Annotated in this window: 210 protein-coding genes, 2 tRNA genes, 1 other RNA gene, 3 pseudogenes and 1 riboswitch (1 of these 217 cut by a window edge); of the genes and pseudogenes, 97 read left to right on the top strand and 119 right to left on the bottom strand. The window is 45.2% G+C overall.

Features of this window, described 5'->3' with window-relative positions; translation table 11 throughout:
- Positions 1-468 carry the final stretch of an Acg family FMN-binding oxidoreductase gene (locus P7M01_RS01075; RefSeq protein ID WP_317481048.1) on the top strand. It extends 498 nt beyond the left edge of the window, so the window shows 468 of its 966 coding nt (coding positions 499-966); its start codon lies off the left edge, out of view; it ends in the stop codon at positions 466-468.
- Between the two features lie 261 nt (positions 469-729).
- On the opposite strand, the gene P7M01_RS01070 is transcribed toward P7M01_RS01075, so the two are convergent.
- Positions 730-1140, bottom strand: a complete 411-nt coding sequence (locus P7M01_RS01070) for a hypothetical protein (RefSeq protein ID WP_317481049.1) — start codon at positions 1138-1140, stop codon at positions 730-732.
- 99 nt (positions 1141-1239) lie between these two features.
- Between P7M01_RS01070 and P7M01_RS01065 the strand changes: the two genes are divergently transcribed.
- Positions 1240-2157 carry a LysR family transcriptional regulator gene (locus tag P7M01_RS01065; RefSeq protein WP_317481050.1) on the top strand — a complete coding sequence of 306 codons (918 nt, stop codon included), beginning with the start codon at positions 1240-1242 and terminating at the stop codon, positions 2155-2157.
- 138 nt (positions 2158-2295) lie between these two features.
- Positions 2296-3162, top strand: coding sequence for a glyoxalase III HchA (gene hchA, locus P7M01_RS01060; RefSeq protein ID WP_317486317.1), 867 nt, complete (start codon positions 2296-2298; stop codon positions 3160-3162).
- Positions 3163-3290: 128 nt separating this feature from the next.
- Here the strand turns inward: hchA and P7M01_RS01055 are convergent, their stop codons facing one another.
- Positions 3291-3905, bottom strand: coding sequence for a DsbA family protein (locus P7M01_RS01055; RefSeq protein ID WP_317481052.1), 615 nt, complete (start codon positions 3903-3905; stop codon positions 3291-3293).
- Complete coding sequence (locus P7M01_RS01050) at positions 3905-4348, bottom strand: nuclear transport factor 2 family protein (protein WP_317475393.1); 444 nt, start codon at positions 4346-4348, stop codon at positions 3905-3907. The genes P7M01_RS01055 and P7M01_RS01050 overlap by 1 nt, the downstream gene beginning before the upstream one ends.
- Positions 4349-4481: 133 nt before the next feature.
- Here P7M01_RS01050 and P7M01_RS01045 point away from each other — a divergent pair, with 133 nt between their 5' ends.
- Positions 4482-5372, top strand: a complete 891-nt coding sequence (locus P7M01_RS01045; protein WP_317475394.1) for a LysR family transcriptional regulator — start codon at positions 4482-4484, stop codon at positions 5370-5372.
- Positions 5373-5442: 70 nt separating this feature from the next.
- Here the strand turns inward: P7M01_RS01045 and P7M01_RS01040 are convergent, their stop codons facing one another.
- Complete coding sequence (locus tag P7M01_RS01040; RefSeq protein ID WP_317482782.1) at positions 5443-8514, bottom strand: efflux RND transporter permease subunit; 3072 nt, start codon at positions 8512-8514, stop codon at positions 5443-5445.
- 153 nt (positions 8515-8667) lie between these two features.
- Positions 8668-9192, bottom strand: a complete 525-nt coding sequence (locus P7M01_RS01035; protein ID WP_317481054.1) for an SRPBCC domain-containing protein — start codon at positions 9190-9192, stop codon at positions 8668-8670.
- A 168-nt stretch (positions 9193-9360) separates the two neighbouring features.
- Between P7M01_RS01035 and P7M01_RS01030 the strand changes: the two genes are divergently transcribed.
- Positions 9361-10275, top strand: a complete 915-nt coding sequence (locus P7M01_RS01030) for a LysR family transcriptional regulator (RefSeq protein WP_317482781.1) — start codon at positions 9361-9363, stop codon at positions 10273-10275.
- Between the two features lie 118 nt (positions 10276-10393).
- Here P7M01_RS01030 and P7M01_RS01025 read toward each other — a convergent pair whose 3' ends face one another.
- On the bottom strand, positions 10394-11497 hold the full coding sequence (locus P7M01_RS01025; protein WP_317482780.1) for an efflux RND transporter periplasmic adaptor subunit: 1104 nt from the start codon (positions 11495-11497) through the stop codon (positions 10394-10396).
- 146 nt (positions 11498-11643) lie between these two features.
- On the opposite strand from P7M01_RS01025, the gene P7M01_RS01020 reads away from it, so the two are divergent.
- Positions 11644-12090, top strand: a complete 447-nt coding sequence (locus P7M01_RS01020) for a MarR family winged helix-turn-helix transcriptional regulator (protein WP_317482779.1) — start codon at positions 11644-11646, stop codon at positions 12088-12090.
- A complete protein-coding gene (locus tag P7M01_RS01015; protein ID WP_317481058.1) occupies positions 12087-12953 on the top strand; it encodes an ABC transporter six-transmembrane domain-containing protein in 867 nt (288 codons plus the stop codon). The genes P7M01_RS01020 and P7M01_RS01015 overlap by 4 nt, the downstream gene beginning before the upstream one ends.
- A 61-nt stretch (positions 12954-13014) precedes the next feature.
- Here P7M01_RS01015 and P7M01_RS01010 read toward each other — a convergent pair whose 3' ends face one another.
- The gene (locus tag P7M01_RS01010) at positions 13015-13674 is read right to left on the bottom strand and encodes an NAD(P)-dependent oxidoreductase (protein ID WP_317480395.1); all 660 of its coding nucleotides are present in this window, start codon (positions 13672-13674) and stop codon (positions 13015-13017) included.
- A 296-nt stretch (positions 13675-13970) separates the two neighbouring features.
- Between P7M01_RS01010 and P7M01_RS01005 the strand changes: the two genes are divergently transcribed.
- Positions 13971-14339 carry a DMT family transporter gene (locus P7M01_RS01005; RefSeq protein ID WP_317482778.1) on the top strand — a complete coding sequence of 123 codons (369 nt, stop codon included), beginning with the start codon at positions 13971-13973 and terminating at the stop codon, positions 14337-14339.
- A 77-nt stretch (positions 14340-14416) separates the two neighbouring features.
- Here P7M01_RS01005 and P7M01_RS01000 read toward each other — a convergent pair whose 3' ends face one another.
- From P7M01_RS01000 to P7M01_RS00970, 7 genes are all read right to left on the bottom strand, one after another.
- Positions 14417-14590, bottom strand: a complete 174-nt coding sequence (locus tag P7M01_RS01000) for a hypothetical protein (protein ID WP_317480397.1) — start codon at positions 14588-14590, stop codon at positions 14417-14419.
- Between the two features lie 39 nt (positions 14591-14629).
- The gene (locus P7M01_RS00995) at positions 14630-17188 is read right to left on the bottom strand and encodes an ankyrin repeat domain-containing protein (RefSeq protein ID WP_317482776.1); all 2559 of its coding nucleotides are present in this window, start codon (positions 17186-17188) and stop codon (positions 14630-14632) included.
- 12 nt (positions 17189-17200) lie between these two features.
- Complete coding sequence (locus P7M01_RS00990) at positions 17201-17788, bottom strand: PIN domain-containing protein (RefSeq protein ID WP_317482775.1); 588 nt, start codon at positions 17786-17788, stop codon at positions 17201-17203.
- Positions 17789-17993: 205 nt separating this feature from the next.
- The gene (locus tag P7M01_RS00985) at positions 17994-18740 is read right to left on the bottom strand and encodes a protein-ADP-ribose hydrolase (RefSeq protein WP_317482774.1); all 747 of its coding nucleotides are present in this window, start codon (positions 18738-18740) and stop codon (positions 17994-17996) included.
- A 2-nt stretch (positions 18741-18742) separates the two neighbouring features.
- On the bottom strand, positions 18743-19570 hold the full coding sequence (locus tag P7M01_RS00980) for a Sir2 family NAD-dependent protein deacetylase (protein ID WP_317482773.1): 828 nt from the start codon (positions 19568-19570) through the stop codon (positions 18743-18745).
- A gap of 1 nt (position 19571) precedes the next feature.
- Positions 19572-19961, bottom strand: coding sequence for a hypothetical protein (locus P7M01_RS00975; RefSeq protein WP_317482772.1), 390 nt, complete (start codon positions 19959-19961; stop codon positions 19572-19574).
- A 199-nt stretch (positions 19962-20160) separates the two neighbouring features.
- Complete coding sequence (locus P7M01_RS00970) at positions 20161-21057, bottom strand: LysR family transcriptional regulator (RefSeq protein ID WP_317482771.1); 897 nt, start codon at positions 21055-21057, stop codon at positions 20161-20163.
- Positions 21058-21160: 103 nt separating this feature from the next.
- Here P7M01_RS00970 and P7M01_RS00965 point away from each other — a divergent pair, with 103 nt between their 5' ends.
- The 5 genes from P7M01_RS00965 to P7M01_RS00945 all read left to right on the top strand — a co-directional run bounded on the left by P7M01_RS00965 (position 21161) and on the right by P7M01_RS00945 (position 23729).
- Positions 21161-21724: an NAD(P)H-dependent oxidoreductase gene (locus P7M01_RS00965; protein ID WP_317482770.1), complete on the top strand. Its 564-nt coding sequence runs from the start codon at positions 21161-21163 to the stop codon at positions 21722-21724.
- Complete coding sequence (locus P7M01_RS00960) at positions 21724-22023, top strand: YciI family protein (protein WP_276984267.1); 300 nt, start codon at positions 21724-21726, stop codon at positions 22021-22023. The genes P7M01_RS00965 and P7M01_RS00960 overlap by 1 nt, the downstream gene beginning before the upstream one ends.
- Positions 22024-22025: 2 nt before the next feature.
- Positions 22026-22775, top strand: a complete 750-nt coding sequence (locus P7M01_RS00955; protein WP_317482769.1) for an SDR family oxidoreductase — start codon at positions 22026-22028, stop codon at positions 22773-22775.
- Between the two features lie 156 nt (positions 22776-22931).
- A complete protein-coding gene (locus P7M01_RS00950) occupies positions 22932-23270 on the top strand; it encodes a putative quinol monooxygenase (RefSeq protein ID WP_276984249.1) in 339 nt (112 codons plus the stop codon).
- A gap of 120 nt (positions 23271-23390) precedes the next feature.
- Entirely contained in the window at positions 23391-23729 is a 339-nt protein-coding gene (locus P7M01_RS00945) for a cyclophilin-like fold protein (protein WP_317481064.1), read from the top strand.
- A 110-nt stretch (positions 23730-23839) separates the two neighbouring features.
- Here P7M01_RS00945 and P7M01_RS00940 read toward each other — a convergent pair whose 3' ends face one another.
- Positions 23840-24499, bottom strand: a complete 660-nt coding sequence (locus tag P7M01_RS00940) for an NAD(P)-dependent oxidoreductase (RefSeq protein ID WP_317482768.1) — start codon at positions 24497-24499, stop codon at positions 23840-23842.
- A gap of 154 nt (positions 24500-24653) precedes the next feature.
- Between P7M01_RS00940 and P7M01_RS00935 the strand changes: the two genes are divergently transcribed.
- Together P7M01_RS00935 and P7M01_RS00930 are read left to right on the top strand one after the other, a co-directional pair.
- A complete protein-coding gene (locus P7M01_RS00935) occupies positions 24654-25346 on the top strand; it encodes a GNAT family N-acetyltransferase (protein ID WP_317477252.1) in 693 nt (230 codons plus the stop codon).
- 18 nt (positions 25347-25364) lie between these two features.
- Complete coding sequence (locus P7M01_RS00930; RefSeq protein WP_317481066.1) at positions 25365-25730, top strand: winged helix-turn-helix transcriptional regulator; 366 nt, start codon at positions 25365-25367, stop codon at positions 25728-25730.
- A 53-nt stretch (positions 25731-25783) separates the two neighbouring features.
- On the opposite strand, the gene P7M01_RS00925 is transcribed toward P7M01_RS00930, so the two are convergent.
- From P7M01_RS00925 to P7M01_RS00895, 7 genes are all read right to left on the bottom strand, one after another.
- Positions 25784-26995, bottom strand: a complete 1212-nt coding sequence (locus P7M01_RS00925; RefSeq protein ID WP_317482767.1) for an NADH:flavin oxidoreductase/NADH oxidase family protein — start codon at positions 26993-26995, stop codon at positions 25784-25786.
- A 57-nt stretch (positions 26996-27052) separates the two neighbouring features.
- Positions 27053-27364 carry an ArsR/SmtB family transcription factor gene (locus P7M01_RS00920; protein ID WP_018650773.1) on the bottom strand — a complete coding sequence of 104 codons (312 nt, stop codon included), beginning with the start codon at positions 27362-27364 and terminating at the stop codon, positions 27053-27055.
- Between the two features lie 129 nt (positions 27365-27493).
- On the bottom strand, positions 27494-28102 hold the full coding sequence (locus P7M01_RS00915) for a DUF1349 domain-containing protein (protein WP_317482766.1): 609 nt from the start codon (positions 28100-28102) through the stop codon (positions 27494-27496).
- A gap of 124 nt (positions 28103-28226) precedes the next feature.
- On the bottom strand, positions 28227-28583 hold the full coding sequence (locus P7M01_RS00910; protein WP_317481069.1) for an MmcQ/YjbR family DNA-binding protein: 357 nt from the start codon (positions 28581-28583) through the stop codon (positions 28227-28229).
- Positions 28584-28603: 20 nt separating this feature from the next.
- Positions 28604-29551, bottom strand: coding sequence for a DUF1848 domain-containing protein (locus tag P7M01_RS00905; RefSeq protein ID WP_317482764.1), 948 nt, complete (start codon positions 29549-29551; stop codon positions 28604-28606).
- 79 nt (positions 29552-29630) lie between these two features.
- Positions 29631-30332 (bottom strand): glutathione S-transferase family protein, encoded by a 702-nt coding sequence (locus tag P7M01_RS00900; protein WP_317482763.1) that lies wholly within the window; start codon positions 30330-30332, stop codon positions 29631-29633.
- Positions 30333-30334: 2 nt separating this feature from the next.
- Entirely contained in the window at positions 30335-31672 is a 1338-nt protein-coding gene (locus tag P7M01_RS00895) for an alkyl/aryl-sulfatase (protein WP_317481072.1), read from the bottom strand.
- A gap of 197 nt (positions 31673-31869) precedes the next feature.
- Here P7M01_RS00895 and P7M01_RS00890 point away from each other — a divergent pair, with 197 nt between their 5' ends.
- On the top strand, positions 31870-32796 hold the full coding sequence (locus P7M01_RS00890) for a LysR family transcriptional regulator (protein ID WP_317481073.1): 927 nt from the start codon (positions 31870-31872) through the stop codon (positions 32794-32796).
- 105 nt (positions 32797-32901) lie between these two features.
- Here the strand turns inward: P7M01_RS00890 and rhuM are convergent.
- Together rhuM and P7M01_RS00880 are read right to left on the bottom strand one after the other, a co-directional pair.
- Positions 32902-33540: pseudogene (gene rhuM / locus P7M01_RS00885) on the bottom strand (RhuM family protein).
- Between the two features lie 118 nt (positions 33541-33658).
- Positions 33659-34504, bottom strand: a complete 846-nt coding sequence (locus P7M01_RS00880; protein WP_317481074.1) for an MBL fold metallo-hydrolase — start codon at positions 34502-34504, stop codon at positions 33659-33661.
- A 144-nt stretch (positions 34505-34648) separates the two neighbouring features.
- Here P7M01_RS00880 and P7M01_RS00875 point away from each other — a divergent pair, with 144 nt between their 5' ends.
- On the top strand, positions 34649-35596 hold the full coding sequence (locus P7M01_RS00875; RefSeq protein WP_317482762.1) for a GlxA family transcriptional regulator: 948 nt from the start codon (positions 34649-34651) through the stop codon (positions 35594-35596).
- Positions 35597-35680: 84 nt separating this feature from the next.
- Here P7M01_RS00875 and ygiD read toward each other — a convergent pair whose 3' ends face one another.
- Positions 35681-36475 (bottom strand): 4,5-DOPA-extradiol-dioxygenase, encoded by a 795-nt coding sequence (gene ygiD / locus P7M01_RS00870; protein WP_317482761.1) that lies wholly within the window; start codon positions 36473-36475, stop codon positions 35681-35683.
- A 295-nt stretch (positions 36476-36770) separates the two neighbouring features.
- Between ygiD and P7M01_RS00865 the strand changes: the two genes are divergently transcribed.
- The gene (locus tag P7M01_RS00865) at positions 36771-37856 is read left to right on the top strand and encodes an alpha/beta hydrolase (RefSeq protein ID WP_317482760.1); all 1086 of its coding nucleotides are present in this window, start codon (positions 36771-36773) and stop codon (positions 37854-37856) included.
- 322 nt (positions 37857-38178) lie between these two features.
- Entirely contained in the window at positions 38179-38541 is a 363-nt protein-coding gene (locus P7M01_RS00860; RefSeq protein WP_317475410.1) for a winged helix-turn-helix transcriptional regulator, read from the top strand.
- Between the two features lie 86 nt (positions 38542-38627).
- Here the strand turns inward: P7M01_RS00860 and P7M01_RS00855 are convergent, their stop codons facing one another.
- A complete protein-coding gene (locus P7M01_RS00855) occupies positions 38628-39272 on the bottom strand; it encodes an NAD(P)H-binding protein (protein ID WP_317482759.1) in 645 nt (214 codons plus the stop codon).
- A gap of 148 nt (positions 39273-39420) precedes the next feature.
- On the opposite strand from P7M01_RS00855, the gene P7M01_RS10375 reads away from it, so the two are divergent.
- Together P7M01_RS10375 and P7M01_RS00850 are read left to right on the top strand one after the other, a co-directional pair.
- The gene (locus tag P7M01_RS10375) at positions 39421-39588 is read left to right on the top strand and encodes a DUF1848 family protein (protein ID WP_394853274.1); all 168 of its coding nucleotides are present in this window, start codon (positions 39421-39423) and stop codon (positions 39586-39588) included.
- Between the two features lie 235 nt (positions 39589-39823).
- Entirely contained in the window at positions 39824-40489 is a 666-nt protein-coding gene (locus P7M01_RS00850) for an NAD(P)H-dependent oxidoreductase (RefSeq protein ID WP_317476712.1), read from the top strand.
- 113 nt (positions 40490-40602) lie between these two features.
- On the opposite strand, the gene yciH is transcribed toward P7M01_RS00850, so the two are convergent.
- The 8 genes from yciH to P7M01_RS00810 form a co-directional block, all read right to left on the bottom strand.
- Positions 40603-40917, bottom strand: coding sequence for a stress response translation initiation inhibitor YciH (yciH, locus tag P7M01_RS00845; protein ID WP_317482758.1), 315 nt, complete (start codon positions 40915-40917; stop codon positions 40603-40605).
- An 11-nt stretch (positions 40918-40928) separates the two neighbouring features.
- Positions 40929-41627 (bottom strand): orotidine-5'-phosphate decarboxylase, encoded by a 699-nt coding sequence (gene pyrF, locus P7M01_RS00840; RefSeq protein ID WP_317476713.1) that lies wholly within the window; start codon positions 41625-41627, stop codon positions 40929-40931.
- Positions 41628-41660: 33 nt separating this feature from the next.
- The gene (gene lapB / locus P7M01_RS00835) at positions 41661-42839 is read right to left on the bottom strand and encodes a lipopolysaccharide assembly protein LapB (protein ID WP_317481079.1); all 1179 of its coding nucleotides are present in this window, start codon (positions 42837-42839) and stop codon (positions 41661-41663) included.
- Positions 42839-43135 (bottom strand): LapA family protein, encoded by a 297-nt coding sequence (locus P7M01_RS00830; RefSeq protein ID WP_202937371.1) that lies wholly within the window; start codon positions 43133-43135, stop codon positions 42839-42841. The genes lapB and P7M01_RS00830 overlap by 1 nt, the downstream gene beginning before the upstream one ends.
- 106 nt (positions 43136-43241) lie before the next feature.
- Positions 43242-43526 (bottom strand): integration host factor subunit beta, encoded by a 285-nt coding sequence (locus P7M01_RS00825; protein WP_202937370.1) that lies wholly within the window; start codon positions 43524-43526, stop codon positions 43242-43244.
- Positions 43527-43679: 153 nt separating this feature from the next.
- Positions 43680-45332: a 30S ribosomal protein S1 gene (gene rpsA, locus P7M01_RS00820; protein ID WP_202937369.1), complete on the bottom strand. Its 1653-nt coding sequence runs from the start codon at positions 45330-45332 to the stop codon at positions 43680-43682.
- Between the two features lie 103 nt (positions 45333-45435).
- Positions 45436-46131, bottom strand: a complete 696-nt coding sequence (gene cmk / locus P7M01_RS00815) for a (d)CMP kinase (protein WP_317481080.1) — start codon at positions 46129-46131, stop codon at positions 45436-45438.
- Between the two features lie 6 nt (positions 46132-46137).
- Positions 46138-46977, bottom strand: coding sequence for a VirK/YbjX family protein (locus P7M01_RS00810; protein ID WP_317482757.1), 840 nt, complete (start codon positions 46975-46977; stop codon positions 46138-46140).
- Between the two features lie 122 nt (positions 46978-47099).
- Here P7M01_RS00810 and P7M01_RS00805 point away from each other — a divergent pair, with 122 nt between their 5' ends.
- The 5 genes from P7M01_RS00805 to rarD all read left to right on the top strand — a co-directional run bounded on the left by P7M01_RS00805 (position 47100) and on the right by rarD (position 53307).
- Positions 47100-49121, top strand: a complete 2022-nt coding sequence (locus P7M01_RS00805; RefSeq protein ID WP_317482756.1) for a transglycosylase SLT domain-containing protein — start codon at positions 47100-47102, stop codon at positions 49119-49121.
- Positions 49122-49155: 34 nt separating this feature from the next.
- On the top strand, positions 49156-49461 hold the full coding sequence (gene trpR, locus P7M01_RS00800; RefSeq protein ID WP_202937366.1) for a trp operon repressor: 306 nt from the start codon (positions 49156-49158) through the stop codon (positions 49459-49461).
- On the top strand, positions 49442-50194 hold the full coding sequence (gene mtgA / locus P7M01_RS00795; protein ID WP_317475420.1) for a monofunctional biosynthetic peptidoglycan transglycosylase: 753 nt from the start codon (positions 49442-49444) through the stop codon (positions 50192-50194). Before trpR ends, mtgA begins: the two co-directional genes overlap by 20 nt.
- A 66-nt stretch (positions 50195-50260) precedes the next feature.
- On the top strand, positions 50261-52219 hold the full coding sequence (locus P7M01_RS00790; protein WP_317482755.1) for an LTA synthase family protein: 1959 nt from the start codon (positions 50261-50263) through the stop codon (positions 52217-52219).
- A 197-nt stretch (positions 52220-52416) separates the two neighbouring features.
- Complete coding sequence (gene rarD, locus P7M01_RS00785; protein ID WP_317482754.1) at positions 52417-53307, top strand: EamA family transporter RarD; 891 nt, start codon at positions 52417-52419, stop codon at positions 53305-53307.
- A 94-nt stretch (positions 53308-53401) separates the two neighbouring features.
- Here the strand turns inward: rarD and modA are convergent, their stop codons facing one another.
- Positions 53402-54169: a molybdate ABC transporter substrate-binding protein gene (gene modA / locus P7M01_RS00780; protein WP_317482753.1), complete on the bottom strand. Its 768-nt coding sequence runs from the start codon at positions 54167-54169 to the stop codon at positions 53402-53404.
- A gap of 134 nt (positions 54170-54303) precedes the next feature.
- On the opposite strand from modA, the gene P7M01_RS00775 reads away from it, so the two are divergent.
- The 3 genes from P7M01_RS00775 to hemH are packed head-to-tail and all read left to right on the top strand — an operon-like array spanning position 54304 to position 56493.
- Positions 54304-55074, top strand: a complete 771-nt coding sequence (locus P7M01_RS00775) for a TOBE domain-containing protein (protein WP_317482752.1) — start codon at positions 54304-54306, stop codon at positions 55072-55074.
- Positions 55075-55085: 11 nt separating this feature from the next.
- Complete coding sequence (locus P7M01_RS00770) at positions 55086-55508, top strand: hotdog fold thioesterase (RefSeq protein ID WP_317482751.1); 423 nt, start codon at positions 55086-55088, stop codon at positions 55506-55508.
- Positions 55501-56493: a ferrochelatase gene (hemH, locus tag P7M01_RS00765; RefSeq protein WP_317482750.1), complete on the top strand. Its 993-nt coding sequence runs from the start codon at positions 55501-55503 to the stop codon at positions 56491-56493. The genes P7M01_RS00770 and hemH overlap by 8 nt, the downstream gene beginning before the upstream one ends.
- A 53-nt stretch (positions 56494-56546) precedes the next feature.
- Here the strand turns inward: hemH and P7M01_RS00760 are convergent, their stop codons facing one another.
- The 5 genes from P7M01_RS00760 to sucA form a co-directional block, all read right to left on the bottom strand.
- Positions 56547-57086 carry a DUF5358 domain-containing protein gene (locus tag P7M01_RS00760; protein WP_202937358.1) on the bottom strand — a complete coding sequence of 180 codons (540 nt, stop codon included), beginning with the start codon at positions 57084-57086 and terminating at the stop codon, positions 56547-56549.
- Between the two features lie 109 nt (positions 57087-57195).
- Entirely contained in the window at positions 57196-58065 is an 870-nt protein-coding gene (gene sucD, locus P7M01_RS00755; protein ID WP_317482749.1) for a succinate--CoA ligase subunit alpha, read from the bottom strand.
- A 9-nt stretch (positions 58066-58074) separates the two neighbouring features.
- Entirely contained in the window at positions 58075-59235 is a 1161-nt protein-coding gene (gene sucC, locus P7M01_RS00750; RefSeq protein WP_317482748.1) for an ADP-forming succinate--CoA ligase subunit beta, read from the bottom strand.
- A 187-nt stretch (positions 59236-59422) separates the two neighbouring features.
- Complete coding sequence (gene odhB / locus P7M01_RS00745) at positions 59423-60607, bottom strand: 2-oxoglutarate dehydrogenase complex dihydrolipoyllysine-residue succinyltransferase (RefSeq protein WP_317482747.1); 1185 nt, start codon at positions 60605-60607, stop codon at positions 59423-59425.
- 23 nt (positions 60608-60630) lie between these two features.
- Positions 60631-63456, bottom strand: a complete 2826-nt coding sequence (sucA, locus tag P7M01_RS00740; RefSeq protein ID WP_317482746.1) for a 2-oxoglutarate dehydrogenase E1 component — start codon at positions 63454-63456, stop codon at positions 60631-60633.
- A 221-nt stretch (positions 63457-63677) separates the two neighbouring features.
- On the opposite strand from sucA, the gene P7M01_RS00735 reads away from it, so the two are divergent.
- Positions 63678-65069, top strand: a complete 1392-nt coding sequence (locus P7M01_RS00735) for a DASS family sodium-coupled anion symporter (protein ID WP_317482745.1) — start codon at positions 63678-63680, stop codon at positions 65067-65069.
- Positions 65070-65175: 106 nt separating this feature from the next.
- Here P7M01_RS00735 and P7M01_RS00730 read toward each other — a convergent pair whose 3' ends face one another.
- Positions 65176-66528: an MFS transporter gene (locus P7M01_RS00730; protein ID WP_317482744.1), complete on the bottom strand. Its 1353-nt coding sequence runs from the start codon at positions 66526-66528 to the stop codon at positions 65176-65178.
- A 286-nt stretch (positions 66529-66814) separates the two neighbouring features.
- Here P7M01_RS00730 and P7M01_RS00725 point away from each other — a divergent pair, with 286 nt between their 5' ends.
- Genes P7M01_RS00725 through P7M01_RS00715 form a run of 3 tightly spaced genes read left to right on the top strand, consistent with a single transcriptional unit; the run spans position 66815 to position 71221 of the window.
- Positions 66815-68041, top strand: coding sequence for an ABC transporter substrate-binding protein (locus P7M01_RS00725; RefSeq protein WP_317481844.1), 1227 nt, complete (start codon positions 66815-66817; stop codon positions 68039-68041).
- A 2-nt stretch (positions 68042-68043) separates the two neighbouring features.
- Entirely contained in the window at positions 68044-69975 is a 1932-nt protein-coding gene (locus P7M01_RS00720) for an ATP-binding protein (RefSeq protein ID WP_317486316.1), read from the top strand.
- Complete coding sequence (locus P7M01_RS00715) at positions 69965-71221, top strand: sigma-54-dependent transcriptional regulator (protein WP_317482742.1); 1257 nt, start codon at positions 69965-69967, stop codon at positions 71219-71221. Before P7M01_RS00720 ends, P7M01_RS00715 begins: the two co-directional genes overlap by 11 nt.
- 58 nt (positions 71222-71279) lie before the next feature.
- Here P7M01_RS00715 and P7M01_RS00710 read toward each other — a convergent pair whose 3' ends face one another.
- Together P7M01_RS00710 and P7M01_RS00705 are read right to left on the bottom strand one after the other, a co-directional pair.
- Positions 71280-72479 (bottom strand): cupin domain-containing protein, encoded by a 1200-nt coding sequence (locus P7M01_RS00710; protein ID WP_317482741.1) that lies wholly within the window; start codon positions 72477-72479, stop codon positions 71280-71282.
- Positions 72480-72488: 9 nt separating this feature from the next.
- Complete coding sequence (locus P7M01_RS00705; protein ID WP_202937347.1) at positions 72489-72791, bottom strand: RnfH family protein; 303 nt, start codon at positions 72789-72791, stop codon at positions 72489-72491.
- A gap of 66 nt (positions 72792-72857) precedes the next feature.
- Here P7M01_RS00705 and P7M01_RS00700 point away from each other — a divergent pair, with 66 nt between their 5' ends.
- From P7M01_RS00700 to ftnA (P7M01_RS00690), 3 genes are all read left to right on the top strand, one after another.
- Entirely contained in the window at positions 72858-73274 is a 417-nt protein-coding gene (locus P7M01_RS00700; protein ID WP_317482740.1) for an EamA family transporter, read from the top strand.
- A gap of 283 nt (positions 73275-73557) precedes the next feature.
- Entirely contained in the window at positions 73558-74043 is a 486-nt protein-coding gene (gene ftnA, locus P7M01_RS00695; protein ID WP_202937345.1) for a non-heme ferritin, read from the top strand.
- A 14-nt stretch (positions 74044-74057) separates the two neighbouring features.
- The gene (gene ftnA / locus P7M01_RS00690) at positions 74058-74555 is read left to right on the top strand and encodes a non-heme ferritin (protein WP_202937344.1); all 498 of its coding nucleotides are present in this window, start codon (positions 74058-74060) and stop codon (positions 74553-74555) included.
- 39 nt (positions 74556-74594) lie between these two features.
- On the opposite strand, the gene P7M01_RS00685 is transcribed toward ftnA (P7M01_RS00690), so the two are convergent.
- Positions 74595-74786, bottom strand: a complete 192-nt coding sequence (locus P7M01_RS00685) for a hypothetical protein (protein WP_317475553.1) — start codon at positions 74784-74786, stop codon at positions 74595-74597.
- Positions 74787-74903: 117 nt separating this feature from the next.
- On the opposite strand from P7M01_RS00685, the gene P7M01_RS00680 reads away from it, so the two are divergent.
- Positions 74904-75677, top strand: a complete 774-nt coding sequence (locus tag P7M01_RS00680) for an FNR family transcription factor (protein ID WP_202937343.1) — start codon at positions 74904-74906, stop codon at positions 75675-75677.
- Positions 75678-75816: 139 nt separating this feature from the next.
- Positions 75817-76752, top strand: coding sequence for a universal stress protein UspE (gene uspE, locus P7M01_RS00675; protein ID WP_317475441.1), 936 nt, complete (start codon positions 75817-75819; stop codon positions 76750-76752).
- A 157-nt stretch (positions 76753-76909) separates the two neighbouring features.
- On the opposite strand, the gene mdh is transcribed toward uspE, so the two are convergent.
- Positions 76910-77848, bottom strand: coding sequence for a malate dehydrogenase (gene mdh, locus P7M01_RS00670; RefSeq protein WP_317482739.1), 939 nt, complete (start codon positions 77846-77848; stop codon positions 76910-76912).
- A 230-nt stretch (positions 77849-78078) separates the two neighbouring features.
- On the opposite strand from mdh, the gene argR reads away from it, so the two are divergent.
- Together argR and P7M01_RS00660 are read left to right on the top strand one after the other, a co-directional pair.
- Entirely contained in the window at positions 78079-78546 is a 468-nt protein-coding gene (gene argR, locus P7M01_RS00665) for a transcriptional regulator ArgR (RefSeq protein ID WP_317482926.1), read from the top strand.
- A complete protein-coding gene (locus P7M01_RS00660) occupies positions 78546-79463 on the top strand; it encodes a TIGR01777 family oxidoreductase (protein WP_317482738.1) in 918 nt (305 codons plus the stop codon). Before argR ends, P7M01_RS00660 begins: the two co-directional genes overlap by 1 nt.
- Before the next feature lie 11 nt (positions 79464-79474).
- Here P7M01_RS00660 and P7M01_RS00655 read toward each other — a convergent pair whose 3' ends face one another.
- The 3 genes from P7M01_RS00655 to P7M01_RS00645 are packed head-to-tail and all read right to left on the bottom strand — an operon-like array spanning position 79475 to position 81938.
- Entirely contained in the window at positions 79475-80830 is a 1356-nt protein-coding gene (locus P7M01_RS00655) for an anti-phage deoxyguanosine triphosphatase (RefSeq protein ID WP_317482737.1), read from the bottom strand.
- Entirely contained in the window at positions 80827-81510 is a 684-nt protein-coding gene (locus tag P7M01_RS00650) for a CidB/LrgB family autolysis modulator (RefSeq protein WP_202937338.1), read from the bottom strand. The genes P7M01_RS00655 and P7M01_RS00650 overlap by 4 nt, the downstream gene beginning before the upstream one ends.
- Positions 81507-81938 (bottom strand): CidA/LrgA family protein, encoded by a 432-nt coding sequence (locus tag P7M01_RS00645; protein WP_202937337.1) that lies wholly within the window; start codon positions 81936-81938, stop codon positions 81507-81509. Before P7M01_RS00645 ends, P7M01_RS00650 begins: the two co-directional genes overlap by 4 nt.
- 101 nt (positions 81939-82039) lie before the next feature.
- Here P7M01_RS00645 and P7M01_RS00640 point away from each other — a divergent pair, with 101 nt between their 5' ends.
- The 5 genes from P7M01_RS00640 (at position 82040) to P7M01_RS00620 (ending at position 86431) form a co-directional block, all read left to right on the top strand.
- Positions 82040-82531 (top strand): thermonuclease family protein, encoded by a 492-nt coding sequence (locus P7M01_RS00640; RefSeq protein WP_202937336.1) that lies wholly within the window; start codon positions 82040-82042, stop codon positions 82529-82531.
- A complete protein-coding gene (locus tag P7M01_RS00635; protein WP_317482925.1) occupies positions 82528-83727 on the top strand; it encodes a cysteine desulfurase in 1200 nt (399 codons plus the stop codon). The genes P7M01_RS00640 and P7M01_RS00635 overlap by 4 nt, the downstream gene beginning before the upstream one ends.
- 24 nt (positions 83728-83751) lie before the next feature.
- Entirely contained in the window at positions 83752-84123 is a 372-nt protein-coding gene (locus P7M01_RS00630) for a SufE family protein (protein WP_394853336.1), read from the top strand.
- Entirely contained in the window at positions 84120-85394 is a 1275-nt protein-coding gene (locus P7M01_RS00625; protein WP_317482736.1) for a prolyl oligopeptidase family serine peptidase, read from the top strand. Before P7M01_RS00630 ends, P7M01_RS00625 begins: the two co-directional genes overlap by 4 nt.
- A 113-nt stretch (positions 85395-85507) precedes the next feature.
- A complete protein-coding gene (locus P7M01_RS00620) occupies positions 85508-86431 on the top strand; it encodes a gluconeogenesis factor YvcK family protein (RefSeq protein WP_317482735.1) in 924 nt (307 codons plus the stop codon).
- Between the two features lie 55 nt (positions 86432-86486).
- On the opposite strand, the gene P7M01_RS00615 is transcribed toward P7M01_RS00620, so the two are convergent.
- The 11 genes from P7M01_RS00615 to P7M01_RS00565 form a co-directional block, all read right to left on the bottom strand.
- Complete coding sequence (locus P7M01_RS00615) at positions 86487-87752, bottom strand: O-acetylhomoserine aminocarboxypropyltransferase/cysteine synthase family protein (RefSeq protein ID WP_317482734.1); 1266 nt, start codon at positions 87750-87752, stop codon at positions 86487-86489.
- Positions 87753-87930: 178 nt separating this feature from the next.
- Positions 87931-88677 carry an SDR family NAD(P)-dependent oxidoreductase gene (locus P7M01_RS00610; protein WP_317482733.1) on the bottom strand — a complete coding sequence of 249 codons (747 nt, stop codon included), beginning with the start codon at positions 88675-88677 and terminating at the stop codon, positions 87931-87933.
- A gap of 94 nt (positions 88678-88771) precedes the next feature.
- On the bottom strand, positions 88772-89548 hold the full coding sequence (locus tag P7M01_RS00605; RefSeq protein WP_202937330.1) for an NADH-quinone oxidoreductase subunit B family protein: 777 nt from the start codon (positions 89546-89548) through the stop codon (positions 88772-88774).
- A gap of 14 nt (positions 89549-89562) precedes the next feature.
- A complete protein-coding gene (locus P7M01_RS00600) occupies positions 89563-90234 on the bottom strand; it encodes a formate hydrogenlyase complex iron-sulfur subunit (RefSeq protein WP_317482732.1) in 672 nt (223 codons plus the stop codon).
- A gap of 12 nt (positions 90235-90246) precedes the next feature.
- Positions 90247-91977 carry a hydrogenase large subunit gene (locus P7M01_RS00595; protein WP_317482731.1) on the bottom strand — a complete coding sequence of 577 codons (1731 nt, stop codon included), beginning with the start codon at positions 91975-91977 and terminating at the stop codon, positions 90247-90249.
- A gap of 43 nt (positions 91978-92020) precedes the next feature.
- A complete protein-coding gene (locus tag P7M01_RS00590) occupies positions 92021-93550 on the bottom strand; it encodes a hydrogenase 4 subunit F (protein ID WP_317482730.1) in 1530 nt (509 codons plus the stop codon).
- Between the two features lie 3 nt (positions 93551-93553).
- Positions 93554-94192, bottom strand: coding sequence for a hydrogenase 4 membrane subunit (hyfE, locus tag P7M01_RS00585; protein ID WP_317476748.1), 639 nt, complete (start codon positions 94190-94192; stop codon positions 93554-93556).
- A 10-nt stretch (positions 94193-94202) separates the two neighbouring features.
- A complete protein-coding gene (locus tag P7M01_RS00580; RefSeq protein WP_317476749.1) occupies positions 94203-95666 on the bottom strand; it encodes a hydrogenase 4 subunit D in 1464 nt (487 codons plus the stop codon).
- Positions 95667-95675: 9 nt separating this feature from the next.
- Complete coding sequence (locus P7M01_RS00575; RefSeq protein ID WP_317482729.1) at positions 95676-96638, bottom strand: respiratory chain complex I subunit 1 family protein; 963 nt, start codon at positions 96636-96638, stop codon at positions 95676-95678.
- An 11-nt stretch (positions 96639-96649) separates the two neighbouring features.
- Positions 96650-98668 carry a hydrogenase 4 subunit B gene (gene hyfB / locus P7M01_RS00570; protein WP_317482728.1) on the bottom strand — a complete coding sequence of 673 codons (2019 nt, stop codon included), beginning with the start codon at positions 98666-98668 and terminating at the stop codon, positions 96650-96652.
- 28 nt (positions 98669-98696) lie between these two features.
- Entirely contained in the window at positions 98697-99296 is a 600-nt protein-coding gene (locus tag P7M01_RS00565) for a 4Fe-4S dicluster domain-containing protein (protein ID WP_317476751.1), read from the bottom strand.
- A 266-nt stretch (positions 99297-99562) separates the two neighbouring features.
- Between P7M01_RS00565 and hypF the strand changes: the two genes are divergently transcribed.
- On the top strand, positions 99563-101863 hold the full coding sequence (gene hypF, locus P7M01_RS00560) for a carbamoyltransferase HypF (RefSeq protein WP_317482727.1): 2301 nt from the start codon (positions 99563-99565) through the stop codon (positions 101861-101863).
- A 52-nt stretch (positions 101864-101915) separates the two neighbouring features.
- Here the strand turns inward: hypF and P7M01_RS00555 are convergent.
- Both P7M01_RS00555 and P7M01_RS00550 read right to left on the bottom strand, forming a co-directional pair.
- Positions 101916-102541, bottom strand: a pseudogene (locus P7M01_RS00555) (glutathione S-transferase family protein).
- Positions 102542-102615: 74 nt separating this feature from the next.
- Positions 102616-103047: an organic hydroperoxide resistance protein gene (locus P7M01_RS00550; RefSeq protein WP_317481117.1), complete on the bottom strand. Its 432-nt coding sequence runs from the start codon at positions 103045-103047 to the stop codon at positions 102616-102618.
- Positions 103048-103152: 105 nt separating this feature from the next.
- Between P7M01_RS00550 and P7M01_RS00545 the strand changes: the two genes are divergently transcribed.
- The 11 genes from P7M01_RS00545 (at position 103153) to P7M01_RS00495 (ending at position 116027) form a co-directional block, all read left to right on the top strand.
- Positions 103153-104010 (top strand): AraC family transcriptional regulator, encoded by an 858-nt coding sequence (locus P7M01_RS00545; protein WP_317482726.1) that lies wholly within the window; start codon positions 103153-103155, stop codon positions 104008-104010.
- 326 nt (positions 104011-104336) lie between these two features.
- Positions 104337-105551 carry an acetate kinase gene (locus tag P7M01_RS00540; RefSeq protein WP_202937315.1) on the top strand — a complete coding sequence of 405 codons (1215 nt, stop codon included), beginning with the start codon at positions 104337-104339 and terminating at the stop codon, positions 105549-105551.
- Between the two features lie 58 nt (positions 105552-105609).
- Complete coding sequence (gene pta / locus P7M01_RS00535) at positions 105610-107751, top strand: phosphate acetyltransferase (protein WP_317481821.1); 2142 nt, start codon at positions 105610-105612, stop codon at positions 107749-107751.
- A gap of 374 nt (positions 107752-108125) precedes the next feature.
- Positions 108126-110039, top strand: a complete 1914-nt coding sequence (locus tag P7M01_RS00530; protein ID WP_317482725.1) for an FTR1 family iron permease — start codon at positions 108126-108128, stop codon at positions 110037-110039.
- A gap of 94 nt (positions 110040-110133) precedes the next feature.
- A complete protein-coding gene (locus tag P7M01_RS00525; protein ID WP_202937312.1) occupies positions 110134-110658 on the top strand; it encodes an iron transporter in 525 nt (174 codons plus the stop codon).
- 73 nt (positions 110659-110731) lie between these two features.
- The gene (locus P7M01_RS00520) at positions 110732-112129 is read left to right on the top strand and encodes a Fe-S-containing protein (RefSeq protein WP_317482724.1); all 1398 of its coding nucleotides are present in this window, start codon (positions 110732-110734) and stop codon (positions 112127-112129) included.
- Entirely contained in the window at positions 112129-113439 is a 1311-nt protein-coding gene (locus P7M01_RS00515; protein WP_317482723.1) for an ABC transporter permease, read from the top strand. The genes P7M01_RS00520 and P7M01_RS00515 overlap by 1 nt, the downstream gene beginning before the upstream one ends.
- The gene (locus P7M01_RS00510; RefSeq protein ID WP_317482722.1) at positions 113429-114565 is read left to right on the top strand and encodes an ABC transporter permease; all 1137 of its coding nucleotides are present in this window, start codon (positions 113429-113431) and stop codon (positions 114563-114565) included. Before P7M01_RS00515 ends, P7M01_RS00510 begins: the two co-directional genes overlap by 11 nt.
- Positions 114566-114567: 2 nt before the next feature.
- Positions 114568-115239: an ABC transporter ATP-binding protein gene (locus tag P7M01_RS00505; protein ID WP_202937308.1), complete on the top strand. Its 672-nt coding sequence runs from the start codon at positions 114568-114570 to the stop codon at positions 115237-115239.
- Positions 115229-115714 (top strand): TlpA family protein disulfide reductase, encoded by a 486-nt coding sequence (locus tag P7M01_RS00500; RefSeq protein WP_202937307.1) that lies wholly within the window; start codon positions 115229-115231, stop codon positions 115712-115714. The genes P7M01_RS00505 and P7M01_RS00500 overlap by 11 nt, the downstream gene beginning before the upstream one ends.
- 1 nt (position 115715) lies before the next feature.
- Positions 115716-116027: a c-type cytochrome gene (locus P7M01_RS00495; protein ID WP_202937306.1), complete on the top strand. Its 312-nt coding sequence runs from the start codon at positions 115716-115718 to the stop codon at positions 116025-116027.
- A gap of 68 nt (positions 116028-116095) precedes the next feature.
- Here P7M01_RS00495 and rnpB read toward each other — a convergent pair.
- An RNA gene (gene rnpB / locus P7M01_RS00490) (RNase P RNA component class A) lies at positions 116096-116490 on the bottom strand.
- A gap of 174 nt (positions 116491-116664) precedes the next feature.
- Here rnpB and P7M01_RS00485 point away from each other — a divergent pair.
- Genes P7M01_RS00485 through P7M01_RS00475 form a run of 3 tightly spaced genes read left to right on the top strand, consistent with a single transcriptional unit; the run spans position 116665 to position 118585 of the window.
- A complete protein-coding gene (locus tag P7M01_RS00485; protein ID WP_317475468.1) occupies positions 116665-117600 on the top strand; it encodes a KpsF/GutQ family sugar isomerase in 936 nt (311 codons plus the stop codon).
- A 55-nt stretch (positions 117601-117655) separates the two neighbouring features.
- The gene (locus tag P7M01_RS00480; protein ID WP_202937304.1) at positions 117656-118198 is read left to right on the top strand and encodes a KdsC family phosphatase; all 543 of its coding nucleotides are present in this window, start codon (positions 117656-117658) and stop codon (positions 118196-118198) included.
- Between the two features lie 45 nt (positions 118199-118243).
- Complete coding sequence (locus P7M01_RS00475; protein ID WP_317482721.1) at positions 118244-118585, top strand: SirB2 family protein; 342 nt, start codon at positions 118244-118246, stop codon at positions 118583-118585.
- A 52-nt stretch (positions 118586-118637) separates the two neighbouring features.
- On the opposite strand, the gene moaE is transcribed toward P7M01_RS00475, so the two are convergent.
- The 7 genes from moaE to P7M01_RS00440 form a co-directional block, all read right to left on the bottom strand.
- The gene (gene moaE / locus P7M01_RS00470; RefSeq protein ID WP_317482720.1) at positions 118638-119090 is read right to left on the bottom strand and encodes a molybdopterin synthase catalytic subunit MoaE; all 453 of its coding nucleotides are present in this window, start codon (positions 119088-119090) and stop codon (positions 118638-118640) included.
- Between the two features lies 1 nt (position 119091).
- Complete coding sequence (moaD, locus tag P7M01_RS00465; protein ID WP_317475471.1) at positions 119092-119337, bottom strand: molybdopterin synthase sulfur carrier subunit; 246 nt, start codon at positions 119335-119337, stop codon at positions 119092-119094.
- A 9-nt stretch (positions 119338-119346) separates the two neighbouring features.
- The gene (gene moaC, locus P7M01_RS00460) at positions 119347-119823 is read right to left on the bottom strand and encodes a cyclic pyranopterin monophosphate synthase MoaC (protein ID WP_202937300.1); all 477 of its coding nucleotides are present in this window, start codon (positions 119821-119823) and stop codon (positions 119347-119349) included.
- An 8-nt stretch (positions 119824-119831) separates the two neighbouring features.
- Positions 119832-120842, bottom strand: coding sequence for a GTP 3',8-cyclase MoaA (gene moaA, locus P7M01_RS00455; protein WP_317475472.1), 1011 nt, complete (start codon positions 120840-120842; stop codon positions 119832-119834).
- A riboswitch (molybdenum cofactor riboswitch) is annotated at positions 120831-120984 on the bottom strand. Its footprint overlaps the gene before it by 12 nt.
- A gap of 144 nt (positions 120985-121128) precedes the next feature.
- Positions 121129-121464 carry a branched-chain amino acid transporter permease gene (locus P7M01_RS00450; protein WP_317476768.1) on the bottom strand — a complete coding sequence of 112 codons (336 nt, stop codon included), beginning with the start codon at positions 121462-121464 and terminating at the stop codon, positions 121129-121131.
- Positions 121465-122190, bottom strand: coding sequence for an AzlC family ABC transporter permease (locus tag P7M01_RS00445; RefSeq protein WP_202937297.1), 726 nt, complete (start codon positions 122188-122190; stop codon positions 121465-121467). It abuts the gene before it with no gap.
- Entirely contained in the window at positions 122190-123119 is a 930-nt protein-coding gene (locus P7M01_RS00440) for a LysR family transcriptional regulator (protein ID WP_317482719.1), read from the bottom strand. Before P7M01_RS00440 ends, P7M01_RS00445 begins: the two co-directional genes overlap by 1 nt.
- Positions 123120-123280: 161 nt before the next feature.
- Between P7M01_RS00440 and P7M01_RS00435 the strand changes: the two genes are divergently transcribed.
- The 4 genes from P7M01_RS00435 to fbpC all read left to right on the top strand — a co-directional run bounded on the left by P7M01_RS00435 (position 123281) and on the right by fbpC (position 128765).
- Positions 123281-124321 carry an ABC transporter substrate-binding protein gene (locus P7M01_RS00435; protein WP_317476771.1) on the top strand — a complete coding sequence of 347 codons (1041 nt, stop codon included), beginning with the start codon at positions 123281-123283 and terminating at the stop codon, positions 124319-124321.
- Between the two features lie 79 nt (positions 124322-124400).
- Positions 124401-125438: an ABC transporter substrate-binding protein gene (locus P7M01_RS00430; RefSeq protein WP_317482718.1), complete on the top strand. Its 1038-nt coding sequence runs from the start codon at positions 124401-124403 to the stop codon at positions 125436-125438.
- Positions 125439-125524: 86 nt separating this feature from the next.
- Complete coding sequence (locus P7M01_RS00425; protein ID WP_317482717.1) at positions 125525-127582, top strand: ABC transporter permease; 2058 nt, start codon at positions 125525-125527, stop codon at positions 127580-127582.
- A 127-nt stretch (positions 127583-127709) separates the two neighbouring features.
- Positions 127710-128765, top strand: coding sequence for a ferric ABC transporter ATP-binding protein (gene fbpC, locus P7M01_RS00420; protein WP_317475476.1), 1056 nt, complete (start codon positions 127710-127712; stop codon positions 128763-128765).
- A gap of 125 nt (positions 128766-128890) precedes the next feature.
- On the opposite strand, the gene metF is transcribed toward fbpC, so the two are convergent.
- Positions 128891-129775 (bottom strand): methylenetetrahydrofolate reductase, encoded by an 885-nt coding sequence (metF, locus tag P7M01_RS00415; protein ID WP_317476775.1) that lies wholly within the window; start codon positions 129773-129775, stop codon positions 128891-128893.
- Positions 129776-129962: 187 nt separating this feature from the next.
- On the opposite strand from metF, the gene metH reads away from it, so the two are divergent.
- Positions 129963-133649 (top strand): methionine synthase, encoded by a 3687-nt coding sequence (gene metH / locus P7M01_RS00410; protein ID WP_317482716.1) that lies wholly within the window; start codon positions 129963-129965, stop codon positions 133647-133649.
- 69 nt (positions 133650-133718) lie between these two features.
- On the opposite strand, the gene P7M01_RS00405 is transcribed toward metH, so the two are convergent.
- Positions 133719-136592, bottom strand: coding sequence for an HD domain-containing protein (locus P7M01_RS00405; RefSeq protein WP_317482715.1), 2874 nt, complete (start codon positions 136590-136592; stop codon positions 133719-133721).
- A 266-nt stretch (positions 136593-136858) separates the two neighbouring features.
- On the opposite strand from P7M01_RS00405, the gene P7M01_RS00400 reads away from it, so the two are divergent.
- From P7M01_RS00400 to P7M01_RS00390, 3 genes are all read left to right on the top strand, one after another.
- Positions 136859-137962, top strand: coding sequence for a Fic family protein (locus P7M01_RS00400; RefSeq protein ID WP_317482714.1), 1104 nt, complete (start codon positions 136859-136861; stop codon positions 137960-137962).
- A gap of 23 nt (positions 137963-137985) precedes the next feature.
- A complete protein-coding gene (locus tag P7M01_RS00395; protein WP_317482713.1) occupies positions 137986-138825 on the top strand; it encodes a DUF72 domain-containing protein in 840 nt (279 codons plus the stop codon).
- Positions 138826-139078: 253 nt separating this feature from the next.
- On the top strand, positions 139079-139540 hold the full coding sequence (locus P7M01_RS00390; RefSeq protein WP_317476780.1) for a hypothetical protein: 462 nt from the start codon (positions 139079-139081) through the stop codon (positions 139538-139540).
- A gap of 61 nt (positions 139541-139601) precedes the next feature.
- Here the strand turns inward: P7M01_RS00390 and P7M01_RS00385 are convergent, their stop codons facing one another.
- The 11 genes from P7M01_RS00385 to P7M01_RS00335 all read right to left on the bottom strand — a co-directional run bounded on the left by P7M01_RS00385 (position 139602) and on the right by P7M01_RS00335 (position 154007).
- Entirely contained in the window at positions 139602-140330 is a 729-nt protein-coding gene (locus P7M01_RS00385; protein ID WP_317482712.1) for an ABC transporter ATP-binding protein, read from the bottom strand.
- Positions 140323-141303, bottom strand: coding sequence for a FecCD family ABC transporter permease (locus P7M01_RS00380; protein WP_317482711.1), 981 nt, complete (start codon positions 141301-141303; stop codon positions 140323-140325). The genes P7M01_RS00385 and P7M01_RS00380 overlap by 8 nt, the downstream gene beginning before the upstream one ends.
- Complete coding sequence (locus P7M01_RS00375; protein WP_238398861.1) at positions 141296-142171, bottom strand: helical backbone metal receptor; 876 nt, start codon at positions 142169-142171, stop codon at positions 141296-141298. The genes P7M01_RS00380 and P7M01_RS00375 overlap by 8 nt, the downstream gene beginning before the upstream one ends.
- A gap of 48 nt (positions 142172-142219) precedes the next feature.
- Positions 142220-144142: a TonB-dependent receptor plug domain-containing protein gene (locus P7M01_RS00370; protein WP_317482710.1), complete on the bottom strand. Its 1923-nt coding sequence runs from the start codon at positions 144140-144142 to the stop codon at positions 142220-142222.
- A gap of 253 nt (positions 144143-144395) precedes the next feature.
- On the bottom strand, positions 144396-146162 hold the full coding sequence (cysI, locus tag P7M01_RS00365; protein ID WP_317482709.1) for an assimilatory sulfite reductase (NADPH) hemoprotein subunit: 1767 nt from the start codon (positions 146160-146162) through the stop codon (positions 144396-144398).
- A gap of 99 nt (positions 146163-146261) precedes the next feature.
- Positions 146262-148055 (bottom strand): assimilatory sulfite reductase (NADPH) flavoprotein subunit, encoded by a 1794-nt coding sequence (locus P7M01_RS00360; RefSeq protein WP_317482708.1) that lies wholly within the window; start codon positions 148053-148055, stop codon positions 146262-146264.
- 111 nt (positions 148056-148166) lie between these two features.
- Positions 148167-149456 carry a sulfate adenylyltransferase subunit 1 gene (locus tag P7M01_RS00355; RefSeq protein ID WP_317482707.1) on the bottom strand — a complete coding sequence of 430 codons (1290 nt, stop codon included), beginning with the start codon at positions 149454-149456 and terminating at the stop codon, positions 148167-148169.
- Positions 149457-149560: 104 nt separating this feature from the next.
- On the bottom strand, positions 149561-150487 hold the full coding sequence (gene cysD / locus P7M01_RS00350) for a sulfate adenylyltransferase subunit CysD (RefSeq protein ID WP_317475488.1): 927 nt from the start codon (positions 150485-150487) through the stop codon (positions 149561-149563).
- A 233-nt stretch (positions 150488-150720) separates the two neighbouring features.
- Positions 150721-151452, bottom strand: a complete 732-nt coding sequence (locus tag P7M01_RS00345; RefSeq protein ID WP_317482706.1) for a phosphoadenylyl-sulfate reductase — start codon at positions 151450-151452, stop codon at positions 150721-150723.
- A gap of 101 nt (positions 151453-151553) precedes the next feature.
- On the bottom strand, positions 151554-152984 hold the full coding sequence (cysG, locus tag P7M01_RS00340; protein WP_317482705.1) for a siroheme synthase CysG: 1431 nt from the start codon (positions 152982-152984) through the stop codon (positions 151554-151556).
- Positions 152985-154007 (bottom strand): sulfate ABC transporter substrate-binding protein, encoded by a 1023-nt coding sequence (locus tag P7M01_RS00335; protein WP_317482704.1) that lies wholly within the window; start codon positions 154005-154007, stop codon positions 152985-152987.
- A 247-nt stretch (positions 154008-154254) separates the two neighbouring features.
- Between P7M01_RS00335 and cysT the strand changes: the two genes are divergently transcribed.
- Genes cysT through P7M01_RS00320 form a run of 3 tightly spaced genes read left to right on the top strand, consistent with a single transcriptional unit; the run spans position 154255 to position 157055 of the window.
- Positions 154255-155076 carry a sulfate ABC transporter permease subunit CysT gene (gene cysT, locus P7M01_RS00330; RefSeq protein WP_317475492.1) on the top strand — a complete coding sequence of 274 codons (822 nt, stop codon included), beginning with the start codon at positions 154255-154257 and terminating at the stop codon, positions 155074-155076.
- Positions 155076-155942, top strand: coding sequence for a sulfate ABC transporter permease subunit CysW (gene cysW, locus P7M01_RS00325; RefSeq protein ID WP_317482703.1), 867 nt, complete (start codon positions 155076-155078; stop codon positions 155940-155942). The genes cysT and cysW overlap by 1 nt, the downstream gene beginning before the upstream one ends.
- 36 nt (positions 155943-155978) lie before the next feature.
- A complete protein-coding gene (locus P7M01_RS00320) occupies positions 155979-157055 on the top strand; it encodes a sulfate/molybdate ABC transporter ATP-binding protein (protein WP_317482702.1) in 1077 nt (358 codons plus the stop codon).
- 58 nt (positions 157056-157113) lie between these two features.
- Here the strand turns inward: P7M01_RS00320 and rlmM are convergent, their stop codons facing one another.
- Complete coding sequence (rlmM, locus tag P7M01_RS00315; protein WP_317482701.1) at positions 157114-158205, bottom strand: 23S rRNA (cytidine(2498)-2'-O)-methyltransferase RlmM; 1092 nt, start codon at positions 158203-158205, stop codon at positions 157114-157116.
- Positions 158198-159085: a transcriptional regulator GcvA gene (locus tag P7M01_RS00310; protein ID WP_317475495.1), complete on the bottom strand. Its 888-nt coding sequence runs from the start codon at positions 159083-159085 to the stop codon at positions 158198-158200. The genes rlmM and P7M01_RS00310 overlap by 8 nt, the downstream gene beginning before the upstream one ends.
- Before the next feature lie 454 nt (positions 159086-159539).
- Here P7M01_RS00310 and P7M01_RS00305 point away from each other — a divergent pair, with 454 nt between their 5' ends.
- Both P7M01_RS00305 and pgsA read left to right on the top strand, forming a co-directional pair.
- On the top strand, positions 159540-160571 hold the full coding sequence (locus tag P7M01_RS00305; protein ID WP_202937270.1) for a branched-chain amino acid aminotransferase: 1032 nt from the start codon (positions 159540-159542) through the stop codon (positions 160569-160571).
- Positions 160572-160695: 124 nt separating this feature from the next.
- A complete protein-coding gene (gene pgsA, locus P7M01_RS00300; protein WP_202937269.1) occupies positions 160696-161256 on the top strand; it encodes a CDP-diacylglycerol--glycerol-3-phosphate 3-phosphatidyltransferase in 561 nt (186 codons plus the stop codon).
- Between the two features lie 73 nt (positions 161257-161329).
- Here the strand turns inward: pgsA and cysB are convergent, their stop codons facing one another.
- The 3 genes from cysB to P7M01_RS00285 form a co-directional block, all read right to left on the bottom strand.
- Entirely contained in the window at positions 161330-162301 is a 972-nt protein-coding gene (cysB, locus tag P7M01_RS00295; protein ID WP_202937268.1) for an HTH-type transcriptional regulator CysB, read from the bottom strand.
- Positions 162302-162379: 78 nt separating this feature from the next.
- The gene (rluB, locus tag P7M01_RS00290; RefSeq protein WP_394853207.1) at positions 162380-163345 is read right to left on the bottom strand and encodes a 23S rRNA pseudouridine(2605) synthase RluB; all 966 of its coding nucleotides are present in this window, start codon (positions 163343-163345) and stop codon (positions 162380-162382) included.
- Between the two features lie 227 nt (positions 163346-163572).
- Positions 163573-164196, bottom strand: a complete 624-nt coding sequence (locus tag P7M01_RS00285) for an L-threonylcarbamoyladenylate synthase (RefSeq protein ID WP_202937266.1) — start codon at positions 164194-164196, stop codon at positions 163573-163575.
- Positions 164197-164391: 195 nt separating this feature from the next.
- Here P7M01_RS00285 and gntR point away from each other — a divergent pair, with 195 nt between their 5' ends.
- Positions 164392-165390, top strand: a complete 999-nt coding sequence (gene gntR, locus P7M01_RS00280; protein ID WP_317476798.1) for a gluconate operon transcriptional repressor GntR — start codon at positions 164392-164394, stop codon at positions 165388-165390.
- Between the two features lie 57 nt (positions 165391-165447).
- Here gntR and P7M01_RS00275 read toward each other — a convergent pair whose 3' ends face one another.
- Entirely contained in the window at positions 165448-165963 is a 516-nt protein-coding gene (locus P7M01_RS00275; RefSeq protein ID WP_202937260.1) for a gluconokinase, read from the bottom strand.
- Between the two features lie 224 nt (positions 165964-166187).
- Between P7M01_RS00275 and idnD the strand changes: the two genes are divergently transcribed.
- The 5 genes from idnD (at position 166188) to P7M01_RS00250 (ending at position 170140) form a co-directional block, all read left to right on the top strand.
- The gene (idnD, locus tag P7M01_RS00270; RefSeq protein WP_317482699.1) at positions 166188-167231 is read left to right on the top strand and encodes an L-idonate 5-dehydrogenase; all 1044 of its coding nucleotides are present in this window, start codon (positions 166188-166190) and stop codon (positions 167229-167231) included.
- Positions 167232-167241: 10 nt separating this feature from the next.
- Positions 167242-168006: a gluconate 5-dehydrogenase gene (idnO, locus tag P7M01_RS00265; RefSeq protein WP_317482698.1), complete on the top strand. Its 765-nt coding sequence runs from the start codon at positions 167242-167244 to the stop codon at positions 168004-168006.
- An 11-nt stretch (positions 168007-168017) separates the two neighbouring features.
- Positions 168018-169367, top strand: coding sequence for a GntP family permease (locus P7M01_RS00260; RefSeq protein ID WP_317479631.1), 1350 nt, complete (start codon positions 168018-168020; stop codon positions 169365-169367).
- A 159-nt stretch (positions 169368-169526) separates the two neighbouring features.
- Entirely contained in the window at positions 169527-169874 is a 348-nt protein-coding gene (locus tag P7M01_RS00255) for a type II toxin-antitoxin system RelE/ParE family toxin (protein WP_317481150.1), read from the top strand.
- Positions 169871-170140 (top strand): helix-turn-helix domain-containing protein, encoded by a 270-nt coding sequence (locus P7M01_RS00250; RefSeq protein ID WP_317476804.1) that lies wholly within the window; start codon positions 169871-169873, stop codon positions 170138-170140. Before P7M01_RS00255 ends, P7M01_RS00250 begins: the two co-directional genes overlap by 4 nt.
- Before the next feature lie 638 nt (positions 170141-170778).
- Here P7M01_RS00250 and P7M01_RS00245 read toward each other — a convergent pair.
- From P7M01_RS00245 to P7M01_RS00230, 4 genes are read right to left on the bottom strand one after another with little or no spacing between them, the layout of a single operon-like run.
- Complete coding sequence (locus P7M01_RS00245; protein WP_317482697.1) at positions 170779-171441, bottom strand: hypothetical protein; 663 nt, start codon at positions 171439-171441, stop codon at positions 170779-170781.
- Positions 171442-171443: 2 nt separating this feature from the next.
- Positions 171444-172694 carry a DUF3644 domain-containing protein gene (locus tag P7M01_RS00240; protein ID WP_317482696.1) on the bottom strand — a complete coding sequence of 417 codons (1251 nt, stop codon included), beginning with the start codon at positions 172692-172694 and terminating at the stop codon, positions 171444-171446.
- 10 nt (positions 172695-172704) lie between these two features.
- A complete protein-coding gene (gene hrpA / locus P7M01_RS00235; RefSeq protein WP_317482695.1) occupies positions 172705-176619 on the bottom strand; it encodes an ATP-dependent RNA helicase HrpA in 3915 nt (1304 codons plus the stop codon).
- Positions 176620-176671: 52 nt separating this feature from the next.
- Entirely contained in the window at positions 176672-177124 is a 453-nt protein-coding gene (locus P7M01_RS00230; RefSeq protein ID WP_202937252.1) for a DUF441 domain-containing protein, read from the bottom strand.
- A gap of 138 nt (positions 177125-177262) precedes the next feature.
- Here P7M01_RS00230 and P7M01_RS00225 point away from each other — a divergent pair, with 138 nt between their 5' ends.
- Together P7M01_RS00225 and P7M01_RS00220 are read left to right on the top strand one after the other, a co-directional pair.
- Complete coding sequence (locus P7M01_RS00225; protein WP_317482694.1) at positions 177263-178195, top strand: AEC family transporter; 933 nt, start codon at positions 177263-177265, stop codon at positions 178193-178195.
- Between the two features lie 132 nt (positions 178196-178327).
- Positions 178328-179200 carry a LysR family transcriptional regulator gene (locus tag P7M01_RS00220; RefSeq protein ID WP_317482693.1) on the top strand — a complete coding sequence of 291 codons (873 nt, stop codon included), beginning with the start codon at positions 178328-178330 and terminating at the stop codon, positions 179198-179200.
- A 50-nt stretch (positions 179201-179250) separates the two neighbouring features.
- Here the strand turns inward: P7M01_RS00220 and purD are convergent, their stop codons facing one another.
- From purD to P7M01_RS00195, 5 genes are all read right to left on the bottom strand, one after another.
- Complete coding sequence (gene purD, locus P7M01_RS00215) at positions 179251-180540, bottom strand: phosphoribosylamine--glycine ligase (RefSeq protein ID WP_317482692.1); 1290 nt, start codon at positions 180538-180540, stop codon at positions 179251-179253.
- Between the two features lie 412 nt (positions 180541-180952).
- Positions 180953-182551 (bottom strand): bifunctional phosphoribosylaminoimidazolecarboxamide formyltransferase/IMP cyclohydrolase, encoded by a 1599-nt coding sequence (gene purH, locus P7M01_RS00210; RefSeq protein WP_317482691.1) that lies wholly within the window; start codon positions 182549-182551, stop codon positions 180953-180955.
- 139 nt (positions 182552-182690) lie between these two features.
- Positions 182691-183581 carry a Dyp-type peroxidase gene (locus P7M01_RS00205; RefSeq protein ID WP_317482690.1) on the bottom strand — a complete coding sequence of 297 codons (891 nt, stop codon included), beginning with the start codon at positions 183579-183581 and terminating at the stop codon, positions 182691-182693.
- A 13-nt stretch (positions 183582-183594) separates the two neighbouring features.
- Positions 183595-185298 (bottom strand): protein-disulfide reductase DsbD, encoded by a 1704-nt coding sequence (locus P7M01_RS00200; protein ID WP_317482689.1) that lies wholly within the window; start codon positions 185296-185298, stop codon positions 183595-183597.
- 40 nt (positions 185299-185338) lie between these two features.
- Positions 185339-185908, bottom strand: a complete 570-nt coding sequence (locus tag P7M01_RS00195; protein WP_238398859.1) for a TetR/AcrR family transcriptional regulator — start codon at positions 185906-185908, stop codon at positions 185339-185341.
- A 156-nt stretch (positions 185909-186064) separates the two neighbouring features.
- On the opposite strand from P7M01_RS00195, the gene P7M01_RS00190 reads away from it, so the two are divergent.
- From P7M01_RS00190 to P7M01_RS00170, 5 genes are all read left to right on the top strand, one after another.
- Positions 186065-187048, top strand: a complete 984-nt coding sequence (locus P7M01_RS00190; RefSeq protein ID WP_317482688.1) for an HlyD family secretion protein — start codon at positions 186065-186067, stop codon at positions 187046-187048.
- Positions 187048-189789, top strand: coding sequence for a ribosome-associated ATPase/putative transporter RbbA (gene rbbA / locus P7M01_RS00185; RefSeq protein ID WP_317482687.1), 2742 nt, complete (start codon positions 187048-187050; stop codon positions 189787-189789). The genes P7M01_RS00190 and rbbA overlap by 1 nt, the downstream gene beginning before the upstream one ends.
- Before the next feature lies 1 nt (position 189790).
- The gene (locus tag P7M01_RS00180) at positions 189791-190915 is read left to right on the top strand and encodes an ABC transporter permease (RefSeq protein ID WP_317482686.1); all 1125 of its coding nucleotides are present in this window, start codon (positions 189791-189793) and stop codon (positions 190913-190915) included.
- A 108-nt stretch (positions 190916-191023) separates the two neighbouring features.
- Positions 191024-192421 (top strand): efflux transporter outer membrane subunit, encoded by a 1398-nt coding sequence (locus P7M01_RS00175; protein ID WP_317482685.1) that lies wholly within the window; start codon positions 191024-191026, stop codon positions 192419-192421.
- A 152-nt stretch (positions 192422-192573) separates the two neighbouring features.
- Positions 192574-193296 carry an alpha/beta fold hydrolase gene (locus P7M01_RS00170; RefSeq protein WP_317481160.1) on the top strand — a complete coding sequence of 241 codons (723 nt, stop codon included), beginning with the start codon at positions 192574-192576 and terminating at the stop codon, positions 193294-193296.
- Between the two features lie 115 nt (positions 193297-193411).
- Here the strand turns inward: P7M01_RS00170 and P7M01_RS00165 are convergent, their stop codons facing one another.
- The 4 genes from P7M01_RS00165 to potA form a co-directional block, all read right to left on the bottom strand.
- Positions 193412-194503, bottom strand: a complete 1092-nt coding sequence (locus tag P7M01_RS00165) for an extracellular solute-binding protein (RefSeq protein WP_202937194.1) — start codon at positions 194501-194503, stop codon at positions 193412-193414.
- Positions 194504-194649: 146 nt separating this feature from the next.
- On the bottom strand, positions 194650-195420 hold the full coding sequence (gene potC, locus P7M01_RS00160) for a spermidine/putrescine ABC transporter permease PotC (protein ID WP_202937193.1): 771 nt from the start codon (positions 195418-195420) through the stop codon (positions 194650-194652).
- On the bottom strand, positions 195420-196280 hold the full coding sequence (gene potB, locus P7M01_RS00155) for a spermidine/putrescine ABC transporter permease PotB (RefSeq protein ID WP_202937807.1): 861 nt from the start codon (positions 196278-196280) through the stop codon (positions 195420-195422). The genes potC and potB overlap by 1 nt, the downstream gene beginning before the upstream one ends.
- On the bottom strand, positions 196261-197382 hold the full coding sequence (potA, locus tag P7M01_RS00150; RefSeq protein WP_317481161.1) for a spermidine/putrescine ABC transporter ATP-binding protein PotA: 1122 nt from the start codon (positions 197380-197382) through the stop codon (positions 196261-196263). The genes potB and potA overlap by 20 nt, the downstream gene beginning before the upstream one ends.
- A gap of 272 nt (positions 197383-197654) precedes the next feature.
- Between potA and pepT the strand changes: the two genes are divergently transcribed.
- Positions 197655-198881, top strand: coding sequence for a peptidase T (gene pepT / locus P7M01_RS00145; RefSeq protein ID WP_317481162.1), 1227 nt, complete (start codon positions 197655-197657; stop codon positions 198879-198881).
- Between the two features lie 45 nt (positions 198882-198926).
- On the opposite strand, the gene thiI is transcribed toward pepT, so the two are convergent.
- Entirely contained in the window at positions 198927-200381 is a 1455-nt protein-coding gene (gene thiI, locus P7M01_RS00140; RefSeq protein WP_317481163.1) for a tRNA uracil 4-sulfurtransferase ThiI, read from the bottom strand.
- A 104-nt stretch (positions 200382-200485) separates the two neighbouring features.
- The gene (selD, locus tag P7M01_RS00135; protein ID WP_317482924.1) at positions 200486-201526 is read right to left on the bottom strand and encodes a selenide, water dikinase SelD; all 1041 of its coding nucleotides are present in this window, start codon (positions 201524-201526) and stop codon (positions 200486-200488) included.
- Between the two features lie 235 nt (positions 201527-201761).
- Here selD and P7M01_RS00130 point away from each other — a divergent pair.
- Both P7M01_RS00130 and P7M01_RS00125 read left to right on the top strand, forming a co-directional pair.
- Positions 201762-201837, top strand: a tRNA-Gly gene (locus P7M01_RS00130).
- Positions 201838-201865: 28 nt separating this feature from the next.
- Positions 201866-201952: transfer RNA gene (locus tag P7M01_RS00125), tRNA-Leu, on the top strand.
- A 195-nt stretch (positions 201953-202147) separates the two neighbouring features.
- Here P7M01_RS00125 and phoR read toward each other — a convergent pair.
- From phoR to pstS, 6 genes are all read right to left on the bottom strand, one after another.
- The gene (gene phoR, locus P7M01_RS00120; RefSeq protein WP_317481164.1) at positions 202148-203422 is read right to left on the bottom strand and encodes a phosphate regulon sensor histidine kinase PhoR; all 1275 of its coding nucleotides are present in this window, start codon (positions 203420-203422) and stop codon (positions 202148-202150) included.
- Between the two features lie 2 nt (positions 203423-203424).
- A complete protein-coding gene (gene phoB / locus P7M01_RS00115; protein ID WP_317479647.1) occupies positions 203425-204114 on the bottom strand; it encodes a phosphate regulon transcriptional regulator PhoB in 690 nt (229 codons plus the stop codon).
- A 93-nt stretch (positions 204115-204207) separates the two neighbouring features.
- Positions 204208-204975, bottom strand: a complete 768-nt coding sequence (pstB, locus tag P7M01_RS00110) for a phosphate ABC transporter ATP-binding protein PstB (protein ID WP_317475521.1) — start codon at positions 204973-204975, stop codon at positions 204208-204210.
- Between the two features lie 9 nt (positions 204976-204984).
- Positions 204985-205836, bottom strand: a complete 852-nt coding sequence (gene pstA / locus P7M01_RS00105; RefSeq protein WP_317475522.1) for a phosphate ABC transporter permease PstA — start codon at positions 205834-205836, stop codon at positions 204985-204987.
- Positions 205833-206786 (bottom strand): phosphate ABC transporter permease subunit PstC, encoded by a 954-nt coding sequence (gene pstC, locus P7M01_RS00100; protein ID WP_317482684.1) that lies wholly within the window; start codon positions 206784-206786, stop codon positions 205833-205835. The genes pstA and pstC overlap by 4 nt, the downstream gene beginning before the upstream one ends.
- An 80-nt stretch (positions 206787-206866) precedes the next feature.
- Positions 206867-207883 carry a phosphate ABC transporter substrate-binding protein PstS gene (pstS, locus tag P7M01_RS00095; RefSeq protein WP_317481166.1) on the bottom strand — a complete coding sequence of 339 codons (1017 nt, stop codon included), beginning with the start codon at positions 207881-207883 and terminating at the stop codon, positions 206867-206869.
- A gap of 512 nt (positions 207884-208395) precedes the next feature.
- On the opposite strand from pstS, the gene lolB reads away from it, so the two are divergent.
- The 4 genes from lolB (at position 208396) to gyrA (ending at position 213822) form a co-directional block, all read left to right on the top strand.
- A complete protein-coding gene (lolB, locus tag P7M01_RS00090) occupies positions 208396-209028 on the top strand; it encodes a lipoprotein insertase outer membrane protein LolB (RefSeq protein ID WP_317479649.1) in 633 nt (210 codons plus the stop codon).
- On the top strand, positions 209025-209927 hold the full coding sequence (ispE, locus tag P7M01_RS00085) for a 4-(cytidine 5'-diphospho)-2-C-methyl-D-erythritol kinase (RefSeq protein WP_317482683.1): 903 nt from the start codon (positions 209025-209027) through the stop codon (positions 209925-209927). The genes lolB and ispE overlap by 4 nt, the downstream gene beginning before the upstream one ends.
- Positions 209928-209977: 50 nt before the next feature.
- Positions 209978-210925, top strand: a complete 948-nt coding sequence (locus P7M01_RS00080) for a ribose-phosphate pyrophosphokinase (RefSeq protein WP_202937182.1) — start codon at positions 209978-209980, stop codon at positions 210923-210925.
- A 221-nt stretch (positions 210926-211146) separates the two neighbouring features.
- Complete coding sequence (gyrA, locus tag P7M01_RS00075) at positions 211147-213822, top strand: DNA topoisomerase (ATP-hydrolyzing) subunit A (RefSeq protein WP_317482682.1); 2676 nt, start codon at positions 211147-211149, stop codon at positions 213820-213822.
- A gap of 84 nt (positions 213823-213906) precedes the next feature.
- Here gyrA and P7M01_RS00070 read toward each other — a convergent pair whose 3' ends face one another.
- The 5 genes from P7M01_RS00070 to P7M01_RS00050 are packed head-to-tail and all read right to left on the bottom strand — an operon-like array spanning position 213907 to position 219331.
- Positions 213907-214719 carry a peptide ABC transporter ATP-binding protein gene (locus P7M01_RS00070; RefSeq protein ID WP_317481768.1) on the bottom strand — a complete coding sequence of 271 codons (813 nt, stop codon included), beginning with the start codon at positions 214717-214719 and terminating at the stop codon, positions 213907-213909.
- A 2-nt stretch (positions 214720-214721) separates the two neighbouring features.
- Positions 214722-215774 (bottom strand): peptide ABC transporter ATP-binding protein, encoded by a 1053-nt coding sequence (locus P7M01_RS00065; RefSeq protein ID WP_202937179.1) that lies wholly within the window; start codon positions 215772-215774, stop codon positions 214722-214724.
- A 17-nt stretch (positions 215775-215791) separates the two neighbouring features.
- Positions 215792-216679 (bottom strand): ABC transporter permease subunit, encoded by an 888-nt coding sequence (locus P7M01_RS00060; RefSeq protein ID WP_202937178.1) that lies wholly within the window; start codon positions 216677-216679, stop codon positions 215792-215794.
- A complete protein-coding gene (locus P7M01_RS00055; RefSeq protein ID WP_202937177.1) occupies positions 216669-217640 on the bottom strand; it encodes an ABC transporter permease in 972 nt (323 codons plus the stop codon). The genes P7M01_RS00060 and P7M01_RS00055 overlap by 11 nt, the downstream gene beginning before the upstream one ends.
- Positions 217640-219331 carry an ABC transporter substrate-binding protein gene (locus tag P7M01_RS00050; protein WP_317475530.1) on the bottom strand — a complete coding sequence of 564 codons (1692 nt, stop codon included), beginning with the start codon at positions 219329-219331 and terminating at the stop codon, positions 217640-217642. Before P7M01_RS00050 ends, P7M01_RS00055 begins: the two co-directional genes overlap by 1 nt.
- Before the next feature lie 65 nt (positions 219332-219396).
- Between P7M01_RS00050 and P7M01_RS00045 the strand changes: the two genes are divergently transcribed.
- Complete coding sequence (locus tag P7M01_RS00045) at positions 219397-220803, top strand: YcjX family GTP-binding protein (RefSeq protein ID WP_317482681.1); 1407 nt, start codon at positions 219397-219399, stop codon at positions 220801-220803.
- A 61-nt stretch (positions 220804-220864) separates the two neighbouring features.
- On the opposite strand, the gene wecA is transcribed toward P7M01_RS00045, so the two are convergent.
- Entirely contained in the window at positions 220865-221938 is a 1074-nt protein-coding gene (wecA, locus tag P7M01_RS00040; protein ID WP_394853206.1) for a UDP-N-acetylglucosamine--undecaprenyl-phosphate N-acetylglucosaminephosphotransferase, read from the bottom strand.
- Between the two features lie 136 nt (positions 221939-222074).
- On the opposite strand from wecA, the gene hemL reads away from it, so the two are divergent.
- Positions 222075-223358: a glutamate-1-semialdehyde 2,1-aminomutase gene (gene hemL, locus P7M01_RS00035; RefSeq protein WP_317482680.1), complete on the top strand. Its 1284-nt coding sequence runs from the start codon at positions 222075-222077 to the stop codon at positions 223356-223358.
- An 85-nt stretch (positions 223359-223443) separates the two neighbouring features.
- On the opposite strand, the gene P7M01_RS00030 is transcribed toward hemL, so the two are convergent.
- The 4 genes from P7M01_RS00030 to P7M01_RS00015 form a co-directional block, all read right to left on the bottom strand.
- On the bottom strand, positions 223444-224994 hold the full coding sequence (locus P7M01_RS00030; RefSeq protein WP_317475533.1) for a phosphoethanolamine transferase: 1551 nt from the start codon (positions 224992-224994) through the stop codon (positions 223444-223446).
- Positions 224995-225053: 59 nt separating this feature from the next.
- A complete protein-coding gene (gene ilvN, locus P7M01_RS00025) occupies positions 225054-225545 on the bottom strand; it encodes an acetolactate synthase small subunit (protein ID WP_202937172.1) in 492 nt (163 codons plus the stop codon).
- A 10-nt stretch (positions 225546-225555) separates the two neighbouring features.
- Complete coding sequence (locus tag P7M01_RS00020; RefSeq protein WP_317475534.1) at positions 225556-227274, bottom strand: acetolactate synthase 3 large subunit; 1719 nt, start codon at positions 227272-227274, stop codon at positions 225556-225558.
- Between the two features lie 242 nt (positions 227275-227516).
- Positions 227517-229046, bottom strand: a complete 1530-nt coding sequence (locus P7M01_RS00015; protein ID WP_317482679.1) for a Na+/H+ antiporter NhaC family protein — start codon at positions 229044-229046, stop codon at positions 227517-227519.
- A gap of 185 nt (positions 229047-229231) precedes the next feature.
- On the opposite strand from P7M01_RS00015, the gene P7M01_RS00010 reads away from it, so the two are divergent.
- Positions 229232-229627: an H-NS family histone-like protein gene (locus P7M01_RS00010; protein WP_202937169.1), complete on the top strand. Its 396-nt coding sequence runs from the start codon at positions 229232-229234 to the stop codon at positions 229625-229627.
- A gap of 72 nt (positions 229628-229699) precedes the next feature.
- A pseudogene (gene purU / locus P7M01_RS00005) lies at positions 229700-230540 on the top strand (formyltetrahydrofolate deformylase).
- Positions 230541-230686 lie beyond the last annotated feature (146 nt).

Raw genomic sequence — 230686 nt, 5'->3', positions numbered from 1 at the left:
CCGGCATTTAAGCAAGAACTCAAAACATGGTTGCGCTACAACAAAAAACATCAAGACAGCACGCGCGATGGATTAAGTTATGCCACTTTTGGTGCGCCGAATGTACCGCGTTGGCTTGCCGAAATCGCCATGTCGTTTGCCATGCGCGAAGCACCGCAGCACAAATCCTGCCAACAACAAATCAACCATGCATCCCATTTTGCCCTGTTTACCCTAGAACAAAACGGCATTCCCCATTGGATAAATTTGGGGCGTACTTTGCAACGTTTTTTGCTCGCCGCCACCGCACAAAATATCGCCCATTCCTATCTCAACCAGCCCTGCGAGGAACGCCAAATAGCAGAAAATATGGCACAGGCTCTGTCGCTTAACACATTGCCCGTGATTTTGCTCCGATTGGGCTATGCCGCACCGCGCCCCTATTCACTACGCCGCAAACTTGCCGATGTGATAGATGGTGAAATTTAGCACCCTTTTTAGGTTACCTGAAAGCAAAAGTTACAAGCGGTCGGATTTACCCCAAAATTTGCAAATTTTTAGGAAAATTCAACCGCTTGCAGGCAGTCTGGAAATATTTGGGGCAGTCCTAGTGGATAGGTCGGATACTTGTATCCGATAGGGCTGCAACTTTGGCTGTAATGTCGGATTCAATAAACCGAGTTACTAGACTGGCATTTTATTCGGCTGCTTTTTGCGTCAATCGTAAGTAATCCATCAAATGCTTATTTTCTACGTCTTCTTAATAAACACATAACCGAAAAAGAGGGCAAATAAAAAATCGCCTGCGCCATAAATAGCGAAGAAAATACCTAAAAATAGGTTTTCACTCCAGAGATTTGCCAAAGTATCGCCGTTATTCATCAGCCAATATGCCCATGCCGCCACATACACCCATTTTTCGATAAAAAACACCAAAATCAGTTTGGGTACTTGATGATAACGAGTAGAAACGGACAAATACGCCAGCCCCCATAAAATAATATCCACTTGCCCTAACCAAGAGAATACTACGGGGTCAATAGCGGCAATAGTTTGATCCGTAAAGCATTTTGTCGGAACTAAAATACCCGTTAAATTATAAAGTCCGGCGAGTAAGAAACCGAATGTTATTTTTTTTGAAACAGAATTTTGATTTTGCATTAGATTGTTCTCTTTGAGAAATGCACAACATTGTAGCCCGATTATTATCTTGATAAAATTACTAATAAAGACATTCTCTATCTCAAAAAATGGAATAATATGAATAAACTGGATGCGTTACGTTACTTTTGTGTGGCAAGTGAAACGCTAAATTTTCGTGAAACAGCAGTGCGTTTGTCCGTCTCGCCACAAGTGATTAGCCGAACCATAGCAGAGTTGGAAAATACCTTGGGTGAACCACTATTCAAACGCAATACCCGTAACGTTCAGCTTACCGAGTTTGGTCAGCAATTTTTAGTAGAGGCACGACAATTTTTAAATGAAGAAGCGCGTTTATTCAGCTTCGCCAAAACTAACCAACAAGCTATTCAAGGCTCGGTGCGGATTACTGTGCCTCCACTGCCTCATCACACACAAATTTTAGCGGACTTATTGCAAGCCATTGCGCCCTATCCTAACTTAGCCATTGATTGGCGTGTGGATTTAACCTCATTAAAAGCGGTGGATAATCAAATTGATATGGGTATTCGCATTTGTCAAAAGCCCGAACCGGATTGGATTGCGCATCATCTAGCCACCGTAGAAGAAAAGATTGTTGCCTCGCCAACCTTAATCGAAAAATTGGGAATGCCTGCGGATCTCACCGATTTGGCTAAACGTTATCCACTGGCAGCGATGTTTAATGCATTGCAAGGGCGCATTTGGCAATGGCAAATCAATGCCGAGCATACCATCACACCACTTGCCCCCAAATTTATCAGTAACGACATGACAAGCGAACTGCAAGCCACCCTATCAGGGCAAGTTTGTGCACAATTATTAGATATATTTTGCCAGCCTTATTTGGACAGCGGAGAACTCGTGGAGCTTTTCCCCGATATACCAAAACAACCGTGGCAAATCTACCTTTACCGCCCATATCAAACGGTTACCCCTTTACGAATTGTGAAAGTGTTTGAACTGTTAAGAGAGATTTTGAGTAAGCGGTTGGATTTTGGTGCTAATTTACAAAAGTAGCCTAACACGACCTATTCACCCATATTATTCCATTTTTAAAGACAATCAATTCCTAAATTATGAATTTTATTTGGATAATACTCTGATTAAAATGCTCTGGCATTCGCATTTTACGTATGCTTATTTTAGGAGAATTTTATGACAGAATTAAACAAACAACCCGTTCCAGACCGTGCAGAACACAATGCGTTTTTTCCATCGGATTATTCGTTAAGCCTTTACACCACCAAAGTATCGGACTTTGACGGTTTTAAATTTGAAAAAGCCTATCAAGGCAAAAAACATAAAGTTTTGATGATTGCCTCTGATGAACGTTATTTAGAAATGAAAAATGGCAAACTGTTCTCAACAGGTAACCACCCAATAGAAACCTTGTTGCCAATGTTGCATATTCATCACGCTGGTTTTGAAATTGATGTAGCAACCTTATCGGGTAATTCGGTGAAATTAGAAATGTGGGCTATGCCAACGGAAGATAAAGCGGTAATGGATTTGTATCACACTTACCTACCGAAATTACAAAACCCAAGCAAACTGGCGGATATTTTGGCCGATGTTACAGCTGAAAACTCGCCGTATTTAGCGGTATTTATTCCGGGCGGACACGCAGCTTTACACGCTATTCCATTCAGCCGTGAAGTGAAATCGGTATTAAACTGGGCATTAGCACAAGATAAACATATCATCACACTTTGCCACGGGCCAGCAGCATTATTAGCGGCTGCAGCGGACGAAAATGTGGAAAATTATCCGTTCAAAGATTATGAAATTTGCGTTTTCCCTGATGCATTGGACGAAGGAGCGAATATTGAAATTGGCTATATGCCGGGTAAATTGCAATGGCTCTTAGCGGAAAAACTGATACAGTTAGGTGTAAAAGTAATGAACGAAGGCATTGGCGGTCAAGTTCATCAAGACCGAAAACTCTTAACTGGCGACAGTCCTTTAGCCTCAAATGCGTTAGGTATTTTAGCGGCAAATGAATTATTGAAAGTCGCTGAATAAGGTTTGTGCTTTTATAAGGTATATGTAGGGGCGGGGTTTATCCCCGCCCATAAACAATTATTAATATTCGGGCGGGGATAANNCCCGCCCCTACGAAAACATAAATGTTTATGCTACATAATACCGCTTTATAAGCCCTGCAAGTAATCCTTCAATTCTTGAACTTCCCCATACAACAACTGACTCGGCACGATATGTAGCCGTTCATCTTTTTCCACAATCAACTGCGGTACGCCTTGCACACCACAATGGTTAGCGAGCTGTTGCCCGAATTGAAGACGCTGTGCTAACACTACTCTTGTCGATTGTTCGGTAAGCAATGGCACAGCTTGGCTAAGATTGAGTTTATGCAACACCTGTTCAATCACCGTGAAATCCGCATTATCCAAACCATCCACATAACGTGCCGTCTGCAAGGCTGCCAATGTGGCAAACTCTTTTTCAGGGGCAATTTGTTGCACCGCCGTTAAAGCCAGTAAGCTGTTTGCCGAATCAAAATCACCCTGCCCTTGCAACACGTTTTCCAAATACGCCTGACTAAACGGCTGCCCCGTTAATTTTTCAATCCGTTGGTCGTTACCCCACGCATAACGGGCAAAATCCGCATCCATTTTACGACCGCTTTGGTAAAACAAACCTGTTGGCGTGAGCGTAAGCGGGTAGATTTCATTGAGTTTTGGCAATGTCGCTGATGCCCCATAACACCAGCCGCAAAGCGGGTCGAACAGGTAGTAGATTGTCACTAGAACATCCCACGTCCGCTTTCTGTTTTTTCAGGTACGGCTTGGATCACGTCCCAATGCTCTACGATTTTGCCGTTTTCATCGAAACGGAAAATATCTACCACCGCCTCGCCACGATCTTCATCGTTTAATTTGCTGTGGACGTGCAACATCACTAAATCGCCGTCCGCCATCACACGTTTAATTTCTGCGCGTGATTTTGGGTTCGCTTTTAAAAACGGCACAAACGCATCCACGAAAGCCTTGCCACCGTCCGCCACCGTTGGGTTGTGCTGTAAATACTCTTTGCCGATATATTTATCGGTTGCCTCTTGCACTTTGTGCTGATTGAATGCCATTTCATAAAACGCCAATGCGTTCGCTTTGTTTTGCTCCGGCGTAGTTTGTGCCATTGCAACGGTTGAAGAGAAAAGTGCGGTTAAAAGTAAAAGAGATTTTTTCATTTTGTTTTCCTTTTGTTGGGTTATACATTCAGCTTGATGGCTGTTGATGGTGTGCATTTTAATGAAATAAAAAGAGAGAAAAATAGCGATTTTAGAATATAATTGTTTCTAATTAAGAAACAAAAGGATAAATATGGACAAACTCACCGCAATCAAGGTTTTTCTGACCGTTGCCGAAACAGCCAGTTTTACCGCCACCGCAGAGCAGTTAGAGATTTCCAAACCGATGATCAGCCGTTATGTCACCTTGATGGAAGAATGGCTGAACGCACGGTTGTTTCAGCGTTCCACTCGCAAAGTTGCTTTGACGGAAGCGGGCGAACAAGCGGTGCTTTTCTGCCAAAAAATTGCAAATTTGACCGCAGAAATGGAACAAGAAATGATGGCACAACAGGGCGAATTACGCGGCGTGTTGCGTGTAACCAGCAGCCAAACGTTCGGGGCTTATCATTTGGTGAAAACGGTCAATCGCTTTTTGCAGTTGCACCCGAAATTGAATATCCAGCTTTTTCTGAGTGATCAGCAAATGGATTTAATCAGCGAGCGAATCGATCTTGCCATTCGGATTACCAACACCCCCGACCCGAATTTTATCGCCCGAAAACTTGCCGATTGCCATTCTTTGCTGGTGGCAACGCCCGATTATTTGGCACAATTCGGTACACCGAAACAGCCTGACGATCTCTATCAACATCATTACCTTTCCCACCAAAATATCAACCGTAAAGCGTGGAAATGTACTAAAGGAAAACGGGAAGTGTTGCTCGACCTAAACAGCCGTTTCACCACCAACGACACCCAAGCCTTGCTCAACTCCGTACTGGACGGCAACGGCATTGCGATGTTGCCGAAATATATGCTGGAAACCGAACTGCAACAGGGTAAACTGCAAGCTGTCCTAACTGACTGGCAACTGTCGACATTCAGCATTTACGCGATGTATCCGTCAAGGGACAAACTCCCGCTCGCCGTGAGAAAATTGATTGATTTTTTGGTGGAGAGTTTTGAAGGGAAAGCGTGGTAAGCGGTAGGATTTGAAAAGAAATTTGCAAACTGAAAAAACTTCTCAAAATCCTACCGCACTTTTCATGCTATCACTCCGCTTTCGCCCTTTCTTCCGCCGTGACTGATGTCAATTTGGCTAGTTTAGGGGCTAACCAGTTGCGGAAATCATCCATCAGCAAATAAACCACGGGCACAAACACCAAACTCAACAGCGTGGAGGCAGTTAAGCCGAAAATCACGGCAACGGCCATTGGGGCGCGGAATGCTGCAGCTGCGCCGCTGGCGAACACGGCGGGAACCATACCTGCGACCATTGCAATGGTGGTCATTAAAATCGGGCGGACACGTTCCGAGCCCGATTGAATTAAGGCTTGATGGCGAGCCATTCCTTGTTGGCGTTTTTCAATCACGAAGTCCACCAGCAAAATAGAGTTTTTGGTTACGATGCCCATTAACATCAAAATGCCGATGACAGAGGACATATCCAATGCCGCACCGTAGGCGAGCAAGCCGACTGCCGCACCGCCGATGGACAGCGGAAGTGCGGTCAAAATGGTAAGCGGTTGCAAGAAGTCCTTGAACAACAGCACCAACACCAACAATACCATCACCACGCCAGCCGCCATTGCAAAGCCGAATTGGCCGAACATTTCGTCCATCATTTCCGCATCGCCCGATGACGGCACACGCACACCGTCAGGCAAGTTTTGCATTATCGGCAGTTCGTTGATTTGCGATAATGCGGTGCCGATGGTTTGCCCTAAGGCTAAATCCGCTTCCACCGCAATACGGCGTTCACGGTCGAAACGCTCTAAACTTGCCGAACCTGCCCCAAATTGAATATCGGCAACGGTACTCAATGGCACCGTGCCACCATTACTGCTAGCCACTCGCAGTTGGCGAATGACTTCGGGCTGATTGCGTTCGTGTTCCGCCAGCGTAACCCGAATAGGAATTTGGCGGTCGGGCAAATTAAAGCGTGCGGCATTGCCGTCTGTGCTGCCCAGCGTGGCAATTTGTAGCAAATTTCCTACCGCTTGTGGGCTAACGCCTGCTTTTGCTGCTTCGTCCGCACGCAATTTGACTTGCACTTCGGGCTTCATCAGCGGTGCGTTAATCTGCACATTTTCAACGCTGGATAAACCTTGCATTTGCTGTTTCAGCTCGTTTGCCGTCTGCTGAAGTTTGATAGGGTCATTGCCGGTCAGCAAAATCGACACATTTCGTGCCGCCATTTCGTTGCGAAAAGTAATCCGCACGTCTGCAAATTGTTTCAAGGTTTCTCGCAATTTGTCTTCAAATTCCTTTTGCGAAATCGACCGCACTTGGTGGGGTTTCAGGCGAATAAGCACTTCGCCCTTGTTGATTTCGCCGGAACCTGCGGTGGTAAACACCAACGCCACTTCGTCATATTGGCGAATAGTGCGGTCAATTTTTTGCAAGATTTCATCGGTTTGTGCCAGCGTGCTGCTTGGCGGTAACGTAACGTCTAACTGGCTCATTCCCGTGTCGCCTTTCGGCACAAAGCCTGTGGGCAACTGTGGCAAAATCATTGCCGATGCCACTAAAAACACACCGCCGAGCAATAATGTGGTTTTGCGAAAATGCAAGGCTTTTGCTAACAGCGTCAAGTAGCCTTGTTTTAGCTTGCTTGAAGAAGTTATTGCAGACGTTTTAGCCGCTGTCGGTTGCAACAAATAAGCAGCCAACAAAGGCGTTGCCAAGCGAGCCACCAGCAAGGAACTCAACACTGCCGCCGCAACGGTAATCCCAAACTGCCCGAAATACTGCCCTGTCATACCGTCAATAAAACTCACAGGCAAAAACACCGCCACAATACTTGCCGTAATCGCCACCACCGCCAAACCTATGGCATCAGACGCATCTAAGGCTGCCTGAAACGGTCGTTTGCCTTGATGAATGTGGGTTTCAATATTTTCAATCTCAACAATGGCATCGTCCACCAAAATCCCAATCACCAAAGTAATGGCTAACAGCGAAATGCTATTGAGCGTATAGCCAAGCAGTTTCATTATCCAAAAGGCAGGCAAAATCGAAAGCGGCAAGGCAATCGCCGCCACCAAAGTTGCACGCCAATTTCGCAAAAACAGCCACACCACCAACACCGTCAATGCCGCCCCTTCCAACAGCGTAGAAATCGCCACATCGTAGTTCTCTTTGGTGGTATTCACCGAATTATGCACTTCTGTAATCTGAATATCGGGATAATTGGCTGCCAACCTTTGCAACGCTTGCTGAACACCTTTTTCCACCGCCGTATCGCTTGACCCTTTGGAACGAAATACCTGAAACCCCAACACTTCACGCCCATTCAAACGCGTACGGCTGCGAACATCGGCGTGGCTGTCGCTAATTGTCGCCAACTCCGCCAATTTGACTTTACGATAATCGCTTAACGCAATGGGCAAATTTGCCAAATCCGCCAAACTTGGCTGACTGCCCACCACACGAATGGATTGCTCTTGGTCAAACCATTGCACACGCCCGGCAGGCACATTGGCATTGGTTTGTGCCAACTGCTGGCTCACCTGTTCAGCAGTAATGCCCAATGCATTGAGCTTTGCCGATTGCAACGCCACACGCACTTCACGTTTTTTACCGCCAAGCCGTTTCACTTGCTGCACGCCATTGACCGCCAACAACTCACGGCTCACCGCATCATCAATAAACCAAGACAGCTCCGTTTGGTTCATATTCGGCGACTGCACCGCATAATAGCCCAACGCACCGCCTTCCGTATCCATTCGCTCCACCACGGGGTTATCAATGTTTTGCGGCAAATTGCCACGAATTTGCGTAATGGCATTTCGCACATCATTCACCGCCCGATCCGTATCCGTTTCCAACCGAAATTCCACCGCTGTAACCGATGAACCTTCGGTAATAGTCGAAGTAATATGCCGCACCCCAGCCATTCCCGCCACCGCATCTTCCACACGGCGGGTAACGGTATTTTCCAATTCATCCGCCGACGCCCCCGTTTGCGTCACCGTAATATTCACCATCGGAAACCGCATATCCGGATCCGCATTAATCGGCAAGGCTTGAAAAGCTCGAATACCAAGCGCGGTTAAAAGCAAAAACAACACAATAATCGGGATAGGATGACGAATAGCCCAAGATGAGATTTTGAAGTTCATAAAAGTCCTTAAAATTACTAATTTATGAGAATTTTAGTAAATTTTAAGACTTATTTCAAGTGGGAGGTTTGTGAGGTGGAAAAGAAAGCGGTGGGATTTTCTGAATTTTTTGCAATTGAAAAATCTCCCCAAATCCCACCGCACTTTTACTCACTAATAGGCTGTTTTGTTTTTCGCACTTTTTGTCAAACCGTCCAACCATGCTTGGTGTCCGTTTACCATCGGATTTGGCACGGTTTCCGCCAAGCCTTTTGCCAGTTTACCGATTTGGCTTTCTTCGGTTAGCACTCGTACACGGTTGTTCGGCAAATCTTCCAACAGCCAAGCGTGATACACATCACTGAAATCATCGCCTTCGCCGAAGGTTCCCGACCACGCCAAACGAGCAGGATTGCCGTTTTTTGCCGGTTCAAATTCTTCCACTTTAGACGTAACGTGAAAACCGAAGGTATCAAACACAAAAGCCGCCCCTGCAGAAAGTTGTGTGGTTGAACCGTCGCCTACCACAATATTTTCCGCATTATTGTAATAAGTCGGCCATGCTTTGGTGTCAATCAGATATTGCCACACTTCCGCTACGCTCAAGCCTTTAATAATCACTTCATTAGAAACGTAGTTATCGGTTTCGCCCGGGGTATATTTTTCCGGCCAAATAATTGCTGGTTGTGAATATGTCACTTTGAATTCCTCTTATTGATTTAATTAAACATTCGTTAAATCGCTTAACGTGAGATGATTTTAGGAAAGTTCTGTTATATTGTCTAAATGCAAAAAATGATATTTAATATAAGTAAAAATGATATTTGCAAAAAAGAAAGAAAATTTTACCGCTTGTACGGAGCAAAAATGAAAGACCTACGCACTTTAGATTTAAATTTATTGAAAGCCTTTGACGTGTTAATGGATGAAAAAAACGTGAGCAAAGCGGCAGAACGGCTGGCGATTACCCAACCAGCAATGAGCGGTATTTTGGTTCGCTTGCGAGAAAGTTTTGACGACCCATTATTTGTGCGAGTACAACGTGGCATGGCGCCGACCAATCGGGCGTTGGCATTGGCTCAACCGATTAAACAACTACTTTCAGATGTGGAACAGTTACTCAAACCACATACGTTTGATCCGCAAACGGTGGAAATGACCATTCGTATTGCCTGCACCGATTATGCGATGCGTGCGGTGATTGTGCCGTTTTTACATGTGCTAAAACGGCGTGCGCCAAAGATCAAAGTAGCGGTACTGGCAATTAACGAAAGTACGCTGCAACATCAATTAGAACAACGGTTGCTTGATTTTGCGCTGGTAACGCCCGATTTCCACGCCCCTGATATTCACGCTAAATCCTTATATGACGAGCAATATGTGTGCGCCGTCCACCACGATCACCCGATTGCTAAACAAAATAGTTTATCACTAGAACAATTTTGCCAACTGGAACAAGCGTTGGTGTCCTATCACGGCGGCAGTTTCAGCGGCGTAACCGATGAGGCTCTAGCTAAATTGGGGTTAAGCCGCAACGTGAGTTTATCGGTACAAAATTTTATTGTACTGCCCGACCTATTGGCGCAAAGCGATTTGCTCGCCGTTGTGCCAAAACGATTGGTCAGCAACCTACCGCAACTCAAACTGTTTGAACCGCCTCTTGCTATTCAAGGCTTTACCAAAACACTGATTTGGCACGAACGCACTCATCGTGATCCAGCATATCGTTGGTTACGAGAATTAATGATAGAAGCTTGCAGTATTCATATTCAGGCAGCCTGAAAAAATAAATAGTGAGATTTTGGAAGGAAGTTAACAAAATTTACCCAAAATCTCACCGTTTTTTTTAAAAACGATCTCAAAAAGATGTTTATGGCTATAACCAACATGTTTCATAATGTTACTCTTTCACAACCACCTCAACCCGATCCCCTTCGTTCATCAATGCACCAGCCTTTTGCAACACTTGCTCGCCCACTTTCAAGCCTGATAGGATTTCCGCCGTGCCTTGATTGACTTCGCCTAAGCTAATCGGGCGGCGTTCTATTTGTTTATTGCGATTGACCATCATTACAAAGGCGGTTCCGTCAGCGTTAAAATTGACCGCACTTAAAGGCAAGGTTGTGTTTGCCCGCATTTCAGGCAGCCTGATTAAGGCTAAGGCTGGTGTGCCGAGCGTGATTTGAGCTGGGTTTTGCAGCTGAATACGCACTTTGCCTGTACGACTTGTCTGGTCGATTTGGGAAGAAAGCAAGCGAATTTGACCGCTTGTCGTTTGGTCAAGCACTTGAACTTCCGTCTGCAAGCCCGTTTTGAGCAAAGACAACTCTTCCGCACTGGCTTCAACGGTGGCCTCCAACTCGCCATTTCGTGCAAGATGAAACAAGGCGTTGTTGTCCGTCAAATTACCCACTTCGGCATTGCGTTGCGTGATAATGCCGTCTGCCGGGGCAAGTACCTCGGCTTTTTTACGTTGATGACGGCTGTCGTCAAGCTGTGCCTGAACCTGAGCGATTTCCGCATTTGCCGCCTGAACCGCGGCGCGTGCCGCACGGGCTTTCGCCTGTTGCTGTTCCAACTCCTGACGGCTTATGGCATTGCTTTTCATCAAGGTTTGATAACGTTTTAGCGTGGCTTCCGCTTCGGTTAAAGCGGATTGCTGCGAAGCCAAATTCGCCTTAGCTCGCTGCAAATTTGCATCATTTTGACGCAACTGCGACTGCACATTGCTCGCTTCCAAGGTAGCTAAAATTTGCCCTTTTTTAACCGTATCACCCACTTCTGCATTGACTGTTTGAATTTGTAAACCAAGCAATGCCGTTCCGACAGCAATGTCTTCTTTCGCCGTAATCGAACCCGAAAGACGCAACGTCTGCATTAATGCGGCAGGTTGCACCTGAACCACATTTACTTTCATCAAACTGCTTTCCGTTGATTCGGCGTTTTGGTCTTGGCAAGCGATGAGCAAAAAGCTTAATAGACCGACGAATAAAACTTTTTTCATTTTAAGTCCCATAAATGACTAATTTTTGTCGCATTATAGTTATATTTAAGACCAAATCAAGTAATTTTTAAGACTAATTTACTTGCCTTTTAATTTTCTTTCGCTAAAATAACCGCACTTACATAGTCATTTTTAGGACAAAAAACATGAGCAACTTCGATAAATTAGGTCAGCAAATCAGCGAAATGGACGCCACAATGGACGCATGGATTAATAAGCTCGGTCTGGGTTATAACCATTATGCGGTGTTGTATTCGCTGGCTTCTGCAGAAAACGGGCAATGTACGCAAAAGTTTATTTGTGACGAATGGCATTTGCCGAAACAGACGGTGTTCAACATTTGTAAGGAATACAAAGAAAAAGGCTGGATTGAGTTTAGCGAAAGTGCGGTGGATAAACGGGAAAAAATCATGCGTTTAACCGAAACCGGCAAGGCGCAGGCAGAACCGGTGTGGACGGCAACCAACCAACTCAGCGAAAAAACCTTTGCCCTTTTCGGCAAGAAAAAAACCGAACAACTGTTCTCACTGATGGCGGAATTTTGCGCAACCTGTCGCCAACAAATTGACTTAACAGAAATAGAAAAAGAATGAATATAAACACACAACCGACAATGGCAAAAACCTTAAAGTACATTGCCAAACAACATAAAAAACGCTTACTGGCGACTTTCGGTTTGGTGGCGGCAGAGAATATTTTGTTGCTAACCTATCCGCTGGTAGGCAGTTTTGCGGTGAATGCGGTGTTAAACGGGCAACTGGTTTCCGCACTGGCTTATGCTTTAACGGTCTTGATTATTTGGAGCGTAGGCTCGGCGCGCCGTGCGGTGGACACACGTGCGTTCACTCGCATTTACACGGAACTTGCCGTACCGGTGATTCTCAATCAACGGATTAAAGGCATTGACACCTCGACCACCAGTGCTCGCGTGGCATTGTCCCGTGAATTTGTGAATTTCTTTGAACATCATTTGCCGACACTGATCACCTCGATTTTTTCCATTTTAGGCGCAGTGGCAATGTTGCTGTTAATCGAATTTTGGTCGGGCGTGGTGGCATTAGCGATTGTCGTCTGTTTCGGCTTGATTTTGCCGCGTTATGTTAAAGTGAACGACCTGCTCTACTTCAAACTCAACAACCGCCTTGAAAAAGAAGTGGATTGCGTCAAACGTGCCCAAAATCGCGAACTGATGAAACATTACGGCTTGGTGGAAAAATTGCGTGTCCTGATTTCCAACCGTGAAGCGTTAAGCTTTCTCGCCATCGGCATCGCCATGGCGGTGCTATTCGGCATCACGCTCACGCTACTCACCCTCAAACAAGGCGTGACCGCCGGGCATATTTATGCGGTGATTACTTATCTCTGGACTTTCGCCATCAGCCTAGATGACGCACCAAGATTAGTGGAAGAATTGTCGAAATTGAAAGATATTGGGAAAAGGGTGGAAGTGGCGTGATACAGGCGGTCGCCTTTGCAAAAACTGTTGCAAATTCGACCGCACTTTACGTTATTTCAAACTACTTTTTCGCCACCGTAAAACGCTTAAACAAGTGTGCCTGTTTTTCCGCGTCATCAGCAATGGCAATGGCTAAATCCGCCACGCTGATCCCCGCCGGCGCATCGCCGTCCATCAGCAAATCGTCGCCGCCTAAACGGTATTCGCCCGTGCGATCTTCGCTAAATCCCGCGTCGGCACCTAATAATGCCGGCGGAGAAATAAACGCCCAATTGACATCACGACGATCACGCAAGTCATTAAGCAAATTACGCGCCGCATTGGCACCGGCAAAAATTTCCTTCGGAAAGGCGTCCGTGTCAATCAGTTGTACATTCGGCGCAACATACAAACTGCCCGCACCGCCGACCACCAATAAATAAGGCACTTGCGCCGCTTTTGCCGCTGCGATAATCGAATTGGCGCCGCGGGTGAAATCTTCGGCGATATTCGGGTTTGTCCAACCCGGATTAAACGCGCTGACCACCGCGTCAAACCCTTTTAACTGCTCGGCAAAATTTGCCGCATTCACATCAAAACTGACCGCTTTTACGTTGTCCGCTTTTGCCACTTTGTCGATATTGCGCGCAAACGCCGTTACCTGATGACCACGATTGGCTAATTCCGCCACTACTGCGCCGCCTACATAACCTGTTGCGCCGATTACTGCGATTTTTTTCATGTTGTTTTCCTTTTGTTAAGTTGATTAAGATTGCCGATTGGCTGATGTGTCGCAGTATATATTCAAAACTTACTTTTTAAAAGTACTTACAAAAATGTAAGCTTGAAAATATTTTTTAACTCATTGATTTATAAATGATTAATTTTTGGATTTTTTCAAAACCGTCAAAAAACGGTGGTATTTCCTCCCAATGCTGCAAATGAAAAAACGTGCCGAAATCTTCTCGCACTTTTTCGATATTTTCATGTTCCGATTTCCGCTGATAGAATCTCACCGTTGCATTCTAAGGGACAAATATGACAGGCATCCCATCTTCATTTAGCGGATTATTGGCGGTATTCATTGCCGCAACATTTGACTTGGGCGCCGTATTTCTTTTACCCGTCTTATTGTGGACCGGTACGCCGTTATTGGCATCCTGGAATAATTTTGCCGTCGGTTTGTATATGGCAACCGTTCCAATGTTTTTAGGTTACCTTTGCTTTCGCTACGGTTTGGCTCGCATTAACGCCAGCACCGCCATTACGATTACGCTGTTTGAACCCGTTGTGGCGGCATTACTTGCCGTATTGGTGGTCAATGAACGCTTAACTTCACAAGGTTGGTCTGGTATTGCTCTAATCTTGCTTTGCTTAGTTTTTATCACATCACCAGCATCACATTGATTAAACGGCAAAAAGTGCGGTAGATTTTGAGCGAGTTTTCACTTGCAAAAAAACTTTTAAAAATTTGACCGCACTTTTTAACCCAACAACGCCCGATAAATCTCCCAATCCACGTCTTTAAATACATTAAATACCACCTTCATTTGCGGGTTGTCGGCTAAAAAGGCTTTGACGGTTCGTACGGCAATTTCGGCGGCGGGTTGGTTGGGAAAGACCGATGCAAACAGGCTTTTTAACTTCAACTCTGTCAAGATGTTTATTCTGCCAATGCTCGATCAGAGTGAAATAACTCAAGATAACTTATCTATAATCAGTTGCCAATGATGTTGTGATAATGGCTTTTGTATGCTACTGGTTACACTCCACCAATAATCCGAATTAGCCAAAACCCGTTTTGCTTGCTCCAATGCCGTATGATCATGACAATCACGCACATTTTGCAACTCAGGTTGTCGCTTTAACAATATTTCTACTGCATACGAATTACCAACTTTGGCTGCGGTATGAAGTAGCGTTTGCCCATCTGTTGTTTTGACTGTTAAATCAGGATTGACTGCTAACATTAAATCCAAGCATGCTTGTGAATGGGTTTTGATAATGGCATGTAACGGCGTCATACCTTGATAATCCAACGTATCAGGGCGTGAACCTTGTTGCAACATTAATTCAATCAACTCATAATCCGCCCACTCAGATGGAAAAATAAGCGGATTTTGCTGTTTAAAATCCCGATTATTTAAACTTTCAGGTGCATATTTAACCAACAATAAAGCCGCGCGCCGCATCGCGAAAATCATTTTGCCGATTTCTTGCTGATTGGCTATATCATGATGTTTTTGTAATTGGCTAATCAGTTTAAGCAACATCATTAACGGATTACCACCTTCTACACTTGGTAATGATTTGGCTAAAATCTTTTTATGTTGCAAAATCCAATCAACTGCTTTTTGTTCAATAAACGGTTCATCAGAAATCAGTTTGAAAAAAGTCTGGATAATCGTTGCATTATCTTTATCCATTTTAATACGTTGATTTTCAAAACCATAATAGGGTTGATAAAGTGTTTCCCAATGATTATCTTGCAACAATAATTCTTCCACCGTATCTTCTAATGAATCAGGTAAATCCACTTTTATAAAACAGTTAAATACACCGCCAGCAAGCATATCACGATAATAAGTTTCGTGATTATTAGGCACTAATTTACGGTCAAACGTTTCCAATGCCAATAAATCCAACCCGACACGCCCGCGCCAATCACCATAACAACCTGTTTTAGAAGCATCTAATGCCTGACGATAAAATTGTTTGGCAGCGGCAAAATCATTGCGTGATAACGCATCTCGTGCTTGATAATTCAATAATTGTGCTTGTGAAAATTGCGCGCACGGATGCCTTAATGCTTGTTCCAATAATTGTTTCACACTTGCAGCGGCATGTTTGTCATTACGTCGTTGATCAGTATATAAATAGCGGTGTAGTCGTGCTTTTATCACAAATGATACATCATCGGGGGCTTGGCTCAATTTTTCGGCTCGTTCAATTAACAAACGGCTGATTTTCTTGTTATGTAAAAATAAACCGCTATCTAACAATCCTTTAATTACAGTTAAACTATCGCAATCGGCAATTACTTTTTCCGGTTGCGGGGAAATACCGAATGCTTTGGCTGTTATAGGATTAAGAGCCAAACAAGCCGTCAAATATGCTTTTCCATCACGTTTATATTGTTGGTAAACCGATATTCTTTGTTGCTGTATTAACTGATTGGTTTGCGGATCAATATGAAAAAAATCAAGTAATGGTTCATCCCCATTTAACGTCATTAAATAACGGGTTAACGATTGGACATTATCCGTCTTATTAGAAAAATTCTCCGGTAAATTAGGAAATTGAGATTTTACCCTTGCCATGATTTCATCATTACTATTACTTGTTAAAACACTGGCAAAAACAGCCTTACCATAATCGCCTAATTGCTCCTCAAACCATTGTTCCGCACAATGTTCATCTGCAAATTTTTGGCATGAAAATACCGTTAAATCAAAAATATATTTTCCAATATAAACCAATTGCCACGCTTTATTTTCATGTAAATCCGATGAAGTAATATCTGAATTAGGCGAAAAATATGCATGTGCTTTTTGAAAGGCTGCCTGAATCAATCTAGCTAGCAAAAATCGTTGCCGAATTTGACGCATGGTTGGCGGATTATCACTTTGAAACCTCAATTGCCATTCATCAGGAAAATATTCTCGAATAGTTGTGGCATCAGGTAATTTACCCGCCTTCCAGTGGTGTAAAGTGCGCAATACACTCTCTTTTTCTTTAAAATGTTGATAGGGGAATTGCTCACAGCGGTCGCTTGCCAATGCGTCAATGCTGTCGCCATAATGTGCTAGCAACCAATTCATTGCCGATGTCACAGGCAACATTAAGCATTGTTTTTGCGTATCGTATTTAGGCAACAATTCAACCCAGTCCATTGATAATTCTTCATCATTCATCAACAAAGCACACCACCTGCCTAATTGTGGCAAATGAAAGCGCGCCAATACTTCCCAATTTACCTGTTGCTCATTGGCACGGTAGCTGTGAATTTTTTGGTTAAACCCATCTAATTGATGTGCAAATTGCAGAAAATAAAACTGAAAAATTGCAGCTTGTTCAGTTTCCCACTCAAATTGCTCGGCAAAACCGTCCAATAATTTTTTAAAAAAATCTTGGTATTTAACCAGCTGCATATCATGAGAAATAAAACGTTGCTTAATAACACTTGCTTGCGATAAACCGCCTGCCCATTGATAAAAATGCAGTAATACGGTTTCAGGATTGGGCAAAAAACTCATGATGATTTCCTTTTAAATTAAATAAGTTGCTAACTGTTGGCATACGTTTTGTTTGTGTATTTCATCAAAATTCCGTAATTCGGAACACAAGATATTTTGAATAAAATTATGTAACGATTGTTCGTTTTTGGGAACGTATCTTTCAGGCAGTTTCTGATAATATTTTTGCACTTTCGGAAAAAATACGTAATCCATTATTTGGTGAATCGGAATACGCTTTTTCTCACAAAGTGAATCTGCTTGAATATGTTTAACATGTGAGACACGCCGAATGCTTCTGACAAAGTGTTGCTTACTATAATAGTCAATCAATACATCAAATCCCTTATCTTTAGAGATGATGACGATTTCAGATTGAGGATAATCTTTCGTAATTCGTCCTATTTCGGTTGCTAAAACAAAATCTAATGCATTTCGACCGCTTTTCGGAATCTGAACAATATGAAATGCATTTCCAAAATACGCTTGCGTTTGCATAAAGCCTATAGGCAAAGTCGTTTGAGCTTTACCGACAAACAACCAAATATGACAGTTACCCGGATTGAGCCGATTAAAATTGTCAGGCTGGATATTTTCATAATCAATAAGATAGTGCTTCATTGTTTTTTCCTGTAAATAGTCGTTTTTCAATATGTATATCGTAGAAAATCCGGTTAACAGGAAAATGAAATGAGATGTACACCCTCCACCAACATCACCTAACACATTATTTCAGATAGTATTTTTATCATAACGAATATAGAAACTCATGCTTTATTTCTACTTACAAAAAATCATCAAAATCCCACCGCACTTTTCCACCAACCTACCCCAACAATCCCCGATAAATCTCCCAATCCACGTCCTTAAATACATTAAACACCACTTTCATTTGCGGGTTGTCGGCTAAAAAGGTTTTGACGGTTTGCACGGCGATTTCGGCGGCGGGTTGGTTGGGGAAACTAAATTCGCCGGTGCTGATACAACAAAAGGCGACACTCTCAATGCCGTGCTGTCGGGCGAGTTCAAGGCAGGAACGATAGCAGCCAGCGAGCAATTCGCAATCTTTTGCCGATAACGCACCGCTGATAATCGGCCCCACAGTGTGCAAAACGTAATCGGACGGCAAGTTAAACGCCGGGGTGATTTTTGCTTGCCCTGTGGGTTCTAAATGTCCTTGTTTTGCCATCAATTCGGCACAGGCAAGGCGAAGTTGCACGCCTGCTTGCGAGTGAATAGCGTTGTCGATACAGGCGTGCAAAGGGTGAAAGCAGCCGAGCAGCTGGCTATTTGCTGCATTCACAATTGCCCCCACTTTGAGCCTTGCAATGTCGCCTTGCCATAGGTAAATCTGCGGTTGAATAGGCGTTAAATCCGCCAGCGACACCACGCCTTTTTCCGCCACTTCTTGCTGTAAAAACTGATCTTGCACTGCCAAAAATTCCGCCGTTTCTACTTGCGGCGGACGAATGTTCATCAAGGCCCGCAACAGTTGACGTTTTTCCGTTGTTGATGTGGGAATATCAATCGTCGGATCAAGATAGTGAATAAGGTAATCCAATTTATTGTTCATTTTTACTCCTGCAACCAATGGCTTAAAATCTCGTTCGGATCTTGGGTCAAGGCGATTGTCTGTTTCGCCGTTTCCGTAAAACCTTCGGGGTGATCTCGATTTAAGCGGATCAGCATTGCCTGCGAATTGCGGTAGGTCATCTGTTCAAAAGGATAACGAATAATGCTCGGCGTGTTAAAGCCGACCCCGAGCTCCAGATACACGCTGTTGCCCTGCATGGCTTGCCCGGCAAATTCCGCATAACGCTGTTGAGCGGCGTGCCATTGTTCCGGTTCGACAAAATGATGATCGCTTCGTAAATGCATTGCCATTTTTCCGCCGCATACCGGACATTTCGGCACAAGTGCGGTAGGAATTTGACAATTTTTTTGTTGCGAACGCCATTTTTGCACCAGCGTTTCATTGTCGTAAACCTGAGAATGGCACGGCTTGGCGCATTGCAACTCGCCGTAATTGCCTTGCACTTCAAAAATTTTGTCCGGGTCAAAGCCTGCTTTGGCAAACTGGCTGTCCACGTTGGTGGTAATCACAAAATAGTTTTTGTCTTTCACCAAAGTAAGAAGCTGTTGATACAAGGGCAATGCAGACGGCTCAAAACGATTCGCCCAAATATGCTCCGCCCAATACGCCCATTTTTCTTCTTCCGTTTCAAAGGGATAGAACGCCGCGGAATACATATCCTGCATACCGTAACGCTGGATAAACGGCTGAAAACGTTGGGTAAACCGCTCGCCGCTGTACGTTAAACCTGCCGCCGCAGAAAAGCCTGCGCCTGCACCAATCACAATAAAATCCGCCTGTTCAATACGTTGTTTGGCTTGTTGTAACATGTTAAACCTCCCGATAAGCAATCTCGGCAATCTGTTGTTCAAATTCGGCAATGGACATCGGCTGCTCGCTTTTGATTAAACGCACATTATCCAACCGCCGCACCAGTTTCATCGTGCAGCCGTCAAACCGCAACACCACCGAATAAAAATCAAAAAAATCGTACGCCGTTTCTTGCACCTCGCCATAATTTTGCAAGACAGGGGCAAGCTGAAAATAACCGTGAATGGCTTGCTGCCGATTGTCAAACGCCACTTCTTCCAGATAAAAACGTTGTTGATTGTGGGTAATCGTTTTAGCAAAACGAAACGTACCGAAATGCAGTAAGCGTGGTTTCTGCCGAACCGCAAAAATAAAGATAACACTCAAAATGAGTAATAAGATAAACAGCATTTTTCACTTCCTAAAAGTAAGTTTTAGGAAGTAGTATAGAAATTCAGCTTACTTTTGAGAAGTACTTACAAAAAGGTAAGATTTGGAATTATTTTATAATTTATTGATTTTTAAGACATTTAAAGTGCCTTTTTATTCGAAAAGGCAGAGAATAAGCGATCAAATCGGCAAAAAAACTTTTAAAAATTTGACCGCACTTTTATGTATAACGCTTTTTCAAAATCTCCGTTAAACGGTCAAACACAAACAGCACACGAGGTGAGGTAATGGTTTGATACGGGCGGTATAAATACAATTGCCATTTATCAATTGGCAATTCAGGAAATAACTTCACTAACTCGCTGCGGTCAAAATACGGTTTGCAAAACAGCTCGCTGATAAAACCAACCACATTGCCGCGCAATACTGCTTTTAGCTCACATTCAGGGTCAGTGCTATAAAAATTAACTTCTCTCGGTAGCAGTTTTTGCTCGTCATTCATCGCTAAATCCCACGCTCGCCCTGTTTCTACGTTGATCGGCAAGGAAAAGGGGAAATTGCGCTGCAAGTCATCTAAATCTTTCGGCGTTCCCAATCGTTCCAGTAATTTCGGCGAAGCGACAATCCAATCTTGTAAATCGGCAATTTTACGGATAATAAAATTCGGGTTCGGCTCAGGTCCAATACGCAAGCCAATATCAATGCGATGTTCCACCGCATCAAATTTGGTCATATCTTCACGCCAATCAATCACCAACTGCGGATACGGCGCAAGTGCGGTCAGAAGTTCGTCCAGAATTTTGTCATTTTCACGCCAACGGGGAAAGGTAATCCGCACCACGCCTGCCATTTCGTCCGTTTGTTGCTTGCCGAGTTTGAACAGATTATCGGTGTCCGCCAGCAGTTGTTTTGCCTTAATCAAAAACTGCTCGCCAAAATTGGTCAGGCGAATTTGGCGCGTATTTCGCTTAAACAACTGCTCGCCCAATTCCTGTTCCAATTCCGCAATCACACGAGTTACCACTGATGGCGAAACCGCCAGCTGCATTGCTGTTTCCCGAAAATTCAAGGTTTCGCTGGCAAGGCAAAAATATTTAATCGCATCGAGTTTGTTCATCTCATTATTCTCTTTTTAGCAATAGACAATTCTATTTTTATTGATTGTAGTGCAATCAATCTCCCATTACAATACACCCATCAAAACCCAACAGGAGAACAAAATGAAAAAGGTTTTAGTGATTTCAGGACACCCGAATTTATCGCAATCTATCGCCAACAAAACCATTATCGACAGCCTAGCAAGCGGTCTAAATTCGGTGGAAATTCGCCGATTAGATACGCTCTACCCAACCGAACAAATTGATGTTACCGCCGAACAGCAAGCTTTGCTCAATGCCGATGTGATTGTGTGGCAATTTCCGTTTTACTGGTATTCAATGCCTGCTCTGATGAAAAAATGGTTAGACGAAGTGTTTTTACACGGTTTTGCTCACGGTTCAACGGCGAAATTAGGCGGTAAAAAATTAGTGATTTCCATCACAACCGGCGCACCCGAAGTGGCTTATCAAGAAGATGCTGTGATGAAACACACAATGGCGCAATTGGTTGCCCCTTTTGAAAGTATTGCGGCGTTATGCCAATTAGATTTACAGAATATCAGCTATTTGAACGGTGTGAGTTATGTGGGGCGTAACGAAGAAAAAATTGCAGAGCAAAAACAAACAGCGCATGAATATGCCGAGCAACTTATTCAAACCATCAATGAATTAATTGGAGAAAAATAATGTATTTAATTGATATTTCATTAAAAAATGAAAGCTTATCCGAAGAAGAACAAGCTAAACAACTTGACGCACATCGTGCGTGGTTTGCCAAATATTTCCAACAAGGCAACTTTTTATTACTCGGTCCTTATTTAGATAAAGAACGTGCCGGTGTGATTATTGCCCAAACCGAGAACCGTGCACAACTAGAACAAATTCTAGCCGAAGATGTGTATTACCCCGATTTAGCCGATTACCAGATCCGTGAGTTCAAAGCAGCAATGGTGGCGGAAAATATCCAACAATTTCAAGGAGCATAAAAATGAACAACATTGAAAACAAAGTCGTGATTATTACCGGTGCAAGCAGCGGTATTGGTGAAGCCACCGCTTATAAACTGGCGCAAGCAGGGGCGAAATTAGTGCTGGGCGCACGCCGTGAAGATAAATTACAAGCCATCGTAAACAACATTAAAGCCAACGGTGGCGAAGCGGTGTATCGTGTTACCGATGTCGTCAAAGCGGAAGACAATCAAGCCTTAGTCGCACTAGCCAAATCCACTTTCGGCAAAGTAGATGCGATTTTCTTAAATGCCGGATTGATGCCGAGTTCGCCGCTTTCAGCCTTGGAAACCGACAACTGGAATGCCATGATTGATGTCAATATCAAAGGCGTATTAAACGGTATTGCCGCCGTGTTACCGACTTTTGAAGCACAAAAATCAGGACATATTTTAGCGACTTCTTCCGTTGCAGGCTTAAAAGTATACCCCGGCGGCACGGTGTATTGCGGCACCAAATGGGCGGTTAAAGCGATTATGGAAGGCTTACGAATGGAAAGCGCACAAGCCGGCACAAACATTCGCACCGCAACGATTTATCCTGCGGCGGTACAGTCCGAGTTGGTGGCGGGAATTACTAATCCTGAAATGGCTGAAGCAATGCGTGGTTTATATGACACTTACGAAATCCCCGCCGAACGTGTAGCAAACGTGGTGGCATTTGCGTTAAACCAACCCGAAGATACCAATATCTCTGAATTCACACTGGGCCCGACTACTCAACCTTGGTAAATTCCTATATTGTAGGGGCAAAATATCTTTTGTCCCTACGAATGATTTTGTGCAAAAACGATATAATATCGAAAACTTTTAAAAAACTTACCGCACTTTTACAGAATTTATAGGTAAAACACAATGAAAAAATGGGCTTTTTTATTAGGACTAACAATGAGTTTATCAACCCAAGCCGAACCCATTATCCGCATTTTTGAAATGCAAATCCGCCCCGAAAGCGTGGAACAATTCACCGAATTAGGCAAACACAATATTCGCCAATCGGTCAATACCGAGCAAGGTGTGTTGGGAATGTATGTAATGACCGACAAAACCGACCCGAACAAATTTTATGTCGTGGAAGCCTATGCCGATGAAACCGCCTATCAAGCCCACCGTGCCTCACCCCATTTTCAAGCGTGGCTTAATGGTGCAAAAGAGATGATTGTGTCACGCAAAATGATTGAAACCCATCCTGTGGTGTTTGGTTCAAAAGCGGTGGTTGTGCCGTAAGTATGTAACGTCTTAAGGTAACGAACAATGCGAAAAACAGGACTACTCGGCTTATTGCTTTCAATCTTTATGATCCCAAACGCCGCAGCAGAAAATACCGTTAAATATCGAGGAAATACAATGAATATTACCATTGGGCAATCTACGTTCAGCACAGAATTAGCCGACACACAAGCAGCAAAAGAATTGACCGCACTTTTGCCCTTAACCTTCACAATGCAAGATCATCAACGCAATGAAAAATTTGCCGAATTGCCAAAAGCCTTAAGCCGCAACGACCAAGCGGTCGGTCGCATTGAAGCGGGCGATATTATGCTTTGGGGCGGCAATACCTTAGTGGTGTTTTACGAAAGTTTCCAGTCATCCTATCGTTATACCAAATTAGGCAAAATCAAAAATACCGCACAGCTCAAAAATGCAGTCGGTGCAGGAAAAGTCACGATGACTTTCTCCCCTTAGCTGAGGAGCTAGAAGGAACAAGCGATCTGAAACAACAAGCGATCGGATTTGAAATAAAATTTACGATGTGCAAAGCATTCTTAAAATCCCACCGCTCTTTTCATACCAAACTACTTGCTCGCCACGGTAAAACGTTTAAACAAATGTGCTTGTTGTTCCGCATCGTCTGCGATGGCAATTGCCAAATCTGCTACACTGATGCCTGCTGGCGCTTCGCCGTTCATCAACAATTCTTCGTTGCCTAAACGGTATTCGCCTGTGCGGTCTTCGCTGAAACCTGCGTCTGCACCCAATAAGGCTGGTGGAGAAATAAACGCCCAGTTTACATCACGGCGGTCACGCAAGTCGTTGAGCAGATTACGCGCCGCATTGGCACCGGCAAAAATCTCTTTCGGGAAAGCGTCTGTGTCAATTAGTTGCACATTGGGTGCAACGTACAAGCTGCCTGCTCCGCCCACAATCAATAAATAGGGGACTTGTGCGGCTTTTGCTGCTTCGGTAATCGCATTCGCCCCACGAGTGAAATCTTCGGCGATATTTGGATTTGTCCAGCCTGGGTTAAAAGCACTCACTACCGCATCAAAGCCTTTTAGCTGCTCAGCAAAATCCGCAGAATTGACATCAAAACTTACCGCTTGAATGTTGTCTGCTTTTGCTACTTTGTCGGTGTTACGCGCAAATGCGGTTACTTGATGCCCACGACTGGCTAATTCCGCCACTATCGCACTGCCTACATAACCTGTTGCACCAATAACTGCGATTTTTTTCATTTTGTTTTCCTTCTATTAAGTTGATTAAATTGTTGATGTGGCGTAGTATATGACAAAAACTTACTTTGTGTAAGTACTTACAAAAATGTAAGTACACAAATATTTTATAACTCATTGAATTTATTAAAACTTTATTTCAAAAAAGGATGCTATTATGCCGCTCAACCACCTCAATCAACCCATCGGGGAAACATTAACGGATTATTCAGTAGGACAGCAACCCCATATTCAACAGCTAATCGGGCGTTATACCATTGTTGAACCAATCAATCTTAAGCATTTTGAGGATGCCTACCGTTTTTATGGTGCGGAAAGCCCCGAAGCACAATGGACTTATTTGCCTATTGAAGCCTTTAAAAATCAAGCGGATTTTCGGGGGTATTTTGAAAAAATGGCACAATCTCACGATCCCTATTATTTGGCGATTGTAGATAAAATCTCAGGCAAAACCATTGGAACATTTTCCTTAATGCGTATTGATACGGCCAATCGTGTCATCGAAATGGGCTGGGTGCTTTATGGCGATGAATTAAAGCAATCACATTTAGCAACTGAAGCCCAGTTTTTAGTCATGCAATATGTGTTTGAAGTCTTACAATATCGCCGTTATGAATGGAAATGCGACAGCTTAAATGCGCCCTCTAACCGTGCAGCAAAACGCTTAGGTTTTCATTTTGAAGGCACCTTTCGCCGAGCACAAGTGTATAAAAATCGCACGCGAGATACCAATTGGTATTCAATGATTGAAGAAGAATATCAAGCGATGAAACCCAAATTTGAACGCTGGTTACAACCTGAAAATTTTGATGAAAACGGGCAACAACGTACAGCATTAAATGATGAATAAAAGCTCAATGAAATAAAAATGAAAAATTTTTCAAATTCGGCAGAACGGGGCTGTGTTTTGGCCTCACAATGTCCCTCTAGACAGATTTTGCAACATCTGACTAACCGCTGGGGTGTGTTGGTGATGATTGTATTGATGAAAGGCACAAAACGATTTAGCGAAATTCGCAAAGAGATTGAAGGCGTGAGCGAGCGAATGCTGACCCAAACGCTGCAACAGTTGGAACAAGACGGTATGCTCAATCGCAAATCCTACAATACTGTGCCACCACACGTTGAATACTCGCTAACGGATTACGGCAAAGAGGCAGGCAGTCGCCTTGTGAATTTAGTGGACTGGTTGGAAGAGAATTTAGAAGGGATTTTGCGAAGTCAGGAAAAGTAGTGGTTTACAAGCGGTCGGATTGACAAAACTTTTTGCAAACCGACCGCACTTTCCTAAGATCTCCCCGTACTCAACCCTGCTTTGCCGTTTTCCCAAAGAGTTTTGAATAACACTTTCCACGGTGAAAGTTTCGGATTTGGCTGTTTGCCATTGCCGATTAACGCCATTTGTGCCATATACCAATCCATTTCCAGCACCGCACCGAGTTTGTTATCCACAGGGGCGAAACCTGTTTTGATGCGGTTGGTCACGAGGGTTTGATAGTTGCCTTGCTGAATTTGGTTCGGTAAATCGGGTTGTAAGGCAAAAGGTCGGGCGATACGGATAAAGTCCAGATGTCCGCTTTGCAGTGCTTCATTCATTGCGTTTTCACTACGAAAACCGCCTGTGATAATCAGTGGTGCGTTGCAGACGGCACGGGCTTTTTCGGCGTAATCCAAGAAAAAAGCCTCGCGTTTTTGGCTGCTGGCTTTGGTGGATAACATTTCTGGGTTTTCATAGTTACCGCCTGAAATTTCAATAAAATCAATGCCCAATTCCGCCATTTTTTGTACCACTTGAATGCTGTCCGCTTCATCAAAACCGCCTTTTTGGAAATCCGCTGAATTGAGTTTCAAGCCGACTAAAAATTCAGGCTGCACCGCCGCTCGAATGGTGTGGTAAATTTCCACTAAAAACCGCATACGATTTTCAAGGCTGCCACCCCATTTGTCTTCACGGCGGTTGTGGTGTGGCGATAAAAACTGACTGATTAAATAGCCGTGTGCGGCGTGAATTTGCACCCCTGAAAAGCCTGCTTTTTCGGCAATTTTTGCAGTGGTAGCAAATTGCTCAATTAAAGTGTCGATTTCCGCTTCGGTTAAGGCTCTTGGCGGATTGATAAAGCCGTCCATTCCCTGCAATGCCACCGCACTCGGCGCCACAGGCGTGGGCGACAGCACTTTTGGCGACTGTTTGCCTGCGTGGTTAATCTGCATAATCAGCAAAGTATCGTTTTGTGTGCCTGCTTTTGCCCATTGTTGCAACGTTGACAAGCTGCGTTCGTCTGTGAGTACCACATCGTTGATCGAACCTTTGCCGTTTTCGGCGACCATCACATTGCCCGTCACCAACACGCCCGCCCCACCCTTTGCCCAAGTGTCATAAAGTTGCACCAAGGGCATTGTCGGTTGGTTTTGTTTGGCAAGTTGTTCTTCCATTGCGGATTTAAAAAAACGGTTTTTGGCGGTTTTGCCGTTCGCAAAGGTAAAGGGTTGAAATAACATAAAAATGCTCCATTAAGATTATAAGTTTAAAAACATAAACCTATTTGAGTAAAAAAATTACGGCTGAATACAGCCGTCTGCAATAAACGATGCCATCAAACGCTGAAAACGCTCGCCTGCTTGTTGTAGGCTCACGGTGTAATAACGCTCTTTGCCTTGCTGCTCAACACGCACCAAACCTGCATCTAACATAATTTTCAGATGATGCGACACCGCAGGGCGTGATAAATGCAAGCGTTCGGTCAAATCATTGACATTCAAACTGCCGTTTTCAAACAAAATATGCAAAATCATCAAGCGGTTTTCATCGCTTAACACGGTAAAAGTCGGAATGCACTCACGCAAAATATCAACAGTTTTTTGGCTCATTTTTGTTTATAGGTTTAAAAATTTAAACGGATTTTAAGTATTGTAGTGGAGATTGTCAAGCGGTGGGATTTCTACCGAATTTTGCAAATGGCAAAAAACTTCACAAAATCTCACCGCACTTTATATGGTTTAATCAGTCTGTTGTCCATTATGGGCTTGCCATTGACATTCGGTTAATGCCATATCCGTAAAGACCGCCGCGAACGAAGAATTTTCGGGCGAGCAAGCATAGACACCAAAGCGAATACGCTCGTTACCTTTATGTAAATGACAAATCCGCATTTGCTGAAAATGCAAGCCATCATACGAGCATTCCACACAATAATCGCTTTCTCGGCGACTTAAACGAAACCACATTGATTTAATATCTGTAGCAATTTCCACCGTAGCCCAATCAGAATAGCCGTGATTGGTTACCACGCTACCAAGATGTTGGAATTGCTCATTTTCATACTCGACCGAAGCTTTCAACCAATTTTCGCTATCTAGATATAACACGATACCGCACTGGTCAAAGCGTTGATGACTGCCTGAAAAATCCGTTTTCACTACAAAACTAAAATAGCGTTCATCGGTTTGCATTTGCAATACAGGCGCATTGTCATTTTGGAAGTGATAATAGGTACGTTGCCACAAATCCGTATGTGGCATTGTGGTGATCGTGATTTTATTTTCTGATATTTCATAGGCTTGCGGCTCTCTGGTCCAAACAAGCGACTGCGGATTAAAAACTTGCATTGTGGCTCCTTGAGAATAAGAACGAACATTATAGCAAGGTAAACAGGCGACCTAAAAATAAAAGCGGTAGGATTTTCCAACATTTTTGCCAATGGCAAAATCTTGTGAAAATCTGACCGCTTGTTTACTTCTTAAAAGTTAAACTAAAACTCTCATCAATTAATTCATTCAGTAAACGCTCATCAATTTCTGCTAAATTTAAGCTCAACCAATGCTCTTTATTCATATGATAAGCAGGATAAACGCCTTTGATCATTCGTAGAGAACCGATTTCTTCGGGCTTGGCTTTGACGTTCAATACCCAGATTTTTTCTATTGCATTTAAGCCGATTTTATTTGCCTCAATATTCATCAACACTGCAAACCATTTGCGATGATGACAATGGCGAAACACCGCATAATCAGGAAATTTTGCCCAAGGATATTCAGGCTCAACGCCATAGCGTTGTTGAATGTGAGATGAGAGAATAATAGGGGGCATTGTTTTATGCTCCATAAAAACTACAAGGAAAACAACTCAATCATATCCATTTGCGTAGGCAATAAAAAGCTTTTTTGCTGACCTTGAACAATGGTGTCTTGCTCAGTGAGATGCCCGAGCAATAACGGCGAATTGGGGTCGTGCAATTTACGCATTTCACGTGCTTTGGCTGGGCTTTTATTGACATAACAATATTTGCAACCGGTTGGGCAACTGTCATAAGCCCCAATATCGCGCGTTTCAATGCAGCCACAATGTTGGCGTGAACCATTATGTTTCAGCATTTTAAACTGCACATTATTGGCTTTCCCGAGCATATCAAGGGTCATACAACCTGATGCGTGAATACCATAAGCAGAAAAATCCCCCTCTGTCGCACAAGTTTGCAAATATAAGCCATAACGTTGTGCAATTTCGCCTAATCCTTTTGCCAAAATCTGTTTATTTTCAGGCGTCAATGGGATTATTTCAGGCATATTTAGCGAGAGTTTTTTATACATTTCCACAAAGCTGAAAATGCCCCTATCCACATAAGGCGTTATTGCTTTTGCCATTTTCTCAAATGTTGCTAAATGATAATCCGCAGTATATTTCTCGGTCAGTAATACGGGATCATACCGCCACGCTACACGTTGTTTGCCAACCTGCTGGGAAAGCTGTTTTAAGGTTTCAATACTTTTTTCAATGGGAAGAGATAAAGGTTCAACATCCCTTTCATAAGCCGTAATGGTATAGTGGAAATAGGTGTTAAAACGGCTCGTAATTTGATGGAGTTCTTTTAAAATCGGACGATAATTTTTTGAACAGAACACCACACAATCTACTTTATCAGGCGTGAGTTCATACCGAGAAACCTTATTCGGAAATAAGGGATTTCGTGATAAAACATATCCTTCTTCAAATCGTTTGAGTAGCCATTTTGAATAATAATGCACCGTATCGGTGCGCCCGCCTGTGTTAATAATCATCTTTTTTCCTAAAAATTAGCGGTCAGATTTTCTCTTTATATTGGCAAAAAATAAGAAAAAACGACCGCTCTTTTGTTGATTATTCGCCAAATACCGCTTTATCAAAACGTTCCACATACGCCACTAAATTCGCTTTTGAACGCGCGTAACGTGCAATTTTTGTCTCAATCGGTGTTTGGATTAAGCTGGCAATAATCGGAACGATTGCCACATCTGCCGATGTTATTTCATCGCCAAATAAGTAATTTTTATCGCCTAAATAATCACTTATCGCGTCCACATCCATAAAGGCAAAATGGTAAACTTCATCTAAACTGTGGCGACCAATACCGTGTCCTTGCATTTGGTTCATCACATTGGTTTGCAACATGGCAAAGATTGGTTCAGCCTGCTCTGCCGGTATACTGTCAAACATCGCTTTCATCATAAATGGCTTACCCATCGGGTCAATAAAGCGATTATAAACACTCGCCCAATATAAATGTTCTTCCGCCATTCTGCTCAATGCGTGGGAAATGGCTTTTTGTTCCACATTTAAAGTGCGGTCTAAATTTAATCCATATTTGGCTTGCAAATATTCGGCAATAAAATGACTGTCGGCAATCAACTGATGGTCATCTTGCAATACAGGCACTTTGCCTTTCGGCATTTGGCTAAAATCCGCCACATATTCTTTCTCAAAATTCAAACCTGCCAAACGTAGTAGGGCTTCTGCTTTCCAAGCAAAAGGCGAAGAACTGCGAATCGTGCCAACGCCTGCTAAAGTCAATAATTTCAACATAATTAGTCCTTATTTTTAAGTTCAATAGCTGATTGGATTAAATAGGTTTTGCCTGATACTGGCAAAATATTTTCGCTGATTTTTTCCAACGCTTCTGCTTTAATTAAACGAGTAACTTTGTCATCACTCAATGCTAAACGATAGTCAGCCAGTTTAGTTGCCCAACGATAATCTTTGGCTTGTAATGCCTGTTGTGCTTTTGCTGTCAATTTATCCGCACCACCGACCAATGTTGCCATGCGTTCTGCTTCTTCTTTATCAGTTAACGGTACTAAATTAGTCGGATTACCATCAAACCAGCCCAAACGTGAAACAAAAATTTCTTTAACCGCCCAAGGAATTGCACCGTAGAAATCACCTAAGGTCGGTACTTTACGCAGATGTTCGGGCAGACGGATTTCCGCCGCAAGTTGGTTCGGCGTTTTGCCTTCATTCATACCCTTAATGGTTTCGTTATAGACATATTCCATCGCTTCAGCGTGTTGTGCCAAGCGTTTTTGGATATTTTCTTTGCCTAAAATCGGGTCGTTATGTCCTGGCATTACGGCATTAGCATCAAAGGTCATCAACTGGCGTACTCCTTTCGCCCAGCGTTCAATATCGCGATAAATACCGCCACGAATCGGGTACATATTCGGCATTAAGCCGTAAACATGGTCGCCTGAAAACAGCACTTTTTTCTCTGGCAAATAAATCACAACGTGGTCTGGACTTTCGCCTGCTATGGTATGCAATTCAAATTTCACACCGTCAATGGTGAGTTCGGTTTTGCCGTCTTGCACTGCGTGATTGGGCTGCACCAGCACCTTGCCTGTTTCGCCGTTTTTAAAGCGTGGAATCACAAAATTTTCAGGATAAAGTTCGTCTGGAATGCCTTCACCAAATTGTTTGCTGGTACGGTTTTTTACAACTTTTTCCAGCCCCTTGAGCGGTGCTTGCTCCTGACCTAAGGCGTGATGGGCGTAAATCGGTAAATCTTTATCCGCATCTGCTAAGAAAACCGCCGCGCCTCTGCGATGGTCGGGGTGGCTATGGGTTAATAACACCGCTTGCAATTTACCAGGGGCTAGTTGCTTGATTTCCGCTAACGCTTGGCGTAAACGGGGCAAATCATCGCCCGTGTCCACCAAAATATAGCCGTGTTTGCTTTTGATTACTCCGAAATTAGACGAACTATAACCGCTAAACGCATACACATCAGGGGCAAGTTCCACTCGTTGCTGTTTTAAAGCGTGGTGTTGATGTTCAGGTTCAATTAAAAAGCCAGGATATTGTTGTTCGTGGGCGAATGCCATTGTTGTACCTAAGGTTAAAAATAGAGTAAGAATATTTTTACGCATTATTTTCATCTCGTTATAAAGTATTAAATATATTGACGGCTCTTAGTCCGTTAGACATTCCGCCAATTCTTGTGCAAATTTTTTTATTTTTTGTTTAACGTGCTTCGTTACCAAATAGATGCCATTCTATACTTTCATATTCTAAATTTGTAGATTAGAATAAGTTAAATAATCCTTAACTTAAAGTTATAAATAAGATGAATAGTATTGAATATGGACAGCTTTTGGTTTTCCAAACTATTGCCCGAGAAGGCTCTATTTCGGCTTGTGCCAGAACGCTGGGTATTTCTGTGCCAGCCGTAAGTAAATCATTGCAACAATTAGAAAAAAAGTTGGGCGTGCCTTTATTTCAACGCAGTACGCGCAAAATTCAACTCACCGAAACAGGTATTCAACTATTGGCACAAACCCTAGATGCCGTAGATACGCTGGCAATGGCTTTTGAAAAAGCCAAAACACTCGCTCACACACCAACGGGAACAGTAAGAATAACCGTATCGCAAGTGGCTTTTTCTCTGATTTTGCAACCTATTTATGCTGAATTTTGCCAACGTTATCCGCATATTCTGTTGGATATTTCTATCAATAATGCCAGTGTCAATTTGATTGAAGAAAGATTTGATTTAGGTATTCGCTTTGGCAATCTGCTAGAAGAAGGAATGATTGCTCGCCAATTAACCGAAAATATTCGTGAAGGGCTTTTTATTTCGCCTGACTATGCTAAACGCTACGGTATCCCCAAAACAGTAGAAGAACTTTCTCAACACCGTCTAATTGGCTATCGTTTTATTACGGCAAACCGATTTCATCCACTCACATTAGTGGTTGATGGACATCCGCAAGTTATTGATATGCCTGTATCACTCATTATCAATGATAGTGAAATGGTCATTGACGCTATTCAACAAGGGTTAGGCATCGGTCGTATATTTGAACCACAATATGAGCGATTGATAAACCGTGAAAACTTACTTCCTATCTTGGAACCCTATTGGCAAACCTTTCAACCACTCTATTTGTATTACCAACCCAAAAGCCAAAATGCCAAACGAATACAAGTATTCATTGATTTTTTAATGGAAAAGGGAAAAGATCTTCAATTTGTTGAAACACAAGGAAATTAAACTTTTGGAGATAAAAAGGGTGCGTTAGCAAACGCACTCTACAAGCGGTAAAAATTTCTAAATTTCTTGCCAATCCCAAAATCTTGTGGAAATCCCACCGCTCTTTTACTCTTCCCCTTTCAATAATCTGTCAAAATCGCTTTCAAAGTGTTGATCTTGAATGACACGATATTTTTCAAACTCGCTCAAGGCGTGGGCTTTGGCGATTTCGGCGGTAACTTTGCCAGCGTCTTGTAACACGGCTCTGTCGGTGGCGTCTAAAAAGCGGTTGAGCCTGGTTTCCCAATCTTGCATTGTCATCGGGATTTGGCGTAATGCCATATCTTCCGCCATATCCAAATAAGCGGACACCAAGCGTTGGAGTTGAGCCAACTCATTATCAGATAAATAATTTTTCGCCACTACTACATCAAAAGGATAAATTTTGCCCTGCGGTGCGTCTTTCCAAGTGGCTAAGCCCATATTCGGCTTGCTGGCCTGGCGTTTGCTCTAATAACTTTTACCATCATCGGCAGTTATTCGAAAATTTCTAATAACTGAATTTTCGTCTAACTCATTATCATCAAATACTTTTTTTAGATGATAATTAATCGTAGGCACTTCAACATCATAAAGCTGCCCCATCATTTTTTGGCTCAACCAGACATTTTCGTCCGCATAAATGGCATTGACTTGGCTCTCGCCTGTGGCGGTCATAAAGGTGAGATATTCCGCCACCGAAGAAACCATTTCCGATTTGGTCATACAAACTCCTTAACTGAAATTCCGTTTAGTCTAATGCCATTTGCAATGCTGGCAAAGGGGAAAAGGACATTTTTTCGATGCCAATCGCAAAATCTTGTGAAAATCCCACCGCACTTTCTTAATATTTCAACACTTCCCCTTCTTTCGGCACGGCAACCTTGCTTAATTTATTTTCTTTCACAAATTTTCGCATTTCATCAGAAGTAACGGCAGCGTGATTGACGGCGTCCATATGTACGGTAATGATGTCAGCTTTCGGGGCGGCTTGGCGAGCTTTGGCAACATCGGCTTTCCCCATAATAATGCTGTCTGAAAAACCTTGTAGTTGAGCGTAGCCTGTATTCATTACAATGACTTCAGGTTTATAGCGGTTGAGTGCAAAATCCACATCTTCATTCCAAATGGTGTCGCCTACGATATACAGTGTTTTTTCGCCGTCTGCTTGCATCACCACGCCCATTGCCTCGCCTGCTAATTCAGCTAGCTGCGGAATAGCATACATTTGATCCGTGCCGTGTTGTCCGCCTGTTTTGCTTAATTTCACCTGGTTAAATTCGGTATTTTTGCCAACTACACGCACATCTTTAAAACCTTGTGAACGGATAATTCGAGCATCGCCTGCATTTTGTACGAAAATCGGTAAGGTTTTCGGTAACACTTTTTGTGCGTATTCATCCCAGTGGTCGGCGTGGGTGTGGGTAACAATCACGGCATCTACGCCTTCAAGCACTTTTTCTACGGGTTCTTTCATATCAATCAACGGATTACGTTTTTGGCTGTTGATAGTGCCTTCAAAGCCAGCGTAACTGCCTTTCGGAGCAAGATAAGGATCGACCAAAAACGTGCTGCCTGCCATTTCAATTTTAGCGGTGGCGTTACGGATATGTTGATAGCTAATTTCAGCATTAGCCGTGGTTGCAACGGTGGTTGCCATTAAAGCAAAAATAAGAGATTTCAGTTTCATTCTGTTTCCTTTTGTAAAAAATAAGATAAATTAAACCGCTTGTTTGCGATGGAGGTATTATGAAACCAATGAGAAATGAAAAACATTGACTTATTATTCAAAAATCGTAAAAATCGGGTCAAATTCATTTAGCAAGTAAAAAAGATGTCTATTCCAACCGTTGCCTTAGTGCTTTATCCCCAATTTAGCCCTTTTCATTTTTCCGTGCCTTATATGGTGTTTTCCGCCGAAATTGACGGCAAGCCGCTATTTAACGTGAAAGTGGTCGCAGAAAATCCAACAGTTACCCAATCCAAGCCAGCGATTATTCAGGCAGACGGCAATTTGAGTTTGTTGGAACAAGCGGATTTGGTTGTAATGATCGGTTGGGATAAGTTGGAACAAATGCCGTCTGCCGCCTTAACGCAGGCATTGCAACAAGCGGCACGGCGTGGCGCGACCGTTGTAGGATTGTGTTACGGCGCTTATCCCCTTGCCTATGCAGGTTTGTTGAACGGCAAAAAAGCCACCACGCACTGGCTGGGCGAAACGGATTTCAGACAGCGTTTTCCGCAAGTGAAATTAGATTGCAGTGCCATTTATATTGAAGATGAAAACATCATCACCTCCGCAGGCACCGCGGCAGGGTTGGATTGTTGCCTCGCGATTGTTCGCCGCCAATATGGGATAAAAATTGCCAATCAACTGGCACGTTTGTTGGTCATCTCGCCCCATCGGGAAGGCGGGCAGGCACAATTTATTGAACAGCCCGTTACTCGCAAAACCGCCAACGAAAACATCAACGAATGGCTAGACATGATGCGAGCTAACCTAAACGCCGATTATTCCATTGACACACTCGCCGAAAAGCTCATGATGAGCCGCAGCACCTTTACCCGCCATTTCCGCAAAGCGACGGGAATGGCATTAACGGAGTGGCTGATTGAAGTGCGGTTACAAAAAGGACGAGAATTGTTAGAAAGCACCAAGCTCAACATTGACGAAATCGCCCACCAAATCGGCTTTCATTCCGCCACCGCCTTTCGTCAGCATTTTAAAGCGAAACATCACATCAGCCCGAAACAGTGGCAAAAGCGGTTTCAGACTGATTGAAAGCTAAAAGTGCGGTCAGATTTTAAGAAGTTTTTGCCAATAAAAAAACTCGCCGAAATTCGACCGCACTTTATCGGCTCGCCACTAACTTTTCGCCCGAACCAACACCGATGTCATACTAAGCGATCCTGCGATCAGTTCATCATTAAACAAAGTGATGTCATCGTTTTCATCACGCTGCGCCATCACATAAAGCAACGGCAAATAATGGTCTGGCGTTGGCACGGAAAGCGCAGCGCTTTCGCCAAACTGCTCAAAATGGATTAACGCCTCATCGTTATGTTCATGCATGGCTTGATTGATTTCATCTCTGAACTGATACGCCCAATCGTAACCGGCGCCCACTTGATCGATATGCTCCCAGCTAATCGCTCTTAAATTATGCACAATATCGCCGCTGCCCAAAATCAACACGCCTTGTTCGCGTAACGGACGTAATTTTTTCGCCAATTCATAATGCCATTGCGGCGATTTAGTGCGATCCAAACTAAGCTGAACCACGGGAATATCCGCCTCCGGATAAAGATATTTCAACACCGCCCAAGCGCCGTGATCAAAACCACGGGTCGGATTAATTTCCACCTGTTCGGGCGCAAGCAACGTTTGAATGTGTCGAGCAAATGCCGGATCGCCTTTCGCCGGATACACAATCTCGCTTAATTCCGGCGGAAAGCCGTGAAAATCGTAAATCATCGGCGGATTTCCCGCGCCCATCACTTGCAATTTTGCGCTATACCAATGGGCGGAAATACATAAAATCAACTTCGGTTTCTCAAAGGTTGAGGTAATCTGTTGAAAACCTTGGTTAAAGATGTTCTGCGGATCCAACGCATTCATCGGATTGCCGTGTCCGACAAAAAGTGCGGGCGATTTTTTCATTGTTTTTTCTTTTCCTATTAAATGTGCGAAAGTTAGGCATAATTCACCCCTTGGGGTTGCCAATTAGAGGGGCAAAGCCACTCAACTATGTGTAATCTAGCACGCAAATACGTACTAGGTGTAGAAATAAAAATCCCCTGATTAATATTTTCCTATCAATGCAAAACCTCCCAAAAATCCAACCAGTTTTTTCTCCATTATTCTCATTCCCACAACAGACAATTCTATTTTTATTGATTATCACACCATAATTTCCGATCTAAAATGCAGTCATTCAGCACATTCAGGAGCAAAAATGAAACTCAAAACCCTAACCACCGCATTATTCCTCGGTTCAACCCTTTTTTCAGGAGCAATTATGGCAGAAATGACTTCAGCGACAGCGATAGACGTCCCTGCGCAACACATTCAATTAACCCAAGAATGGGACAAAATTTTCCCGAAAAGCGATAAAGTGGAACACCGTAAAGTCACCTTTAAAAACCGCTACGGCATTACTTTAGCGGCAGATTTGTATATGCCGAAAAATGCGCAAGGTAAATTGCCGGCCATTACGGTGGGCGGTCCGTTCGGTGCCGTGAAAGAACAAACTTCGGGCTTATACGCGCAAACTTTGGCGGAACGCGGTTTTGTTACCTTGGCGTTTGACGGTTCCTTTACCGGCGAAAGTTCGGGCTTGCCACGCAATTCGGCTTCGCCTGAAATCAATACCGAAGATTTTAGTGCCGCAGTAGATTTCTTGGGTTCGCTTGAAAAGGTCGATCGTGAAAAAATTGGCGTGTTAGGCGTGTGCGGTTGGGGCGGTTTCGCTTTAAATGCCGCAACAGCCGATACCCGCATTAAAGCCGTTGCCACCAGTACCATGTACGATATGACGCGCGTAATGGCAAAAGGTTACAACGATAGCGTGGACGCCGATGCCCGTTATAAAATGAAACAAGATTTGAACAACGCCCGTTGGGAAGCACAGGAAAAAGACTACGCCAACACCAGTGATACGCCTGTATTGCCCGAAGTCAGCGCGCTTAATGCGGATACACCAAAATTCGTGGCGGATTATGTCGATTTCTACAAAACCAAACGCGGCTACCACCCGCGTAGTGTCGGTTCAACCGGTGCGTGGACAACCACAACACCGATTGCATTCATCAATATGCCGATTTTGCAACGGGCGGATGAATTACGCGCCCCCGCTTTATTGGTTCACGGCGAAAAAGCCCATTCGCGTTATTTCTCGGAAGATGCGTTTAAAGCCTTAGGCAGCAAAGATAAAGAGCTGTATATCGTACCAAACGCCACTCACGTGGATTTATACGACAATCAAGCCAACAAAATTCCGTTTGATAAATTTGAACAATTCTTTAAAGCGAAATTGAAATAATCACACCGGATAAAAAGCCGTCTGCAAATGTATCAGACGGCTTTTTTTATCAATATGCTATGACAACGAAACCATGTAATCGGTGAAATTCTGAAAAAATCCGCAAATAAAAAAACCTATCAAAATTTGACCGCACTTTACCTTATTTCAAACGACTTTCCTGCCACCGTAAAACGTTTAAACGTCTCTCTGTTCAGCTGATTAAGATTGCCAATCTCGCTGATGTGGCGTAGTATATTCACATAGCTTACTTTTAAAAAGTACTTACAAAAATGTAAGTTTGAAAATATTTTTTAACCGATTGAAACTAAAGGAAATAAAAATGGAAAAATTTTCTGATTTAGCCGGACGAGGCTATGTGTTAGCGGCAAATTGCCCTTCCAGACAGATCTTGCAGCACCTGACCAATCGCTGGGGCGTGTTGGTGATGATCGTATTGATGAAAGGCACCAGACGTTTCAGCGAAATCCGTAAAGAAATTGAAGGCGTGAGCGAGCGGATGCTGACCCAAACGCTGCAACAGTTGGAACAAGACGGCATGCTGATTCGCAAATCCTATAACACCGTCCCGCCGCATGTGGAATATTCGCTGACCGATTACGGCAAAGAAGCGGGAACAAAACTGGCGGATTTAGTCGACTGGTTGGAGGAGAATTTAGCGGGGATTTTGCGGAGTAAGGCGTAAGACAAGCGGTCGGATTCGGACTAAGTTTTGCCATTTGCAAATTTCCGCTCGGATCCGACCGCTTATTTTTTCACGGGATGTGATGCTTATTTCGCCAACGCCCAAATCTCCGCACTTTCCAAAATAAAAGTGCCGAGCGGTTTTTGTTTGACCGCTTGAATTAACGCGCTGGCCAGTACGGTGGTCGGCATCGGTTTCATACTTTGCAACAAGCCGATTTTATTCAGCCCGTTTAACACTCTAATCACCCAGCGTTCGCCGGCACGGTCGGTATTCGGGCGAATCAGCGACGGTGGTCGGAAGATCAGCAATTGCGGAAAACCCAGTTGCGTGATGTCTTGCTCGAGTTGCCCTTTCATTCGCGTATAGAAGAAACGAGAGCGACTGTTCGCATAACCCGATGACACCAGTACACAACGCGGCACGCCGTTTTGACGTGCAATGTTGGCAACATCATATTGGTACTGATAATCGATTTTCCATTGCGCCGCCTTGCTGCCCGCGGCTTTGAGCGTGGTGCCCAAACAAGAAAACAGCACATCGCCACGCACCTTGTGTTGCCAAGTTTGCGGCCGGTCAAAATCAATCACTTCTACCGTCAGTTTAGGATGTTGCAACGGCACCGCTCTGCGCACAAAAACGGTCACTTGCGAATAATCCGGATTGTCCAATAACTGTTGAACGAGCTCCTGTCCCGTTGCGCCCGTGGCGCCGATGATCACCGCCTGCATATTGCCTCCTTATCGGCTTTTTCCATCGCTTTACGCGATGCTTTGAGTAACATTTTACGCGGCATAAACGGTAAGATCCAATCCGCAGCAAATTTCAGTTTTCCCTCGTTAAACGCCACTAATTCGTCTTGTTACATGACGGCTCGACATTCTCAGGCGTGTCAACGGAGTGAATTTCAAAACGTTAAAACACCAAGGATCACGTCAACATTGCGGCTGCATCGAAACCCGCGACATTGGCGCATACGACAGCTGCCCCAGCGGTTGCAAATACTGTTACGCCAACCAAAGTCCGGCAAAAGCCCGCGAAATGTAAAAATATCACGATCCGGATTCGGCATTGTTGCTCGGGCATTTGGGCGAAACCGACGTGGTGCGGCAAAGTTCGCAAAAAAGCTTTCTTGCACCGGCGCAGATGGATTTGATTGAGCTGTGGAAATAATAAAAAACATCGTATTTTTTGACCGCACTTTTCCGATTATTGACTATAATTAGTAAGCCAAACCTTTTATAATGATCAAAGGTTTCATCAGAAAAGTAAGGATTTTTTTATGACTATTTTAACCACAGAACAAGTTTTATCCGCATTTAAAAACCGCAAATCCTGCCGTTATTACGACGCAAACCGTAAAATCAGCGATCAGGATTTCAATTTTATTCTAGAACTCGGACGTTTATCGCCAAGCTCCGTAGGCAGCGAACCCTGGAAATTCATTGTGCTGCAAGATCCGAAATTACGTGAAGCGATTAAACCGTTCTCCTGGGGAATGGCAACAACGTTGGACAGCGCAAGCCACATTGTCGTGATTCTCGCCAAGAAAAATGCCCGCTACGACACCGAGTTTATGTTGGAAGGCATCAAACGCCGCGGCGTCACCGAACCGGCTGCCATCGAAGCCACATTAAAAAAATACAAAGATTTCCAAGCCAACGATATGAAAACGCTGGATAACGAACGCGCCTTATTCGATTGGTGCAGTAAACAAACTTACATTGCGCTGGGCAATATGATGACCGGCGCGGCCATGGTCGGCATTGATTCCTGTCCGATTGAAGGATTCAATTATGCGGAAATGAACCGCGTATTATCCGAAGCCGGTTTGTTCGATCCGAAAGAATGGGGTGTATCCGTTGCGGTTACCTTCGGTTATCGTACGCAAGAGATCGCACAGAAAGCCCGCCGTCCGCAGGAAGATGTGGTCATTTGGGCAAAATAATATTAAGCCTTAAAAAGAAAACCGTCTGAGCATTAACTCAGACGGCTTTTTTGTGTTTGAAATCTCTATTCACGCCGTAAAAAAACTCGACGAAAATCGCCCGCACTTTTGTTCTAACCGCCGGCTAATTTCACGGTGAAGCCCTTTTGTTCCAGCAGCTGTTTCAGCAATTTACGTTTTTCGCCCTGAATTTCAATGTTGCCGTCTTTGACGGAACCGCCGCATCCGCAACGTTTTTTCAGTTCGGCTGCCAGCTTTTTTAATTCATCGTCGGTCAGATCCAATCCGGCGATCAAACTCACGCCCGCCCCTTTTCGACCGCTGGTTTGCCGATGAATTCGCACAATACCGTCCCCTTTCGGGCGCACGGTTTGTGGTTTCTCCGGCTTAATGCGGCCGCTTTCCGTGGAATAAACCAATGTATTCATCAGTTCTGAAATCAGATATTGGTTAAAGAAGCGTTAATGGAACGCAGCACTTCCGCCGGATTTTCTGCCTGAGTAATCGGGCGTCCAATCACCAAATAATCGGATCCCGAACGCACGGCGGCCGACGGCGTCATGACACGGCGTTGATCGCCGAATTCGGCTCCCACAGGGCGAATCCCCGGTGTCACCAGTTTGAAATCCGGTCCAAGATTTCTGCGTAAAATTTCCACTTCCTGCGGCGAACAAACCACGCCGTCCAAACCGGCACGCTGAGTTAAATGCGCTAAGCGAATAACTTGTTCCATTGGCGAGGCGTTAATTCCAATCTGCAACAAATCCAGATCTTCCATGCTGGTTAACACGGTAACACCGATCAGGAGCGGCGCATCTTTGCCGTACGGTTCAAGAATATTTTTTGCTTCTTCCATCATGCGTAAACCGCCGCTGGCATGCAAATCCACCATCCACACGCCTAAATCCGCCGCAGAACGTACCGCGCGCGCAACCGTATTAGGAATATCATGGAATTTTAAATCCAAAAATACGTCAAATTTTCGTTCCTGTAATTGTTTCACAAAATTCGTTCCCAAGGTGGTAAACATTTCTTTACCCACTTTTAACCGGCAAAGGCTTGGATCGATTTGCTCAACCAGATTCAATGCTTCCGCTTCCGTTTCGTAATCTAACGCAACAATAATTTTGCTGTCCATTTTTGGTTTCCTTGTAGTAAAAATACGTTAAACTTAAATACCTTTATTAGGTTTGATTTTTTCCCATTGACGGCAGGAAGGGCAACACCACATCAGTTTATGACTTTGATATCCGCAGTTGATACAACGGTAACTGAACCCCTGTCTGATCCGCTCCCCTACCATTTTATGCAATAACACCAGGCTGTCTTTCGCCCGTCCGGCCTCCGCATCGTCAATCTGATACTGAATAAAACGATGATATAGCACCATGCCGGGATGTTGTTTAAGCTGGTTATAAACTTTGTTCTGCGCCGCGATTCGACTGTCTTTTTTCTCAATTAAATCCGCTAACGCCAAATCCACATCGGCATTGCCCGTTTGGCTTGCTCGAATGAGAAATAATTCAAAATTATCCAATTGTCCCAAACGGGTATAGCATTCTTTCAATACCGATAAAATTTCACCGACGAAATCAGCATTCTGGTTCAGAACATTTTCAAAAATTTTGACCGCACTTTGATAATCTTCGCGAGTCATGAATTCTTTGCCTAACAAAATCGATGCACGCACACAACTTGGCGAAACCTGCAAAGCCTGCCGCAATAAGGCTTGTTTATCTTCCTTACCGTTCGCCGATAAAGTGCAGGCGTATTCGCAATAGAATTGAGCCAATTCGATATTGTCATCCTGAGGCGAAATTTTAGCCAGTTTTTCCGCCACATTAACGGCTTTTTTCCATTCTTTGGTCTTTTGATAAATCACGGAAAGCTGCTGCAATGCGCCTTCGGCAAACTCCGGCTCATCAATCAGCACGATACAGAGCGCTTCCGCACGATCGAAAAAACCGACGGACATAAAATCCCGAATCAGTTGCTGCTTTGCCAATAATTTTTGCTCAAAAGAATAATCGGGGCTCTGGTCAAGGGCTTGGTGGATACGTAAGGCGCGATCCACCTCACCGCGGGAGCGAAACAAATTTCCTAATGTCAGTTCGGCTTCAAATTGAGAGCTTTTTTCAATTTCATTTTCCGCTTCCTGTTTTTGCAGCATATCCAAAAACAAATCCACGGCTTTTTCCGTTTGATTGGATAAAAGAAAATTTACCCCCGTCACATAATCGCGCGAAAGTTTATTACTGATGTCTTCCTGATCTTTTTTAGCACTGCGATGCCCCATGTACCAACCGTAAGCGGCAGCAATCGGTAATAACAGGAAGAGTAATTCAATCATTATTCGGCAGCCTTATTGAGACTGGTTGTTAATTCGTTAATTTGCTGCGTTAAACGTTTAGTTTGACGGGTTAAAGCCATATTTTTAAATTTTAGCCGGAGATAAAAAATACCGGTAATAAGCCAGCCCAAAATCAACCCCAAACCAAAAAGAATGGCGACAAGCGTTGAAAGTTTAAAATCACTTTGCGCAAAAACATAATTGAATGTAATAACCTGATCGTTATTCGCTCCGACAGTAATCGCCACCAACACAATTGCCAATACAATAATAAAACCGAAAATATATTTAATCATACTGCCCTCTCCTACAGATAAAGCGATTACATTATGCCAAAAATAAATATAAAAAACGACACCCGAGGTGTCGTTTCATGATGAATTTCACAAATTGAGCGCCGTATTAAACTTTAAAATCAACCCGTTCTTTCAACTCTTTACCGGCTTTAAAATGCGGAACGCATTTTGCGTCCAACTTCACACTTTCGCCGGTTTTAGGATTACGCCCTAAACGCGGTTGACGAAAATGTAATGAAAAACTGCCAAAGCCGCGAATTTCAATGCGATCGCTATTTTCTAAAGAACCTGACATTTGCTCCAGAATTTCTTTCACTGAACTTTCGACAATCTTCATTGAAATTGAGGGATTTTTTCTCGCTAATACTTCGATTAATTCAGACTTAGTCATCGCCTCTTATCCTTTGTTTAATAAAACAACGTCATTTTTGACCGCACTTTTCTAAAGTTAACCATAAAAAATCACGTTGTTTCACTGGTAAATATGGAATAACCGGTGGGCCGAAACCCACCGGTTTCAAGTTAATTAAGGGAAGGAATAAACTTATTCACCCTTTGCAGCTTGGAAAGCGGCTGCCATTGCGTTAGGAATAGCAACTTCTTCTTGTTTGCTGTTCACGCTTGCAAGTGCGGCGGCTTCTTCCGCTTGATCTTTCGCTTTCACTGATAAGTGAACAATACGTGCTTTACGGTCAACGCCGGTGAATTTCGCTTCAATAACGTCGCCTGCGGCCACTTCATCCGTTAAATCCGCCGCACGGATATAACCTTCAACACCGCCTGCTAATTCAACTTTAGCGCCTTTCGCATCAGCTTCAACTACAGTGGCGGACAATACCGCACCTTTTTTATTAACTGATACGAAGTTATTGAACGGATCATCTTCCAGTTGTTTGATACCTAAAGAGATACGTTCTTTAGCCGAATCAACCTGTAAAACAACGGCTTCGACTTCATCGCCTTTTTTGTAGTTACGAACGGCTTCTTCACCTTGAACATTCCAGGAAATGTCGGATAAGTGAACTAAACCGTCGATACCGCCTTCAAGACCGATAAAGATACCGAAATCGGTAATGGATTTGATTTTACCTGAAACTTTGTCACCTTTGTTGTGAGTTTCCGCAAATTGCAACCACGGATTCGGTTTGCATTGTTTCAAGCCTAAAGAAATACGACGACGTTCTTCGTCGATTTCTAATACCATCACTTCAACGGTATCACCTAAGCTTACAACTTTTGAAGGATGGATGTTTTTGTTTGTCCAATCCATTTCGGATACGTGAACCAAACCTTCAACGCCGTCTAAAATTTCAACAAAACAACCGTAATCGGTTAAGTTAGTCACTTTACCGGTTAATTTGCTGCCGACAGGATGATTTTCAGCGATCGCCACCCATGGATCCTGGCCTAATTGTTTTAAGCCTAAAGATACGCGCGTACGTTCTTTGTCAAATTTTAATACTTTAACGGTAATTTCATCGCCTACGTTCACGATTTCGCTTGGGTGTTTAACACGTTTCCAAGCCATATCCGTGATGTGTAATAAACCGTCAACGCCGCCTAAATCAACGAATGCACCGTATTCGGTCAAGTTTTTAACGATACCTTTCACTTCGGCGCCTTCAGCTAAGTTCGCTAATACTTCATCGCGATCCGCCGAACTTTCCGATTCGATTACCGCACGACGTGAAACAACCACGTTGTTACGTTTTTGGTCTAATTTGATAACTTTGAATTCTAATTCTTTACCTAATAGGTGATCGGCATCACGGCTCGGACGCGTATCAACTAATGAACCCGGTAAGAATGCGCGAACACCGTTTAACTCAACTGTGAAGCCACCTTTCACTTTACCGTTGATTAAACCAACAACGTTTGCCTGCGCTTCAAACGCTTTTTCTAATTCGATCCAAGACTCGTGACGTACCGCTTTTTCACGGGAAAGTTTAGTTTCACCGTAACCGTCTTCAACGGCGTCCAACGCAACGTTAACAACGTCGCCGACTTTAACGTCAATTTCGCCTTGAGCGTTGGTGAATTCTTCAGCCGGAATGCGCGCTTCGGATTTTAAACCTGCGTCTACGTATACAAAGCCTTTTTCGATAGCAACGACAGTACCGTTGATGATTGAACCTAAACGTTGAGTTTCAAGGTTTTGTAGTGATTCTTCAAATAGTTGAGCAAAAGATTCTGACATATTTAATCTTCTTTCTTTGGGTTAATAACGTCCACTCACAATCCGTCATAAGTGGGGTTGGTAATAATGTTTATTCTTCCGTGAATAAACCGGTTAAAAATAATTAAGCCGTTTTGGATTCGATATATTTTAACGCCCGCGCAATCACTTCTTCAATGCTGAGTTCCGTACTGTCGAGCAGTAACGCGTCATCGGCGGGTTTCAGCGGCGCAATCGGGCGATTTCTATCACGAAAATCCCGTTCTTTAATCTCGGCTAAAATCTGCGCAAAGTTACCATCAATCCCTTTACTTTGCAACTGTTTATATCGTCTTTTTGCACGTTCTTCCGCGCTGGCGTCTAAAAACAGTTTCACTTGAGCATTCGGAAACACCACCGTTCCCATGTCGCGACCGTCGGCAATCAACCCTTTTCCTTGTTTGGAAAAATCTTGCTGAAGCCGTAGTAATGCGGCTCGCACGGCAGGAAAGACGGCAATTTTGGACGCCGCATCCGCCACTTCCTGAGTACGAATTTTCCGGCTGACATTTTCGCCGTTTAAAAGAATCTGCACTTCCCCGTTTGTCGGTAAAAATTGAATCTTCAGATTTCGGGCTAATTCCGCCAACGCAAATTCATCGTCTAATTTGACCGCACTTTTGCTTTGTTCCTGAGTTTTCAGCGCTGCCAAAGCCGTTACGCGATAAATGGCGCCGCTGTCCAACAGCGCAAAACCCAATTTTTCCGCCAACGCATAACAAAGCGTGCCTTTACCCGCGCCACTCGGACCGTCAACCGTAATCACCATATTCGTCATCATCACATCCTATTTATGAAAAAAAGCCCGCACGGACCGTCGCATATCATCAAACATGTCGTAACGCTTACGGTACATGGAACGCTTTTTGCTTTGAATCTCTTCCAACGGTTTACGCTCAATTTCCAACGGCAAGCGCCAATATCCATTTTCATTCGGCTCACCTTCGTTTTCCCGCCAGAATTCATCATAATTGAACAATAACTTGGAATGATCGTTCCAACGATATTTCGCCTGATTTTTATGGGCGATACCGAGCAACTCGCAATCCAGCGCATCCGCCAAAGATTTAAACACGTTCACAATCATGTACATCGGACGCACGCCGTGTAATTGTTTGGTCGCCGTTTTCACCCATTCCTGCGCATCTTCGCCTTTCGGTCCCTGCACCGAGGCAATCAGAATCCGATTATCCGGCAAAAAGGTGAATGAGGCGTCATATACCGAACGCCCGTCGAGATTTTTAATGTTAAGCGAAAAAAAACCCTCGAACGGATCAATGGCGTTAATATTCAGATACGCGCCCCAATCCTCGGTTAATTGCGCCAGCAATAGACTTTGCCGTGTCACTAAACGACGGCAAATTTCATTGCCCCAATGTTGCTCCGCGCCGTCAAAAGTATATTTTATAGCGGATAACCGTTCCTGCGCCGAAAAACGACGATCACAAAATTTCGCCAGCAACGCATTAAAACGATATCCGTTTTGCTCAAACACAGGCTGCCATTGCGGATGCTGTTGCAAATATTGCAAAAATTCCCGAATTTCGGCTTTATAACGTTGCGTATAAAAATGATAACGAAAAAAAGAGCGAATCCGCTTACCTAAGCGCCGCTCCCTGCCGTACATGGACTGAAACGTTGGAAATAAAAATGAACTCACAAAAAACCTGTTGTCTAATTGAACTGAGATAACTAAAATCTGTGGGATTATACTAAACTTGACCGTACATTTAAACTACTAGGAAAAATATGAAGCTTTCTACTTTATCCGTTGCCCTGTTGACGTCCGTTATTTCATTTTCCGCCGGCGCCGATTTAACACAGCAACGCGCTACCTACCAAAAAATCGGTGAGCTGCTTTCCATTTCCCAAAGTGAACCGACCCGGAATTTAGCCAAAATCCTGCTTGCACAAATCAAAGATTATCCGCTTTATCCTTATGCTCAATATCAACTGCTTAACGCCGATAAAGACAACCTCAGTCTTTCCGATATTGAAGCTTATCAACAAGCCAATCCGACTTTGCCGTTTGCCAATCGTCTGAAAAAAGAATGGGTCCGCTCGTTGCAGGAAAAACAAGACTGGCAAACAATTCTGGCCAACGGCGCCAATTTGCCGCTGGATATGGGTTCTCAATGTATTCTGGTACAGGCAAAAGCCAATTCGTTACCGAACAGTCAGGATAAAACAAACGAAAAAACGAATGAAAAATCGCCCGCACTTACACCTAAATTGCCTCAGGAAGATCTCACCGTATTGTGGCTGACAGGCAGCAGTTTGCCGAGTCAGTGCGATGCGCTGTTAAACCAATGGCACGAACAGGGCGGTTTAACGCCGGAACTCGCCCGCCAGCGCGCCGTGATGGCATTCGAACAAGGCAACGGAACCCTGCTTAGCCATTTACAAAATCAGCTTAAAGACGAAAAAAATCAACGCTGGGTGGCGGATTTGCGTGCGCTACTCGCTTCTCCGCAAAAACTGACGGATGAAGACAACCGTTTTTATATTGATATTATTCCGAACAAACCGTTGGAAAAACGCGTTTTATTGGCGATATTTCCCGCTTACGTAAAAACCTTAACGGAAGAACAGGTTAAAGATCCGGCAAAATATTTTGAAAAATTTGAAACCTGGGCAAAAAGTTTTGAATTGACCCCATCTCAGGTGAACGACTGGAAAAAACTTTATCTGGCGCAGTTCTTCGACAGCGAAAACGTCGAATTCAAAGCCTGGCGCGATCAACAGTTGCCGACTCTAAAAGACGAAAAATTAACCGAACGCCGTATCCGTATGGCGATTCGCGAAAAAACCGCCACTGCGGACTGGTTAAATTTATTATCGGAATCCACTCGCCAAAAAGACGAATGGCAATATTGGCTGGCTAAAAACAGCGATGCCGAAAAATCTAAACAAATTTTGACCGCACTTTCCAAAACCCGCGGATTCTACGGCATGCTTGCGGCTTACGAATTGGGTCAGCCGTATAAACCGACGATGGAAACCTTGCGCGAATCCACAACGGAAGGGCAAAATCCTCTCGCTAAAGTGGAACAGGAATTTGCCGCGCCGTTGGCAAGAATTGCGGAATTGCGGGCGTTGAATAACACCGCCGGCATGTACAGCGAATGGAAAACCTTGATGGACGCGGCATCCTTCGAACAAAAACTGCGCCTGGCTCAATATGCGGAAAAACAAGGCTGGTATGATTTAAGCGTAGAAGCCACCATTCAGGCGAAGGCCTGGGATTATGTCAGCCTGCGTCTGCCTAACGCTTATCCCGACTTGTTTGATTTGCACTTAAACGGCAAAAAAATCCACCGCACTTTCGCCATGGCGATCGCCCGACAGGAAAGCGCATGGCGTCCGAATGTCGTGTCTTCCGCCAATGCCCGCGGTTTAATGCAGCTCTTGCCGGCGACGGCAAAACTGACCGCAACCCGCACGCAGTTGCCGTATAACAATGAAAGCCAGTTGTTTGAGCCGTTTAACAATATTATGCTCGGCACGGCGCATTTACAGGAATTACAAAACAAATACGGTGACAATCGCATTCTTATCGCCGCCGCTTATAATGCCGGGGCGGAACGCGTGGATAAATGGCTGGCAAAAGCCAATAACCGTTTGTCTATGGCGGAATTTGTCGCGTCGATTCCGTTTTTTGAAACCCGCGGTTATGTGCAAAATGTCTTGACTTACGACAGTTATTACCAAATTTTGCAGGCGCAACCGCAACAATTATTTTCAAAAGAAGAATCGGATCGGTTATACTAATTGCACTAGTTTAATAGTGTAATCGGAGACTGCTATGTACATCAGCCGCAATATGGATCATTGGAACACCTTTATCGAAACACTGCGTACGGCATTTGAAGAAGGCAAAGAACAGGAATTTCTGACACTTTTGCTCACTCCGGACGAACGCGATGCGGTGGGCTTGCGTCTGCAAATTGTGGCGCAACTATTGGACAAAAACGTGCCGCAGCGGGAAATTCAGCAAAATCTGAGTACCAGTGCGGCAACCATTACACGTGGTTCCAATATGCTGAAAATGATGGATCCCGACTTTCTGGCTTGGGTGAAAGAGCAAGTCGATGCCAAAACGCAGCCATAAACTGTTCAGTTTAACCATTCTCCGCACGTTCTTCCGATTAGGAAAAAGTCTGGCCCAAAGAAAGTGCGGGCGATTTTTCTTATGTTTTTTGTTGACATTTTTTGTCGTCACCCTGCTTTTCCGTTTTATTCCCATTCCTTTTTCCGCTTACATCGCGCAACAAAAAATCAGCCGTTTAATTCGGCTCGATTTTGATTACGACGTCCGTTACGATTGGGTTAATCTGGATAAAATTTCCCCGAACATACAACTTGCCGTCATTGCGGCGGAAGATCAAAACTTCCCGACCCATTGGGGTTTTGATTGGCTTGCCATCGAAAAAGCATTCAAACACAACGAAACCTCCAAGCGCATTCGCGGCGCTTCCACCATCAGCCAGCAAACCGCCAAAAATCTGTATTTATGGCACGGTCAAAGTTGGTTACGCAAAAGTCTGGAAGTGCCGGTCACCTTATCGCTGGAATTACTTTGGTCGAAAAAACGTATTCTTGAAGTCTATTTGAACATCGCCGAATTCGGCAACGGTATTTTCGGCGTTGAAGCCGCCAGTCGCTATTACTTCAGAAAATCCGCCCAGAATCTGACGCCTTCGGAAGCGGCGCTACTGGTTGCCGTTTTGCCTAATCCGATTGTTTACAAAGTCAACGCTCCCGGTCCGTGGGTAAAACGCAGACAGACCTGGATTTTACGTCAAATGAATGCGTTAGGAAGAAACTATTTGAATCGCCTGTAACAGGGCTAATTTTATGCTAATTCTACGATGCTAATTTATGAACATCCATGATTTTTAGGAAACATTATGTTTAAACGACAACTTGGGCCAACTTACCCTATTTTTATCTTTTTTATAACAAACCTGCTTCTTTTATCCGCCAGCCGAATTCTTTTGGGATTATGGCAACAAGAACGTGTAGAAGCGGTCAATGGTTGGTTGCCAATGGCGCTGCAAGGAATTCGTATTGATATCTCTTCGCTCTGTTGGTTGTTTGCCCCGCTTGTCATTATTGCAATATTCCTGGGCGGTAATAATACATTAGGAAAATGGGCTAATTTCATTGTGCGTTTCGGCTTAACCGCATTGAGTACTTTCATTGCGTTTATGGAGATTGCCACGCCTGCGTTTATTGATACTTACGATACTCGCCCCAACCGCCTTTTCGTTGAATACTTAATCTACCCGAAAGAAGTGTTTAACATGCTTACCAACGGCCATTTAGTCGCACTGATTTTAACACCGGTTTTAACGGCGCTAAGCGCCTGGGTATTTTGGAAGCTCGCGAAGAAAGTAAGCCAGAATTTGTATACTTTTTCCTGGAAACGGCGTCCTGTCGTTTTCTTGATTATCGGCAGTCTTATGTTTTTAGGCGCTCGCTCGAGTTTGCAACACCGCGGCATAAATCCTGCCATGGTCGCCTTTTCTTCCGATCCCTTAGTCAATTCTCTGGTGCTCAATTCCGGCTATTCGGTTTTATTTGCCGTTCAGCAAATGAAAGATGAAGATCAATCTTCCGAAATTTACGGCAAAATGTCTCTGGATGAGGTAGTAAAAACGCTTAAAGCCGCCCGTCAACGCCCGGCTAGCGATTATATTTCTCCCGATTTGCCAACCTTAACGCGCAATCAAGCGAGCTATCGCGGCAAACCTAAAAATATCGTAATTATTCTGGAAGAAAGTTTGGGCGCACAATTTATCGGCACCCTTGGCGGTAAACCGCTTTCGCCTTATTTTGACAAACTGACCGAAGAAGGTTGGTTGTTTGATAACCTCTATGCCACCGGAACACGTTCCGTGCGCGGCATTGAAGCCGTCACGTCGGGTTTCACGCCGACGCCCGCCCGCGCGGTGGTCAAATTGACCGGCAGCCAGCAAGGCTTTTTCACGATTGCAGAATTGCTTGGCAAACAAGGCTATCACACCGCGTTTATTTACGGCGGCGAAAAACATTTCGATAATATGGCAAGCTTTTTTTACGGTAACGGTTTTCAGGAAATTATCGATCAAAAAGATTACGTGAATCCGTCATTTACCAGCGCTTGGGGCGTCAGCGACGAAGATTTATTCAATAAAGCGCATGAAAAATTCACCGCACTTCAGCAGAACGGGCAACCGTTTTTCAGTTTGGTGTTTACGTCAAGCAATCACGATCCTTTTGATTTTCCGGCCGGTAAAATCGAATTATACGAACAGCCGCAGGAAACCCGTAACAACGCGGCAAAATATGCGGATTACGCATTGGGTCATTTTTTCGATTTAGCTAAAAAATCCAATTATTGGCAAGATACCGTTTTCTTGGTCATTGCCGATCATGATTCGCGCGTAGGCGGCGCCTCATTCGTGCCGGTCAATAATTTCCATATTCCCGCTTTAATTTTAGGTGAACATATTCCGCCCAAACGCGATTCCCGCTTAGTCAGCCAAATCGATATGCCTACCACGTTGCTTTCGCTGGCGGGCATCAGCGGCGATTACCCGATGCTCGGTTATGATTTGACCAAAGCCGAAAACCCTAATCGTGCGTTAATGCAGTATGACAAAACCTTCGGTTACATGCGTGAAATTGACGGTAATAAACGGCTTGCTATTTTGCAACAAAACAAAGAAATTCAAGGTTATCAATATGATAAATCGAAGCTCGGTTTGGAACCAATCCAAATTCCCGATGAAATGAAAAAACAGGCGTTAGCCTATGTTTTGTGGGGCAGTTACGCCTATAAGCAAAAACTGCACAGAATGCACAATAACGTAAAGAAAAAATAACGAAAAAATCGCCCGCACTTTTGTGTTTTTCGCTTTTATTTTTCCGCGCGGAAGAATCGGTTGACAGAATAACGCGGATCAGTGAAGATTCCGGTAAACCGATGCATCTGTCCGTTCCGGACAAATCCTGCTGTAACATCATTTAGCGCGAATCCGATTTTGGACGAACGGATTCGCTTTTCCGATCAAGGAAAAATATGGCATTCAACATTAAACTTAAAGGCTGGCATTACGCCTTTTTATGCTATGCAACCTGGGGAACGTTTCCGCTCTATTGGTATCCGCTCAATCATTCCGCCATGCCGGCGGATCAAATTCTGGCGCAGCGGATTGTTTGGTCGGCGGTGTTTGCGATTTTTTTATTGTTTGTGTTCAAACAAGGCAAAGCCGTGCTGCATGCGTTCAGACAGCCGCGCATTTTAGCCGTATTCTTCACTTCGGCGTTTCTGATTGCCGTTAACTGGCTGGTTTATCTGTGGGCGCTGGTCAACCGACATGTTTTGGACGCCAGCCTCGGTTATTTTATAAACCCGTTATTTAACGTATTTCTCGGCTGGTTGGTCTTCAAAGAAAAATTAAATAAAGCCCAACTTCTGGCGCTCGCCTCGGCGACTGCCGGCATTTTGTGGTTGGCTGTTCCGGCGGGACAAATTCCGTGGGTGGCATTGCTGCTGGCGGGCAGTTTCGGTTTTTACGCCTTAATCCGCAAACTGGCGCCGATGGAAGCCTTAGCGGGTTTGGCGCTGGAAACCCTGTTGCTTTCCCCTTTTGCCTTGGCTTATTTGGGATTCTGCGCCGCACAAAATACCTTGGTTTTCAGCCAATTAGACGGTTTACAACTTGCGGTGTTGCTGGGTTCCGGCGCGGCCACCACTATTCCGTTGCTATGGTTTGCCATGGGCGCCCGTCAGATTTCCATGTCATTGCTCGGTATGCTGCAATACATTTCGCCTTCTCTGCAATTCCTTTGCGGTTTTCTGCTGCTGGGCGAAGAATTATCGACGGATCGTTTAATCGGTTATGTTCTGGTGTGGATTGGCGTCGCCATTTTCTTACGGGCAATGCGAATGAAAGCCGAAAAAACGTAAAAGTGCGGTAAAAAATTTCATTGTTTTTTCCAAACCAAGGCGAATGATGAATTCGCCTTTCATGATCCAAAAACACAACAAATTTTGACCGCACTTATTTTGCGGTGAAGCCGTATTTTTCAAAAATTTGTTTAGATTCCGGCGATGTCAGATATTGGAAAAAAGCCTGATTGTCCGCATTATCACGACCTTTCACCACAGCCGCAGGATATTCCACCGGCGGGTGAGATTCGGCCGGAAATGTCGCCACCACTTTCACTTTCCGACTGGCCGCCGCATCGGTGGCATAAACCACGCCCAGCGGGCTCTCCCCTTTTTCCACCAATAACAACGCTTTACGTACGTTATCCGCTCGGGCTAGCTTTTTGCTGATGTCATCCCATTGATTCAAATAAGTAAATGCCGCTTTCGCGTATAGACCCGCCGGCACATGATCAGGATCGCCTACCGCCAAAAAAGAACCATTCAATTCCTGCTGCCATTGTTTATCGGTTAAATTCACGCTCGTCAAATTGCTGTTTTTCGGCGCAATCATGACTAACCGATTGGTCACCAGATTGACGCGGGTTTGTTTTTCAATGGCTTGTTTTTCCGCCAGAAAATCCATCCATTTCTGATCCGCCGATACAAAAATGTCCGCCGGCGCCCCTTCGCTGATTTGGCGGGCCAGCACAGAAGAAGAAGCGAAAGAAAACACAATATCCTCCTGCGGATGCGCCTTTTTGTAGCTGTCCGCCACTTCCTGCAAAGCGTTTGTCATAGAGGCGGCGGCAAACACGGTGACTTTGGCTTCCGCGCTTAGAGTAAACAACGCACAACCGATTAACACGGCAACTGTTTTTAACTTATTTTTTAACGGCATAGTCTTTCCTTTTTAATCGTTATATAAAAAATAATATATATAATAAATTATATAGCTTAACAACAAATAAAAGCTATAAAAAAGTGCGGATTCCCCGTAAAATAATCGACATTCGAATAGTTGCAGGATGACGCATGCTTAACACAGAAATTCTTCTTACCATCAAATTGCGGCAACAGCTTTTTGTTGATCCTAAACGGATTCGGCTGCTGAAAGAAATTCAGCAATGCGGTTCCATCAATCAGGCGGCCAAAAACGCCAATGTGAGTTACAAAAGCGCGTGGGATCATTTGGCGGCGATGAATGAAATCAGCCCGAAACCGCTGTTAGAGCGCAACACCGGCGGCCGTCACGGCGGCGGCACTAATCTGACCGCTTATGCCGAAAGATTATTGCAACTCTATGATTTATTGGAAAAAACTCAGCAGAAAGCATTTACCGTTCTGCAGGACGAAACCATTCCGCTGGACAGTCTGTTATCGGCGTTTGCCAAATTTTCACTACAAAGCAGCGCACGCAATCAGTTTCCGGGACGCATTACTTCCCTGCAGGTAAAAGATTTACATTGCCTTACCGGCATTAAAATCGACGGCATCGAGCAACCGCTTTTCGTTTCCGTTACGGAAAAAAGTGCGGTCCGTTTGCAGCTTGTTTTACACAAAGAAGTGATGTTAATGATTAAAGCGCCCTGGATTCAGCTATCGAAAACTAAACCGGAAAACTTCACGGATAACTTATTGGCGGCAACGATCAAATCCGTGCAAAATCTCGGCGATGAGGACGAAATTTTATTAACCGTGGGACAGACGGAATGGGCAACTACGACCCGGAATAGCGATTACTGCGTCGGCGATAAAATTTGGATGACGATAGATCCCGAACAAATCATTTTAGCGACACTTTAGATGAATTAATCATGCAAATCTGGAAAAAAACTTTCACTCTTGAACAACTTAATCAACTCAATCGTAATTGCGCCGTTTCCCATCTTGGCATTCGGTTCACCGCTTTCGGCGACGATTGGTTAGAAGCCGTCATGCCCGTCGATCAACGCACGACGCAACCTTTCGGTTTGTTACACGGCGGCGTATCGGCCGCCTTGGCGGAAAGCGTGGGCTCCATGGCGGGCTGGCTGTGCTTGGACGAAAATCAGGCGGCGGCAGGCATTGAGATCAACGCCAGTCATTTACGTCCGGTGAAATCCAGTGAAGTTACGGCTCGCGCCACGCCCATTCGCTTAGGCAAACAGTTGCAGGTTTGGGATATTCACCTCCGCGATCAGCAGAATAAACTCTGCTGCGTATCGCGTTTAACGCTTTCAGTGATACAACATGGCTGATTTACACAATATAAAACCGGGCGTTCTGCTGATTAACCTGGGTACGCCGGATGAACCCACGGCTAAAGCCATTTCCCGCTATCTGGAACAATTCTTAACGGATCCGCGGATTGTGGATTTACCGCGCTGGAAATGGCTGCCGTTGCTGAAAGGCATTATTTTGCCGTTGCGTTCCCGCCGAATTCGCCATAATTACCAGTCCGTTTGGACGGAACAAGGCTCACCGTTGCTGGTTTATTCCAATGCGCAAAAAACCGCGTTACAGGCTCGTTTGCAAGCGCTGGGAATCGACGCGCAAGTAGAAATCGGCATGACCTACGGCAATCCGAGCGTTCAACAGGCGCTCGAAAATCTGCTGAACGCCCGTGTTGATCGAATCGTGGTGTTGCCGCTTTATCCGCAATACAGCAGCACTACGACGGCAGCGGCATTCGACGCCTTTGCGCAGGCCCTGAAAAGCCAGCGAAAAATGCTGCCGTTTTCCTTCATTCATTCCTATCATTTGGATGAAAACTACATCAATGCGCTGACGGAAAGCATTAAAGTGCGGTTAAAAAATGACGAGTTTTTGCTGTTTTCCTATCACGGCATTCCGCTGCGTTATGAACGGGAAGGCGATTATTATCGCGAACATTGTCGCCAAACCACCCTTGCCGTGGCGGATAAATTAGGTTTAGCGGAAACGCAATGGAACATGGTGTTTCAATCCCGTTTCGGGCGCGAAGAATGGCTGCAGCCCTATGCCGACCGTTTCCTGCAGAATGCCGCCGCACAAGGCATTGAAAAAGTCGCCGTCATCAGCCCGGGATTTGCCTGCGATTGTCTGGAAACGCTGGAAGAAATCGCCGAAACCAACCGCGATTTGTTTCTGGCGAACGGCGGAAAAAGCTATCGCTACATCCCGGCGCTGAATGATGCGCCGAAACATATCGACATGATGGCGCAATTAATTGTGCGTCAAATTGAACATTCGGCAAATGCTTAAACAAAAAGTGCGGTCAAATTTGACCGCACTTTTCCCGTTTATCCGACGACCGGCTATAACAACAACGCCGATCCCCATTTAATAATGTCAAAGAAGAATTTGTTTTCCTCGGTGGCAATGTTTTTGCCATCCGCATTTTTCTCTTCCACCATGCCGGAAATATGCTGACCTTTCACCACGGCCAAATCTTCCCGCGCCTTAGTTTGCAAGGTCTTACACTGAGGCGGCTCCAATGCTTCTACCGGCGTTTTAGATTTATATTTCTTAAACTGATAGGTTGCATAATCCATGGATTTTTTGTCGTTTTGAATCATTTTCACGTGATCTTCGCCGATAATGTCTTCCAACGGATAGAAAAATACGTATTGAGAATAAATATAGCTATCCTCTTTTTGAAAGTGATCATGCTGAATCCGAGTCAAGTTCGGATAAATGCATTGTTCCGCCTGTTTTGCGGAAAACGCCCATTTTTGTGCGTCCGCGTCGGATAATTCATAGGCCGCGCCCGCATATTCCGCAGGAATCGTCGATTGCGTCGAACCGCATCCCAACATCGCTAACACGGCAGCGGACAAAATAATTTTTTTAAACACGATTCATTCCTTCATTCGAAAAATTATTACGCTATTTTAGACAGAAAATTCACTTCGTCAATCTATCTGTAAAAAAACTCAGTCAAAATTGACCGCACTTTTCGTTAAATTAACCCAAAATATTTCTTAACGCCGAACCGATATCCGCCAGGCTTTGCACCGTGGTGACGCCGGCGTCTTGCAGGGCTTTGATTTTTTCGTCCGCCGTGCCTTTGCCGCCGCTGATGATGGCGCCGGCATGCCCCATGCGTTTGCCCTTCGGCGCGGTAATGCCGGCAATGTAGCTGACCACCGGTTTGGTGATATGACGTTTGATAAAATCCGCTGCTTCTTCCTCCGCCGAGCCGCCGATTTCGCCGATCATCACAATGGCTTCGGTTTCCGGATCGTCCTCAAAACGTTGCAAAATGTCAATGAAGCTTGAACCGGGAATCGGATCGCCGCCGATGCCGACACAAGTGGATTGTCCGAATCCTTCGTCCGTGGTTTGTTTGACCGCTTCATAAGTCAGGGTGCCAGAACGGGAAACGATGCCGACACATCCTTTTTTATGAATGTTCGCCGGCATAATACCGATTTTACATTCATCCGGCGTAATCACGCCCGGGCAGTTCGGGCCAATCATCACCACGCCGGTTTCGTTCAATTTTTCTTTCACTTGCAGCATATCCAAGGTAGGAATGCCTTCGGTGATACAGACAATCAGCCGAATGCCGGCGTCAATCGCTTCCAGAATCGCATCTTTACAGAACGGCGCCGGTACGTAAATCACGCTGGCGGTGGCACCGGTTTTATTCACGGCTTCTCGCACCGTATCAAACACCGGCAACCCTAAATGCGTCGTTCCGCCTTTCCCCGGACTGGTGCCGCCTACCAGTTGCGTGCCGTACGCCAATGCCTGTTCGCTGTGGAAAGTGCCTTGTCCGCCGGTAAATCCCTGGCAAATTACTTTGGTGTCTTTATTGATTAAAATTGACATGCCGTTCTCCTATTTGGCTGCGTTTACAGCCTGAACAGCTGCATCTTTTAAGCTTTCGGCGGCAAGAATGTTTAATCCGCTTTGGGCTAGAATTTCTCGTCCGCGTTCCGAATTATTGCCTTCCAACCGTACTACAACCGGCACCGCAACGCCTACTTCGTTCACTGCCGCCACAATGCCTTCGGCGATTAAATCGCAACGTACGATACCGCCAAAAATATTCACTAAAATAGCTTTGACATGGGTGTCGGAAAGAATGATTTTAAACGCGCCGGCCACTCGTTCTTTGGTTGCGCTGCCGCCGACATCAAGAAAATTGGCCGGTAAGCCGCCCTGCAACTTAATGATGTCCATGGTTCCCATTGCCAAGCCCGCACCGTTAACCATGCAACCTATGTTGCCGTCCAACGCCACGTAATTCAATCCCAACGCCTCCGCTTCCGCTTCGCGCGGATCGTCCTGACTCGGATCCTGCAAGGATTTCAGATCGGTATGGCGATATAAGGCGTTGCCGTCCGCCACGATTTTGGCGTCCAGACAATGCAGATCGCCATTCTGCAAAATCACCAACGGGTTGATTTCCACCAGGCTTAAATCTTTCTCGATAAACATTTTACCGAGTTGACAAAAAATATGGGCGAATTGGTGAATCTGTTTGCCGCTTAACCCTAATTTACACGCCAGTTCGCGCCCCTGAAAAGGTTGCGGTCCGATAAACGGATCAATCGTCGCTTTATGCAGCAAATGAGGCGTTTTTTCCGCCACTTCTTCAATATTGACACCGCCTTCCGTCGACGCCATGAACAGAATACGATGATTGGCGCGATCGATCGCCACGCCTATATACAATTCCTTTTTCACCTCGGCACAGGCTTCCAGATAAATGGTATTGACGGGCTGACCATTGGCGTCCGTCTGGAAAGTCACCAATCGTTTGCCTAAAAACTGTTCAAAAAACGCCCGCACTTCAGCGTCGGATTTCACCACCTTTACGCCGCCCGCTTTGCCGCGACCGCCGGCATGCACCTGACATTTTGCCACCCATTGATCGCCGCCCAGCTTTTTAATCGCGTCCAACGCCTGCTCCACCGTTTCACAAGGATAACCTTCGCTAACGGGCAAACCGTATTGCGCGAAGATTTGTTTAGATTGGTATTCGTGTAAATTCATGTTTTGTCCTTTTTAAATTTAATGGCGATATTCTACACGGTGACGCGTCTTTTTTTAAGGGGAAAACGGGAATTCAGGATTGGTTTTTTCATTAAAATGATTTTTCATCAAACCAGCCAAACAGGCGCTAAAAATCGGCCAAAAATTAACCGCACTTTTCAGTGCGGTTAGTCATCGTCATCTTCCGTTAAATTTCCAACAACAATCTTGCGGGATCTTCCAGTAAATCTTTAATCGTCACCAAAAAACGAACGCTGTCTTTACCGTCGATTAAACGGTGATCGTAAGACAACGCCAGATACATCATCGGACGAATCACTACCTGACCATTCACCGCCACCGGACGATCTTTAATCGCATGCATGCCCAAAATAGCACTTTGCGGCGGATTGATAATCGGAGTAGACATCAGCGAACCGAACACACCGCCATTGGTGATGGTAAAGTTGCCGCCGGTTAAATCTTCTACGGTGAGTTTGCCGTCGCGACCTTTTTCAGCCAGCACTTTGATTTGTTTTTCGATCTCCGCCATGCTCATTTTATCGCAATCGCGCAATACCGGCGTCACTAGTCCGCGCGGGGTGGATACCGCAATGCTGATGTCAAAATAGTTGTGATACAAAATATCGTCGCCGTCGATTGTGGCATTGATGACCGGATAACGTTTCAGCGCTTCCACCACCGCTTTCACGTAAAAAGACATAAAGCCGAGGCGCACATCGTGTTGTTTTTCGAATTGTTCGCCGTATTTTTTGCGTAACTGCATAATCGGCTGCATGTCCACTTCGTTGAAGGTAGTTAACATTGCCGTGCTGTTTTTGACTTCCAGCAAACGTTCCGCGATGCGTTTGCGCAGACGCGTCATCGGCACCCGCTGTTCGCCGCGAAATTCTAACGAATTTTTGACCGCACTTTGGCTAACCGGCGATTGCGTTTCTTTACTTGCCAAGGCCTGCACCACGTCTTCGCGGGTAATACGACCGTGTTTGCCGGAACCGGGAATATCCTGCGGATTTAAATCGTGTTCGCCTACCAAACGCCGCACGGAAGGCCCCAGCGAATCATGATGATCCGGCGCCGGACGCGGTTCGGTCTGTAACGATTGAGCGGAAACCGGCGCCACCACGGTTTCGCCTTTCGCCACGCGTCCCAACGGCTGTTTGCTGACCACCGTCGCCCCTTCGGGCTGTTCAATGCTTTCCAGCACGCCGCTGTCCAATGCCGGCACTTCCAACACCACTTTATCCGTTTCCACTTCCACTAAAATGTCATCGCGTTTGACGCTGTCGCCCACTGCTTTATGCCATTTTACTACCGTTGCATCGGCAACGGATTCGGGTAAATCGGGCGTGATAATATCAAAATAACTCATGCTATGTTCCTTCATTCAATTCGTTAAAATGTTAATGCTTCTGTAATTAATGTACGTTGCTGGGCGTTATGCAGTGCGCCGTAACCCACCGCCGGCGAGGCGGAAGCGGGGCGCCCTACGTAATTCAGGGCGGCGCCGTCCGGCAAATCGGCGCGGAAATTATGCTGGCTGGAATACCACGCGCCCTGATTAAGCGGTTCTTCCTGACACCAAATAAAATCCTTCACATGAAAAAACTTCGCCAAAATCTCCCGCACTTCTTCGTGCGGATACGGATAAAGCTGCTCGATACGGATGATTGCGATGTCGTTTTGTTGTTTTTTACGCCGTTCTTCCAGCAAATCGTAATACACTTTGCCGGCGCAGAAAATCACCCGTTTGACGTTTTCCGGTTTGATGTCGTCAATTTCATCAATCACGCGATGGAAGGTGCCGTTAACGAATTCCTCCGTTTGCGACACCACCAGCGGATGGCGTAACAAAGATTTCGGCGAAATGACGATTAACGGACGGCGTTCGGCGCGCAACATTTGGCGGCGTAATAAATGATAAATCTGGCTTGGCGTAGAAGGTACACAAACTTGTATGTTTTGCTGGGCGCAAAGTTGTAAGTAACGTTCCAGCCGGGCGGACGAATGTTCCGGGCCTTGCCCTTCGTAACCGTGCGGCAGCAACATGACTAACCCGCACATTCTGCCCCATTTTTGTTCGCCCGAGCTGATAAATTGGTCAATCACCACTTGCGCGCCGTTGGCGAAATCGCCGAATTGCGCTTCCCAAATGGTTAAGGTATTGGGATCCGTCGCGGCGTAGCCGTATTCAAACGCCAGCACCGCTTCTTCCGACAGCACGGAATCCCACACTTCGAAGCGGCCTTGTTGCGGTTGCAAATGCATCAGCGGGATGTAAGCCTTGCGCTCGTTTTGATTATGCAGCACCGCCTGACGATGGAAGAACGTGCCGCGGCCGGAATCTTCACCGGAAATGCGCACATGGTGACCGTCGGCAAGCAAAGTGGCGTAGGCCATAATTTCCGCCATGCCCCAATCCAGCGGTTTTTCACCCGCCGCCATCAGTTTACGATCGTCATACACTTTTTCCACGCGAGGATGAATCGGGTGATTTTCCGGATATTCGCAGGCGCGTTCCGCTAACGCTTTAAACCGGACCGGATCGAACTGTCCGTTATATTCCGTTTCTAATCCGCCGTTATCGGCACCGAGGAATTTATACCATTGTGCCGATGACATATCCATTTCGCGCCATTCTTTCACCACACAACCGCCTTCATCCAAGGCGTCGCGATAATTATTCATTAATTCGATAGCATCGGATTCGTTAATCACGCCTTCATTGACCAAACGATCCGCATACACTTTGCGCGGTGACGGATGTTTCTTAATAAGCTTGTACATTACGGGCTGAGTGGCTAAAGGTTCGTCCGCTTCGTTATGTCCGTGGCGGCGATAAGACACCAGATCGATAAAAATATCCCGTTTAAACCGCATACGAAATTCCACCGCCATACGCGCGGCATAAGCGATAGCTTCCGGATCGTCACCGTTCACATGAATCACCGGCGCTTCAATCATTTTAGCGATGTCGGTGCAGTATTCCGTAGAACGGGTATCTTTAGTGTTGGAAGTGGTAAATCCGATTTGGTTGTTAATCACCACGCGGATGGTGCCGCCTACGTTATAACCGCGGGTTGCCGACATATTTAAGGTTTCCTGTACGACACCTTGCCCGATAACGGCGGAATCTCCGTGCACGGTGACCGGCAAGACCCGATCTTTGGTTTCGTCGCCCAGTCGTTTTTGCCGGGCACGCACGGAACCGATGACGACCGGACTCACAATTTCCAAATGAGACGGGTTAAACGCCAGAGCCAAATGCACCACGCCGCCTTCCGTCATGAAATCGGAGGAATAACCCTGATGATATTTGACGTCACCGGTGCGATCACCCGAATGTTTGCCGGCAAATTCGTCAAATAAACGGGCGGGCTGTTTACCCAATACATTCACCAGCATGTTCAACCGTCCGCGGTGCGCCATGCCGAACACGATTTCTTTCACGCCGTTTTTGCCGCTGTGGCGAATAATTTCTTTCATCAACGGAATATAACCGTCACTGCCTTCCAGCGAAAAACGTTTAGCCCCCGGGAATTTCGCGCCGAGATAACGCTCCAGACCGTCCGCGGCGGTTAATTCTTCCAAGAATTGAATTTTTTCATCACGGCTAAACAGCGGCGTGTTCAATAAATTTTCCGCTTTGCGTTGTAACCAGGTGCGCGCTTCCAAATCGTTTACATGCATAAATTCGAAGCCTAAAGTGCCGCAATAGGTGTTTTTCAGGTTATATTCCAATTCACGCAAAGTGATTTTTTCACGGTTATACACATAACCGCCGATATCGAATTCTTTGTCTAAATCCGCGTCGGTAAAACCGTAAAATTTGTAATCCAAGGTCGGCGACGGCATGCGTTCCCAAAGTTTTAACGGATCCAGATTGGCGTCCAGGTGACCGCGGTTACGGTGCCCGTTCACCCATTGCAACACTTTGACCAATTGCGCACTGACTTTCGGATCCACTACAACGGTTGTACCCGACTGAGTATTGTCCCGGGCAAGACGTCTGAAATAATCGCGAACCGGCGAATGCGGCTGTTCCTGCGAAAGTGCGGGCGATTTTGGGAAAGAATTAAAAATGCTGCGCCAACTGTCATCGACGTTATTCGGATCTTGAAGATAATCCTCGTAAAGCGCTTCGATATAAGATTGATTTGCGCCGCCCAGCGCGGTTTGGCTTAGCCATTGCTGAAATGAATGAGACGGATTATTCGGCATATAACTTCCTTATGCGATTGCAATATGCGCATTATACAGAGAAAAAAATTTTTTAAAATTTAACCATAGTATTTCACAAAATATTTTGATGTTCGTCACAAATTTGAAAATTTTTTGTTGTATTTTTGTTAAAAACACAATAGGGTAACGCTCGGACTTAACTACTCTACGATGTTAACGACTACGCTAATTATTCTACATTGTTAACTAAGGAGCGAGATATGAATATCACGCCGGAACTTAAATCACGATTTAATCCTAAAACCGTTATCCTTTGTCTGGACATTTTACTGTTTGCCGCCTTACTCAAATGGTTACCTTTTGATGCTAAAGCCAATAAAGGACTCGCCTTACTGGCTTTTGTCGCCGTTCTTTGGCTAACCGAAACCTTGCATGTGAGCGTCACGGCATTATTGGTCCCCTTATTGGCAATCGGGCTGGGATTAGTCAGCACCAAAGAAGCATTGGTCGCTTTTGCCGATCCGACGATTTTCCTGTTCTTCGGCGGTTTCGCCTTAGCTACGGCATTACATATTCAAAAACTGGATCAACTGATTGCCAACCGGATCATGGCGTTGGCCCGGGGTAATTTACTGGTGGCGATCATTTATTTATTCCTCGCTACCGCATTTTTATCCATGTGGATCAGCAACACGGCCACCGCCGCTATGATGTTACCGCTTGCCATGGGCGTGTTAAGCCAGCTTGATAAAGAACGGGAACACAATACTTACGTGTTCGTTCTGCTCGGTATTGCCTATAGCGCCAGTATCGGCGGCATGGGAACGCTTGTAGGCAGTCCGCCGAACGCTATCGTCGCCTCCCAATTGCATCTGACGTTCTCCGATTGGTTGTGGTACGGTTTGCCAATAATGATAATTTTAATGCCGCTTATGATCGGCGCCTTATTTATTGTGTTTAAACCGCGCTTAAACTTCCGTTTCGAACAAAAATTCGAGCAAGTAGAAATGAACGCCCACCGCTGGAAAACCTTATTAATTTTTACTTTTGTGGCGCTCTGCTGGATTTTCAGCTCACAGCTTAATCCGATTTTCTCCGAATTATTAGGATTACCTAAAAAAGTGGGAAGCTTTGACAGCGTAGTGGCCATGTTGGCGGCGGTGCTCATCGCCGTAGCGGGCGTCGCCTCCTGGAAGCAGATTCAGGACAACACGGAATGGGGCGTTTTGCTTTTATTCGGCGGCGGTTTAACCTTAAGCGAAGTGCTGAAAAACTCCGGAGCCAGCAAAATCATGGCGGACGGTATTGTATTTTTAATCCAGGACGGACATTTTTACCTCATCGGTTTAATCGTTGCCGCCTTTATTATCTTCTTAACCGAATTTACCAGTAACACCGCCAGCGCCGCATTGCTTGTTCCGATCTTCATTTCCATCGCACAAGCATTAGGCATGCCGGAACTCGGATTAGCCTTAATCATCGGTTTAGGAGCATCCTGCGCCTTTATGCTACCCGTCGCAACCCCGCCGAACGCTATCGTATTCGGGATCGGCGTCATAAAACAGAACGAAATGGTCAAAGCCGGTTTCGTGCTGAATATTATCAGTATTCTTGTTATTGCGACGTTCGGTTATCTGTTCTGGTTGAATTGATCCTGAACGACCGAAACAAAAAGTGCGGTCAAAAAAACGAACGAATTTTTCACCGCACTTTGAATTAAAAAACGACCTTTAGAGGTCGTTTTTTATGCGTCATTCTTTATTTGATACTGACAATTTTTCTTTTCTTCTCTAATCGCAATACGCCTAAGTGAGTCATATAACAGCAGAAAATACAACCGCATACGGCGAACAGTAAAAGATAGAAGCCGGCGTCCCAACCGAAATGTTCCGCCAAAATACCAAACAACGCCGTACCGGAGAAACTGCCTAAAACATAACTTAATAAGCCGCGCAAACCGGTGGCCGAACCGGCGGCAAACGATGGAACCAATTCAATGGTTTGCAGCGAAGACAGAAACATCGGTACATAAATTAAACAACCGATAATCCCCGCGCCGATAGTAACGGTTAACAGATCGTTACCGCCCCAATAGACAAACATTGCGATACCGACTCCGGTTAACGTGATAATGGCCAACGGCATGCGGCGTCCTTTAAAGTAAGTATCGGTCAGCCAACCGGCCAGTAACGTGGAAGGAATCGCCGCCCATTCGAAAATAGCGAACGCCGTCGCCATTTGTCCTTTGGAAAAACCTTTGGTTTCCAATAAGTAAAGCGGCAACCAGGTCAACACGCCGAAACGAATCATATAGGTGAATACGTCGATAAAAGAGACAAACCATACATTAATGTCTTTCATGATGTAATCGCGGAAAATTTCCCAGGTAGTTAATTTCACCTCTTCGGATTTGGTTACGATTAACTCATCCTGTTCGGTACCGAGGATTTTAGTAGTCGGCGGCAAACCTTCATTATAAGTACGACCCGCGCCAAAAATATAAAAGATCAGCGCAATAATAGTGGCAATGGCGGTTGGTACAATAAAGTGCGCGGCCTGCCAATGTTCGCTGCCCAGCCACGCAATACTCGCCCCCGCAATCGGCGCCACCAAACCGCCTCCCACATTATGGGAAACATTAAATATCGCCGTAATCACCCCGCGGGATTTACGCGGAAACCAGTTTGCCAACACCACATAGGCCGGCCCGGCGCCCATTCCCTGAAAAATCCCGTTTAAAATACATAAAAACAGAAATGCCCAGAACGACGCGCTGAATCCCATCATTAAGTTAACCAATCCGGACATGACTAAACCGAAAATCATGAAATGTTTCGGATTGGAGTTATCCGCAAATGCCGACATAAAGCCTTTACTTAAACCGTATACCACCAGCATTGTTCCGGAAATAAAGCCGATATCTTTTTTGGTAAATCCGAAGTCACTGATTAATTCCGGCGAAGAAAGTAAAAAGTTATTACGCAGAATATAATAAGCGGTATAACCGATAAAAATACCGAATAACGCGTGCCAGCGTAACCGATTATAACGTTGACGAATCTCCGCATCCGGAACAGGTCGGCCCGGCTTCGAGGCTAAAAAGGAAATCATAATGTCACTCCCATGAAATAAATTGAGGATAGAAGATTTTCATTTCTAATTTTAGAAATTCGGTGGTATGTTAATATGCTCAGAATAAAAGGCAATACATTGATTTTTAAGTCAAATTCATCTCTTTTAAATAGAATCGCGTGTCAAAAACGACACAAAATCAATTGTCTGTAATCCGTGCAAATAAATTTCCCGTTAATTGGGACAAAATCAGGTTAATTGCAGACTTTGGTATTTTTTAAATAATTTCACTTTTGTGATCCGAATCACAAAAAAGGATAAGAAAATGAAAAAAATTTGGTTAACGCTTATTTTTCTTTTCAATATTTGTCTTCCCGTTAAGGCGAAAGAATTAGTCATCGCCACCTCATTTTCGCCCGATACCACCGATTATATCGCCCAACAATGGCAGGCAACCTATCCGGAAAAGAAGATTAGATTAATGAATCGCACCGTGAATTCATTAAGCCGGTTATTAGCGCAGTCCAATACGGAAGATGTGGATTTAATTTTAAGCTCCTCGCCTTTTCTGTTTCAGCATTTACAGAATTCCCATCGTTTATTGATCTTGCCGGAAAAATTACAGAAAAATCATCATTGGGTACCTAAAAGCCTGGCAACCACCACGACCGCCGTCGCTTTTTCCGGTTATGGCATTTTTTACCACAAAGAACTATTAAAAACACTGAATTTACCCGCACCGACGGACTGGGACAGCCTGATGAATTCAAACTATTTCAATAAGTTATTAATCAGCTCGCCCTCTCGTTCAGGGACTAATCACATCATGTTGGAAATGTTGCTACAACAACGCGGTTGGCGGCAGGGATGGCAGGATTTTCTCACGCTGGCAAGTAATGTTTCTTTAATTTCATCCCGGAGTTTTAACGTGGCGGAAAAGGTGCGAATGGGATTAGCCGCGGCAGGATTAAGTATCGACACCTATACGACTTATACTCACGACGATCCCCGGGTCGGATTTGTTTATTTTCCTCGTTCCGTTATTTCGCCGACATTTATTGCTATCCATAAAAACAGCCGAAATATTGAAGACGCACAAAACTTCATTAGCTATCTGCTTTCGGACAAAGGACAAAAAATCGTCGCCGAACACCGTTTCGCCAAATATCCTGTTGTAGATTTACCGAAAAATGACCGTTTATACGCGCAACAACAGAAATTATTAGCGGAACCTTTATTGGATTACGATTTATTACTGGCCCGCCAATATTTAGTCGAAAAATTATTCGATATCGCCATTACTTTTCGCTTAACTCAATTAAAAGAAGCCTGGGCGCTAATTCATGCAAAAGAGAAAAAAACAAACAAAAAACTGACCGCACTTCGTCAAATTTTAACAACGATTCCCGTTGACGAAAAACAAGCCGGTGATGAAATTTACTTATCCCGATTAAAAAATAATCGCGGTTTTGCCATTCAACAGGAAAAACAATGGGCAATATTCTTTCAACAACAAATTAATCGGGTATTAAGCCAAATTGAGGAAGAATAACAGTGAATAAATCCGGCATTATTAAAACTCTGAAAAACGCTTTAAATATGGGATTATTATTTACCTGTATTATCGGCGCCGTCAGTTTAATTTCATGGTATCAGCAATATAAACAGGTTAATTATATTTTAAACGATTACTTCCCTAAAACGAACTTAGCATTAAAATTAGATGACAATGTCAATTCTTTTATCAATGAATTGGATCGTTTTGCCGCCGTAAAAAATAATCCGACTCGTCAGACTATGTTTAAACAACTTAATCTGCAATTAATCGAAATTGAAAAAAACGCTTTAGCATTAACCGAGCCGGATAACCAAATAATACTTACCCAAAACATATCCGATTTAAAATCGTTAATCGGTAAAATAGACAATAATATTTCGCAATATTTTTATATCGAGCAAAAGAAACAGGAATTATTTACTAAAATTCAATGGTTACATGACGATTTTAATAATGAAATTGTGGCATTAGGGCAGGAATTAAACTGGCAGCAAATCAACTTTACCGAGCCGGGCGAACGCGCGCGAAAGACTTTAATGATAAATCTACAAGATAAATTACAAAGCATGACCAAATTAAAAAGCATGGAAGAACAAATAAAAAATGAAATCACACAATTTATTTATTCATTGGAACAACAAAATATTAGTGAGGAATATCAGAATCTGAAAAATATCATCCTGAATATTTATTTAAATGAACAAATAAAACCCAATAAAGCCAGTCTGGCGACTTTACAACAAATGGTAGAAACTCTGGTTAACATTACCAAACCGGGCGAAGAATTAGATCTGTTAATTACCAACATAAATAACCATCAGCAATCTCTAAATAATATTGCTTCGCATCAGGAAAAAATATTGTATGCCACCCGTAATTTAACCAATAAAATCTTATCGAAAACAAAAGATAAATTTAGTATGCTGAATAGTCATTTGAAAACCCAAACGGAAATCAGCGGAATGATTATTTTGATGTCTTTAATGATTATTTTATTATTTATTTTGCTGTTTAATCGTTTTTATTTACAAAAACATTTAACTAAACGTTTTGAAGAATTAATCGAATCCGTTAAATTATTAAACCAAGGAAAAGAAGATCCGCTTATCCAAATCATCGGTAACGACGAAATTTCCGAAATCAATCGATTGTTAAAAAAACATACCGAAATTTTGCAGGAACGACGGATTATTCAACAAAATTTACAAGATACGCAAAACGAATTAATTCAAACGGCAAAACTCGCGGTGGTCGGGCAAACCATGACCATGCTGGCACATGAAATTAATCAACCGTTAAATGCGATGTCCATTTATCTGTTCAGTCTGAAAAAAATGCTGCAACAGCAAGATTATCACCAAGTGGCGGATTATACGGCAAAAATTACCGGACTAACGGAACGCATAGGACGTATTGTGAAAGGCTTACGCCAGTTTACCAAGCGGACTAATCAAATGGAACCGCTGCAACCAATCGATCTGCATACGGTGATTAACGAAGCCTGGTCATTACTTGAATTGCGTCATCAACCGCTGCACGCGATCTTATCCGTTCAGGGAAATGCGACGATATTGGGTAATAACCTGCTGTTGGAACAGATTTTTGTCAATTTATTCAACAATGCGTTGGAAGCGTGTAAAAGCCGACCGCATATTTCGGTAAGAATCACATCCGAGCGGCAAAAAACTTATGTTTATGTAGAAGATAACGGTATCGGTTGGCAAACCGATAATATCAATAAATTGTTACAACCTTTTTACAGCAGTAAAGAAGTCGGTTTGGGCTTAGGATTAACAATCTGTCGCCATATTATGAACCAATTCAACGGAAACCTTTATATCGCTTCCAGTTTTCAACAAAGTGCGGTCATTATTTTAGAATTTCCGCCAATATCTCAAGAAATAACAGGTAACCATCATGAAAAATAAAAGCCAAGTGTTGTTAATCGACGACGATCCGGATGTATTGCAGGCTTATCAGGCATTGCTGGCTTTAGAGAGCGATGAAAAAGGCTATGAAATTATCGCATTGAATAATCCGTTAGACGCTGAGCCACTCATTACGGAAGACTGGCAAGGCGTGGTGGTGAGCGATATTTATATGCCGCAATTGTCCGGCTGGCAGGTGCTTGAACGGTTGCATGAAAAGGATAAAAATCTCCCCGTCATTTTAATTACCGGACACGGCGACGTGCCGATGGCGATCGACGCCATGCAAAAAGGCGCGTTTTATTTTATCGAAAAACCGGTGGATCCCGAACGTTTGCTGCAACAAATCGATCTGGCGTTAACCCAGCGTCAAGCGCAATTGGCGTTAAAACATTGGCAGCAACAAGAGCTGGAAACCCATCTTATCGGACAAAGTAAATGGATAAAAAATTTACGCCGGCGTTTACAGCAATTATCACAAACGGATTTACCCATTTTTATTTTCGGCGAAATCGGCACGGGAAAAACCCTAACCGCACATTATCTACACGAATTGGCTAAAACGCGTTTTCCACAAAAGCAATGTCTAGAGCTTCTCAGCGAATGCGATACCGAAGAATTGCAATCTCAATTAAACGCCGCGCAAAATACGACGTTCATTATCAAAAATATTGAATATCTGACTAATGCGGCGCAAAAATTACTGGCTCAGTTTATTTTACGCAACCAAAATGCCCGAATTATTGCCGTCAGCCAATATTCCCCGCAACAATTATTGGCGCAAGCCAAATTGTTGCCCGAATTGTTTTATTCGTTTTCCCTGACCCAAATCGAATGCCTGCCGTTATCTCATCGCACATCGGACATTGAGCCGTTATTCCGTCATTATCTCGCCGTCACCTGCGAAAAGCTGAATAAGAAAAAACCTTCGATAACGGAAGCATTCATCAAGCAATTATTGTCCCAACAATGGCTGGGAAATATCAGCCAACTGATTCATACGGCGGAACTTTACGCAGTGGGCATCACCGTACAGAACGATAATTTGCATTTCACGCAAGATAAGCAAAGTGAATTATCGCTCGACAGTTTAATTGAAGAGTATGAAAAAAATATTATCGCCGACGTGTTGGATCGCTTTCAGGGCAAAATTAACGATGCCGCCGCTTATTTGCAGATTCCCCGCAAAAAACTCTATTTGCGCATGAAAAAATACGATCTCAACAAAGAAGATTACAAAGAATAAACGAAAAGTGCGGGCAAAAATTCATGCGTTTTTTTGCCCGCACTTTTGCTTTATCGCGTTAAACCAGCAATACCCAGCCGTCATCCAGCCAGTTGCAGATACTGTCGAATAATAGGATGAAATCCTCTTGCGAACCGTTCACTTCCTGCGCTAACGATTTTAGTTCGGTGAAATCCGGCTTTTCCCCGTCAGCCAAACGTTTCAACACGACCTTTTCCAATTCGTTCAGTTCATCCAGCCATTCGCCGTTGGCGTAAATTTCCAGCGGCGCGGTAAGATAAGCCAGTTTGCAGTTGTTATCCTGTTGCAACCGCGCAAAATTCCGCTCCATTTCCGACCGCACTTCGTCGGGATCCGACATCTCGTCGGATATCAGTAAATCATAACGACGGGTTGTCACTGCGCCGGCAACCGCCCGTCTGAACAAACGGTCAAAAGGTTCGGAATTCGCTAACCGCTGAAAAAACTGCGCCTTCATTTGCCGGATTTCCGCTTCTCCCAATTTTCCCGTCGGTTGTTCCCTTTGATTTAAGCGCAACGGCAACATGAATTCGGAAAAATCAATTTCCGGATCCCGCCGGTTAAACTGCTCGTTTATTTTATCCGTCAAATCGGAAATATTCGGATAACGCAAACCGAAAGAAAAGGTTAAACAATCGCTTTCCGCCACGCCGTAATGCGCCATACGCGACGGAATATACAGGACATCGCCCGGATTCATCACTTCATCCAGTACCAATTCGCCCATATCGTCAAAAATGCGAATCGGTTGATTCGGTTTAAACGCGGTACTCGGATCACACCATTTTCCCAGTTGCCAACGGCGTTGCCCGTAACCCTGCACTAAGAAAACGTCATATTCGTCGTAATGTTTTCCCACGGAACCGCCCTGAGGCGCAAAAGACACCATAATGTCGTCGCGCTGCCATTGAGGAATAAAACCGAAACGGTTCCACATTTCACCCAATTCCACCGACCATTGCTCTAAATTCTGCACCAATACCGACCATTTTTCCGGAAGATCGGCGAAATCCTCGGCATTCAGCGGACTAAGTTTAACCCGCCAATCATCATCGTTATATTGCCGCACCAAACGGGCGGTGACCTCTTCGCTTCGGGCTAACTCGAGAATATCTTGCGGCTCGAACATACCGACGATTTCCGGCAAGGCATTACGCATCACCAGCGGTCTTTTCTGCCAGTAATCCCGCAAAAAAATTTCCGCGCTGATCGATTCGGGTAAACAAAACTGACTCATTGGCGATCCTTATATTTTTGCCTTTTGTTGCGCCGCCTGCTGAGCCGCACGTTTGCGCCGGATTTCTTTCGGATCCGCCAGTAACGGACGATAAATTTCAATCCGATCGCCGTCTTTCAGCACATCCGTTAACTTCACCGGACGAGCGAAAATGCCCACTTTATTCCGGCGTAAATCGATATCCGTATATTGACTCAAAATGCCCGACTGCAAAATAGCGGTTTGCACGGTTGTTCCCGCATCCAAAGTGAAAGATTTTAAATAATGATTATGCGGGTAAGCATAAGCGATTTCGATATTTATTTGTTCCATAATCTTCCCTTGAATAAAAATTAGCTGCATTATAACCAAAACTTTAACAGGAAACAGGAGAAATTCATGAACTGGCTTATTTTCGCGTTCGGCTCGGCATTTTTTGCCGGTTTAACGGCCATTCTCGGAAAACTCGGCGTGGAAGGCATGAACAGCAATCTTGCCACTTTTATCCGCACCGTCGTGATTTTCTTCGTTATCGGCGCCATCATCACCGCCCGTAACGAATGGCAACTGCCCCAACATATCGCCGCCAAACCCCTCACATTTCTGATTCTTTCCGGCGTTGCAACCGGGTTATCCTGGCTTTGTTATTATCGCGCTTTGCAACTCGCCCCCGCTTCCTGGGTGGCGCCGATTGATAAACTCAGCGTGGTGATCGCCATCGTATTAGGCGTGGTGCTGTTGGGTGAAGCCGTCAGTTTAAAATTGGTGATCGGTTCTTTATTAATTTGCAGCGGCGTGCTGGTTCTGGCGTTATAAGTGCGGTCAAAAAAAGCGAAGTTTTTTGACCGTTACCTGCCAACGAAGATTGAGCACGAAAAATCGAATAAGCGATTTTGCGGCATAAAAACACCATACTTTTTTGCGATTTTGCGCGGAATTGCGCCCGCCACCGGCTTGATAAACAAGAATGATTTACATTAAAAAATTCAAATAAATTAATGGGTTACAAAAAACAACACTTGACGAATGTTATAATTTGGTTAAAATAGCCGAGACTTTATGACAATGTCATCTGCATTATTTTATTGAGGAAACAAACATGTTAAACCAAGCAATTACCGCTAAATTGAACGAACAAATCAATTTAGAATTTTATTCATCCAACATTTATCTGCAAATGAGCGCCTGGTGCGAACACAAAGGATATACCGGTGCGGCGGCATTTTTACTTCGTCACGCCGACGAAGAAATGGAACACATGCAAAAATTATTCTCCTATGTGAGCGAAACCGGCGGTTTACCGCTTTTAGGTAAAATCGAGGCGCCGCGTTATGAATACGGTTCATTAAAAGAAGTGTTCGAAGTGACAATGGCACACGAAAAATTAGTCACCTCCAAAATCAATGAGTTAGTGGAAGTCACTTTCGCTCATAAAGATTACTCTACTTTCAACTTCCTGCAATGGTATGTGGCGGAACAACACGAAGAAGAAAAATTGTTCGGCAGCATTCTAGATAAATTCAACATCATGGGTGAAGACGGTCGTTCTTTATATTTCATCGACAATGATTTAGCAAAATTATAAGCGGGAGAATGAAAATGTTATCGACAAATGTTGTAAAACTGTTAAACGCTCAAATGAATCTTGAGTTTTATTCTTCCAATCTTTATTTGCAAATGAGCGCCTGGTGCGAACACAAAGGTTTTGTGGGAGCGGCAAAATTCCTGCGCGAACATGCGGCGGAAGAAATGCAGCATATGCGCAAACTGTTCACTTACCTGAATGAAACCGGCGCGGAAGTGCGTATTGAAGCCATTGAAGCACCGGCGGCCGAATATAAATCATTGCGTCAGGTTATCGAATTAACCTTTGAACACGAGAAATTAATCACTCGTAAAATCAATGAATTAGTGACGGCAACTTTCGAAGAAAAAGATTATTCCGCATTCAATCACTTGCAATGGTTCGTGGGTGAACAACACGAAGAAGAAAAATTATTCGGCGGTATTTTAGATAAATTCAATATCTTAGGCGAAGAAGGCAAATCCTTATTCCTTATCGACAAAGATTTAGGCAATTTATCAAACGCCGACTAGCCTGATGAAAAAGGGAGAGCATCATTGTGCTCTCCTTTTTTATTGTCGTTTTTCAAAAACAGGCTCAAAATCGCCCGCACTTTTCGTCCGCTCAGCCGGCTCGCTGTGATGAGATTTCCGATTCGGCGATTCGGAATGCTGATAGGTTCGGTATAAAAAAACGAAAACCAGAATTCCCAACATAATGAGAATTTGGAAAAATCGACGTTTGGTTAATTTTTCTGCCGGCATGATTTTACCCTCTGAGTTTTTGATTTATTTCTTCTTAATTTTAACAAATAATGCTATTATTTGTTGCGTTAGATCAATTTTATTACATTTTATGCGTTTTTAGTTATTGAGGAACACATGACAAATTTAGCTAACGAAACCAAAGCAGGTCGTCGTATACAATCCGGCGGTTGCGCTATTCACTGCCAGGATTGCAGTATCAGTCAACTTTGTATTCCTTTCACTCTTAACGAACATGAGCTTGATCAGCTCGACAACATTATCGAGCGCAAAAAACCCATTCAAAAATCGCAGGTTCTTTTCAAAGCCGGCGATGAACTCACCTCTCTTTACGCTATCCGTTCCGGAACGATCAAAACTTATACCATCAGCGAAACCGGCGAAGAACAAATCACTTCTTTTCATCTGCCGGGCGATTTAGTCGGATTTGACGCTATCACGAACGCACGCCATCCGAGCTTCGCGCAAGCTCTGGAAACTGCCATGGTATGCGAAATTCCTTACGATATTTTGGATGATCTAACCGGCAAAATGCCGAAATTACGCCAGCAAATGATGCGCTTAATGAGCAGCGAAATTCAAAGTGATCAGGAAATGATCCTTTTACTTTCCAAAATGAATGCGGAAGAACGTTTAGCCGCTTTTATCTATAATCTGTCCAAACGTTACTCCGCCCGCGGTTTTTCATCCCGCGAATTCCGTTTAACCATGACGCGCGGCGATATCGGCAATTATCTTGGTTTGACCGTTGAAACGATTAGTCGTTTACTGGGCCGTTTTCAAAAATTGGGCATTCTCTCCGTCCAGGGAAAATACATTACTATCAATAACTTAAATGCTTTACTGGAAATTTCGGGGTCAAACCGAACAAAAATTAAATTTGTCCCGTAATTCAATCTATTGCCGTTTCAGCGAGAAGCGGCAATTTTTTTGCAAAAATTTGCACTAGGTCACATTTTTGACTCATTATTCTTGTCCTTACGGCATCTCTGTTCTATGCTAGTCATAACAATTAAGAAAGGAGAACATTATGAAATTTAATAATATACTCGTCGTTCTGAATCCTGAAAATGAAAAACAATACGGCTTGGCTCGTGCCGTTCGCCTAGCGAAAGAACAAAAAAGCGAGCAATCAGTAAAAATTACGCTATTCCTTGCAGTTTATGATTTATCTTATGAAATGTCAGCGTTGCTTTCATCCGAAGAACGCAATGAAATGCATCAAGGCGTAATTACTCAGCGTCAGCAAGAAATTCAGCATTATATTGAAAAATATGCGGACCCAATGATTGAATTCAAAACCTTAGTCGTTTGGAACAACAATGAAGCGGAAGCTATCGCGGAAGAGTTCGAAAAAAATCAATACGATTTGGTTGTGAAATACACCAAAGAAGAAGAGAGTATGGCCTCTATCTTCTTTACGCCGGTAGATTGGCAGTTGTTGCGTAAATGTCCGGCCCCTATGTTAATGGTGCGTGACGGAGACTGGAAACATCAGCGTCGTATTCTCGTGGCGGTAAATGTATCCGGTGACGAAGATTATCACGAACAATTTAATCATTATCTGGTCAATCTGAGTACCGATTTAGCCGATACATTGGAACGCGGAAATATCCATTTAGTCAGTGCCTATCCGCCGACACCAATCAATATGGCGATCGACTTACCGGAATTCCATACCAGAGAATATATTAACGGCATCCGCGGACAATATTTACTGAATATGAAAGCTTTACGCCAAAAATATGGTATTGATGAAGATCATACTCATGTACGTGAAGGCTTCCCGGAAGAGGTAATTCCAGAAGTTGCCGAAGAACTCGGCGCGGAATTGGTCGTACTCGGCACTGTGGGACGTACCGGCTTATCCGCCGCATTATTGGGTAATACCGCGGAACATGTTATCAGTAAACTCAAATGTAATTTACTGGCGATTAAACCGCCAAAAGACGAAACCACCGAATAAAGTAAAATAATCGGCTCTTCAAAAGGTTAACGGCATACGTTAACCTTTTTTAATCCCCCGATCATTGCCATTATTTCCAAATATTTAAACCGAAAAAAGGACTAAATCCATTGCGGTATTTAGTCCTTATTTAATTTTTCCGATTAGCGTAAGCTAATTATTCACCTGTGACAAATTTCACGCCGTTTTCAATATCGGCTTTTAAAGTCGGTAACATCGCATCAAGCGCTTCCTGCTCAAATGCGCTTAAGGTACCTAACGGTAGAATTTCTTCCACCCCGTTTTTACCTAAACGAACCGGTTGAGCAAAGAAACGAGCGAATTTTCCGTCGCCTTCAATATAGGCGCATTCCGTGATCACTTCACCTTTCAGTGCACGCGCCATTGAAACCGCAAAACGCATTGCCGCATACGCCATAGAAAGCGTCGCCGAACCGGCGCCGGCTTTAGCCTCTACCACTTCGGTTCCTGCGTTTTGGATACGATAGGTTAAATCTTTCAATTCCTGTTCTGTGAATTCCACATGCGGAATCTGTGATAATAAAGGCAAAATCGTCACGCCCGAGTGACCGCCGATAACAGAAATATCGTTACGGTTAATCTCAATATTCTTCGCTTGCACAATAAATTTCTCGGAGCGAATAACATCCAGCGTGGTAATACCGAATAATTTTCGTTTGTCATAAACACCGGCTTTTTTCAATACTTCCGCCGCAATCGGAATCGTCGAATTCACCGGATTGGTAATAATACAAATGCAGGCTTTAGGGCAAACCTGAGCCGCTTTTTCCACCAAGCTTTGGATAATTCCGGCATTGACATTAAACAAATCCGCACGCGTCATGCCGGGTTTGCGCGCAACACCCGCGCAAATTAATACGATGTCCGCACCTTTTAATGCTTCGGACGGATCATCGCCGCCGAAACCTTCTACATTCACTGAGGTCGAAATATGACTAACATCTTTCGCCACGCCCGGAGTCATTGGCGCGACATCATATAAACTTAATTCGCTCTCAGCCGGAAGGTTCAATTTTAACAACAACGAGAGAGGTTGACCGATACCGCCGCCGGCGCCTAATAAGGTTACTTTCATGATATGCTCCTTGATAATAGTAATAACTTTAACTCAGTAGATTCTACGAAGAAAAGAAACGAAACTCAAATAAATAATCGTCTAATTTCACGATCTAAAACAAGTTTTCAGCATTTATTTTTCGAAAACGCTCAAATTATTTTAAATTTAAATTTTTATTGATTAATTTTGAATTTTTATGCAGAATTTATGCAAAAATTTTCCATAAACCACACATATTTATCATTATGATGACGGATAACAAAACAGACAATCTACTGCAGGTTTTTAAAGATTTACTCGCACAGGAACGTTTCGGTTCACAAAGCGAAATCGTTACCGCATTACAGGAAATGGGATTCAACAATATCAATCAATCCAAAGTTTCCCGCATGCTCACCAAATTCGGCGCCGTTCGCACCCGCAATACCCGCATGGAAATGGTTTATTGCCTGCCGAACGAAATGAGCGTGCCCAATACCAGCAGCCCGCTGAAAAATTTAGTACTGGATATTGATCACAATCAACTGTTAATCGTGGTCAAAACCAGTCCCGGCGCGGCACAATTAATCGCTCGCTTACTGGATTCCGTCGGCAAAGCAGAGGGCATTCTCGGCACCATTGCGGGCGACGATACGATTTTCATCACGCCGACAACCGGCACTTCTATTGATAAATTGGTGGAAAACGTAAAACGCTTATTTGAAAACTCACTCTGATGAAGATTTTTATTACCGGCGGTACGGGATTTATCGGACAAGCGTTAATCAATCAATGGCTGACCGATCACCAAATCACCCTGCTCAGCCGCAACCCGCAAAATGCCGAACGACGCTTTCAGCATCGCATAAGTGCGGTCGATTCTCTTGATGTTTTTTCGCACTTCAATCAATTTGACGCCGTCGTTAATCTTGCCGGCGAACCCATTTTTAATCGTCGTTGGACGGATAAACAAAAAACGCTTATCCGCCAAAGCCGTTTAAATTTAACCGAAAAACTGACCGCACTTATCAATCGCAGCACCGAACCGCCGCACTGTTTTATTTCCGCCTCCGCTACGGGTTATTACGGCGACAAGGGACAGCGCGTTATCACCGAATCCGAGACGCCAAGCGAAAGTTTCACCGGACAGCTTTGCGTACAATGGGAACAAGCGGCAAATCAAGTGAAAGATCAGGAAAAAACGCGGATTTGTCTGCTGCGAACCGGCATGCCTTTGGCCGCTTCCGGAGGAATGCTGGGAAAAGTTCTGCCGGTTTACCGATGGGGATTCGGCGGCAGATTGGGAAACGGAAAACAGATTATGCCGTGGATTGCCTTACCCGATATGATTCGAGCCATTGATTTTCTTTTGCGAACCCCGAATTGTCACGGCGCGTTCAATCTTGCCGCACCGAATTTGGTCAACAACGCCGAATTCAATCATCTTTTGGGCGCACAATTAAACCGACCGCATTTTGCCGTCGCGCCGGCTTGCTTGTTACGAATATTGTTTGGCGAGCGCGCCTGTTTGCTGCTCGACAGCCAGAATGCGTACCCCGAAAAATTATTACGGGCGGGATTTCAGTTCCAATTTCCCGAACTCAAACCTTATCTTCAACAGATTCTGCCCGCACGACGGAAAAAACGCCGATAACACGAAGCCGATTACGAAAGCTGGCGATGAACCAGCAAAGCATAAGCGTCAGACATCCCGGCGATATAATCGCAAATAATCCGTTTGCGCCCCGCTAATTCCGCATTCTGCCAACGTTTTACCGTATTATGCGGCAACAGGCGTTCCGGGTCGCTGTCAAAAATCTGGAACATTTCCGTTAAAATGCGCTGCCCGCGAAATTCAATGCGCTGCGTTTCCACATCGCGAATCACATATTTGAATACAAAATCTTTAAAAATATTCAGCACGCAAATTACATCGTCCGGCAATTCGGCGTTGTAGCGCAGCAGCGGATCATCAAATTCCGCCGTCATTTTCCAACGTACATGAGTAATAAAATAATTTACCAGCGCGCCAATGGCGTTTTTACGTTCATAATGATAATCGGAAAACAGCTTCTGCGTCAGTTTATCCACATTTTTCCGCATCCAGTCGGAAGCGCAATTTTTCAGCGCGTCATAAGCGACCTGCCACTGATTTTGGGTTATCAGCCCCACCACTACGGCATCTTCCAAATCATGCACGCCGTAGGCAATGTCATCGGCCAGCTCCATAATACTGCAATCCAAGGATTTATAGGATGTTTTCAAAAACTCTTGAAAATTTGACCGCACTTTTCGGAACGAAGTGAATAAACGACGATCGGAATCGGACAGCGGCGCCAATAACCAATTCATCATGGCTAAATCATCGCGATACAATCCTTTGCTCGGTCGCCAATCAACCTGGCGTAAATGGCTCAAATCCGTAGGATACGGTAAATCCAGCTGCGCATATTGCGGTGAAACCTCATCTAAAATGGCGGGATATTTCACCAGTCCCAGAATGGTGCGGCGGGTTAAATTCATGCCCGCTTTTTCCGTGTAAGGTTCCAATTTGGTCACAATGCGGAAAGTCTGAGCGTTGCCTTCAAAGCCGCCGGCGTTACGCATCATCGCGTTCAGCGCAGTTTCCCCGCCGTGTCCGAAAGGCGGATGCCCGATATCATGAGCGAAACAAAGGGTTTCAATCAGATCATTGGTCGGCAATAAAGGTTTGAGTGAACGTTCCAGCGCTTCGCCGTTACAATTTAACTGCGTCGCAAGCTTTGTGTAAGCTTCGGAGAAGCGCAATTGAGAAGTCAGACTGCTGCCGATTTGCGCCACTTCCAACGAATGAGTTAACCGAGTGCGATAAAAATCGTTCTCGCCGACCGCATGAATCTGCGTTTTTGCCTGCAAACAACGAAACGCCGCGCTGTGCAGAATGCGCGCACGGTCACGGCGGAAAGGCGGTCGATGATCTTTTTCTCTCGGCTGATCGGCCTGAAAACGCTCAAGCCAAGTGGGATTCACGGACAATATCATAAGCTGAAATAAATTAAATTGAAGACTAAAGGCGCCAATAATGAGCTGATAATACCACAAAGCACCAATGAAATTGAACTGTAACTGCCCGCCCGCGGATCCACTTCCATCAGGCTGACTGTGCCCAGAGCGTGAGACATGGAACCCACCGCTAAGCCGATGGCTTCGTGATTTTTAATCCGTAATTTTTTCATAATCAGATAACCGAACATGGAACCCTGCAAACCGGCCAGAATCACGCCTACGGCCGCCACAGCCGGTACGCCGCCCAAATGTTTCGACACTTCCATGGCAATCGGCGTGGTGACGGATTTAGAAATTACCGTCGCCACAATTTCGGGATTGGCGCCCAACAACATCGCCGCCCCCGCACCGGATACCATCGCCAATACGGACGCCAACAATGTCGTAAGCAGCACGGCTTGCCAGCGCGCAGCGATTTGATGGAGCTGTTCATATAACGGCAGTGCCAACGCCACCACACTAACGCCCAACAAATTATTTAACGGCGCATTGCCCTTCATATAAGTATCGTAAGGTACATCAGTCGCCAGCAAAATTCCGACTAAAATCAACACCGTCAGTACAAAAGTATTCAACAACATGGATTTCAGGCGTTTATTAATTTGCAACGCCACAAAGAAAGCGGCGATGGTCAACAAAGAAAACAGAATAATCATGGCTGCTCCTTAAGACGTTTTTTAATCACTTTTTTGCGTAGCTTTTTGAAAGAGTTTAAAGAAAATAAATAATCCCCTACTAATCCCACAACGATTAAAGTGGTTAAAGAACTCACTACGTTCGGAATAACCAAAGCCTTTGCCTGCGAAACCAGCAAATCGGAATATTTCATAATGCCGACGCTCACCGGTACAAATAACACCGCCATATAACGAATCAACAAACCGGCGCCGAAAAAAATCCACTGAACTTTAATAATCCGAGTAGTTAATCCTAAAAACAATAGCAATAAGCCGATAATACTGCCGGGAATACCGAGAGGAATAAGCCGAGTAATCCACTCGCCAAGAAACAGCATTGCGTATAAAATAATGAGCGAGCGGGCAAGTTCCGCCGCTTTTTTCGGTAAATCATATTTTTCAAACATAAATAACTCAATTTTTTTTGAAAATTTGCGAAATTATTTTACACTCTTTTTGTTAAATTGTTACCTTTAATGGGTATAAAAACTTGATATAAACTAACATTATGCGGAAAAGAGCCATTTTTATCGCTTTATTGCTCATTTTTTTAACATTTAACGTAAAAGCCGACCGCACTTTATCCTGTCGGGTGGTCAAAATTTCTGACGGCGACACCCTAACCTGCCTTACGAATAATCATAAACAGCTCAAAGTCCGTTTGGATGAAATCGATGCGCCTGAACCCGCACAGCCTTTCGGCAAGCAATCCCGACTAACGTTAGGACGGCTGGTACATAAAAAACAGGTAACATTGCGTATTTCGGGATATGATCGTTATCATCGCTTACTGGCAACGGTTTATAATGTGCAACAGGAAAATATTAATCTGAAAATGGTACGACTGGGCATGGCATGGGCATATGAAGGATATGTGAAAGATCCCGTTTATTTCGACGCCCAACAACAAGCGCAACGCGCAAGAATCGGCTTATGGCGGGATCCCCGCCCGGTTCCGCCCGCTCAATTCCGTCACCCGAACCAAGAGAAGAAAAAATAATGTTTGACGTACAACAATTCCGTCGCCAGTTTCCTTACTTTACGCAAACAGAGGCGGTGGTTTATTTTGACAACGCGGCAACCACCTTAAAACCGCAATGTTTAATCGACGCCACCGTCGCCTTTTATCAATCCGCAGGCTCCGTTCACCGCAGTCAATATGACGCAAAACAAACCGCGCTGTTCGAACAGGCTCGCACGCGGGTTAAACGGTTGATTCATGCGGAATCGGAACGGGCGGTTATCTGGACATCCGGCACCACGCAAGCCATTAACACGGTTGCCAACGGATTAATCCCGCATCTTCGGCCCGATGACGAAATTATTATCAGTGAAGCGGATCATCACGCTAATTTTGTCACCTGGCACGAAATTGCCAAAAAGTGCGGTGCAAAAATTCAGATTTTACCGATTTCGGATCAATGGCTTATCGACGAAAACGCCTTAATCAAAGCGTTAAATCCGCGCACAAAACTGGTTGCGCTCAATTTCGTTTCCAACGTAACGGGCACGGAACAGCCGGTAGCGCATTTAATCCGTTTAATCCGCCGATACAGTCAAGCGCTGGTTTTAGTGGATGCCGCACAGGCAATCAGCCATATCAAAATTGATTTGCAAGCGCTCGATGCGGATTACCTCGCCTTTTCCGCGCATAAAATTTACGGCCCAAACGGAATCGGAATTTTAACCGGAAAATCGACCGCACTTGAACTGCTCCAACCTCTGCAATACGGCGGAAAAATGGTAGCCTTTGCTTCTAAACAGGAAATTCGTTTCGCCGATTTACCTTATCGGCTGGAAGCCGGCACACCGAATATTGCGGGTGTTATCGGTTTTAATGCGGTGTTGGAATGGTTGCAGCAATGGGATTTTGAAGCGGCGGAAAGGCATGCCGTCGCACTGGCGGAACAGGCAAAAGTGCGGTTAAAAAAATACCCGAATTGTCACCTGTTCGCTTCGCCCGCGCCAAGTTCGGTGGTTAGCTTTGTGTTTGACCGCATCGCCTGTTCCGATTTAGCCACTTTGCTGGCGGAACAGCAAATCGCTCTGCGCACCGGCGTCCACTGCGCCATGCCTTATTTAACCCGGCTCGGAGTGCCTGCGACATTACGCTTAAGTTTCGCTCCTTACAACACATTTGAGGAACTGGAACAATTCTTCCGCGCCTTGGATAAAGCCTTGGATTTACTGGCTTAACGGTCAAAACAAAAGATCATGAATATTAAACAATCATTATTGAACGCTCAAAACTGGGAAGACAAATACCGCCTGCTGATTCGGCTCGGTAAAACGCTCACGAAACCTGAAGATTTGGAAAATTACACGCCGATTTCAGGCTGCGAGGTCAATCTATGGGCAAAAATCATGCGAAATTCCGACCGCACTTTAACCCTTTCCGCCTACAGCGAAGCGCGGATTATGAACGGTTTGCTGGTAATTTTAATGAACGAAGTGAACGGTAAAACGGTCAAACAACTGGATAATTTCCATTTTTCAGACTTTTTCCGCGAACTCGGCATCGCTCAACGTCTGAGTTCGACTCGCCTGAACGGATTACAACAGATAGAAACGCTGATTAAGGAACAAAAATGACTTCCCGTCGAACTTTTTTAACTCTCGCCGGCGGAACGGTTTTGGCGATAACGTTGCCCAAAATTGTGCTTGCCGATGAAGAAAATACGCCGGAAAAACTTATCGCATTGAATCAAATTTACGGCGACGGCGCCAAATGGGTTGGTGTGGCGATTCAATATAACAAACCGCTGCAAGCCGCCGATTTGCCTCGTTATCGTTTTTTGGTGCAGAACCGTAAAGTGCTCGGGCTTTATGTTACGGATTCATTGGAAAACGGTGCAAAAAACGAAGGAAAATTTGTGATCCTGAATTTAGATCCGCAGGATGAAACGGCAAATTTACTGCAAAAAAATCCGCCTTCCCGTCCGGCTAAATTTAAAGCCGGCGAAAAAACCGATAATTCGCCGGAAATGAAATCGGCGAACGGTTCGGTTATCATAAACGGGCGAATGTTCGCTACCGACGAAAACCGAACGGCTATCGCGGACGATTTCAAACAGGAAAGCCGGCAGGATCCCGCAACCGGTAAAACCGTAAAATATAACCTGTTCGTGCCGAAAAATTATCAGTTTAAAGAATCCTATCCGCTGGTACTTTTTATGCATGACGCCGGCATTACGGGCAAGAAAACCAAAGCGCCGCTGTATCAGGGATTGGGCGCCGTCGTCTGGGCTTCGCCGGCGGTACAAACGCAATATCCCGCTTTTGTGCTGGCGCCGGCGTTTGACGAAATCGTGGCGGATGACGACGGTCAAACATCCGATTATCTGTATGCCATCATTAATTTAATCAAATATTTAGCAACGCAATATAACATCGATACCTCGCGACTTTACGCCACCGGACAATCCGGCGGCGGAATGCTGGCTATCGCCATGAATATCCGATATCCGGATTTCTTTGCGGCAAGTTATTTGGTTGCCTGCCAATGGGATCCGGCTAAAGTCGCGCCGATGGCGAAAAACAAATTATGGATTACCGTTTCCGAAGATGACAACAAAGCTTTTCCCACTCAAACAGGCCTCACTCAGGAATTGGAAAAGCAAGGCGCCAAAGTGGCGCGAGCGGTTTGGGATGCTCGCTGGTCACAGGAAGAATTTCAACAGGCTTATGATCAATTAACCGCCGCCGATGCCAATGTTTATTTTGTGGCGTTCCGTAAAGGATCGGTTTTTGCCGACGGAGAGAATTCGAGCAATCCGGGCGCGGGACATATGAATACGTGGAAATACGCCTATTCCATCGCGCCCGTCCGTGACTGGCTATTATCGCAACGAAAATCCGTGTAATTTTGACCGCACTTTAACCGATTAGACAAAAGTGCGGTAAATTTTTTGATATTTTTTCCACTTTGGAAGCAAATAAGGGTAATATGCGACAGCATTTATTGATAGGTATGCTTATGTCCGAACAACATCATCATTTAGACGGCACGCAACATATTGTCGCCATCGGCGGCGGACACGGTTTGGGCCGCGTTATGTCCGCATTAAGTTTCATGAAAGAACGGCTCACCGGCATTGTCACCACCACCGATAACGGCGGTTCCACCGGACGCATCCGCCGCCAGCACGGCGGTATCGCATGGGGCGATTTGCGTAACTGCCTGAATCAGATTATCGCCAAACCTACCACCGCTTCAAAAGTATTCGAATACCGATTCAGCGGACAAGGCGAACTGGCGGGGCACAATCTCGGCAATCTGATTCTGAAAGCGCTGGAAGATATGGAAATTCGCCCCACCGAAGCCATCAACCTGATTCGTAACTTTTTGCGGGTGAAATCCTATTTAATTCCCATGTCCGAACAACCGGTGGATCTCGGTGCCGTCTTGGCTTCCGGCGAAAAAATTATCGGCGAGGTCGCCATCGATAAACTGATCAACGAAGTGCCGGATTCGGTTTTTCTTGATCCCGTTGTTGAAGCCACGCCGGAAGCGGTATCCGCCATTCAGCAAGCGGAAGTGATTCTATACGGCCCCGGCAGTTTTTTAACCAGCATCATGCCCACACTGTTAATTCCCGAAATTATTCAGGCGCTAAAAAGCAGCCGCGCAAAGAAAATTTTTATCGATAATCTCGGCATCGAACGCAGCCCTGCGGCAGCATTATCGCTCGGGGAGCGCATTCAGTGGATTCATCGGGTTATGGGAAAAAACATTATCGACGGCGTTATCACAACACCTCAATATGCCGAAAACTATCATCCGCTGAATATTCGGGTTCTGGCGCGCAAGCTGAATGCCGACGATGTCGTTTATCGCCATGATCGCGATCGTTTATGCGCCGCCATTGACGAAATGATCGAAATTTTGACCGCACTTTAAGCGAAAAAACGGGTTAACGCCGGCGCTAACCCGTTTTACGGCGCTAAAACCCCGATTAAATCGCGTTAAACGCCTGTTCAATATCCGCCAAAATATCCCTCACGTTTTCAATACCGACGGACAAACGCACCAACCCGGCTGACACATTGATTTTCGCCAGTTCTTCTTCATTCATCTGACGATGCGTGGATGTCGCCGGATGCAGCGCACAGGTGCGAATATCCGCCACATGAACTTCCCGGGAAATCAGCTTTAACCCATTCAGCCATTTTGACGCCGCTTCCCGTCCGCCTTTGATTTCAAAAGAAATCACGCCGCAAAGCCCGTTCGGCGTATATTTTTGTTTTAACTCATAATCGGGCGAACTTTCCAACGCCGGATAATTCACGCTGCTGACCTGCGGTTGCGTTTCCAGAAATTTAGCCACTTCCAGCGCATTTTCATAATGGGCTTTCATGCGCAACGGTAAGGTTTCCATACCTAAATTCAGCAAAAAGCTGTTTTGCGGCGCCGGTGTGGCGCCCAAATCACGCATTAATTGCACCCGGGCTTTCACAATATATGCCGCCGCACCGAATGTTTCCGTATAAATCAAACCGTGATAGGACTCATCAGGCAGAGTAAACGCCGGGAATTTGCCGTTATGCCAATCAAAATTACCGCCGTCAATCACCGCTCCGCCCATGGCAACGGCATGACCGTCTAAATATTTGGTGGTGCTATGAACGACGATATTGGCGCCGAATTCAAAAGGCCGGCAAAAATACGGCGTCGCAAAGGTGTTGTCGATAATCAAAGGCGCTTGTGCCTTTTGAGCCAGTCGGGCAAATTTTTCAATATCCAATACCCGCAATTCAGGGTTGGCAATGGTTTCGCCGAACACCGCTTTGGTATTCGGTCGAATCGCTTTTTCCAGCACTTCCAGCGGCAATGTTTGATCCACAAAGGAAACCTGAATGCCCATTTTTTTGAAGGTATGCGCGAATAAATTATAAGTGCCGCCATAAATGGAAGTGGACGCGATAAAATGATCGCCCGATTCCAAAATATTCAACAAGGCATAAAAGGTGGCCGCCTGTCCGGATGAAGTGCATAACGCGCCTACTCCGCCTTCCAGCGCCGCTAACTTTTCTTCGGCGGCGTTGGTGGTCGGATTCGCCAAACGAGTGTAGAAATAACCGGCGGCTTTCAAATCAAACAAATCACCGATTTCCTCTGCGCTGTCATAGGTGTAAGTGGTGCTCTGCACTATAGGCTGAACCCGCGGTTCGCCCGATTTCGGACTGTAACCAGCATGTAAACACTGCGTTTCAAATTGCATAAAAAGTCCTTCTGATTGAACTAAATTTCCGACTAAATATCGTCGTTATCATCTATCATCTTATGAATATTTTCAATGATGTGCCGAATTCTTTTTAATCATTTTCATAATGAAACGATTTCATAAACAAAACCGCTTCAGCCTTGCCTGTAAGCGGTTTAGTCTTAAAAAGATCGGATTAAATACCGAATCCGCCGTCAACGCGATAATCCGCTCCGGTTACGTAACGAGCGTGTTCGGACGCCAAAAACGCCACAACCGGCGAAATTTCATCCGGCTCGGCAAAACGCCCTAACGGCACGGCTTTGCTTACCGCCTGTCGGTACGCTTCCTTTTGTTCTTCGTCGAATCCTAACGCGTTATGTATCGGCGTGTTGGTTGCACCCGCCGATACGCTGTTCACCCGAATACCGTAAGGCGCCAGTTCTTTCGCCCAGGTACGGGTTAAACTTAGCACTGCCGCTTTGCTGGCGGTATAAATACCGTTTCCCGGCATCGGATTATGCACCAATCCCGAGGTAATATTGACGATATTGCCTTTGCTGGCTTTTAAATAAGGAATCGCCTGCGCCGTCACATCAATCACCGCACGGACATTTAAGGCAAAAGTGCGGTCAAAATCCGCTAAGTTTATTTTTTCGATAGGTGTCATCGGCGCAATACCCGCGTTGTTCACCACAATATCAAGCTTACCGAATTCCTCCTGAATTTCCGTCAGAACACGGGCTATATCTTCGGATTTCAGCACATCGGCGACGATATAAGTGATATTTTCGTGTTGTTCCGCACTTTCTTTCAGGGTTTCTTCATTTCGCCCGATAATCACCACATTGGCGCCGTCTTTCGCCATGCGTTTGGCGATTGCCCGTCCGATACCCGTGCCGCCGCCTGTCACCAATGCCGTTTTATTCACTAAATTTGCCATATTGCTCTCCTTATTTTTGAATTAAAACGTCCGTTTTATTCATCATAGCTTTTGAACGGAGCACTGTAAACAATACGCTCGGCAAGATTATCGCTTAACCGGAAAAAGGCAGACTGATCGCATGCAAACGGCTGATGATTTCGCTCAGGCGCGGATCCGCTTCCCGTTCCAGAAATTTTCCGATGCGCACGCCGAAAGGTTCCGGATCCTGTTCGCTCATCATCGCCATAAATTTATCCGCTATATCGCCGCCCTGACGATAGCCCGCCAGACGCCGCGCTTCACGTTCCAGCGTTACCCGTAAATCGTAAGGAATAGTCGGAAAACGAACTTTTGCCTCGGCATGGGGATCGGCAATTTCCTGTTTGCCTTTCAGTTTTTGTTCCAGCAAACCTAACGCCATGGCGAAACCATAAATGGTCGCCGCCGGTGTCGGCGGACAGCCCGGAATGTACACATCCACGGGAACGATTTGATCCGTGCCGCCCCAGGTGCAATACAGATCATGGAAGATCCCGCCGCCGCAACCGCAGGCTCCGTAAGAAATACAGATTTTCGGATCCGGCGACGCCTGATAAGCGCGCATTGCCGGCGTACGCATTGCCCGCGTCACCGCGCCGGTGAACAATAAAATATCCGCATGACGAGGCGACGCCACCACTTTGATGCCAAACCGTTCCGCATCAAACACCGGCGTAATGGTACTGAAAATCTCGATTTCACATCCGTTGCAACCGCCGCAGTCCACGCGGTAAACATAGGCCGAACGCTGAATATTTTTCAACAGGGTTTGTTTCATTTGCGCGATATTTTCATCCACGGCGAAAGGCGTGGAAATACCGTTTACCGGCATCGGAATTTGTGTGTTCATACTGCTCTCCTGTTTCACCGGACAATCGGATTTACCGAAGGATTGGAAAAATCATTCGAATTTTTCACCGCACTTTTCATGGACGACGGCTCTGCGGGTTGAAGTGCGGTCAAATTTAACGTTGTTTTTTTGTCCTGATAAGCTAATAATGGCAGATTCATGTGCGCTTCCATATCGGCCGTTTTGGTTAAACTGTTTTGTCGCTTGCAATCCGGGCAAGTGTGCAATATCTGCAATTTGTCCTTCAGTTTCGACGGATCGTCCGCCTGCTGTTTCAGCAGTTCAATGGCATAATTCAGTTCCTTATAAGAAGTGAACGGACGATGACACTGTTGGCAAGCGGCGGTGGCAAAACCGGTTTCCTGAAACAAATCCTGTTTGTTTTTTACCGATAATTCAAAATCCTGCGATAACCGAATCGCCTTGGTCGGACAGACTTCTTCGCAACGCCCGCAGAAAATGCAGCGTCCCAGAAACAGCGACCAGGTGCGTTCGCCTTTTTCCGGATCGGTACGCAAAGTTAACGCATTGGCCGGACAGGCAATGGTGCAGGCGCCGCACACGATACATTGATCGGAATTCAGTTCCGGTTTGCCGCGGAAATCGGGATCCACTTCGTAGGGTTTGAACGGATATTTGGTTGTGGAATCGCCCGCTTTAAACACGGTTTTCAATAATTTAAACATAATCCACGCTCCCTATTTTAACGGCGAATTTTTACGTTCGACGCCGTAACGTTCGATCTCTTTGTAAGCGACGGTTTTCGCTTTGCGTTTGCGTACATCCACGACCGTGACGCGATCGGTGCAGGAATAACAAGGATCGAGGCTGCCGATAATCAACGGTGCGTCGGAAACCGTATTTCCGCGCAGCATATAACGTAAAGTCGGCCAGTTGGCATAAGTCGCCGCCCGGCAACGCCAGCGGAACAGTTTTTGGTTATTTCCCAGCATAGACCAGTGAATATCCTCGCCGCGCGGTGCTTCGGTAATGCCTAAAGCAAAACGGCCCGGCGTGTAATTAAATCCTTCCGTCAACAAATCGCCTTCCGGTAAATTATCCACCATATAATCAATAATATTCATGGATTCAAAGACTTCGTTAATCCGCACTTTCACCCGAGACAGGACATCGCCGTCGGTTTCCGTATGCAGGTTAAACGGAATATCGCCGTAACCGGAGAAAGGATGTACTTTACGTACGTCACGAGCATATCCGCTTGCCCGCACCATCGGACCGACCGGACTGAAATCCCGCGCGACCTGAGGATCCAGCACACCGATACCTTGAGTACGTTGTTTCATATTCGGCGTATTCAATAAAATATCCGTCAGATTTTTGACTTCTTCACGCATTTCGCCGATTAATTTGCGGCATTGTTCCCGCTGATGTTTCAGCATATCCCGTCGCACGCCGCCGATAAGATTGATACCGTAAGTTTTGCGGGCGCCGGTTAACACTTCCGCTAACGTCATGGATTTTTCACGCACCCGGAAAAACTGCATAAAACCCGTATCAAAACCGGTAAAGTGGCTGGATAAGCCGAGATTTAACAAATGGCTGTGCAAACGTTCCACTTCCAGCAAAACGGCGCGAATCCACTCGGCGCGTTTTGGAATTTGAATGCCAAGAGCGTTTTCCACAGAATTGGCATAAGCCACACTATGAGTGAAACCGCAAATCCCGCATACCCGATCCGCTAAGAATGTTACCTGATCGTAATCCATGCGGGTTTCCGCCAGTTTTTCCATACCGCGGTGCACGTAAAACAAACGATAATCCGCGTCAATAATATCTTCGCCGTCCACAAACAAACGGAAATGCCCCGGTTCGTCGGAAGTAATATGCAACGGACCGATAGGCACAATGCGCGCTTCCCCTTTTTCATTAATAAACTCATAGGTTTCCGTCGCGCCGGTCGGATCCGGGCGTAGGCGATAATCCATGGCGTCTTTGCGTAACGGATATAAATCTTCCGGCCAGTCATCAGGCAAAACTAAACGACGCTGATCCGGTAAACCAACGGCCTTTAAACCGTACATATCGAACATTTCCCGTTCCGCCCACACGGCCGCTTTAACTTTCGGCGTTACCGACGGAAACTCCATGTCGGCAGGTTCGACCAAAGCTTTTACGATGACAAAAGATTTCACCGCACCTTCCATAGAAAGCACGTAATAGACGGCATAATGCCCGTTGATACTGCGCTCGTCATTACCGAATGCCACCGGCAGCCAGCCTTCGTGTTGGTAATAAAGATATTCCACTACATCAGGCAGCATATTGGTTTTAATGGTAATCGTCACCTGATTTTCCGTTGACCATTCTTCATCCAGAATAGTATCGGGGAATTTCTGGTTCACGGCTTCAAGATAATTTTTACCTAACGCCCGAGATAAATTCACTGAGGTATTTTTTGTTAATTCCATTTTTCCTCCTGTCAAACTATTGCCTTTCTACCGCTCATTTTTATTATTGCAACGTTTGCCAAGGCAATAACAACATATCACCGAAAGAAACATTATCCTGACCAAGAATGATGCCTACCGAATTTTGTAAAAGCTGAGAAAGCGGATCCGCAATATAAATGCCGATAGCGAACAACAACAGCAAATAAACCGCTATGACGGCGACGGATAATCGACTGCCTTCACCGGCTTCGACACCTTCCGTCGGTTTACCAAATACGGTTTTCAGCAGCATTATTGTCAAACCGGATAATGCAATGGTTAAGAAAATCAGACAGAAAATCACCCACCAGGTTTTCCCCGCCGTAATGCCCGCCACCACAATGGCAAATTCACTCACAAACATCCCGAAGGGCGGAACGCCGCCTAACGCCAAAGCACCGCCGGCAAATAAAACCGCCGTCCAAGGCATCACTTTCCACATTCCGCTGACGTAATAAATATCGCGGGAACGATATTTCAATAAAATATTACCGGAAGCACAAAACAACAGCGCTTTCGCCAGACTATGCGTAATGGTGTGCAACAAACCGGCAAACATGCCGATAGGACCGCCCAATCCGAAAGCGAAGCTGATTAACCCCATATTTTCGATACTGTGGTACGCCAGTTTACGTTTAATATCATGTTGCATAATGATAAAGAACGAAGATACACCGGTCGAAAGCAAACCGAATACCAACAACAAGGCTTGCGGATAGTCAAATCCCACGGCTTTCGCAGTTAAAATGAAATAACGCAACACAATCAGCATGGCGCAATTCAATAATACCGCAGACAACACCGCACTTGCCGGACTCGGAGCCTCACTATGCGCGTCAGGCAGCCAGGTATGCATCGGAAACAGACCGCACTTGGTACCGAAACCCACCACAATAAAGGCGAAAGCCAGATACATTAAGTGCGGATTCAGATTTACCGCCTGCCCGTTAATCACCGACCAGAAAATCGCCTGTGAGGAATCGTGCAATACCGCGTTGGCATTGGAAAAGGTTAAAATCGTGCCGTACAAACCGAACGCCACACCGACGGAACAAATAATAATGTACTTCCACGCCGCTTCCAGTGAAGTTCGGTGTCCGTAAATGCCGACCAAAAATGCGGAAGTCAGTGTGGTTAACTCAATGGCGACCCACATTAAAATCACATTATTGGTCGTTACCGCAACCAGCATAGAACCGAAGAACAAATGCAGGAACGCATGATAATAGACATAGCTGCGATAATCGATATGCCCTTCTTTCAGTTCCGTATTCATATAACCGATGGAATAAACGCCCGCCAAGGTGCCGACGATACCGATCAATCCCACAAACACGGCGGATAAGCTGTCCGCATAAATCCAATGATTCCATGTTTCAATCCGCCCGTTTTCCAATACGGCCGCCACCACATTCAGGGAACAAATTAACATCAGACCTAATCCCGTCACATGAAGTGCGGTCGAAAATGAAGCCGTTTTCATATGAGTAAGAAAAAAGAACGCCACGCCCACAATAAAGGGAACCGCTAATAAGGCATTAATCCATTCCATACCTTACCCCCGTAATTCCGTTAACTGTTTTGCATCCAAGGTATGCAAAGTGCGGTAAATTTTATTCACTAAAACCGCCATAATCATCACGGCAAAAATCGCATCCGTCGCAATACCGATTTCCACCAGTTCCGGCGCTTTATTCGCCAATAACGCCAAAGTTAAATGGGAACCGTTTTCCATCAAACAATAACCGAACACCTGTTTCATCATGTTGCGCTGCGTCACAATACAGGTTAATCCCAACAGAAAATGGCTCAAAGAAACGGAAAGCGCCGGTTTTAAATGTTCCGCCAACGGCAGCTGAACGGCATTTGTCGCCATGTAGCAAACCACCACAATCGCGGTGGCAATGGGAATTAACCAGGCCGCATTCATAGAAGCGGGAACGGTGCTTTCATCTAATTTGCGAACGGCGAAAATTAAAATGGCCGGCACTAAAAGCACTTTGGTGACGAAAGCGGAAACCGACCACATATACAATTCGTGCGCGTTTAATTCCTGTGCCAAAAATACAAACAAAGCCACTAAAACCAAGGATTGCACGGCATAAAGTGCGGACGATTTTTTCGCTGTTTTTGCCGCAATCACGGCAAGAGAAGTCAGGATCAACAAACCTGCTAACGTATTAATCATCAACATAATCCTCTCCTTATAATTGGGTTAACCATGGAGTTTCAAGCCAATAAGCGGCAATAAAAGCGGAGCAAACGGACATCACCATTAAAATCACCAACACCAGATTCATCGAAAAAGTTAACGGTTGTGCGTTAACCACATCTTCGGACGGCTTGCCCAACACGCATTGACCGAATTTGTACAGCAACCACACAAAAGTCGCCACGCTTTCCATTAAAGCGATAATCATCATCGCCGTAATCCAACCCTGGCTTTTGCCTAACTCAAAACCGGCGGCAAAGAGCGGGAATTTACTAAAGAAACCGTTAAACGGCGGCACGCCGGCGATAGCTAACGCGGCGATCCCGAATCCGACGCCCACCAGCGGCATTTTTTGAATCACGCCCTGCAAACGCGGCATAGAACGAGTACCGGTGGCATAAGCCAGACTACCGGCAACCAAAAAGAACAAACTTTTCGCAAACGCATGGTTAAAAATATAAGCGACGGCGGCGACCAACGCCAATTTGGAACCCAATGCAAAAAGCGATAAGCCGATAAAAATATAAGCCAGTTGAGTAATGGTGGAATACGCCAATAAACGTTTTAAATCCGTTTGCGGCAAATACATCACAAAGCCGTAAACCAATGTCAGCATGGCCATTATCAATCCCACTTCGCCCACGATTTCAGGCACTTCGCCTGCCGACATAACGGCACGGGCAAAAATATACACGCCCACTTTCACCATAGATGCCGCATGCAGATAGGCGCTCACCGGTGTCGGCGCTTCCATGGCATTCGGCAACCAAATCTGCATCGGAAACTGAGCGGATTTTCCCCAGGCGGCGAATAACACACCAAACAGCACGACGGTTTTACTTGCCGGATCAAGCCGTTCTAATGCCGTAATTTCAAAAGTGCCGGCTTTGCTGAACAGAAAGGCGGCGGCAAGATACAAACCGATTGCGCCGATATGCGTGATAATCAACGCTTTCATCGCAGACGATTGCGCTTTCGGCGTTTGATAATAACTGATCAGCGCCCAGGAACAGGCTCCGGTAATTTCAAAGAACAATAATTGTCCGAGCAAAGTGGATGAATACACCACTCCCGCCATAGCGCCGATAAACACCAGTAAAAACGCATAGAAACGCGGCAACGGCGCATGGGCATGCTCTTTATTTTTAACCGTTAAATAACCGTTCGAATACAATACGATTAACAGCCCCAATCCTACAACGGCAAAACCGATTAAGGTGCTTACCGCATCAAAGGTGACACCGAAGATTTCCGTATTACCGAAACGAATTAACGGATAATGCAAAACCGCAACGGCGGCGCTATGCCATTGCTGCGCCACGCATAACGCGCCGGCAGTAGCCAACGCGGCAAAAACCACGGCGAGCTTCGGAAACAGCGATTCGTTTTTCACCAATCCGACCCAAACTGCGCCGACAAAAGGAAGAATAATGGTCAGTAAGGCTAAATTTTCCATTTCATCCTCCTACATCCCAATTAGATAAAACATAAAAGCCAGAATGGAAATACCAAAGCCCACGACCGTCAAATGCCCCGCCATCATGAAACGGGTACGCGCCAATGTATTTTCAAACACGCATGCCAAAATATAAATAATCAGTAATTTCAGGAAGAAAAAAACTGCGCCAAAAACGACCGCACTTAAGGAATATTCCCGAGCGGCGCCGAACGGCAGCAGAACCGCCGCCACAATCGCGGCGACTACCATGGATTTCAGGCTTAAACCGATTTTGATCAAAGCCAGCGCAGGTCCCGAATATTCCGTCAACGGACCTTCCTGCAATTCCTGCTCCGCTTCCGCCAAATCGAAGGGAATTTTGCCCATTTCAATAAAAACGGCAAACGCCGCGGCAATCAGCGCCACGGCTGTCGACACCGGATAACTCCAGGTTTGAGTGCCCAATACGGCGGATATTACGCCGAAATTAGTCGACCCCGCAATCAGCGCGATCACCAACAAACTTAACATTAAGATCGGTTCCGCCAACACCCCGAGCGTTACTTCACGGCCGGCGCCCAAACCGGAAAAGGTACTGTTGCTATCCAACCCGGCGATAGAAAAGAAGAAACGGAAAAGCGCGAATAAATAAATCGCGGTAATCAAATCGCCGCCCGCCCCAAAAGGAGAAGCCAAAACGAACAACGGCAAACTCATGGCGACCACCGACACGGAACCAATCAACACATAAGGCATCACTTTTGACACCATCCCCGCATTATCGGGCAGAATATTTTGCCGTGTCATTAATTTCGCAATATCACGATAATCCTGCAAAATTCCTGCGCCGCGGCGAGACTGAATACGGGCGCGAATAAAACGGGAAATGCCGGAAAAAAGCGGCGCCAGCAATAATAAAATCAGGGCTTGCGCGATACCGAGAAAAAACATTCCGCCGGAGGTGGCGACTTCTGCTGGTAAATGAATCATATTCTCCTCCTTTACATCGTCGCCGCAACGGCAAGTAACGCCACTAAGGCAATCACGAAATACAGGCAATAAACTCTGAAATCGCCGCCCTGTAACCACCGAATGCGATCCGCTATCCAGGGAATGAAACGGGCAATCGGCATGGTCACTTTTTCTTCCCAGAACGGTTCCGCCTCAATTGCGCCTTTAATCGCGCCGTTAATAGCTTTTTGACCGAGCGGTGCGGGATCAAACGTCTTACGAATGGTATAAAGCGGTTTGAACATTATCCGTAACGGACGGGTAAAACCGCCGGCGGATATCGCCATATCGGACTCATAAGCATAACCGCACGCCCAAGGATTGCCTTTCGCCCGATCCGCCAAACGATGCCCCTTCGTCACCGCATAATAAGCGAACGGCACGGCAATAAAAGCAATCAGCATAATCGTAATCATCGGCATGGATAACGCGGTGTACGGCGCCGAATCGGATACGACGATGCCGTTTTCCGCCAAAGCAAAGCTCTCCGCACCGGAAAGTGCGGTCGAAATTCCGGCAATTATTGGCGTCACCACAGAAGCGCCTATTCCCAGCAGCACGCAAAGAATCGCCAACAACGCCATGGCAACCACCATCGGCAACGGAACTTCGCGCGCATTGGCGGCGGCCTCGCTTCGCGGCGCGCCGCCGAAGCTGATCCCGTAAACCTTCACGAAACATAACGCCGCCAGCGCACCGGTTAAGGCAAGCATAATAATCGCCGCCGGACCGGCAATTTTCAGCACGATATTGCCGTGTTGACTTAAACCGAATAAAGATTGATAAGTGAACCATTCGCTGACAAAACCGTTAAACGGCGGCAAAGCGGAAATCGCCATGGTACCGATCAGAAAGGTTAACGCGGTATAAGGCATCAGTTTGCTTAATCCGCCCATTTTATCCATATCTTTCGTATGTAAACGGTACATAATGGAACCCGCACCTAAGAATAACAACCCCTTAAACACGGCGTGATTTAACAAATGATATAAACCGCCGAGCAAACCGACAACGGCAAAAACCGGATTTTTCACCGCAATGCCAATCATGCCGACGCCGACGCCCATCATGATAATGCCGACATTTTCCACCGTGTGATAAGCCAACAGCCGTTTGATATCATGCTCCGCCAAGGCATAAAGTACACCCAAGACGGAAGAAACGGCACCGAACGCTAATACAATCACGCCGAACCAAAGATTCTCGGCGCCCAGCAAATCGATACCGACTTTAATAATCCCGAAAATCCCGATTTTCACCATCACGCCGGACATTAACGCGGACGCATGGGAAGGTGCCGCCGGGTGAGCTTTCGGCAACCAACCGTGTAAGGGAATCATCCCCGCCTTGGCGCCGAATCCTAAAAACGCCAGAATAAACACCGTAAAAGATAGCGCCGGGGAAAGTTCCGTTTGACGAAACGCCGAAAATTCAAAACTGCCCGCATAGCAGTAAAAAATGAAAAAGGCGATCATAATCAATACGGAACCCGCATGGGCGATAAAGAAATAAAGTAAACCCGCATTCGTGGCGTTCTCATCCTGTTCGGTAAGCACTAAAAAATAAGACGCCAAAGACATCATTTCAAAGAACACCAAAAAGAAAAAGGCATTATCCGTGGTTACCAACGCAATCATCGACGCGATAAACAGGTTCATAAAGAACCCCATCGACCCCGCACCTTTACCTTTATATTCCCGTACATAAGCAAAAGAATATAAGGATGTGACAATCACCAATAAGGAAATGACACACACCATAAACGCCGCCAATCCGTCAATCCGGATGGAATAAGGCGCAAAAGCAAAGGGAGTCTGGAATAAAGCGAATGCGGTTTCATTGCTGACCAGCACCGGCGCCACAGCCGCTATACCGAGCGCACCGCCAATCATGCCGGATACGCCGGCGATATTCACGGAAACTTGTTCCCGTCGACTAAAACAAAGCGAAACAAAAGCGCCAATCACATAAACCGACAAAGCCGCGATGAGCCAATTAACCGTACTCATAACGTCACTCCTGAATAAAACTGAAAATTTAGCGTGGAATTGCCGGTGAATTCACCATCGCCATTTCACGTTTATGTTGATTTGCCTGCGCGATACTTTCATCGCTAATCACAAATAAAGTCTTGGTCGGACAGGTTTGTACGCAGGCGGGACCTTCCGGGCGAAAATAACAAAGATCACATTTAATCGCGACAGCCTTCACGCCCGGCTGCCATGCCAGCATATTGTGCACATTGGTATTGTCCGGCGCTAAACGAATATCACGCGCTACAGACTGTTCAAAACTGAAGTTTTCATAATGCGTCGGCGCATCAATCGGCCCGCTGCCGTGTTGCGTAATCGCGCCGAACGGACAGGCAATGCCGCATAATTTGCAGCCGATACACAAACTTTCGTTAAGTTGAATACTGTCGTTCTTATGGGTAATTGCATGCACGGGACATACGGTCGCACAAGGCGCATCGTCACAATGACGACAAAGGATAGGAACGGTGATATCATCATTACGCATGACTTGAAGCCGGGGAAAAGATTGTAATCCGAATGCCTTATGCACTTCGCTACACGCCGCCATACAGGTATTACAACCGATACAATCTTTCGGATCACCGATAACAAAACGGTTCATACGCTATCTCCCATTGAAACAAATTAAAAGATAAAAAAATGATTGCACGAACTCGCAATAACCATATTTTTTATAAGGATACGCCTGCCGCCGAACAGGGGAAATATGAAATAAATTTTTTCTTGATTGAGATCATAAAATTTCTATTTTTTCCATTTCCTTTATGAAAAAAATAATTTCTTTGAATATCATAGAGTTAAAATTATGTAACCAATGTTACAAAAATATTTAAGATAAAAATCATTCGTATTTTATGGGGCTAAATCATGGACGGCAAAAATTCGAAAAGTGTAAACGGAATAGCATTGCGCATAAAAGGCAAAGTGCAAGGCGTCGGTTTTCGCCCCTTTGTGTGGCGGCTTGCCAACAAACATCGTTTAACCGGCGACGTCAATAACGACGGACAAGGCGTACTCATTCGATTAATGGAAACCGATGATGAAAAACTCGCCCGTTTTCTGCAGGATTTACGGGAGGAATTGCCGCCCCTTGCCGCCATCAGCGACATTCAACAACACAAAAAACTGTGGAAAATTTCACCGCACTTTCGCGGTTTTACCATTCGTGAAAGCCAAAATAACGCCATGGACACCCAAATCGTGCCCGACGCCGCCACCTGTCCCGCCTGTGTGGCGGAATTGTTCGATAAACACGATCGCCGTTTCCGTTATCCTTTTATTAACTGCACCCATTGCGGACCGCGTTTTACCATTATTCGCGCCATTCCTTACGATCGCCCGAATACGGCGATGTCGGATTTCCCGCTTTGTTCCGCCTGTGCGACAGAATACCGAGATCCCGCCGATCGTCGTTTTCACGCCCAACCCAATGCCTGTCCGGACTGCGGTCCGCACATTTGGTTACAAAACGCCGAAACCGTCATTGCCGAGCGCGACAGCGCTTTACGGCAAACGGCAGCGGCGCTAAAACAAGGCAAAATCGTTGCGGTCAAAGGCGTGGGCGGATTTCATTTAGCCTGCGACGCCACTAATCAACAGGCGGTCGAATTATTACGCAAACGCAAACGCCGCCCGAGCAAACCGCTGGCGATTATGGTGCCCGACTTAAACAGCCTGCGGGATCCGAATCCCGAAGAAATACGTTTACTGACGTCCGCCGCCGCGCCCATTGTGCTCCTGAAAAAACACAAGGTACCGCAAATCTGTTCGCTTATCGCGCCGAAACTCAACGAAATCGGCGTTATGTTGCCAAGCAATCCGCTTCAGCATTTGCTACTGCGTGAAATAAATCGCCCGCTGGTAATGACTTCCGCCAACCCGAGCGGCGAACCGCCGGTACTGGATAATGAAAGTGCGGTCAAATTTTTAAAAGATTTTGCAGAGTTTTTTCTCTGTCATAACCGCGATATTCTGCAACGCGCCGACGACAGCCTGGTTCGCGCGGCATTCGACGGCACGGAAACCCTACGCCGCGCGCGCGGTTATGTGCCCGACGAAATTCAGTTGAATATCAATAACACTCAACATATTCTGGCTTTGGGTTCCGATTTAAAAAACACCTTCTGCCTACTGAAAGGCGATAAAGCGGTGGTCAGTCAACACATCGGCGATACCGCCAACGAAAAAGTGCGGTCACAATTAGCGCAGAATTTAGCGCTGTTTCAGCAGATTTACCAATTTAAACCGGACAAAATTGCGGTGGACGCGCATAGCGGCTATTTTTCCACTCATACGGGCAAAGCCTTAGCGGAAAAACTCGGTGTTCCCTGGGTAGAAGTGTTGCACCATCACGCTCATATCGCCGCAGTTACGGCGGAACATCATTGCGACCAGCCCGTTATCGGCTTAGCCTTAGACGGTATCGGCATGGGCGAAAACGGGCAGCTGTGGGGCGGCGAATGCTTCTATGTGAATGGTGCGGAATGTCGTCATCTCGGCGGGTTGCCGGCGGTTGCGCTGCCCGGCGGAGATTTGGCAGCCACTCAGCCGTGGCGCAACTGGCTGGCGCATTTGCATCAATTTGTGCCTAACTGGCGGGAAATCGCCGCCCAAACCTGCGCCCGGTACGACTGGCAACTGCTCGCCAAAGCCATCGAACGGCAAATTAATTCGCCGCCGATTTCCTCCGCCGGACGCTTATTTGACGCCGTCAGCTACAGTTTAAATCTTGCCCCTGAAAAATTAAGCTGGGAAGGCGAAGCCGCCTGCCAACTGGAAGCTTTGGCGTCGCAGTCTGCGCTCGCACGATTATCCGGCGCAGAGGCGGCAAAACATATCCGCTTATTCATGCCGGTTAAACATGACCAATTAGATTTAACGGTTTTTTGGGAAAACTGGCTTCAGGACGAAAGCGAAAACGCGGATAAAGCCTTCGCCTTCCATTTTGTGTTGGCACAAGGTTTTGCGGATTTGGCCCGCCGACAAGCCCGGAAATTAGGTTGCCAAACCATCGTTCTCAGCGGCGGTGTGATGCATAATCAGCTATTACGGCGTCTGTTAAAAGAAAATCTCGCCGAATTCACCGTGCTCAGCGCCCGCCAATTCCCTATGGGCGACGGCGGGCTAAGCTTAGGACAAGCGATAATCGGAGCGCTTAACCAAAATTAAGAATGGTAACTAAAAGTGCGGGCAATTTTTTGAATGTTTTTTGCTGCGAATGTTAAAACTTGCTTAAATCCAAACCGCCAGCGGTTTTTTCATTGGCTTTGAGATAATCAGGGTGGTTTTCGATTTGTTCGAGATAACGCGCGATATTTGGGAAATCGGCTTTCTCCACATAATTCAAGCCCCATTGCAGTGGGAAACTTAAAGCGAAATCTGCGCCTGTAAGTTGCTCACCCACAATCCATTTTTTGCCTGCTAACGATTGTTCAACGTGGTTGAAATATAAGCCGACTTGGCGTTGGTGTATTGTGCAAAGTCGCCTAAATCACCTTTTTTCGACACTAACGCGAGCAGATTTGCCGAGAACATCGACGCTGAAATCGCCAGCCAGTAAACGTAGTTTGAATAATCATTGGTCTTGTATGCTGGCGTGAAACGGTTTTCATCGTCATAACGATCAAGCAAATGCTGAATAATCGCATTGCCTTCTGCGATGGTTAAATCGCCGTCTTGCAACACGGGAGCTTTGCCGAGCGGATGTTGCGCTTTTAATTCTGCCGGTGCCATTGAATTGTCCGGATTACGATCGTAAATTTTAAGTTCATAATCTAAACCTAAGGCTTCAAGCAACCACACAATGCGGTGCGAACAGGATTGTTTGAGATAATGTAAGGTAATCATCGTATTTTCCTATGTAAGAGCGAATCGCATTCGCCTAAATATACAAAAGGGCAAATATAATTTGCCCTGACGAATTATAAATCGAAAGATTGAATCACATTCACATGCAAACGCACGTCCACATTGCCGCGGGTCGCGTTGGAATACGGGCAAACTTCGTGCGCTTTCTCAATGAGCATTTTCGCATCTTCCAGACTCAAGCCCGCCACTGTAATGGTGATATCTAAATCCAAACTGAATGCGCCGTCAGCTTTTTGACCGATGCCCACGCCCACCGTTGTGCTTGATGAAGTCGGTTTTAAGCCTAAACTTGGCGCTACATGGTTCATTGCACTGTCAAAGCAGGCGGCATAACCCATGGCGAAAAGTTGCTCCGGATTGGTTCCGACTTTACCGCTTTCGTTTTGGAAACTGACCAAATCAAAACCGATTGAACCGTCATCCACTTGGGTGCGACCATCACGACCGCCTGTTGCCGTTGCCGATGTTTTGTAGAAAATTTTCATAATGCTCTCCTTCTGTTGTTCGTTTTGATGTGTTTAGTATATTGCTTTGACAACGTAAGCGATATATCATTCGTCCAAATAACTTGCCTATTTATCCAAATAATTATGTTTTCAGAAGAAAGTTTAACACGCATATTACATGTTATTCCGCACAATCAAACTTATTATTCTTCCGTGAAAGGCTTAATTGTTCACCACTCCGATCATCCGTTTTATTATGAAAACGTGATTCAGGAACCGAGTATTTGTATTGTAATTAAAGGCGAACGTGAGGTGAAACTGGGCGCGCAATGCTATCTGTTCGATAACCGGCACTTTATGTTCTGTCCGGTAAATTTGCCGATGAGCGGTAAAATTACTAAAGCTACGCCGGCAGAGCCCTTTGTGGTGATGTCTATGAAAATCGATTTGCAAATGGTCAACAAAATTCTGCTGGAACAGACCGCACTTTTCGTCAATGTTCCGCAAAATTCAACCGCTTTCGGACGCTGGCATTTAGACAGCAAACTGGAAAACGCTTTTGAACGTCTATTACTCTTGCACGAAAATCCAAATGATATTGATTTTCTTGCACCGCTTATCCAACAGGAAATTTACTATCGTTTGCTCACCGGCGAACAAAGCGACAAGCTTAAACAAATGGTCAGTTTTGATTCCAACACACAAAAAATCGCGAAAGCGACGCAATATTTGCAAACCCATTTTTGTGAAACCGTGCAGGTAGACATTCTTGCAAAGCTGTGCGGCATGTCGCTTTCGGGCTTTCATCACCATTTCAAAAAACACACCACGCTTTCACCGTTACAATACCAAAAATCGCTCCGTCTAATGGAAGCCAAGCGATTAATTTGCCAGGAAAACTTACCCGTTTCCACTGCCGCTTTTCAGGTCGGTTACGAAAGCCCGAGCCAGTTCAGCCGGGAATTTAAGCGATATTTTGGCAATGTGCCGAGTGAAAAATAGACATAAAATTGCCGTCTAAGCGGTCTATTCGGATGACGTCGAACATAAAAATAGGCGCGATTATCACTCAAAAAACAGTGAAAAATTCGCCCGCACTTTAAACGCCGGATGGGATTCCCGGCATTCAAATTTGTATCCGCCAAAGGATTTTCGTCTTTATCAAAAATATTGAAATCTTCAACTTTTTTGACAAAGATCGTGTTTTTTCTTCGCCCGGCAATTTATTTTATAGCACGAAAAGTGTATTCTATAGGCGTTATGACTTTTAGTCGTTCGCTGGTTATTTAGTGAACTATTCCACTCCAACCCACAAGATAGGTTAATTTATGTCAAAATTAGTTTTAATTCTTAACTGTGGTAGCTCATCTCTCAAATTTGCTATCTTAGATCCCGTATCCGGCGAGGAAAAATTATCAGGTTTAGCCGAAGCGTTCTATCTTCCGGAAGCGCGTATCAAATGGAAATTGCACGGTGAAAAAGGCAATGCGGATTTAGGAGCAGGCGCCGCACACAGTGAAGCGTTAAACTTTATCGTTAAAAATATCTTCCCGCTAGATCCGTCTCTTCAGGAAAGTATCGTGGCAATCGGTCACCGCATCGTTCACGGCGGTGAGAAATTTACCTCTTCCGTTATCGTAACGGATGAAGTGGTGAAAGGTATCGAAGATGCCATCCAATTCGCACCGTTACACAATCCTGCTCACTTAATCGGTATTAAAGAAGCCTTCAAAATTTTCCCGCACTTAAAAGAAAAAAACGTGGTGGTTTTCGATACGGCCTTCCATCAAACTATGCCTGAAGAAGCGTTCTTATACGCCCTTCCTTATTCTTTATATAAAGAACACGGTGTTCGTCGTTACGGCGCACACGGCACCAGCCACTATTTTGTCAGTCGCGAAGCGGCAAAACGTTTGGGCGTAGCGGAAGATAAAGTGAACGTGATTACCTGTCACTTGGGTAACGGCGGTTCCGTTTCTGCAATTCGTCACGGTCAATGTATTGACACTTCAATGGGTTTAACGCCGTTGGAAGGGATTGTAATGGGCACCCGCTGCGGTGATATCGACCCGGCGATCATGTTCTATATGCATGATACATTGGGTATGTCCGTGGAAGAGATCAACACGACTTTAACCAAAAAATCCGGTATTTTGGGTTTAACGGAAGTCACCAGCGACTGCCGTTTTGCGGAAGACAACTATGACAGCGAAGACGAATCATTACGCGTACCCGCAAGACGCGCAATGGACGTTTACTGCTATCGTTTAGCAAAATACATCGGTTCTTATATGGCAGTAATCGGTGAACGCTTAGACGCCATCGTATTTACCGGCGGTATCGGTGAAAACTCCGCTCATGTGCGTGAAATTACCTTGAATCACTTGAAATTGTTCGGTTATCAATTAGATCACGACAAAAATCTGGCCGCCCGTTTCGGTAACGAAGGTATTATCACCGCAGACAATACGCCAATCGCAATGGTGATCCCGACAAATGAAGAATTGGTTATCGCGCAAGATACCGCTCGTCTTTGTTTCTAATGTGTAAATAATAAACTGCCGACTCGCTCGGCAGTTTCGCTTTTATTAAGGAAATCTTATGTCACGTACATTTATTCTTATCCCTATCAGCGGTGGCGTTGGCTTAACCAGTGTCAGTCTCGGTTTAATCCGCGCGCTTGAACAAAAAGGCGCAAAAATCGGTTTTATGAAACCGATTTCCCAACCAAGTACGGGTGAAGACAAAATCGACCGCACGACCTCAATCGTTCGTACCAGCACACAACTTGAAACGGCCGAACCGATTATGTTAAGTGTGGCGGAAAATCTGATCGGTCAAAATCAAACCGACGTCTTGCTGGAAACCATCGTTGCGGCACATCAGGAATTAAGCAAAAATAACGAAATCATTATTGTTGAAGGTTTAATCCCTAACCGCAAACACAGCTATGCCAACAGCATTAACTACGAAATCGCCCAGGCACTTGATGCGGAAATTATTTTAGTGGCGGCGCCAAGCACGGAAACACCGGCTCAATTAAAAGAACGCGTGGAAGCTTCCGCTTCATTGTTCGGCGGTAAAAACAATCCGAACTTATTAGGCGTGGTAATCAACAAATTCAACGCACCGGTTGACGAATCCGGCCGAACCCGTCCTGATTTAACCGAAATTTTCGACTCGTTCCAACACAGCCATAACAATTCGAACGAAGTGTTTAAACTGTTCGAACAAAGCCCGATTAAAGTACTGGCCTGTATTCCGTGGTCCGCCGATTTGGTGGCGACCCGCGTGATCGATTTAGTAAAACACTTAGGCGCCACTATCCTTAATGAAGGAGAAATGAAAACCCGTCGTCTCCGCGGCATTACATTCTGTGCCCGTTCTCTGCATCACATGGTAGAACATTTCCATGCGGGCGACTTATTAGTCACCTCCGCCGACCGTGCCGACGTATTGGCGGCAGCCGCATTAGCGGTGACCAACGGTATCGAATTAGGCGGTATTTTATTAACCGGCGGCTACAAAATTGATAACGAAATCAATAAATTATGTCAACGCGCTTTTGAAACCACCGGCTTACCTATTTTCCGTATCGAAGGTAACACATGGCAAACCGCATTAAGTTTGCAAAGCTTCAATCTTGAAGTGCCGGTGGACGACAAAATCCGTATCGAAAATATCAAAGAATACACCAGCCGACAATTCGATGCGGAATTCATCCATCAAATCGCCGGCACTTCCGCCCGCGTGCGCCGTTTATCGCCGCCGGCTTTCCGCTATCAATTAACCGAATTAGCCCGTGCAGCGAAAAAACGTATCGTTTTACCTGAAGGCGACGAACCGCGCACCATTAAAGCGGCGGCACTTTGCGCCGAGCGCGGTATTGCGGACTGCGTATTATTAGCCAATCCGGAAGACGTAAAACGCGTCGCTTCAGCGCAAGGCGTCAGCTTAAATAAAGGCATTACCATTATCGATCCGGCAAGCGTGCGCGAAAACTATGTGGCGCGTTTGGTGGAATTGCGTAAAGCGAAAGGCATGACCGAAGAAGCGGCACGCGAACAATTGGAAGATAACGTAGTATTAGGCACCATGATGCTGGAAGCCGACGAAGTGGACGGCTTAGTGTCAGGCGCCGTACATACCACGGCAAACACCATTCGCCCGCCGATGCAAATCATTAAAACCGCTCCGGGCAGCTCTATCGTTTCTTCAATTTTCTTCATGTTATTACCGGATCAAGTGTTGGTATACGGAGACTGTGCGGTAAATCCGGATCCGACAGCGGAACAGTTAGCGGAAATCGCCATTCAGTCTGCCGATTCCGCCAAAGCCTTCGGTATCGATCCGAAAGTGGCCATGATCTCTTACTCAACCGGAACTTCAGGCGCCGGTGCGGATGTTGAAAAAGTGAAAGAGGCGACCCGTATCGCGCAGGAAAAACGTCCTGACTTACTGATTGACGGTCCGTTGCAATACGACGCCGCCGTCATGGCGGATGTGGCAAAATCCAAAGCGCCTAACTCTCCGGTAGCCGGTAAAGCGACGGTATTCGTGTTCCCGGATTTGAATACCGGTAACACCACTTATAAAGCGGTACAACGTTCTGCGGATCTGGTTTCCATCGGGCCTATGCTGCAAGGCATGCGCAAACCGGTGAACGACTTGTCTCGCGGCGCGTTAGTGGACGACATCGTTTACACTATCGCCTTAACCGCCATTCAGGCAACGCAGGCTTAATCAAAAAACTTGCAAAAATCCGACCGCACTTTCGAAGTCAAACCGCTTAAAGTGCGGTCGATTTTTTTGATGTTTTTCGCCCCCGCCAAACGACAAACGAAAAAAAAGAGCCTTGGATCAAGGCTCTACTCGGAAAGCAAATAATAAGATGACTATTTAGTTTTTATAGCTCTGTTTTTTTATGCGTCGAGAATACGGATTTTCCCGATTATTTGCAAATACCAATCTTTAATTTTGTGACGTACCGCACATAAATTCATAATTCTTTCAGGAAAAATTTGAGCTATGTCATATTTTTTTAAATTTACGCTTGAAATGTAAAGATTAAAATTTCATAATCAACAATCAATTGAGAATCAATTTTATTTACATTTATGCGTTATCTTCGATTTATTTTCATTTTATTCTGCTTACTTTTCGCTCATCCGATTTTTGCAGCGGACTATCAAGCCTGGGCGGACGACATAAAATCACGCCTGGATAAAACGGCACAACTCTATCAGCAAAATCAGGCTGACGAAGCCAAAACCGAAGTGCAATCCGCTTATTTTGAAGTGTTTGAAAACTTAGAAGGGCCGATTCGAATTAACTTTTCCGCACAAAAAAGTTACCAAATGGAAGCTGCTTTTGGCGAAATACGCAAAATGATCGGCGATAACAAACCGCAAGCGGAAATTCAAGCGCGCATCGACTGGCTAAAAAGCGAACTGGATGCGGTTTTGCCTTCGCTGGCAGAAGGCCATCGGTTGAACGCCGAAGCACAACACGGCGCTTACGACAATCAGGACATTCTGCCTCACTGGCAACAAAGCTTCAAAACCATTGACGATTTACTGGCTCAAGCCATTGAAGCCTATCAGCAAAATAAATTCGGCGATGCCAAAAAATTCATTCAGCAAGCACAATATGACGGTTTCAAAAATTCCGAAATGGAAATGTCTATCCGACATAATCGCGGCGCCAACCTTTCCGCCGAGATTAATCAACAATTTTACGATTTAATCCGCCTTAGCGAACAGCCGGATCAAATCAATGATTTGGGCTATCAAAGCACGCAGTTGCTGCAAACTATTGAAGAACAACTGCCGAATCTGCCGACAACCCGCGACAGCCAGAAGCAGCCTTCGGAACAAAGTGCGGCGGAAAATCAGCAAGATTCTCAGGATTGGTCAAAAGTCACCGCTGAAATCAATAACCGAATTCGTCAGGCGATTCAAATCTATCAGGACGGCGACGCCAAAAAAGCCATTCTTTCCGTGCAAGATACCTATTTTGACGTGTTCGAAGCAACGGGCATGGAAAATAAAATCGGTTCCCGCGACAGCAATTTTAAAACCCGATTGGAAGCCTATTTCACTCGCATGGTCAGCCTGATGAAAGCCAATGAAAACGCGGAAAAATTACAGGATCAAGCCGATGGTTTAAGCCGGGATCTTGCCAGCGCGGTCGCCACATTACAAGGCGAAAATCAAAGCGATTGGACAATGTTCCTGTACAGTTTGCTGATTATCACCCGTGAAGGATTGGAGGCTTTGTTAATTGTGGCGGCGATCGTGGCGTATTTGGTGAAAAACAATCATCAGGACAAATTGCCGACCATCCGCAACTCCGTTTATGTTGCGCTGGCGGCAAGCGTAGTCACGGCGTATTTATTCCAAATGATCTTCGAGAACTCCGGTCAGAACCGGGAATTACTTGAAGGTTTCACCATGATTATTGCGGTATTTATGCTGTTCGGCATGAGTTACTGGCTGCTATCCAAAGTGGAAGCGCAAAACTGGAAGCGTTATCTGGAAGGTAAGCTCAGCACTGCATTAACCACAGGATCGCTTATCGGATTATGGCTGACCAGCTTCTTAGCGGTTTACCGCGAAGGCGCCGAAACCGTCCTGTTTTATTACGCCCTGGCCAGCGATGCACAAAGTGCGGTCAGTTATTTCTATCTTTTTGCCGGTTTCGCCGTCGGCGTGGTAATTCTCGCCGTTTGTTACCTGATTATGCGTTACAGCGTGGTGAAATTGCCGCTTAAACCGTTCTTCATGTTCACCGGCGGATTTATGTACCTGATGGCATTCGTATTTGCCGGCAAAAGCGTATTGGAATTGATCGAAGGAAAACTGTTTGAACCGACCTTAGTCAATTACGTGCCGGAAATTACCTGGCTAGGCATTTATCCTTACGTGGAAACCCTGATTCCGCAAGGCTTATTGATTCTGGCCGCCGTTTTTGCTCTGTTTTATATGAAAACCCAGGTGAGCAAAAATACTGAAAATGAAAAAAAACAATGAAAAAATCGACCGCACTTTTCACGCCGCTTCGGCTTGCAGGTTCGCTCGGTTTGCTTTACGACGAAAAATTAACCACAACACAGGAAAAAATGACATGAAAAAAACACTCTTAACGGCCACACTTGCCGGTATGCTTGCTGCAACAAGCGCTCACGCATTCAAAGAATATCCGATTGGCGAAGCGCAAACTATCAATGAAATGGAAATTGCGGCGGTTTACCTGCAACCTATCGACATGGAACCGCGCGGCATGGGCTTACCGGCTGCGAAATCCGACATCCATTTGGAAGCGGACATTCACGCCACCAAAGGAAATAAAAACGGTTTCGGCGACGGCGAATGGATGCCGTATCTGACGATCAGCTATACGTTGGTTAATACCGATACCAATGAAAAACAGGAAGGTTCGTTTATGCCGATGGTGGCCAGCGACGGTCCGCACTACGGCGCAAACATTAAAATGATGGGCGCGGGAAACTACAAATTAACCTATCATATTGAGCCGCCGTCAAAAGCCGGTATGCATCGCCATACCGACGACGACACCGGTGTCGGTCGCTGGTGGAAACCGTTTGACGTCAATTATGAATTCAAATTTGCCGGCCTAGACAAAAAATAATCTTCAGGCGGGGATTGCCCGCCTGACTTTCTATTCTCGTCGTTCATCTTAATTTATTCCGGTTTACTGCATTATGACGTATTTTTTTACTTCGCTGCTCCAAATTTTATTGCCGATCGCGTTATTGCTCAGTTGCGGTTGGTCCGCATTCGAGAAGCCAAAGATCAAATTACTCACTCGCCTAACGCTGATAGGTTTCGCCTTAGTAATACTTCTCGCGCCCTATTTACCGGTCACCCAAATAATTAACTTAAGTTTGAACAGCACGATTATCGGTGCCGTTTTGCTTTTTATCCTCAGCTGTTTTTTCCGTTCTCAACGGCTGCTCGCCTTCTGGCATGCCCTGCTCATCACGCTGGCAAGCCTTCAATGGGCGCGAAATCCGAATATTTCCGCCATCACCGGCACCGATGTGATTAATACGGATTTTATTCTGAATATAAGTGCGGTCGTTTTCGGCGTGATTTTTTGCGCTTTTTTGGCTGTCTGGTTATTTTTTCTTATTCGGCAAACAAAAACTGAGCAAAAACTGACCGCACTTTACGCGGTATTAATGGCGCTAATCGCGCTGCTTGTGATTATTCCGCTTGCGGGCGAAATTTTGCTTAGTCTCATGAAATTGCAGGTCATTGAACTCACCAAGGCACGCCTCAGTTTCGTAGCGAAAACCGGTAAAATCACCAATTATTTCAATTATGCCGTCGTCACATTGTTAGCCGTCAGCTTGATTCTGTTTGCCGTAAAAATTCATCTGCCGCGACTGATGCGGGTAAAAGCGGAATCCCAGGCTATCGAAAAACGTAAAAAAATGGCATTGGCGCAGCATTCCTCCCGCACCATCCGGTGGGGAGCGTTCTGCTTGATTATCATGTTAAGCAGCCAGCTTTATTGGGATAAAGTCGCGTCTCGACCGCCGCAGTTATCCGAATCGATTCCGGTGAAATTAAATGCCGACGATCAAATCCGCATTCCCGTTCAACAGGTGAAAGACGGTCAGTTGCACCGATTCATGTGGGTGGCGGACGACGGCAAAGCGGTCCGTTTCTTTATTATTAACCGTAAACCGGACGGTTTAAGCCTCGCCGCCGTATTTGACGCCTGCTTGCTGTGCGGCGACCAAGGCTATGTTATGCACGACGGACAGGTGGAATGCGTAGGTTGCGGCGTGCGGATGTTTATTCCTTCCATCGGCAAACCGGGCGGTTGTAATCCGGTACCGATTGACGACTGGAAACAGGACAAAAACGACGTCATTATCGACCGCACTTCATTGGAAGCCGGGTTGAATTTATTCTCCACCGTAATTGAAATTCAAGTGACGGATCCGGTAAGCGGTGAAAAACTGACAAACACGAAAACGGAATTTAAATATAATCTCGATAACAAAACCTATTTCTTCACCAGCGAGAAGAATTTGAATCTGTTCCGTGATAATCCGGAAAATTATTTACCGAAAACGGAGAACCAATAATGTTAGCCCGTATGTTATTGCAATCATGGAAAAACGGGATAAGACGTAAATTACTCGCCGTTATCACGATTTTCCTTGCTTCAGGATTGGTTTCCGCCCTGCTCGCCGTTTCCATCGACATCGGCGACAAAATGGCGAAAGAACTGAAATCTTACGGCGCCAATATTCTGGTCGAACCCGCCGGCAACGCGATTCTGCCGGAAATATCGGATTCGGGGAATAACTTCACATCATTGGAAACTCAGGATTTTATCGATGAAAAAGAACTACCGAATATTAAGGATATTTTCTGGCGGAATAATATCGTCGGCTTCGCTCCGCAATTAACGGCGAATGTCAAATCGGGCAATAAAGTGGTTACCGTTACGGGCACTTTTTTTGATCACCGCATTGCCGTGCCGGATGAAGACGATTATCACACAGGACAAAAAATTATCAGCCCGTACTGGAAAGTTCAAGGCGAATGGGTAAATGATGAAACCGATAATTTACCGGAAATCGTTCCCGCGTTACTGGGCGAACAGCTGGCGCGCAGTGAAAAATGGAAAATCGGCGATCGGATCCCACTAAATTATAAAACGAGCGAAACGGATAACAGCTTGAGCGTAGAAATTAAAGGAATCGTTTCGACCGGCGGTCCGGAAGAACAACAAATTCTGATACCGTTAAGCGCGTTACAAAATCTGGTGAATCTGCCGGGCAAAGTGCAATCCGTTAAAATTTCCGCCCTGACCGTCCCGGAAAACGAATTATCCCGCAAAGCGCGCGCCAATGTGGACGGGCTGGATGCGGAAGAATACGATCGTTGGTACTGCACGGCTTACGTATCATCCATTTCCCATCAACTGGAAGAAGCCATTTCCGGCGCCGTTGTGCGACCAATCTGGCAAGTAGCCGCTTCGGAAGGTGCGGTAATCGGCAAAATCCAGCTGTTACTTACGGTTGTAACGGTTGCCGCATTAATTGCCGCCGCCATGGGAATTGCTTCCTTAATGACAACCACCATTATCGAACGCGGTAAAGAAATCGGTTTAATGAAAGCGCTGGGCGCTTATCAATGGCAAATTACCTTATTGTTTTATTGCGAAGCGGTAATAAGCGGATTAATCGGCGGTATTTTAGGTTGTATTGCAGGTTGGGGGCTGGCAAAATTCATCGGAGTCAGCCTGTTCGGGGCGCCGCTTGATTTTGCCTGGATCGTTGTGCCTTGCGTATTGGTTCTCGCCGTGTTAATCGCACTCATCGGCACTTGGTTCCCGGCGCATCGCATCGCAAAATTATATCCGGTGGAAGTTTTATATGGTCGCTAATAAACGAAAAATGTTCTGGTGTTTAGTATTACGAGCGTTGCGGCTACGCTTAAACCGCGTGCTGATCATTTTCGCCGCGCTCACCGTTGGGGCCGCCATCGTCACGGCCATGTCTGCGGTATATTTTGATATTAACAGCAAAATGTCACAGGAATTACGCACTTTCGGCGCAAATTTCTATATCGGCGCGGAAGATGCAGGATTAATCGAAACTAAACAGGTAAACGACATTATCAATCGGGCGCCGACAGGTTTGATTTCGGCGGGCAGCAGCTATCTATACGGCGTAGCACGGGCGGATTTGGAAAAAGTGGTCATAATGGGCGTGCAATTCGACCAACTTAAAGCCTTAACGCCTTACTGGCAAATCACCGGTTCCCGGATTGAGATCGGGTTTGATGATCGTAACGCGATGATCGGCAAAAAACTGGCCGAACGATTAAATTTAAAAGTAGGCGATAAAATCACCCTGACAAAAAATTCAATGGAAAAATACAGCCTAAGAATTAAAGGGATTGTCGAATCCGGCGATGTCACTGACAGCATGTTGATTGTCAATCTTGAATTGGCGCAGAATTGGCTGGAGAAAGACGGCTTAGCCAGCAATGCGTTGCTCATTGTTAAAAACGATCAGGGACAAGCGGATGAATTTGCTCAATTACTTCGGCAACAATACCCGAATCTCGACATTCGTCCGATTCGTAAAGTCTCTGCCAGCGAAGGACAGATTCTGAACAAAATCAAAGGATTGATGGGGCTCATTTCCGCCGTTATTTTAGTACTGGCCACACTTTGCGTAAACACCACCTTAATCGCCATTGTGGGTGAACGTGCCAAGGAATTCGCGTTGCAAAAAGCATTGGGCGCAAAACGGCGCGACATCATCACACAAATCGGCACGGAAACCCTGATTATCGCGCTTTTTGCCATTGTGACAGGGCTGATTATCGGCTATATTTTAGCCCAAATTCTGGGACTAACCGTATTCAAAGCCAGCATTGATATGCGTTTGCCGGTGATTCCGCTCACCGTGGCATTATCGCTGATTGTGGCATTTATTGCCGTTATCGTACCAACTAAACGTGCGCTCAACGTAAAAACGGCGAACGTATTAAAAGGGGAATAATTTTGTCAAATTACGTTATTGAAACCCAACATTTGTATAAACGATTCGGAGCCGTCACCGCATTGGAAGACATCAATATTCAAATCAAAAAAGGGGAATTTGTCGCCATTATGGGCGCATCCGGTTCGGGAAAAACCACCTTAATGAATATTCTGTCGGGTTTGGACACCGCAACCGAAGGCAAAGTAATTTTAGACGGCATAGATGCGGCGCAGCTTGACGAAACGGGACGCCAACGCTTCCGTGCCGAAAAAATCGGCCTGGTGTTCCAGCAATTCCACCTGATTCCCTATTTAACCGCATTGGAAAACGTGATGCTGGCACAGCATTATCACAGCGTTATCGATGAACAGGCGGCGCGCGCCGTACTTGAACAAGTGGGACTGGGAGAACGCGTGTCGCACCGTCCCAGCCAGCTTTCCGGCGGTGAACAGCAACGGGTTTGCATCGCCCGGGCATTAGTCAACCAGCCGCCGGTGATTTTTGCCGACGAACCCACCGGAAATCTGGACGAACAAAACGAAGCGCTGGTGCTCAAATTACTGCAGGATCTCAATAAACAAGGGCGAACTATCGTGATGGTCACGCACAATCCGGAACTGGGCGAATTAGCGGATCGGATCATTTATTTTCACCACGGTAAATTTGTCAAGGAAGAACGCAATGCGCATTAATACTTTACTCGCTGTTCTAAGTGCGGTCGTTTTTTCCGTTGTTTTATTCGGCTGCAAAGAGCAAACCGCGGAAATCGGAAAAAAAGCGCCCGATATTGCTGCGTTCGATTTACAAGGCAACCAAGCGGAATTAAATCGATTCCGCGGCAAAACGCTACTGATGAGTTTCTGGTCCGGCACTTGCGGTGTCTGTGTGGCGGAACTGAAAACATTAGAAAAAATGGCGGGCGAATATCCGGGAAAAGTGGAAATTGTGGCCATCAACATCGACGGCGAAAACGCGGACATCCAATCGTTGCTCACCAAACAAAAAATTCGCTTACCGGTATTAAAAGATCAATTGAAAATCACCGGCGAACGCTATGGCGTAACGGGCACGCCAACTAGCTTCGTCATTTCGCCCGAAGGAAACATTCAGGCAAAATACGAAGGACTCATCCCCGAAGAAACGTTACAAAAATTATTTAAAGGTTAACATGAAAAAAACTCGGCTAATTTTGACCGCACTTTACGCGCTGCCTCTTGCGGTACAGGCGGATAATAATGCGGATCTAAAAAAAGGCGAACGCATCTATAAACAGCAATGCGCCACTTGTCACGGTAAACAAGGCGAAAAGCCCGCCATGGGCCAATCCGCCGTTATCCGCCATTTTACGGCGGAACAAATCGTAACGGCGCTGTCCAAGCGAAAAAGCGGTGAAATTCAAGGCGCCGGCAACAGCGTGAAAGAACGGTTGAGCGAATCGGATATGAAAAATATCGCAGAATTTTTAACCCAACAAAAATAATTCCACAACGGAAATATTCGGCTAAAAGCATAACGGCGGGTCAATCGACTCGCCGTTATTTCGTGAATAATGTGAGTTGGTCGGTAAGCCGGGTTCTGTCGCGGACAATCATTCCTCTAGGCGACGAATTACTTCGCCGCTCAAGCAACCTACCCGAACTCTGAGCGGGCACACTCATTGAGTTCCTATTTGGTCTTGCTACGAGTGGAGTTTACCCTGCCGCGGAATGTTACCACCCGCGCGGTGCGCTCTTACCGCACCCTTTCACCCTTACCTTTTCAAAGAAAAGGCGGTCTGCTCTCTGTTGCACTTGTCGTAGGCTCGCGCCTCCCGGACGTTATCCGGCACTCTGCCCTATGTAGCCCGGACTTTCCTCTCGTCTATTTGTCCCGCTTATCACCTTTTCAGGCTAACCTTAGGGTACTAAGGGCTTCAATAAACCAGCGATTGTCTGACCAACTCGGCGCGTAGTATAGCGGATTTTATGCTAGAGCGAAATCAAAAGTTGCTGTAAAATGACCGCACTTTTATTTTAACCGCACGTCCATTTGCAGGATGTATCGCGCGCGCTTCAACTTGTTAAGTTTTAGGCGCCGGGATTCCCCTGCAAGCATTCGCAATCTTATAAGGACATCAGATGGATTATTTGCAAAATGCGCGCGAAACCCTTGCCATTGAAGAACAGGCACTGGCAAAATTAAGCCAAAATTTAGACCGCACTTTTGATGCCGTGGTAAATCTCGTTCTTGGCTGCGAAGGACGCGTCGCCGTCAGCGGAGTCGGAAAATCCGGATTAATCGGCAAAAAAATCGTCGCCAGTCTCGCTTCCACCGGCACGCCGAGTTTCTTTCTGCATCCGACGGAAGCCTTCCACGGCGATCTGGGCATGCTGAAACCCATCGACGTGGTTATTCTCATTTCTTACAGCGGCGAAAGCGACGAAGTGAACAAACTCATTCCCAGCTTAAAAAATTTCGGCAATAAAATTGTCGCCTTGACCAGCAACCCAAATTCGACGCTGGGAAAACATGCGGATTTTATTTTAGACATTTCCGTTGAACGTGAAGCCTGTCCGAACAATCTTGCGCCGACGACTTCCGCCTTAGTCACGCTGGCTTTGGGCGATGCGTTAACCGTGGCGTTAATTCATGCGCGCAATTTCAAACCGATTGATTTCGCTAAATTCCATCCGGGCGGTTCCCTCGGACGTCGTTTGCTGTGTCGAGTAAAAGATCAAATGCAAACCCGGCTGCCCGTGGTAACCGAAACCACCGGTTTTACCGACTGTTTAACCGTCATGAACGAAGGCAGAATGGGCGTGGCGTTAGTTATGGAACAACAAACCCTGAAAGGCATTATTACCGACGGTGACATTCGACGCGCACTGACGGCAAACGGCGCGCAAACTTTGCATAAATCCGCCGGAGACTTAATGACGCGGAATCCGAAAACCATCCACCAAAACGAATTCTTATCCGCCGCCGAATCTTTCATGAAAGAGAAAAAAATCCATTCATTGGTAGTTGTGAACGATGAGAATCAGGTTGTAGGATTGGTGGAATTTTCATCGTAACGGATATTTTCATTCGGAGCGTATCCGCTCTTTTTACTTTTTTCGGAATAAATAAATGCAAAATAAACTGCAAAAAATCAAATTTGTGATTACCGATGTCGACGGCGTTCTGACCGACGGTCAACTCCATTACGACGCCCACGGCGAAGCGATTAAAAGTTTCCACGTACGCGACGGATTAGGCATCCGCATGCTGATGGAACAAGGCATTCAGGTCGCCGTATTATCGGGACGTTCATCGCCTATTTTACAACGTCGCATCGAAGATTTAGGTATTAAACTGGCTTATCTCGGTAAACTGGAAAAAGAAAGCGCCTGTTTGGAGCTGATAAAACAAGCGGGCGTCACGGCGGAACAAACCGCCTATATCGGCGACGATAGTGTAGATTTGCCGGCATTTGCGGTGTGCGGTGTGGCATTTGCCGTTAACGATGCGCCCCAATACGTAAAACAACATGCCGATTACGTGCTGACACTCGGCGGCGGAAAAGGCGCATTTCGCGAAATGTCCGATCTGATTTTAACCGCCCAAAACAAAACGGATGTCTTTAGTACGGCGAAAGGCTTTTTGAAAACCGTGAAAAATATGGCGCAATAGCCGAAATAACTTTACAATTTAACTAAATAATCAGGAGAGTGATTGATGTCTACCCTTGTTCAACTTCACATTGTTTTTGCTTTTTTAACACTGTTTTTATTAATCATTCGAGGCGCCATGCAATTCGCCGGCAAAGACTGGCGTGCCAAAAAACTATTAAAAATTCTACCGCACTTATCGGATACCGTTCTATTAGTAAGCGGTCTTGTGCTCGCTTTCATTTACGGATTTGAAATCTGGATGGTTGAAAAACTGCTATGTTTCGTGGTGTATGCGCTCGGTGCCGCAAAATTCTTCAGCAAAAAAACGCAGCAAGCCAGAGCATTTGATTTTATCCTCGCACTTGCAGCGTTACTTATCGCCATGTGGCTGGGATATCGCCATTAATTTCCATCAAAAAGGGCGTAATGTTACGCCCTTTTCCAATTTGCCTTTACGTTTACCATTTATCCGCCGCCTGATGATCGCTGTCTCGGCTTTCGATCCAGCGTTCGCCTTGATTGGTTTGTTCTTTCTTCCAAAACGGCGCGCGGGTTTTCAAATAATCCATAATAAACTCGTTGGCGGCATAGGCGTCACCGCGATGAGCGGAACTCACGCCCACCAATACAATTTCGTCGCCGGTTTGCAGCAAACCCACGCGGTGAATGACGGAAATCCGTTGCAGCTCCCAACGTTGTCTGGCTTCTTCGACAATTTCGCGTAAAGCTTTTTCCGTCATGGCGGGATAATGCTCAAGGTACAAACTTGTCACTTCATCGCCCAAATTCATCTCGCGCACTTTACCCACAAAAATCGTGGCGGCGCCCACGGAACGGTTTTCCGACAACCAACGATATTCGGCGTTTTGGTCGAATTCCGCTTCCTGCACCGCAATGCGAACGTTTGACATATCAGCCTCCAGTCACCGGCGGGAAAAAAGCAATTTCATCGCCGGATTTGACCGCACTTTCCAAAGGTACGAGCGTTTGATTCACCGCCACCAGCAGTTTCCCCGCTTGTAAAGCCAACGCCCAACGCTCGCCCTGTGCGGCGAGATGTCGGCGAATTTGCTCGGCGGTTTGGAATTCATCGCCCACTTCCGTGGATGCGACACCGATAATCTCGCGGGTTTGCGCAAAAAATAACACTTTAATCATGCCGAATCCTTATGCCGCAATAAAATGTCCCGATTTTCCACCGCACTTTTCCAGCAGGCGCACCTGTGAAATCACCATATCTTTTTGCACGGCTTTGCACATGTCGTAAATGGTTAACGCCGCCACGCTGGCCGCAGTTAAGGCTTCCATTTCCACACCGGTTTTACCCGTCAGTTTGCACAGGCTTTCAATGCGAACCTGATGAGTTTCGGGAAGTGCGGTCAAATTTACTTCGATTTTTGACAACAATAACGGATGGCACAACGGGATCAATTCCCAGGTTCGTTTAGCCGCCTGAATGCCGGCGATTCGGGCGGTGGCAAAAACATCGCCTTTATGATGATTGCCTGCAATGATCATTTGCAACGTTTCCGCATTCATGCTGATAAAGGCTTCCGCACGCGCTTCGCGAACCGTGTCCTGTTTGCCCGACACATCCACCATGTTTGCTTCGCCGTTCTGATTAATATGAGTAAATTCTGTCATGTTGTCCGTTAACCACCGATTGTTGATAAATTTTTACGCACACCGCTGTCGCCCTGATGAAGAAAATGATGTTCCCGTTTACCCTGTAACGCTGCGAATAAACTTGCCTGTAAAAGGGATTGCTGATCATCACGTTGTAACAAATTACGCAAATCGATGCCTTCCTCACCAAACAAACAAAGATGCAATTTTCCTTTCGCCGATACGCGCAGACGGTTGCAACTCGCACAAAAATTCGGTTCGTACGGCATGATTAAACCGATTTCGCCGACATAATCCGGATGCCGGAAAACTTTTGCCGGCCCGTCGGTTAAGCCTTTTTGTTGCAACTGCCAGCCGTCAAGAATAAGCTTTTCCGCCAACATTTGTCCGGAAAGATGATGACGACGGAAAAACGCGTCCATTTCACCGGTTTGCATTAACTCGATAAAGCGCATTTGAATCGGGCGAGTTTTCACCCATGCCAGAAACTTGCCGAACTCCCGTTCGTTAAGATCTTTCATCAGCACGGAATTCACTTTGATTTTGCGATAACCGACTTCGAAAGCGCGATCGATACCGCGCATCACTTCAGCAAATTTATTCTCGCCGGTAATTTGATAAAACATGCGCGGATCAAGGCTGTCCACGCTGACGTTAATAGAGGAAATCCCCGCGTTTTTCCAGGCGTCGACGTCTTTTGCCATACGATAACCGTTGGTCGTCAGCGCGACTTTCTGAATACCGTCAAGTGCGGTAATATTTTCCACAATTTTAAGGAAATCTTTACGCAACGTCGGTTCGCCGCCGGTAATCCGGACTTTCTGCGCGCCCATTGTCGCAAAGGCGGATACCAGCCGACGGATTTCGTCCACAGTCAGAAATTTATCGCGCTCGGACGACGGTCGATAACCGTCGGGCAGACAGTAATTACAACGGAAATTGCACACGTCCGTAATCGACAAACGCAGATAATAATAGGTACGCCGGAACGCATCCACAAGGCGTTCGCCCGCGTTTTTAACAGGAATAGATTGCATTGAATACCTTTACAAAAATCGGTAGGACCAATTGTTTCCAACGGATCCCTGAGCGATAAACCGCATCGCTGGCGTTGCTGCCTTATTCCGCTCCGACTGTTCGGAAGAACTTAGGCACACAAGCTCGGTAAACGAAAATTGAATCTATTGTAAAAGAGCCCATAAGGATGAGCAAGCATAAAACAAGAAATTACTTGATCTAGGTAGGAAAAATGAAATTTTCTTTTGAATCAATTATATATTTATTTTTATAGCGTAAAAAAACATCGCAAAATTTGACCGCACTTTACGCCGCCACAAACACTTGCTGCACTAAAATCATATACAAAATCGTGCCCGCGGCCATGGAAAGAAACATATTTTTCTTCCACAAATGCAAGGCTAAGGTTACCGCGCCTGCGATAAAATTCGGTATGCCGTGATAGCCCGTGAACAGATCGATATCCTTAAAGCAATAAATCACCAGCATGCCGAACATCGCGGCCGGCAAAACTTTGCCCAAGTAACGAATATAATGAGGAATGGGACGGTTTGCCGGAAAAATCCAAAAAGGCAGTAAGCGGCAAAAATGCACGCCGACAACGCCCATCGCAATGGTGATGATTTGTTGGCTTAATGTCATTTATTCCACCTTTTCCAAACGAATGATTTTATTTTCCAGTTTGTTGCGTCTGAGCGTCAGCACCGCCAGAATCGTAAACAAAGTCGGAATTAAGAAATGCTCTTTTCCCGCCGTAACCAGGAAAAACAGAGTAATTCCCAATCCCAGCCACGAACTGTCGTGCACTTTTTCTTTCATCCAGTTTTCCGCAAAAATCACGATAAATAACGCCGTCATGGCAAATTCGACGCCTTGTAGATTAACCGGCAGGATATTACCGAACACATTGCCCAGCACTGCGCCGGAAATCCAGTAAATATGCAGATACAAGCTGACAAAAAAGTAATACCAGCCTCTGTCGATGCCGGTTGGAACGGTTGCCATGTAATTCAGAGAAAAGGCTTCGTCCACCAGAGCGGCAATTAAATACCAACGTTTTTTACCCACGTACGCACCGTATTTTTCCAGCATGGAAATACCGTAAAAAACCTGTCGACCGCTTACCATTAAGGTCACCAGCAAAGTGCTGACAGGCGCAAAGGGCGCAACCAAAGCGGTGGCGACGATAAATTCCACCGAACCGGCATAAATCAGCGCCGCCATAAACAAAGGAAACAGCACGCCAAAACCCAGCGCCTGCATATACACGCCGTAGGAAATGCCGAGAAATAAAAAGCCCGCCAGCATCGGCAGAGAATAAGGGAATGCCGCTTTCGCCGCGGCAAAAATTTGTGATCGATTTGCCATTACCGCTCCAAAACAGACAAACCCGGTAAAGTTGAAAAACTTTGCGTTTTTACGGTTTCATAAAAATCGTCAAGATAAGCGCTTTCCGCATCTTCTTTTCGGTAGGCGCAATAAAGATCGCTTTGCAACCCTTGGCGGGTAATCTTACGCGCCACGACATAGCCGCGATCCAAATAGGGCTTGGCCGCCCAAAACGGTAGTGCCGCGACGCCGCGTTTACTGGCCACCAGTTGAATAATGGCAATAGTCAGTTCGCTGGTGCGCCGTTGCGGCGTAATACCCGCCGGTTTCAGCACTTTGCGTAACAAATCCAACATATCGTCGGGCACGGGATAAGTAATCCAGGTTTGTTCGGCAAAATCTTCCGCTTCCCACACTTCTTTATTTGCCAGCGGATGATCTTTCGCACAAATTCCCACCATCTCATAGGAAAACAACGGTTTATGCACGATGTCGTCATTTTCTTCAATTTCCGACACCACCGCCCAATCCGCCCGGTTGGTTAACAGCAATCCCACCGTATCGGTATGAAAGCCCGATACGATGTCCAATTCCACCAGCGGCCAATGTTGACGAAAACTGTCCATCGCCGGCATCAGCCAATCGAAACAGGTATGACATTCCACTGCGATGCGCAATTCCCCCGCTTCGCCCTGCTTTACCCGCGACAAATCCCGTTCCGCCGCCACCACTTTCGGCAAAATATCATTAGCCAGTTGAATCAACCGATCACCGGCGGCGGTAAACCGCAACGGATTGCTTTTGCGTTCGAACAGCGGCAAGCCGTATTGATCTTCCAAAGCTTTGATTTGATGGGAAAGCGCGGATTGAGTCAGGTAAATCCGTTGCGCCGCCGAAGAAACGGAGCCCGTTTCTTTCAGCGCCAGCAAGGTTTTTAAATGACGAAGTTCAAGGAATATGGGTTTCATGAGAATCATTCATTCAAATGGAAAAATTAATGAGCAATATTCTACTCGAAATTTGACCGCACTTTAAATCAATTTTTGTGAGCTAGTTCACGGTATTTATTTTCGAAATCCTATAATATAGCGCTAACTTTTATTCGAATTCACTCAAAGTCGGAGTTTATATGAAATATCAAAAACTTTCTCTCGCCGTTTCCACCGCGCTTTTAGGCGCCGGTTTAATGTTTTCCGTTCATGCCGAAGCCAAAGGTCGCCTGACGGTTTATTGCAGCGCCACCAATGAAATGTGTGAAGCGGTAACCAAATCTTTTGAACAAAAATATGACGTGAAAACCGCTTTCATCCGCAACGGTTCCGGCAGCACTTTCGCCAAAATCGAAGCGGAAAAGAATAATCCGCAGGCGGACGTGTGGTACGGCGGAACTTTCGATCCTCAGGCACAGGCGGCCGAATTAGGTTTGTTACAGCCTTATCGTTCGAAAGAAATCGATAACATCATGCCGAATTTCCAAGATCCCGCCAAAATAAAAGGCAATTACGCCTCCGCCATTTACATGGGAATTTTGGGCTTTGGCGTAAATACCGAACGTTTAGCCAAATTAGGCATTAAAGAGGTGCCGAAATGCTGGAAAGACTTAACGGATCCGCGTTTCAAAAACGAAATCCAAATTGCCGACCCGCAAAGTTCCGGTACCGCTTATGTGGCAATCGCCACTTTCGTACAACTTTGGGGGGAAGACGCCACCTTCAAATATTTCAAAGAATTACATCCGAATATTTCGCAATATACGAAATCGGGAATTACTCCGTCTAACAGTACGGCGCGCGGCGAAGCTACCGTAGGTATCGGCTTCCTGCACGATTATGCGGTGCAGAAAAAAGCCGGTGCGCCGATTGAAATGGTGGTGCCGTGCGAAGGAACGGGCTATGAATTGGGCGGTTTAAGTATTATCAAAGGTGCTCGTAATTTGGATAACGCCAAATTATTCGTCGATTACGTGCTTTCCGCCGAAGGTCAGGAAGTGACATGGCAGAAAGGCAATTCACACCAAACTTTAACCAATACCAAAGCGAAACAATCGCCGACGGCGTTTGATCCGACCAAACTGAAACTCATCAATTACGATTTTGAGAAATACGGTTCTGCGGACGAACGCAAACGCCTAATCGAAAAATGGGTTCAGGAAGTGAAACTGGCAAAATAATTGAAAAAACACTTCATTTTTTGACCGCACTTTGACCTAAAGTGCGGTTCAATTTCCCATTAAATTTAAAAGGAAACCTATGAAAATCTCAAAAATAGCTTTATCGCTTTCAACGATTTTATTAGGATCTTTAGCGTTCAGTCAGAAAGCCACCGCCGATAGCGGACGTTTGGTGGTTTATTGTTCCGCTCAAAATACGATGTGTGAACAGGAAACGCTGGCTTTTGAGAAAAAAACCGGCATTAAAACCAGTTTTATCCGCGGCGGCACAGGCTCGATTTTAGCTAAAATTGATGCCGAAAAAGCCAATCCGCAGGGCGACGTGTGGTATGGCGGCACGCTGGATCCGCATAGCCAGGCCGGTGAAATGGGCTTGCTCGTGCCTTATAAATCGCCGAATTTGCAATATATTCCCGATGAACTGAAGGATCCCGCCAAAGTAAAAGGAAATTATTCTTCCGCAATTTATTTAGGCGTGTTAGGCTTCGGCGTGAATACCGAACGCTTGGCAAAACTCAATATTCCGGTACCGAAATGCTGGAAAGATTTAACGGATCCGCGTTTGAAAAATGAAATTCAAGCGGCGGATCCGCAAAGTTCCGGTACGGCTTACACGGCGCTTGCCACTTTCATACAGCTTTGGGGCGAAGATGAAGCCTATGCGTATTTGAAAAAATTACACAGAAATGTGTCGCAATACACCAAGTCGGGCAATACGGCAACGCGTAACACCGCGCGCGGCGAAGCTTCAATCGGAATCGGTTTCCTGCACGAACATTCTCTGGAAAAAGAGAAAGGCGCGCCTGTCGAACTGGTCGTACCCTGCGAAGGCACGGGTTATGAAATTGGCGGCATAAGTATTATTAAAGGTGCGCGCAACCTTGAAAACGCGAAAAAATTTGTGGATTGGGCATTATCGAAAGAAGCACAGGAACTTTCCTGGCAAAAAGGTGAAACTCACCAGATTTTAACCAATAGCCAAGCGAAACAATCGCCTTATGCGTTAGATTTTAAATCCATCAATTTAATCAACTATGACTTTGATAAATACGGTTCGAGCGATTTGCGCAAACGCTTGATTACCAAATGGGTGGATGAGGTGAAACTGGCAAAATAATTGAAAAACACTTCATTTTTTGACCGCACTTTAAACTGTCCGGCGTAGCAATACGTCTATTATTACTCTAAAAATTGCGAGGTTGTATGAATTCCGCAAAAACGCCTTTTACCCAAACGGCAAATTTCTGGATATTATTATCCGTTCTTGCCTTTTTAATCTTGCCGTCTCAAGCTCTTGATTACGGTTTGTTGGAAAGCACCTCCGACGAATTTTACGATGCCATGGGTTGGTCTTCTTTTAATCTGACCATTTTATGGTTTCTGCCGCTACTCGGCTTTTTACTCACGCCGCGCCTTGGATTGTCCGTCGCCGCGCAAGCTAAAGCGGAACTGGGCTTAGTGACCTTCAGCGTATTATTCGCCTTTGTCACCGCTACCGTTTACAAAGTGTCGATGGGTTATTCGGTCATCGTTTTAATTGTCACCCTAACTGCACTTGCGACTTTCGCACTGGCAAAACTTAAAGTGATGCAAGGAGATAAATTCATTATCGCGTCATTGTTGTCGATTATTTTGTTGATTTTCTTCTTTATCGTATACCCGACCGTCGCGATTTTAATTTCCATGTTCTATGACGGCGACACCTTCGCGCCGCAGCAAGTATTACGCATTTTAAGCCAAAGCTATATTATCCGGGTAATTACCAACTCGCTCGCGCTATCCGGCTTTGTGGGCATCGTTTCCACGATTTTCGGTTTAGCCTTTGCGCTTTACACCACCCGAATCGCAAAACGCACGGCGTTTATCGGTAAAATTTTCTCGATTTTGCCTATTGTGACGCCGCCGTTCGTTGTGGGTTTAGGCGTAACCTTAATGCTTGGTCGTTCGGGTTATGTCACCGAGTTTTTATCTAATCATTTCGGTTTTACCAATCAAAACTGGCTCTACGGCTTTAACGGTATCGCTATTGCGCAGATTCTCGCTTTTGCGCCCATTTCCTTTATGATTTTAGACGGCGCCTTGAAATCGATTCATCCGTCTATTGAAGAAGCCTCTTACACTTTGCGGGCAAACCGTTATCAAACGTTCTATAACATTATTTTCCCTCTGCTCCGTCCCGCTTTGGCAAACTCGTTTTTAATCGTGTTTGTGCAATCGCTTGCAGACTTCAGTAACCCGTTAGTTTTAGGCGGCAGCTTCGACGTGATCGCCACCCAAATCTATTTCTATATCGCCGGCTCACAACTTGATTACGCCTCTGCAAGCACCTTAGGTTCAATATTACTGATTTTCTCCTTGCTGATTTTCGTGGTGCAGTATATGTGGATTGGTAACCGTTCTTACGTCACGGTTTCGGGCAAATCTTACCGCGGCGACGTACAAGATCTGCCGGGCGGCTTAAAATGGACCATCATCGCCATGCTCGCCTTCTGGGTGGTTTTCAACATTGCGCTGTACGGCAGTATTTTCTACGGCAGCTTCACGGTGAACTGGGGCGTGGATTACACCTTAACGACCCGCAACTATGAACTGATGTTCGGACAAGGCTTAAGTGACGGTGCATGGCCATCGCTGTTAAACACTATGCTTTACGCAGGAATTGCCGCACCGCTGACCGCACTTTTCGGCCTGCTGATTGCTTATATTGTGGTGCGTAAAGATTTCCAGGGCAAAAAAACATTGGAATTTTTGACCATGCTCTGTTTCGCCGTACCGGGGACCGTCGCCGGTGTGTCTTACATTTTGGCTTTTAACAATGCGCCGATGTACATTACCGGTACCGGTATCATCATTATTATTTCCATGGTAATGCGTGATTTGCCAATCGGTATGCGCGCCGCCATCGCCGGTTTGGGACAACTGGATAAATCTCTTGATGAGGCGTCCCTTTCACTGAAAGGCAGTTCGTTTAAAACCATTTGGTTTATCGTGTTTCCATTGTTAAAACCGGCATTATTGTCCGCCTTGGTCACCAGTTTCGTGCGCGCCATGACAACCGTGAGCGCCATTATCTTCCTGGTGACGGCGGACACCCGCGTCGCCACCGCCTACATTTTAAACCGCGTGGAAGACGGCGAATACGGTGTTGCTATCGCTTACGGTTCAATCCTGATTATCGTCATGATGGCGATCATTCTGCTCTTCGACTGGATTGTGGGCGACACACGCATTTCACGTTCGAAAGCGAAAAAAATGAATTAAATTTTGACCGCACTTTAACGGGCGTACCGCGTACGCTCCGGTGAATAACTTGATTGGGCGTCGTGATACGCCCTACGAAATAAAAATTGATACGCTAACACGCACTCTACACAGGCAGTACCAAATTATGACAACAAAAAATGATGATTTCTTAGTTTTAAAAAATATCACCAAATCATTCGGTAAATCGGTGGTGATCGATAATCTGGATTTAACCATTAAACGCGGCACCATGGTGACATTGCTCGGCCCTTCCGGTTGCGGTAAAACCACCATTCTGCGGCTGGTCGCCGGCCTGGAAAATCCGACTTCGGGACAAATTTTCATTGACGGCGAAGATGTGACCAAATCCTCCATTCAAAACCGCGATATCTGTATCGTGTTCCAGTCCTACGCCCTTTTCCCGCACATGTCCATCGGCGATAACGTGGGCTACGGCTTACGAATGCAAAATATCGGCGCGGAAGAACGGAAAAAACGGGTGAAAGAAGCGTTGGAATTAGTGGATTTAGCCGGTTTTGAAGATCGGTTCGTCGATCAGATTTCGGGCGGCCAGCAACAACGCGTTGCCTTGGCCCGCGCTTTGGTGTTAAAACCGAAAGTGCTGTTATTCGACGAACCGCTGAGCAATCTGGACGCCAATTTGCGCCGTTCCATGCGGGAAAAAATCCGCGAATTACAGCAACAACTGGGCATTACTTCCCTTTATGTTACTCACGATCAAACCGAAGCCTTCGCCGTATCCGACGAGGTTATCGTTATGCATAAAGGCAAAATCATGCAAAAAGCGCCGGCGAAAGAACTCTATTTGCGTCCGAATTCCTTATTCTTAGCCAACTTCATGGGCGAAAGCAGCATTTTTGACGGCAAACTGGCTCAAGGCAAAGTCACCGTTAACGGCTATCAATTCGAATTACCGCAAGCGGCACAATTTAACGTGGCGGAAGGAGATTGCCTGGTCGGCATTCGCCCCGAAGCCGTCAGCTTAAAAACGGAAGGCGAAGCAAGCCAGGGCTGCACTATAAAATCGGCGGTTTATATGGGCAACCACTGGGAAGTCGTCGCCGATTGGGGCGGTCGCAACCTGTTAATTAACGCTCGTCCGGACGGTTTTGACCCCGACATGACTCAAAGCTTCGTTCATTTGGCAAAACACGGTGTATTTTTGCTGAAAAAAGAATGAGTTACTCGCACACAAAGAACGGTTTAAAGCCGTTCTTTGTGTGAAAACAATCGAAAAATTGACCGCACTTTAACGGTTTAAACGCCAAAGTGCGGTCAAAAAATACGACGTTTTTTTACTGTCTTTTACGAAACCGGTCGAACGCCTAAGGTATGGCAAATGGCGTAAGTCAGCTCCGAGCGGTTTAAGGTATAAAAGTGAAAATCCTTCACGCCTTCTTTCGATAAAATTTTCACCATATCCATGGCGATACTTGCCGCCACCAGATTTCTGGTCGTCTGATCGTTATCCAGCCCTTCATACATTTTATTCATCCAGCCCGGAATTTTCACATTGGTGAGCGTTGCCATTTTTTGTAACTGCTTGAAATTCGTTACCGGCAGAATTCCCGGTACGATTTCCACTTCAATCCCCACCGCAACGCAGCGATCGCGAAAACGTAAATAGCTGTCTACATCAAAGAAAAATTGAGTAATTGCCCGGTTGGCGCCGGCTTCCACTTTCTGTTTTAAATAAATCAAATCCGCTTGGGCGGATTTCGCTTCAGGATGAACTTCCGGATAAGCGGCTACGGAAATATCAAAATCCGCCACTTCTTTCAATAATTTCACCAAATCCAATGCATAAAAAGGCGGTTTCGCATAACCGACCGGAATATCACCGCGAAGGGCGACGATATTTCGGATGCCGTTATCCCAATAATCCCGAGCGATTTCCCGCAACTCTTCCGGCGTGGCGTCAATCCCCGTTAAGTGCGGGGCCGCAATCAGCCCGGTTTCGTTCCGTATGCGTTTTACAATGGAATGGGTGCGATCCCGCTCACCGGAATTGGCGCCGTAGGTTACCGAAACAAACTTGGGCTTTAACGGTGCAAGACGATGAATAGAATCCCATAACATGGTTTCCATGTTCTCATTTTTTGCCGGAAAAAATTCAAAAGATACGTTGATATTTCCGTTTAATTCCGCAAGTGAGTGATTTAAATGATCGATTTCTTTTGCATAGCTCATAAAGCATTCCTTTTCTGCTTTTTGTGATTTCAATAGTGGTGATACTTTAAAAGGCATTTAAATGAAAAGCAAGACGATAAATTTCATTTTATTATGAATAAAATTAATATTCTTAAAACGTTGACATCAATATAGCCTCTCCCTATTATCCATCTTATTTTCTCAAATTTAACGAATGGAACTTACCGTGACAGACACAACCTCAATTCTTCAACATGCTCTTTCCAAACGTATTCTGATTTTAGACGGTGCGATGGGGACGATGATCCAGCAATTTAAACTAACCGAAGCGGATTTCCGTGGCGAGCGTTTTGAAAATTCTAGCGTGGATCTGCGTGGCAACAATGATCTTCTCACCCTGACCCAACCTTTAGTGATTTCGTCTATTCACGAAAAATACCTTGAAGCCGGAGCGGATATTATTGAAACCAACACGTTCAGTTCCACCACTATTGCACAGGCGGATTACGACTTACAAGCGGTCGCTTATGAGCTGAATTTTGCAGGGGCAAAACTGGCTCGTATTGCGGCGGATAAGTACAGCACGCCTGAAAAACCACGTTTTGTAGCGGGTATTCTCGGCCCGACTAACCGCACCGCCTCGATTTCGCCAAATGTGAACGACCCAGGTTTCCGTAATATTACCTTTATGGAATTGGTCGATGCCTATGCGGAAGCAACTCGCGGCTTAATTGAAGGTGGTTCGGACATCATTATGATCGAAACCATCTTCGATACCTTAAATGCTAAAGCCGCCGCTTTTGCCATTGACCAAGTGTTTGAAGAACTGGGCGTGGAATTACCGATTATGATTTCGGGGACGATTACCGATGCGTCCGGGCGTACTCTTTCGGGGCAAACCACCGAAGCCTTTTACAACTCGCTCCGCCACGCTAAACCGCTCAGTTTTGGTTTGAACTGTGCCTTAGGCCCGAAAGAGTTGCGTCCTTATGTGGAAGTGATGTCGAAAATCTGTGAAACCTATGTATCCGTTCACCCGAATGCCGGCTTGCCGAATGCCTTTGGGGGCTACGATTTAGGGGCGAAAGAAATGGCGGCTCACATCAAAGAGTGGGCGGAAAGCGGTTTCTTAAATATCGTGGGCGGCTGTTGCGGTACCACACCTGAACATATCAAAGCCTTTGCAAACGTAGTAGCTGGGATCAAGCCTCGTGCCTTGCCTGAAATCAAAACCGCAATGCGTTTATCTGGGCTTGAGCCGTTAAACATTGATGATGAAAGCCTGTTTGTGAACGTGGGCGAACGTAATAACGTAACAGGTTCGGCGAAGTTTAAGCGTTTGATTAAGGAAGAAAAATTCAGCGAAGCCATTGAGATTGCTATCGATCAGGTGGAAAACGGTGCGCAAGTCATTGACGTAAATATGGACGAGGCCTTGCTCGACTCGCAAAAATGTATGACCCGTTTCCTTAACATTATGGCGACCGAACCTGATGCGGCGAAAGTGCCCGTGATGATTGACTCGTCAAAATGGGAAGTGATTGAAGCCGGTTTGCAATCAGTGCAAGGCAAAGGAATTGTGAACTCCATTTCCCTTAAAGAAGGCGAAGAAAAATTTATCCACCAAGCGAAACTGGTTCGCCGTTATGGTGCGGCGGTGGTCGTAATGGCGTTTGACGAAGTGGGGCAAGCGGACACCGAAGAACGCAAAGTAGAAATCTGTACTCGAGCTTACGATATTCTCGTGAACCAAGTGGGCTTTCCGCCTGAAGATATTATTTTTGACCCGAACATTTTTGCCATCGGCACGGGAATTGAAGAACACAATAACTACGGCGTGGACTTTATCAATGCCACAGGTCGCATTAAACGTAGCCTACCGCACGCTAAAGTTTCGGGCGGTGTGTCGAATGTGTCCTTCTCGTTCCGTGGTAATAATGTGATGCGTGAAGCCATTCACGCCGTGTTCCTTTACCACGCTATCAAGCAAGGAATGGATATGGGGATCGTGAACGCGGGGCAACTGGCGATTTATGACGATCTCGATCCTGAATTGCGTGATGTGATTGAAGATGCGGTGCTAAATCGCCGTCCTGATGCCACCGATCGCCTGTTAGATATTGCAGAAAAATACCGAAATGTGACCGCTAGTAACAGTGAAGATAGCGGCGTTGCCGAATGGCGTACTTGGACGGTGGAAGAACGTTTGAAACACGCCCTCGTGAAAGGGATCACCAACTATATTATTGAAGATACCGAAGAAGCGCGCCAAAAATTCCCGACACCGCTCGAAGTGATCGAAGGGCCGCTAATGGACGGTATGGACGTGGTGGGCGATTTGTTCGGGGACGGTAAAATGTTCTTGCCGCAAGTAGTAAAATCCGCTCGCGTGATGAAACAGTCGGTCGCCTATTTAGAGCCGTTTATCAATGCCACCAAACAGAAAGGCTCGTCCAGCGGTAAAGTGGTGATTGCGACCGTAAAAGGCGATGTTCACGACATCGGTAAAAATATCGTGAGCGTGGTGTTGCAATGTAATAACTTTGAAGTGATCGACTTAGGCGTAATGGTGCCTGCGGACAAAATCATTCAAACGGCGATTGATGAAAAAGCGGACATCATCGGCTTAAGCGGTTTGATCACGCCGTCCCTTGACGAAATGGAATACTTCTTAGGCGAAATGAACCGCTTGAATTTGAATATTCCTGTCATTATCGGCGGAGCAACCACCTCCAAAGAGCATACAGCGATTAAACTTTATCCGAAATATAAGCACGAAGTGATTTACACCACCAATGCCTCTCGTGCGGTAACAGTTTGTGCGGCATTGATGAACCCGGATACCAAAGCGGAACTGTGGGAACGAATGAAGAAAGAGTACGAGCAAATTCAAGACGCTTTTGCCAACAAAAAAGCCCCACGCAAGCAGTTGCCGATTGAAGAGGCACGCAAAAATGCCTTTGATGCGTTCAGTGGCGAATGGGCGGATTACCAAGTGCCAACGCCGAAAAAAACCGGCATTGTGGAATATAAAAACGTGCCGATTGCGACCTTACGAAAATTTATCGACTGGTCGCCGTTCTTCCGCTTATGGGGATTAATGGGCGGCTATCCTGATGCCTTCGACTACCCTGAAGGCGGCGAAGAAGCCCGCCGAGTGTGGAACGATGCCCAAAAAGTGTTGGACGAATTAGAACAAAATCACAAGCTCAACCCAAGCGGTATTATGGGCATTTTCCCAGCCAACAGTGTGGGCGATGATATTGAAATCTATCAAAATTCTGACCACACTTTGGTGGCTGGCAAAGTCTATAACCTCCGCCAACAAAGCGAACGTGGCAGAAACAGCAAAAGCCCGTACAACCTCTGCTTGAGCGACTTTATCGCAAGCAAAGCCAGCGGCAAACAGGACTGGTTCGGAATGTTCGCCGTTTGTGCAGGGATTGAAGAACACGACTTAGTGGAAGGCTACAAAGCCGCAGGGGACGACTACAACGCCATCTTGCTGCAAGCGGTCGGCGACCGTTTAGCCGAAGCAATGGCGGAATATCTGCACTTTGAACTGCGTACAAAAGTCTGGGGCTACAGCAACGAAACCTTAGACAACGACCGCTTAATCCGTGAAGAATACATCGGCATCCGCCCTGCCCCAGGCTACCCAAGCTGCCCAGAACACACGGAAAAACAGATCATCTGGGATTTACTGGAAGTGGAACAACGCATCGGAATAAAACTCACCGAAAGCTACGCAATGTGGCCAGCGGCAAGCGTCTGCGGTTGGTACTTCACCCACCCTGCGAGTAATTATTTCACCCTTGGACGCATTGATGAAGATCAAGCGGTCGATTATGCGAAACGTAAGGGGTGGAATGAGAGAGAGATGGTGAAATGGTTGGGAGTGGCGATGAAGTAGGATGTGAAGTCGCAAACTAAAGAGACGTAATGTAGTGGCGGTTTTTAACCCGCCATATGTTTTGCTTAATTATTTATCCTCATTTATATCTGAAACTAATATTTTTTTCAATTCTTCAATTAGATCCTTGATTAAGGTACGAATTTCTTCTTTGCTAAGGTGTTCCTGTTTTTTGTTGTTATATATCCAATTTACTAAGCTCTCAGAGTTATCAAAGAATTTTTCATCAATAATATTATGTCTAAAATCAATAGGTAATATCAAAAAATCATCTTTATATGAAGTATATCCAAACATATCACCATAAGAAAAACTTTCAGTTCTTATAGATAATTTTCTATATTTTCCCCAAGCAGGAAAGAATAATCTACACCCTCGTTGATTTGAGTGTTTCTTATTTTTAATGATTTCTATAAAATACTTTTCTGACACAGGAAAAATATCATTCTTATCAAAACTATACTTAAACTTATCAATATTTTGATAGCTATTATCTCCCTTAGTGTCTTCTTTATCAATACAATAAAAAACATTTGATTCCGTAACACTCAATAGTAAAAAGTGTAACAGGTATTTCCTTATGTTATTTTTTATAGTTTGTTCTCCAAGAAATTTACCATTATAATCCCCATCTATAAAAACAATACTTTCTTGACAAGGGTTATTCTTAATTTTATTTATTAGTTCATTTATATTATATGAGCTTTGGTTCCCCACGTCATTAATTTTCCTAATTATGTGTGAGTCTATATCTTCCATATCATCAGATACATAATAATAACTGAGAGCTGCAAAAGGTTTTTGATCAGCCGGAATTTTATTAAAATTTTTCTCAATATAGTTCTTAATAGTCTTATAAATCTTATTGACTGTACCCAAAGAACTAGTAGATAAAATCTTCTCTCTATTATAACTAAGAAATCTATCAGAAGTTTCAGAATAAATATCCACCTTGCAATACATAGATGGAATATTTATTGACAAACCTGAAAATTTCTGACCTCTAAAGAATGTATCTATAAAGCTAGAGAAGTCTCCGAATGAAATATCAAACAACATAATATTTTCTTCCGAATCCCAATAAGCTTTATCTCTATATTTATTAAAACCTTCTTCCTTATAAGAAAGTAGTTCTATTTTAACAGGAGAATTAATATTAAATTCTATTATTTGACCTAAAATAGACATAGTCTCAACAAAGTCTAATCGAAACTCGGAGTTAGTAATATCATATTCCTTAAGTCGATTACTAATCTCTGTATACATATTATTCTGGTGAGAATAACTATAACTCTTGGGAAGTTTTTCCACTTTAATATTAATTTTGAACTCACATCCAAAAGAATTAAACACAGAATAATCTACTTCCTTAATACTAATTCCTTGATATTTATTAAAGTGCATTTCAAAACTTCTTCTATCAATAATTGATGTGCTTGTAATATAAAACTCATCAGCTAATAAAAATGCACTTTGCAGTCCAATACCAAAAGCACCAGACGGTCTAAACCACATTGGCATTTCATTTAATCTTTTTTGTTTCTCACTGTTATATTTAGTACTACCAATATTTAACATAAATTTTAAATCATTAAGACTAATACCTATACCTTTATCTTTAACAGTTAAAACCCAAATATCACTATTAGCTTCTTTAGGTTCAAAATTAACTTGGATTTTATATTTATCTACAAGTTTAAGATAATTTTCATCAATTGGTGAAAGATTAGAAAAATCATATGTATTTTTATTTTCAATCCAAATACGGTGTAGAGTTGAATCAACCGCATTTTGTAATATTTCTCGAATACTATCAAAACGAGAACTATATAAGCCAGAACCTCTGACTAAATTTAACATACTTTCTTTATTAAGCTGAAAAGATGGTTTTTTACCTTCTTCAATAATGATATATGGATGCTGAATAGTTACCTTAGGGCTCATTAAGGTTGGAAGTCTACCAAGTTGTTTACTAGGTACTATTTGATCCCAATGCTGAGTTTGATTATGGTATTCTATTTTTAACCATTCGAACCAATCAAACGCAGCTTCATAAGATTCTGGAGTTGGACAAGTACATTCAACTTCAATTCGTTCTGAATCTAGGCGAAAGTGTTGAACTGAAAGATGTTTATCTCTATGAGCTCGGCTTAATGAAGGTAAATTATGACTACACATAGCCATCATAACTGGACAGAATCGGTTATCGTCAATATCAAGTAGATCCCCCATTCTAAGTAGACACGCAATATATAATGGGTGACAGTCTTCCGTTCCTAACCCTGCTTCTGCCTTAGGAAGCTCTTTTAGTATTTGCTCAAAACTATCTCCGTGAGCTTTACAAATTTTAGCTAAAATATTAAATAAACGTTTTGGAATAAGTTCATTTCTTGAGGAATTTAACCCTATCTCTTCCCATGGATTTCTAACAATATTTGCTGAATTTATAGGGTGTTTACGGCGATACCATTCTGCTAATAGTTGAATATATTGCTGAAAAAAGTCATGAGCCTTTGCTCTTTGAGGTAGAACGGCTTCATCTTGTAGCCATTTTTTAGCAAAAGAAGATAATTCACTCTGTTCATCTAATGATAATTTCTGAACAAAATCATGAAATGAAGGAGAATTCATTTCTTCAATTTGTTTTTGAGTAATGACCATTCCTATATCATGAGAATATGCAGCTTCAAGTATTAGCCACATATCTGTAGCTGTTAAATATTGAATTTTATCTCCCAATAATCGTTCAATATTGATAATAATCTGCTTTGAGTGTGATACATCATGGCGACTATAGTGTGGAAAAATATGGCCAACATTTTGTAAAGCTTTACTAATTAACTCTTTATCAAACCCCCATTGTGAACGGAGATATTGTAGCTGTGGATGTTGCTCGCAAGCCTGTTCAAAGTATTGTTCTAGGCTATTTAATATAGTGTTCATATATTACTCCAAAAGTGATACTAACAACTTGAATTTTTCTACAAGTTTAGATGAGGCCATTTGTCGATGTCAATTTAAGGAATAAAAAAACAAGTGGTCACCTCGCCTAAAAACTTTGCAGAATTCCTCCCCAAATCGACCGCTTGTAAGACATCCCTACATTTTTCTATATTTGCAATCTCCATCGAAAAATCCCTTATTTCCATTCGACAAAACCACGATAAGCGGTTACATTTATCCAAAATATTGCACAACGGAAAAACAGAATGACTAAAGATCCTTTTGAAGAATATATCCGCCATATTGAAGCGGATAAAAAGGAAAAGAGCTATGCTTGGCAAACGGCAATCGGGCTGCAAGAGGTTGATGGATTAAAGCCATCTCAATATTTGATCAGTACTGCGATTAAAAATATTGAAGGTGAGATTTCCATTGATACAGCAGAGCAATGGATTAGCCAATATTATGAAGAAAATCCGTCATTAACCAGCGAGGATCGCACAGAAGAAGCGGACAAAGTTTCGGTGCGTATTGCAAAATTGCTGTCGGAGCCTGCTTTTTCATTTAATGCCAATCAGTATTTAGCCATTCATAAATATCTGTTTAAAGATATTTACTCTCACGCAGGACAAATTCGTACTTATAACATTACTAAAAAAGAGTGGGTGTTAGAGGGCGAAACGGTAGTGTATGGTATGGCATCTGAATTGAAAAATACCTTGGAATATGATTTATCGCAGGAGAAAAATTTTAGTTATCGAGGGCTTTCTCTTGAAGAAATTATGATGCATTTAGCCACATTTATTGCACGTTTATGGCAAATTCACGTTTTTGAAGAGGGCAATACTCGCACCACAGCTGTGTTTTTTATTAAGTATTTAAAAACATTAGGGTTTAATGTTACGAATGATATTTTTGCCGAAAATTCGTGGTATTTCCGCAATGCGTTGGTACGAGCAAATTATAATAATCTCGCCAAAGGGGTTTATGAAACCAATGAATACTTGCTTTTATTTCTGCGTAATTTGTTATTAGGCGAAAACAATCTACTAAGCAATCGCCAGTTGCATATCCATAGCAGTCAATTTTTGGAAAAACAGGATATTGAAAAACAAAAGCAAGACATTGAACATAAAAAACAAGACATTGAACAAAATCCTGACGAAAAAACAAGACATTCAGAGAAAACACAGAAACATATCACCGCACTTTCTCAGATTTTAGCTAATCGTATTTTTTCACGAATAGATGTGGTCAATACCCTTCATCTTTCCGCATCTGCCTCATCGGAATTGATAAAGAAAATGTTAGAAATGAAGGCAATAGAAAAAGTCGCAGGACAAGGTAAAGGGAAATATCGATTTCGATAAATAACAAAAACAAGATATAAAAAATGCACACACCCCACATCTACATCGGCACGGGCGGTTATAGTGATACGGATTTAGTCGGTACGCTCTACCCGTTTGGGACGGACAAAGCGGATTTTTTGTCGGTTTACAGCCAGCATTACGACACCGTTGAAATCAACAGCACCTTTCACGCCCCGATTGGCTATAAGGCGGTGCAAGGTATGTTAGAAAAGGCGGAAGGGCGGTTAAAATTTTCGGTGAAACTGCATCAAGATTTTAGCCATAAACGTACCGCTACCGCCGAGCAAGCACAGGCGTTTTTGGACGCATTACAACCGTTGCGTGATAGCCATTGTTTAGCCAATTTATTTGTGCAATTCCCGACCAGTTTTGAACGTCAGCACGCAAACCGTTACTATCTTGCGGAACTGGTGTCGTGGTTTAGTGATTATCCCCTTGCCATTGAATTTCGTCACACCAGTTGGCATACACAGTCGGTGCTGGATTATTTTCACGGTAAGGAAAATCTGATTTGGTGCAATGTGGATTATCCGCAGAATATCGGTTTGCCTACCTTTCAGTTTTATGCGAACCAACGCACCGCTTACCTGCGATTACACGGTCGTAATCCCCACTGGTGGAAAGCACAATCGGCACAAGAACGTCACGATTATCGCTATAGCGAAACCGAATTACAACAACTAGCGGCATTGTTAAATCAGCGAAAAGCGGAATTTGATCAGCTTTATCTTTATTTTCAAAACACCTCCAACAGCCATTCTTTCTACAATATCGAAAGTCTGAAAGGCTATTTAGCGAACTATGGATTTCAAGTGAAAGAAACACCCGAATGTTTAGCTGGGCAGCAGAGTTTATTTTGACTGACTGCGAGGAGCTTTGCCCATGTTTCGCTTCCTAGCTTAAGCATCTATCATGCCTCCGGCACGAAAACTCAGCTTACTCCGGCGGAGCAACACCACGTATAACCTACGACATAAGCCGTGGGTTATTTGTAAAATAAAGCACAACCAAACAAGTTCAATAACACCGATAAATTTTTTAACTTCTACACTCCCTATAATTTACGCTATCATAGCACCACTCTATTTTCCTATATTTCTCGGAATTTTAATTATGAACAAACTAAAACTCATTTTATTGACATCAACCCTTACCGCGCTATTCGCTTGTGCGCCTAAACCGACCGCGCCGGTGAAAACGGGTTATTTAAAGGATGATATTAGTCCGGCAGAATTACAAAACGCCGCCAACTACAAACGTTATTATTACACTTGTACGAATTTTGAAACGGGCGCAGATTCTTATTTATCTACCTATTTTCCGCTTTCGCGAGAAAGCCGCATGAAGGATAACTTTGGAATTTATTTCCAGTTAGACGGTGACAAAGCCCGGCCGTTTGATCATATTGAAAACAAAGCGCTTAATGCGCAAGCTTCCCGTTTTGAAGTCACATATCGCTCATACCGCCCGATTCAAGGCGATTATATTGATTTAGTTGCGCACGAACACAGTTCGGTTTATTACAAAAATCATCAGGGAATGCGGATGCCTTGGCTGGATTGTCGGGAAAGTTAACTATGATCTAAATCAAAACAGCCGTTTGACAGAAAATCGAACGGCTGTTTTCAGTTTATACTTAAGTCATTTTCTCGATAGCAAAAATTTCTCTCTTTGCCTGATCCATTTTAACTTTCACACCAAACGCCCTGGCCAGATTTTCCGCATTTAATACCGCTTGTGTTGCGCCGTTGGCGAGGATTTTTCCTTTCTCCAACAAAATAATTTCATCACAAAAGCGATAAGCTAAATCCAGATGGTGAATGGCCATCACGCAGGTTTTCTGCGGCGTGAGAGATTTAAGCCGTTCCATCATATCGATTTGATAATAGGGATCGAGCGACGCAATAGGTTCATCGGCGAGCAACAACGGAGCTTGTTTAATGCAGCAACGGGCCAGTTGCACACGGGCTTGTTCGCCGCCTGAAAGTTGTCGGAACGGTTTTTCGAGTAAATGTGAAAGAAAAAACTGCGCGGAAATCGACCGCACTTTTGCCGATTCGTCCTTCGTTGGCGTTGGCAAACCGAGCGCGATGACATCATAAACCGACAAATCCCAATGAATTCGGGTATTTTGAGCGAAGTACGCCAGCCGTTCGCTTTTCTGTTTGGCGCTCATTTCCGATAATTTGCAATGTTCGAGCCAAATCTCACCACTTGCAGGCGGCAAGATCCCCGCAATACCTTTCAATAAAGTGGATTTTCCCGCTCCATTTGCGCCCATAATACCAATGAGTTTGCCTTGTGGAATTCGGCAACTGACATTGGATAAACCGAATGAAAAGCTGACGTTTTCCAGTTTAATCATTTGCCATTCTCCGTTGTTGCGTCAATAAAATCCAAATCAAAAACGGCGCACCGATAATTGCCGTGAGCGTGCCCACATAAATATGGGCAAAAAACGGCAAATACAAAATGCAAAGATCGGCAATCAGCAAAATTAATGCGCCAATTAAACCGCTTGTGAAATAAAGCTGAGAAGGGCGCTTTTTCAGGAGAATACGCGCCAAGTGCGGAGCGATTAAGCCGATAAATCCGATGGTTCCCGTTTGCGGAATGGTGGCGCCGACCAATAACGCCACGCCGAGAGTCGTGATAAAAAAGCTGCGTTTCGGATCAACGCCCATTGTACCGGCGGTTTCTTCGCCAAAGGTGAGCAAATCCAGATAGCGCCGTTGTTGATAAAGACAGAATAAGCCGAACAGCATAATCGGTAATGAAATCAATAAGGTATCTAACTTCGCCCACATTAGCGAACCTTGCAGCCAACGGTAAAGTTCCGCCAACGCCCAAGGGCTTTCGGCATTCGACAGCAACAATGCAATTGCTGAACCGAGCAACATATTGACCGCCACTCCGCTTAAAATCATCATGGTTGTGCCGTGATTTTTGGCAATCAGATACACCAGCAGGAAGCTCAATAACGCCCCCAGCACCCCGCCAATCAGTAAAAAGGTAAAAGGCACGGAAAAATAGTACAGAATAAAAACACTCGCCGTCGTCGCGCCGTTCGCACTGCCGAGCAATCCCGGGCTTGCCAGCGGATTCTGAAAAATCCCCTGCATCGCATTGCCCGCCACCGCCAAACTCGCGCCCGTCAGAACAGCCAGTAAAATACGCGGCAAACGAATGTCCCACAACACCAACGGGCGCATATCGGTGATGATACCTTCGGCATTTTTCAATGCAGAAAAATGGCCAAGATCATGCCAACTTGCCAGGCTGATAATGAAGATCAGCAGAACAAAAAGTGTGCTGTTTAATTTAATGATTTTACTCATTTTTTTCCTTTGACTGTCGATAAATCGCCTCCGCCCCTTGCCAAATGCCGTGATCAAAGCAATAAGTATATTTCATCGGAAGCTCAAAGTGCGGGCGATTTTTAAAGAGTTTTTTCCATAACGGATGAGAAAACAGCTCCGCCCGTTCGTTGTAACCTTGCTTATCCGTTAATGAAATCAGCACGTTCGGCTGGCTTAACAGCACTTTTTCGAGGGAAAAATTCTGCGGCGTTAAGGGCGTTTTCAACGGAGTTAAACCGAGTAATTGCAATAACGTTTGATAGTTGGGTTGCCGCGTGTCCGCCACGCCCGTTTCGGATAAAATCAACGTATCGGTAAGCGGTTGATTTAAATTAGTATTTTGCGATTTTAGAGTTGTAATAAATTGCTCCGCTTTGGCTTGATTATCCGTCAATTTGCCAAGCTGTGAAATCAGTTCGAACAGTTGTGCGGGCGTTTGCGGGCTGTCGTTAATCGGAATAATCCTTACGCCCGATTTTTTAAGATCCGCCGTCAGTTGCGGATAAAAATATTCGTTAATCAGCACGGTTTTATCCAAATACGGCAATAATTGGCTTAACTCCGGCTCAAGCACGGGCTTATCCCGATTGAATTTATCCAACATCATCAAAGGATTTTTAGAATAAGGCGACATTGCCGCAATTTGCTCGGGGCGAGCGAGTTCCGCCAGCAAGCGATCGCTGCAAAGCGTGAGAGAAACAAACTGTTCCTGAGCATAAACCGTACTTGGCAACAAAAGTGCGGTCACAAAAAGCAACGCTTTTTGAACGTTGGCTTTGCCAACGGTGGCGAAGCCATAAGTAATCGCACCGGCGATTACGCATAAAAATTTAAAGGTTTTTTGCATTAAATAATTATAGGTGACAAAACCGGCGGGAATCGCCCCGCCCCAAGATTAAAAACCGCCTTTTAAACCGACGTAAACATGACGGCCTTCTTGACCGTAACCCACGGTATGTTCGTATTTTTTATCAAACACATTGTTTAAATTGGCGTACAGGTTCAAATTTTCCGTAAGTTGATAATTCACTCCAAGATTTAATAAAGTATACGACGGCAATTCAATGCGCGACGACAAATACGTGAATTCGTCATAGTAGCTGTCAAAACGTTTGCCTACGTAAGCAATATTGGCATCGGCGCCCCATTGTTCGGTGAGTTGATATGCGATTCCCGCATTTGCCGTGTGTTTCGGGCGACGAATCAACGCCACACCCTTGCTGTCTTTGGTTTGCATATAAGTATAATTGGCATAAGCGGTGAAGGCATCCGTCAATTTGCCGTTATACGTCACTTCAACGCCTTTAATTTTGGTTGTGCCGTCCACGTTAACCGCGCGGTAAACATAAGGCGCAACGGATTCGGTGCCGATAAAGTTTTTCACCTGCCGCCCGAAATAAGTCACATCAAGACTGTGGCGTTTATCCTGGGATTCAATGAGTAAACCCGCCTCGCCGCCGCGGCTTTTTTCCGCTTGTAAATCGGGATTCGCCAAATATCTGCCGTCGTAACCGTAGTATTCGGTCATTGTCGGATTTTGAATCGCCGAACCGAAGCCGGCGTGCACCTTGAAATTAGGCGATAAACGATAGGCGCCGGCGACGCGCCCAGTGAACGCGTCTTTGTATTCAGAGCTGTCGGTATAACGACCGCTTAAGGTTAAGCTGTGTTCATTTTCGGCGAACAAGCGATATTCCGTCGCCACGCTTTTTTCCGTTAAGCTTTTTTCATTTAAATAAGACGTCGAATCGTATTTTGATTTCTGATATTCGGTTAAAAGACTTAAGCCTTGTTTAATTGCACCTTCGCGATCGAAATTAACGTCTAACTGATAATTCGCATTTAATTTCTTCGCATGATAAGCGCTCATCCACGCGCCGAAGGTATCGCTGTCGGTTTTGATATGACTTACGCCGGCTTTTTGCTTGAATAATTCATCCTCACCGCCAAGATAACCGCTTAATTTTAAAGTGGTTTCACGGGTGCGGGTAAAATCGTCAAACAAGGTTTCCCCCGCAAGGCTATTATCATAATGAGCGGATTGGGTCGAATGCCCGGCTAAAACCTCGACGCCTTTGTCGCTCGCATCATATCCTAACCGAACCGAAGCGTTATCGCGATGAAATTTATCTTTCTCAACGGCGCCTCCAGACGTAATTTTCGCGCCGTTTTCCGCAATATAACGGAAAGTGTCCGAACTATAGGCCGAAATTCCCTGCGTGCGATGGCTATCTCCATGAATCGCATAATAAAAACCGTCGTTATAACCGGATAACGTTGCGGATGCATCTCGCGTACGATGCGAGCCGGTGCCTAAGTCAAAATCAATATTGAACGGTTTATCTTTATACAATCCGGTTTTGGTCGTGATATAAATCACTCCGCCCATGGCATCGCTGCCCCAAAGTGCGGACTGCTCGCCGCGCAAAATTTCGATGCGCTCCACGTTACTCAGACTCAATCCGCCGAAATCAAATCCGTAACCGGTGACGGGATTCATTTTTACGCCGTCGATAATTACTGAAGTATGGTTGGCGTCCGCTCCGCGCAGATAGAAATTAGATAAGGTTCCGCGTCCGCCCGACGCACTGAACGCCACACCCGGCACGGTCTTTAAGACGTCGCTTACGTAAGTTGCATTGCGGTTATCGAAATCTTTTTCGCTGAGCACGGTCACGGATGAGGCGGTTTGATCCTGATTTACCGGTGCGGCATAAGCGGAATAGACGTTTATAGGGGATAAATCGGTTGTCTGTTCCGCAGCGACAGCTCCGGAAGCGATTAACGAGACAGATATAATACTAAGCGCTTTCTGCATAACGGTTCCTTAAAAATAAAAATTTTTGAAATGACGTCCCGAATTCTATACCAAAATTATGATTTCCAAGGTGAATTATTCTCATACAAAACGCTAAAAATTTTCATCCGCTCATTGATTTGTGATTCCGATAAAAAACAAGGAGCAAATGCCGTTATATCCGCATTCGCTCCCTGATTTAACCGGTATTCACAACTTCATTTTTGCTGATAAAGTGCGCCTTCCGACAACCGCTTCATCAGAAAATGTTTTCTTAAGCCGAAACCGTCGGAATTAAATTCGCATCCCAGAAATCCACCACGGCATTGACGACCGGCTTGATAATGCCGGCACGAATGACGAAATCGCCAAAACCTTCGTTAGGTTTGCGTTCCGTCGCCCAGCGACCGATTAAACCGTCTAATTCCGCCAAAATTTCAGGCAACGTGATGTTTTCTTTGTACATACGCGGAATGCGGGTTCCCGGGCGGTCGCCGCCGATATGCAAATTATAACGACCGATAGCTTTACCCACTAAACCGATTTCCGCCAGCATCGCTCGTCCGCAACCGTTCGGGCAGCCGGTAATGCGGGTCACGATGTAATCGTCCGCCACATTGTGTTTCGCCATAATTTTATCCAGTTCGTCGATAAATTCCGGTAGCGCCCGTTCCGATTCCGCCATGGCCAACGGACAAGTCGGAAAGGACACGCAAGACATGGAATTTTCACGCAATTTGGTGATCTTGCCCATTAATCCGTACTGACGGGCGATATCTTCGATTTGCTGTTTGTCTTCTTCCGCCACATTGGCAATGATGATATTTTGGTTCGCGGTAATGCGGAAATCACCTTTATGTACTTTGGCTAGTTCCAGCATACCGGTCATCAACGGTCTGTCCGGTTTGTCCGTAATACGTCCGCTTTCAATGAAACAGGTTAAGTGCCATTTGTTATCAATACCTTTCACCCAGCCGATACGATCGCCGCGTTCGGTAAATTTGAAAGGACGAATCGGTTCGAATTTAAAGCCCATGCGACGTTCCACTTCCTCACGAAAACCGTCTAACGTCATATTTTGCACGGTGTAACGCAAGCGCGCATTTTTGCGATCCGCTCGGTTCCCGAAATCTCGCTGAGTCGTGACAATACATTCCGCCGCTTTCAACGTTTGCTCAACCGGAATATAACCCAATTCCAACGCAATATTCGGATAAGTTTTGGTATTACCGTGTTCAAAGGAAAGACCTCCGCCCACCAGCACGTTAAAGCCGATAAGCTTACCCGCTTTATCCTGAATACCGACAAAGTTCATGTCGTTGCCGTATACGTCCACATCATTGAGCGGCGGCAATACCACCGCCGTTTTATATTTACGCGGCAGATAAGTTTTCCCTAAAATCGGCTCGTCTTCCTGACCTAAGAAACTATCGGAACTTTGCACTTTTTTGCCTGCAATCCACACGTCTAAATAACCGTTGGTTCGCGGCAACAAATGTTCGGAAATTTTCTTCGCCCATTCATAGGCTTCCTGGTGCAATTCCGATTCAATAGGATTGGAAGAACACAATACGTTACGGTTCATATCCGATGCCGTGGCAATCGAATCCAAACCCAATTTATGCAGCAATCGGTGCATTTCCTGCAATTTGGTTTTCGGTACGCCGTGATACTGGAAAGTCTGGCGGTTAGTCAAACGAATTGACTGATAATAGTTGTTATCCCGGGCAAATTTATCAATCTCAATCCATTGTGCCGGCTTAATAATCCCGCCCGGCAAACGGCAACGCAATAACATAAATTTGCGCGGTTCCAGTTTTTCATCCGCACGTTCCGCACGAATATCGCGATCATCCTGTTCATACATGCCGTGGAAACGAATCATCTGGAAATTATCGCCTTTAAATCCGCCGGTGAGTCCGTCTTCCAAATCGTCCAAAATAGTGCCGCGTAAGAAGTTACTTTCGGCCTTCAGACGTTCGTTATCGGAAAGCGGCTGCGCTTTCCATTCCAAGCCTTTTTGTTTAGTTGAATCTGTCATGTTTTCACTCCGAAATTTGATCATCCTTTCGTAGGACGAGCCCGTCCCACCAAATTCATTTTTTAACTGAGCATTGTTTGACGCGCCAACGTCTCCAAACTAATACACATCTCGTTGATAACGCTTGTCTTCGCGTAAACCGTCGAGGAATTCTTCCGCCTCTTCCGCACTTAACTTGCCTTGTTGCGCAATGACGTCTAATAAGGCTTTATCCACGTCTTTCGCCATTCGGCCGGCATCGCCGCATACGTAAATGTAGGCGCCGTCCTGAATCCATTGCCAAATATCGGCGGCATTTTCCCGAATTTTATGCTGTACGTAGATTTTTTCTTTTTGATCCCGCGACCAGGCGAAACTGTATTTATTCAGGAAACCGTCTTTGGCGAATTGCAGCCATTCCGCCTGATATAAGAAATCAAGGGCAAAGTGCTGATTGCCGAAAATCAGCCAGTTTTTACCGTCCGCTTCGTCCGCCGCGCGTTGTTGCAGGAAAGCCCGGAACGGCGCAATACCGGTGCCGGAACCGATCATAATAATCGGTTTGCCGTGATCCTGCGGCAAACGGAAATTATCGTTATGTTCCACAAAAACCCGAACCTGACCGTCTTCTTCCACGCGATCCGCCAAATAACCCGACGCCCCGCCGGAACGGACTTTGCCGTTATGTTCGAAACGTACAACGCCCACGCTTAAATGCACTTCTTCGCCCACTTCCGCCGGCGATGAAGAAATGGAATACAAACGCGGCGTAATCGGACGCAATAAATTCACCAACGCCTCCGGCGCCACCGTTGCCGGAAATTCGTTCAATACATCCACAATCGGCGTACTTTGCACCAACGTCTGCAATTTTTCGGCGTCCTCTACAATAGCATTCAACGCCGCGTTATCGGCAAGTTCCGCATAACCTTTTACAAAAGCCGGCGTGTTTTGCGTCAGTTCCAGTTTGATTTGAAGTGCGGTAGAAATATCGAATAAATTTCCGTCCACGGTGACTTCTTCGTCTCCTTTCAACCCGACCGCCGCCAGAATTTCCGCCGCCAGCGCCGGATCGTTTTCAAAATAGACGCCTAGCACGTCACCGGGCTGATAAGTTAAGCCCGAGCCGGAAAGATCGAATTCCAAATGACGTACGTCTTTTTCCGAACTTTTATCCGTAATCCGTTGATTCGTCATTAATGTCGCCGGAAACGGATTATCCTTGTTATATTGAGATTCGACCGCAGATTTTGCCGTGCCGGCCGAAGAAGCGCCGACCGGCGTTGACGGAGAGGCGGCGGCTTTTTCTTTCACAATAGCCGTAATATCGTCTATCCATTTATCCGCCGTTGCCCGGAAATCCAAATCCGCCAGGCCGACTTCCAATAAACGGCTGCCGCCCAAGGCGGCGAAACGGCTGTCAAAATCTTTGCCCGCCTGACAGAAATTCGGATAAGAGCTGTCGCCCAACCCTAAAACGGCAAATTGCAAACCCTCTAATTTCGGCGCTTTTTTGCCGTTCAGCAGCTTCAGCAATACCACGCCTTCTTCCGGCGCTTCGCCTTCGCCCTGCGTAGAGGAAACCAATAAAACCAGCTTTTCGTCGGCGATATTTTTCGCTTTGTAATCGGTCAACGAGACGCGGTTGACATTTATACCTTCCGCTTTCAGGCGGTCCGCCAGCTTGTTTGCCACGGATTTTGCATTGCCGGTTTGCGAGGCGGAAAGCACCGTGACTTTCAACGGCTCTGCCGTCGGCGCATTAAAAACTTGGTCAAAATTGACCGCACTTTCGGCGCCGGCGCCCTGCGCTTTCGCCCAGGCATAGCCGGAAAGCCACGCCAGCTGAATCGGATTAAGCTTTGCCAGCAACTGTTCGGTTTCCGGCGGTAAAGGATTGGTTGTGTTTGGCATATTGGTGTATTCCCCACAATGTGTTTTGGTTTACTGTTCATTTTTTGCTCGCACAAAAAAATGAACCAAAAAATTCGTCAAAATACTTACAAAAGTGCGGGCGATTTTTGTTTAGTTTTCTAAAATCATGCCGCCGGCAACCGTGTGATAAGTTGCCTCGTCGATTAAGATAAATGCGCCGGCCGCTTTATTTTGCGCGTAAGTGGTGGCGGTGATCGGTTTTTGTAAACTGATGCGAACCTGAGCGATGTCGTTCATTTTTACCTGATCCGCCTCTCTGCTGTTGAGCAAAGTTTTCAGATCTAAAATTTGCTCCACTTCGCTCACTTTAGCGAACACGGTTTGCGTACCTTGTTTGAGCAAATATTTACGCGCCGGGTTAAGCGGGCGTTGGTCGAACCAACAAACGGTGGCGATTAATTGTTTGCTTGAAATCGTCGTTGAATTCGCCGCAACGAAGGTGTCGCCGCGGGAAATGTCAATATCGTCCGCCAGGCGAATAGTGACCTGCTCGCCTACTTTGGCGCTTTGCGCCAAACCGTTCGGCGAATAAATTTCCGTCACGCGACTTTCCAAACCGTTCGGCTCGATACGAATTTTCGCGCCGACCCGGATTTCGCCCGCTTCGATACGACCTTGATAACCGCGGAAATCGTCCGCTTTGTCCTGGTCTAAACGTAATACGAATTGCACCGGAAAATGAAAATCCTCCGCTTTTTCCGATTGTTCGTCGTCAGTCGGTAAGCTTTCTAATATGGCTAATAACGGCTCGCCCCGATACCAAGGCGTGCGGTCGCTTTTATGCACGATATTGTCGCCCTGCAAGGCGGAAACCGGCACGAATAACACCTCTTTTAAACCGAGTTGCTGCGCTAATTTGTCGTAAGCCCGGGTAATCGCATTGAATTTGCCTTCGTCAAAATTCAATAAATCCATTTTGTTTACCGCGACAATCACGTGCGGGCAGCGCAAATGTTTGAGAATGGCGGAATGGCGTTTCGTCTGCGGCAGCAATTCCACTTCCGGACGGCTGAAATCCAGTTGCGTCGCATCGATTAACACCACCGCCGCATTGGCGGTTGAGGCGCCCGTGACCATATTGCGGGTGTATTGCTCGTGTCCCGGCGTGTCGGCGATGATAAATTTACGTTTTGCCGTGGAAAAATAACGATACGCGACGTCAATGGTAATGCCTTGTTCGCGTTCCGCTTCCAGTCCGTCGGTTAAGATAGAAAAATCAATCACTTCACCGTTATTTTTGGATTTGTTCAGGCTGAGTAATTGGTCGCTCAGCAACGCTTTGCTGTCGTATAACAAACGGCCGATTAGGGTACTTTTGCCGTCGTCCACGCTGCCTGCGGTGATGAAGCGAAGAGGTGCATATTGATTTAGGTTGCTCATATTATCTATTCCTTGTGAGGTGAACTTCCGGCTCACCAAAAAACTCTTAAAAAATCGCCCGCACTTTTAACGGTCTGTCAATGAATTAACCAATCCTGAGATTGTTAGAAATAACCTTGTTTTTTGCGTTGTTCCATTGCCGCTTCGCTGGCGCGATCGTCCATTCGGGTGGCGCTGCGTTCCGAAATTTCGGCGACGGCGGTTTCTTTAATAATCTCTGCCGGCGTGGCGGCCGTGCTTGCCACCGGGCAGGTGCAGCTGATGTCGCCGACGGTGCGGAAACGCACGGACACCATTTTGCTTTCGTCGCCCGGTTGTTTCGGCGTTAACGGCGTCACCGGCACCAACAGGCCGTTGCGCTCCACTACTTCGCGTTCGTGCGCGTAATAAATCGGCGGTAATTCCAGATTTTCACGTTCGATATATTGCCAAATGTCGAGTTCCGTCCAGTTGGAAATCGGGAACACCCGCATATTTTCGCCTTTGTGCATTTTGCCGTTATAAAGCGACCATAATTCCGGACGTTGCGCTTTCGGATCCCATTGACCGAATTCATCGCGGAAGGAAAAAATACGTTCTTTGGCGCGGGCTTTTTCTTCGTCGCGACGAGCGCCGCCCATTAAAGCATCAAAACCGTTGGCTTCAATGGTTTCGAGCAATGTCACCGCCTGAGCCGCATTACGGGAATCGGTTTCTTTACGTAACACCACGGTACCTTTGGCGATGGAATCCTCCACATGTCCCACCACCAGGCGCGCATTCAGTTTTTTGACTTGTTCATCGCGGAACCGAATCACTTCCGGATAATTATGGCCGGTGTCGATGTGCACCAACGGGAACGGCAGCACCAAATCGCGACCTTCCAACTGAAAAGCCTTACGGGCGAGCGCCAGCAACACCACGGAATCTTTACCGCCGGAAAACAGCAGCGCCGGATTGCTGCATTCGGCCACCACTTCACGAATAATGTAGATCGATTCGGCTTCCAACCAGTCAAGATGCCCGTTTTCGATTTTGTTTTGCGTTGTCATCGTTAATCCTTTTATTTTTATTAAATTGAAATCCTTTGCGCCGCCGGCGGCCTACTTTGCTTTAAAAAGGGAAGCAGGCAAAGGAAACACATCGCCGACTTCACCGTTTCTTTTCACGAAAAATAAGTAACCTCGCTACCCTCCGACAAACTTATTTTCCTAAATATTTCAAGTTGCTCGGGCGTCTCAGACGAGTAATCCTCAACAGCACAAAAGTGCGGTAAAAATTTTCGCTATTTATGCAGCCCGCATTCTTTGCTGTTTTTGCTTTCCCACCACCAGCGGCCGGCACGGATGTCTTCGCCTTGTTTGACCGGTTTGGTGCAAGGTTCGCAGCCGATACTCGGATAGCCTTGTTTATACAGTTCGTTGTAGGGAATCTTGTGTTTCAGAATGTAAGCCCATACGTCGATTTCATGCCAGTCGAAAATCGGATTGTACTTGTCGATACCGTGACCGGTGTCCTGTTCGTGAAAAGCTAATTCCGTGCGGGTAACGGACTGCTCGCGGCGTTGTCCGGTCAGCCAACAGTCGGCGTCTTTCAATACACGGTTTAACGGTTCGATTTTTCGGATACGGCAACATTCGCGGCGCAATTCCACACTTTCATAGAATGCGAATCTGCCCTTTTCGTGATCATATTTTTCCGCCGCCGCGGGATCGGGATGAAAGAGTTGAAAATCCAAGTCGGGATAAGTATTTTTTACCGTTTCCGCCAAAGCCAGCGTTTCCGGGTTTAAACGGCCGGTTTGCAAAGTAAATACCGTAATTTTTGCATTGTTTTTAGCAATCACATCGGTAATCACCATATCTTCCGCCGCCAGACTGCTGGCAAATTTGGCATGTTGATGGCTGTCGGCAATGTCGTGAATACGCTGTGCCAAAATCCGTTCTTTTTCAGCCAGTGCGGCGTAATTCGCTTCCGTCGGCTGAGGTATTTGCCAAAAACTTGGTCTAATAATCATTGTTTTCCCACTTTTAAACTGAAATCAATCTGTCGTCACGCGGACTTGTTCGCCCGCGGTTAAAATGCTTATCGGTATATCGACGAACGAGCGTGAATGCTCTACGCCACGCGTTCAATACGCAAGCTTTCCAAGGTAAAGTGCGGTCGTTTTTGCGCGAGTTTTTGTTCGCCGAACCAGGCAAGTTTGTTATGCAGCGCCACCACTTCGCCCACCACGATCAACGCCGGCGTCGGCGCATGTTCGGCAATTTCCGCCAAATTTTCCAAGGTGCCCGTTTGCGTGGTTTGCGTTTCCTGAGTGCCCTGCGAAATCACCGCAACCGGCGTCGAACCTGCGCGACCGAATCGGCGTAACCGTTCGGCGATATCTTTAGCTTTCAGCGTGCCCATATAAATCACCAGCGTTTGATTGCCGCGCGCCAAAGTCTGCCATTCAATATCCGAGGCGTCCGCTTTGCGGTGACCGGTGACAAACACCGCACTTTGCGCGTAATCGCGGTGAGTCAGCGGAATGCCCGCGTAAGCGGTGGCGCCGATTGCCGCCGTAATGCCGGGCACCACGGAAAAGGGAATATGTTGCTGCGCCAAGACTTCCAATTCTTCTCCGCCGCGACCGAATACGAAAGGATCGCCGCCTTTCAAACGCACCACGCGCTTGCCTTGCTTGGCGTAATCCGCCAATAGCCGATTAGTGTGTTCCTGCGCCACCTGTTTGCCTTGTGCCCGTTTGCCTACGAACACCAATTCCGCGTCGCGCCGCACTAATTCTAAAATGTCTTCGGAAACTAAGGCGTCGTATAACACTACATCCGCCTGCTGGATTTCCTGCAAGCCTTTCAGCGTCAGCAAACCGGCATCGCCCGGACCGGCGCCCACCAGCGAAACGAAACCGCCGCGGTAATCCTTATTCAGTTGTAATTCCAATTCTTTTTTCGCCGCTTCCGTTTGACGGTTTTTCAGCAACTGACTGAATCTGCCGTTGAACAGGCTTTCCCAAAAACGGCGGCGTTCGGTTACGGTTTTCAGTTTGGTTTTTACTTTATGACGCCATTTGCCGGAAATTTCCGCCATTGCGCCCAAATGCTGCGGCAATAAGGCTTCTAACTTTTCCCGTAACAATCGAGCCAGCACCGGCGCCGAACCGCCGCTGGAAATAGCCACCTGAATAGGGCTGCGATCGATAATGGACGGAAAAATAAAGCTGCAGCGCGCCTGATCATCCACCACGTTAACCAATTTCTGTTGGCTTTCCGCCACGCGGAATACTCGTTCATTCAGTTGCTCGTCGTCGGTGGCGGCAATCACTAAAAATACGTTGCGAACCTGTTCGGCGCTGAAGGATTTGGCAATCCAAATAATGCGTTCCTGCTCAAAAAGTGCGGTCAATTCTGCGTTCAGTTTTTGCGCCGCGATGCGTACTTGCGCATTGGCCTTCAGTAATAAATTCACTTTACGCGCGGCAACAGCGCCGCCGCCCACTACTAATACGGGACGGTTGTTCAGATCGGCAAAGACGGGAAAATAATGCATTTAATTCGTTCCTTTTTGTTGCTGTGCGTGAATATAAAGTCGGTCAAACAGTGCGTTGTCGGCAAAATGAACGCGGTTGATGGTCGCCCAGTCGCCGAAGATGTCGTTTACGTCAAAAGTTTCAATTTCAGGGAAAAGTGCGGTCAAATTTTGCAACGTTTTTTTATCGCTCGGGCGAAAATAATTTTTTGCCGCCAGTTGCTGCGCTTCTTCCGACCACAATCCCTGCAAATAAGCCCTAACCTGTTCATGGGTGCCGTTAAGCTTGGTATTTTGATTCACTTCCGCCACCAGCACGGGAGTGTAAGCGGTCAGTCCGGGATAAACCACTTCGAAGCTATCTCGCCCTAAACTTTGCGCGGCAAGTGCGGCTTCGTTTTCCGGCGCAATCAGCACATCACCCAAATTACGCTGGGTGAAAGAGATGGTCGCGCCGCGCGCGCCCGCTTCCAACACCGGCACATTGCGTAACATCTTTTCGATAAACCGATACGCCTGCCGTTCATTGCCGAACTGCCGTTTCGCATAAGCCAGCGCCGCTAAATAGGCATAACGTCCGTTGGCGGAAGTTTTCGGATTGGCGAAAATCGTGCTGACGTCTTCACGGGCTAAATCCGCCCAATCCCGAATGCCTTTCGGATTGCCTTTGCGTACCAAAAACACCATAACGGAACCAAAAGGCGTCGCATGATTGGGCAACGCGGATTGCCAGTTTTCCGCGACCAATCCTTTTTCCACCAGCATTTCAATATCGTTCGCCTGAGTAAGCGTCACCACATCCGCCGGCAACCCGCTTGCCACACTCAGCGCCTGCTTGCTGGCGCCGCCGTGAGATTGAGAAATCGCAATTTGCGGATGCTGTTGCTGAAAATCGGCGTTGTAGGCTTTATAAAAATCGCGAATAACATCGTAAGCCACATTCAGCAGCACTTTTTTATCCTGTTTATCCGGGTTTGGCGACCAATCGGCGAAAACGGCAACGACAGCTAAAATCGCAAGAAAAACCGCAATAATTTTCTTCATTTTGCTTCCTCCGTTTCCTGTTCGCCTTGATGTTTCGCCATAGCCTTACTCGTCGTGGTGGAATTTATAAAACAAATTTTTCCGATTCAAAAATAACAAAAATTTATTTCTTAGAATGAAACGGAATATAGAGAACAAAAGAAAGCGATTAAATATTATCTTTGGTTATAAGAAATAAATTTTAGTTCTTTGCATCCGGCATAAAGTGCGGTTATTTTTTTGTGCAATTTATGGAGTATGCAAACTTATGCGGACTGTTTTACCTTTTTTTAAACGTGGGATGACGATTACCCTTCTGTGGTTGTTTTCCATGATTCTGCTGCCTTTGGGATTGTTGATCGCCACGGCATTACAACTCGGCGGCACGGATATTTGGGCGATTGTCAGCAGCGAGCGCGTTGTCGCGTCTATTTTGCTGTCATTTAAAATGGCCTTTTTCGCAACCGTGGTAAACCTGGTTTTCGGTTTTCTGTTAGCCTGGATTCTGGTGCGTTACGATTTTTGGGGCAAAAAACTGATGAACGCCCTGATTGACCTGCCCTTTGCGCTGCCGACGGCAGTGGCGGGTATTGCGCTGGCTTCGCTTTACGCGCCTACGGGATTATTCGGCGGATGGCTTGCAAAAATCGGCGTTCAAATCGCTTATACTCCGTTCGGCATTGCCGTCGCTTTAATTTTTGTCAGCTTGCCTTTTGTAGTGCGCGCCATTCAACCCGTGCTGGAAAGCCTGGATCCCGCTTATGAAGAAGCCGCCGATATTTTAGGCGCCAATAAACGGATAACGCTGACCCGCGTGATTATTCCCGCTCTGGCGCCCGCCATTATCAGCGGCGCCGGCATGGGATTCGCCCGTTCTCTCGGTGAATACGGTTCCGTGATTTTTATTGCCGGTAACGTGCCGTTGGTCTCGGAAATTGCGCCGCTGATTATTATGTCAAAACTGGATCTTTACGACGTGCGGGGCGCGTCCGTGGTGGCATTGCTGATGATCGGCATTTCTTTCCTCTTGATTTTTCTGATTAATGCCGCTCAATGGCAAATCGGTAAGAAAATGATGCAGGTGAAATAATGAACAATTCGACTATTCGGTTAAAAACTCGGGAAAAAGCCAACCGGCAGAAATGGATCCTGATTACCCTCGGTTTTCTTTTTTTCGCGGTGATTTTATTGGCGCCGCTGTTCACCGTATTTTATTACGCTTTCGCACAAGGCTTTGCGCTGTTCATGCAGGCAATCGGCAACGAAGAAGCTCTCGCCGCGATCTGGTTAACCGTGAAAGTCGCGTTGATTGTGCTGCCGATAAATATGTTTATCGGCGTGGTTATGGCGTGGACCATCGCCTATTTCAATTTCAAAGGTAAAGCGTTTTTGACCGCACTTTTAGATCTGCCGTTTTCCATTTCGCCGGTAGTTGTGGGGTTGATGTTTTTATTACTGTTCGGTTTGGACGGTTTAGCGGGCAAATGGTTTATCGAGCACGGTTTCCGCATTGTGTTCGCTATGCCGAGCATTGTTATCGTCACCTTATTCGTCACCTTTCCGTTAATCGTGAAATCCCTGATTCCGACCATGACGGCGCAAGGAAACAGCGAAGAACAGGCGGCGCTGATTCTCGGAGCAAATACCTGGACATTATTTTTCACCGTCACCTTGCCGAAAATCAAATGGGCGTTAATTTACGGCGTGATTCTCAGTAACGCCCGCGCCATGGGAGAATTCGGCGCGGTAAGCGTGGTGTCCGGCCATATTCGCGGCTTAACCAACACGATTCCGCTGTATGTGGAAATCAGCTACAACGAATATCAGTTTATCGCCGCTTTTGCCTGCGCCAGCTTACTCGCCGCGTTAGCGTTGCTCACGCTGGGATGCCAGACTTTGCTCGGCCGACTGCAACGGCGTAAAGTGGAAAAATCTTTACACAGCCGTGCGGCCTAGCGCAATCACCGTATTTCATTCAGTTAAGGAAACAAAATGTCAATCCGCATTGAAAATTTAGAAAAACATTTTGGCAGTTTCCATGCCTTAAAAAATATTAATTTGCAATTCCGGCAGAACCAACTGACATCGCTGTTAGGCCCAAGCGGTTGCGGCAAAACCACGTTATTACGTATTATTGCCGGTCTGGAATTTGCGGACAGCGGACGTATTTTGTTTGAAGATCGGGACGTCACTAACTTGTCGGCAAAAGATCGCGGCGTGGGTTTTGTGTTTCAGAATTATGCGCTGTTTCAAAATATGACAGTGTTTGACAACATCGCTTTCGGGCTGCGGGTGAAACCGCGCAAAACCCGCCCGAGCGAGGCAAAAATTCACGAAAAAGTGACCGCACTTCTAAAGCTGATTGAGCTGGAATGGCTGGCGCAAGCTTATCCGAACCAACTTTCCGGCGGACAACGGCAACGCGTTGCGCTGGCGCGTTCCCTGGCGGTTCAACCTAAAGTCCTGTTATTGGACGAACCTTTCGGCGCGTTGGATGCGCAGGTACGCAAAACCCTGCGCCGCTGGTTGCGCGATTTGCATCAGGAATTGAACGTCACCAGTATTTTCGTGACTCATGATCAGGACGAAGCGCTGGATGTGTCCGATCGAATTGTGGTGATGAATAAAGGACAAATCGAACAAATCGACGAGCCGAATCAGATTTATCACGCGCCACAAACGCCGTTTGTCACTCAGTTTGTCGGCGATGTCAACGTGTTCCACGGGCATATTGACGAAGGGAAACTGGTAGTGGGCGAATTTTCCCATCACATTAATACGCACACGAACACCACAAAACCCGTGAATAATCAATCGGCTACGGCTTATATTCGGCCTTATGAACTCACCCTGTCACGTTCACCCGAAAATGCGCTGGCCACAGGCAAAATTACCCACATCAATGCCATCGGTTTCATCGTCCGCATTGAAATCGAAAGCGCGCAAAGCGAGCAACCCATTGAGGTGATTCTCACCAAAAACGCCTATAACAGCGCCAATTATCAGCTCAACGAACAGGTTTATCTGGTGCCGGATAAATTGAATTTATTCCAGCAAATGAACATTTAACGTGCAAAAAAGTGCGGTAAAAAAACGTTTAATTTTTTGACCGCACTTTTCGCGGATCTCAATGCCGCCGGGTGCGGACATGTACGGTAATCTCTTCGCGATCATGATACAAATGTTTGGCTTGTATCTGAAATCCGAAACCGTTTTGCGTCAATTGTTCCGCCAGTTTTTGTAGGCACAACCGCACTTCCGCATAACGCTTTTTCATCGGCAGTTTTAAGTTGAAGATCGTTTCGCGGCACCATTCGTTCACTAACCATTTTCCGATTAACGCCACGATTCGGCTCGGCTGCTCCACCATGTCACACACCAGCCAATCCGCTTTTTTTCGCTTCGGCGGCTGAAATTTAAAACCGTCTTCCGGGCAATGTTCAATTCGTCCCGTATCGTGCAAACTTGCCGCCATTTTGCCGTGATCCACCGCATAGACGAACAAACCTCGCTTAACCAACTGATAGCTCCAACCGCCCGGACAAGCGCCTAAATCCACGCCGATCATGCCTTCGCTCAGACGTTTGCTTTCTTCTTCACGGGGAATAAAGGTTAGAATCGCTTCTTCCAGTTTTAACGTGGAACGGCTCGGCGCTTCCGGGGGAAATTTTAAGCGGGGAATGCCCATAAAATAAGGCGAATGATTACGGTTGTAGGAATAGCCCGCGTAGCAGGCGTCGGACTGCACAAACAGACAATGCAGAGTAATGCCGCTTTTGATTGATTTAAAATTCAGCCAGCCTTGTTTTTTCAATGCCTGGCGCAAAGGTACGGTAAATTTGCGGCAAAAAGCGGATAATTCTTTTGCTTCGTTGGTGTCCGCAGTTTCCACCCAAAGTTCGGTACTTTGCTGCAGGTTCAAGTGCGGTGAAATTTCCTGATATTTTTGCACGATCGGCGTAATACGATCCGTTAGCGGCAAATCCTGTAATAAATCGGAAACCACTATCATTTGGCGGGCAAAAATCAATTGAGTAAAGGGAATTTCACGGGCAAGACGATCCGCCTCACCCGGCCGATAACATTCAAAAATGACATAACCCGAATTTTCCTTCACCCGGGCAAAACCGAATACGCCTTGTTCGGCGGCTTTTTCCGTGATTTCCGCCGCCGTTTCTTTTTCAAAACCGATACGACAATATAAAGCCAGTTTATTCATATTTGTTTTTCATTTCCTGCACAATCCATTCGCGGAATGTCACAATAGGTTGATCATCTGTTTTTGCCTGAGCGTTCACCACATAAAAGGCTTTGGAATCCTGCAGTTGAGTCGGCATGACAATTTGTAAATTTCCGTTCTTGATTTCCTGCAATGCCAATATCCGGTTGGCGAGCACGATTCCCTGCCCCAGCCTGGCCGCCTGTAATCCCATAAACGTATGGCTGAAAACAACGCCCTGCTGAGTGTCGAGATTGTCAAGTTTGAGATAATGCGCCATATTCTGCCAGTTTTCCCGAGTGTGTACATGAATAAGCTGATGTTTATTCAAATCTGCGGGCGAATCCACCGGATTCACTGCAAGCAACTGCGGTGACGCCAACATCACCACTTGCTCCTGCGAAAGCAGTTCGGCCTTAAGATTATCCCAGTTTCCGCGTCCGTAATAAATGGCAATATCCACGTCGTTACTCAACAAACCGTCGTCTTGTTCCGCCGCTTTAATGCGCACGTCAATGTTCGGATAACGTTCGTGAAAGTTGGCGAGATGCGGTACCAACCAGTGCATGCCGAAAGTTTGCGGCACACTGATGGTTAAGTGCGGTCGATTTTGCGCCATTATTTTTTGCGTGCACTCCAACAATTTATGCAATAAAAGGGCGATCTCGGTAAAGTACTGTTCTCCTTTTTCCGTCAACTCCAACGCCCGACTTTTCCGCACAAAAAGCGGAAACCCCAAAAAATCCTCCAACAATTTGATTTGATGACTCACGGCGGCTTGTGTCACAAAAAGCTCTTCCGCCGCTTTGGTAAAACTTAAATTTCTTGCCGCACTTTCAAATGCTTTCAGTGAATTCAAGGGAGGCAATCGTTTAAACATAATTCTTCCCTACAGTATTCTTTTGTTATATAATAAATGAAAATTCCCATGGATTAGTTTTTTTAATCCGTCAAATAAATATTTCTAGGTTGTCCGCTCCGATTTCCTTTTCTATAATGCGCCCATACTTAATGACTGGTAATTCCTTAATTGATTAAGAGTTGAATCTTTTAGTTAAGTATTATGTTGTGTTTGCATATTGTTTGGGTAACCAAACAGAAGTAATTAATCCTTCTATTAATTACTTAATTAACTTCCTGTATATTTTACTACCTAATTTTAGGTTATTTGACACCGCACTGAGATTTCAAAAAAGTGCGGTGTTTTTTTATGTCGAAATTCTACCATATTTTCTTTCCGCTGAAATCACAAATAATTGTTTTCAATCCGCCGAGATTGGCGTATATTTGCCAAGTCGTTATCAAATAATAAGTAATAAAAAAGGATAAATATCATGAAAGATCTTGATTGGAATAATCTCGGATTCTCTTATATTAAAACCGATTATCGTTTTATCGCACACTGGAAAGACGGAAAATGGGATGAAGGCAAGCTCACCACAGACAATATGCTTCACATCCATGAAGGTTCCACCGCACTCCATTACGGTCAACAATGCTTTGAAGGTTTAAAAGCCTACCGTTGTAAAGACGGTTCTATCAATCTTTTCCGTCCTCAAGCCAATGCGGAACGCATGCAAAAAACCGCAGAACGTCTGTTAATGGCGCCGGTTCCCACCGAATTATTTGTCCGCGCATGTAAAGAAGTGGTGAAAGCCAATCAGGAATGGTTAGGTCCTTACGGTTCCGGCGCCACGCTTTATTTGCGTCCGTTCTTAATCGGTGTGGGAGAAAATATCGGGGTGAAAGCGGCACCGGAATACATTTTCTCCGTATTCTGCTGTCCGGTCGGCGCTTATTTTAAAGGCGGTCTGGCGCCTTCCAACTTTATTACCACCGATTACGACCGCGCAGCGCCGATGGGTACGGGCGGTGTGAAAGTCGGCGGTAACTATGCGGCAAGTTTGCTTCCGCATGAACTGGCAACGGAAGAAGGCACCGCAACCCGTAAATTTGCCGATGCCATTTATCTGGATCCGAAAACGCATACCAAAATTGAAGAAGTGGGCGCCGCAAACTTCTTCGGCATCACTAAAGACAATAAATTTGTAACGCCGAAATCCGAATCTATTCTGCCGAGTATCACTAAATATTCTCTGCTTTATCTGGCAAAAGAACGTTTAGGCATGGAAACCGTGGAAGGCGACGTTTACATCGACCGACTTGATCAATTTACGGAAGCCGGCGCTTGCGGTACGGCCGCGGTTATCACACCGGTAGGCGGTATTCAGCATAAAGGCGATTTCCACGTATTCTATTCCGAGACGGAAGTCGGCCCAATCACTCGTAAACTTTACGACGAATTAACCGGTATTCAGTTTGGTGACAAGCCGGCGCCCGAAGGTTGGATTGTCAAAGTGGAATAATCTTCCGTTCCCCGAAAGCACGCATAATTGCGTGCTTTTTCGTAAAGATATTTAAAGAGCATTCTCAACGGACAAAATATCGTTTACAATAATTCCAACTTTCTACTCTAGGCAGAGTATTACTATGAAACTGAACTTTCCGACCTTTCTCACCTTGTTTCGAGTGGTGTTGATTCCGTTTTTTATCATTGCGTTTTATTTACCGGTAACCTGGTCGCCTTTTGCGGCGACGGCGATATTTTTCATCGCTTCGATCACCGATTGGTTCGACGGTTATCTTGCCCGCAAATGGAAACAAACCACCCGTTTCGGCGCCTTTTTGGATCCCGTCGCCGACAAAGTTATTGTCGCCGCCGCGTTAGTGCTCGTGGTGGAATATTACCATGCCTTCTGGATCACCATTCCCGCGATCATCATGATTTCCCGCGAAATTATTATTTCCGCATTACGCGAATGGATGGCGGAAATCGGCAGTCGTACCACCGTCGCCGTGTCCTGGATTGGTAAAGTTAAAACCACTGCGCAAATGCTGGCTCTCGGCGGGCTGCTCTGGCGTTATAATCAAGCCATGGAAATTCTTGCCATCATTTTGCTCTATGTGGCGGCAATTCTGACTATCTGGTCAATGTTGCAATATCTCAAAGCGGCGAAGAGCTATCTGCTGGATGAAATTGAAACGAAATAGATTATAAAATTGGATGGATAAAAAAATGCGGTCATTTTTGACCGCACTTTTACAAATAAACACTTCGAATTATCTACTTTTCTTCCAATACAATCCCTTCAAACAGTTTTTGCACATCACCGTTATCGCGTGCCTGCTCCGCCTGCTCCACTTTCGATTTGGTTAAGTGCGGCGAAAAATATTGAATAAAATCATACATATAATTGCGTAAAAAAGTACTGTGTTTAAACGCGATTTGAGTGGTGCTGGATTTAAATAAATGGCTGGCGTCAATCGCCACCAAATCCGTATCCGCTTCCGTGTGCGCCATGGAGGCAATAATTCCCACGCCTAAACCCAACCGCACATAGGTTTTAATCACGTCCGCATCCGTTGCCGTAAACACGATATTCGGCAACAAACCGGCGTTATTAAAGGCATAATCCAAATCCGATACGCCGGTAAAGCCGAACGTATAAGTGACCAGCGGATATTTACTGAGTTCCGCAATCGTCACGTTTTTCACTTTAGTCAGCGGATGATCAGGCTTCACCACAATGGAACGATTCCATTTATAACACGGCAGTAAAATCACATCGTCGAACAAATATTGCGCTTCCGTCGTGATAGCAAAATCCACTTCGCCGGATAATAACGCGTCATAAAGCTGATTCGGCGAACCCTGATGCACATGCAAACTGACATCCGGATATTGCTTCGAAAATTTTTCGATCACCGCCGGCAACATATAACGCGCCTGCGTGTTGGTGGTGGCAATACGCAATACGCCGTGATTCGGCTGAGTATATTCGTCGGCGATAGCGCGAATTGCCTGCGTTTTTACCAGCAATTCGCGGGCAATAGCGACAATTTTTTTGCCCGCCGGCGTCACCGCTTTAATATGCTTGCCGTTACGCTCAAAAATCTCCAGCCCCAGCTCTTCTTCCAACAGGCGAACCTGTTTGCTGATGCCGGGCTGAGACGTATACAGCGCGTTTGCCGCTTCCGTCACGTTCAGATTTTGATTTACAATTTCAACCACATAACGCAATTGTTGGATCTTCATAAAAATTCTCTACGTTGATTCATCAATATTAACGGACAAAGTATCGCCCGAAAAACTTGTGTTTTTTTGACCGCACTTTTACTTTTTATAACGTCTTGCCGTATCGGAATAGCGCTTTACGGCTCGACGGATTTGCCCGGTTCTCGCCCGACGGTTCGGTTGCATCACATCCAGCTTGGTTTCCGTTTCCGGCGGCAAGCCTACCAGTTCGCGCAAATAATTGACGTTTTCCAGATCCATTTCCTGCCAGCCGCCGCGCGGTAATCCTTTCATTAATTTAATATTGCCGTAACGGATCCGAATCAAACGGCTGACCTGAATTCCCTGGCTTTCCCACAAGCGACGCACTTCGCGGTTGCGGCCTTCCATTAAAGTAACGTCAAACCATTGATTCATTCCCGTGCCGCCCGCCGATTTAATTGCGGTGAAATTTGCCGGACCGTCTTCCAGCTGCACGCCTTTTTGCAAACGCGCCAACATGGCGTCGTCCACATCGCCGAATACGCGCACGGAATATTCCCGTTCCACTTCCCGGCTCGGGTGCATCAGGCGGTTTGCCAGCTCTCCGTCCGTGGTGAATAACAACAGACCGGAAGTGTTAATATCCAACCGTCCCACTGCGATCCAGCGGGAGCCGGTTAAGCGCGGCAGGCGATCGAATACCGTGGCGCGGCCTTCGGGATCATGGCGGGTGCACAATTCGCCTTCCGGTTTGTAATACATTAACACGCGGCATACGTCTTTTTGCACGCCGGTTAAATTCACCAAATGTCCGTCAATACGAATTTTCAGGCCGGAATGCAAAATCACACGATCGCCTAAAGTGGCGATTTTGCCGTCCACACTCACTCGTCCTTCTGCGATAATCCCTTCGATTTCGCGACGAGAACCTCGTCCCGCACGGGCCAGCACTTTTTGCAGTTTTTCGCCGGCAACGGCTTTTCGTTCAACGGGATGAGACGGTTTGGGTTTTCGCATCGGCAACGGTTTACGTTCGAACGACTGAATTTCGTCGGATTTTTTGCCCGCACTTTTAGCGTTCATGCCTGTTGTCTTATTGCCGCCGACAACTTTGTGACGCGGTGCATAACCTTCTTCGCGATACTTTACATAACGGGATTCATCGGCATTATCGTGACGTTTAAAGTGCGGTCGATTTTCCGATTGTTTTTGACGAGAATGGGATTGAAATTTCATAATTGTTCCTTGTCGCTTTCACAAGCGTCGGCGCCTGCTTTAGTTAAATTCCGCGGCAGGCGGATGAATAAAAGTTAAATAAAAGGTTCGACGGAACCGCTGCCTTCACGCAGGATCACCGGCGTTTCTTCGGTTAAATCCACCACGGTGGTCGGTTGCTGCCCTAAATAGCCGCCGTGAATGATTAATTCCACCTGACGCTCCAACCGATCGCGGATTTCTTCCGGATCGGACTGCGTGATGTGATCTTCATTCGGCAACATCAGCGAACAGGACAAAATCGGTTCGCCCAATGTTTTCAGCAGATCTAACGCAATTTGATTGTCCGGAACGCGCAATCCGATGGTTTTGCGTTTCGATGTCATCAAACGGCGCGGCAATTCTTTGGTTGCAGTCAGAATGAAAGTGTAACGCCCCGGCGTGTTGTTTTTAATCAATCGATACGCCACATTGCTCACCTTGGCGTAATGGGAAAGCTCCGACAAATCGCTGCACACCAGGGTAAAATTGTGCCCTTCCGGCAAGTGGCGAATCGCCACGATCCGATCCATAGCGTGTTTATCGCCCATCATGCAACCTAAGGCATAGCCCGAATCCGTCGGATATACAATCACACCGCCGTTACGCAAAATATCCACGGCTTGATTAATCAATCGCGGCTGCGGATTTTCGGGATGAATATAAAAAAGTTGACTCATAAGCTACGCCTTCTGCAAGAAAAACGTCGCAATTATACCGCACTGCCGTTTGAATGAAAATATAACCCGACGTTATCTTGCGGGATTAACCGGGCAAAACAGATGAAAATCCGGACAAAAATTCTACCGCACTTTTGTTCTGAGCGAAAATTTCGTTATACTAACGGAAAATGGAAAATCGTTTAAGCCCCAATTATGACCAAAACCAAACGCCCGACCCTGCAAGATATTGCCGACCATCTCGGTATCACCAAAATGACGGTAAGCCGTTTTTTGCGCAACCCCGACACGGTGGCGCCGGAAACCCAAATCCGCATCGCCGAAGCGATCGAAAGCTTCAGTTATATTCCGAATAAAGCGCCAAATATACTTTCCAAAGCGAAAAGCGGCGCTATCGGCGTACTGGTTCCATCGCTCACCAATGCGGTGTTTGCCAACGTTATTCGCGGTATTGAACAAGTCACCGATAGCGCCGGTTATCAAACCATGCTGGCGCACTTCGGTTATAGTATCGAAAAAGAAGAAAAACGGTTGGAAAGCCTGCTGTCTTACAACGTAGACGGCGTGATTCTGTCGGAAAACATTCACACCGAACGGACCCAGAAAATGCTGGAAATCGCCGATATTCCCGTGATTCAGATTATGGATACCGGCGAAATAAGCAAATATCAAGCGGTGGGATTCGATAACGTTAGCGCGGCGCAAGCCATGGTGGAAACCATGATTCTGCGCGGACACCAGAATATTGTGTATTTTGCGGTACGAATGGACAAACGCACCAAACTGAAACAAACGGGTTATGAAAACGCCATGGAAAAACACGGATTAACGCCGCATTCCATCAGTACACAAGCGCATTCTTCTTTCAGCCTGGGGAGCGAATTATTGCAACAGGCGATAAAACAATATCCGTCCATGGACGGCATTTTCTGCACCAATGACGATTTGGCCATCGGCGCTTTGTTCGAATGTCAACGGCTCGGCATTGGCGTGCCGCAACAAATCGGTATTGCCGGTTTCCACGGACACGACGTGGGACAATCCATCACGCCGCAACTGGCCACCGTGATTACGCCGCGTTTCGAAATCGGGCAAATTGCCGCGCAGGAATTACTTAACCGCATTAACGGCATTCCCTATCGCAGCGCCGTGATAAATTTGGGTTATGATATTCATTTGGGCGAAACGTTGTAATCACTATAAAAGTGCGGTCAAAAAACGTTACATTTTTTGACCGCACTTTTCCGTTTTTTACAGATAAGGTTTTAGCGCTCGAACGCATTTTTCCACCACGTCTTCGAAGCTGCCGCTGACATCAATGGGAATCACGTCCGGCTCGTCCGCTTGCGGGACTTCCAGCGTTTCAAACTGACTTTTCAGCATTTCTTCTTTCATATAATGGCCTTTACGCCGGCGCATGCGTTCAAGGATTAAATCGAAACTGCCGTGCAAAAACAGAAATTTTACGCTGTCGTTACCGTCGCGAATGAGATCGCGGTATTTTTTCTTCAGCGCCGAACACACAATAATGCCCACTTCGCTTTTGTGTTCCAAGCTGAATGCGGCGTCACGAATCCGTTCCAACCAAGGCCGACGGTCGTCATCGTTTAAAGGATGACCTTCGCCCATTTTTATAATGTTGGCGCGCGGGTGCAAATCGTCACCGTCGATCAGTTTAATGCCCAAACGGCGCGCCACTTCCGTGCCGACCGAAGTTTTCCCCGTGCTGGATACGCCCATCAAAATAAAACTTTTACCTTTCGACATGTTCATTTCTCCGTTATTTTTTATTTACCATATCAAAAAAACATTTCTTCGTTACCAGTAACATCTATTTTTGTGATCAACATCACAATAAATTTTCATGTTTGCCTGCATTATTACCAAGTCATCAAAATAATTTGAAGTGGATCACAGTTTTACACTTTATTAATTTACTCTTTTTATAAAAATAGATATGTTACTAGTAACAATAAAACAAGGAGAATCTTATGAAAATCGAAACCCTTTCTTGTGTTGTTAAAGGCAAAAATGATGTGGATGTCGTGACACAGCACATTGATTACGATGAAAACAGTCGGGACCAAACCTTAGTGCAAATCACCCGCGGGGGCATTTGCGGTTCCGATCTGCATTATTACCAGCACGGTAAAGTCGGCAATTTTGAAGTTAAACATCCGATGATTTTAGGTCATGAAGTGATCGGTAAAGTTGTCAAAACCAACGATCCGAAACTGTATGCAGGACAAAAAGTTGCCATCAATCCAAGCAAGCCTTGCCTGAAATGCAAATATTGCTTGTCCGGTGAAACCAATCAATGCGAAACCATGCGTTTTTTTGGTAGTGCTATGTACAATCCGCATGTGGACGGCGGTTTCACGCAATACAAAGTGGTGGATAACGCACAATGTATCGATTATCCGCAGGAGGCCTCCGACGATGTCATGGCATTTGCCGAACCCTTAGCCGTTACTATTCACGCCGCCAAACAGGCGGGCGATTTAACCGGTAGAAAAGTCTTTATTTCCGGCGTCGGACCAATCGGTTGCCTGGTTGTCGCTTCAGTAAAAGCGTTGGGCGCAGCGGAAATCGTGTGTGCGGATATGAGCCGACGTTGTCTGGATTTGGCTTTGAAAATGGGCGCCGACAAAGCGTTACACGCGCTAAACGATGATTTCTCCGCTTACGCCGAACACAAAGGCTATTTTGATGTGTCTTTTGAAGTTTCCGGCCATCCGTCTTCCCTCGAACGCTGTCTCGCTATCACTAAAGCGCGGGGAACATTGATTCAAGTAGGCATGGGCGGCGCAATTCCCGAATTCAATATGATGATGCTGATCGCGAAAGAAATCAGCTGGAAAGGTTCCTTCCGATTTATTGAGGAATTCAATACTTCAGTGGAATGGCTCAGTACAGGTAAAGTGAATCCGTTGCCGTTACTTTCAAAAGTATTCGGTTTCCGTCAGCTTGAAGACGCGCTGAAAGCGGCGGCAAACAAAGATGAAACGGCAAAAGTTCAACTCAGTTTCGAATAAGGAATGCAATATGAGCGATTTATTTTCATTAAAAAATAAACATATTCTCATCACCGGCTCCACCCGCGGTATCGGTCGTTTGCTTGCGCAAGGCGTTGCCGAACACGGTGCCGAAGTCATTATTAACGGTACCAATCAGGAAAAAGCGCAGCAGGTTGCCGACGAATTAAACGCACAAGGCTTCAAGGCTTATGCCGTCGCGTTTGACGTTACCGATTCCCAAGCGGTGCAACAAGCCATTGATCACATTGAAAAAGACATTGGTCCGATTGACGTACTCATCAATAATGCCGGCATTCAGCGTCGCCATCCGTTCTGCGAATTTCCGGAAAAGGATTTCGACGATATCGTAAAAGTCAACCAAAAAGCCGTGTTTATCGTTTCACAGACGGTTGCCCGTTATATGGTAAAACGCAATCGGGGCAAAATTATCAACATCGGTTCCATGCAAAGCGAATTGGGGCGCGATACTATCACGCCTTACGCCGCCTCAAAAGGCGCGGTGAAAATGTTAACCCGCGGCATGTGTGTGGAACTCGCCCGTTACAACATTCAGGTGAACGGTATCGCACCGGGCTATTTCGCCACCGAACTCACCAAACCCCTGGTAGAAAATAAAGAATTCAGCGAATGGTTGTGTAAACGTACGCCCGCCGCGCGCTGGGGCGATCCGAAAGAACTCATCGGTGCCGCCGTATTTTTATCCGCCAAAGCTTCCGACTTCGTTAACGGACATCTATTGTTCGTGGACGGCGGTATGTTAGCGGCGGTATAAGGAGCATCATCATGTTGATTTTTATTTTAGTTGCCTCTATCGCACTTCTGCTGATTCTCATTATGAAATTCAGAGTGCATGCATTTGTCGCCCTGGTTTTAGTAAGTTTATTGACCGCACTTGCCACCGGAATGCCGATTAACAAAATTTTGCCGACATTACTCAGTGGATTCGGAAACACCCTGGCCTCGGTCGCCTTATTGGTAGGTTTAGGCGCCATGATCGGTCGTTTGCTTGAAATTACCGGCGGCGCAAAAGTGCTAGCGGATTCCTTAATTAATAAATTCGGTGAACAAAGAGCGCCGTTCGCCTTGGGTGTCGCCTCATTCCTGTTCGGCTTCCCGATTTTCTTTGATGCGGGCCTAGTCGTTATGTTGCCAATTATTTTGAGTGTGGCAAAACAGTTTGGCGGCTCCCTGTTTCGTTACGCCTTCCCGGCCGCCGGTGCATTTGCCGTCACCCACGCCTTCCTGCCGCCGCATCCCGGTCCGGTTGCCGCCGGTGATATTTTAGGCGCAAACATCGGGTTATTGTTGATTGTCGCCTTAATTGTTGCGATTCCGACCTGGTATTTCGCGGCTTATTTATACGGGACTTTCCTGGGCCGAAAATTCCATTTGGATTTGCCGAAAGCCTTTCTAAACAACGCACCGATTAACGAAACTGCCGTTCTCAATCCGCCGAGTTTCAGAAAAGTGCTGTTCATTTTGCTGCTGCCGCTCTGCCTGATCATGTTCGACACCGTATTGAATACGCTGTCCGTGATGAAAATTGTCGACGGTTCCGCATTATGGGTGGAAACCTTGCGTTTACTGGGTAAGACTCCGGTCGCCTTACTTATCACATTATTAGTGACCATTCTGTTATTGAAAGAACAACGCAGCGTGGAACAAATCGAAAGAATCTGCGATAACGCATTAGGTCCGATTTGCGCCATCGTGTTAGTAACCGGCGCCGGCGGCATGTTCGGCGGCGTATTGCGCGCCAGCGGCATCGGTGACGTGCTAGCCGCCATGCTGGCCGACACCGGCATGCCGATTATCGTCGCCGCATTCCTGATTTCCACCGCATTACGCGTGGCGCAAGGTTCGGCCACCGTGGCAATTACCACCACCTCCGCTTTAGTGGCGCCGATGGTTGCCGCCTCAACGGGATTAAGCGAATTCGATTTATGCTTTATCGTGATTTCCATCGCATCTGGCGCCACCGTACTGGCCCACGTCAACGACAGCGGTTTCTGGCTGGTCAGCCGTTTCCTGGAAATTGACACCAAAACCATGTTCAAAACCTGGACGGTTCAGGAAACCTTAATCGGGTTGGTCGGTTTCGGTATCTCCGTCGTCGGTTCAATTGTCCTCTAACAACAAAAGTGCGGGCAAAAATCGTGATGTTTTTTGCCCGCACTTTTGATTTTTTTATGCTATCGATTCCAAATCCTAAATTTATAAATAAATATTTTTCTTATTTCCATACAATAAATCTTACAAAATATTACATATATGTTATATTAAGGAAGGATTATGTGGAATTTGCTATTCTATAAAACAAGAACGGGAAACTGTCCTATAGCGGATTTTATTGATGAATTACAACCTAAACTTAAAGCAAAAGCCTTGCATGATCTGGATTTATTAGCAGAATTTGGTAACAGGTTATCAATGCCCTATTCCAAATCAATGGGAAACGGATTATTTGAACTACGCGTAACACAATCAAATAACGCAGCAAGAATATTTTATTTCTTTATGCAAGGAAAAAACATCGTTATTACTAACGGTTTCATCAAAAAAATGCAAAAAACATCTGCGTCGGAATTAGCTAAAGCCCTCGAATACAAGCAAGATTATCAAGCGAGAAATATGCCATGAAATTTGAAACATTTAAACGGCAACAACTTCAAGATCCGGCGGTCAAAGCGGAATATGATTTACTTACTCCGCAATATGAATTAATCCGCCAAATCATCAAATTACGCCAAGAACAGCATTTAACCCAAAAAGCTTTAGCAGAAAAAACAGGCATCGCACAAAGTGCCATCAGCCGTTTTGAATCTGGCAATCACAATCCGTCTTTAGAATTTTTACAGCGATTGGCGTTGGGGTTGGGAAAGTCGGTTTATGTGGAGTTAAGATAGAGAAAGTGCGGTTAAAAAACTCATCATTTTTCGACCGCACTTTGGTTGAAGCTGGCATCACGATTGATAGCGCGCGTCTCCCGACGCGTGCTTGAGTTGAAAAGATACGCGTCGGGAGACGCGTACCATCGGGGGCTTGGCGTGGGGGGTTAGCAAATCAATTCATGTGGAATTAAGATAAAAAAGTATGGTTAAAAAACTCATTATTTTTCGACCGCACTTTGGTTGAAGCTGGCATCACGATTGATAGCGCGCGTCTCCCGACGCGTGCTTGAGTTGAAAAGGTACGCGTCGGGAGACGCGTACCATCGGGGGCTTGGCGTGGGGGGTTAGCAAATCAATTCATGTGGAATTAAGATAAAAAAGTATGGTTAAAAAACTCATTATTTTTCGACCGCACTTTGGTTGAAGCTGGTATCACGATTGCTAGCGCGCGTCTCCCGACGCGTGCTTGAGTTGAAAAGGTACGCGTCGGGAGACGCGCACCATCGGGGGTTTATGGTAAATTTCCTCTTAAAGTGCGGTGGGAAACTCATTATTTCTCAACCAACCTTTTGGCTGCGTTTGCTCAACGTGTTCCTGATTCTATAAAAGTCTATTAAAAGGCACGCATCAGGGATGCATACCATCGAGAGAGATTATTGTACTAATTTAGAAATATTTAATCTTCTTATCATTTCTTTTTTATATGCAATTGATGAATTAGAAAAGCTAACCTCATCTATATAAATTCCAACAATTTTAGGCGGAATTAAAAACTCAATCTCATTTTCTATCAATATTTCTAAAAGATAAGTATAAGGCTCTGTATCTTCGTTATAATCAACTGCATACAAATTCCAACAAGAATTAATAAATGGATCAATAATCTCATAAATATACCTTCTAGACATATCGCCACAGTTTATATTATTAGGATCAGCAAAATGCTGTATCGAGTTTCTAAGAACACCAAATTCTTTATACAAATCTATCTTTTCAATAGTAATTCCTGTTGTAGCCCATAAACGTTCAGGCAAATCAGAGTATTGTAATGTTTTAGCTTTACTACACAATGATTGATAATTTAAATTATCTACTTGAGAAGATTTAGGTAAAGATTCAAAAATTAATAATGGATGTTCTTCTGCGATCTTGGCTTTAATAAGAATTTCCATCGCGTGAGCCACTTGTAAAACAGATAATTCCGCCCACATATTATTTTCAAAAGAAAAATAATTTGCATGCGAATTAGCGTGGCTTAAAGCAGCTAAACCAAGGCGCAGCATTCTTTCAGAAACGCTACTTAATTCAGGACTCATACTCATCTAACTTTTTTTACAATATTTAATTTACTTTTATCACTAAATTCAGATACCAAAAAATCAACCCATTTTGAACTATATAGATAACTATCATAACCTTCAATAAATCCAGCATACTCACCTTTAAATTTAGAATCTAATACATTAGGTCTTGCTTGATAATATTTCCAAGATTTTGTATGTAAATGCATATTAAAACCAGATATTTTTTTACTCACTAGTTCAACAACTTTACCGGGTTTAAATTTATATGGATGTTCAATTCCTTTTATAAAGGCAACTACATTTTTATAATTTTCTAACTGGTCTTCAGTTAAATTATCTGTTTTTATAAATTCAATAGATAAATCACACGAGCTTTTCCTATTTCCAATTTTAGGAATCAGAAATGCTCTCAATCTATACTTCGCACTATCTAAAATATCTTCCGACAAATCTTTATTATATGTCTCCATATAATTTCTAACTACATTATAATTTTCCGATTGCAACTCTTTCATTGCATCAATTTGTGCTTGTTCAGAAATTCTCGTTAACTGTAATGAAGTAGCTAAATTTGTCATTAAAGCATAATTATCTCCAAACTCATCAACTAAGATAGTTTCAAAGTTGTTTAACGCAGATTGGCATTCTCCACAAAGAGATAAATCAAGTGCAGGTAGGTACCTATGCTCTATTTTATTTCTTAAACCGACTAAAAATTTAATGTTAGCTTTTTCAGGTGAATTATTACCATTCCAATAGCGTTCTATGCACTCGAGTAATTCCCACGATTTTTCTTCACCATCAATTATGATTGGAAACCCATCAGAATCTTTGTGAATATATTCCATCCCTCTCTTTTCAAAAATAGCATGAAATAATGCAGTGTATGCAATTATTATATTAACAATAAATCCATAAGTTTTAAATTCCGAATATGGATTGTTATAAACAGATACTGCTAATAAAGCAAACTCTCTAGCTTTTTTTACTAGAATGGATTTATTTGATGTAACTAAATTAGAATTAAATTTCTGACTATGAATATCTCGAAATTCAGCTTTACTTAAATATGAAACACCTGAAACTAAATATTCATCATTATTCCGTTCAATAAATTGATGCCATCGTTTACTAGGGTATGTTTTACATGTTTGAAGAGCCCATCCAGTAAAATTCGATAACTCCTGAATAGTAAAGACATCACCTGATTTTTCTTTATTTACTAAAAAATCATAAGCTAAATCAACTTGAGTATATCTACTCATAATATATTTCCTATTGTTCCATTATACTATTCAACACCCTCTTCTCCGAAACCGGATATTTCGTTCCTAACTGCTGGGCAAACAAACTCACTCGTAATTCTTCAATCATATAACGAATTTCCAGCACTTCGGCGCTGAGCGGTTTGGATTTGGGGAGTTTTGCCAAAAGTTGTTGGTAGGCTTGTTGGCATTGTTCGACGCGGAGCATGGCGGCGCGGTCGCGGTTGATGTCTTGGGCGAGTTTGTCCATGCGTTTGTCGATAGCTTGCAGATAGCGGTGAATATCCGGCAGGCGGGCGTAGCCGGTTTTTTCCACGAAACCGGGATAAATTAAGCCCGCCAGTTGGGATTTAATATCCGACAGCGCAAACGCCATGGTGAAATCCATTTTGCCTTTCAGGCGTTTGTTAATTTCAAAAGTGAGCGTGAGCAATCGTTCTACTTGTTGGGCGATGTCCACGGTGATTTCATTGAGATTTTCGCGCACGAAGTCTCGTAATTTATCAAAATCCGTTTCATTCCAGACAAAACCGCCGAAATCCGCAATCAGTTTATCCACGCCGCAGGCGATACAATCGTCGATTAAATCCAGTACTTTGCCGAACGGCGTGAAATACAGGCCGAGTTTGGATTTGTTCGGCAGTTTTTCGTGCAAATATTTAATCGGCGACGGCACATTAAGCAAAATCAGGCGGCGCAAGCCTTGCCGCATGGCCACGGACTGCTCGTATTCCGTTTCAAATAATTTAATGCCCACCGCTTCTTTTTCGTCTGTAATCGCCGGAAAAGCTTTCACGGTGAAGCCTTGTTTTTTCTGTTCGTAACATTGCGGCAGGCTGTCAAAATTCCAAATATGGATGCCGGATTGCTCAATGCCGTCGTCCGCCACTGCGGAAATACTTTGCTGCACCCGGTCTTTTAAGCTGAATTTCAGTTCGTCCAAATTCATACTTTCCGCAATTTTTTTGCCTTTTTCATCAATCACGCGGAATGTGATGCGTAAGTGCGGTGGAATTTGGTCGAGTTTCCATTCGTCCGCGTCCACATTTACGCCCGTCATACGGCGCAATTCGTTGCTCAGCGTTTCCGTTAACGGTTTGTCGAAGTTGGTGACACGGGCTAAAAAAGCGTCGGCATAATTGGGTGCCGGCACGAAATTGCGACGCAGAGATTTCGGCAACGCTTTAATCAATGCCACGATCAATTCATGGCGCAAACCCGGAATCTGCCAGTCAAATCCCTGCATTTCAATCTGATTCAGTAACGGCAACGGAATATGCACGGTCACGCCGTCCGCGTCGGTGCCCGGCTCGAACTGGTAAGAGAGTTTTAGTTTCAGATTGCCTTGATGCCAGAAATTCGGGAAATCCAACTGACTGACTTTTTGCGCATCCTCTTTCATCAGGAAAGATTTTTCAAAATTGAGCAATTCCGGATCTTTCTGACTGGCCTTTTTCCACCAGCTGTCGAAATGCTTTTGCGATACCACGTCCGCGCCGATACGGGAATCATAAAATTCGAATAAAGTGCGATCGTCCACCAAAATATCGCGACGGCGGGATTTGTGTTCCAATTCTTCCACTTCGCGAATCAATTTTTGATTTTCAAAAAAGAACGGATGGCGGGTATGCCAATCCCCTTCCACCAATGCCGATTGAATAAAAATTTCGCGGCTGGTTTGCGGATCAATGGCGCCGTAATTGACCGGACGATTCGCCACAATCGGCACGCCGTACAGACTGACCTTTTCATCGGCGATCACCTGCCCACGGGATTTTGACCAACGAGGTTCCGAATAGGATTTTTTCACCAAATGCGCGGCAAGAGGTTCAATCCATTCCGGATCAATTTCCGCCGCCATGCGCCCCCAAAGTCTGGAAGTTTCCACCAATTCCGCCGCCATCACCCATTTCGGCTGTTTTTTGAACAACACGGAGTTAGGAAAAATGGCAAAATGAGCGTTACGGGCACCAAGATATTGCTGTTTTTCCGCCTCTTTCATGCCGATATGAGAAAGCAATCCGCTTAAAAGTGCGGTATGAATTTGCGGATATTCTGCGGGTTCGGCGTTAATCGGCAATCCCATTTCGCGCACGGTTAATCGGATCTGATGATAAATATCCTGCCATTCGCGAATGCGCAAATAATTCAGGAAATCCTTTTGGCACAATCGGCGAAATTGATTTTTACCGAGCGCTTTTTGCTGTTCTTGAATGTAATTCCACAAATTCAGAAAAGCCAGAAAATCGGATTTTTTGTCCGCAAACCGACGATGTTTTTCGTCCGCCGCCTGTTGTTTTTCCTGCGGACGTTCGCGGGGATCCTGAATGGAAAGCGCGGCGACAATAATCATCACCTCCAAAACACAGCCTAAATTGACCGCACTTATCAGCATTTTGGCCAAGCGAGGATCCACCGGCAATTGAGCCAATTGACGACCTGTTTGGGTTAAACGATTCTTTTGTAACGGCGAATGTAATTCTTCCCGACGAATCGCTCCCAATTCTTCCAACAATTTAATGCCGTCCTGAATATGCCGTTTATCCGGCGCATCCACAAAAGGAAAAGATTCAATGTCATCCAAACCGAGCGAAGTCATCTGCAAAATAACGGAAGCCAAATTGGTGCGCAGAATTTCCGGATCGGTAAATTCCGGACGGTTATTAAAATCCTCTTCCGAATAAAGCCGGATACAAATCCCTTCGCTCACGCGTCCGCAACGCCCTTTGCGCTGATTGGCGGAAGCCTGGGAAATCGGTTCAATCGGCAAACGCTGAACTTTGGTGCGATAGCTGTAACGGGAAATCCGCGCGGTGCCCGGATCGATCACATATTTAATGCCCGGCACCGTAAGCGAGGTTTCCGCCACGTTAGTCGCCAGCACAATCCGATTCAGTCCGCTCGGATGAAAAATTTTATTTTGTTCCTGCGCCGACAAGCGGGCGTACAGCGGCAAAATTTCCGTATGGCGCAAATTTTGCTTTTCCAAAGCGTCGGCCGTGTCGCGAATTTCCCGCTCACCGCTTAGAAAAATCAGAATATCGCCGCGACCTTCCGCCTGCAATTCATCCACCGCATTCAAAATACCTTGCAGCTGATCCTGTTCTTCCGCTTCCGCAACGGGACGATAACGCACTTCCACCGGATAGGTTCTGCCCGAAACCTCGATAATCGGCGCATTGTTGAAATGTCTGGAAAATCGCTCCACATCAATGGTTGCGGAAGTGATAACGACTTTTAAATCCGGGCGGCGCGGCAATAATTGTTTCAAATAACCGAGAATAAAATCATTATTCAGGCTGCGTTCGTGAGCTTCGTCGATAATCAAGCAATCATATTGATTAAGAAAACGATCGGTTTGAATTTCCGCCAGTAAAATCCCGTCGGTCATCAACTTGATTTGAGTCTGCTCGCCGATTTGATCGTTAAACCGAACTTTATAACCGACAAGACCGCCCAATTCCGTTTGCATTTCTTCGGCGATGCGCGCCGCCACCGAACGGGCGGCAATACGACGCGGCTGAGTGTGACCGATAAGGCCTTTCTGACCAAGCCCGAGCTCCAAACACATTTTCGGCAACTGGGTAGTTTTGCCCGAACCCGTTTCGCCCGCAATCACCACAACCTGATTTTCCGCAATCAGCTTTTGAATTTCCGCTTTGCGCTGACTGACCGGCAGATTTTCCGGAAAAACTATCGGATTTTTAACCGCACTTTTGCGCTGCGCAAGACGAAATTGCGCTTGCTGAATTTGTGCGTCGATTTCCGCGGCAACCGTTTGTTGCTGCCGTTCGGTTTTAATTCGGCTCAGCCCCTTGATTCGAGCGGCAAGACGATGGCTGTCCACAAGCATCATATCGCTCAATTTGCTGAAAAGTGCGGTCTGAATTGGCGTCATTTTGACGGAATGGTGATGTTTTTTCATATTTCGTAATCAATCAATACAACAAGACAGGCGAATCGCCTGCCTGAATAACTTAAACTTTACCGAGAAATAAGGATAAAATTCCCGCGGCGATTAACGGCCCCACCGGAATACCGCCGAGGAAACCGACGCCCAAAATCGTGCCGATAAGCAAACCGGTTAACAAAATAGGTTGCGAGCTCATCAGCGGCACGCCGCGACCGGCAAGCCAGGCGACCAACATGCCGGCGGCCAAGGCGAGAAACATTTTCCAGTGCAATAATTCCATTAAGGCGGGAATTTTCACTTTGCCCGCCACAATGGGACTGAGCACGCCAATAGTCAAAATTATCACACCGATATTCAGGCCGTATTTTTCCATGAACGGAATATATTTCGACAGAAAAGTTTGCTGCATAAGTAACAGCACCGTAGCGGAAATGGTGATGGAACTGTTATTTCCCAACACGCCCAGCAAGGCTAAAACAACCAGTAATAATGCAACGGAATTGAAATGAAGTGACATATCGGCCTCAAAGTGCGGTCAAATTTTAAAAAGTTTTTGCATAATTATAGCAAATTTTGTGAATCCGACGTTTTTTTATTTGCACTTTATCTCTAGAATATAAGTCACGAATCACTTTTTATAAACACGGATGATAAGATGGAAATCGCTTTTATTCTTGCCGGTAAAATTATCGAGCTGACGCTTATCGTACTCATCGGCTATGCGTTGGTGAAAAGTAAGCTGCTGCAATCGAAAGACAGTTACCCGCTTTCCGTCATCGGATTATACGTGATTAGCCCGGCGGTGATGATAAAAGCGTTCCAAATCGATTACACGCCCGAATTACTGAAAGGCTTACTGCTTTCCCTGGGCATGGCGGTGTTTCTGCACGTCATTTTAATCACTTTAGGCGTAGTGATGAAAAAAACGCTGAAGCTGGATCCCATCGAACATGCGGCGTCTATTTATTCCAATTCGGGCAATTTGATCATTCCTTTGGTGATGTCCATGTTCGGCGGGCAATGGGTGATTTATGCCACCTGTTTTATCGTGGTGCAAACCTTTCTGTTCTGGACGCACTGCCGTTCGATTATTTGCGGCAAAGGTGCCGTGCCGCTTAAAAACATCGTAAAAAATATCAATATTTGGTCGATTATTGTGGGCGCCGTGCTGTTTGCCCTGCAAATCAAATTGCCGCCGATTATTACGGGCATGCTTGGCGCCGTAGGCTCCTTTATCGGTCCGAATGCCATGCTGGTCGCCGGCATGCTGATTGCCTCGATTCCGGTAAAATCCATTCTGTCGTCCAAACGGGTTTATCTGGTCACCTTTTTACGTCTGATTTTTGTGCCGGTTTGTTTGCTGTTCGTGGTGAAAATCGGCGGATTCGCTCATTGGGTGGAAAACGGTGAAACCATCGCCATGATTAGCTTCCTCGCCACCATCAGTCCGGCCGCCGCAACCGTGACGCAAATGGCATTGGTGTACGGAAAAAATGCGCAGAAAGCCAGTATGATTTACGGCGTCACGACGATGTTATGCGTCTTCACCATGCCGCTGATTATTGCTTTGTACCAGCTGTTCGATTGATTATGCTACGCAACGATACGTTCTATTTATTGAACAATCCTGCTTTTTCCGCCGATTTTTATTGCAAAAACGGAAAGATGACCTATCATTCATCAAAACACGTTAATATTCATCAATCTAAAGGAACCGCACATGGAAAAAGTTAGTCTGGATGATATGCGCTTGTTTGTTTCCGTGGTGCAGGCGGGTAGTCTGCACCTTGCTTCGGAACTAACAGGCGTTCCCATTTCCCGTTTAAGTCGTCGCATGACACAACTGGAACAAGCGTTAGGTTCAAAATTGATGGATCGCGGTAAAAAAGGCGTGACGCTAAACGATTTAGGCCAGCCTTTTTTCCAACGAGCGCAGCAAATGCTGCAACTTGCCGAACAGGCGGTTTCCGGCGTGCAGGACAGCTTAACCAAACCCAACGGCCTGCTGCGGATTTCCGTTGCCGGCGATATTATGCGCATGCTGATTGCGCCGTATTTGCCCGCTTATTTAGCGGAAAATCCGAATGTCAGCCTCGACATTCATCAAAGTCCGCAAAAAATCAATATGATTCAGGACGGCATTGACATCGCCATTCGGGTGGGTTCCATTGAAAACGAAAATGTCGTAGTGCGAAAATTTCTGGATATTCGATTCGGCATCTACGCCGCCCCCGAATATCTCAAACAACACGAGCCGATTCACAACCCGCAAGATATTTACCGCCACTCAATCGTCGTGCACGCGCTTTCGCTGCCGTGGCGGCTTACACAGGGAAATCAACGGATCGAGATTATTCCGACGGGAAAATTAACGGTTAACGATTACTTGCTGGCGGCGCATTTTATTCAGCAGGGAACGGGCATCGGGATGCTGCCGACTTTTGTAGGCGAGCAAATGCCGGAATTGGTAAACGTGCTGCCGGACTGGGAAATGCCGAGCGTTCCGCTTTCCGTCATCTACTACAAAAACCGCGGCACGGTGCCGACTATCCGCAGTTTCACTCAGTATTTGCTGGAGTTAAATCCGGCGTAAAAAACAATGAAAAAATTGCCCGCACTTTTTCTCAAAGTGCGGGCAAAAAATTAAACGTTTTTTTCTCTCGCCACCGCGCGATAACCGATGTCACGGCGATAGAAACGCCCCGTCCAGTTTACTTGTTCGGCAAGTTTCAAGGCTTTTTGCTGCGCTTCGAAAACGCTGTCGCCAAGCGCCGTCACACAAAGTACGCGACCGCCGTTGGTGACGAACTTGCCGTCTTTTTCCGCAACGCCCGCCAGGAAAACTTTTTCCCCCGGCGTCGCCTGAGCCGGAATGCCGGTGATTTCATCGCCTTTGCGATAATCGCCCGGATAACCTTCGGCGGCCAGCACAATGCCTAACGCCGCTTGCGTTGCCCATTCCGATTTCATTTGATCCAATTCGCCTTTGCAGGCTTTTAAGCAAAGCTCCACCAAATCCGATTTCATTCGCATCATAATCGGTTGGGTTTCGGGATCGCCGAAACGGCAGTTGAATTCAATCACTTTCGGTTGGCCGTTTTTATCGATCATCAAGCCGGCGTATAAGAAACCTTTGTACACATTATTTTCCGCCGCCATGCCGCGCACGGTCGGGTAAATAATCTGTTCCATTACGCGATTGTGGATTTCCTGAGTGACTACCGGCGCCGGCGAATAAGCGCCCATGCCGCCCGTGTTTAAACCTTTATCGCCTTCGCCTACGCGTTTGTGATCTTGCGAGGTTGCCATCGGTTCGACATGTTCGCCGTCCACCATCACGATGAAACTGGCTTCTTCGCCGTCTAAAAATTCTTCGATAACCACGCGACTACCCGCATCACCAAACGCATTGCCGGAAAGCATGTCTTTAACGGCGGCTTCCGCTTCGCTCAAGGTCATCGCAACAATTACGCCTTTGCCCGCGGCTAAACCGTCCGCTTTAATGACAATCGGTGCACCTTTTTCACGCACATAAGCCAGCGCCTGCTCCACATCGGTGAAATTTTGATATTCCGCCGTCGGAATATGATGACGAGCCAGAAAATCTTTGGTAAAGGCTTTGGAACCTTCCAACTGCGCGGCGGATTGACGCGGCCCGAAAATGGTTAAACCCGCTTTCTCAAAAGCATCCACCACGCCTACAACCAACGGAGCTTCGGGTCCTACGATGGTTAAACCGATATTATTGTCCTGCGCGAATTTTACTAAGGCGGGCACATCCGTTGCGGAAATGTTCACATTTTCCACCGCACTTTCCAATGCCGTACCTGCATTTCCAGGCGCAACAAAAACTTTCGTCGCTAATGGTGACTGCGCCGCTTTCCAAGCAAGTGCATGTTCGCGACCGCCGTTACCGATGATGAGGATGTTCATATTTGGGTATCCTTTAATTTATTTTTTCTTAATCCAATGCTTATTTTTCTGTCCGTTTTCTTCGCTTATACAAAGAAAAACGAACCCAAAGAAACACGCCCGACTTCAATACCGTCCTTCGCTTTATTGAAATTTTTTAACGAAAATTCAAGTCACTCAGGCATTTCAGGCGGGGACTGAACCGAACATAAAGTGCGGTTAATTTTTAACAAATTTTGATATTTCCTAAATGGGTTCCCTTCTTTGCCGCCTAAAAATGGTTTAATTTATAGGAAAATTTGTACTGTGTGAGCGTAGCGAGTTTACAAATTTTCCGTTAAGTAAATTAAACTATTTTTAGGAAAAAAGGCAAAGCAGGGTTGCCTTTCTTTTGGTTACTTTTCTTTGGCAACGCAAAGAAAAGTAACAATTCTTAGTGACGGAAATGACGCATTTTAGTCAATACCATCACCATGTTGTGTTCGTCCGCCGCATCGATAACTTCCTGATCGCGCATCGAACCGCCCGGATGGATGACACATTCAATCCCCACTTCGGCGGCGGCGTCAATGCCGTCGCGGAACGGGAAGAAAGCGTCCGACGCCATCACGCAGCCTTTCACTTCCAACCCTTCGTCTTGCGCTTTGATGCCCGCGATTTTCGCCGAATACACGCGGCTCATTTGACCGGCGCCGATACCGATGGTTTGGTTGTTTTTCGCATAAACAATCGCATTGGATTTCACGAATTTCGCCACTTTCCAGCAAAATAGCATGTCTTCTAATTCCTGTCGGGTCGGTTTACGTTTGCTCACCACTTCCAAATCGTCAACGGTGACTTCGCCTAAATCGGCGTCCTGAACCAATAAACCGCCGTTCACGCGTTTCATATCCAGGCGAGGTTGCGGTTTGCTTAATGCGCCGCATTCCAACAAACGCACGTTTTTCTTCGCTTTCACCACCTCAACTGCCGCCGCTGAAACCGTCGGTGCGATAATCACTTCCACGAATTGACGTTCGACGATAGCCTTCGCGGTCGCTTCATCCAATTCGCAGTTGAACGCAATAATGCCGCCGAATGCGGAGGTCGGATCGGTTTGATAAGCGCGGTTATAAGCTTCCAACGCATCTTTGCCCAACGCCACACCGCAAGGATTCGCGTGTTTCACGATCACACAAGCCGGCTCATCGAAAGATTTGACACATTCCAATGCGGCGTCGGTATCTGCAATATTATTGTAAGAAAGCGCTTTGCCCTGTAATTGTCTGGCGGTGGAAACGCAGGCTTCCTTCACTTCTTTCTCTACGTAAAACGCCGCGTTTTGATGGCTGTTTTCACCGTAACGCATGGTTTGTTTGCGAATGAAGTTCAAATTTAAAGTCCGCGGAAATTGACCGCACTTCGCCTCTTTGTCTTCTTCCGCCGCAGCAAAATAAGGTTTCACCATTTGACCGAAATAATTAGCGATCATGGAATCGTATTGCGCGGTATGTTCAAACGCACGAATAGCCAAATCGAAACGGGTTTCCAAAGTTAAACCGTTTTGATTCTGATCCATTTCCGCTAAAACCATATCAAAATCCGAATTATTCACCACGATCGCCACATCTTTGTGATTTTTCGCCGCAGAACGCACCATAGTCGGCCCGCCGATGTCGATATTTTCCACCGCATCTTCCAATGTGCAATTCGGTTTCGCCACCGTTTGGGCAAAAGGATAAAGATTCACCACTACCATATCGATGGCTTCGATACCGTGTTTTTGCATCACTTCATCGTCCGTACCGCGACGACCTAAAATTCCGCCGTGCACTTTCGGATGAAGCGTTTTCACCCGACCGTCCATCATTTCCGGGAAACCGGTGTAATCGGACACTTCGGTCACCGGCAAACCGCTGTCTGCCAGTAATTTAGCGGTTCCGCCGGTTGATAATAATTTAACGCCGCGTTGCACCAAGCCTTGTGCGAATTCCACAATGCCGGTTTTGTCAGACACGCTTAATAACGCTTGACGAATAGGACGAGTTTGCATGGTTATTTCCTTTTTGATTAGAACGGTTAGCTTTCATAAAAAATCCGCGGCATTATATCGCAAACGATTGCGCAATGCTACGGATCCGATCAAAAAAGCCCGCAAAGTGCGGGCGATTTTTTCATTGTTTTTTGCAGAATTAAAGCGCTTTCAGCGCGTCCAGAGACGGCGCAAAATAATAGCTGCCCGTGACCGGTTTGGTGAATCCCAACAATCGGTCGGTTTTGCCGTCGAGTTCGCCGAACATGCTCAATAATTGCTGTTCGATATTGTGCAGACGGGCGCAATAGGAAATAAAGAACAGGCCGTTGGTGCCGCTCGCCGTTCCGTACGGCAGGCTCTGACGCAGAATTTTCAAGCCTTCGCCGTTTTCTTTTAAATCCACCCGTCCGACGTGAGATGTCGGCGGCACATCGTCCAGTTCCACGCTGTCCGGTTTGGTGCGCCCGATAACGCTTTCCTGTTTCTCGTCGGATAATTTCGCCCATTTATCCAAATCATGTTCCCAGCGCTGAGTAAATACGTAACTGCCGCCGGCGTCCGCACCGTCCGCAATTAACGCCACCGCCGCGCGCTGTTCGTCCTTCGGATTTTCCGTGCCGTCGATAAAACCGGTTAAATCCCGTTCTTCCACCCAACGGAAACCGTGAATTTCCTGGCGAATTTCGACCGCACTTACGAACGCCGCCACCGCCGCCTGCGCCACGCTGAAATTCACATCGGGACGATCCGACTGAATATGCACCAGCAAATCGTTTTGGGTTGCCGGCGCACTTAAACCGCCTTTGCCTAAAGCGGTGAAAGATTTCAGTTGCGGCGCCGAATCCGCCCCGGCAAGCCGGCGCCAGGCTTGGTGACCGAACGCCAGCACGGCGCCTAAATTGGCGTCGGGATACTGCGCCAGAAAACCGTCCAAACGCGCGCAAAAATCGCGGCACGCCTGCGGAATTGCCGCGAAATCCGTAATATCCGCTTCCAAATAAATGCCCGCTTTGCAATGTTCCAATAAAATACCGCTTTGTGCTGTCATATTTTGTCCTCTTCTATTTTGTTAATCCGTTAACCCAATCCGCAAAAGGTTGAGCTTCCATAAAACCGGTGACGCGCGCGCCCTGAATTTCCCTGCCCGATTGCTCGAAGAAAATAATGGTCGGCAGTCCCATCACATTCAACCGTTTCATTAATTCCGTGTTTTCCGCGCTGTTTTTGGTCATATCCGCTTGTAACAGCAGAACGTTTTCAAACGCTTTTTGCACCTCAGAAGCGGGAAACGTATATTTTTCAAATTCTTTGCAGGCGACGCACCAATCCGCATATAAATCCAGCATGGCTATCGCTTTCGGATTTGCCGCCAAGGCTTGTTGCAACTCGTTATAACTGTCGATTCGGGTAAAGTGCGGGCGAAAAACAGCGGATTTTTTGACCGCACTTTCCGTCGATTCGTCATGATGAAACGCATATACGGCAAAAAACGCCGCCAGCGAAACCAGCAATCCGAGCCAATAATATTCGGACGCCAGCCAGCAGCAGAAAGCAATCGTCCACACCGCCCATAGCGGCACAGACCAATCGGGAAATACGCGTTCAAGCAGAATCACCGGCAGCAGCAATAAAATAAAGCCGAACAGCTCTTTCACCCGGTTCGTCCAGGCGCCGGATTTCGGCAGAATTTGATTGCCGAACAGAGTAATCAGAATTAGCGGCACGCCCATGCCCAGCGCCAATAAATAAAGCGTAACGGCGCCGGTGACCAAATCTCCCGACTGCGCCACATACAGCAACGCGCCGGAAAGCGGCGCGGAAGTGCAAGGCGACGCCACCAATCCCGCCAGCATGCCCATCACAAATACGCTGCCGAAGGCGCCGGATTGCCGGTTTTGGCTGATTTGAGTAAGCTTCGTCTGCCAGCTTGCCGGCAGTTGCAAATTGAACGCGCCGAACATAGACGCCGCCAGCAGCGCAAACAGCGCGGACAAAGTAATCAATACCGCCGGGCTTTGCAACGCCACCTGAAACGACAGCCCGATTGCCGCGACAATCAATCCGAGCAAGGTGTAAGTCAGCGCCATTCCCTGCACATAAACGAAACTCAGCGCAAAAGCGCGCCGGCCGTTCGGACGCTGTCCTCGTCCGACGACCGCAGCGGACAGTAACGGCAACATCGGCAACACGCAAGGAGTAAACGCCAGGCCCAATCCCAACAGAAAAAACCAGAACACCGCATATTTCGACCGAAACAGACGCGCCGCCAATTGATCCTGCTCGCTCGCGCCGTTTAAAAGTGCGGTCAAATTTTCATCTGTTTTTTTGACCGCACTTTTTCCGTCCGCCGGCTTCGTCAACGCCACGGTTTGAGTTTCCGGCGGATAACAAAATCCTTTGGTGCAGCCCTGATAGGTCACTTCAACTTCGGCATTGTCCGTCGCATCCTGCAACGGCACGGTTAGCGCCAGTTGATTCATATAAATTTCCGTTTCGCCGAAAAATTCGTCCTGATGAACTTTACCCTGCGGAAAATCCGTTTCGCCCAATGTGACGTTTTTCCCGCGCAGCCGAATTTCTTTGCGGTATAAATAATAATCCTCGGCGATTTGCCAGTTTAGCGTAAGCCGATTATCCCGCTGTTCCGATGAAAATTGAAAAGCGTCGTCGGCCGGCAAAAAACGCGATTCGGCGGCGCCGAACAATCCCGCCTGCGCCGAAAGTGCGGTCAAAATTAAGGTTAAAAATAAAAATAATCGTTTCATTGGTTTATGAGAAAATCGTTATGGACGAAAAAGGCAGATTTTACTCGTCTTTATCCTTAATAATCAATAAATTAAATACTTCCGTAATATTTTCTATTACGGCTCGGGTTTCAAACAGTTCAATGTCGTGTTCGATAAAATACTGCAACACGGTTAAGGATATGGTGCCGAACAAATGTCCTTGAAAATTAAGCTCTTCCAGCGAAAAATCGGAACAATGACGTTGATGTTTCACATACGCCATTTTCACCATTTCCCGCAAATCTTCCAGAAAATGAATTTTGGGTGTGCGGATTTTGCTGATTTTACGCACCAAATCCTGATTCGCCAAAAACACCGGTCGCATCAGTTTGGCAAATTCCAGGGTCGAAATGGTGAAACGCTGCTCCAAGTCGGAACCGAAAATCAGCTTCAATTCGCTCACTAAGGCTAACGCCACTTCATTTTTGTTCATGTAATATTTGTAAAATGTGGAACGATTGATTTTCGCTTTGTTCAGAATATCCTGCACCGTGATCTGTTCGAATTCCTTTTCATCCAGCAAATCTAAGAATGCCGTTCGGATTTTGTGCAGCGTTTTTTCCACCCGAATGTCTTGTTTTTTCATCATTGCTTCTCTTTTGAATTTTTCACACTGTAACCGAGCAACTTAAATTAAGCAACACTTTGTTGCTTTTTGTCGGTTGAAGTGAAAATACGGCACAATATAATATTGCTATACTAATTTCATTAGTTCGCTTGGCTTGAGTAAGTATAAGGAATAATTATGAAAGCAAAATTTATCGTTGCCGCGCTTGTGGCGGCGGCCCTTGCAGGCGGCGCCGTTTGGTATAACGGAAAATTAAAAACCGAAGATCTGCCCGGCATTGCCGCCGTTAACGGTCGTTTGGAGCTGAAACGTTTAGATATCGCCACGCTGTACTCTGGACGAGTAGAAGAAATTTACGTGCAGGAAGGCGATGAAGTGCAACCCGAGCAAAATCTCGCCCGTCTGTCTTCCAGCATTTCACAAACTCAAGTAGATGCGGCGAATGCGCAAAAACAACGGGCACAGGAAGCCGTTGCGCGGGCCGTTGCGCAAATCGATTCCCAACAACAACAACTCAAAGTAGCGAAACTGGATTTGGACAATGCGCAAAAATTGCGTCGTGAAAATCTGGTTTCCGCCAGCGAATTGGATCGTCGTCAGGCGAATTACCGGGCGGCGCTGGCGGCGCTAAACACCGCAAAAGCCGCCAAAGCGGAAGCGGATGCGGCGGTGAATCAGGCTCAGGCACAATTGGATCAGGCGCAATCGCAAAACAGCGATATGCTGATTAAAGCGCCGAAAGCCGGTTGGGTGGAATATCAAATTGCCGAAGTGGGCAACGTACTTGGGGTCGGAGGCAAAGTCATCAGTCTGTTGGATCCTACCGACACTTACATTAACGTGTTCTTAACCTCTCACCAAATGAATCAGGTTAAAATCGGAGATGACGCCCGTATCATATTGGACGGTGTGGATGCGGTGTTCCCGGCCAAAATTACCTTCGTTTCCAACAACGCGCAATTCACTCCGAAATCCGTCGAGACCACGGAAGAACGGACAAAATTAATGTTCAAAGTGAAATTGCAGGTACCGCAGGAAATCGCTCAGCAATACGAACGTTTCTTAAAAGGCGGTATGACGGCGGTAGGTTATGTGAAATACGCGCCGGATGCCGAATGGTCCGAACAACTTGCCGTAAAATTACCCGCAGGTAACCAATAATGACAGAAACGACCTTGGCAGTGTCGGTTGAAAATCTGGTCCATTCTTACGGAAAAACGACCGCACTTTCGCACATCAATCTGCAGATTCCGCAAGGCAGAACCGTGGGCTTAATCGGTCCCGACGGAGTGGGTAAATCCACGTTGCTTTCCGTGATCGCCGGCACCAAAATCATTCAATCCGGCACGGTCAAGGTGTTTGGTAAAAATCTGGCGGATAAAAAAGCACGGGAATCGCTGTCTCACCAAATCGCTTTTATGCCGCAAGGGTTGGGTAAAAATCTCTATCTGACATTATCCATTTACGACAACGTGGACTTCCACGCCCGTCTGTTCGGTTTGCCGAAACAATACCGCAAAGCCCGTATCGAGCGCTTGCTGAAAGCTACCGGGTTGGCACCCTTCGCCGCCCGACCGGCCGGAAAATTATCGGGCGGGATGAAACAAAAACTCAGTCTCTGTTGCGCTTTGGTGCACAGCCCGGATTTACTGATTTTAGACGAACCTACGACCGGGGTGGATCCTCTTTCCCGTCGCCAATTCTGGCAATTGGTGGCGGATCTTCGACAGGAAACGCCGAACATGACGGTAATCGTCGCCACCGCCTATATCGATGAAGCGGAAAATTTCGAACACGTGCTGGCCATGGATGACGGTAAGCTGATTGCGGATAAACCGACTCAAGAAATCATCGCGGAAACTCAAAGCGATAATCTGGAACAAGCCTATGTTAAATTATTGCCGCCGGAAAAACGCGGTACGGAAAACGGCTTAGTGATTCCGCCTTTTGAAGTAAAAGCCGGCGAACCGCCCGTCATTATCGCGAAAGGGTTAACCAAAAAATTCGGTGATTTCGTTTCCGTGGATCACGTCAGTTTCACCATTCCAAAAGGGGAAATTTTCGGTTTTTTAGGTTCCAACGGCTGCGGTAAATCCACTACCATGAAAATGCTTACCGGTTTGCTCGATCCTACCGAAGGCACGGCAACCCTGCTGGGACAACCGGTTGACGCCGGCAACATCGACACGCGCAAACGAGTGGGATATATGTCGCAGGCTTTTTCTTTATACGAAGAATTAACCGTATCCGAAAACCTGAAATTGCACGCCAAACTGTTTCAAATCCCCTCCGCGCAATGGGACGCCGCGGTCAATTCCGCCATGAAACAATTCGATCTGCTCGATCTTGCCGATGAAAAACCCTCTTCCCTACCGTTAGGGATCCGTCAGCGTTTACAACTTGCCGCCGCCTGTTTGCACAAGCCGGAAGTGTTGATTCTGGACGAACCCACCTCGGGGGTGGATCCGGCGGCGCGGGATATGTTCTGGGCATATTTAATCAAGCTTTCCCGCGAAGATCGCATTACCATTTTCGTCACCACTCACTTTATGAACGAAGCCGCCCGTTGCGATCGTATTTCCTTTATGCACCGCGGGCGCGTACTAGGCGTAGGCACGCCGGAAGAATTACGTATCGGTAAAAACGCTCCGACATTGGAAGAAGCCTTTATTCTTTATCTGGAAGAACAAGCGGACGATATTACTGCGCCGCCAAGTAATGAAAGCACGGATGAAAGTGCGGTCAAAAATTCAGAGGTTTTTGAAACCCGCACCGGTTTTTTGGCGTGGTGGTCGTTGGTGTGGACATTCTCCGTGCGGGAAGGAAAAGAGCTGTTGCGGGATAATATCCGGTTATTTTTTGCTTTTTGCGGACCGATCATTATGCTTTTAGCCATGGCGGGCAGTATTTCCTTTGATATTAATCCGTCTAATTTCAAAGTGTTGGATCACGATAACAGTTCCGAAAGCCGTAAATTCATAGAATATTTTGCCGGCTCGCCTTATTTTATCCGACAAGCGAATCTGCATTCGGTGGATGAAATCAAATCCGCTTTACAAACCGGTGAAATCAAGTTGGTGATTGAAATTCCCGTTGATTTCGGCAAAAAAATGCTGAGCGCCCAACAGCCGGAAGTAGGCTTGTTTATTGATGGCGCGTTTCCTTCCGTCGCGGAAAATCTGAACGGTTCCGCCTCCGGTGTCATTCGTCAATATATGATGGAGACCTTGAAAGAACAAGGCATTAGCCTGCCCGTGAATACCGTTACCGAAGCCCGTTTCATCTATAATCAGGATTTCAAAAGCATTTACGCCATCACCCCGAGTATCATTATGTTGGCAATGGTTTTAATTCCCGCCATGATGACCGCACTTGGCGTGGTACGCGAACGGGAAATCGGCTCAATTATGAATTTATACGGCTCACCGGCTTCCAAATTTCAATTTCTGCTGGGGAAACAGTTACCTTATATTCTCTTATCCTTTCTCAGTTATCTGTTGTTGGTAGGCGTATCCATTTTAATCTTCGGTGTCCCCATTAAAGGATCAGCATTGGCAATGTTCTTCGGCTGCCTGATTGGGATCTGCGCTTCAACGGCATTCGGGTTATTCGTTTCAACTTTTGTGAAATCACAGGTTGCGGCGATCTTTGCGACGGCAATTATCAGTATTGTGCCGGCCATTCACCTTGCAGGAATATTCTATCCTACTTCCGCACTGGATAAACATTTAGCCGTCGTATCTAAAATATTTCCGGGCGCATGGTTTCAAAATATCAGTTTAGGCGGTTTTACCAAAGGATTAAGTTTTACAGAGTTAACTCCTAACTATATTCAGCTGGCGACAATTTATATTATATATATCAGCCTTGCTGTCTTTTTCTTAAAAAAACAGGAGAAATAACATGTTACGCTGGTTTAAAAATGTCCTTTTTCTCTCCGCTAAAGAATTTAAAAGCCTGTTTAGTGATCTCACCTTGCTGGTTTTAATCATATATATGTTTACCATTGCTTTAATCAGTGTCGCCAATCTTCCGACGACAGAAGTAAAAAATGCGTCTCTCGGGATTGTCGATCATGATCATTCCGCGCTTTCCTATCGGCTGAAAGACGCCCTGCTCAATCCTTATTTCAAAAAAGTCGAACAAATCCGGCAAGAGCAAATCGACGATTTAATGGATAACGGTAATTTCACCTTTATCGTCGATATTCCGCCGAATTATCAGCGAGATATTCTGGCCGGCCGTAATCCTCAGATTCAAATTTTGATCGATGCGACGGCGATGACTCAGGCAAGTATCGGTTCATCCTATATCACTCAGATTTTCACCGGTGAATTAAACCGTTTTCTCAAAACAGCTAATGCGCCTATGCCGATAAAAACGGCGGTCAACGTACTGTATAACCCAAATTATTCCAGTAAATGGTTTATGGGTGCAATTCAAGTTGTGGGGAATTTAAATCTGCTCACAATGTTATTGGTCGGTGCGGCGGTTATCCGCGAACGGGAACGCGGCACAATAGAACATTTACTGGTAATGCCCGTTCGCTCCAGCGAAATTGCTGTAGCCAAAGTATTGGCAAACGGCTTGGTTCTGTTTGTTGTCGCTATGCTGTCGCTTAAATTTGTCGTACAGCGCTACCTGGCTATTCCTATCACCAATGCATCCATCGGATTATTCAGCTTAGGCGTGGTTATTTTTATTTTTTCCATCGCTTCGCTGGGAATTTTACTGGCGGTTTTTGCCCCCACTATGCCGCAATTCGGTCTGCTTTGCCTGCCGGTTTATCTTGTAATGTATATGTTGTCGGGCACCATGTCTCCCTTGGAAAATATGCCGCCGTTAGCGCAATATTTAACCCAGTTTTCTCCCACCACGATTTTAGGTTCTTACGCAAAAGACGTGTTATTTAGAGGAGCGAATCTGAGTATGGTTTGGGACGATTTAGCAAAAATGGCGGCATTGGGCGCATTATTTTTATCCGTCGCGCTGATGCAATTTAAGACAATGTTATCTAAACAGGGATAAAAGTGCGGTCGGTTTTTTCATTGTTTTTTGACTATCCGGCAAAAACCGTCTTTGCCGGAAAATATGCAATATCGGATTTTAAAAACCTGATTTACGTTGAGGTTATTTATGCAATTCATTCATAAATTTTCACTTATTGCCGCGGCGATGACATTAATCGCCTGCGCTCACACCGATGTGGATTTAAATTCGCAAATCAAGCTGCCCGCCGGCTTCGAACAAACCGGCAAAGGCAGCGGTTCCGCCGACATCAGCCAATGGTGGCGACAGTGGCATGATCCGCAACTCAGCCGGCTGATCGAGCAAGGACTACACAACAATCTCGACATTGCCATGGCGCGCAGCCGCTTAGCCGAAGCGCAAGCCAATACGGCTTACACCGAAGCGGATAAAGGTCCGAAAGTTTCCGGCGAAGGACGGGCGGGCGGCACGCGCTCTCACATAATTAATAGTCCGTTAACGGGTGAAAACAACACCACATCGGGCAATAATCAATACGCCGGTATCGTGGCAAGCTGGGAACTGGATTTCTTCGGCAAAAAACGCAGTGATGCCGATGCCGCCAAAGCCAGCGAAATCGCAGTGCAAAATCAGATTTACGCCACCCAAATGCTGATTGCCGGACAAATTGCTGAAAACTATTTCAATATTTTCGCATTACAACAGCAAAACGCCGTATTGAATCAGTCTCTTTCCGTGTTAAACCGCCTCAAAAATTACGCTCAAGGCAGATTTAACGCGGGACAGGCCAACGCCAACGACGTGTTACAAGTGGAAAACCGCCTCACCGCGGTACAGGCGCAGCAAGCCACGCTGAACAGCCAAATTGCCGCCAACGAACGCGCTATTGCGGTGTTAACCGGACAAACGCCGCAAGGATTCCAGATCGACAAAAATGGCGATCCGCTGGTCTCGTTGCCTAATCCGCCTGCCGGCGTAATGCCGAGTGATTTGCTTGATCGCCGTCCGGACTTACGCATCAATCGGGCGCAAATTCAGGCCGCGGCGGCCAAATTAGCCAGCGCCAAAGCGGATCTTTATCCGAGATTCGATATTCAGTTTATGGGTGGAACCGGTCGTATTGAAGTGAATTCCGATATTTCCGAATTAAAAGGCTGGGCGGGATTGCTCAGCGGCGGATTCAGCGTACCGATTTTCACCAATGGGCGCATTCAGGCCAACATTGATGCGGCGGATGCGCGCCTGAAAACCGCTTTACTGCAATACGACAAAACGCTGATTCAATCGCTGGCGGATGTGGACAACGCCTATCAGACGCAATATGCCTTAAACCGTCAGGCGGAATTGCAGCAAAGTGCGGTCAAAAAAGCGCAGGTTTCCGCCGCCAATGCCGAAAAACTGTTTAAATACGGCGACAAAAATCTGGATAACGCTCTCACCGAACGCCTGAATGCCCTGGATTACCAAAACCAACTCATCCAGATTCGCCTAAATCGGGCGAAAAATTTAGTAAGTTTATATAAAGCTTTGGGGGGCGGCTGGTAAGAATAGTCGACTTCATTCATCCTTAAATTCAATGCTGAAATGGTTCAAGTATTCGTATTTAAACCATTTTTCTTAAATTTAAATAACAATCTCTGTTTGCAATACAACCAATAATTGATTATATTGTAATCATAATTAAGGAGAAACACATTATGCCGTATAAAACAAAAGGAAACGGAGAACCCATTATTTTCTTGCCCGGATTATTTGCCGGCGGATGGATTTGGGACACCGTCGTTCAAAATATCACATCTCAAGGATTTAAAACTTTCGTATTCACCGATCCCATCCCCGTCGCCTTTGAAGGCAGCCAACAAAAAGCATTTAAAGAACTGGACGCTATTACCGAAAACTGTTCAACTCCCATATATTTAGTCGGCAACTCCCTTGGAGCCTTAATAGCATTACATTATGCATCCCAACGAAAAGAGCGCGTTAAAGGGATAGTAATGAGCGGCGCACCGGGACAACTCGAAATGGAAGCCGGCGTATCGCTTGACGAACTAAAAAGCGGTAAAGACGAATATACTACGTTGCTTGGTTCGCGCATATTTTATGATCAAAGCAAAATCCCACCGCATGCCGTAGCCGAAGTAAAATATTTATTTGGCACGGAAAAGATTTTCCGTAATATCGTTCGTTGGTTATTTTTTAGTCGCAAATACGATGTCCCCACAGTATTACAGAATATGACGATTCCCATCGATTTTATTTGGGGCGATCATGATCTTATCACACCAATAGACCCTTGGATCCTCATAGCCAAACAGTTCCCGCAAACTTCGATGACCATTATTAAAAACAGTGGACATAGCCCGATGGTGGAACAACCGGAACAGTTTACCGCCGCCCTGTTGGCGAAATTATTACCGTAAACGGCTAAAACGATAAAGTGCGGGCAAAAAAACGATCGTTTTTTTGCCCGCACTTTTTGTTTCGGCTTGCAGATTAATTCCCGCCGTATCGGTCATGCCATTACCGAACGGGCGATTATTTTGCCGCTTTTAACTCTTGATAATATTTTTCGTAAAGCTCCACGGCTTCACCCACATCATCCTGCCAATGAGCATTTTTCAAGACTTCCTCCGTCGGATAAATTGCCGGATCCTGAGTGATTTCGGTCGGTAATTTTTCTTTGGCTTTTAAGTTGGAAGTCGGATAACCGATTTCAAGGGTTAATTTTTCCGCGACTTTTGCGCTTAATAAATAGTTGATTAATTTATGCGCCGCATCCGGATGTTTTGCATTTGCCGGGATGGCTAACGTATCCACCCACAACACCGGACCTTCTTTCGGGAACACCATGTCGATGGTATTCGGCGCTTCTTTCTTCGCAATACGCACGGAACCGTTCCATAACTGGCCTAATTCCACTTCGCCCGCGATGAATGAATTCGCCGGATTATCGGAATTAAATGAAAGAACGTTAGGACGCAATTTCAATAATTCTTCATAAGCCGCTTTGATTTCATCCGGCTTGGTCGTGTTCGGATCCAGACCCAATTTCACCAATGCGATATTGAAAACTTCGCGCGCATCATCCAATAATTGGACTTTGCCGGCATATTCGGGTTTCCACAAATCGCCCCAGGAAGTGAAATCCGAACCTTTATAAGTATTCACGTTAAATGCGATACCCGGCGCGCCTAATAATTGCGGCAGGCTGTATTTATTACCTTCGTCGTAAGGTTTATTCAACCAGTTCGGATCAAGCTCGGCAATCACCGGTAATTTGCTGTGATCCAATTCTTTTAACATGCCTTCGCGTGCCATTTTAGACACAAAGTAGTTAGACGGCGCAATAACGTCGTAACTATCGTCGCCTTTCGTCTGTAATTTGACTTTGGCGTACATGGTTTCGTTTGATTCAAGACTGGAAACGTTTACTTTAATGCCCGTTTCCTTGGTAAATTCGTCTAATAAACCGTCCGGTACATATTCGGTCCAAGTGTAAAGATTAACAACGTTGTCGCCTGAAGCCTGCGTGTCGTTCGCAACGGCCGCTTTGCTGTCTTTATCATTACAGCCTGTCACCGCAACCGCAACCAAGCTAGCTGCGAAAAGACCTGCTAATTTTTTCATTTAGATTTTCTCCAATGATTACGTTAAGAGTATCCGTCTTTCTTATATAAAGACATAAAAAAACGCCTGACTTTAGGCTAGTTTCTAGCTTACCGGTCGGGCGCTATTTTATGGATAAAAGTGCGGTTTGTCCAGACGAAGTTTTTTTAGGCTTTGTGCTTACGTCCGATTAATTGACCAACCATCACCAGAACCAGCGACAATACGATCATAATGGTTGCCAGTGCATTAACTTCAGGCGTCACTCCGGTTTTTACCAATGAATAAATCTTCAACGGCAAAATTTCGTAACTTGCTCCGCTCACAAAAGAAGATACGACAACATCATCCAATGAAAGGGTAAAACTTAACAACCAACCTGACACGATTGCCGGCAAGGCCAACGGTAAAATGATTTTACGCAGAATCGTAATCTCACTCGCGCCCAAATCGCGCGCCGCTTCAAGCATTCGAATATCGAAACCTTTCAAACGTGAAAAAACGCTGACTACCACATAAGGTAAACAGAAAGTTACGTGCGCCAACAATAATGACCAGAAACCCAATGAAATACCCACAATCATAAACAATGCCAGTAAAGACACCGCCATCACGATATCCGGCGACATCATCACGACAAATAACATGCCGCTTACCGCCTGTTTACCGCGGAATTTATAACGATAAAGAGCAATCGCCGTTAAACTGCCGATAATAGTGGCCAACGTGGCGCCGACAAAAGCAATCACAACGGAATGAACCGCCGCCTGAATTAAGGTATCGTTATTAAACAAACGTTCATACCAGTTCCAGCTGAAGCCTTTCCAACTTAATCCGTAGCGGTCGCCGTTAAAGGAATTGCCTACCAGAATAAAAATAGGAATGTACAAATAGGCGTACACCACAAACATAAAGAAATTACGTAGCATACGATTCATTATTCTAACTCCACTTTCTTATTCAGTAATTTATTCGCTTTATAATAAACGAAAATCAACAATGCCATCAGAATGGTTAATCCGATACTGATTGCGGCACCGAACGGCCAGTTGCGGGATACCAAGAATTCGCTCTTAATGACATTACCCACCAATAATACTTTCGCGCCGCCCAGTAAATCCGCCACGTAGAACATGCCCATTGCCGGCAATAACACTAACAGGCAACCGGAAACGATACCGGGCATAGTCAACGGGATAATGATTCTCACGAAGCGCTGAAATGCATTTGCGCCTAAGTCTTTTGCGGCTTCCAGTAAACGCAGATCCAATTTTTCAATGGCGGAATACAAGGGCAAAATCATAAACGGCAGTAACAAATATACCAGCCCGATGATCACAGCCACTTCCGTATTCAAAATACGAATCGGTTCGTTAATCAGCCCGAGCGAAAGCAAGACCTCGTTCAAAATACCTTTCACACCTAAAAACACTTTCATCCCGTAAATACGGATCAATGAGTTTGTCCAGAACGGAAGGACCAGCAAAAACATTAGAAACGGACGATATTTTTCGTTGATTTTCGTCATGATAAAGGCAAAAGGATAACCAATCACCAAACAAAGTACGGTTGCAATAACCGACATGTACAGTGAATTCCACACCACCGTTCCGTAAAGCGGCTCGAACAGACGAGCGTAGTTTTCAAAGGTGAATGGTAACGCATAAAAATTACTGACATCTTTGCTTAAAAAGCTGACAATAAACACCAAAAAATTCGGTGCAAATACAAAGAAAATCAGCCAGGCGAAGATGATACCAACAGTAATTTTCTGGAATTTATTGGTTGTCATTTTCATCATTCAATACCACTTCCCATTTTTCAATCCAAGTGACCGCCACTTTTTGATCTAATGAGTGATCGATATTCGGGTCGTCTTCATTAAAGAATTCACTGACAAGCACCATTTTACCGTTGTGCTCAAGTTCTACTGTAGACTCCAGCGTCATCCCTTTATAGTTACGTTCACGAATATGACCGATAATCGCGCTGGATTTCTCGTTTTCATCTAATTCTTCAAGCAACACGTCTTCCGGGCGAAGCAATACTTTCAGTTTTTGGTTCGGTTGCACCGGCTGAGCAACATAAATATCGCAAATTCGACCTTCGACATTTGCGCGCACGCGTTGCTCATCGATACGTTCAATCACCGTCGCATCAAAAATATTGATTTCGCCAATAAATTTCGCCACGAATAAATTACGCGGTTCTTCATAAATCTCACGCGGCGAACCGTCTTGTTCAATATTTCCTTTACGCAATACAATAATACGATCAGACATAGTCAAGGCTTCTTCCTGATCGTGCGTCACAAAAATAAAGGTAATACCTAACTGACGTTGCAACGATTTCAGCTCATTCTGCATTTGCTTACGTAATTTGTAATCCAATGCGGATAACGACTCATCCAGCAACAAAACTTTCGGTTTATTCACCACAGCCCGTGCGATAGCGATACGCTGTTGTTGACCACCCGAAAGCTGCGCCGGCTTGCGATCGGCCATTTCTTCCAGTTGAACCATACGTAAGGCTTCGAGCACGCGAGTTTTGATTTCACTCTCAGGCACTTTCTGCATGCGTAAACCAAATGCCACATTATCAAAAATCGTCATATGCGGAAATAATGCATAGCTTTGGAACACCGTATTCACATGACGTTGTTCCGCCGGGATGTTCGTTACATCTTCTCCGTCCAAAATGATTTGTCCGCCATTCGCTTCTTCAAATCCCGCAATTAAACGTAAAACTGTCGTTTTACCGCAACCTGACGGACCGAGAATGGTAATAAATTCGCCATTATTAATGGTTAGATTAAAATCATTGATAATTGTGTTATCGCCATATGCTTTTCTTAAAGAACGCAGTTCGACGATAGGTTTAGTTTGACTTGTCTGTTCCACTAGCTTTGGTTTTCTCCATAACAAACTAAATGAAATTCATGCCTACAATTCTGTTTGCAGACGCCTGAGAAATTAAATGCTATATGATATAGCTAACCCTCGGTAATGAAAAGTAATTAATCCGTTTTCGGCGGAATTTTCCACAAAAAACAAAAGATCTCCCAATAAAAAGCCATATTCCCCTGAAATAACGGTAAATCTTTGTCGTATATCAAGAAATTTCCAGAGCAAAATTGATACAGTAACCCATATTTTTTATGGAGATCCGTATTATGTCATTCACTGAACAGCTCCTCGAACGATTTTTAAGCTACACCGCCTTTGATACTCAATCCAAAATCGGTGCGAAATCGTCGCCCAGCACGCAAGGACAAGTTAAATTAGCCAAACATTTAATGCAGGAATTACAACAACTGGAACTGGAAGAAATCACGTTAACCAAACACGGCATTTTAACCGCATTCTTACCGGCCAACATCGCTCATGCGCCGACTATCGGTTTAATTTCTCATCTCGACACCTCGCCCCAATGCAGCGGAAAAAACGTGCAGGCAGAAGTCATCAAAAATTATCGCGGCGGCGATATCGCATTAGGTATCGGCGATGAATTTATCAGCCCGGTATATTACCCTTTCCTGCATCAGTTAACCGGCAAAACCCTTATTGTTACCGACGGCACAACCTTGCTCGGCGCCGATAACAAAGCAGGAATTGCGGAAATTTTGACCGCACTTTCGGAAATAAAAAAACGCAATTTGCCACACTGCAACATCCGAATCGCCTTTACGCCCGATGAAGAAATCGGTTTAGGCATGCATTATTTCCCGTGGGACGCCTTTCCCTGCGATTGGGCATATACTATCGACGGCGGCGAAGTAGGTGAATTGGAATACGAAAACTTTAACGCCGCGACGGCAAAAGTCACCATTCACGGACGCAATATTCATCTGGGTTCGGCAAAAGATAAGCTGATTAACGCACTCACTTTAGCCTGCGATTTCCAACAATTACTTCCCGTCGATGAAGTGCCGGAAAAAACGGAGGGAAAAGCGGGTTTTTTCCATTTACAGCGTTTGACAGGAGATATTGAAAAAGCCGAATTACATTATTTGATCCGCGATTTCGATATAGATAAATTTGAGCTACGAAAAGCATTTATCCGACAGGCAGTGGATAAATTCAATCGAGAAAAAGGATTACGACAAAAAGCCGAAGTCACGCTGACCGACACTTACAAAAATATGTATGACGTGGTCAAAACCGTACCGCAATCCATTGATTTAGCTGACAAAGCCATGAAAGCCTGCAATATCGGGCCCGTGCATAAACCGATTCGCGGCGGCACAGACGGCGCATGGTTTGCTGAAAAAGGCTTAGCCTGTCCGAACATTTTTACTGGCGGATACAACTTTCATAGTAAACATGAGCTAATCAGCCTTGAAGGCATGGTCGATGCCGTAAACGTGATCATAAAAATGATGGAACTGGCGGTAAAATAGCACATAAAAAATCCCCCGGTTATCGCCGAGGGATTTAAATTTTAGCTATTTTGTTTTGACAAACACTTGAACATTATTAAAGCCTTTTTCTTTCAGATACAGGGCCTGTAATTTGCTCATGACGCCTCGTTCGCAATATAAAACGTAATTTTTACTTTGGTCCAGCTCGCCAAACTGTGACGAAACCTTATAAAAAGGCAATTCAATGATCTGACGGCCTTCCAATACCAGCGGATTTTCATCCGTTTCTTCCGGACTGCGAATATCCAAAATTACGTCGTTTACGCCTAAAACCGAAACCGCATCAACTTCTACCACGCCTTTTTCCGTTTCTTCCGCAATTTGACGAATATCCAAATATTCGGCATTTTGTACCGCACTTTCCAGAATATTAAAATCGAAATGCTGTTCTTCCGCCAAAATGCGATCACGCACCGCTTTTACCGTCGGATTTTTAGAAATCACACCGCAAAATTCCGGCATGGATTTCGCAATATCTTCCGTGCCGATTTGTTTTGCCATGGCGATAATCTGTTCTTTATCGTGCGTAATCAGCGGACGTAATACTAAAGCGTCCGCCGCTTCATCGATCAAACGTAAATTAGTTAAGGTTTGACTGGAAACCTGACCGAGCGCCTCGCCCGTTACAATGGCCTCAATGGCAAAACGCCGCGCCACTTGACTGGCCGCTCGCACCATCATCCGCTTCAACACCACGCCCATCTGCCCGTTATCGATTTTCTCTAAAATCTCGCCGACTACGCCTTCAAAATTAACGGCAATAAAGCGAACTTTGTGCGAACTGCCGTAACGGTGCCAAATGTGATACGCCATTTGTTTCACACCGATTTCATGAGCCGCTCCGCCTAAATTAAAGAAGCAATAATGTACGCGGGAACCGCGCCGAATCAGCATATAACTGGACACGCCCGAATCGAAACCGCCAGAAATCAACGACAACACGTCTTCCTGCGTACCAATAGGATAACCGCCAATGCCTTCATGACGCGCTTTAATAAATAACAATTTGTCATCGTCCACTTCGATACGAACCGTCACATCGGGATTTTTCAGTTTTACCGTCGCCGTTTCAATGTGCTGATTTAACCCGCCGCCCACATAACGTTCGATTTCCAGTGAGCTAAAACTATGCTTACCGCGGCGCTTCGCCCGCACACAAAACGTTTTGCCTTGAAGCGCATCACGCATGCGTTCCAGCGTTTGTTCGAAAATATTGTGCAAATCCGTAAACGGACATTCTTCCACTTCCAGAAAATGGTGAATTCCCGGAATACGTTGCAACAATTCGATTAAGTGCGGGCGATTTTCTTCAAGTTTTGACCGCACTTCAATATAATCCCAATGACGAACCACCGCCACGGAATCATCATGCTTATCCAATACGTTACGGATATTGCTGGTTAAAATTTTGATGAACCGTTTGCGAACGCTGTCGCTTTTAATCATGATCTCGGGAAAAAGTTTAATTATAAATTTCATTACTTATCTCGGCTAAAAAAATTGCGGGCATTATACCGACTTTCCGGCAAAAGAAAAACCGCAGTCAGTAAGCTGCGGTCGATTGATTGCGAAGGAAATACGGGTTATTTCACGGTGACAACAATTTCACCTTCCTGCGGCGGCGACAATTCGCCTATTTCAAAAACGTCCGTGTTAGCTTGTTGCGCAACGCTCAATAAAGCGTCAACGCTATCGGGGCGCACCGCCACCAACAATCCACCGGAGGTTTGCGGATCGCATAAAACGGCCTTCTGCGTTTCCGTCATCGGCGAAACTTTATGTCCGTAACTGTCGAAATTACGCGTCGTACCGCCCGGCACACAGCCTTTTTCAATGTAATCCGAAACACCGTCCAAGGTGTGAATTTTATCCATATACACAGTGGCGTTCAAATGAGAACCTTCGCATAATTCAATCAAATGACCGAGCAGACCAAATCCGGTGACATCCGTCATCGCCGTTACGCCGTCAATTTCGGAAAACGCCGAACCGACCGAATTCATCCGACACATCACTTTTGTTGCTAATCCTTTATGTTCGGCTTTCAATTTGCCTTTTTTCTCGGCCGTCGTCAGCACACCGATTCCCAACGGTTTGGTCAGATAAAGCTTGCAACCGGCTTCGGCGGAAGCGTTTTTTTTCACTTTCTCCGTATTAATCATGCCGGTTACCGCCAACCCGAAAATCGGTTCCGGTGCGTCAATGGAATGTCCGCCGGCCAAGGCGATACCCGCTTCTTTGCAGACAAAACGTCCGCCGTCAACAATGCGTTGCGCAACCTCAGCCGGCAATAATTTTATCGGAAAGCCCAGAATGGCAATCGCCATAATCGGTTTTCCGCCCATGGCGAAAATATCGCTGATCGCGTTGGTTGCCGCGATACGACCGAAATCGAAGGGATCATCCACTATCGGCATGAAAAAGTCCGTAGTACTGATAATGCCTACGCCGTTTCCGATATCGTAAACCGCCGCATCATCGGCCGTGTCGTTACCGACTAACAAATGAGGATCGACAAATTGTTCGAGTTGGGTTTGTAAAATTGTCCCTAACACCTTAGGCGAAATTTTACAGCCTCAACCCGCACCGTGGCTGTATTGCGTCAATCGGATGGTATCTGTCACCGTACTGTCCAACGCCTGTTGAAGTGCGGTCAAATTTTCCGTCATTTTTTATTTTCCTCATTCTTTCAAATGGATATTTGATGGAAGAATTATACAATTATTTTCCGGGGAAAGGGGAATTTTCCTGCTCTTGTACTGTTTTTAAACAGTTAGGACTTTTTTTGAAATTTCTGTTTGACAGCCAAAACAAAATAAGTAAAATGCGAATCCGTTACGGCAATAAGCCGAAACAAATGCGGGAATAGCTCAGTTGGTAGAGCACAACCTTGCCAAGGTTGGGGTCGCGAGTTCGAGCCTCGTTTCCCGCTCCAATTTTTGAACGTAATTTAAACGCATCGTGCCCGAGTGGCGGAATCGGTAGACGCAAGGGATTTAAAATCCCTCGCCTTTCGGGGCGTGCCAGTTCAAGTCTGGCCTCGGGCACCATCTCAAAATCCAATCATTTATCTTAATTCTAAGATGTAACCGCCCGATATTTAACTTTGCTTACGCTAAACGGATTAATTCATCTCGCCGCTAATTCTTAACCCGATATAATATTAAAACCACCCGAAATAGATGCCTATTAACAATAGCTTCTATCCCGCAGGAATAAAACTCCTCAATAAAGGTTTATGCCATTTATTCCGTTTTATCATCACTGATCAAATTTCGTTTGATAATAAAAGAAAAACAGCTTCCGGCGCCTTCTTGGCTTTCAATATCCAAATGTGAATGATGCTGTTTTAATGCATGTTTCACAATCGCCAGACCTAATCCGCTGCCGCCGGTTTTATTACTGCGGGATTCGTCCACGCGATAAAATCGTTCCGTTAAGTGTGCAATATGTTGTTGCGGAATACCGATACCATGATCTTTAACGCTAAATTTCATCCCTTGTTCACATGAATGCCACCGAACTTGTATAAGATTTTTATCCCCGGAATGTTTAATCGCATTATGAATTAAATTTGTAATAACGCTTTGTAATTGATATTCATCGCCTAATACATAAATATCCGGTTCAATATCAAATTCTATTTGATGTCCTGATTGATTTAATATATCCATATCTTTTTTTATAGATAAAATTAATGCTGACATATTAAATTTATTGTGATCGGCATTAGATGAGGTTTCTATCTTGGCCAACTGATTCAGTTGTTCCAGAAGATATGTCATTCGCTGACTTTGCTCTAACATAGTTTGTACGACTTTCATTTGAAAATCCGTAAGACTTTCGTTAGAAAGCATCTCTAAATAGCCCCGTAAAACCGTTAACGGCGTTCTCAACTCATGATTCATATTCGCTAAGAACGTTTGTCTTGAATGAACCAAACGAATCATTCCCGTTATATCGCGGGCGACTAATAAATAACGTTTCGTATCATAAGAATTTAAATGAATTTCTAAATAACGTTGATTATAGGTAAGTAATACTAAAGGGCGGTTATGCTTGGTTTGTTGCCAATAATGTTTAAACTCGTCATAAAAGATAACGTTTAGAATTTGTTTTGGCGTTTTTTTATCCCAATAAAATTCAAAAAGTTGTTGCGATATTTGATTACACCATTCAATCACACCGTCATGGCTGAAAATAATAATGGCATCCGGTAAATAATTAATATTACGGTTTAATTTAGACAATAAACGTAAATTTTTAATCTTTTCTTTTCGATTTATACGTTGATAGTAAGCGACAGACTGAGATACGTTTTCCCAACTGGTTAAGGCGAATTTTTGATTATATTTAGGCTGAAGGGTTCGTAATAAACGATGCTCCGTAAAGTGGTGCCATAATAATGTGAACGACAAAAAAGCGATCAGCCAGTAAGTAAATCCTCCGGTGAAGAGACTAAATAGCAAAGAAAAACCAATGATAAATACGATTTCAACAAGAATATTCAATATTCGCATAACTAATCCCCGAAATGGTTAGAGAACCTATAACCACTCCCCCGTACGGTTTGTATATAACGCTCGCATTGATAAGGTTCAAGATTTCGGCGTAAACGACGGACATAACTATCGACGGTGCGTTCTTCAATTTCTAAATCATCTTTCCAAATACAATTAAGTAATTGTTCCCGCGAATAAACTTTTTCCGGATGATGCATAAAAAAATGAAGCAGCTTAAATTCCGTACCGCTTAAATTAATTTCTTGCTGTTGGTAAAATATGCGTTCGGCATTTTCATCAAGCAGCAAATCGTCTATTTGAATAAATTTTGGGTTATGCTCGTATGCGCGTCGCCAGACCGCTTCAATACGAGCCAATAAGACTTTAGGCGAAAACGGTTTGGTAACATAATCGTCCGCGCCGGCGTTAAGACATGTGATGCAATCATCTTCCGCGCTTCGTGCGGTAAGCATAATGATTGGAATCTGAGATGTTTCCTCTTGTTTTTTCAAATGTTGAATCAATTGAATACCGGAACGCCCCGGTAACATCCAATCCAGCAAGATCAGTTTAGGATGTTCTTTTAACTTATTAACTGCACTTTGAAAATCTTCCGCTTCTAACACATCATAATGCTGTTGTGATAAAAATAAGGCAATCATTTCACGAATCGCTCTCTCGTCCTCGACTACTAAGATCTTTTTTGTCATGTTCTTTCCTATAGTTGATATGACCGAGGCACAAAAGTGCGGAAAAAAACTCTGTTATTTTTTACCGCACTTTTGTTTTTTTTATGTTAATCATTACCCCATTTTGCCACGGATATAATCTTCGGTTCTCTGGATTTTTGGTTTATCAAAAATCTGTTTGGTTTCGCCGAACTCTACTAACTCCCCTAAATACATAAAAGCCGTATAATCCGAACAGCGGGCGGCTTGCTGCATATTATGCGTCACCATCGCCACCGTATAATCGTTTTTTAGTTCATTAATTAATTCTTCAATTTTCATTGTAGATATGGGATCCAACGCAGAACAAGGTTCGTCTAATAATAAAACATCCGGTTTAATCGCGATACCTCTGGCGATACATAAACGTTGCTGTTGACCGCCGGATAAGCTGTCTCCGCTTTGATACAGCTTATCTTTAACTTCATTCCATAACGCGGATTTCGTTAAAGCCCATTCTATACGGTCATTCAATTCGGATTTTGATAATTTCTCAAATAAACGAATACCAAAGGCCACATTATCATAAATTGACATTGGAAACGGCGTCGGTTTTTGGAATACCATCCCAACCTTTGCCCGAATAAGCGCAATATCCGTATCCGTCGCTAACAGATTTTCACCGTCTAAATTAATTGCTCCCGTCGCCCGCTGATTAGGATAAAGTTCAAACATACGATTAAAAGTACGTAATAAAGTTGATTTACCACAACCTGAAGGCCCAATAAATGCCGTTACCTTGTTTTTAGCAACTCTTAAATTTATATTTTTCAATGCATGAAAATCGCCATAATAAAAATTTAAGTTATTAACCGCAATTTTGGTTTCCGATAAACTAACCATAAAAATACCTTATTTTTGTTTCGGTTGAAAGAAAACGCGCGTGGCAATATTTAAACACAGCACGAATAATGTAATTAACGTTGCACCGGCCCAAGCCAGATTATTCCAATCCGTAAAAGGACTTGCCGCATATTGATAAATAACGACCGGCAAGTTTGCCATCGGTGAATTCATATCCCATGACATAAACTGATTAGACAGTGCCGTAAATAATAATGGTGCGGTTTCGCCGGCAATACGTGCAACTGCAAGTAATATCCCCGTTAAAATGCCCGATTTAGCCGCGCGATAACAAATCATCACAATCACTCGCCACTGCGGACAACCCAGGGCTACCGCCGCTTCGCGTAAATTATTAGGGACTAAATTCAACATGCTGTCCGTTGTTCGTACCACAATCGGAATAATTAATAACGCTAACGCAAAAGCACCGGCCCAACCTGAAAAATGATTAAGTTGTGCGACATAAATACTATAAATAAACAGACCAATAATGATAGAAGGCGCCGATAATAAAATATCGTTCAAAAAACGCGTCACTTTGGCAAAACGGCTATAGCGCCCATATTCCGCCAAATACGTACCGGCCAATATTCCGATAGGCGTTCCTAATAATGTGCCGGCCGCAACCATCAATAAAGAACCTAAAATAGCATTAATCAGTCCGCCCGTTTCATTTGGTGCGGGAGTTTCGTGTAAAAATAAATCCGGAGATAACGCCGGAATTCCACGCGTAACCAAGGTGAAAATAATCCAGCAAAGCCAAAACAAACCAAAAATAACCGCGACATAAGCTAAACTTAACATCAGCGTGTTTTTGCACTTTCGCCAATAAAAACGTGAGTTTTGATTACTTTTCATGATTTTTTCCCTTCTTTATTATTCATCCGCAAAATCATTAAACGCGAAATGGCAAGCACCGTCGTAGTAATTAAGAAAAGCAACAAGCCTAATTCTATAAGCGAAGATTTTTGCAATCCTCCCGCTTCATTAAATTCGTTGGCAATGGCGGAAGCAATCGACGTGGAAGGTGAAAATAATGAAGACGGCAACTGGAATGCGTTACCAATCACAAACGTTACCGCCATAGTTTCACCTAGCGCCCGTCCAAGACCGAGCATAATACTGCCGATTACGCCCGTTCTGGTATAAGGTAAAATGACTTTCCATATCACTTCCCATGTCGTCGAACCCAATCCGTACGCACTTTCTTTTAACATCGGAGGAACGACACTGAATACATCGCGCATCACGGACGAAATGAAGGGAATAATCATAATGGCCAAAATCAACCCGGCGGAAAATAAACCGATGCCGAAACGCGCGCCGGAAAAAAGCAAATCAAACACCGGCAAATCACCCAGCGTTTCAATCAAATGCGGTTGGATATATTCCTGAAACAAAGGTACAAAAACAAATAATCCCCACATACCGTAGATAATAGACGGAATCGCAGCAAGCATTTCAATAGCGATACCGACCGGACGTTTCAGCCATTCGGGCGCAAGTTCGGTTAAAAATGCCGCAATGCCGAATGAAACGGGCACGGCAATCACAAGCGCAATCAACGCAGTAATGACCGTACCGATAATAGGCACCAGCGCGCCGTATTGATTTTGCACCGGATCCCATTCGTCATGCCATAAAAACGACCATCCGAATTGTTGAATGCTGTCCCAACTTCCCGCAATAAGTGAAATTAAAATTGCAGAGAGTAAAAGAAAAACCAAGAGTGCAAAAAATCGAGTCGTATATTTAAACAGCGGCTCAATCCATCGATGATTAAGACATTTTCTTGTTACTTTAAGCATAAATTTTCTATCTTTATAAAAATTCATTTTGAATCCGCACTTTTAAACGAATCCGCTTAAAAGTGCGGTCAAATTTTTCGTTATTTTTTCAATTCGGTTTGCCATTTACCCTGAATGGTTTTTACCACCGTTTCAGGAATCGGAACATAATCCAATTCCGTGGCGGCGCTTTGCCCCTTGGTAAACGCCCAGTCAAAGAATTTCACCACATTTTGCGTCGCTTCTGGTTTATCGCTATTTTTATGAATGAGAATGAAACTGGCTGCGGTAATCGGCCAGGATTGTTCGCCCGCTTCATTAGTTAATACGACGCCCATTCCCGCACTTTCATTCCATTTAGCATTGCCGGCGGCAGCCATGAAACTTTCTTTCGTCGGTTGAACCGTTTTACCGGCTTGATTTTGCATTGCCGTCCAGGCCAACTGATTTTGTTTTGCGTAAGCATATTCCACATAACCAATGGTATATTTCATCTGGCGAACATAAGCCGCGATGCCTTCGTTGCCTTTACCGCCTTGTCCCGTCGGCCATTTAACGGACTTTCCTTCGCCTACGGTCGTTTTCCAATCGGAAGAAACTTTAGATAAGTAATTAGTGAAACCGAAAGTCGTACCCGAACCGTCGGAGCGATGAATAACAATAATATTTTTTTCCGGAAGAGGAAGCGAAGGGTTTAACGACAGGATAGCCGGATCATTCCATTTTGTGATTTTGCCTAAATAAATCCGAGCCAATACGTCGCCGGACAATTTAAGCTCGCCGGCCTTAATTCCCGGCAAATTAACGACAGGCACCGTTCCGCCGATAATGGCAGGAAATTGAAGTAATCGATGTTGTTGTAATAAATCCGCTTTCATCGGATCATCGGAAGCGCCGAAATCAATGGTTTTCGCAATAATCTGTTGTTGCCCGCCGCCGGAACCGATAGATTGATAATTAACCTTATTGCCCGTTTCTTTTTCATACAACGACGCCCACTTGGCATAAATCGGATAAGGAAACGAAGCGCCGGCGCCCGTAATACTATAAGCCTGAGAAACAACAGGCAGCGCGCTGAGGATGGTTCCCAGAATGACGGTTTTTTTTATCGTACGCATTAACATAACGAATTCTCCTTGAAGATGATGTGTTATTTATTGCGTGACCCAGTGTAGAAAAAAATTATGACAATTTGATGACAGCTATAAACAAAAACAATTAAAAATAAAATATCGTCAAAATTTTTTATTAAAAAACGACTGTCGGCGGCATCAAAGATAATGACGAACGCATAAAAGGCGACTGACAGATCGGTATTTTCAAACCGCATTCAGGCTTTACAAACCGGTTTTTTTATGTAAGATCACAGGCATCCACAGTGCGTGAACGGATAATTCACGGTGTATCGGTTAGATCATCTGAATTAACCCGAACTATCAATATCGTTATTTGGTTTTCAACATTTCGAATCTTCCGCCTTCCGGGGCGCGCCGGTTTAATTCCGGGTTCGACGCCGTTTAACGTTATTTAACGGAAACATAAAAACGGCACCTTGAGGTGCTTTTTTTGTATCCAGAATTATTTTCGATTCCGACGAGAAGAATCGATTACGAAGAAAGTATCGGACATTATGCGTTTTAAACCTCTTTTTGTCGTTTTATTAACGACCTTTATCTTCACCGGTTGTTCGTCACTGGATATCAGCGAACGCCGCCCGAGCGATATAAAAACTATCGCAAAATCCGACCGCACTTGGCAGCAACATTTAAGCCAAATCAAGCGAATCCAACGTTATTCCGCGCAAGGACAAATCGGTTATATCAGCGCTCAGGAACGCTTTTCCAGTCGTTTTGAATGGCAATATCAAAACCCGCAGAATTACACCTTAAAATTGTATTCCACCATCAGCACGACCAGTCTGGAAATGCAACGCCATCCTTCGGGCATGACCATTTCCGACAATAAAGGTAATCGCCGTTCGGAAGCGGACGCCAAAATGCTGATTCGTGAAATTGTCGGTATGGAAGTGCCGCTGGAACAGCTTGCCACCTGGCTGAAAGGCCAGCCCGACGAACAAGCCGATTATCAGGTGGGTGAAAATCATTATCTGGCCGGTTTCAGTTATCCGGTGGACGGCGTAACCTGGACCGCGGATTATCTGGTTTATCATCAGGAACTCAACCCCGCCCTGCCGCAGGACATTTTGCTGAAAAATAATAATCAAACCCTAAAAATCCGGATTGAAAATTGGATGTTACCATGAAAAAAACTTCTCGATTTTCGACCGCACTTTTCAAACCGAGCGAACAACCGGCAGAAACCCTGCGCGTTCCCAGCCCGGCCAAACTGAATCTATTTTTATATATCAACGGAAAACGGGATGACGGTTATCACGAACTGCAAACTCTTTTTCAGTTTTTAGATTACGGCGATTGGCTGGAAATCGGCATCCGTTCCGACGGTGAAATTCATCTTTATCCGGAACTACCCGGTGTCAAAAAAGAAGACAATCTAATTTACCGCGCCGCTAAAATGCTGCAACAGCAGACCGGCAGCCGCCTCGGCGCCGACATTCATCTGGACAAAGTTCTGCCGTTAGGCGGCGGAGTCGGCGGCGGATCCTCTAACGCGGCAACAACGCTGGTTGCCTTAAATTATCTGTGGAAAACCCGTTTGTCACTCGCAGAATTGGCGGATTTAGGGGTAAAACTGGGTGCCGACGTGCCCGTTTTTGTTCATGGTAAAGCCGCATTTGCCGAAGGCGTCGGTGAAAAGTTAACCGATTGCGAACCGCCTGAAAAATGGTTTGTCGTGCTCAAACCCGATATCGCCGTTTCAACCGCAACCATTTTTACCCACCCGGATTTACCGCGAAATACGCCTAAACGTCCTTTAGCACAGTTATTAAGCGAAGAATACGGTAACGATTGCGAAAAAGTTGTACGAAATTGTTATCCCGAGGTTGAAGAAACCCTTGCGTGGTTGCTAAAATATGCTCCGTCAAGATTAACGGGAACCGGCGCCTGCGTTTTTGCGGAATTTGATAACGAAGAATCCGCCCAAACCGTGTTTGAAATGAAACCCGATTCGGTTTCCGGTTTTGTCGCGAAAGGTTGTAATCGTTCGCCACTGCATCGGTGGTTAGACAAAATTTCGAAATAAATCAATCTATTACTTTTTACTTACAGCAAACCTTGAGGTTCAATTTAAAAATGCCCGACATTAAACTCTTCGCTGGTAATGCAACGCCAGAACTAGCAAAACGAATTTCCGAACGCCTATATCTTTCTTTAGGTGACGCTACCGTAGGTCGTTTTAGCGATGGCGAAATCCAAGTGCAGATCAATGAAAACGTACGCGGTAGCGACGTATTTATCATTCAGTCCACTTGTGCACCGACCAACGATAACTTAATGGAACTCATTGTAATGGTTGATGCGTTGCGTCGCGCGTCGGCCGGTCGTATCACCGCCGTCATTCCTTATTTCGGCTATGCCCGTCAGGATCGCCGCGTGCGTTCGGCCCGTGTGCCGATCACCGCCAAAGTGGTGGCGGATTTCCTTTCCAGCGTGGGAGTCGACCGCGTGTTAACCTGTGACCTTCACGCAGAACAAATTCAAGGTTTCTTTGACGTACCGGTGGACAATGTCTTCGGTTCTCCCGTATTAATTCACGATATTCTGAAAAAAACCGATTTAGACAACCCAATCGTGGTTTCTCCGGATATCGGCGGTGTCGTTCGCGCCCGCGCCGTGGCCAAATTATTGAACGATACGGATATGGCGATTATCGACAAACGCCGTCCTAAAGCCAACGTATCACAAGTTATGCACATTATCGGTGACGTAGCCGGTCGAGATTGTATTCTGGTGGATGACATGATCGATACGGGCGGCACTTTGGTAAAAGCGGCGGAAGCTTTAAAAGAACGCGGAGCAAAACGCGTATTCGCTTACGCCACTCATGCGGTGTTCTCCGGGGCGGCGGCACAAAATATTGCCAATCCGGCATTAGACGAAGTGGTAGTGACCGATACCATTCCGCTTTCACCGGAAATCAAAGCTTGCGGCAAAGTTCGCGTGTTAACCCTTTCCGGCATGCTTTCCGAAGCCATCCGTCGTATCAGTAATGAAGAATCCATTTCTGCGATGTTTAACTGATTTCACAGAAAGCCCGGAAAATTTCCGGGCTTTTTTCTCATATTTTTAGTGCATCCATTCCATTAAAACCGCAGACACCGCTTTTCTACGGCGATTTTGTCTCATTTCATATAAAAAACTTCGCAAAATCCTACCGCACTTTTCGAGTTTTCTTTAGGCAAAAATGCCCTATTTGTGCTATAATTCGACCAGTTTTTTCATCTCAGAATTAGGAAATTTCAATGTCTGAATTAAGTCAAGATATCACGCCGGTTAGTATCGAAGACGAACTGAAATCGTCATATCTCGATTACGCGATGTCCGTGATTGTCGGGCGTGCGTTGCCTGACGTGCGGGACGGGTTAAAACCGGTTCACCGTCGTGTACTTTTCTCAATGGATCAAAGCGGCAATACGCACAATAAAGCCTATGTAAAATCAGCGCGCGTGGTGGGTGACGTTATCGGTAAGTATCACCCGCACGGCGACAGCGCGGTTTATGACACGATCGTACGTATGGCGCAGCCGTTTTCATTACGTTATATGCTGGTAGACGGTCAGGGTAACTTTGGTTCTATTGACGGTGATGCGCCGGCGGCAATGCGTTATACCGAAGTCCGTATGCAGAAAATCACCCAGGAATTATTGACGGATTTAGACAAAGAAACCGTAGATTTCTCGCCGAACTACGACGGTAAAGAAATGATTCCGGACGTATTGCCGACCAAAATTCCTGCGCTGTTAGTGAACGGTTCCTCGGGTATTGCCGTGGGCATGGCAACCAATATTCCGCCGCATAATTTAGGCGAAGTAATGGACGGCTGTTTGGCGTATATCGACAATGAAGACATCAGCATTGATGAACTCATGCAGTTTATTCCCGGTCCGGATTTCCCGACGGCGGCATTGATCAACGGTCGCCGAGGTATTGAAGAAGCTTACAAAACCGGACGCGGTAAAGTTTACGTTCGCGCGAAAGCGGAAATCGTCACAAACGACAAAGGTCGCGAACAAATTATCGTCACCGAAATTCCTTATCAAGTGAATAAAGCGAAACTGGTCGAAAAAATCGGCGAATTAATTCGTGAGAAAAAAATCGAAGGCATTTCGGGTATTTTAGATTTGTCGAACAAAGAAGGTATCCGCCTTGAAATCGACATTAAACGCGACGCGGTCGGCGAAGTGGTGCTAAATCACCTTTATGCGCTAACCCAAATGCAGGTGACTTTCGGGATCAACATGGTGGCGTTGGATCACGGTCAACCGAAGTTATTCAATTTAAAACAAATTATCGAAGCCTTCGTAAAACACCGTCGTGAAGTGGTAACTCGTCGTACCGTGTACGAATTGCGCAAATCCCGCGAACGCGCGCACATTTTAGAAGGTTTAGCCATTGCGCTGGCGAATATCGATCCCGTTATCGAGTTAATCCGCGCGTCAAAAACCGCGGATGAAGCCCGCGAAGGATTATTAGCGCGCGCCTGGAATTTAGGTAACGTCGCACCAATGTTGGAAGCCGCAGGCGTGGACGTTTCCCGTCCCGATGATTTACCGGCGGAATGCGGTGTGCGTGACGGTCAATATTATCTTTCCGACACACAGGCCCGGGCGATTTTAGAGTTGCGTCTGCACCGCTTAACCGGCTTAGAACACGAAAAAATTGTCAGTGAATACCAAGAAATTCTGGTACAAATCGGTGAATATCTGCATATTTTAACCAGCAGCGAACGTTTACGCGAAGTCATCCGGGAAGAATTGGAATTGGTTAAAAGCAATTTCAATGATGCCCGTCGGACAGAAATTACCGCCGCTTCAGGCGATATTAATATTGAAGATTTAATCGCGCAGGAAGATGTAGTGGTAACCCTTTCACACGAAGGTTATGTGAAATATCAGCCGTTAACCGATTATGAAGCGCAACGCCGGGGCGGTAAAGGCAAATCGGCGACGAAAATGAAAGAAGACGATTTTATCGAGCGCTTATTGGTGGCAAACACGCACGACACTATTCTCTGCTTCTCCAGTCGCGGGCGTTTATATTGGTTAAAAGTGTACCAATTACCGGAAGCCAGCCGCGGTGCGCGCGGGCGTCCGATTGTAAACATCCTTCCGCTGGAAGAAAACGAACGAATTACCGCCATTCTGCCGGTGGCAAGCTATGATGAAGATAAATTCGTCCTGATGGCGACCGCAGGCGGTATTGTGAAGAAAACCGCGTTAACCGAATTCAGCCGTCCGCGTTCAAACGGTATTATCGCCTTGAATTTACGCGATGAAGACGAACTGATCGGCGTGGATATTACCGACGGTTCCAATGAAATCATGTTGTTCTCGTCACAAGGACGCGTGGTGCGTTTCGCCGAATCCGCCGTACGCGCAATGGGCCGCACGGCAACCGGCGTACGCGGTATCAAACTTGCCTTAACCAACGAGTTGTCCGACGATGAAAGTGCGGGAGAAATTGAAGAGATTTCTGACGAAAATTCGGAAGAATGTCTGGATTTAAATATCGATAAAGTCGTTTCCTTAGTGGTGCCGAAAAACGACGGTGAAATTCTCACCGCCACCCAAAACGGTTACGGTAAACGGACAAAACTTGAAGAATATCCGACTAAATCCCGCAATACCAAAGGCGTCATTTCCATTAAAGTAAGCGAACGGAACGGCAAAGTGGTTGCCGCGACACAAGTGGAAGAAGTGGATCAAATCATGCTGATTACCGACGCCGGCACGCTGGTTCGTACGCGCGTCAGCGAAGTGAGTATTATCGGCCGGAACACTCAGGGCGTACGCCTAATTCGCACCGCCGAAGACGAACACGTAGTCAGTCTGGAACGTATCGCCGAACCCGAAGATGACGAATTTGACGGTGAAGAAGCGGAAAATATGGAAAGTGCGGTAGAAAATTCACAAGAATAATTGACCGCACTTCAGATGAAAAAAGCTACCTTTGGGTAGCTTTTTTGTTGTATGAACATTTACTCGGATAGTTTATATTTCAAATTACTCTACCCAATCCACGGGTTGCCACGAGTTTTTATCCAATACGCGCCCGAAAAAACCTTCCACCAGCCGTCTAGTGGTATCGTGTTGCGGTGAACAAAACAGGGCTTGAGTGTTGCCGTACTCTACCATTTGCCCTTCGTCCATAACCAACACTTCATCGGCAATATGCTTAATAATGCCCAAATGTTGGCCGACGTAAATATAGGAAATCCCCCGTTTTTCCTGAATATCCAGCATGAGGTTAACCAACTGGGTTTTTACCGAAGCATCTAAAACGGCTAAGGCATCGTCGGCAATAATCACTTTAGGATTTAAAATCAATGCCTGGGCTAACGCCACGCGCTGTTTCTGGCTGACCGACATAGTATTAATGCCGATATTGGCATGATCGGGATATAATCCCACCAAGCGCAATGTATCAAAAATCCGGCTATTTCGCGCCTGTTCATCCAAATCTGTAGTGAGACGAAGAGGAACATCTAAAATTTGCCCTACATTTAAATGCGGATTAAAACTGAAATTCGGATCCTGAAAAACCATGCGGATATATTTCGCCCGATACTGATAGTCCCCGAAAGTCAACGGTTTTCCGTCAAAAAAAAGCTGTCCGGAAGTAGGTTCGGTAATCCCCACGATCATTTTTGCCAGCGTCGATTTACCCGAACCGTTATTGCCGATTATCGCCAGTGTTTTTTGTTGTTCTAACGTAAAACTGATATCTTTTACCGCATAAAACTCACGTTTTTCAAAAAAAGACGTTCGTTCTTTGAATAATTTGCACAATGCGTTAACTTGTAAAAGTGCTGACATACTTATTCCGCTTTGGCTTCTAAATTTAAGGTTAACGGGCTGCTTACCTGTTCTTTGGCAAGCGATTTCTCCCGTATATTCAATGGGTAATGACAGGAAAATTCATGCTGTTTAACCCGACGGGGAAACGGTTTATTAATGCATTTTTTCTGCGCAAAGGGACAACGCGGGCCTAACCGGCAGCCTACCGGCATATGCTCCAGCAACGGGACCGTGCCGCGTAACGTATTCAGCTTACTTTTCAACGGCAAAGGCAAACTAAAATCCGGAATAGCATGCAATAAGGCCGAAGTATAAGGATGATGCGGGTTTTCCAAAATACTTTCTTTCGGTCCGCTTTCGGCATTCTGTCCGCAATACAGCACAACAAAACTGTCACACCATTCCGTAATGCTGGTAATATCATTACTGGCAAGCAATACTGTCATCCCGTTATTCTGATTCATACCGGAGAGCAACCGGAAAATTTGCAGCTGGGTGGATGATTCCAATGCATTCGTGGCTTCGTCGGCAATCAGCAAACGAGGCTGGTTCGCCACTGCAATCGCAATCATCACTTTTTGCCCTTCCCCTTCAGTAATTTCGTCGGGATAACTGTGCATAATATCTTTGTGATCACGAATTCCGACCCGGTGCAACAACTCAACCGCACGTCGTTTTTTCCAGCCGAACCATTTCCACCAAGGCCCTTTATAAGACCAGTTGGAAAGCGTTTGTATAATCTGTTTACCGATTTTTTTGCTGGGATCCAAATAACTCAACGGATGTTGATATACCATGGAAATATTTTTTCCCACCAGTTTACGCCGTTTATGGGGACTTAATTTCAGTAATTCCACTTCGTCGAAACGGAAACGATCCGCCGAAACAATCCAATTATCCTTAAATGCGTTACAAATCACCTTTGCAATAATACTTTTGCCCGAACCCGATTCTCCGACTAAACCGCAAATTTCGCCTTCGTTAATGGTCAAATTGACGTTATCAACGATGCGAATCAGTCCTTGCGGAGTTTCAACATCAATGCATAGATTACGAATATCCAATAAAGCCATAACGTATTTTCTCCGCGCTATTCGCCGTAGCGCTCAAGGGTTCTGCAGATGCCGTTTCCCATTAAGATAACAATCAACAGAACAAAAATAATGGCAATACCCGGCAAGATTACCGCCCAGGGCGCAATATAAATAAGCTCTAAACTGTCACGAATCATCGCTCCCCATTCCGGAGTCGGACGTTGTGCGCCCAATGAAATAAAGCTTAACGAGCTAATCTCCAGCAATGCAATCACAAACGCTTGTACGATCTCCCGAATGTAGCGCACCATAATATTCGGCAAAATGGTTTCGCGCAGCAATACGCGATTCGGTGCACCGTCCAATCGCATCATCAAAATGTAATCTTTTTTTAATTCCTGTTGAATGGCCTGATAAATCTCATGAATAAAATGCGGCAATAACGCTAAAGAAATTGCCAACATAGCGTTGGATAAACCGGGCTCCATTAATGTGGCAATCACAATCGAAATTAATAAAATCGGCACCGATAAAAAAGTATCCAGAAAATGCCCCAGCACGCGGGATTTAAAACCGTGCGACATCCCGGCCAGAATACCCAGCCCGCCGCCGATTAAAGCCGTAAAAACCACCACGATTAAGGCGGAACCGAAAGTGTAGCTCACGCCATTAATAATTCGGCTGAAAACATCACGACCCAAATCATCCGTACCGAAAAAATACGCCACTTCCCCGCTTGCCACCCAAGACGGCGGGGTTAATTCTTTGCCGATAAATTGCGTATCGCTGGCATAAGGCGCAATAAATGTACTGAAAAGTGCGGTCAAAATTAGCAACAAAAAAAGATAAAAACTGAATAACGCAATACGATCACGACGAAACGCCAGCCAAATCCGTCGTAATGTTTCCGTTTCTCTGAATTCGTAAGGTTCTTTATCTAACACTGCCGGACCATCCTTTTTTATCAAACGGATCTAACAGGAACAGGCACAACCCGGCAATCAGATTAATGGACATAATAAATACGCCGATAACAATCACGCCGACAGAAATGCTGTTGTAGTCTTGCTGAGCCACCGCATCAATTAACCAACGCCCCATGCCCGGCCAACCGAAAGTGCCTTCCACCAGCATACATAACGCCAGAACATAACCGACCAAACGGGAAATCTGAGGAATCAACAACGGCAACATATTACGCAACACATAAACATGCAGAATACGCAACATCGACCAACCGCGCGTAACGGCAAATTTAATATAATTTTGCTTTAACACCCATTCCGTGCGTTGTTTGACAAATTTGGTAATTTCCATTGTAGGCGAAATCATCAGAACAATACTCGGCAACGCCAAATGCTGCAGCACGTTTTGAATCGCTTTCAGCCGATACGGTACATCCATAAACCATACGTCAATAATGGCGAATCCGGTAACCGGCTTAATGGAATACAACAAATTCATTTGTCCCACCGCAGAAATTTCCCAACGATTCACTGCCGCAAAATACAACAAAATCGGAGCAATCCAGAATATCGGCAAGGAAAGTCCGAGAGAGGAAACCGCACTAATCGTTTTACCGATAATATTATTTTGTTGAAAAGCGCCCAGCAATCCTAAAGGAACGCCTACGATCAACGCCAACAAAATCGCCACAAAACAAAGTTCAAGAGTAGCGGGCAATACCGTGAATATCATAGAGGCAATCGAATCACCGCCATTGTAGGTAATACCCAGATCGCCCCGTAACAAACTCCACGTATAGGATTTATAACCTTCATAAACACTGGGTTCCGCATATACCGCATTAGCGGGATCCCGCATAAAAATGGCGTAACTGATAAGGCTTAACAAAAATAAATTAATCAATATCAGTAAGAGACGACGAAACAAGGAAAAAAACATTATTTTCTCTCCTTTTTCAAGGATAATTTTTCGAAATGGATATTCCCGAACGGTGTCACTTCTATGCCATTCACCCGAGTATTCGAAATCAAAATACGTTTAACATTCGCCAGCGGCAAAATCGGTAATTCGGAAAAAACCTGTCGCTGGGCAATTGCATAATCCGCCGCGCGCGCATGAGGATCCGAATGAGTTAACGCCGAATCCAGCAGTTGATCAAAACTTTCCGAACACCAGTTCGATACATTAGATATTTCATTGGTGGTGCCGCAGCTTAAAATCGGACGCAAAAAACTGTCCGGATCCAAACTCCCCGCCAGCCAGCCCGCTAAAATCAAATCATAATCTTCCGTTTTATTGTGCAGATTTTCCGTCAAAAAGTTGCGTGAAATTAACCGCACTTTTACGTCCAACCCAACCGCTTTCAAATCCGCCCGAATCATTTCCGCCATCTTTATCGGCGCCGGATTGAACAGTTGCTCTTCCTGGACCGACCACATTTCCAACGGCGGAACCTGCATATTAGCTAATATTTCCCGCGCTTTTTTCGGATCATAATTATAATCGAAATGCGAGGCGTCATTACCCGCCGCCCAAGATATCGCCGGAATAATATTATTCGCCACCACCGCAGTATCATAATAAATATGCTTAATCAGACGTTCACGATTAATCGCCAATGCAATGGCGCGACGAAGATCCGCATTTTGCATGGCCGGACGCAAAAAATTAAATGCCAAAAAGGAAAGATTCATCCCCTCGGTAATTGTCGTTTTGAATTGCGCGCCGCTTTGTTGCAGCAGCCCCAACTGACTCACCTCCGGAAAAGCGGCAATATGACATTCATTATTAAAAAATTTTGCCATCCGACCGGTTTTATCTGTGGACAAATCAATGATGATATTGGAAATCTTCGCCGGCTTCTGCCAATAATATGGGTTCGGCATCAAACGGACATACTGCCCGCGCAAATATTCCTGAAGCTGGTAAGCGCCCGTACCGACCGGTAACGTGTCCAACTGCTCCAAATTATCGTCCGCATTCAGCTGCAGTGCGTATTCATGGGAAAAAATCACCGCATACTGACTTGCCAGATGAGACAAAATTGACGCATCCGGTTCAAATAAATGAATTTGCACCGTATAAGGATCAACATTCTCCACATAATTGATTTTCTGATTTAATTTAATACTTTCGAAATAAGGAAAACGCGTCTTTTTCGCCAAATCGTGGAAAATGCTGTATTGACGATTAGCGATATTTTGTTCTTTTTCCAACTCAAATTCCGGCAAAGACGTATTATGCCCCAATACGCGATTAAGCGAAAAAACCACATCGTCGGCATTAAAATCACGGCTAGGCGTAAACCATGGCGTATGATGAAATTTCACGCCCCGACGCAAATATAGGGTAATCGTTTTTCCGTCGGGCGAAATTTTATACGACTGCGCCAGAGACGGCACCACTTGCGAACTGTTTGCCTTAATCTCGAATAATTTATTATAAATCTGTTCCGTGACCACATTCATGCTGGTTCCCGCATCGGCGGTTTGCGGATTAAAGGAAAATCCCGTCGCATGAGTGCAATAAATCAACCCGTTATCGGTTAACTCGGCGGGCACCCGCGGCGCAGACAAAACAGGCAAACTTGTTATTAAAAAAAACAACAAAGTTATTGAAATCTTAAGCATAACACTGACTATTCGTGATAAATTATGTAAAGTTTAAAGGATTTGGCTCTGTTTGAAAAATAAAAATGTTTAATACTATTCAAAAAGAAATTCATCAAATTTTTGACCGCACTTTTGATCGCAGCCTAAGACTGGCTGTGACAGGGTTAAGCCGGAGCGGAAAAACGGCGTTTATTACCAGTCTGATTAATCAGTTGTTACATATTAATCAGGCGGATAACAGCCATCTGCCGCTGTTTGAAAGTGCGCGTAACGGAACTATTTTAGGAGTGAAACGCATTCCTCAATTAGAGCTCAGCGTGCCCCGCTTTGATTATGAACGCAATCTGGCGGAACTCGAGCAAAATCCGCCGCACTTTCCGCAATCCACCCGCGGCGTCAGTGAAACCCGGCTGGCAATTCGTTATCACCGCCGACAGGGAATTTTCAGCTATCTCAAAGAAAAAGGTACGCTTTATCTGGATATCTTCGATTATCCCGGCGAATGGCTGTTGGATCTTCCGCTGTTGGATTTGGACTATCGCCAATGGTCGCAATTTCTGCAACAGTTTACCACGCCCACCCGTCAGCAATTAAATCAGGCATGGCAGACAAAGGCGAGAAAACTGAATCTTTCGGCTCCCGCCAATGAGGAAACGTTAGCCGCTATCGCCGAAAGTTATACGGATTACCTGCTCGCCTGCAAACAACAAGGATTACATTTCATTCAACCCGGACGTTTTGTTTTGCCCGGCGAGTTAGAAGGCGCACCGGCTTTACAATTTTTTCCGCTTGATTATTTAACGGCGTCCGAATGGGAAAGTCTGGAGAAAAATGCCGGTTCCGCCAGTTATTTCGGGGTTTTAAAAAAACGTTACGATTATTACCGTAAGCATGTGGTGAAACGGTTTTATGAAGATTATTTCGCGCATTTCGATCGTCAGGTCATTCTTGCGGATTGCCTGACGCCGCTTAATCACAGCCACGCCGCCTTTGAAGATATGCAATTGGCGTTACACCAATTATTTAAGAATTTTCATTACGGCAAACGCAACCTGCTTTCCCGTTTATTTGCGCCGCGTATTGACAAATTAATGTTCATTGCTACCAAGGCGGATCATATCACCAGCGATCAAGTTCCTAATTTAATCAGCTTAATGCGGCAATTAGTGCAGGAAGGCGGGCGCCATGCGGAATTCGAAGGCGTTGATATCGCCTATTCCGCCATTTCGGCTATTCGCGCCACCACTCAGGTGAATGTGATTGAGAACGGTAAAACGTTCAAGGCGTTACAAGGCGTTCGCAGCCAGGATTTACAGACGGTCACGCTTTATCCCGGCAGCGTACCGAGTAAATTGCCGAAAGCGGATTTCTGGCGAAACCGACGCTTTGAATTTGATGCTTTCGAACCTCGACAATTGGAAAAAGGAGAATCCATTCCGCATTTAAGAATGGACAGCGTATTACAGTTTTTATTGCACGACAAACTGTAACTTTTGTTCTCAATGAAAAAACGAGAATTCGGCGCTGAATTCTCGTTTTTATTTGAATTTTTTAACGACCGACGCGTCGTGAAGCCCGGCGTTTCATGCGACGGATAAAACGTGTCACGCGCCACGCCCGGGTAATCGAATAAAGATACAGGAAAAACAGTACAATAAACGCACCGAACATAAACCATTCGTTCAAATAATATACTTCGCCAAGGATCCCGAAACCTGCGCATAATGCGGCAAAAAGCGTGATCACCAAAAATGCCTGGCGTGACGTCAACCCCGCACGAACCATTAAATGATGTACGTGCAAACGATCCGGCTTAAATGGGCTTTTTCCTTTTCTTACCCGACGATAAATCACCGCAATCATATCGATTAACGGAATCGCAATAATCCACAATGCCGTCACCGGGTTCATCGGATGCCCTTTGCCTTGCGTGCTCAGCAATAGAATCCAAATCATGGTAAACCCGATTAACGTACTGCCGCTGTCTCCCATGAAAATTTTATATTTTTTACCGAACGGAATACAAAGGTTAAACATGGAATACGGAATTAACGCCACAATTAAGGCAAAACACCAAATCGCCAAATCCCATTGATTATCGAGAATCAACAAAATGCCCATGGCGGCAAAACCGACACCGGATAAGCCGCCCAGCAAACCGTCAATCCCGTCAATCATATTAAACGCATTTATCACGGCGATAGTCGCCAACACGGTAATCACAAAACCGACGCCGCCTAAAGTTACCTGAAACGGTCCGATAATCTGCCCCAAATTATTCAGTGACAAATGCCCGAAATAAATCATCGACACCGACAACGCCGCCTGCACGCAGGCGCGTAACGCAGCGCTTAAATCAAAGCGGTCGTCCAGCAAACCGATAATCAGCAAAACGGTGACGGAAAACAGATAAAGATAAGGCAATCGGGTTTGATCCCATTGCATTAAATAAAAACATAAATTCCCCATAAACAGGGAAATGCCGCCTAACAGCGGAATAGCACCCTGATGGCGTTTACGATAATTAGGTTTATCCACCAGGCCGATTTTTTCAGCCACCGGACGCCCCGCAACAATGGTCGCAAACGACACAACAAAGGTTAAAATAAAACTAAACCACAACATTTTTATGCCTTATTTTCTTATTCGAAAAACGTTCAAAGCATATCATAAACCCTTATTTTACGATAACATTTTTTATCATTTTCAAGTACAATATGCGCCGTTTACTTCATTTACTTTTCAGATTATAGGAAAAATTATGTCAAATTCGACCGCACTTTTTCAACGCGCCCAACAAGTGATTCCGGGCGGGGTAAACTCGCCGGTTCGCGCATTTAAAGGCGTCGGCGGAACGCCGGTTTTTATTCAAAAAGCCGCGGGCGCCTATATTACGGATACGGACGGAAAACAATACATCGATTACGTCGGTTCATGGGGACCGATGGTGTTGGGCCACAATCATCCCGCAATTATTGACGCCGTATTGAAAGCGGTGCCGAACGGACTGAGTTTCGGGGCACCGACGGAAAGCGAAATCACCTTGGCGGAATTCGTCTGCAAGCTTATTCCTTCCATCGAATTAGTGCGCATGGTCAGCTCCGGCACGGAAGCCACCATGTCGGCAATTCGCCTGGCCCGCGGGTACACCGGACGCGATAAAATCATTAAATTTGAAGGCTGTTACCACGGTCATTCAGATTCCTTACTGGTAAAAGCCGGTTCCGGCGCCTTAACCCTCGGACAACCAAGTTCGCCCGGCGTACCGGAAGATTTCGCCAAACATACGCTGACTTGTACCTATAACGATCTGGATTCCGTCAAACAAGCTTTCGAACAATATCCGCAGGACATCGCCTGTTTAATTATCGAACCGGTAGCCGGCAATATGAACTGCATTCCGCCCAAACCGGGCTTCCTGCAAGGCGTTCGCGAACTTTGCGACCAATACGGCGCCTTGCTTATCATTGATGAAGTGATGACCGGTTTCCGTGTAGCATTAGGCGGTGCGCAAGCTTATTACGGCGTGACGCCGGATTTGACCACTCTCGGCAAAATTATCGGCGGCGGCATGCCGGTCGGCGCGTTCGGCGGTAAACGGGAAATTATGGAATTCATCGCGCCGACCGGCCCGGTTTACCAGGCGGGCACTTTATCGGGCAATCCGATTGCCATGGCGGCGGGATTGGCCTGTCTCACCGAATTATCCAAACCGGGCAACGAACAAAAATTAACGGAAAAAACCCAAAAACTGGCGGAAGGTTTAAAAACCTTGGCGAAAAAACACCATGTGCCTTTCATCGCGCAATATGTCGGCGGCATGTTCGGCTTATTCTTTACCGATGCGCCGGAAGTCACGAATTTCCAGGAGGTCATGAAATGTGACGCCGCAAAATTCAACCGTTTCTTCCATTTGATGCTGGAACAAGGCGTGTATCTTGCGCCTTCCGCCTTTGAAGCCGGCTTTATGTCTCTTGCGCATTCCGATGCGGATATTGAGCAAACGCTGAAAGCGGCGAATAAGGCTTTTGCGACATTAGCCTGATTTTCCGACAAAAGTGCGGTCAAAAAACGTTTAATTTTTTGACCGCACTTTTTCATTTGACCGGCATTCTATTCGTCTGCCGGCGCTATTGCATAATAGCCGGATCCGAAGGCAGCTGATTAAAATCGATATTTTGATGCCAATTAAAAACCTTCACGTCATCGGGTTTTTCAGAAAAAAACTGATAACCGTTGCTGAGCGTTTTTTCCTGAATTCCCAGCCACTGAGCAAAACCGTAAATAAAGTTAAACGCCGAGCGTTGCGTTTTTAAGATTTTACGTTCCGAATCGTCACTGGAAATACGAATAAAAGGCACCTGATAATTTTCTTTATGCTCATTGCCTACCTGCAATGTTCCTTGTTCGCTTTCTTTTTCCCGATGAGATAAGCCGTGATCGGAAAAATAAATCAGGCTGTAATTGTTATTACTTTCCGTTTTAACTAAATCCACCACATTTCTAATCAACGCGTCCGTTTGTCGCAAACTTTCCAAATAACAAGACATTTCATCATTTTTAAATCGTATTGAAGGCGCAATATCGATTCGACGGCAAAACAGAGGATGAGATCCCATTAAATGAAGTACAAATAGTTTTGGCGTATCATCGCTTTCCTGCAATTCCGTTCTAAAAATTTGAAGTAGGGTTTTATCGTTGATATTAATTGAATCCGACGATAATTGGGTAAAATGCGGTTTATCACTTCCCGCGCCGACTCTTGCCGCAACCGAATCAAACTCACCTGAAAATCCTTGATTGGACAACCAATAAGTTTTAAAACCGGCCTGTTTGGCTAACGTAATAATATTATTCTGGAATTGCGTGTCATTTTCTTTGTAAAGATATAAGGTTCTCGCCAATGAAGGTTGCGTATTCGGCGCCGCGGAAATATAGCCGTCGATAATTAATCCTGTTGTTTTGGCTAAAAACGGTGTAGTTTCTATCGGGTAACCGTACATAGACAAATAATCCGCGCGCATACTTTCCCCGATAATCACCACATAATTTTTATATTTAGGATTCACCGCAGAAATTTCCCAGGTTGATTGCTGATTTTTTACTGCGGACATTTCGGCTTTTTGCCGCTGATATTCTTTGATTAATTGATAATTCACCCAATAAAAACCTATCAATGAGACACGAGTATCACTTAATTGAAATCCTTTGCCTTTATGATAATTACTCCAGGGCTTATAAAGAACGGCGACAGTTATTAAACAAATCAATGTTATCACTGTGGTTTTCTTCATTGGTGAAGGTTTCACTTTCAAGGCAAATACGGCGAAACCGATGGCAAACAATAGAAATAACAGTGAAATCACATAACTGTAAATCGGCAGTGATTGCAAATATTCCCAGCTTTCCTGCGCATTGGTTTCGAATAATGACGCAATAATTCCGACGGATGGCGAACCGTAAAAAATCGCTTCAGGGATATAAACTGAACAAATCAGACTGTGAAATAATAAAACCGTAAGAAATAGGTATTTAGACAGGTTAAAGGCTAAAAGTAATAATAAAAAATTACCGACAACCGCATAAATATTAGGCGGATAACCCAGAGAATAATTAGAAAGCAAAGCATAAAGAAGTAATAAAAAATAGAATATTACTGCTTGTTTATTTATTTGTTCCATAGGATAACTCAAATAAAAAAGAAAGGGGAAATAGTTTCCCCTAAATTAATGGTGCAAAATTATAGCATGTTTTTTTCGCCGCGAGAAAGGCTGATCAGTCCCGAACGGACGATTTCCAAAATGCCGGTTTCTTCTTTCACCGCGCTGACAAAAGCGTCCAGTTTGTCTTTTGTTCCGGCTAATTGAATGGTGTACGATTTGGTGGTGACATCCACGATTTGTCCGCGGAAAATATCGGTCAAACGCTTAATTTCATCACGCGTTGCTCCCGTTGCGCGTAGCTTCAGCAACATAACTTCACGTTCCACATGATCGCAATCGCTTAAACTGATCACTTTAAACACATCAACCAGTTTATGTAATTGCTTTTCGATCTGCTCCAGCACCCGTTCGTCGCCGGAAGCTTCAATCGTCATGCGGGAAAGCGTCGGATCGTCCGTCGGCGCAACCGTTAAGCTTTCGATATTAAACGCACGTTGTGAGAATAAGGCGACAACACGAGATAATGCACCTGTTTCGTTCTCCAGTAATACAGATAAAATTCTACGCATTTTGTACTCCTTATTTTACTTCCGGTTTGCCCAATAACATTTCATCCATGGCACCGCCACGAATTTGCATCGGATATACGTTTTCCGTTGCGTCGACGCGGACATCCACAAAAACCAGACGATCTTTAATCGAGAATGCCTGAGTGAGCTTTTCTTCCAATTCATCGGCCGTATCAATTTGAATTCCGACATGGCCGTAAGCCTCCGCTAATTTTGCGAAATCCGGCAAGGAATTCATATAAACCTGCGAGTGACGGCCGGCATAAATCAGATCCTGCCACTGTTTTACCATTCCGAGGAAACGGTTATTCAGGCTGACGATAATAATCGGAATGTTGTATTGCATTGCCGTTGAGAGTTCCTGAATATTCATCTGAATGGAACCGTCGCCGGTGACGCAAACCACCGTGCTTTCCGGATGAGCGAATTTCACCCCGATAGCCGCCGGTAAACCGAAGCCCATGGTGCCGGCGCCGCCCGAATTAATCCAGTGACGCGGTTTGTCAAACGGATAATGCAACGCCGTGAACATTTGGTGTTGCCCCACGTCGGACGCTACGTAAGCATCACCGTTAGTCAAACGGTAAATCATTTCAACGACGGCTTGCGGCTTAATTTCCGTTGAAGTGCGGTCAAATTCCAGACACTTTTTCGCTTTCCATTCGTCAATCTGCTTCCACCAATCGGTTAAATCGGATTGTGATTTCGCTAGATTTTCATCCTGTAACAGAGACAAAAATTCGGTGAACACGTTATCTACGCTGCCGACGATGGGAATCGAAGCGGGAACGTTTTTCGAAATGGAAGTCGGATCAATGTCAATATGGATCACTTTGGCATGCGGACAATATTTATCCAGATTATTGGTGGTTCTGTCATCAAAACGAACGCCCACGCCTAAAATCAAATCCGCATTATGCATGGCGGTGTTCGCTTCAAAGGTACCGTGCATGCCCAGCATACCCAGCCATTGTTTATCCGTACCCGGAAAACCGCCTAACCCCATTAAAGAAGAGGTTACCGGTAAATTCAACTGTTTGGCGAATTGCGTGACTTTTTCGCTGCTGTTATCAATAATCACGCCGCCGCCAATAAATAACACCGGTTTTTTTGCCACCAGTAAGGCTTTTAACGCTTTTTTGATTTGGCCTTTGTGACCATGAACGTTCGGATTGTAAGAACGCATGGAAATTTCGCTCGGATATTCATAAGTAAACTTATTCGCCGGGTTCACCATATCTTTCGGAATATCAATCACCACCGGCCCCGGACGTCCGGTTGAAGCGATGTAGAACGCTTTTTTGATGGTTGCCGGAATTTCCGCCGGATCACGAATGATAAAACTATGTTTGACGACCGGACGGGTAATGCCGATGGTATCGCACTCCTGGAATGCATCGGTTCCGATTAAATGAGAATGAACCTGACCGGTAATAATCACTAACGGAACAGAATCCGCATAAGCGGTGGCAATTCCCGTTACAGCGTTGGTTGAACCCGGCCCGGATGTTACCAGGACGCATCCGACTTCTCCGGTTGAACGGGCATAACCGTCGGCCATATGAACCGCCGCCTGTTCGTGACGTACAAGCACATGTTCAATGCCGCCAAGGGTATGAATTGCATCGTAGATGTCTAAAACCGCGCCACCCGGATAGCCAAATAAATATTTAACCCCTTGATCGCGCAATGACTGTACAACCATTTCTGCGCCTGATAGTTTTTTCATCGTATTCTCCATTCTACTTTCGGTTATTAATGGCCTCAGTTTACTGATTCTAGGCGCTTTGTCTAATGATTTTTAAAATAAAAACTTCAATTTTTAAGTATAAAAATCTAAATCAAACAAAACATTCAGAATTAAATAAAAAAATAATTCATTTAAAATAAAAAAATGCGACTTTATGCCGCATTTTATAAAATAAATGAAATAAAATTTTTTATTCAAAAATGTGATTTAGATCACATTTGCTACCGCTTTTTAGTCAGCAAAATCAAAATGAACAAGATCACACCGGTTGTTGCAAACCCTAAAACGCCCGATTGAGTAAAGCCCACCATCAAATAACCTAAGGTGGTTGCCAATGCGATAATTAATGCATAAGGCAACTGTGTGGTAACGTGATCCATGTGATTACACTTCGCACCGGTTGAAGAAAGAATAGTGGTATCGGAAACCGGAGAACAGTGATCGCCGCAGACGGCGCCGGCCATCACGGCAGACAAGCAAGGCAAAAACAGTTCAGGCGCGGCATTTACCGTAATCGCCGCAGCAATAGGCAACATAATACCGAAAGTTCCCCAACTTGTTCCTGTCGAAAACGCCATTAACGCACCAAGAATAAATAATAATGGCGGCAAAAATGCGGGATTGAGATTACCTGAAATCAAGCTTGAAAGATATTTACCGGTCTGCATGTCACCCACAACTTTATTGATTGTCCAGGCAAAAAATAAAATTGCAATGGCTCCCGACATTGATTTCATCCCCGCTAACCAGGACTTAGCGTATTCGGACGGCGTGACGAGGCGATCAAGCATAATTAAAACTGTTGAAATAATGACCGCACTTACACCGCCGACCACAAGGGAAATGCCTACGGAAGTATTTTCAAACGCGCCTAACACGCTAAAAGCTTTACCGTTTTCACTCAGCGCTTGGTTACCCGTGTACATCATCATAGAAACCGTGCCGATAATCAGCACCAGAATCGGCAAAATTAAATTACGCACATGCCCTTTCGTTTCGGCCGCCGTATTTTGTTCATGATTCATTTGTTCCAGCGCCAATTTCTCATGACGCGCCATCGGACCGATATCAAATGAAAAATAGGCCACAACAAATACCATAACCATAGAGAAAATCGCATAGAAATTCATGGCGCTCATGGCCATAAACGCACTGAACGGCGTGTAACCGCTGATTGCATGTTCCGCCAGTAAACCGGCAATCAGGGTCATAATGTAAGCGCCCCAACTGGAAATCGGCATCATCACGCACATCGGCGCAGCCGTCGAGTCTAAAATATAAGCAAGCTTAGGACGGGAAACCCGGAACTTATCCGTTACCGGACGGGCAATCGCCCCTACCGCCAGACTGTGAAAATAGTCATCGATAAAAGTCACAAAAACCAAACAAGCCGCCATGATTTTGGCACCGCGACGATCTTTTATATGCTTTTGCGCCCACTCGGCAAAAGCCTGATTACTGCCGGATACGCTTAAAAGTGCGGTCAAAATTCCGAGCAATAATAAGAATAAAATAATATTAAGATTGCCGTCGTTTAATGCATGATCTTCCACACTGTAAACCAACGCTAAAATCCGATCCGCCAAATAACTTATTGCCATACCTATATTACCGTTAGCCAACATCAAAGCCCCCACAGCAATACCGATGCTAAGCGATAGTAATACTTTACGTGTCAAAATGGCTAAACTCAATGCGAGAATCGGTGGCAAAATTGACCAGATTGACGTAGAAAAATCAGCGATTTCCATATAATTCCCTAGTGCGATTTTAAACAAAAGACAAAGCAAGAAGATTACAACAAGATCACAAAAAAACCAACCGAAAAAATCTTAATTTCTTATATAAGGGAAAAAATAATTTACTTTAAATAATATTCTTATTATTATTCTAAATTGCAACGACACATTCATATCAATTTATTCTGGAGAATACTATGTCTTTTAGCAAAGGTTTAAATAATATCCGTACACTGCGCGCCGCCGTAAATGAGTTAGGTTTAGAAAAATCGGAAGAAGCATTAAAAAAACTGACACAGGTTATTACCGAAAAACGTGAAGAAGATGCGGCATTAATTGCAGAACAAAAAGCCCGTCAGGCATTAATTGAAAAATATAAAGAAGAACTTAAAGAAAACGGAATAAGTTTAGCCGAATTAGGATTAACTTCAACGGAAGTAAAAAACCGTAAAGTTCGTCAACCTATGCCGGCTAAATATAAATATATTGATGAACAAGGTAAAACTAAAACCTGGACCGGTCAAGGTCGTAAACCTAAAGCCATTCAGGATGCATTAAATGCGGGAAAATCACTCGATTCATTTGCTATTTAATTAAATTTAAAAACCCATATATTCGATATATGGGTTTTCCTTTACCTAAAAAGAATTAAAACAAATAAAACAATGATTGAAAATAAAATTTTACTTACAGACTGCCCTGATGATAAAGGCTTAATCGCCAAAATCACAAATATTTGTTATAAGCATCAATTAAATATTTTACACAATAACGAATTTGTAGATTTTGAAACAAAACATTTCTTTATGCGTACCGAATTACAAGGTATTTTTAATGAAGAAGTATTGCTTGAAGATTTAAATTTTAGTTTGCCTAAAGGAACAAATTGCCGTTTGATTAATGCGGATCGCCGCAAACGTATCGTTATTTTAGTTACCAAAGAAGCTCATTGCCTTGGTGATATTTTAATGAAAACCTACTACGGCGGATTAAACGTAGAAATCGCTGCCGTTATAGGTAATCACGATAATTTACGCACACTTGTCGAACGTTTTGATATTCCGTTTCATTGCATAAGTCATGAAGGCTTGACGCGTATTGAGCACGATAAAAAACTGGCGGAAACCATCGATCAATATAATCCCGATATTATCGTATTAGCTAAATATATGCGCGTACTCAATCCTGAATTTGTCGCACGCTACCCCGACCGAGTAATTAATATTCATCATTCGTTCTTGCCGGCCTTTATCGGTGCCAATCCATATAAACGCGCCTACGACAGAGGAGTGAAAATTATTGGTGCCACCGCACATTTTATCAATAATGAATTAGATGAAGGCCCGATTATTATGCAATAACGTTATCAATGTAGATCATACTTACTCAGCCGAAGCAATGATGAAAGCAGGCCGTGACGTAGAGAAAACCGTACTCAGTCGAGCATTGGATTTAGTATTACATGACCGTTTATTTGTCTATCAAAACAAAACGATTATTCTTTAAATAAAAAGACATAACAAAGCTCGAAACATCACAATCACCGATAGAACTTAGCATTCAAATTATTTTTAGATTAACAATTATTATTCAATGTAATTTTCTGTTTTTCTTAAAATTCCTTTATTAAAACACAAAAACCCCGGCTCATT

This window comes from Exercitatus varius, assembly GCF_029577735.1.
Taxonomy (GTDB): domain Bacteria; phylum Pseudomonadota; class Gammaproteobacteria; order Enterobacterales; family Pasteurellaceae; genus Exercitatus; species Exercitatus varius.
Note: the sequence above shows the minus strand (reverse complement) of the source record. Positions and strands in the feature narration are given on the sequence as shown.

Excerpts from the sequence above, each read along its gene's own strand:
- odhB (WP_317482747.1), bottom strand. The coding sequence starts at position 60,607 with ATGAGTTATTTTGATATTATCACGCCCGATTTACCCGAATCCGTTGCC.
- P7M01_RS00595 (WP_317482731.1), bottom strand. The coding sequence starts at position 91,977 with ATGGAATTAACAAAAAATACCTCAGTGAATTTATCTCGGGCGTTAGGT.
- P7M01_RS00935 (WP_317477252.1), top strand. The coding sequence starts at position 24,654 with ATGCCGCTCAACCACCTCAATCAACCCATCGGGGAAACATTAACGGAT.
- yciH (WP_317482758.1), bottom strand. The coding sequence starts at position 40,917 with ATGAATACATTGGTTTATTCCACGGAAAGCGGCCGCATTAAGCCGGAG.
- ftnA (WP_202937345.1), top strand. The coding sequence starts at position 73,558 with ATGTTAAACCAAGCAATTACCGCTAAATTGAACGAACAAATCAATTTA.
- pgsA (WP_202937269.1), top strand. The coding sequence starts at position 160,696 with ATGAAACTGAACTTTCCGACCTTTCTCACCTTGTTTCGAGTGGTGTTG.
- P7M01_RS00355 (WP_317482707.1), bottom strand. The coding sequence starts at position 149,456 with ATGAGCAACCTAAATCAATATGCACCTCTTCGCTTCATCACCGCAGGC.
- P7M01_RS00860 (WP_317475410.1), top strand. The coding sequence starts at position 38,179 with ATGGAAAAATTTTCTGATTTAGCCGGACGAGGCTATGTGTTAGCGGCA.
- P7M01_RS00680 (WP_202937343.1), top strand. The coding sequence starts at position 74,904 with ATGACAAATTTAGCTAACGAAACCAAAGCAGGTCGTCGTATACAATCC.
- P7M01_RS00405 (WP_317482715.1), bottom strand. The coding sequence starts at position 136,592 with ATGAACACTATATTAAATAGCCTAGAACAATACTTTGAACAGGCTTGC.
- pstS (WP_317481166.1), bottom strand. The coding sequence starts at position 207,883 with ATGCGTACGATAAAAAAAACCGTCATTCTGGGAACCATCCTCAGCGCG.
- P7M01_RS00700 (WP_317482740.1), top strand. The coding sequence starts at position 72,858 with ATGAACTGGCTTATTTTCGCGTTCGGCTCGGCATTTTTTGCCGGTTTA.
- P7M01_RS00255 (WP_317481150.1), top strand. The coding sequence starts at position 169,527 with ATGTGGAATTTGCTATTCTATAAAACAAGAACGGGAAACTGTCCTATA.
- P7M01_RS00890 (WP_317481073.1), top strand. The coding sequence starts at position 31,870 with ATGAATAGTATTGAATATGGACAGCTTTTGGTTTTCCAAACTATTGCC.
- P7M01_RS00980 (WP_317482773.1), bottom strand. The coding sequence starts at position 19,570 with ATGTTACAACAAGCCAAACAACGTATTGAACAGGCGGATTTTATTGTG.
- P7M01_RS00220 (WP_317482693.1), top strand. The coding sequence starts at position 178,328 with ATGGAAAAAGTTAGTCTGGATGATATGCGCTTGTTTGTTTCCGTGGTG.
- P7M01_RS00180 (WP_317482686.1), top strand. The coding sequence starts at position 189,791 with ATGTTACGCTGGTTTAAAAATGTCCTTTTTCTCTCCGCTAAAGAATTT.
- P7M01_RS01065 (WP_317481050.1), top strand. The coding sequence starts at position 1,240 with ATGAATAAACTGGATGCGTTACGTTACTTTTGTGTGGCAAGTGAAACG.
- P7M01_RS01010 (WP_317480395.1), bottom strand. The coding sequence starts at position 13,674 with ATGAAAAAAATCGCAGTAATCGGCGCAACAGGTTATGTAGGCGGCGCA.
- hypF (WP_317482727.1), top strand. The coding sequence starts at position 99,563 with ATGGACGGCAAAAATTCGAAAAGTGTAAACGGAATAGCATTGCGCATA.
- P7M01_RS00480 (WP_202937304.1), top strand. The coding sequence starts at position 117,656 with ATGCAAAATAAACTGCAAAAAATCAAATTTGTGATTACCGATGTCGAC.
- P7M01_RS00960 (WP_276984267.1), top strand. The coding sequence starts at position 21,724 with ATGTATTTAATTGATATTTCATTAAAAAATGAAAGCTTATCCGAAGAA.
- P7M01_RS00380 (WP_317482711.1), bottom strand. The coding sequence starts at position 141,303 with ATGAGTAAAATCATTAAATTAAACAGCACACTTTTTGTTCTGCTGATC.
- P7M01_RS00050 (WP_317475530.1), bottom strand. The coding sequence starts at position 219,331 with ATGCTTAAGATTTCAATAACTTTGTTGTTTTTTTTAATAACAAGTTTG.
- P7M01_RS00550 (WP_317481117.1), bottom strand. The coding sequence starts at position 103,047 with ATGAAAATTTTCTACAAAACATCGGCAACGGCAACAGGCGGTCGTGAT.
- P7M01_RS00080 (WP_202937182.1), top strand. The coding sequence starts at position 209,978 with ATGCCCGACATTAAACTCTTCGCTGGTAATGCAACGCCAGAACTAGCA.
- sucD (WP_317482749.1), bottom strand. The coding sequence starts at position 58,065 with ATGTCAATTTTAATCAATAAAGACACCAAAGTAATTTGCCAGGGATTT.
- P7M01_RS00520 (WP_317482724.1), top strand. The coding sequence starts at position 110,732 with ATGACGTATTTTTTTACTTCGCTGCTCCAAATTTTATTGCCGATCGCG.
- P7M01_RS00625 (WP_317482736.1), top strand. The coding sequence starts at position 84,120 with ATGACTTCCCGTCGAACTTTTTTAACTCTCGCCGGCGGAACGGTTTTG.
- hyfB (WP_317482728.1), bottom strand. The coding sequence starts at position 98,668 with ATGAGTACGGTTAATTGGCTCATCGCGGCTTTGTCGGTTTATGTGATT.
- P7M01_RS00650 (WP_202937338.1), bottom strand. The coding sequence starts at position 81,510 with ATGATTATTCTGTTTTCTTTGTTGACCATCGCCGCTTTCTTTGTGGCG.
- P7M01_RS00045 (WP_317482681.1), top strand. The coding sequence starts at position 219,397 with ATGTTTAATACTATTCAAAAAGAAATTCATCAAATTTTTGACCGCACT.
- P7M01_RS00305 (WP_202937270.1), top strand. The coding sequence starts at position 159,540 with ATGAAAGATCTTGATTGGAATAATCTCGGATTCTCTTATATTAAAACC.
- P7M01_RS00195 (WP_238398859.1), bottom strand. The coding sequence starts at position 185,908 with ATGATGAAAAAACAAGACATTCGGGTGGAAAAAACGCTGCACAAAATC.
- P7M01_RS00915 (WP_317482766.1), bottom strand. The coding sequence starts at position 28,102 with ATGCAAGTTTTTAATCCGCAGTCGCTTGTTTGGACCAGAGAGCCGCAA.
- rpsA (WP_202937369.1), bottom strand. The coding sequence starts at position 45,332 with ATGTCAGAATCTTTTGCTCAACTATTTGAAGAATCACTACAAAACCTT.
- ygiD (WP_317482761.1), bottom strand. The coding sequence starts at position 36,475 with ATGAAAAAATCGCCCGCACTTTTTGTCGGACACGGCAATCCGATGAAT.
- P7M01_RS00055 (WP_202937177.1), bottom strand. The coding sequence starts at position 217,640 with ATGTTTTTTTCCTTGTTTCGTCGTCTCTTACTGATATTGATTAATTTA.
- P7M01_RS00475 (WP_317482721.1), top strand. The coding sequence starts at position 118,244 with ATGTCTACCCTTGTTCAACTTCACATTGTTTTTGCTTTTTTAACACTG.
- P7M01_RS00240 (WP_317482696.1), bottom strand. The coding sequence starts at position 172,694 with ATGAGTAGATATACTCAAGTTGATTTAGCTTATGATTTTTTAGTAAAT.
- P7M01_RS00825 (WP_202937370.1), bottom strand. The coding sequence starts at position 43,526 with ATGACTAAGTCTGAATTAATCGAAGTATTAGCGAGAAAAAATCCCTCA.
- P7M01_RS00400 (WP_317482714.1), top strand. The coding sequence starts at position 136,859 with ATGACTAAAGATCCTTTTGAAGAATATATCCGCCATATTGAAGCGGAT.
- P7M01_RS00930 (WP_317481066.1), top strand. The coding sequence starts at position 25,365 with ATGAAAAATTTTTCAAATTCGGCAGAACGGGGCTGTGTTTTGGCCTCA.
- P7M01_RS00970 (WP_317482771.1), bottom strand. The coding sequence starts at position 21,057 with ATGAACAAACTCGATGCGATTAAATATTTTTGCCTTGCCAGCGAAACC.
- P7M01_RS00920 (WP_018650773.1), bottom strand. The coding sequence starts at position 27,364 with ATGAGCCAAAAAACTGTTGATATTTTGCGTGAGTGCATTCCGACTTTT.
- P7M01_RS00065 (WP_202937179.1), bottom strand. The coding sequence starts at position 215,774 with ATGGCTTTATTGGATATTCGTAATCTATGCATTGATGTTGAAACTCCG.
- P7M01_RS00685 (WP_317475553.1), bottom strand. The coding sequence starts at position 74,786 with ATGCCGGCAGAAAAATTAACCAAACGTCGATTTTTCCAAATTCTCATT.
- rbbA (WP_317482687.1), top strand. The coding sequence starts at position 187,048 with ATGACAGAAACGACCTTGGCAGTGTCGGTTGAAAATCTGGTCCATTCT.
- idnD (WP_317482699.1), top strand. The coding sequence starts at position 166,188 with ATGAAAATCGAAACCCTTTCTTGTGTTGTTAAAGGCAAAAATGATGTG.
- P7M01_RS00395 (WP_317482713.1), top strand. The coding sequence starts at position 137,986 with ATGCACACACCCCACATCTACATCGGCACGGGCGGTTATAGTGATACG.
- P7M01_RS00715 (WP_317482742.1), top strand. The coding sequence starts at position 69,965 with ATGAAAAATAAAAGCCAAGTGTTGTTAATCGACGACGATCCGGATGTA.
- moaC (WP_202937300.1), bottom strand. The coding sequence starts at position 119,823 with ATGACAGAATTTACTCATATTAATCAGAACGGCGAAGCAAACATGGTG.
- P7M01_RS00610 (WP_317482733.1), bottom strand. The coding sequence starts at position 88,677 with ATGGCAAATTTAGTGAATAAAACGGCATTGGTGACAGGCGGCGGCACG.
- hemH (WP_317482750.1), top strand. The coding sequence starts at position 55,501 with ATGGCTGATTTACACAATATAAAACCGGGCGTTCTGCTGATTAACCTG.
- P7M01_RS00375 (WP_238398861.1), bottom strand. The coding sequence starts at position 142,171 with ATGCAAAAAACCTTTAAATTTTTATGCGTAATCGCCGGTGCGATTACT.
- P7M01_RS00580 (WP_317476749.1), bottom strand. The coding sequence starts at position 95,666 with ATGGAAAATTTAGCCTTACTGACCATTATTCTTCCTTTTGTCGGCGCA.
- purH (WP_317482691.1), bottom strand. The coding sequence starts at position 182,551 with ATGCAAACTCGTCCTATTCGTCAAGCGTTATTAAGCGTGTCTGACAAA.
- pyrF (WP_317476713.1), bottom strand. The coding sequence starts at position 41,627 with ATGGACAGCAAAATTATTGTTGCGTTAGATTACGAAACGGAAGCGGAA.
- fbpC (WP_317475476.1), top strand. The coding sequence starts at position 127,710 with ATGACAACAAAAAATGATGATTTCTTAGTTTTAAAAAATATCACCAAA.
- P7M01_RS00310 (WP_317475495.1), bottom strand. The coding sequence starts at position 159,085 with ATGTTTAAACGATTGCCTCCCTTGAATTCACTGAAAGCATTTGAAAGT.
- P7M01_RS00390 (WP_317476780.1), top strand. The coding sequence starts at position 139,079 with ATGAACAAACTAAAACTCATTTTATTGACATCAACCCTTACCGCGCTA.
- P7M01_RS00170 (WP_317481160.1), top strand. The coding sequence starts at position 192,574 with ATGCCGTATAAAACAAAAGGAAACGGAGAACCCATTATTTTCTTGCCC.
- mtgA (WP_317475420.1), top strand. The coding sequence starts at position 49,442 with ATGCCAAAACGCAGCCATAAACTGTTCAGTTTAACCATTCTCCGCACG.
- P7M01_RS00485 (WP_317475468.1), top strand. The coding sequence starts at position 116,665 with ATGGATTATTTGCAAAATGCGCGCGAAACCCTTGCCATTGAAGAACAG.
- P7M01_RS00190 (WP_317482688.1), top strand. The coding sequence starts at position 186,065 with ATGAAAGCAAAATTTATCGTTGCCGCGCTTGTGGCGGCGGCCCTTGCA.
- sucA (WP_317482746.1), bottom strand. The coding sequence starts at position 63,456 with ATGCCGAATAATCCGTCTCATTCATTTCAGCAATGGCTAAGCCAAACC.
- pstB (WP_317475521.1), bottom strand. The coding sequence starts at position 204,975 with ATGGTTAGTTTATCGGAAACCAAAATTGCGGTTAATAACTTAAATTTT.
- P7M01_RS00450 (WP_317476768.1), bottom strand. The coding sequence starts at position 121,464 with ATGACATTAAGCCAACAAATCATCACCATTGCGATGGGCGTTGTCGGC.
- P7M01_RS00435 (WP_317476771.1), top strand. The coding sequence starts at position 123,281 with ATGAAATATCAAAAACTTTCTCTCGCCGTTTCCACCGCGCTTTTAGGC.
- moaE (WP_317482720.1), bottom strand. The coding sequence starts at position 119,090 with ATGTCAAACGTTCGCATTGCGGTGCAGGAAGCGGAATTCGACCAAAAC.
- P7M01_RS00515 (WP_317482723.1), top strand. The coding sequence starts at position 112,129 with ATGTTAGCCCGTATGTTATTGCAATCATGGAAAAACGGGATAAGACGT.
- uspE (WP_317475441.1), top strand. The coding sequence starts at position 75,817 with ATGAAATTTAATAATATACTCGTCGTTCTGAATCCTGAAAATGAAAAA.
- P7M01_RS00710 (WP_317482741.1), bottom strand. The coding sequence starts at position 72,479 with ATGAGTCAGTTTTGTTTACCCGAATCGATCAGCGCGGAAATTTTTTTG.
- P7M01_RS00245 (WP_317482697.1), bottom strand. The coding sequence starts at position 171,441 with ATGAGTCCTGAATTAAGTAGCGTTTCTGAAAGAATGCTGCGCCTTGGT.
- P7M01_RS00790 (WP_317482755.1), top strand. The coding sequence starts at position 50,261 with ATGTTTAAACGACAACTTGGGCCAACTTACCCTATTTTTATCTTTTTT.
- P7M01_RS01025 (WP_317482780.1), bottom strand. The coding sequence starts at position 11,497 with ATGAAAAAAGTTTTATTCGTCGGTCTATTAAGCTTTTTGCTCATCGCT.
- P7M01_RS00285 (WP_202937266.1), bottom strand. The coding sequence starts at position 164,196 with ATGAGTCAACTTTTTTATATTCATCCCGAAAATCCGCAGCCGCGATTG.
- ftnA (WP_202937344.1), top strand. The coding sequence starts at position 74,058 with ATGTTATCGACAAATGTTGTAAAACTGTTAAACGCTCAAATGAATCTT.
- P7M01_RS01045 (WP_317475394.1), top strand. The coding sequence starts at position 4,482 with ATGGACAAACTCACCGCAATCAAGGTTTTTCTGACCGTTGCCGAAACA.
- P7M01_RS00875 (WP_317482762.1), top strand. The coding sequence starts at position 34,649 with ATGTCTATTCCAACCGTTGCCTTAGTGCTTTATCCCCAATTTAGCCCT.
- cysT (WP_317475492.1), top strand. The coding sequence starts at position 154,255 with ATGCGGACTGTTTTACCTTTTTTTAAACGTGGGATGACGATTACCCTT.
- rluB (WP_394853207.1), bottom strand. The coding sequence starts at position 163,345 with ATGAACGCTAAAAGTGCGGGCAAAAAATCCGACGAAATTCAGTCGTTC.
- lapB (WP_317481079.1), bottom strand. The coding sequence starts at position 42,839 with ATGATTGAATTACTCTTCCTGTTATTACCGATTGCTGCCGCTTACGGT.
- modA (WP_317482753.1), bottom strand. The coding sequence starts at position 54,169 with ATGCCGTTAAAAAATAAGTTAAAAACAGTTGCCGTGTTAATCGGTTGT.
- ispE (WP_317482683.1), top strand. The coding sequence starts at position 209,025 with ATGAAAAAAACTTCTCGATTTTCGACCGCACTTTTCAAACCGAGCGAA.
- cysW (WP_317482703.1), top strand. The coding sequence starts at position 155,076 with ATGAACAATTCGACTATTCGGTTAAAAACTCGGGAAAAAGCCAACCGG.
- P7M01_RS00655 (WP_317482737.1), bottom strand. The coding sequence starts at position 80,830 with ATGATATTGTCCGTGAATCCCACTTGGCTTGAGCGTTTTCAGGCCGAT.
- P7M01_RS00200 (WP_317482689.1), bottom strand. The coding sequence starts at position 185,298 with ATGAAACGATTATTTTTATTTTTAACCTTAATTTTGACCGCACTTTCG.
- P7M01_RS00250 (WP_317476804.1), top strand. The coding sequence starts at position 169,871 with ATGAAATTTGAAACATTTAAACGGCAACAACTTCAAGATCCGGCGGTC.
- P7M01_RS00510 (WP_317482722.1), top strand. The coding sequence starts at position 113,429 with ATGGTCGCTAATAAACGAAAAATGTTCTGGTGTTTAGTATTACGAGCG.
- P7M01_RS00995 (WP_317482776.1), bottom strand. The coding sequence starts at position 17,188 with ATGAGTTTTTTGCCCAATCCTGAAACCGTATTACTGCATTTTTATCAA.
- P7M01_RS00985 (WP_317482774.1), bottom strand. The coding sequence starts at position 18,740 with ATGAACAATAAATTGGATTACCTTATTCACTATCTTGATCCGACGATT.
- cmk (WP_317481080.1), bottom strand. The coding sequence starts at position 46,131 with ATGATGACGAATATGGTGATTACGGTTGACGGTCCGAGTGGCGCGGGT.
- P7M01_RS01070 (WP_317481049.1), bottom strand. The coding sequence starts at position 1,140 with ATGCAAAATCAAAATTCTGTTTCAAAAAAAATAACATTCGGTTTCTTA.
- P7M01_RS00495 (WP_202937306.1), top strand. The coding sequence starts at position 115,716 with ATGAAAAAAACTCGGCTAATTTTGACCGCACTTTACGCGCTGCCTCTT.
- cysD (WP_317475488.1), bottom strand. The coding sequence starts at position 150,487 with ATGACAACGCAAAACAAAATCGAAAACGGGCATCTTGACTGGTTGGAA.
- P7M01_RS00705 (WP_202937347.1), bottom strand. The coding sequence starts at position 72,791 with ATGGAACAAATAAATATCGAAATCGCTTATGCTTACCCGCATAATCAT.
- P7M01_RS00175 (WP_317482685.1), top strand. The coding sequence starts at position 191,024 with ATGCAATTCATTCATAAATTTTCACTTATTGCCGCGGCGATGACATTA.
- P7M01_RS00575 (WP_317482729.1), bottom strand. The coding sequence starts at position 96,638 with ATGATTCATTTACCAGCAGAAGTCGCCACCTCCGGCGGAATGTTTTTT.
- P7M01_RS00950 (WP_276984249.1), top strand. The coding sequence starts at position 22,932 with ATGAGTTTATCAACCCAAGCCGAACCCATTATCCGCATTTTTGAAATG.
- P7M01_RS00225 (WP_317482694.1), top strand. The coding sequence starts at position 177,263 with ATGGAAATCGCTTTTATTCTTGCCGGTAAAATTATCGAGCTGACGCTT.
- P7M01_RS00030 (WP_317475533.1), bottom strand. The coding sequence starts at position 224,994 with ATGGAACAAATAAATAAACAAGCAGTAATATTCTATTTTTTATTACTT.
- P7M01_RS00945 (WP_317481064.1), top strand. The coding sequence starts at position 23,391 with ATGAATATTACCATTGGGCAATCTACGTTCAGCACAGAATTAGCCGAC.
- trpR (WP_202937366.1), top strand. The coding sequence starts at position 49,156 with ATGTACATCAGCCGCAATATGGATCATTGGAACACCTTTATCGAAACA.
- P7M01_RS01030 (WP_317482781.1), top strand. The coding sequence starts at position 9,361 with ATGAAAGACCTACGCACTTTAGATTTAAATTTATTGAAAGCCTTTGAC.
- argR (WP_317482926.1), top strand. The coding sequence starts at position 78,079 with ATGACGGATAACAAAACAGACAATCTACTGCAGGTTTTTAAAGATTTA.
- P7M01_RS00360 (WP_317482708.1), bottom strand. The coding sequence starts at position 148,055 with ATGCCAAACACAACCAATCCTTTACCGCCGGAAACCGAACAGTTGCTG.
- P7M01_RS00335 (WP_317482704.1), bottom strand. The coding sequence starts at position 154,007 with ATGAAGAAAATTATTGCGGTTTTTCTTGCGATTTTAGCTGTCGTTGCC.
- P7M01_RS00910 (WP_317481069.1), bottom strand. The coding sequence starts at position 28,583 with ATGCCCCCTATTATTCTCTCATCTCACATTCAACAACGCTATGGCGTT.
- P7M01_RS00925 (WP_317482767.1), bottom strand. The coding sequence starts at position 26,995 with ATGTTATTTCAACCCTTTACCTTTGCGAACGGCAAAACCGCCAAAAAC.
- P7M01_RS00830 (WP_202937371.1), bottom strand. The coding sequence starts at position 43,135 with ATGATTAAATATATTTTCGGTTTTATTATTGTATTGGCAATTGTGTTG.
- ilvN (WP_202937172.1), bottom strand. The coding sequence starts at position 225,545 with ATGCGTAGAATTTTATCTGTATTACTGGAGAACGAAACAGGTGCATTA.
- P7M01_RS00010 (WP_202937169.1), top strand. The coding sequence starts at position 229,232 with ATGTCTTTTAGCAAAGGTTTAAATAATATCCGTACACTGCGCGCCGCC.
- P7M01_RS00645 (WP_202937337.1), bottom strand. The coding sequence starts at position 81,938 with ATGTTTGAAAAATATGATTTACCGAAAAAAGCGGCGGAACTTGCCCGC.
- P7M01_RS00545 (WP_317482726.1), top strand. The coding sequence starts at position 103,153 with ATGTTTTCAGAAGAAAGTTTAACACGCATATTACATGTTATTCCGCAC.
- P7M01_RS00620 (WP_317482735.1), top strand. The coding sequence starts at position 85,508 with ATGTCCGAACAACATCATCATTTAGACGGCACGCAACATATTGTCGCC.
- P7M01_RS00165 (WP_202937194.1), bottom strand. The coding sequence starts at position 194,503 with ATGAAAAAATTAGCAGGTCTTTTCGCAGCTAGCTTGGTTGCGGTTGCG.
- P7M01_RS00725 (WP_317481844.1), top strand. The coding sequence starts at position 66,815 with ATGAAAAAAATTTGGTTAACGCTTATTTTTCTTTTCAATATTTGTCTT.
- P7M01_RS00430 (WP_317482718.1), top strand. The coding sequence starts at position 124,401 with ATGAAAATCTCAAAAATAGCTTTATCGCTTTCAACGATTTTATTAGGA.
- rarD (WP_317482754.1), top strand. The coding sequence starts at position 52,417 with ATGGCATTCAACATTAAACTTAAAGGCTGGCATTACGCCTTTTTATGC.
- sucC (WP_317482748.1), bottom strand. The coding sequence starts at position 59,235 with ATGAATTTACACGAATACCAATCTAAACAAATCTTCGCGCAATACGGT.
- P7M01_RS00895 (WP_317481072.1), bottom strand. The coding sequence starts at position 31,672 with ATGCGTAAAAATATTCTTACTCTATTTTTAACCTTAGGTACAACAATG.
- P7M01_RS00900 (WP_317482763.1), bottom strand. The coding sequence starts at position 30,332 with ATGTTGAAATTATTGACTTTAGCAGGCGTTGGCACGATTCGCAGTTCT.
- pstC (WP_317482684.1), bottom strand. The coding sequence starts at position 206,786 with ATGCTTAAAGTAACAAGAAAATGTCTTAATCATCGATGGATTGAGCCG.
- P7M01_RS00015 (WP_317482679.1), bottom strand. The coding sequence starts at position 229,046 with ATGGAAATCGCTGATTTTTCTACGTCAATCTGGTCAATTTTGCCACCG.
- lolB (WP_317479649.1), top strand. The coding sequence starts at position 208,396 with ATGCGTTTTAAACCTCTTTTTGTCGTTTTATTAACGACCTTTATCTTC.
- P7M01_RS00275 (WP_202937260.1), bottom strand. The coding sequence starts at position 165,963 with ATGTCGAAAGGTAAAAGTTTTATTTTGATGGGCGTATCCAGCACGGGG.
- idnO (WP_317482698.1), top strand. The coding sequence starts at position 167,242 with ATGAGCGATTTATTTTCATTAAAAAATAAACATATTCTCATCACCGGC.
- P7M01_RS01005 (WP_317482778.1), top strand. The coding sequence starts at position 13,971 with ATGACAGGCATCCCATCTTCATTTAGCGGATTATTGGCGGTATTCATT.
- P7M01_RS00600 (WP_317482732.1), bottom strand. The coding sequence starts at position 90,234 with ATGTTTAAATTATTGAAAACCGTGTTTAAAGCGGGCGATTCCACAACC.
- P7M01_RS00020 (WP_317475534.1), bottom strand. The coding sequence starts at position 227,274 with ATGAAAAAACTATCAGGCGCAGAAATGGTTGTACAGTCATTGCGCGAT.
- rlmM (WP_317482701.1), bottom strand. The coding sequence starts at position 158,205 with ATGAATAAACTGGCTTTATATTGTCGTATCGGTTTTGAAAAAGAAACG.
- P7M01_RS01050 (WP_317475393.1), bottom strand. The coding sequence starts at position 4,348 with ATGAAAAAATCTCTTTTACTTTTAACCGCACTTTTCTCTTCAACCGTT.
- P7M01_RS00730 (WP_317482744.1), bottom strand. The coding sequence starts at position 66,528 with ATGATTTCCTTTTTAGCCTCGAAGCCGGGCCGACCTGTTCCGGATGCG.
- mdh (WP_317482739.1), bottom strand. The coding sequence starts at position 77,848 with ATGAAAGTAACCTTATTAGGCGCCGGCGGCGGTATCGGTCAACCTCTC.
- P7M01_RS00590 (WP_317482730.1), bottom strand. The coding sequence starts at position 93,550 with ATGGAATGGATTAATGCCTTATTAGCGGTTCCCTTTATTGTGGGCGTG.
- P7M01_RS00525 (WP_202937312.1), top strand. The coding sequence starts at position 110,134 with ATGAAAAAAACACTCTTAACGGCCACACTTGCCGGTATGCTTGCTGCA.
- gntR (WP_317476798.1), top strand. The coding sequence starts at position 164,392 with ATGACCAAAACCAAACGCCCGACCCTGCAAGATATTGCCGACCATCTC.
- thiI (WP_317481163.1), bottom strand. The coding sequence starts at position 200,381 with ATGAAATTTATAATTAAACTTTTTCCCGAGATCATGATTAAAAGCGAC.
- phoR (WP_317481164.1), bottom strand. The coding sequence starts at position 203,422 with ATGCGAATATTGAATATTCTTGTTGAAATCGTATTTATCATTGGTTTT.
- P7M01_RS00865 (WP_317482760.1), top strand. The coding sequence starts at position 36,771 with ATGAAACTCAAAACCCTAACCACCGCATTATTCCTCGGTTCAACCCTT.
- P7M01_RS00385 (WP_317482712.1), bottom strand. The coding sequence starts at position 140,330 with ATGATTAAACTGGAAAACGTCAGCTTTTCATTCGGTTTATCCAATGTC.
- P7M01_RS01020 (WP_317482779.1), top strand. The coding sequence starts at position 11,644 with ATGAGCAACTTCGATAAATTAGGTCAGCAAATCAGCGAAATGGACGCC.
- P7M01_RS00445 (WP_202937297.1), bottom strand. The coding sequence starts at position 122,190 with ATGGCAAATCGATCACAAATTTTTGCCGCGGCGAAAGCGGCATTCCCT.
- P7M01_RS00530 (WP_317482725.1), top strand. The coding sequence starts at position 108,126 with ATGCGTTATCTTCGATTTATTTTCATTTTATTCTGCTTACTTTTCGCT.
- P7M01_RS00640 (WP_202937336.1), top strand. The coding sequence starts at position 82,040 with ATGCGGAAAAGAGCCATTTTTATCGCTTTATTGCTCATTTTTTTAACA.
- P7M01_RS00855 (WP_317482759.1), bottom strand. The coding sequence starts at position 39,272 with ATGCAGGCGGTGATCATCGGCGCCACGGGCGCAACGGGACAGGAGCTC.
- P7M01_RS01040 (WP_317482782.1), bottom strand. The coding sequence starts at position 8,514 with ATGAACTTCAAAATCTCATCTTGGGCTATTCGTCATCCTATCCCGATT.
- cysB (WP_202937268.1), bottom strand. The coding sequence starts at position 162,301 with ATGAAGATCCAACAATTGCGTTATGTGGTTGAAATTGTAAATCAAAAT.
- P7M01_RS00775 (WP_317482752.1), top strand. The coding sequence starts at position 54,304 with ATGCTTAACACAGAAATTCTTCTTACCATCAAATTGCGGCAACAGCTT.
- moaA (WP_317475472.1), bottom strand. The coding sequence starts at position 120,842 with ATGCAATCTATTCCTGTTAAAAACGCGGGCGAACGCCTTGTGGATGCG.
- wecA (WP_394853206.1), bottom strand. The coding sequence starts at position 221,938 with ATGTTGTGGTTTAGTTTTATTTTAACCTTTGTTGTGTCGTTTGCGACC.
- P7M01_RS00955 (WP_317482769.1), top strand. The coding sequence starts at position 22,026 with ATGAACAACATTGAAAACAAAGTCGTGATTATTACCGGTGCAAGCAGC.
- P7M01_RS00500 (WP_202937307.1), top strand. The coding sequence starts at position 115,229 with ATGCGCATTAATACTTTACTCGCTGTTCTAAGTGCGGTCGTTTTTTCC.
- purD (WP_317482692.1), bottom strand. The coding sequence starts at position 180,540 with ATGAACATCCTCATCATCGGTAACGGCGGTCGCGAACATGCACTTGCT.
- P7M01_RS00230 (WP_202937252.1), bottom strand. The coding sequence starts at position 177,124 with ATGTCACTTCATTTCAATTCCGTTGCATTATTACTGGTTGTTTTAGCC.
- P7M01_RS00990 (WP_317482775.1), bottom strand. The coding sequence starts at position 17,788 with ATGAAGCACTATCTTATTGATTATGAAAATATCCAGCCTGACAATTTT.
- pta (WP_317481821.1), top strand. The coding sequence starts at position 105,610 with ATGTCACGTACATTTATTCTTATCCCTATCAGCGGTGGCGTTGGCTTA.
- P7M01_RS00320 (WP_317482702.1), top strand. The coding sequence starts at position 155,979 with ATGTCAATCCGCATTGAAAATTTAGAAAAACATTTTGGCAGTTTCCAT.
- P7M01_RS00260 (WP_317479631.1), top strand. The coding sequence starts at position 168,018 with ATGTTGATTTTTATTTTAGTTGCCTCTATCGCACTTCTGCTGATTCTC.
- P7M01_RS00850 (WP_317476712.1), top strand. The coding sequence starts at position 39,824 with ATGACTATTTTAACCACAGAACAAGTTTTATCCGCATTTAAAAACCGC.
- P7M01_RS00070 (WP_317481768.1), bottom strand. The coding sequence starts at position 214,719 with ATGTCAGCACTTTTACAAGTTAACGCATTGTGCAAATTATTCAAAGAA.
- P7M01_RS00735 (WP_317482745.1), top strand. The coding sequence starts at position 63,678 with ATGAATATCACGCCGGAACTTAAATCACGATTTAATCCTAAAACCGTT.
- P7M01_RS00605 (WP_202937330.1), bottom strand. The coding sequence starts at position 89,548 with ATGAACACACAAATTCCGATGCCGGTAAACGGTATTTCCACGCCTTTC.
- P7M01_RS00370 (WP_317482710.1), bottom strand. The coding sequence starts at position 144,142 with ATGCAGAAAGCGCTTAGTATTATATCTGTCTCGTTAATCGCTTCCGGA.
- hchA (WP_317486317.1), top strand. The coding sequence starts at position 2,296 with ATGACAGAATTAAACAAACAACCCGTTCCAGACCGTGCAGAACACAAT.
- cysG (WP_317482705.1), bottom strand. The coding sequence starts at position 152,984 with ATGCATTATTTTCCCGTCTTTGCCGATCTGAACAACCGTCCCGTATTA.
- P7M01_RS00905 (WP_317482764.1), bottom strand. The coding sequence starts at position 29,551 with ATGATTATTAACACAGGCGGGCGCACCGATACGGTGCATTATTATTCA.
- P7M01_RS00810 (WP_317482757.1), bottom strand. The coding sequence starts at position 46,977 with ATGTACGGCAGGGAGCGGCGCTTAGGTAAGCGGATTCGCTCTTTTTTT.
- potB (WP_202937807.1), bottom strand. The coding sequence starts at position 196,280 with ATGAAAATGACAACCAATAAATTCCAGAAAATTACTGTTGGTATCATC.
- pstA (WP_317475522.1), bottom strand. The coding sequence starts at position 205,836 with ATGAAAAGTAATCAAAACTCACGTTTTTATTGGCGAAAGTGCAAAAAC.
- hemL (WP_317482680.1), top strand. The coding sequence starts at position 222,075 with ATGTCAAATTCGACCGCACTTTTTCAACGCGCCCAACAAGTGATTCCG.
- metF (WP_317476775.1), bottom strand. The coding sequence starts at position 129,775 with ATGAGCTATGCAAAAGAAATCGATCATTTAAATCACTCACTTGCGGAA.
- P7M01_RS00440 (WP_317482719.1), bottom strand. The coding sequence starts at position 123,119 with ATGAAACCCATATTCCTTGAACTTCGTCATTTAAAAACCTTGCTGGCG.
- P7M01_RS00425 (WP_317482717.1), top strand. The coding sequence starts at position 125,525 with ATGAATTCCGCAAAAACGCCTTTTACCCAAACGGCAAATTTCTGGATA.
- P7M01_RS00345 (WP_317482706.1), bottom strand. The coding sequence starts at position 151,452 with ATGATTATTAGACCAAGTTTTTGGCAAATACCTCAGCCGACGGAAGCG.
- P7M01_RS00975 (WP_317482772.1), bottom strand. The coding sequence starts at position 19,961 with ATGCTGTTTATCTTATTACTCATTTTGAGTGTTATCTTTATTTTTGCG.
- phoB (WP_317479647.1), bottom strand. The coding sequence starts at position 204,114 with ATGACAAAAAAGATCTTAGTAGTCGAGGACGAGAGAGCGATTCGTGAA.
- P7M01_RS00565 (WP_317476751.1), bottom strand. The coding sequence starts at position 99,296 with ATGAACCGTTTTGTTATCGGTGATCCGAAAGATTGTATCGGTTGTAAT.
- P7M01_RS00770 (WP_317482751.1), top strand. The coding sequence starts at position 55,086 with ATGCAAATCTGGAAAAAAACTTTCACTCTTGAACAACTTAATCAACTC.
- P7M01_RS01015 (WP_317481058.1), top strand. The coding sequence starts at position 12,087 with ATGAATATAAACACACAACCGACAATGGCAAAAACCTTAAAGTACATT.
- cysI (WP_317482709.1), bottom strand. The coding sequence starts at position 146,162 with ATGACAGATTCAACTAAACAAAAAGGCTTGGAATGGAAAGCGCAGCCG.
- P7M01_RS00940 (WP_317482768.1), bottom strand. The coding sequence starts at position 24,499 with ATGAAAAAAATCGCAGTTATTGGTGCAACAGGTTATGTAGGCAGTGCG.
- P7M01_RS00965 (WP_317482770.1), top strand. The coding sequence starts at position 21,161 with ATGAAAAAGGTTTTAGTGATTTCAGGACACCCGAATTTATCGCAATCT.
- pepT (WP_317481162.1), top strand. The coding sequence starts at position 197,655 with ATGTCATTCACTGAACAGCTCCTCGAACGATTTTTAAGCTACACCGCC.
- P7M01_RS00880 (WP_317481074.1), bottom strand. The coding sequence starts at position 34,504 with ATGAAACTGAAATCTCTTATTTTTGCTTTAATGGCAACCACCGTTGCA.
- hyfE (WP_317476748.1), bottom strand. The coding sequence starts at position 94,192 with ATGTTGATGATTAATACGTTAGCAGGTTTGTTGATCCTGACTTCTCTT.
- moaD (WP_317475471.1), bottom strand. The coding sequence starts at position 119,337 with ATGATTAAAGTGTTATTTTTTGCGCAAACCCGCGAGATTATCGGTGTC.
- hrpA (WP_317482695.1), bottom strand. The coding sequence starts at position 176,619 with ATGAAAAAACATCACCATTCCGTCAAAATGACGCCAATTCAGACCGCA.
- P7M01_RS00615 (WP_317482734.1), bottom strand. The coding sequence starts at position 87,752 with ATGCAATTTGAAACGCAGTGTTTACATGCTGGTTACAGTCCGAAATCG.
- gyrA (WP_317482682.1), top strand. The coding sequence starts at position 211,147 with ATGTCTGAATTAAGTCAAGATATCACGCCGGTTAGTATCGAAGACGAA.
- P7M01_RS00205 (WP_317482690.1), bottom strand. The coding sequence starts at position 183,581 with ATGACAGCACAAAGCGGTATTTTATTGGAACATTGCAAAGCGGGCATT.
- P7M01_RS00660 (WP_317482738.1), top strand. The coding sequence starts at position 78,546 with ATGAAGATTTTTATTACCGGCGGTACGGGATTTATCGGACAAGCGTTA.
- P7M01_RS00805 (WP_317482756.1), top strand. The coding sequence starts at position 47,100 with ATGAAGCTTTCTACTTTATCCGTTGCCCTGTTGACGTCCGTTATTTCA.
- potC (WP_202937193.1), bottom strand. The coding sequence starts at position 195,420 with ATGAATCGTATGCTACGTAATTTCTTTATGTTTGTGGTGTACGCCTAT.
- P7M01_RS00540 (WP_202937315.1), top strand. The coding sequence starts at position 104,337 with ATGTCAAAATTAGTTTTAATTCTTAACTGTGGTAGCTCATCTCTCAAA.